Here is a 230,686-nt window from a genome sequence, read left to right as displayed (position 1 = left end):
ACGCCCTCGCGGAAGACCCCGTGCGCGGAGCGCGCGCCCGCGGACTCAGCGAGCGCACGGTGCTCCTCGGCCACGGCCTGCGCTCCGGGATGCTCCCGATGCTCACCCTGATCGGCTCCCGCGTCCCCGAACTCATCACCGGGGCGCTCCTCATCGAGACCGTCTTCAGCTGGCCCGGCATCGCCGCCGCCACCGTGGAGGCCGCCACCTCGGTGGACTTCTCCCTGCTGGCCGCGCTCACGGTGCTCGCCACCGCGGCCGTCCTGCTCGGCAACCTCCTCTCCGACCTGCTCTACGGGCTCGCCGACCCCCGGGTGGCCTTCGATGGCTGAGACCGCACTCGCCCCGCTGCCGGGCCGCACCACCCGCCGCGTCCGGGTGGTCACCTCCGTGACCATCGTCGTCGCCGTCGCGCTCGCCGTGCTGATCGTGCCGCCGCTGGCCCAGCTCGACGAGCAGGCCGTCGACCTCTCCAACAAGCTCCACCCGCCGTCCTGGGCCCATCCCTTCGGCACCGACGACGTCGGCCGCGACCTGCTGCTGCGCTGTGTCTACGGGCTCCGCGTCTCGCTGCTCGTCGGCCTGGTCGCCGCCCTCACCGCCACCGTCATCGGCACGGCCATCGGCGCGCTCGCCGGGGCGTTCGGCGGCTGGGCGGACCGGATCGTGATGCGGGTCGTCGACACCCTGTCCTCGATCCCGCATCTGCTGCTCGGCATCTTCATCGTCGCCATGTTCCGGCCCGGCGTCTGGCCGGTGATCATCTCGGTGGCCCTCACCCACTGGATCTCCACCGCCCGGATCGTCCGCTCCGAGGTGCTCTCGCTGCGCTCGCGCCCCTTCATCGACGCGGCCGTCTCCGGCGGCGCGTCCCGGGGCCGGGTCGTCGTCCGCCACCTGCTGCCCGGGGTGCTCCCGCAGGCCGGGCTCGCGGCGGTCCTCATGGTCCCGCACGCCATGTGGCACGAGTCCGCGCTCTCCTTCCTCGGTCTCGGCCTCCCGGCCCACCAGGCCAGCCTGGGCAACCTCGTCCAGTCCGCGCGCGGTTCGCTGCTCGCGGGGGACTGGTGGCCGACGCTCTTCCCCGGTCTCTTCCTGATCATCCCGACCCTCGCCCTGGCGGGGCTGGCCGGAGCCTGGCGGGACCGGATCAACCCGCGCCGGAAATCGGAGCTGATGCTGTGACCGCCGACCACACCCCGGGTCCCGCCGTCCTTGATGTCCAGGACCTCTCCGTACGCTTCCGGATGCGCGGCGGCCGGGACATCGCGGCCGTCACCGACGCCCGGTTCTCCGTCGCGCCGGGGGAGTGCCTGGCCCTCGTCGGAGAGAGCGGCTGCGGCAAGTCCGTGCTCGCCTCCGCGCTGCTCGGCCTGCTCCCGGCCAACGCGCAGACCACCGGCAGTGCGGTGCTCGGCGGGGCGACCGACCTGCTGACGGCGGGGGAGCGGACGCTGGCCCGTACGGTACGGGGGCGGCGCATCGGCCTCGTACCGCAGAGCCCCGCCGCCCATCTCACGCCCGTGCGCACCGTCCGCGCCCAGCTGGAGGAGACCCTCCGCGAGCTGACCGGGGTGCGGGGGGCCGCGGCCGTGCGGGAGGCGGCCGAGAAGGCCGCCGCCCGGGCCTCGTTCCCGGCCGGCCACCTGGACCGCTACCCGCACGAACTCTCCGGCGGTCTCGCCCAGCGCGCCGCCACCGCCCTCGCCCTGATCGGGGACGCCCCGCTGCTGCTGGCGGACGAGCCCACCACGGGCCTGGACCGGGACCTCGTCGAGCGGACCGTGGACGAGCTGCGCCGCCACACCGACGAGGGCAGGGCGCTGCTGATCATCACCCACGACCTGGCGGCGGCCGAGCGGATCGCGGACCGGGTCGCGGTGATGTACGCGGGCCGGATCGTGGAGATCGCCGACGCCGGGCCGTTCTTCGGCGCGCCCGGCCCCCGCCACCCGTACGCCAAGGGGCTGCTGGACGCCCTGCCCGAACGGGACTTCGCGCCGATCCCCGGCATGCCGCCCGAACTCGGCGCGCTCCCCGACGGCTGCACCTTCGCCGCCCGGTGCGCCCGCGCGGACGCCCGCTGCACCACCGAGCGCCCGGCCTTCACCGGCGGACTGGCCTGTCACCACGGGCTGACCGACCGCACGCACTCCCTCGTGAAGGAGGCCGCCGATGCTTGAGCTGACCGGCATCACCGCCGGGTACGACCGCCGCGACCCCGTCGTCCGCGATGTCTCCCTGAGCGTCGGCCACGGCGAGGCGGTCGGACTCCTCGGCCCCAGCGGCTGCGGCAAGTCCACCCTGGCCAGGGTCGCCGCCCTGCTGCACCGCCCGGACGCCGGGACCATGACCCTGGACGGCACGGTCGTACGCGGCTGGCGCCACCGCGCCCCGCAGGAGCGGCGCACCACCGTGGGCGTCGTCTTCCAGCAGCCCCGGCTCTCCGCCGACCCCCGCCTCAGCCTCCGCGAACTCATCGCCCAGCCGCTCCGCGCCACCGGCCGCCGCCGCGAGGTCCCCGGGCGGGTGGCGGAGCTGTCCTCCCTGGTCGGCCTCTCCGCCGAACTGCTGGAGCGCCGCCCGCACGCGGTGAGCGACGGCCAGCTCCAGCGCGCCTGCCTGGCCCGGGCGCTGGTGCTGCGGCCGAAGCTGCTGATCTGCGACGAGATGACCGCGATGCTCGACGCCTCGACGACCGCCGCCCTGGTCGCGGTGGTGGAGGCCTACCGGACGGAGTCCGGCGCCGCACTGCTGGCCGTGGGCCACGACCGGGTTCTCCTGGAGCGCTGGTGCGACCGGACGGTCCGGTGGGGTGAGCGGAGCGTGGAGCGCGTGCCGGTGGGGTGACGGGCCCGCCCGCCGGGCCCTCACCCGACGGCCTGACGGCCTCTCACCCGTCGGGCCTTCCGGCGGTCGGGCTCTTCCGGCAGCCGGGAGGACGGCGGGCGACGGGACCGAGGCCATCACGCCAACACTTGGCAGGTACCTGACCTATCCGGGTCGTCCGGCCCATACTCGTCGCGTCCGGCCCGTCCCGGGCCCTCCGCCCGGCCGACCGCTCCAGGGAGCCGCCATGGAAGCCCCGTCAGCCCTGCCCGCCCCGACCCGCCGCCGCGCCCTCACCGTCACGCTGGCCACCGCCGCCGCGGTGATCGCCGCTCCCGCCGGAGTGGCCGCCGCGTCCCCGGCCGCCGTCGGGCGCCCGTCCCGGCCCCGCCCACGCACCCGGCCCCTCCGGCACGCCCACGCGCACAACGACTATCTCCACCCCCGCCCCCTCCACGACGCCCTCGCGCACGGGTTCACCAGCGTCGAGGCGGACATCTTCCTCGTCGACGGTGAGCTGCTCGTCGCGCACGAGCCCGCCGGACTCGACCCGCGCCGCACGCTCGCCGCGCTCTACCTCGAACCGTTACGCGCCCTCGTCCGCGCCGGCCACGGCAGCGTGTACCCGCACCACCGCGCACCCTTCCGACTCCTCATCGACATCAAGGCCGACGGCGTCGCCGCCTACCGGGAACTCGACCGGCAGCTCACCCGCCACGGCTCCCTCTTCACCCGCTACCACCACGGCCGCGTCCGCCCCGGAGCCGTCACCGCCGTCATCTCCGGCGACCGCGCCGCCCGTGTGCCGATGGAGTCCCAGCGCACGCGCCTCGCGTTCTACGACGGCCGCCTCGACGACCTCGGCACGCCCGCCCCCGCCTCCTTCGCCCCGCTCATCAGTGCCAACTGGACCCAGACCTTCGGCTGGTCCGGCGTCGGGCCCTTCCCCCGGGCCGAGCGCGACCGGCTCCGCGCGCTCGTCGCCACCGCCCACCGCGAAGGCCGCCGCATCCGCTTCTGGGCCACCCCCGACCTGCCGGGACCCGCCCGGGATGCCGTCTGGGGCGAACTCCTGGCCGCCGGGGTCGACCACCTCAACACCGACGACCTGGCCGGACTCGAACGCTTCCTCCGCGCCCGTGCGGGCGCCGCCCTGACTCCGTAACCCCCTCACCGCGCGGGAGTACCCGTTCGGCGGACACGCCAGTGCGCCGAACGGCCGCCCCGCTGCGCCACACTGGCGGCCGAATGCCGCAAATCAGGCGCGGCGGAGGAGGTTGGCCGTGGTCATTTCGATCTCACTGGTGCTGCTGCTGACGATCCTGGCGGTGATCTTCCTCCGCAACGGCGGGCTGAAGCTCTCGCACGCGATCGTCTGCGCCCTGCTGGGCTTCCTGCTGGCCAGTACGAGCATGGCGCCGACCATCCACGACGGGATCGGTGCCACCGCCAACCTGGTCAGCGGCCTGCACCCCTGACGATCGGCCCCGGGGCCCGTACTCCCAGGTGCGCCGTGAGGACGTCCCCGGGCCCGTACCCCCGGGGCGTCCGCACGGCGCCCCGCGATCGAGCACAATGGGCGGATGTCCTTTCCGTCCCCCGGCCGGCACTCGGGCGCCGCCCACCACGAGCACTGCAACACCGTCCTCTGCTGCCGGTGCCAGATGCGCGTCTGGACCACCCAGGCGGGCAACGAGCGGCTCTGCGGGCCGTGTGCCGCCTGCTGCCAGGCGTGCGGCCGGGCGCCCGCGCCCCATCTGGACGGGCTCGACGGCGGGCTCTGCGCCGAGTGCCGCGGCCTCTGCGGCCGCTGCAACGCCCCCAGGCGCCCCGACGGCAGCTGCGGCTGCGACCGCTGGCGGGAGAGCGCCAAGAGCAACCCGCGCGGCTATGTCCTCCAGGCCCTGCCGCACCAGCTCGTCCAGGCCCTCGGCGGCCGGATCCCGAGCACCGTCCACGAGCTGATCCACCAGGAGCTGGAGCGCAAGCGCACCGCCGGTCTCCTGCGTGAGCGCATCGAACGCCGGTGGAACCTGCGCTGGTCCCACGCCCTCAACGAGCGCGACGAGGACGGCCGCCGCCGCTGGAGCGCCCAGGAGATCGCCGAGCGGCTGCTGATGCCCGGCTCCTGCTCCGACCCGGAGTGCGAGGACGGCCACCTCACCACCACCGACGCCCCGTGCACCCGCTGCCGGCAGCCGCTGCACCGGTTCGTCACCTCGGTCGCGGGCCACACCGCCGACCCGGACCACGCGCGTGCGGCGGCGGCCCGGATCCGCCGGGCGATGGTGGAGAACCGCGGCCACCGGAAGCCCCCGACGCGCTGAGCCCCCCCCGGGGCCCGGAGCGTCCGTCGGGGCGTCGCCCCGTGTGTTGCGGGCCGTTGCCGCGCGTGGCGTGGTGTTGCGGCGGTGTGCCGGCTCCGCGAAACTCTCTGCCTTCCATGGACACTTCAAGCGGTGCGCCCTAACGCCGGGCGGCGGCGCGACCCCCGTCCGTAACCGAGAAGCCCGATGCCCCCGCCGTACCGCCGTGCGCTCACCCGCGCCCTGGCCCTGACGCTCGCCGTCGCCTCCGTCACGCTTGGGCCGGAGCCCCGAGGTGGTCAGCGAGAGGATCGCCCCCGTCGGCGGCGAGTGCGCCCCCGCCACCTTCGACACGGCCGGGCGGCTGCTCACGGTCTGCGGGACCTCCACCGGGTTTCTGCTCAAGCTGCTCGACCCGCGCACGCTCGACACGCTCGCCGAGTACAAGCTGCCGCAGCGCTCGTCGACGGTCGAGGCGATCACCCGCCTCGACTTCTCGAAGATCTTCAAGAACACCTCGGGCGGCGCCTACTTCTACCTGGACGACCAGGACCGGGTGGTCCTCGCCGACTCCCCCCGGCACGTCCTGCGCATCGCCCACCGACAGAACCCGGACGCGCGCTGGGACTTCGTCGTCGAGGACGACTGGGACCTCACCGAGCACGTCCCGCACGACTGCGTGAGCTGGACCAACCTCTTCCCCAGCGGCACCTGCGACCCCGTCACCTCCGTGATGCCCGACTTCCGTCCGGCTGGCCGGTGAGGAGATCCAGAACTCCTTCTCCGTGGCCCGGGACGGCGTCTCCATCGTCTCCGACCACGCCCCGTACAGCCTCACGGCCGACCCCGACGGAATCCCGCGCATCCAGTGGCGCCAGACCTACGACCGGGGCACCGGCACCAAGCCCGGCTCGGTCAACCAGGGCTCGGGGACGACACCGGACCTCTTCGGCACGGACGAGGAGTACGTGGCGATCACCGACAACGCGGACGACCGGATGAACGTCCTCGTCCTCCGCCGGGGCGCCGACGCCCCCGCCGACCGCCGTCTGGTCTGCTCGGTCCCGGTCTTCGGCTCCGGCCGCTCCACCACCGACAACTCCCTGATCAGCTGGGGCAACAGCCTCGTCGTCGAGAACAACTACGGCTACGAGAACCCCACCTCGCTCCTGCTGGGCCGCAGCGTCGTCGGCGGTGTCACCCGCATCGACGTACGGCCCGACGGCAGCGGCTGCGACACCGTGTGGGAGAGCGCCGTCCGCTCTCCCTCCACCGTGCCCAAGCTCTCCACCGCCAACGGGCTGCTCTACTTCTACGAGAAGGAGCCCAACGCCCCCGGTATCGACGCCTGGTACCTCACCGCCGTCGACTTCCGTACCGGCGAGCGCCGCTGGCGGAAACTGACCGGCACCCGGGCCCGCGTACGACAACAACTGGGCGCCCATCACCATCGGCCCGGACGGAACGGCGTACGTCGGCGTCTTCAACGGCATCGTCGCCGTACGCGACACCGCCTGAGCCACGGGCGTGCTGATCGGACGTGGTCACCGGTCCGCACGCCCTATGCTCGCGGCCATGGAGCAACGGGAAGTCGTGAAGCGCGTGATCGGCATCCTCACAGAGGCGCGCGAAATGCAGCGCCTGCTGGAGGCGGACCTCGAACGGGAAGACCTGGACGCGGGGGCGGGCGCCGTCACCGCCCTGCTGAACGAGACGATGCCCCACATCGCCATCCCCGACGACTTCTCCGTCGAGGAGGTGGTGACCGTGGTCGGGCGGGAGGTCGGCGGCGCCGTCGAGCAGCTGGTGAGCGCCTTCACCCTCGCCTTCACGATGCTGGCGCAGGTGCACGACTCGGGGCAGACGGACGTCTCCTCGGCCGACGTCCTCCAGGACCTGGCGCTGCGGGTGGAGGCCGGCGGGCCCGAGGACGAGGACGGTGGTCCGGTGCTCTAGCGGCCCGTGGCCGCTGTGCGTGAGCCCTGGCCGCTGCCCGTGAGCCCTTGACCGGGGGTTCCTGCGTTCCGCCGTATGCGTAGGCATAGTGGAGAGGGAGAGGCACGAATTCTCCTCGCGGTACGGAGGCAGCTGTGGGCAGGAGCGGCGAGATAGCCCGCGCCAAGGCGCGCCGGCTGAAAGGCATGAAGAAGGAGTCGGACGGCATCGCCCTCGGCGACGAGCGGATGAAGGCCGAGGGCCGACGCGAGCAGGACGCGGCCCGCCGCGAGGAGGAGCGGGCCCGCGCCCTGCGGGATTCCTCCGACAGCTGAGCGGAGAGGCGCCCGGACCGTCGTCACGTACGGTCCGGGCGCCTCCGGCGTCTTCCTGATCCCTCAGCGTGTACGGGCCCGCTCAGCGACCCGGGCCACGATGTCCTTGTCCAGCGCCGCCCGGACGAGCGCGGCCGCGACTGTCGCACCGTCGTGTCCGCGCGCCGCCCGGGCCAGCCCGCCGGGTGAGGTGGGCAGGCCCAGCCGCTCGGCACCCTGCAACCCCTTCGCCCCCACCCAGGGGCCGGTCTCCGGCCAGAGGGACTGCACTTCCCGTACGAAGATGTCGGCGCCCGCCGGCCCGATGCCCGGCACCCGCCGGAGCCCTTCCATCAGCCGGTCCCGGTCGCCGTCGGCCTCCGCGCGCAACCGGCGCAGATCGCCCCGCCAGGTGTCCAGGAGGAGCTGGGCGCCCTCCCCGAGCTGGGTGGCGGTGCGCTCGTCGTAACGCCGGTAGTGGCCCTCGCCCAGCGCGTCCACCCGCTGCTGCCGGGTGGCGTCCACCATCCGGCGCGGGGTGCGCAGGCCATGGCCGTACAGGGCGCGGGCGGCCGCCACGGCGACCGAGGCGCGGATACGGGCGGAGAGCAGCAGGCTCAGCACCAGGAGCTGGTAGAGGGGCTGCGGGGTGTCCTTGAGCCGGATGCCCGCCTCCTCCGCGTACGTCTGCCCGCACTCCGCCACCAGCGCGTCGACGGTCCGGCGCGCCGAGGGCGACCGCCGCCTGCTCATGCCAGCCCGAAGACCCGCGCGACGAAGAACCCGGCGACCAGCAGCGCACCGAGCACGATGAGGCCGATCCAGACGGCCGGGTGCTCCCAGACACCGCCGTCCGGACGCTCCTCATGGGCCTCGCCGATCGAGCCCTCGGCGGGGGGCGTCTCTCCTGGGGGATTCAGCAGAACAGCCATGACTCCAGCCTCTCTCCGTCCGCGCCCCGGCGCACGCCGTACCGGCCCGGCCGCCGCCCCGCCACCGGTACGGGGCCGTACGGAGGCACCCCGTCCGCAGAACGCTGGGCGCGGCGAAAACGGGGCACCGTCAAGGAATGCCCGCAGTTTCCGCACCCGCACCCGTCGTCAAACTCGTGCAGCGCACCACCGAACCGGCGGGGGTGCAGACGCTGCGCTCGACCGCGGCCGCCGTCATCGCCTATTCCGTGGCCGTCTGGGCCCTGCCCGAACCGGCCCCGCTGACCGCACCCCTCACCGCGCTCCTGGTCGTCCAGGTCACCCTGTACGCGACCCTCACCACCGGCATCCGCCGGGTGAACTCCGTCGTCGTCGGCGTCCTCATCGCCATCGCCTTCAGCTCCCTGGTGGGGCTCAGCTGGTGGAGCCTCGGGCTGACCATCTTCACCTCGCTGCTGATCGGGCGGCTGGTGCGGGTCAACGAGTTCGTCCCCGAGGTGGCGATCAGCGCGATGCTCGTGCTCGGCGTCTCCCAGGTCGCGGACACCGCCTGGGACCGGGTCTGGGAGACGCTCATCGGGGCGGTGGTGGGGCTGCTGTTCAACCTGGTCTTCGCCCCGCCCGTCTGGGTCGGGTCGGCGGGCGCCTCGATCGCCTCCCTGGCGGGCCGGATGGGCACCATGCTCCGCAGCATGGGCGAGGAGGTGACGGGCAACAACCCCGTCCCGCAGGCGGCGGCCCGCCTCCACGAAGCCCGCAGGCTGGACCACGACATCGTCGAGGTCGACGCCTCGCTCCGCCAGGCGGAGGAAAGTCTCACCCTCAACCCGAGGGTGAGACATGGGCTGCTCAACCGGGTGGTCCTGCGCACCGGGCTCGACACCCTGGAGATCTGCGCGGTCGTGCTGCGCGTCCTCTCCCGCACCCTCACCGACCTGGCGAAGGCCCGCACCGAGGAGACGCTCTTCCCGGCGGATGTGGCGGAGCTGCTGAAGGAGCTGTTCGGCCAGCTCGCGGACGCCATCGAGGCCTTCGCCGTCCTCGTCACCACCCCGCTCGCCGCCGACGGCGAGGCGGCGGAGGACCGGCTCGGAGAAGCGCTCGCCCGCAGCCGCGCCACCCGGGACCGGGTGGCCGACCTGCTCCTGGAGGACGTCCAGGAGCACCCGCGCCAGTGGCAGCTGCACGGGGCCCTGCTGGCGGAGATCGACCGGGTGCTGGACGAACTGGACATCGAAGAGCGGACGAAGCGGCTCGGAGAGGAGCTGGACCGGCGCTCGTCCGAGGCCCACGAACGCCACCCCCGGGTACGCGCGCTGGTGCGGCGGCTGAGCCGGACCGCGACGTGACCCGTTCCGGGACGTGACGCCTGCCGGGACGTGACCCGTCCGGGCGGGGCGCGCGGGATGCGGAAGGCTCCGGTCGCTGGTTCGCTGAGGACAGCGGTTCCCGCTGTTCGAGCGAGCACAGGAAGCCCGACAAGGACCGATGTGGCCCGAGAATCCGAGGAGTGGTGATGAGCGGTTCCGACGAACCCGCCGACCTGGCGCGGCAGATGCGTGAGAAGGCCCAGCAGCTCGCGGAGGCCGCGGAACGCGCGAGCGACCCGCAGGAACGCGAGCGGCTGGAGAAGAAGTCCCGGTCCATGCGGGACCGGAGCGAGCAGCAGAGCGGCATGGCCGCCGGAGACGTCTACCCGCAGAAGTGATGGGCGTGGGGGTGCTCAGGCCGCCCACTCCAGCAGCCGTTCCACCGGCCAGGTGGTCACCACCCGGTCCGCCGGTACGTCGCACTCCTCGGCCCGCGCGCAGCCGTACGGCTGCCAGTCCAGCTGGCCGGGGGCGTGCGCGTCCGTGTCGATCGAGACGAGGGCACCCGCCTCGACCGCCCGGCGCAGCAGGCGGCGGGGCGGGTCCAGCCGCTCCGGCCGGCAGTTGATCTCCACCGCCGTCCCCGCCTCGGCGCACGCGGCGAAGACCCGGTCCGCGTCGAACCGTGACTCGGGCCTGCCGCGCCCCGACAGCAGCCGGCCCGTGCAGTGGCCGAGGACGTTGGCCCGCGGGTTGCGCACGGCCGCCTCCAGGCGCCGGGTCATCGGGGCCGGGTCCATCCGCAGCTTGGAGTGGACGGAGACCACCACCACGTCCAGCCGTTCCAGCAGCTCCGGCTCCTGGTCCAGCGAGCCGTCGGGCAGGATGTCGCACTCGATCCCGCTCAGCAGCCGGAACGGCGCCCACTCCTCGTTGAACCGCTCCACCACCTCCAACTGCTCCCGCAACCGCTCGGGCGAGAGACCGTTCGCCACCGTCAGCCGGGGCGAATGGTCGGTGAGCACCGCCCACTCGTGCCCCAGCTCCGCCGCCGTGAGGCCCATCTCCACGATCGGGCTGCCCCCGTCGGACCAGTCCGAGTGCAGGTGGCAGTCGCCCCGCAGCCGGGCGAGCAGCTTCCGGCCCGCCTCCGGCGGCGGTTCGGCTGCGGCCTCCTCCTCCAGCCGCTCCAGATAGCCGGGCACCTCGCCCGCCTGGGCCTCCCGGATCACCTGGGCCGTCCGCGGGCCGATCCCGGAGAGCCGCTCCAGGGTCCCGGCGGCCACCCGATCGGCCGCCTCGCCGGGCTCCATCGCGGCCACGACCTCGGCGGCCGTACGGAAGGCCTTCACCCGGTAGGTGGCGGCCTGCGAGCGCTCCAGCAGGAACGCGATCCGCCGCAGAGCGGTGACGGGGTCCATCGGCACCTCCACAGAGAGCGTCGGCCGCCCGGCCGGTTCCCCCGTCCGGGCCGCCTCCCACCAGGATGGCCGCCCCGCACCCCGTACGGCCACCGCACCGGCCCCGACGTGCGTCTACGGGCCGACCACCCAGCGCCCGGCCCCGTGGTCGTAGTCGTGGACGGGCCGCCCCGGCGCCCCGCTCGTACGGAACGGGCGCCCGCCGTCGTCGATCCGTACCGTGCCCGACCGGCCCCCGCTGCTCCACCGCAGCTCCGCCACCCAGTCGCAGTCGCACCGGGCGGCGCGCGCGGTGACGAGGAGGACCTCGGGGTCCGAGGCCGAGACCCGGTACGGGAAGGAGACCGCCGGGATCGGTTCGCCCGTGTCGTTGCCCGGCACGGACCGGGCCACGGGCCGCTCCCGGTCGAGATCGACGTCGAACGTCCGTGGTGTGAGCGCCCCGCCGCACCCGGAACTCATCCGGTGCACCCGTCCGTCGGCCGGCGCCCGCCGCTCGACCACCCGGATCCGCAGCGCCTCCAGCACCACCGCCCGCTCGTCCCTGCCCTGGAGGGTGATCCGCACCTCGGTCTCACCCGCGTGCACCGCGCCGAGCGCCGCCGCCCAGCCCTCCGCGTCGGCCTCGGCCGGGGGCGGCGGGACGGCGGCCGGGGGCCGGGCGACCAGGTAGGAGTGCCCGCAGCCGTACTTCCAGACGTGATCGTCACTGGTCCAGGTGAACGGAGGAGCGGGCGGTGCCGACACGGCCGCCCGCCCCTCGGACCGCTCCGGCAGGGACCCCGTCAGGGCGAGCGCCAGCACGGCGACGGCACCGCACACCGAGAGCGCCCGGGCCCAGCGGCGGGCGGAGGGCGGTGCACCGGCGTGCGCGGGCGGATCCCCGTCGCGGTGTACGGGGGTGGGGGCGGGCGGTACGGAGGCGGGAGGCCGCCCGGGACCGGCGGGCGGCACGGAGCCGCCGGGCGGGCGCGGGCCTCCGGCGAGGGGCGCCTCGGCCCCAGCCCCGGCCCCCACGCCCGCCCCCGCCTCCATCCGCTCCACCCGTTCCGCGTCCGCCCGCAGCCACAGACGGTGCAGGGACTCCCGCTCCTCGGGCGTGCGGCCGCACAGCCGGGCCAGCCGCTCCACCGGGGCGAACTCCGCCGGTACGGTCTGCCCGGTGCAGTAGCGGTGGAGCGTCGATGCGCTCACCCCGATCCGGCGGGCCAGCGACGCGTACGTCCGGCCGGAGCCCTCCCGCAGCCCGCGCAGCCGCTCCGCCAACGCCTCGCGCGCGTACTCCCCGCCCGGGCCCCGCTCCTCGTCCGACACCCGCCGGCCTCCTCCCGGCCTCCCCAGGCCGTCCCAGGGGCGTTCCACCCCCTTGAGAACACCCACGTCAGCGGGGGTGGGACGGTTCCGTGCCGACCGGAACCCGTGTCGTCCTTGTCGGCGCCCCGGCGCCCGCCCCAGTCTGTTGCCGTGCCGGTCGATCCGGCCGCCCGACCAACCGCGACCACCTGAACGGGGAGTTCCACCATGCGCACCACCCGTACGCTCCGCACCGCCCTCCTGACCACCGCGGCCGCGGGCCTCGCCGTCACCGCGCTGTCCACGGCGCCCGTCTCCGCGGCCCCCGCGGCGCGGACCGCCCCCGCCGCCCCGGCGTTCCTCTCCGCCGCGCAGTGGCCCGCCTCCCACACCCCCTGGACCGCCGGTCCGGTACGGCAGGGGCTGCCCGAGGACGGTTCCTTCTGCACGGCCGGCACCACCCCGGCCGCGGGCACCCGCCACCGGGACTTCCGTACCGAGCTGGACACCGGGGCCCGCCAGACGATCACCGTCGCGCCCACCACCGCGAAGGCGAAGGCGCTCGCCGCCGAGCTGCGGACCGCGCTGGCCACCTGCCTGGAGCGGATGAAGGAGCAGGACCCGGGCATCGAGGGCGTCAGCAAGTACCACGGGCGGGTGAACGTGGAGGAGGGCGCGTACGTCTACAGCATCGACACCTCGTACCCGGAGGTCGGCTCCACCGACATCGGCCTCCACGCGGTGGGCCGGGACGGGCGCACGGTGACCGTCCTGGAGTGGGGACAGCTCGGTGACCTGGACGGCGCCCCGCTGAAGGGGTTCAAGAAGACCACCGCCACCGCCGTCGCCAAGCTGCACTGAGCCGGGCACGGCGGAACAGGGGCGGCGGACCGGCCGGAGGGGGTCCCGGCCGGTCCGCCGACGTGCCTGCCCACCCGGCCTGGAGGATCCTGACTGTGTGACCCGGCACGATGCGACCCGGCCCACCCCCTTCCCCGGCAGCGGGGCCGCGGCCGGGGGAGACCACGGCGGCCGAGTACCGGACGAGCTGTCCCTCGTACTCGCGCAGGGAGTCGTGAGCGCCGTCGAGTCCGCCGAGGGGTACGCGGGCGGCGTCTACCTCCGCTCCGGGACCCCCGGCCTGCTGCGCCTCGCCGTGCTCGCCGGACTGCCGGGGCCGCTGTTCCGCCCCTGGTGGCGGATGCACGTCAACCGGCCGTTCCCCGTCTCCGAGGCCTACCGCACCGGGCGGCCCGTGCTGCTCGCCGACGCGGAGGAGGCCATGCGCCGCTTCCCGCAGCTGATGGCGGGGCTGCCGTTCCCCTTCGGCTCGCTCTGGGTCCCGGTCACCGGCCCGAACGGCACCATGGGGGTGCTGGCCATCCTGCGCCCCGCCACCCCCGGCGAGGAGGTCGCCCCCGCCGTCGGGGAGCGGCTGATGCGCCTGGGCCGCCGACTGGGGGCCGCGCTCGCGGACCTGGAGTCGCGGTCCTTCCCCGTCGCCTGGGAGAAAGAGCCGATCCCCGTCCAGCTGCCCGCCGCCCCCGCACCGCCCGTGCGGGTCGGCAGCTTCGACTGGGACCTGCACTCCGGGGGCCTCACCGCCGACGACGACCTGTGCGCGATCTTCGGCACCGAACCGGAGGACTTCCCCGGCACCGTCGACGCCCTCGCGGAACGCCTCGTACCGGAGGATGTGTACGGGCTCTGGGCGCTGGCCCGGCAGGCGGTGGAGTCCGCCGATCCGGTGGTGCGGCGGATGCGGCTGCGCGGCCCCGACGGCCGCTACCACCTGCTGGAGCTCTCCGGCCGCTGGACCCACCCGGACGGCGAGAGTGCCGAGAGCCATCTGACCGGCTTCGTGGTCGACTTCGGCGCCGGGCCCGTCATCGCGGAGGCGGCGGACCGGCTGCCCCGGGGGATCGTCTCGCTGGACCGGATCGGCCGTATCACCTACGCCAACGCGCTCGCGGAGGAGCTGCTCGACCGCCCCCGGGCGGAGCTGGTCGGCCATGTCGTGTGGGAGGTGCTGCCGTGGTTCGCGCATCCGGCGTACGAGGACCACTGCCGGGCGGCCCTGATCTCCGACGAACCCGTCCACTTCCTCGCCCGGCGGGACCCCTCCGTCTGGCTCTCGGTCTCCCTCTACTCGGGCCACGACGGGCTGAGCGCGGTCTTCCAGGCCACCGAACAGCCCGCGTACGCGCCCGGCTCCGTCACCGCGCCCGGTCTGGGCATCGGCTCCACCGCCGACCGCTCCTCCGCGCTCTACCGCCCGGTCGCCCTGGCCATCGCGCTCACCGAGGCGGTCACGGCCCGCCAGGTCTCCGCCGTCGTCACCGAGGAGCTGCTGCCCGCGTTCGGCGGCCGGCAGCTCGCCATCTACCTGCTGAGCGAGCGTCACCTCCACCTCGCCTGGGAGACGGGGTTCCCCAAAGGCTTCCTCGACCGCTTCGACGGGGTCGGGCTCGACGTCTCCATCCCGGGTGTGGAGACCCTCACCACCGGGCGCCCGATCTTCTTCGAGTCCATGCAGCGGCTGGCCGACGCCTACCCGGGCATCCCGATGGAGACCGACGTCGGGGCGCGGGCGTTCCTGCCGCTGATCGCCTCGGGGCGGCCCGTCGGCTCGTGCATCCTCGGCTTCGACCGGCCGCGCGGGTTCAGCCCGGAGGAGCGCACCGTCCTGACCGCCCTCGCCGGGCTCATCGCCCAGGCCCTGCAACGCGCGCAGCGGTACGACAGCGAATCGGCGCTCGCCCGGGGGCTCCAGGACGCCCTGCTGCCGCACCGGCTGCCGGAGGCGGAGGGGGTCGACACCCTCGGGCGCTATCTCTCCGGCACCCAGGACATGGAGGTGGGCGGCGACTGGTACGACGTCATCGAGACCGGCCACGAACTCGCCCTGGTCATCGGGGACGTCCAGGGGCACGGCGTGTCGGCGGCCGCCACCATGGGCCAACTCCGCAGTGCGGTACGGGCGTTCGCCCTGAGCAACCACGATCCTCAGGAGGTGGTGAGCGGCACCAACCGGCTGCTCATCGACCTCGACCCGGGACAGTTCGCCAGCTGCTGCTACATCGTGCTCGACCCGCTCACCGGACGGGCCCGTGCCGTACGGGCGGGCCACCCGCAGCCGGTGCTGCGCCACCCCGACGGCCGGACCGAGGTGCTCGACCTGCCCGGCGGCATTGTGCTCGGCATCGACGGGCACGCGACCTACCCGGTCACCGAGCTGACCCTCGCGCCCGGCGCCATGCTGGCCCTCTTCACCGACGGGCTCATCGAACGCCCCGGGACCGACATCGACGAGGGCATCGAACGGCTGCGCGCCACGATCGCGGGCGTCGGCTCCGCCCCGCTGGCCGAGACGGCGAACCGGGTGATCGGGGAGGCCCGGCAGGCCACGGACCGCCCCGACGACATCGCGATCCTGCTGGCGGCCCGCTGGACGCACCCACCGGAGAAGCCGCCGCCACCGTCCCGCGACACCGCCCCGCCCGACCTGTGGCGGACCTTCCGCGGGCCGGGCCCCGGTGGCGCGAGAAGCACCCCGGACCCGGCCTGACGGGCACCGGCCCCGTAAGGATCAGGCGCCGGAGGCGTCCAGCATGCCCTCGCGCTCCACGACCTTGATCCGCTCACGGCCCTGGGCCGCGCCGAGCGCCTGCTCGTGGGCGTCCAGCTTGTGCCAGCCCTCCCACGTCGTGTAGCGGACGTTCCGGCTCTCCAGGAAGGCCTCCACAGCCTCCGGGGCGGGCGTCGTCGGCTCGGGCAGCCGGCCGGCGGCACGGTCCTCCAGGAGGCAGGCGACCGTCTCGTTGGCGTCGCCCTTGGTGTGGCCGATGAGGCCGATCGGGCCGCGCTTGATCCAGCCGGTGACGTAGACCGAGGCCATGTGCTCGTCACCGGAGATGACGCGTCCGGCCTCGTGCGGGACCGTGCCGGAGGCCACGTCGAAGGGGAGCTTGGGCAGCTCCTCCGAGTAGTAGCCGACGGCCCGGTAGACGCTCTGCATCTCCCAGTCGGTGAACGTGCCGGTGCCCCGGACGTTGCCGGTGCCGTCCAGCTCGGTGCGCTCGGTACGCAGCGCGGTGACCTTGCCGTCCTCGCCGAGGATCTCGACCGGGGACTCGAAGAAGTGCAGGAAGAGCTTGTGCGGGCGGTCGCCGACATCGCGGATCGCCCAGTTCTCCAGGGTCTGCGCGACCATGTTGGCCTGCTTGTTCTCCCGCCGGGTGGCGATGGAGCCCTCGTCGTAGTCGATGTCCTCGGGGTTGACGATGACCTCGATGTTGGGGGAGTGGTCCAGCTCTCGCAGCTCCATCGGGCTGAACTTGGCCTGCGCCGGGCCACGCCGCCCGAACACATGCACCTCCAGCGCCTTGTTCGCCTTGAGGCCCTGGTAGACGTTGTCCGGGATCTCGGTCGGCAGCAGCTCGTCCGCCGTCTTGGCCAGCACGCGGGCCACGTCCAGCGCCACGTTGCCGACGCCGAGGACCGCGACCTTCTCGGCGGTCAGCGGCCAGGTGCGCGGGACCTCGGGGTGGCCGTCGTACCAGGAGACGAACTCGGCCGCGCCGTAGGAGCCGTCCAGCTCGATGCCGGGGATGTCCAGCGCCCGGTCGGCCTCGGCGCCGGTGGAGAAGATCACCGCGTCGTAGAAGGAGCGCAGGTCGTCCAGGTCGATGTCGTTCGGGTAGCTGACATTGCCGAAGAGACGGATCTGCGGCTTGTCCAGCACCTGGTGCAGCGCCTTGACGATGCCCTTGATCCGGGGGTGGTCGGGGGCCACGCCGTAGCGGATCAGGCCGAAGGGCGCGGGCATCCGCTCGAACAGGTCGATCGAGACACCCGGGTCCTGGCAGACCTCGGATTTGAGCAGCGCGTCCGCAGCGTAGATACCGGCGGGGCCGGCTCCGACAATGGCGACGCGGACGGGGCGTGTCATGGCGTGTTGATCCTTAAGGCGGGCGAACGCGGGCAGGTCAGGCAGGTCGGGCAGGTTACAGAGTACGCGGCAAGTAAGGGTGGGCTTACTAGTGTCCACCCCACACGGTAAGCCAAGGCCGGGGGAGGCTCTCGACCCACCCTGCGGAACCGCCCGATAAGTCCGTTTCTGCGGGTCAGTATGGGCGATTTGAACCTTTAATTACCCTATTCCATAAAAGGGCTATTGGGGCTCTTGGGCAATTTTGCCCCCACCCATTTCGGCCGCCTCCGTGCGGAGTGGTGAGCGTCACGTCCCGGGGGTGCGGACGCAGAAGCGGAGGGTTCGGTTCCCTTCTGTGCGAAGAAAGTTGACACCGCGACGGAGCCGGCCCGGCCCGGAATTCCGGTCATTCGATCTTGCGGAAAAAGAAGATCCGGAATTCGGGGCTTGTTCCGCCCGATGTTTTTCGCCTACGGTCACGGTCAATCCGGATGGAACGCCGAATCCTGCCGCCGTCCGGGAATCCGCAACCCACTCACGTACGGCAGGAGCGGGGGACCCAGGTAAGTCGCCGATCCGAAGTCCGGAGCGGCTAGGGGTGAAGCCGCATGTCCCATGCGGCCAGACATCTCCCGTCTGAACCCGACAGCTCACCTCGCAGGCGCCGGAGAGGAAGTTCCCCATGCCCGCACTGGGTAAGCACCGCCGTCCCAAGTCCGTCTCGCTCGGCCGTGGCATCGCCGCCGTGACCACGGGTGGAGCCGTCCTGGCCCTCCCCGTCCTCGGCGCCACCACCGCCTCCGCCGCCTCCGCGCCCGCCGTCGCGGAAAAGGCCGTGGCCCCCGTCTCCGTGACCGCCCAGGCGAATTCCGTGACGAAGGCCGCACCCACCAAGCATTCCGTGGTGTCCGGCGAATCGCTTTCCAAGATCGCCCGCGACTATTCCGTCAGCGGCGGCTGGAAGAAGCTCTACGAAGGCAACCGGAAGGTCGTCGGGGAGAACCCGAACCTTATTCACCCGGGTATCACCCTGACCGTCGGCGGCAAGGCTGCCGCCCCGTCAGACGCCAAGGCCGGCAAGGCCGGTAAATCGGCCCCGACCGCCGACCGTGCCGCCTCGGCCGAGCGCGCCGACCGCTCCGCGCGCGCCGCCGCTCCCGCGGCCCAGGCCGCCCCGGCCGCCGCCGCCCCGACCGCGTACACCAACGACCTCGATGGCTGGATCAAGGAGTCGCTGGCGGTCATGGCCCAGCACGGCATCCCCGGCACCTACGAGGGCATCCACCGCAACATCATCCGCGAGTCCTCCGGCAACCCGAACGCCATCAACAACTGGGACTCCAACGCGGCCAAGGGCACCCCGTCCAAGGGTCTGCTCCAGGTCATCGACCCGACCTTCCGGGCCTACCACGTGCCCGGCACCTCGACCGACAGCTACGACCCGGTCGCCAACATCGTCGCCGCGTGCAACTACGCCGCGGACCGGTACGGCTCGATCGACAACGTCTTCGGCGCCTACTGATCCACCAGGGCGTACACGGCGTACAGCACCCCGAGGGGCCCCGGACCACACGGTCCGGGGCCCCTCCGGCGTACCGGGAAGTTACCCCCAAGTTTCTCGTGACTTACCACGCGATCGGCAGTAGAACCTGTTGCACTCTGTCGAGAGTGAGGTATGTCACATGAACGACATTGTCCTGCACGGAGACGCCTCGAAAGGCGTCTCCCGTCGAAGATTCATCACGGGAACAGGTTCTCTTCTGGGTGTCGCGGCGCTCGCCGGACCCACCGCCCCGGTCTGGGCCACGCCCCGTACGGCAGCGGCCCCCATCGGCTCCGGAGCCCATGTGCCGGTGCTGGTCGTCGGCACCGGCTACGGCGGCTCGGTGGCCGCGCTCCGGCTCGCCCAGGCCGGTACGGACGTGCACATGGTCGAGATGGGCATGGCCTGGGACACCCCCGGCGCGGACGGCAAGATCTTCGCCAACACCACCCGGCCCGACGACCGCTCCTTCTGGCTGCGCACCCGGACCAAGCAGCCGCTGAGCAACTTCCTCGGCTTCCCGCTCGACCGACACGTCAACCGCTACACCGGGATCCTGGACGCCGAGGAGTTCGCCGGGATCACCGTCTACCAGGGGCGCGGCGTCGGCGGCGGCTCGCTGGTCAACGGCGGCATGGCCGTCACCCCGAAGCGGGAGAACTTCGCCGCCGTCCTCCCGACGGTGGACGCCGAGGAGATGTACCGCACCTACTACCCGCGCGCCAACGCCGATCTCGGGGTCTCCACCATCGACCCCGCCTGGTTCGACACGGTCGACTGCTACCAGTACGCGCGGATCGGCCGGAAGCACGCCCAGCGCGCCGGCTTCCCCTTCCTCTTCGTCCCCGCCGTCTACGACTGGGACTACATGAAGCAGGAGGCCGCCGGGACCGTACCGAAATCAGCGCTGGACGCCGAGATCCTCTACGGCAACAACTACGGCAAGAAGTCGCTCCAGAAGACCTACATGGAGCGGATCAGGGCCACCGGCCGGGTCACCATCACCCCGCTGCACAAGGTCACCCGCGTCTCCCCGGCCTCCGGCGGCGGCTACACGGTCCTCATCGACCAGCTGGACACCACCGGCCGGACCACCGCCACCAAGACCGTCACCGCCGACAAGGTCTTCTTCGCGGCGGGCAGCGTCGGCACCAGCAAGCTGCTCGTCGGGCTGAAGGCCACCGGCGCGCTGCCGCTCCTCAACGACGAGATCGGCAAGGGCTGGGGCGACAACGGCAACGTCATGTGCGGCCGGGCCAACCACCTCTGGGACCCGACGGGGAAGGTGCAGTCCTCCATCCCCACCGCAGGCATCGACAACTGGGACGCGGGCGGGGCCTTCGCCGAGGTCGCCCCGCTGCCCACCGGGATCGAGACCTGGGCCTCGTTCTACCTCTCGATCACCAAGAACCCGCACCGCGCCCGGTTCACCTGGAACGCGGCGGCGGGACGGGCCGAGCTGGACTGGCAGACGGCGTGGAAGCAGCCGTCCATCGACGCGGCGAAGACCATCTTCGACCGGATCAACAAGAAGGAGGGGACGATCTACCGCACGGACCTCTTCGGCGTCCACAAGATCTGGGGCGACCACCTCACCTACCACCCGCTGGGCGGCGCGGTCCTGGACAGGGCCACCGACAACTACGGGCGGCTGCACGGCTACCCGGGCCTGTACGTCATCGACGGGGCGCTGATCCCCGGCAACACCACCGTCAACCCGTTCGTCACGATCACCGCGCTCGCCGAGCGCAACATCGAGCGGATCATCGCCGCCGATCTGTAGGCGCCGAAGACGCCACGGTCGGCGTGTACGGAGAGCCCGGGGCCGGGAGTGCCAACCCGGCGGCCCCGGACTCCGCCCCAGGGGCCGCTCCTAATGGCCCGGCAGCACACACACCGCGTCGATCCCCAGCACATGGTTGAGCCGCCCGAACGCCAGCCACGAGCCGATGCTCATGGACAGCTCCACGATCTCCGGCTGGCTGTAGTGCGCGGTCATCCGCTGCCAGAAGGCGTCGTCGAGACCGTGGTGGTCCAGCGCGTACCGCTCCGCGTACTCCGCCGCCAGCCGGGTCCGCGTGTCGAAGGCGTCCGTCGTACGCCACTCGGTCACCGCCCGCGCGAACGCCTCCTCGACCTTCGTGCCGTCCCGCTCGGTCCGCCAGTCCAGGCAGAACAGACACCCGTTGATCTGCGCGATCCGCAGCCGGGCCGCCTCGAACTCCCGCAGCCCCAGCGTGGTGTGCTCGTACACGGACATCGAGAACGCGGCGGCGGCCGTCCCGATGCCGGGGACCAGCTCCCCCCACACGTAACCGATGGGCTCCTTGCCCTCCGGGATGTCGATGATCATGCCGTTCTCCTTCCAAGCCTGCCGATCGCAGGCCGCAGCGGGACGTCGAGTGCGTCGTACAGACCCGGTTCGGCCTCCACCAGCCAGTCGATGGCCGAGACGAGCCGCCCGACCGCCGTGGCGTTCCCGCCCGCCGACCGGTTCTCGCCCTCGTCGGAGGCCTCGACCGTCACCTCGATCCGGGGACGGCCCTCGATCACCACCCGGTGCGCGCCCACCCCGTCGGGCGGGGAGGGCCAGTCGGGGGCGCAGGAGGCGTGGATACGGGTGATGTGCTCGATGACGATGCGGGGTTCACCGCCCACGAAGCCCTGCACCTCGAACCGGACCGCGCCCTGGGTGCCCTTCTCGAACGCGCCCATCGTGCGGGTGGTCACGGTCGTCTCCAGCGCCCGCCGGTCCGACGTCTCGCGGATCTCGTCCAGTTCGACGCCGAGCGCCCGGGCCATCAACCGCAGCTGACCGCCCCACACCATCGTCGGGACGCCCTCGGCCAGCATCAGCGGCTGGTACTCCAACGGGTGTCCCATGCCGATGAGATGGCGTACGGAGTCCTCCTGTTCGTACGTGGAGTAGTCGAAGATCTCCTGGCAGCGGATCGCGTCCACCTCCGTGCCCAGCCCGCTCACCAGCAGCGGCAGGACGTCGTTGCCCCAGCCGGGGTCGACGCCGGAGACGAAGAGTGAGCCGCCGCCCTCCGCGACGGCGGCCACGAGCGGATCCCGCAGCTCCGGCGGGGCGTTGCGCTGGTCGTAGAACGGATAGAGGGAGGGGGTGACGACGACTGCCCCGGCCCGGATCGCCCGGCCGATGTCGGTGAGGGCGTCGTCGGGGCGGATGTCGCCGGAGGCCGCGTAGACCACCGCGCGGGGGCGGGCGGCGAGGACGGCGGCGATGTCGTCGGTGGCCGCTACGCCGAGCGTGCGGCCGAGACCGCCCAACGCGCCCGCGTCCCGGCCGACCTTGGCGGGATCGTGGACGAGGACGGCGGTGAGCGTCAGTGCCGGATGGGCCTCGACGGCGCGGATCGCCGCCCGGCCGACGTTGCCGGTACCCCAGACAACCGTGGGAATCATGCGCGGAGGGTAGCCGCCGGACCTCGCACTTCCCAGAGCCGTGCCGGGGTGAATTCGGGCGTCGGGAAAGGGCGTTGCCGGGCCGGGCGGACGGCCGCCGGCCCGGCGACGTACAGCGGGGACTACCGCTTGGCGCGGGTGCTGCTCGGGGTGCCGGTGATGGTGAACTGCGAGCCGGGCTCGATCAGTACATGGCCGTCACGCGAGTCGGTGATGGTCACGTTCGTCAGCGTCGCGTTGCCGCGCGCGCCGCCCATCGCGAGGATGCCGGAGCCGTTGTTGGACTTGTCGATCCGGACGTTCTGGATCTTCACGTCCGGCATCAGGCCGCCGCCCGTCTTGAACTGGATGCCGTCGTAGGTGGAGTCGAGGATGTCGGTGTCGCGGATCGTGACGCCGGGGATGGGCAGGTTCTGCGGGAAGAGGGTGATCGCACCGAACTCCTGGTCCTCGTTCCAGAACGCTCCGCCGGTGCGGTGCAGGGCGTTGTTGGCGATCAGGGTCTGCCCGGAGAAGGGCAGCGGGTCGTGGTCGGTCGCCAGCATGATGGCGGGGTAGTTCATGGTGTCGGAGATGATGTTGTTCTCGATCTTGTTGCCGTGACCGCCGTAGACCGCTATGCCGTTGGCGCGCCAGGGGAGCTGGACGGTGTTGCTGCGGAAACTGTTGTCGTGGCCGATGTCGACGGACTGGTCCTTGACGTACTTGCTGGACCAGACCGCGAGCGCGTCGTCCCCGGTGTTGCGGAACGAGGAGTTGTACACGGTCGAATTCCGGGTGCCGTTGGCGAAGTTGATGCCGTCGGCGTAGGTGTTGCGGATCCGCATCCCGGTGAACTCGACGCCGTCGCCCGGGTTCCACAGCTCCGGGATGTTGGTGTAGTCGCGGCCCGCCCAGACGCCCACGTTGGCGTGCTCGATCCAGACGTTGTTGACCTTGGTGCCCTTGCCGAACCGGCCGTTGAGCGCCACTCCGCCCTCGTGGTTGCCGTCACCGCCGCGGATGGTGCCGGAGCCGAAGATGGCGATGTCGGAGATTTGCGTGTTGTCGTCGATGTCGAAACCGAAGTTGCCCTCGTGCGGGTGGTTGATCCCGCCCGCCTCGTGCGGCGGGGTCAGCGTGTAGAGCCGGGAGTGCCACATGCCCGCGCCCCGGATGGTCACATCGCGGATGCCCACCTGGTTCCACTGGCCCCGGTCCAGCGGGTCGTCGGTGAGGATCTTCTGCTCCTGGCGCCACTGGCCCGCCGGGATCCAGACACAGTCGATCTCGCCGTTCTGGTTGGCCGTCACCGCGCGCTGGATCGCCGCCGTGTCGTCGATCCCGTCGTTGGCGACCGCGCCGTACGTCGTGATGGAGACGCAGCCCGCGGGCCGGGAGGAGGGCGGCGCCACCTGCTCCAGGTCGATCAGGTCGATGACGTAGAACGCGGCGTCGTCACCCGTGTCCCGCTGGAGGCGGAACTTCGTGCCCGCCGGGTAGGTCCGGTCGAGCAGGGCGTTCGCCTCGTCGAAGAGCCGCCGGGCATCACCGCCGGGCCGGTTGGTCAGCCCTTCCGGATCGTCGGTGTTCCCGTACAGCCAGCTGTGCTTGGAGGAGAGGTTCAGCTTGCGCACGAACTGGCCGTCGGCGTAGAGGCTGATGGTGGCCTCGCGGCCGCCACCGCCCGGCGCGTCCGGGATCGAGTTCCGTACGACGACGGAGTTCGAGGCGTTGGTGGAGGTGAACTCCACATATTCACCGGTGGAGTTGAGCCGGACCGACTTGCGGCCGGAGGATTCGGTGGCGAAGTTGGTGTGGCCGAAGGTCCGTTCGGCGTCCGCCACGAGCAGGGTGCCCCGGTACGCGGCGTCCTCCGCCTCGTACTCCGTGTACGGCACCGCCGCGCCGCGCCCGACGACGATGGAGCGGGCGAAGGTGTTGTTGTTCTCGTCGGTCTCCGCCACCAGGTCGGTGGCGTCTGCCGTGGCCGTCAGGGTGGCCCCGCCGCTCGTCGCCGTCCAGCTGCCGCCGAGGGTGACGTTCACGGTGGCACCCGCCGGGATCGCCGGGGTGGTGCCGTCGAGCGTGGTGGAGCCCACCGTCAGCCGCGTGACCGTGCCCGCGCTCACCGCAGCGGTGCCCCGGTTGTGCACGGCCACGGTGAAGGAGACCGCCGCGCCGACGGCCGGGTTGGCGGGGGAGGAGGTGATGGAGCGGACCTCCAGGTCGGGGCCGGGGCTCTGGCCCACCACCAGCGGGGAGGCGGTGGTGCGGCTGTTGTTGGTCTCGTCCGACTCGACGACCGTGTCGGTCGGGTCGACCAGCGCCGAGACGGTGTACGAGCCCTGCGGCCGCTTCCCGACCGCCACCGAGACCGGGGCCGAGGCACCGGCCGCCAGTGGGCCGACCGGGGCGCTGCCCACGACCGCGCCGCCGAGGCTCACATCGACGGTGGTCGCGGCCGAGGGGGCCGTCCCGCTGTTGCGGACCGTCCCCTGCACCGTGATGTCGTCCGTCTCGGACGGCGCCGAGGGGCTCCAGGACAGGGCGCTCACGGTCAGGTCCGGGTTGGGCGCGGGCGTCCCGAACACCTGGATCTCGGCGACCTGGGCCCCGGGCGCCTCGGTGTTGGAGAAGAACTGCAGCTGGACGTCGGCGGCCCGGCCGCTGACGGGGACGGTCACCGTGTTGGCGTTGGTGGCCGGGTTGAACACATGGCCGGCGCGGACCTTGAGCGAGGTGAAGCCGGTCCCGCTCTGCGTCCGGCCGAGCACCTGGAACTCCTGGGTCCTCGTGGCCCAGACCGGATCGGGGTTGAGCTTGACCACCACGGAGTGGAGGTCCGCGTCGGCGCCCAGCTTCACCGTGAGCGTCGCGGGGTGCCCGTTGGACTCCCAGTAGGTGTTCACCTGGCCGTCGTTGGCGTTGGCGACGGGGTAGCCGCCGTGCGATCCGCTGGCCGTGACGCTCTTGCCCCGGGCCAGGTCGGCCGGTTCAGCGGCCCCCGCCTGGACGGGCAGAAGGCCGACGGAGGCCAGCCCGGCTATGAGCAGGCCCGTGATCGATCGTTGGGTGAGTCGCTTCCATCTCATGCTGTCCCCTTGTTCTGCAGGGTGTTCCACAGGATTTGAGTCATGCAGTCAATGTTTTGCACGCAGCGGTGCACAGATTTCTGGTCTGTTTCTGATTTGTCAACGGTTCTCGCATGCTCACGTCATGACGGCCGGTGAAGTGACGACCCGTCAGGACAGCTGCGGCGCCGCGTGGTTCAGGTCAGCGCCGCGCCGCTCACCAGCAGCAGCGCCAGGTCCGCGGCCGCCACGGCCACCGCCCCCGCCAGTGCGGCCTTGCGCCACCACCGGCCCAGCACCGGACCTACCAGAGCCACCGCCCCCGCCAGGCCGAGGACGGCCAGGGCCCCCGCGCTCACCGGACCCGGCGGGCCGAGCACCAGCACCGCCGTCGCCCCGAGCAGCGGCACCGGCAGCAGGAGCCGGGTCCCCGTGGCGCCCAGCCGGTGCGGCAGCCCCCGGATCCCGGCGGCCCGGTCCGCCTCGATGTCCGGCAGGGTGTCACCCAGATGGGCCGCCACCCCCAGCAGCGCCCCCGCCGCCACCGTCCACCACCGGGGCCAGGGCGCACCCGGCGCGGCGAGCGCCACCAGCGAGGGGAGCGCGGCGAACCCCACCGCGTACGGGAGCCAGGAGAGCGCCGTCGCCTTCAGCCGCAGGTTGTAGAGCCAGGCGGCGGCGACCGCGGCCAGGTGCACCGTACCGGCGAGGAGACCGCAGGCCAGCGAGAGCGGTACGCACAAGAGGCCCGACACCGCCGCCGCACCCCACACCACCTGGACGGGAACCGCGCCGTCGGCCGCCGGCTTCCCCCGGCGCCCGGCCCGGGCATCGCGCCCCGCGTCGTACGCGTCGTTGCACCAGCCCACCGAGAGCTGCCCGGCCAGCACCGCTGCCCCCACCAGGGCGAACCGCCCGGGGGAGAGGCCCACCCCGGCGGCCAGGGCGCAGGCCAGCGCGGTCACCGCCACCACCGGCCCCGGATGGCAGGCCAGCGCCAGCCCCGCCGCCCGGCCTGGCCACCGGACCGCCGTCGTGACCGGTGCTGCCCCGTCCATGGCATCCATCGGGCGATCGTAGGGACCTGGCACCCCGTCAACACGGTGACCGCGCGGGTCCCTTACCGGAATTCACCGGACTTTCCGGTCAGGATGGGGTGATGACATCCCCGACGCAGGAGCCGCAATGACCCGGATCGCCGCGGCCCACGGGGCCCTGCCGCCCCACCGCCACACCCAGCGCGAGGTCACCGACATGGTGGCCCGCACCTGTCTGCCGCCCGGCGCCGACCGCCGCGTACTGGACCGGCTCCACCGCAACGCCCGCGTCCGTACCCGGCACACCGTGCTGCCGCTCGACGCCTACGCGGACCTGGACGGGTTCGGCGCCGCCAACGACGTGTTCATCCGCTCGGCCGTCGACCTCGGCGGCCAGGCCCTGCGCGGTGCCCTGCGCGCGGCGGGACTGCGCCCCACCGATGTGGACCTGCTGATGTTCACCTCGGTCACCGGCATCGCCGCGCCCTCCGTCGACGCCCGGCTGGTCAGCCGCCTCGGCCTGCGCTCCGACGTGAAACGGCTGCCCGTCTTCGGCCTCGGCTGTGTCGCCGGAGCGGCCGGGGTGGGCCGGATCCACGACTATCTGCTGGGCCACCCGGACGACGTGGCCGTCCTGCTCTCCGTCGAGCTGTGCTCCCTCACCTTCCAGCGCCACGACGCCACCCCCGCCAACCTGGTGGCCACCGCCCTCTTCGGCGACGGGGCGGCCGCCGTGGTCGCCCTCGGTGGCCGCCGGGCCGTCGCCGGACCCGAGATCGTGGCCACCCGCAGCCGGATGTACCCGGAGACCGAGCACGTGATGGGCTGGAACATCGGCTCCACCGGCTTCGGCGTGGTCCTCGACCCCGGTGTGCCCGACGTCGTACGGCAGTATCTGGCCGACGACGTACGGGAGTTCCTCGACGAGCACGGTCTCAAGCCGAAGGACATCACCCACTGGGTCTGCCACCCCGGCGGCCCCAAGGTCCTGGAGACCGTCACCGAGGTGCTCGACCTGCCCGACGGGGCGCTCGACGTCACCTGGCGGTCGCTGGCCGACGTCGGCAACCTCTCCTCCGCCTCGGTCCTGCACGTCCTGCGGGACACCCTCGAACACCGCCGCCCCGAACCCGGCACCCCCGGCCTCCTGCTGGCCATGGGCCCCGGCTTCTGCTGCGAACTGGTGCTGCTGCGCTGGTAGGAAGGAACGGACCGTGATCTGGTACACCGCCCTGGTCCTCGCCGTCGCCGTCGAGCGCCTCGCGGAACTCGTCGTCGCCCGCCGCAACACCCGCTGGAGCCTGGCCCGCGGTGGTACGGAGGCGGGCAGCGGCCACTACCCGGCGATGGTGGTCCTGCACACCGCCCTGCTGGCCGGCTGCCTGGCCGAGGTCCACCTCACCGGCCGCCCCTTCCTGCCCGCCCTCGGCTGGACCATGGTGGCCGTCACCGTCGCGGCGCAGCTGCTGCGCTGGTGGTGCATCACCACGCTCGGCCCCCGCTGGAACACCCGCGTCATCGTCGTCCCCGGCCTGCCTCTGGTCACCGGAGGCCCCTACCGATGGCTGCGCCACCCCAACTACGTGGCCGTCGCCGCCGAAGGGATCGCGCTGCCCCTCGTCCACGGGGCCTGGGTCACCGCCGTCGCCTTCACCGTGCTCAACGCCGCGCTGATGGCCGTCCGTATCCGGTGCGAGGACGAGGAACTGGCCCGCCTCCCGGTGGCGGCAGCGCGGGCGTGATCGACATCCTGATCGCGGGCGGCGGCCCCGCCGGACTGGCCGCCGCCATCCGCGCCGCCCGGGCCGGTCTGGAGGCGGTGGTGGTCGAACCCCGGCCCGCACCCGTCGACAAGGCCTGCGGCGAGGGCATCATGCCCGGCGGCCTCGCCGCCCTGCACGCCCTCGGCGTCCACCCGGTGGGACACCCCCTGCGCGGGATCCGGTACACCGACGGGCTGCGCAGTGCCCAGGCACCGTTCCGGGGCGCGTACGGGCTCGGCGTCCGCCGCACCGCCCTGCACACCGCCCTCCACGAGCGGGCCGAAGCCCTCGGCGTACGCATCGTGGAGGGCAAGGTCCGGGAGGTGCGCCAGGACGGGCACACCGTCACCGCCGCCGGGCTCACCGCCCGCTGGCTCATCGCCGCCGACGGGCTCCACTCCCCGCTGCGCCGCGCCCTCGGCCTGGACCACCCCGTCCCCGGGCCCGGCCGATACGGGCTGCGCCGCCACTACCGCACCGCCCCCTGGAGCGACCTGGTCGAGGTGCACTGGTCCCCGCACGCCGAGGCGTACGTGACCCCCGTCGACGAACATCTGGTGGGCGTGGCGGTCCTCAGCCGCGACCGCCGCCCGTATGCCGACCACCTGGCCGCCTTCCCGGACCTCGCCGCCCGGCTGGCCGGGCCCGGCGCCACCTCCGTTCGCGGGGCCGGACCGCTGCGGCAGCGGGCGCGCGGACCACGGGCCGGGCGGGTCCTGCTGGTCGGGGACGCGGCCGGCTACACCGACGCGCTCACCGGGGAGGGCATCGCCCTGGCCGTCGCCACGGCGTCGGCGGCCGTCGGCTGTCTGGCGGCCGGGCGGCCCGAGGAGTACCCGGCCCGGTGGCGGCGGGCGACACGCCGCTACCGGCTGCTCACCCACGCCCTCCTGGGCGCCGCGGGCCACCCCGCCCTCCGCCCCCTGATCGTCACCGCCGCCCACCGCGCACCCGCCCTCTTCCGCACGGCGGTCCGCGCCCTCCAGTAGGGCGGCCCGCCTCCCCGGGTGATCGAATGGCGGCGCTCCGGGTTCCGTCATAACGTCGATCGGGTGAACGCCCCGCGCTCACCGGGCCTGCGGGGCAGCCGACCGCCCTTGCGGGGGCGCGTCATCCTCGTCACCCTCGGAACGAGAGACGAACCCACCCATGACGGGCTCCCACGCGACACCCGCGCCCTCCGCCCGGCCCGACCGGCGGTCCCCCGGCAGCGGAATGGCACTCCTGGTCATCGCCTCGTGCCAGCTGATGGTGGTGCTCGACATCACCATCGTCAACATCGCCCTCCCGCACATGCAGCGGTCCCTGGGCTTCTCCACCGAGAACCTCTCCTGGGTGGTCAACGCCTACACCCTGACGTTCGGCGGACTCCTGCTGCTCGGCGGGCGGCTCGGTGACATCCTCGGCCGCCGCCGCGTCTTCATCTTCGGCGTGCTGCTCTTCGTCCTCGCCTCGCTGCTCGGCGGGCTCTCCCAGGAGTCCTGGCAGCTGCTGGCCGCCCGCTCGCTCCAGGGCGTCGGCGGGGCCATCGCCTCCCCGACCGCCCTGTCGCTGATCACCACGACCTTCCGCGAGGGCCCCGAACGGAACAGGGCCTTCGGGGTGTTCGCCGCAGTCTCGGCGGGCGGCAGCGCGATCGGACTGCTGGCGGGCGGGATGCTCGTCGAATGGCTCGACTGGCGGTGGGTCCTCTTCGTCAACGTCCCCATCGGCCTGCTCATCGCGTTCGCCACGCCCCGCTACATCCGCGAGTCCGAGCGCCACCCCGGCCACTTCGACGTCGTCGGCGCCCTCACCTCCACGGCCGGCATGGTGCTGCTGGTCTACGGCTTCATCCGCGCCTCCGAGGACGGCTGGAGCGACTCGCTGACCCTCGGCGCCTTCGCCGCCGCCGTCGTGCTCCTGGCGCTGTTCCTCGTCATCGAGAGCCGCTCCCGGCAGCCGATCACCCCGCTGTGGATGTTCCGCGACCGCAACCGCGCCGGAACCTACGCGATGATGCTCAGCCTGGCCGCCGCCATGTTCGGGATGTTCTTCTTCCTCACCCTGTTCGTCCAGAACGTGCTGGAGTTCAGCCCGCTGCGGGCCGGGCTCGCCTTCCTGCCGGTCAGCGTCATCATCGCCGTCGGCGCGGGACTCGCCTCCCAACTGCTGCCCCGGTGGGGGCCGAAACCCTTCATGGTGACCGGCGCGCTGCTGGCCGCCATCGGGCTCGGCTGGCTCACGCTGACCGATGTCCACAGCACGTACCTCGGTTCCATCCTCGGCCCGATGCTCGTCTTCGGCCTCGGGATGGGCATGCAGTTCGTCTCCCTGACCCTCATGGCGGTCTCCGGCGTCGCCCCGAAGGAAGCGGGCGCGGCCTCCGGCGTCCTCAACGCCACCCAGCAGGTCGGCGGCTCCCTCGGACTCTCCATCCTGGTGACGATGTTCGGCACGGCCAGCCGCCACGAGGCCACCGACCAGGTGCCGCGCTTCCTGGAGCAGGCCACCCCGGCCCAGCTGCTGGAGTTCCGCAGGACCGGGGAGCTGCCACCGCCCTGGGGCAACGAGGTCCTGACCGCCGGTGTCTCCAGCGCCTTCGTCGTCGCCGCCTGCTTCGCCGTCTTCGCCGCCCTGGTCGCCTTCCTGGTCATCCAGGTCCGTGCCTCCGACCTGGCCAGGCTCCAGGGCGGCGCCACCCCCGGGGAGACCGTCCCCGGAGCATCGGCGTCGGACGGTACGGAACCGGAACCGGCCGTCCCCGAGGCGACCGACGACCCCCCACGCCCACCCCCGAAACAGTGAAAGGCTCCGCAGCCATGGACTGGACCCTCGAAGTGATCGTGCTCCCCGTGACCGACCTGGACCGGGCCCGCGACTTCTACCGCGACAAACTCGGCTTCCACGTCGACATCGACGGCGAGGTGATGCCGGGCGCCCGCGTCGTCCAGCTCACCCCGCCCGGCTCGGGCTGCTCGATCGCCCTCACCGACGGCGTACCCAACCCCACGGGGGACCCGCAGCCGGGCACGTACCACGGGCTCCAGCTCTGCGTCACCGACATCGACGCCGCCCACGCGGAGCTGGTCGCGCGTGGGGTCGAGGTCTCCGCACCCCAGCGGTACGCCCCCGAGGACGGGGCCACGTTCATGTACTTCACCGACCCCGACGGCAACGGCTGGGCCGTGCAGGAGTACCGCCGCCGGCTCACCGAACCCCTCCACAAGGTCCTCGCGGACCTGGCCGCCGGGGGGAGCGGGGAGAGCACGGGCTGACCGTCCCGCCTGCCGTGGTGGATCGCGCCGCTCCGGTCCACGACAATGCTCCCCGTATCACCGCAGTGATCCATGGACACGAGGGAGCAGCATCCAATGGCCGGCAACACAGACATGGTGGCCTTCGTCCTGGCGCGTCTCGCCGATGAGGAACAGGTCGCCCTGGCTGCCGGCGGGGACCGATGGCGGTGCCCGGTGGATGTGCCCGGTGAGGTCCACGACCGCAAGGGCGGCGTCGCGTTCACGGTGCGGGACCGGGGCTTCGACCACCACATCGCGCTCCAGGACCCGGCGCGCACCCTGGAGCGGATCGAGACGCACCGGGTGCTGGTGGGGGAGTACGTGGAGGTGGCCGAGCTGGACACCGACCGCCCGGCGCAGGACTTCCGCTCCGGCCGTGCGGTGGGCCTGGGCTTCGCCGTACGCCAGCTGGCCGCCGAGTACGCCGCGCACCCGGACTACCAGGCGCGGTGGCTGCCCCGGTTCATCCAGTAGCGGGGGCGGGCCGCCCGTCCTGCGCGGCCGAATGCCCTGATCGGACGGTGTGCGTACAGTTCGAGCCAACCGTGAGGGGGAAGATCCACGCCAAAATGGCGTTGCTCTCTGGTGAGGAGTGATCCCGCCGTGTAGCGTCGCCGACAGATGTCGTGGTTCGCAGTACCTGCCCGCGCCTGGCGCGGGCGTTTTGCTGTGCAGTGCCTGAGAACCAGGGCGATCACCTCCGGGTCCGCGCGGTGCGGATCCGTTTACTGCTGAGAGGTACAGGCATGGCCAGCGGAACCGTCAAGTGGTTCAACTCGGAAAAGGGCTTCGGCTTCATCGCGCAGGACGGCGGCGGCCCCGACGTCTTCGCGCACTACTCCAACATCAACTCCACCGGCTTCCGTGAGCTCCAGGAAGGCCAGGCGGTGACCTTCGACATCACCCAGGGCCAGAAGGGCCCGCAGGCGGAGAACATCACCACCGCCTGATCCGGGGCGAACCACCCCTTGGGCCCCCGGGACGCACCGCGTCCCGGGGGCCCAAGGGCGTTTCCGGGGCAGGGCGCGGAACGCCCCCGCCCCGGGCGGGCGGCTACCCCGTGGACTCGTCCGGGGCCGGATGCTCCTCGGGGTGCGCCCCGGCGTTGCGCGGCTCCCCCTGGCCCGAGCCCGCCTCGTCCGGGTCGGGCCCGTCACCGCTCTCGCGGGCGACCCGCTCCGGCACCGGTATGTCGAGAGGGTCCTCGCCCTCCTTCGCCTGCTGGTCCGGCAGATCCGCCCCGACAGGGGGCGGACTGGGGGAAGCCCCGCTGTAGGCGGTGCCTTCCGGCCTGCGGTCGGTCATGGGAGCGTCCTTCCGTGGTGCCCCGGAACGTCCGGGGAGGGATGGTCCGTCCTGCTGGGTACCCCTTGCGGAGGGATCGATTCACCCAGGTGTGGCCCGGACCGGCGGGGGTACTCGGGGCTGTGCCCGAGCACACGGACCGGGCACAGGACGTTCACACGATGAACCACCCGGAAGGACCCCCGCATGCTGATGGCCCACCCCACCGTGCTGCGCAACCTCGTCGAGCAGTACGAGGCCCTGCGTCTGCTGCACGCGGAGAGCGGCAGCACCGAGGCGCGGCAGCGCATGGACGACGTCGCCTACACCCTGTGCGTCTCGACCGGTACGGGCGACGTCGACAGCGCCCTGGTCGCCGCCCGGCACCGGCTGCCGGGGGCCCGCCCCGAGGACGACTCCATCCTCACGGCCTGATCGGCAGCCGACGGATGAACAGCGAAGGGGTGGGCGCAGTGGTACGGACCGTGGGCGTCGAGGAAGAACTGCTGCTGGTCGACCCGGAGAGCGGGGAGGCACGGGCCCTCTCCACCGCCGTGCTGGCCCGCGCCGAGCAGGACGCGGAGGGCGAGTCGGCCTTCGAGCCGGAGCTGCACCGCCAGCAGCTGGAGTTCGCCACGCACCCCTGCCGGGACATGGCCGAGATCGCCGACGCGGTGCACCGGTGGCGCGCCGAGGCGGGCCGCCACGCCGCCGACGTGGGCGCCTCGGTCGCGGCTCTGGCGACCTCGCCGCTGCCGGTCAGCCCCACGATCGGGACGGGGGAGCGGTACCGCTGGATGGCCGAGCGCTACGGGCTGACCGCCCAGGAGCAGCTGACCTGCGGCTGCCACGTCCATGTCTCCGTGGAGTCGGACGAGGAAGGGGTCGCGGTCCTCGACCGGATCCGCTGCTGGCTGCCGGTCCTGCTCGCCGTGAGCGGCAACTCCCCCCTCTGGCAGGGGCAGGACACCCGGTACGCCAGCTACCGCAGCCGGGTGTGGGGCCGGTGGCCGTCGGCCGGGCCCGTGGAACTCCACGGCTCCGCCGAGCGCTACCACCAGCAGGTTGCCGCCCTCGTCTCCACCGGGGTCCTCAAGGACGAGGGGATGGTCTACTTCGACGCGCGCCTCTCGCGCAGCTACCCCACAGTGGAGGTCAGGATCGCGGACGTCTGCCTGGACCCGGCGGACACCGTGCTCCTCGCCACGCTGACCCGGGCGCTGGTGGAGACGGCCGCGCGGGAGTGGCGGGCCGGGGAGCCGCCCCAGGACACCCAGGTGGCCCTGGTGCGGGTGGCGTCCTGGCAGGCGGCCCGCTCCGGCATCGACGACCGGCTCATCCACCCCCGCACCCTGGGGCCCGAGCCCGCCGCCGACGTGCTCCGGGCGCTGCTGGCGCATGTGCGGGACGCCCTGGAGGACAGCGGCGACCTCAGGGCCGCGCAGAAGGCGCTCGCCGCCCTGGAGCGGCGCGGCAACGGGGCCCGGGTCCAGCGCGAACTGCTGGAGCGGACCGGCAGCCTCCGCGACACCGTCGCGGAGTGCGTCCGCATCACCGGCGGCTGAGCGGACAGCACCACCGTACGGACAACGACCGCATGACGTGCGAGGAAAGGAGCAGCACATGGCCACCACCGATCTCGGCAACCGCCGGATCCTGGCGATCGTCACCAACTACGGGGTCGAGCAGGACGAACTCGTCGTCCCCGTGAAGCACCTGCGCGACCACGGGGCCCAGGTCGGCGTGGCGGCGGTCTCCGACGAGGAGATCCGTACCCTCGTGGGCGACCGCGACCCCGGCGACACCGTGCGGCCCGACCTCACCCTGGCGGACGTCGACCCCGCCGCGTACGACCTCCTGCTGATCCCGGGCGGCACGCTCAACGCCGACACGCTGCGTCTCCAGGACGCCACCACCCGGATCGTCAGCTCGTTCGCGGCCTCCGGCCGGCCGATCGCGGCGATCTGCCACGGCCCGTGGGCGCTGGTCGAGGGCGGCTACGTCCAGGGCAAGACCCTGACCTCGTACGCCTCCCTGAAGACCGACATCACCAACGCGGGCGGCTCCTGGGTCGACACGTCGGTGGTCCGCGACGACGAGGGCGGCTGGCCGCTCATCACCTCGCGGGACCCCGGCGACCTGAAGGACTTCCTCCGCGAGATCGACGCGGTGCTCACCGGGTCCTGACGCACGAAGCCACGGCCCCCGCCCGCACAGCCGGGCGGGGGCCGTCGGCATGTCCGCCCGCGTGCGCAAGGGAGGGCACCCGTCCACCGGGGCCACAGGGCCGCCCGCACGTGGATGCCCGGCCGTGGCCACGGGCGTCGACGGAACCCGGGCGGTGGGCTTGCCGCTCGACGAGCAACCGCCGCGCATCCGTTGATACCCGGGTGGGGAGCCGGATGTATCGAACAACGCCCCATGGAAGGTTAGGCTGACCTAAGTCGATACCGGAACCCTGTACGAAGGGGCCACGTCCATGACGATCCATCGAGCCGTCGTCGCCCGAGTCCAGCCGCTCACCCCGACGATGACCCGGGTCACGCTGCACGGCGAAGGGCTTGCCGGCTTCGAGTCCACCGGGACCGGTGACGAGTACATCCGCCTCTTCTTCCCGCACGGGCCGGACCGCAAGGACGTCTCCCTGCCCCTGGCCACGGAGAAGGGCTGGGAGACCTCCGAGGGTGCGCCCGTCGCCCCGATGCGTACGTACACGGTCCGGGCGGCCCGCCCCGAGGTCCACGAGATCGACGTCGACTTCGTGCTCCACGACACCGGGATCGCCTCGACCTGGGTGGCCGACGCGCGGCCCGGGGACGTGCTCGGAGTCAACGACCCCACCGGCCTCTACAGCCCGCCGGGCGACCTCGCCTGGCAGGTGCTGATCGCGGACCAGACCGGCCTGCCCGCCGTGGCCCGTCTGCTGGAGAACACCCCGGGGTCGGTCGCCACCCGTGTGGTCGTCGAGCTGCCCGGCCCCGAAGCCGTCCAGCCGCTCCCCGGCGCCAAGGTCACCTGGACCTACGGCGGCAACGGCCACGGCGCGAGCCGGCTGGCCGAGCTTGTCAAGGCCGCCATCCCGGCCGGTACGGACATGGCCGGTGGCTACGTCTGGGTCGCGGGGGAGACCAACGCGCTGCGTACAGTACGCCGTTACCTCCGCAAGGAACTGGGGATGCCCGCCACCCGGTTCAAGGTGGTCGGCTACTGGATACCGGACGCCAACAGCTGGAACGAGCGGTACGAGGCCCTGCCGGACGCCGTGCGCGCCGAGCTGACGGCCCTCTGGGACGCCCCGGCCGACGACGAGCAGGACGTCACCATCCGCTACGAGGCGCGCCTCAGCGACCTGGGGCTGTGAGGGCATGCGTCGTCGGCCCGGTGCCGCAGGGACGTCGGAGGTCCCGGCGAGTCGGCCGACGTGGGGCTGGGTAGGTTCGCTGACGATTTCGCCGAAGGCAGCCTCGCTCGCGACGAAGGAGAATCAATCATGACCAATCCGTTCGAGGACGAGAACGGCACCTACTTGGTACTCATCAACGACGAGGGGCAGCATTCCCTTTGGCCCGCCTTCGCGGAGGTGCCCGCCGGCTGGACCGTGGCTCATCCGGAGGACACGCGTCAGGCCTGCCTCGCCTACGTCGAGCAGAACTGGGTGGATCTACGTCCCAGGAGCCTGGCGGAGCGCCAGGCCCAGCAAGCCTGAGTCCTTCTGCGGGTGAGGCTCCAGAAATCGGGACCCTCATCGTCGTCGCCCACCCGCAAGTCACCGTCCAACGGCTCCCTCTTGTCGTCCACCCGGAGGAGGACGCCCCGCTGACGCGTCACCGGCCCTGAGCCCCCCTAAGCTGCAGGCCGGAACCAGCACCGGCAGCGACCAGGAGCACACACGCCATGTCCGACCCCGCCCCGCTCCACCCCTACCCCGACGCCCTCCGGCCCGACGGCACACCGGCACCGCACCCCCTGCTCGTGCCGGTGCTCGGGCTCCTGGGCACCTGGAGGGGGAGCGGGCGGGGCGGATATCCCACGCTGGACGGCGAGTTCACCTATGCGCAGGAGATCGCCTTCAGCCATGACGGCCGCCCCTTCCTCCACTACGCGTCGCGCGCCTGGCTGCTCGACGCGGACGGGAACCCCCTGCGGCCCTCGGCCCGCGAGAGCGGATGGTGGCGGCTCCAGCCGGAGGGGAGGGTGGAGGCGCTGATCACCCAGCCCACCGGCGTCGCCGAGATCGCCGTCGGCCGGGCCACCGACGGCGCGATCGACCTCGCCACCCACGAAGTCGCCCTCACCCCCACCGCGAAACAGGTCGACGCGACCCGCCGCCGCTACACCCTGACCGACGCGGACACCCTCACCTTCGAGCACGACCTCGCGGCGGTCGGACAGCCGCTCCAGCACCACCTGTCGGCCCGGTTCCGCAGGAGCGCCAAGGAGTAGCCCGACACCCTCCGGACAAAGATCGGATTTGCATATGGGCGGTCTTCTGGGGCATATGGACAGGACAACTTTTGGTAAGGAGTTCGTATCCGATGTCCATGCCCAGTTACCCTCAGCAGCCGAACGCGGACCAGGCGCAGTACGGCGGGCAGTACGGGGCTCCGTACGGTGCCCCCGAACCCGCCCGCAGCAACGGGTTCGCGGTCACGGCCCTCGTGCTGGGTCTGATCGCCTGCCTCTTCTTCTGGACGGTCTTCGGAGGATTCCTCTTCGGCCTGCTCGCGCTGATCTTCGGCATCCTGGGAACGCTCCGGGCCCGCCAGGGCCGCGCGCCGCGCAAGGGCATGGCGATCGCCGGTCTCGTCCTCGGTGTCCTGGGGCTCATCGGTTCGGTCATCGTGCTCATCTTCGCCATATCCGTCTTCGACTCCGACGCGTACAAGGACTTCGAGAGCTGCGTGGACAAGGCGGTCACCCAGGCCGAACAGGACCGTTGCGCGGAGGACTTCGGCGAGAGCCTCTTCAAGTGACCTCGAACGGCGGGGCGGCGGTTTGCGACCGCGGCCCGTCTTTGTGACGGTAGGGGCGAGGAGTGCTCCTCCTCACCTCCGGACCCCATGGTCCGGCGGATCAGATGTGCCCCACCGAGCAGAGGGAAGAGGAGGGTTCGATGTCCTCGAAGCGTCGTCGTAAGAAGAAGGCCCGCCGCAAGAACGGCGCCAACCACGGCAAGCGCCCGCAGAGCTGAGGCCGGTCCGTGGTCCGAGGGGCAGCACCGCACGGTGCTGCCCCTCGGACCTGTTCCGGGCCCTGCGCCGCTCCCCTCGGGCGGGGCGGCGGGCGGAGCCCTCGTAGGGTGACCTCATGTCTGCCACGTTGAGTTCCGAGAAGACCGCGGCCGCGCTCCGCAGATCGGCCCGCGTCTCGGCCGAACTGCTGCTGGTCCTGTTGATGGCCGCCGTCGCCCTGTGGCTGCTGGGCCGGACCTGGCCGGTGGTGTGGCCGCTGGTAGTGGGTCTGCTTCTCACCACTCTGACCTGGCCGTTCGCCCGTTTCCTGCGCCGCCGCGGCTGGCGGCCCGCCCCGGCGGCGGCCCTGGTGACCGTGGCGTTCCTCCTCGTCGGCACCGGCATCCTGGCGCTGATCGCGATTCCGGTGGCCTCCCAGTCCGGCCAGCTCGCCGACGGGGTCGTCGAAGGCATCGGCAGGCTGCGCGAGTGGGCCGCCGGTCCGCCGCTGAACATCAGCGACGCCCAGATCACGGGCGCCTTCGACGCCGCGGTCGACCGCATCGAGAACAGCGCCGGCAGCGTCGTCACCACGGCGGTCACCGGGGTGAGCACCGTCTTCAGCGGCCTGATCACCGCCGTGCTGGCCCTCTTCCTGATGTTCTTCTTCCTCAAGGACGGCCCGCGGTTCCTCCCGTGGCTCGCCCGCCAGCTCCCCGGCCGGCTCGCCACCGACGTCCCCGTCGTGGCCGAGCGCTGCTGGGACACGCTCGGCTCGTTCGTACGCTCCCAGGCCTTCGTCGGTCTGCTCGACGCCGTCTTCATCGGCATCGGCCTCTGGATCCTGGACGTGCCGCTGGTGCTCCCGCTGGCGGTCCTGACCTTCGTCTCCGCGTTCGTGCCGATCGTCGGCGCGGTCTTCGCCGGTTTCGTCGCGGTGCTGATCGCGCTGGTCTCCAACGGCCTGACCGACGCGCTGATCGTGCTGGCGATCATCATCGCGGTGCAGCAACTGGAGGGCAATGTCTTCCAGCCCATGATCCAGAGCCGGGGTCTCGGACTGCACGCCGCGGTGGTCCTGCTTGCGGTGACGCTCGGCGGCAGCCTGGCCGGGGTGGTGGGCAGCCTGCTCGCGGTCCCGGTGGCGGCGCTGCTCGCCGTGATCTGGAACTACCTGCGCGAGCAGCTCAGCGACCCGGGGGAGGGGCCGGAGCAGCTCGACCGGACGCCGGAGCCCGGGCAAGGACCCGCTCCGGGCGGGCCGGACGCCGACGCCCCTGTTCCGGCCTGACACCGTACGGGGCCGGGGCGGCGGCGCGACCCGCCCTCCCGGCCCCCTCAATGCACGGTTCCGACCTCACCGGCCCGCCTCGGCACCCCCGAGGCGGGCCGGTTCCGTGCTGTCCCCAACAAGGCCTGGCGCGCCGGGTCGTGGAGAGGCCGTACAGATTTGCCGCACGGGTCTAGGCCTGCACTCCCCTCTTGCTATACCTTGCGTCTAATAAGCTTGCTAGACGACGCGTCTAACAAGCGGTACGTGGCCAGCGACCAGCAGGGCGGCGCCCGGCAGCCGTCGAACCCATCGGACGGGACAGGCGATGGGGGACGGGCCGGGCGGCGCCGGGCCGACCTCCCGAGTCAAGGAGCCGCACCATGTCAAGCAGCACCGTTCGGCCGGAGAACCAGGAGCAGGACCGGGGCCGGGACCCGCTCGCGGAGCAGGACGTCGCCCGGCGTCTGCTCGACTCGGCCGCCAAACTCTCGTACGACCCCACCACCGAGGTCGACTGGGAGACCCCGCTCGACCCGGACCACCACGGCGCCAGCCCCGAGTGGTCCACCCTCTACGGCACCGCGTACTGGAACGAGCTGACCGACGCCCAGCGCAAGGCGCTCACCCGCCAGGAAGCCGCCTCCGTCGCCAGCACCGGCATCTGGTTCGAGATGATCCTCCAGCAGATGGTGCTGCGCGACATGTACGCCCAGGACCCCACCGACCCCCGGTTCCAGTGGGCGCTGACCGAGATAGCCGACGAGTGCCGCCACTCGATCATGTTCGCCCGGGGCGCGGCCAAGCTCGGCGCCCCCGCCTACCGGCCGCGCCGCCCCGTGGTGGAGCTGGGACGCGCCTTCAAGACCCTCGCCTTCGGTGAGGCGGCCTACGCGGCCATCCTCGTGGCCGAGGAGGTCCTCGACGTGATGCAGCGCGACTGGATGCGCGACGAGCGGGTCGCGCCCTTCGTCCGCACCATCAACAACATCCATGTCGTCGAGGAGTCGCGGCACATGAAGTTCGCCCGCGACGAGACCCGCAAGCGGCTGCGGGACGCGGGCGCGGTACGGCGGCAGTTCAACGCGATCGTCGTGGCGATCGCCTCGTACTACATCGTCACCAGCATGGTGAACCGGGACGTCTACGCCAACGCCGGACTCGACCCCGCCCGGGCCCGCGCCGAGGCCCGGGTGAACGAGCACCACAAGTCGCTGATGCGGTCCAGCTGTTCGGGGCTGATGGAGTTCCTGGCCTCGGCCCGGCTGCTGACGAAGCCCGCGCTCTTCTTCTACAAGCGCGCCTCGCTGATCTGACCCGGCCGCAGGCCTCCGGCCGATCCGCTCCCTCACCACGACCCGAGACGACGAGATGACCTACGCCATCACCCAGACCTGCTGCTCCGATGCCACCTGCGTCGCCGTCTGCCCCGTCAACTGCATCCATCCCACCCCGGAGGAGCGGGCGTTCGGGTCCACGGAGATGCTCTACGTCGACCCGCAGACCTGCATCGACTGCGGAGCATGCGCCGACGCCTGCCCGGTCGACGCGATCTTCCCGGTGGACAGCCTCTTCGGGGCGCAGAAGGGGTACGCCGCCATCAACGCGGCGTACTACGCGGACCGGAAGCCCGAACCCGCCCCCGCCGGGCCGAACTTCCACGCCTGGGGCGAGCCCACCTTCGAGCGCAGCCTGCCCGCCGACTTCGCCCCGATCCGGGTCGCGGTCGTCGGCACCGGACCGGCCGGCATGTACGCCGCCGAGGACCTGCTCCTGCACACCAACGCCGAGGTCACCCTCGTCGACCGGCTGCCGGTGGCGGGCGGCCTCGTCCGTTACGGCGTGGCGCCCGACCACCCCGCCACGAAGAAGGTCGGTGAGACCTTCGCCCGGTTCCACTCCCACCCCGGGTACGGATGCACCTGGGCGTCGAGGTCGGCAAGGACATCACCGCCCAGGAACTGGCCGCCCACCACGACGCGGTGATCTACGCGGTCGGCGCCTCCACCGACCGCAGACTCGGCATCCCCGGCGAGGAGTTGCCCGGCTCCGCCTCCGCCACCTCGTTCGTCGCCTGGTACAACGCCCACCCCGAGGTGGCACCCGAGTCGGTGTCCCTGGACGCCGAGCGCGTGGTCGTCGTCGGCAACGGCAACGTCGCCCTCGACGTCGCACGCATCCTCGTCTCCGCCCCGGAGGCGCTGGCCGCCACCGACATCGCCGACCACGCGCTGGCGGCGCTGCGGGGGTCCCGGGTGCGCGAGGTGGTGCTGCTGGGGCGGCGCGGCCCCGAGGACGCGGCGTGCACCGTCTCCGAACTGCTCGCCCTCAAACACCTGCCGGGCGTCGGCCTCGTCGTCGACGACCACGACCCCAGGACCGGCCCCGCGATCGACGGGGCGGCCCCGGGCACGAAGGCGGCGCTCCTCCAGGACGTGGAGCGCAGGGCCGTGGACTGGTCGCGGCCGCCCGCACCGGGGCGGCGGATCGTCTTCCGCTTCCACTCCGCCCCGGTGGCGGCGGTGGGGGAGGACGCCGTCACGGCCGTACGCGTGACGGGGGACGGGCCCGAGCGGGAGATCCCGGCGGGGCTGCTGCTGCGGGCGATCGGCTATCGGGGCGTGGCCGTGCCGGGCCTGCCCTTCGACGAGGCGTCCGGGACCGTCCCGCACGAGGGCGGCCGGGTGAGCGGCATGACGGGGACGTACGTCGTCGGCTGGATCAAGCGCGGCCCCTCGGGCGGCATCGGCGCCAACCGCACCTGCGCGGCCGAGACCGTGGGCACGCTGCTGGCCGACGCCACGGCGGGCGCCCTCGCCTCCCCGGCCCACCCGTCCTCGGCCTTCCGCCGCTTGGCCCGCAGCCGGGGCCGGAACGTCGTGGACGCCCGGGGGCTGGCCGCCATCGACCGGGCGGAGGTGGCCCGCGGCCGCGAGCACGGCCGCCCGCGCGTCAAGCTCGGCACGGTCCCCGCCCTGGTCGCGGCGGCGAAGGGCCGCCGCCGCTGGAAGACGCCGCGCTGACCGGCCCGCGGCCGGAACGGCGCCGGGGCCCCACCGGTCGGTGAACCGGTGGGGCCCCGGGCGGTCCGCACACGCGCTCCGATCCGCGGGCGCGCACGGACCGACGGATCAGCGGATTTCCGAAATGCGCCCGGCCGCCGTCACCTCGGCCAGTTTCTGGAATTCACCGAGATCGTAGTTGGCGAGCGTCGCATCGAGATTGGTGAGTGCGCCCAGGCGCTCCACGAACCCCTGCGGGTCGTATTCGATCTGGAGCGCGACCCGGCTGGAGGAGTCGTCGAGCCGGTGGAAGGTGACCACCCCGGCATGGTGGACCCCCTCGGTGGTCCTCCAGGCGATGCGGTTCTCCGGCACGACCTCCGTCAGCTCCGCCACGAACGACTTCTCCGCCCCGGGCAGCGACAGCTGCCAGGCGAAACGCCGCTCGTCCAGCCGATCGACCCGCTGGACGTGGCTCAGGAACTTCGGCCACCGGGTGACATCGCTCCACAGCGCCCAGGTGACGGCGACCGGAGCCTTGATGTCGACGGTCTCGACGATGGAGGAGGACATGCACGACCACCTTGCCTTTCCTAGGGTGCGGGTCGCGCTGTCTGGTACCCGCGTTCCCCCGGCCCACGCGGGGCCGGGCGACGGAAAGTCCCTATGAGGCGCATACTCGAAAGCAGCCCCCATTGTTGGGAGGACTCCATGATTGTCCTCGGTGTGATTCTGCTGGTGATCGGTCTGGTGGCCGGAATTTCCGTCCTCTGGACCATCGGCATCATTCTCGTGGCCATCGGCCTGGTGCTCTGGGTCCTGGGCGCGACGGGCCGCGCGGTGGGCGGACGGCGCCACTACTGGTAGCCCGCCCGGAGAGGAGCCCCGGAGCCGACGGCCGGTTGTCAGTGGCCGCCCTTACGGTGTGTGCAGTGAGACCCGCCGGAACGGCCGCGGGTCCGCCCTGGGGAGGGGTCTGCCATGTCTGCCGCGTCCACCGTGCCGACGACGACGTATCTGGAGCTGTCACAGGAAGGCGCCGGTGCGCACAAGTTCTACGAGGTGACCGTCGACGGCCTCGTCGTGACGGTGCGTTACGGGCGGATCGGCGCGGGCGGGCAGACCCAGACATCGACGTTCGCCACGGTCGCCAAGGCCCAGGCCGCGGCGGCGAAGAAGGTGGGGGAGAAGGTCCGCAAGGGGTACGCCCCGGCCATCCAGGGCCAGCGCGCGCCGCGGGCCGTGACCCGCCGCCAGGTGACCTCCGCCCCCTCCACCGCACGCGCCGTCGCCCCCGTGCTCTGGCGCTTCCGTACGGGCTCCTCGACGTTCGGCATCCACGTCGACGACGAGCAGTGCTGGGTGGGCAACCAGGCGGGCGACGTCTACACCCTGGACCACGACGGCGGCGTCCTCGCCCGCTTCAGCCTGCCGGACGGGGTGAAGTGCCTGGTCGCCGACGACTTCTGGATCTACGCGGGCTGTGACGACGGCCGGGTCTACGACCTCTCCTCCAAGCTGCCGTTCGCGGCCTACGACATCGCGGCGGACGTCGACATCTTCTGGCTCGACATCCACGAGGGCCTGCTCAACGTCTCGGACCGCGACGGCCGGCTGACCGTCATCGACCACGAGGACGAGCACCAGTGGGCGCGCCGCAGCCAGGGCGAGCACGCCTGGATGGTCCGCGCCGACGACCGGGCGGTCTACCACGGCCACCACCGCGGGGTCACCGCCTACGCCCCCGACGGCGGCGGCGAGCTGTGGCACACGGCCACCCGCGGCGGGGTCCTCTTCGGCTGGCAGGAGGACGACGCGGTGTACGCGGGCACGGCGCACAGGGCGGTCCAGCGGCTGGCCAAGGCGACCGGCGCCATCGAGGCCACGTACGCCTGCGACAGCGCGGTCTACTCCTGCGCCACCTCGCCCGGCGGCCGGTTCGTCTTCGCGGGCGACGCCTCCTCGTCCGTCTACTGCTTCGACCGGGACGGCACCCGCCTCTGGAAGCTCGGCACGGGCGGCGGCTCCGCGCTGTCCATGCAGTACCGGGACGGCCGCCTCTACCTGGTGACGACGGACGGCTCGCTGGTCTGCGTGGACGCGAGCGAGACGGCCATCGCGGACGCCCAGCAGGGCACGGTCCCGGCGCCGCGCGATGTGAAGCTGGCCGCCGCCCTGCCGACGTACGCCCCCGCCACGGCCGCCACCGCGGTCACCACCGTCGCCCAGGCCCCCGCCGGGTCGGTCGTCGTCGAGTGCGTCCAGGACGGTGGCGGCCGGCTCCGGGTGCACGTCGTCTCCGGCGGCTACGACACCTCCTGGAACGTCCAGTTCCCCCGTGCGATACGCGAGCCCGGCGCGCGGTACGTCGTGGACGCCCTGCACGCGGCTGCCGGCGGCTTCTACCGGGTCCGGGGTGACATCCGGCGGCTGCAGTGAGAACCGGCGGGCGGCGAGTCGGCCAGCTCGGCCCGCCGCCCGCCGGGGGTGGCGGGGGCGTGTGGGTGATCGCCGGTTCCTCCGGAAGATGGGAGCGCTTCCACTGTCACCCCTGTCCTTCTCCGCTAGGTGAACGCGTCGAGTGCCTTGACATGAACTTGTCGCAGCGGCACTGTGGGAGCGCTCCCACAGTGAGTTCCCGTACCACCTCGCACGTCTCATCCCTGAGCACGTCCGCCGTCGGGCGGCGGACGAACGAGAGGAGCACGGAGCCGCAATGAGAACGAGAAGCACCGCCCCGCACGCATTCCGCAGCCGCACGGTGGCCGCACTGTCCGCCCTGGTGATGGGCGCCTCCCTGGCGATCGCCCTGCCGGGCCAGGCGTCGGCCGCCGCTCCGCGGGTCGACAATCCCTACCTCGGTGCCACCCCTTACGTGAACGTCGACTGGTCCGCCAGGGCCGCCGCCGAGCCGGGCGGCGATGTCATCGCGGACGAGCCGTCGTTCGTCTGGATGGACCGCATAGCCGCGATAGGCGGCACCCCCGGAGCCCGGGGGCTGCGCGCCCACCTCGACACCGCGCTGAGCCAGGGCGCCGACCTCTTCCAGGTCGTGATCTACAACCTCCCCGGCCGGGACTGCGCCGCGCTCGCCTCCAACGGCGAACTCGGCCCGACCGAACTCGGCCGGTACAAGAGCGACTACATCGACCCGATCGCGGAGATCCTCGGTGACCCCGCCTACGCGGACCTGCGGATCGTCACGCTCATCGAACCCGACTCGCTGCCCAACCTCGTGACCAACGCGGGCGGCACCGCCGGTTCGACGCCGGAGTGCGCGACCATGAAGGCGAACGGGAATTACGAGAAGGGCATCGGGTACGCCCTGCACACGCTCGGGGCCATCCCCAACGTCTACAACTACGTGGACGCAGCCCACCACGGCTGGCTCGGCTGGGACTCCAACTTCGTCCCCGCCGCCGAGCAGTTCAAGAAGGCGGCCACCGTCGAGGGCGCTTCGGTCTCGGACGTGCACGGCTTCATCGTGAACACGGCGAACTACTCGGCCCTCAAGGAGCCGCACTTCAGGGTGACGGACTCGGTGAACGGCACCACGGTGCGTCAGTCCTCCTGGGTCGACTGGAACTACTACGTCGACGAACTCTCCTTCGCCCAGGCCCTGCGCACCGAACTGGTCCGACAGGGCTTCGCGTCCGGCATCGGCATGCTCATCGACACCGCCCGCAATGGCTGGGGAGGTCCGAACCGGCCCGCCGGACCAGGGCCCCTGACCAGTGTGGACGCCTACGTCGACGGCAGCCGGACCGACCGCCGTATCCACGCGGGCAACTGGTGCAACCAGAGCGGTGCGGGGATCGGCGAGCGGCCGACGACCGCCCCCGAGCCCGGCATCGACGCCTACGTCTGGGCCAAGCCGCCGGGGGAGTCCGACGGCAGCAGCGAGCCCATCGACAACGACGAGGGCAAGGGCTTCGACCGGATGTGCGACCCCACGTACACCGGCAACGGCCGCAACGGCTTCAACCTCACGGGTGCCCTGCCGGACTCACCGGTCGCCGGGCACTGGTTCTCCGGCCAGTTCCAGGAACTCCTGCGCAACGCCAACCCGCCGCTCGGCGGCGGCAGCGGCGGAGGCTCCGACACCGAGGCGCCGACCGTGCCCACCGGCCTGCGGGTGACGGCCAAGTCCAGCAGCAGCGTCACGCTGGCCTGGACGGCCTCCACGGACAACCGGGCCGTCACCGGCTACGACATCCTCCGCGGCGGTGTGCTCGTCGGCTCCACCGCCTCGACGTCCTTCACCGACTCCGGCCTCAGCGCTTCGAGCGCCTACACCTACACCGTCAGGGCGAAGGACGCCGCGGGCAACGTATCGGCGGCCTCGGCAGCCGTGCCGGTCACCACCGACGGCGGATCCACCGGCACGGGCGCTCTCAAGGTCCAGTACCGCAACACCGACAGCTCCCCGACGGACAACCAGATCCGTATGTCCCTCCAGGTGGTCAACACCGGGACGAGCGCCGTGGATCTGTCCCAGGTCACCGTCCGCTACTGGTTCACCCCCGAGGCCGGTGCGAGCACGTTCTCCACCTCCTGCGACTACGCGGTGCGCGGCTGCGGGACCGTGACGCACACCGTGCGTCCGGCGAGCGCGCCGGCCCCCGGCGCCAGCCACTACCTGGAAGCCGGCTTCTCCGGCGGAACCCTGGCCGCGGGCGCCTCCACCGGTGAGATCCAGCTGAGGCTCAACAAGAGCGACTGGTCGCCCTTCCAGGAGGCCGACGACTACAGCCGCGCCACCAACACCGCCTATGCCGATGCCACGAGGATCGGCGTCTACGTCGGTTCCACCCTCGCCTGGGGCACCGCCCCCTGACCCTGCCCCGTACCGGCCCCGTCATCCGGTGCCTCCTCGGCCGCCCTTCCCCCGCCATCCGGTGGGGGAAGGGCGGCCGAGGGCGTACGGACGCGGGAGCCGGGCCGTTGCACCCGTCCTGGCGCGCCGGGAATACCGGTCCCGAGCCGCTGTTGATCACACCATGACTTCTCGGACACATGAGGCAGCGCACGGGACGTTCGGCCGGATCGGCATCTGGAGCAGCGCCCTGCACGGATCACGGACGGACGACGCGGGCAGGAAGGCCATCGCGGAAGCGATCGCGGAACTGGAGGAGCTGGGATACGGCACGCTGTGGATCGGTGGCAGCCCCTCGCCCGAGGACGCCACCGCCGTCGTCGCCGCCACGCGTACGGTGACGGTCGCCACCGGCATCCTGAACATCTGGAGCCACACCGCCGAGGAGGTGGCGGCCCGGCTCGCCTCCCTCGACGAGGCCGCGCGCGGGCGCTTCGTCCTCGGCCTGGGCGTCAGCCACGGCCCGCTGGTGCCGCAGTACGCGAAGCCGTACAGCGCGATGGCCGGCTACCTGGACGCGCTCGACGCGGCGACCCCGTCCGTGGAGCCCGGGGAGCGCATCCTCGCGGCGCTCGGCCCGAAGATGCTGAGGCTGGCCGCCGACCGGGCGCTCGGCGCCCACCCGTATCTCGTCACCACCGAGCACACCGCCGAGGCCCGCGAGACGCTCGGCCCCGACGCCCTGCTCGCCCCGGAGCTGACGGTCGTCCTCGGCACCGATCCCGACCGGGCCCGCACCACCGCCCGGGAGATGCTGGCCATGTACCTCCGGCTGCCGAACTACACCGCCAACCTGCTGCGCCTCGGGTTCGCGGAGAGCGACTTCGAGGACGGCGGCAGCGTCCGCCTGCTGGACGCCCTCTTCGCGCTGGGCAGTGCCGAGCAGGTGAAGGCCCGGACCGGGGAGTACCTCGACGCCGGTGCCGACCATGTCGCCCTCCAGGTGCTCACCGCCGACGAGGGCGGCGCCGGGCTGCCCCGGGCGCAATGGCGCGAACTGGCCGAAGCGTTCGGCGACGAACTGTAGGACGGGCCACCGGGGCGGCCGGTAGGGGGCTTGGGACGAGAGGCAGGGGACTTCGGGCGACCGCGCGGACGACCGTGCGCGTATGTGGTTGAATCCTCAATATCGGTTGGCCGAAAATGATCGGTTGATCAGTGCGGTCGGCCCTGGGCCGACGGGAGCCGACCGAGCACGCGAGGCGGGGGCACGGACGCGTCCCCGCACGCCCGAACACCCCTTCCCGCGCTGCGCGCCGCCCTCCCGGCCGGCCGTTCCGCGGGCGCCCCGACCGCTCGAAAAGGACTCCGGCCATGGAAGCCACCGTCTCCAATTTCCACTACGGGGCAGTGACCCCCGTCGCTGCCTTCCTGATGGCCTGGCTCGGCGCGGCGCTGGGACTGCGGTGCACCACCCGCGCGATCCGGCGCGGGACGAACCGGATCGGCTGGCTCGCCCTCGGCGCGGTCTCCATCGGCTGCGGCATCTGGACCATGCACTTCATCGCCATGGCCGGATTCACCATCGACGGCATGTCGATGAAGTACGACTCCGGCATCACCGTGCTCAGCCTCCTGGTCGCGATAGCCGTGGTCGCCGTCGGCGTGTTCCTGGTCGGCTTCCGCGGCACGGGAACCGCGGTGCTGACCACGGCCGGAGTCTTCACCGGCCTGGGCGTCGCCGCGATGCACTACCTGGGCATGGCCGCCATGCACACCCCCGGCGGCCTGCGCTACTCCTACCCGACGGTGGGCCTGTCGATCCTCATCGCGGTGGTCGCGGCGACCGCCGCGCTCTGGGCGGCGATGTCCGTGCACGGGCTCCGGGCGAGCTTCGCGGCCAGCCTGATCATGGGCGTGGCCGTCACCGGCATGCACTACACCGGAATGGCGGCGGTCGAGGTCCCCTTCGACAACCACGGGGCCGTCACCCAGTCCTCGGCCGGGATGATCTCGTTCCTGCTCGTCATGGTGACCGGCCCGCTGGCGGCCCTCGTCATGTCCGCCGTCATCGTCATGTTCGACGGTGACGTCATCCTCGGGCCCGACGAGCAGGACCGGCTCAAGGCCTCCTGACGGGCGGGAGCGGCACCGCGTCAGCCTTCGCAAGCTTGTCCCGATTGTCTCCGGGTTCTCGCTGTCCCTAGGGTTCTGACCTGCTGGGACATGCCTGTCCCGGTACGGGGGAGAGCCGACCGGGGCGGCAGCCGCGGCCCGGACGGAAGGACGGAGCCATGGCCGCGGGCGCAGCACCCGAGGACGCCGCGCGCCGACTGGGCGCCGAACTGCGGGCGCTCCAGCAGCGCTCCGGCCGCACCCTGCGCGACCTGGAGACCCGGGTACGGATCAGCGACTCGTCGCTCTCCCGCTACTTCCGCGGCAGCACCGTCCCGCCCTGGTCCACCGTCCGGGACCTGTGCCGTGCGCTGGGCGCGGACCCGATCGCGTACCGGACCCTTTGGGAAGCCGCGGATCGGAGCCGGCCGGAGCCCCCACCGCCGCCGGAGCCCCAGGAATTGTCACAGCCCCAGCCGCCCGTCACCCCTGCCCCGGCCGCCCCCGCCACCCCGGCCACCGTCACCGAGCCGCCCGGCCCGCCGCCGCGCACCCGGCCCTGGTACCGCCTCACCGGACCGGGAAGGTCCGGTCGCTGGGTTCCCGCCACGGCCGGGGGAGTGGCCGGGGCCGTCCTGGGTTCCCTGCTGACCTGGTCCCTGCTGCTTCCGCCCGACACCTCGGCAGCCCCCGCCGGGACCACCGGGACGGTGAGCGACCGGACGGCGGCGGAGGGCGGCCCGGGCCCGTCGAACACCTCGCGGATCTTCGTCAGCCGCGCGACCGGGGCCTGCCTGGACCACAGCCTCGACCACCACCTCCGCACGTACGCGTGCAACGGGCTGAGCTACCAGCGATGGACCGCGCAGAAGCTGCCGGACGGCACCCACCGGCTGCGGAACCACGCCACCGGGGCCTGCCTGGACCACGGCGGCAAGGTGCTGCGGGCCGTGGACTGTTCCGCTTCCGCCACCCAGAAGTGGTCGTTCACCACCTGGCCCGACGAGTCGGTGGAGGTACGGAGCGCGGCCGGCGCGGAGTGTCGGGACGACAGCGTCGCCCTGGGGCTCCGGGCGCTGCCCTGCACGGGTTCGAGCCGTCAGAAGTGGGGCTGAGGCTCCCGGACCGTGAACTCGTTGCCGTCGGGATCGAGCATCAGCACACCCCCGTCACCGCCGTCGCCCGCGCCGCTGCCGGGCCGCGTCGCGCCGAGGCCGACCAGCCGCTCGCACTCCGCCTCCAGGCCGACCCTGTTGGGAAGCGCCAGCTCGAGGAAGAGCCTGTTCGCACCCGTCTTCGGTGCCACCGGCGGACCGCCCCAGGTGATCTTCGTACCGCCGTCCGGCGACTGGATCGCGGTCTCCTCGTCCTGGTCCCAGACGAGCGGCCACCCCAGGGCCCGGCTCCAGAAGTAGCCGACCTCCTGCGTACCGTCGCAGGCCAGCGCCCCGATGAGACCGGTGTCGGCGAGGAACTTGTTGCCCGGCTCGATGACGCAGAACTCGTTGCCGTCCGGGTCCGCGAGCACCACATGGCCCTCGTCCGGGGTCTGCCCCACGTCGATGTGGCGCCCGCCGTGCTCCAGCGCCCGGGCGACCGTCGCCCGCTGGTCCTCCGGGGACGTGCTCGTCAGGTCGAAGTGCGCCCGGTTCTGGCCGGTCTTCGGCTCCTGACCGGGCAGAAAACGGATCCGGAACCCGGCCCCGTCGGGCGGCAGGAGCACCAAGTCCTCGCCCGGCCCCCCGGCCGTACCCCCGGCGGGCCGCCAGCGCAGCACCTCCGACCAGAAGCGGGCCGACTCCGACGGCAGGGGCGAGCGGAAGCAGATCGCGAACAGCTGACTGGTCATACCCCGTACGTCTCCGATCCCCTGACGGCCGATCCGGCCCGTCCGGCAGCGGCGGCTCCCGCTGCCGGTGTCAGGCGGGCGCAGCCTAAAGGGTGGTCCGCGCCATCCGCATCCGGGTTTCCGCCGCGGCGGAGGAGCGCCCCCGGACGGCAGGGGACCGTCGTGCCCTCACAGCGTCTCCCCTCCGGCCAGCAGGAGTTCCGGCGGGGCGGTGAGTTCACGGCCGAGCAGCGTGCGGAGCACGGCGTACCCTCCGGCGTCCCCGGCGAGGACCCCGCCGAGCAGGGTCCGGCCGTCCCGGGCGAGGACCAGCTTGCCGTACGTGCCGGCGGCGCGGTCCTCGCGGACGAACTCCATGGCCCCCTCGGTCCGGGCGTGGACATCCCCGAAACCGGCCACGTCCACGCCCAGGAGCTTGAGCTTCGTCGAGGTGTCCGCACCCGGGAAGACAGCCGAGGCGGAGCCCAGCAGCTGCCGCGCGACCGTCTCCGCCATCCGGTAGCCGGGCGCGGCCAGGCCGTAGCAGGTGCCCAGCACCGCCGCGCACTCTCCCACGGCCCATACGTGCTCGTCGGCGGTACGGCACCGCTCGTCCACCAGGAATCCGCCGCGCGTGCCGCGCTCCAGCCCGGCCGGTTCCGCCAGTTCGTCGCGGGGGCGCACCCCGGCGGCGAACACGACTGTGGAGGCGGGCAGTACGGTCCCGTCCGACAGGGTCACCGACCCCACCCGGCCGTGGGGGCCCGCGTCGACCGAGGCGAGACCGTTGCCGCAGTGCACGTCCACCCCCAGCTCGCCCACCAGCCGGGCGAGCACCCGCCCACCGCCCTCGTCGACCTGGAGGGGCATCAGATGCGGCGCCATCTCCACGACGTGCGGCACCCCGCCGAGCAGCCGCAGCACCCGCGCCGCCTCCAGCCCCAGCAGGCCGCCGCCGATGACGACAGCGGGCTCCCCGGGCCGCACGGCTGCACGGAGGGCGTCCAGGTCCTCGATCGTGCGGTAGGTGAAGCAGCCGGTCAGCTCCTTGCCCGGCACCGGCGGCACGAACGGGCGGGAGCCGGTGGCCAGGACGAGCGCGTCGTACGGCAGGACCGTCCCGTCGGCACAGGCCACCGTCCGGCCGCCCCGGTCGAAACCGGTGACCCGTGTGTTCAGCCGCAGGTCCACCAGCGGATCGGCGCGCAGCCGGGGCGCGGTGATGTCGAGGTCGGCGGCGGTCTTCCCGTCCAGGTACGAGGAGAGGGAGATGCGGTCGTAGGCGGGGCGCGGCTCCTCCGCCGCGACGACGATCCGCCACCGGCCCTCCGGGTCACCGGCCCGGACCTCCTCGATCAGCCGGTTCCCGGCCATCCCATGGCCGACGACGACCAGAACGCGTGTCATGCGTCAGGTTCCCTTCACGACAGGCAGGAGTGGCGGAGCGGGCTCGACAGGCACGGCGGGGCGGCCGGGGACCGTGCGGCTCACGACCGGGCGGCTCATGACGCGGCGGCGGATGCGCAGATCCGGCGCACCAACGCCGTACAGCTGCCGCAGCCCGTGGTGGCGCGGGTCGCGGCGGCGACGGCGGCGAGGTCGCGGGCGCCCTGTCGGCAGGCCTCGTGGAGGTCCTTCCTGGTGACGTTGTTGCACTGGCACACCACGGCCGTGTCCGGGAGTTCGGCGGAGTTCGCGTACTCCTCGTCGTTGCCCAGCAGCAGGGCGAGCCGGTCCGGGGGCGCCGGGCGGCCCTCGGCGTGGAGCCGGCCGACGGTGGCGACGGCGCGGGGCAGGCCCACCAGCACCCCGGCCCGTACCCGGCCCTCGCGCAGCACCAGGCGGCCGTAGCGGCCGCCGGCCGGGTCGGACAGCACGACCTGCTCGTCGTCGCCCGGGTCGTCGAGCGCCTGGAGCGGGCCCAGCGCGGCGAGCGCGGGCAGCCGGGGCCGGACGACGACCTGCCGGGCGGGCTCGTGGCGGCCGTCCCCGCCGCTGAGCGTCCGGGCCAGGGCGTCGGCCTGGTCCCACGCGGAGGCGAGGGTGGCATGGCGGCCGGGGGCCTCGACACAGTCGCCCAGGGCGTGGATGTGCGGGTCGCTGGTGCGGAGCCGGTCGTCCACGACGATGCCGTGACCGATGGCCAGCCGGGCGGTGCGGGCCAGGACCGTGTCGGGCTCGGCGCCGGTGCAGAGCAGCAGGGTCCCGGCGGCCAGCAGCCGCCCGTCGTCCAGGACGATCTTGCCGGTCTCCACGGCGACGGCCCGCCGCCCGGTCTCCACGGCCACCCCGGCCTCCCCGAGCAGGCCCGTCACCAGGGCCCCCGCACGGTCGTCGAGCAGCCGGTGCATCGGATGGGCGCCCGGGTGGACGAGGGTGACGTCGTGTCCGGCGCGGCCCAGCGCGTACGCGGTCTCCGTGCCCCGCAGCCCGCCGCCGACCACCACGACCGGCCCCCGGTCCACCGGTTCGGCCCCCGGGAGCGTGTGCGGGACCCGGATATCGGGAAGACGCCGGTCCCCGGCACCGGAGAGCGGCGGCAGGACCGGCCGGGACCCGGTGACCAGCACCAGCACCTCGTAGGGGTGGACGCCCCCGTCACCGTCGCGCAGGAGACGGCGGCCCGGGTCCACCGCCGTGATCCGGCAGCCCGTCCGGACCTCGGCGCCCGGCGGCAGCGGCCCGAGCGCCAGCGCCCCGGAGGGCAGCGTCCCGTCGAGCACGGAGAGCAACTGTGCCCGGTTGTAAGCCGGTTGCGGCTCGGCGCCGAACACGGTGACGGGCCCGCGGTGACCGTGGTGGTGCAGCCGCTGGACCAGGCGGTGCGCGGCGGGGCCATAACCGACGACGGTGATCGCGGGACTCATGCCGTCAGCTCCCGCCAGGGCTCGATCCGTACGGCACACACCTTGTACTCGGGCATCCGGCTGGTCGGGTCCAGGGCCGCACCGGTCAGCAGGTTGGCGCGTCCGGCGCCCGGGAAGTGGAACGGCAGGAAGACGGTGTCCGTGCGCAGGGTCCGCGCCAGCCTCACCCGCGCGATCGTGGAGCCGTGCGCGGAGGTCACCTTGGCGAGACCGCCCTCGGCCAGCCCGTACCGGGCGGCGGTGCCGGGATGGATCTCGACGTGCGCCTCCGGTGCGGCGGCCATGAGCGCGGGCACCCGGCGGGTCTGGGCCCCCGACTGGTACTGGGCCAGCACCCGGCCGGTGGTGGCGTGCAACGGGTATTCGGCGTCGGGGAGTTCGGCCGCGTCCCGGTGCTCCACGGCGGCCAGCCGCGCCCGACCGTCCCCGTGCGCGAACCGGTCGAGGAAGAGCCGGGGGGTGCCCGGGTGATCGCCGCCGGGGCTCTCCGGGCAGGGCCAGTACAGCGCCTCACCGGCGTCCAGCCGTTCGTAGGTGATGCCCGCGTAGTCGGCCCGGCCGCCGCTGGAGGCCCGGCGCAGCTCGTCGAAGACGGGGCGCGGCGCGGTGGGGAACCGCTCGGCGGGCTGCCCCAGCCGGACCGCCAGCCCGTGCAGCACCTCCAGATCGGTGCGTACGCCGGGGGGCGGGGTGAGGGCGGCCCGGCGGCGCAGCACCCGTCCCTCCAGGCTGGTCATCGTCCCCTCCTCCTCGGCCCACTGGGCGATGGGCAGGATCACGTCGGCGAGTTCCGTGGTCTCGGAGGGCACCATGTCGGCCACGACCAGCAGGTCGAGCGAGGCCAGGCGGCGGGCTATGTGACCGGCGTTGGGGGCCGAGACCACCGGGTTGGAGCCGAAGACCAGCAGGGCCCGGGGCCCGTCGGCGGTGCCCAGGGCGTCCAGGAGTTCGTACGCGCTGCGCCCGGGGCCGGGCAGGGAGTCCGGGTCGACCCCCCAGACCCCGGCGACATGGGCGCGGGCCGCCGGGTCGGTGATCATGCGGTAGCCGGGCAGCTGGTCGGCCTTCTGCCCGTGCTCGCGCCCGCCCTGGCCGTTGCCCTGGCCGGTGAGGCAGCCGTAGCCGCTGCCCTCCCGGCCGGGCATGCCCAGGGCGAGGGCCAAGTTGATGAAGGCGGCGGTGGTGTCGGTTCCCTTGCTGTGCTGCTCCACCCCGCGCCCGCTGAGGAGGTAGCGCCGGTCGGCCCCGGCCAGCATCCGTACGGCCCGCTCCTGGTCCTCGACCGGGACGCCGGTCACCTGCTCGACCCGCTCGGGCCACCAGGGCAGGGCACACCGCCAGGCTTCCTCGAACCCCGTGGTGCGGGTGTCGAGATACTCCTCGTCCAGATGCTTCCCGGCCACCGCGATGTGGAACAGTCCGAGCGCCAGGGCGAGATCGGTGCCGGGCGCGGGCTGGAGGTGCAGCGCCGCCTGTTCGGCGGTGCGGGTGCGGCGGGGGTCGATGACGATCAGCCGGGGGCGGACCAGATGGCGCATCAGCGGGGGCATGGTCTCGGCCGGGTTGGCCCCGGCCAGCATGACCACGTCCGCCTCACCGAGATCGGTGACGGGGAACGGCAGCCCCCGGTCCAGGCCGAAGGCCGCGTTGCCGGCGGCCGCCGCCGAGGACATGCAGAAGCGCCCGTTGTAGTCGATCTGGCTGGTGCCGAGCGCGATGCGGGCGAACTTCCCGAGCGCGTACGCCTTCTCGTTGGTCAGCCCCCCGCCGCCGAAGACACCGACGCCGTCGGGGCCGTACGTCTCGCGCACCCGCTCCAGCCGCTCGACGACCAGATCCAGGGCGTCGTCCCAGCTCGCCGGGGCGAGTTCGCCGTCGGCCCCGCGGATCAGGGGGGTGCGCAGCCGGTCGGGGGTGTTGAGCACGGCGGGGGCCGTCCACCCCTTCTGGCACAGCCCGCCCCGGTTGACGGGGAAGTCGGGGGACGGCTCCACCTCGACGTCCGTACCGCTGCGGTGCAGCAGGGTCCCGCACTGGAGGGCGCAGTAGACGCAGTGGGTGGGGGTGGTGGCGGGTGCCCCGGGGCCCCGCGTGCGGTCACCGGACATGGGAGGTCCGGGGCCGGGCCGGGCTGGGGGCGCTCTGCTCGGTGCGCTCACGCCGCAGATAGACCCGCAGCAGGATCAGCACGCACAGCGCGTAGAAGCCGAGGAAGCAGAGGAACGCCATGTCGCCGCCGCCCCCGCCCTGGTACGAGGACCGGAAGGCGAGGTTCACCGCGACGCCGCCGAGCGCCCCGACGGCCCCGGCGATCCCGATGACCGCCCCCGAGACCCGCCGCGCCCGCGCGAAGGCCTGGGGAGCGCCCGCCCCGGAGGTGATGGCCTTTTCCGCCTCCCGGGCGAAGACGGCCGGGATCATCTTGTACGTCGAGCCGTTGCCGAAGCCGCTGAGCACGAACAGGAGGGTGAACCCGGCGACGAACAGGGCGAACGACCCGGCCCGGGACGCGAGCAGCAGCACACAGGTGCCCGCGGCCAGCCCGGCGAAGGTCCATACGGTGGTACGGGCTCCGCCCCACCGGTCGGCCACCTTCCCGCCGAACGGCCGGGCCAGCGAGCCGAGGAGCGGACCCAGGAAGGTGACGGAGGCGGCCTCCAGCGGGGTGGAGCCGAACTCGCTCTGGAGCACGAGGCCGAAGGCGAAGCCGTACCCGATGAACGACCCGAAGGTGCCGATGTAGAGGACCGAGATCCACCAGGTGTGACGGCTGGCGGCGGCCTCGCGCAGCGCGCCCGGCTCCGCGCGGACGGCCTCGACGTTGTCCATCCGCAGGGCCGACAGCGCCGCCACGATCACGATGAGCGGCAGGTAGAAGGCGATCACGTACGACGGATGGGTGTTCCCGGCCGTGGCGATGACCAGCAGGCCCAGGATCTGGATCACGGCGACACCGAGGTTGCCGCCGCCCGCGTTCACGCCCAGCGCCCAGCCCTGGTGCCGCTGCGGGTAGAAGATGGTGATGTTGGTCATGGAGGAGGCGAAGTTGGCCCCTCCCACACCCGCGGTGGCACCGATCAGCAGGAACACCCAGAGCGGGGTCCCCGGGCGCTGGATGAAGATGAACGCCAGGACCGTCGGCACCAGGAGCGCCACGGAGGCGAACACCGTCCAGTTACGGCCCCCGAAGCGGGTCACGGCATAGCTGTACGGCAGCCGCAGGGCCGCGCCGACCAGGGTGGGGATGACCACCAGCAGGAACTTCTCGTCCGGAGCGAAGCCCAGACCGATCTCGGGCGACATGAACAGGACGAGCACCGACCACAGGCTCCACACGGAGAAGCCGATGTGCTCGGACAGGACGGACATGACCAGATTGCGGCGGGCGATCTTCTTGCCGGAGAGCTCCCAGAACTCCTCGTTCTCCGGCTCCCAGTCCTGGATCCACCGTCCGGAAGCGGACCGTCGGGTCTTCATGTCTGTGGGACTCCTGTATCGGAGGGGCGTGCCGGGGCGCGTCCGGGCACAGCGGCAACGGCGGTGACGCGGCGGTTGTCGGACGGCGTGCCCGGGCGCCTTCCGTTGTTTCCCTGATGGAGGAAGAACGGACACCCGCTCTCCTGTTCCGCGTCATTCACGGAAAAGGATTTCTCGCACGGTCGACCGGCCGCGGAGAAAAATGCGGCGAGAGAGGGAGGAGCGGGTGAAGAGGAATCACTGCTTTTCGATGACGACCTTGATCCGGTCGAGGGTCTCGTCCAGATCCTGTGCGAGCTTGGCGGTCCAGTCGGTGATGAACTGGGCGCGTTCCTGCTCGTCCATGTCCTTGACGATCTTATGAATTCCGGCGGTCGCCTTGCCCATACGGAAATGGTGGGTGAGGACACTGCCGTCCCCGTCGGCCTCGATGTCGAAGCCCCACAGACTCTCCTGGTCCTCCTGGGTGTGCGTGAGCATCACCCACTGGAAGGTCCGCCCCGGCTCGGCCGCGACGATCCTCGCCTCGGTGTACCAGGTGCCACGGATCAGCGGAGCCCAGGACACCACGTCCTCGCTGCGCAGATTCTCTCCGCGGAAGATCGCGCCGACGGCGGAAGGCTCTCCCGAAATCCACTCGCCGCCCCGGCACTCCGGGCTCCATTCGGCCTGGCGTGGAAGGTCGCTGACGACCGCGTAGACCTTTTCCGGGGACGCGGAAACTCGTTTGTCGGCACGCAGTTCGAACAGCGGGGACTTTTCGATGATGGAGTTCGCCATACCGGCGATCCTGCCGATCACGTCGCACAGGGGTCAACGAGGTGCCCGCTGATCCGTCAAGTTCCCGAATAGGGGCGGCGGGCCACCCGCCCGGCGACGGTCCAGGTCAGGGCGGGCGTCAGGGCGGGCGTGCGGGGCAGGGTGCGGGCCGGCGGACGGGACGCTCCCGACCCGGGGGCGCCCCGGTCACCACCGTCGGCGTGCCCGGCGTCCTCGGACTCGCAGGCGCCGATTATTAGTCGATTATTAGTCGTTCCACCCCTCTTGACCCCCTCGGCCGACCGGCGGCAAGGTGCTGGCTAATCCGCATTAGCACCCCTGCATCCTTCCGCAGACGGAAGCTAATGCGCATTAGTCGAGGGAGTGCAGCATGGCCGAAAAGGGACCCTCCCGGCAGCGGCGCGGGCGACCGCGCCAGGCCGAGGTGGCCCGGCTCGCCGGGGTGTCGCAGACGACGGTGTCGCTGGTGCTCGGCGGCAACAAGCAGGGCATCGCCCTGCACGAGGAGACCCGGGCCCGGGTGCTCACCGCCGCCCGCGAACTCGGTTACGTGCCCGACCCGGCGGCCCGCCGTCTGGCCGCCGCCCGGAACAACCTCCTCGGCGTCTTCAGCTTCACCGCCACCTTCCCGACCGCCGTCGAGCACTCGTACTACCCGATCCTCGTCGGCGTCGAGCAGGAGGCCGCCGCCCAGGGCTACGACCTGGTCCTCTTCACCGGATCCAGCCCCGGTGGCGCCCAGGCGGGGGACCCCGGGGCGCTGAACCGGGTCCGGCTCGCGGACGGCTGCCTCTTCCTCGGCCGCCACGTCCCGGACGACCAGCTGCGCCGGCTCGTCGCGGACGGCTACCCCGCCGTGCACATCGGCCGCCGCGACGCGCTGGAAGGGCTCGCCTGGGTCGGCGCCGACTACGTCGCCGCCAGCGCCGAGGTCGTCCGCCACCTGGCCGGCCTCGGCCACCGGCGGATCGTGCTCGTCCGCGAGGACGACGATGCCCCGGCCTCCACCGACCGCGAGCACGGCTTCCGCACCGCACTCGCCGCGCACGCCGGTCCGCACGCCGCCGACGGCCCCGCCGCCGTCGTGCGCACTGCACACCCCGAGCAGCACATCACCGCCGCCTGGGTGCGCGACCGGCTGGCCGAGGGCGTCACCGCGTTCGTCGCCGAGGAGACCGACACCGGTGCCGCCTGGCGGGCCCTGCACACGGCCGTCGCCGCCGCCGGGCTCGCCGCGCCGGACGACGTGTCGCTGGCGCTCCTCGGCTCACCCCCCGCCGACCTGGCCGCCGCCCGCCCGCCGACCGGCTTCGACATCCCCCGGGCCGACCTGGGCGCGGCCGCAGTCCGGCTGCTCATCGCCCAGCTCTCCGGCCGGGAGCACATCGAACCCCTGGTGGCGTGCGCGTTCCGCCCCGGGACCACGGCGGGCCCGCCGCCTGGCCGGACGGACTGAGACCCGCGCCCCACCCCGCACCACCCCACACTCCACCCCGTACCACCCACGCCCCGAACACCCAGCGCTAGGAGTCAGCACCGTATGCCCACCCCCATCGGCGCCCCCCACGAGACCGACGTGCTCATCGCGGGCGGTGGTACGGGCGGCGTCGCCGCCGCGCTCGCCGCCTGCCGGGCGGGCCGCACCGTCGTCCTCACCGAGGAGACCGACTGGATCGGCGGCCAGCTCACCTCGCAGGCCGTCCCGCCGGACGAGCACCCCTGGGTCGAACAGTTCGGTGTCACCGACACCTACCGGACCCTGCGCGAGTCGATCCGCGCCCACTACCGGCAGTGGTACCCCATGCGCGCCGAAGCCCTGGACCTGCCGCTGCTCAACCCGGGCGCGGGCCGCGTCAGCAAGCTCTGCCACGAACCGCGCGTCGCCCTCGCCGTCCTGGAGGCGATGCTCGCCCCGCACATCGCCGCCGGACGGCTCACCGTCCTGACCCACACCCGCCCCGTCGCCGCCGACACCGACGGGGACTTTGTCCGCGCGGTCACCTTCGAGGACGTACGCGACGGCGCCCGCCACACCGTCACCGCCCCCTACGTCATCGACGCCACCGAGACCGGCGAACTGCTGGAACTGGCCGACGTGGAACACGCGCTGGGCGCCGAGGCACGCTCCGAGTACGACGAGCCGCACGCCCCCGAGGCCGCCGACCCCCTCAACCAGCAGGGCATCACCGCCTGCTTCGCCCTCTCCCACCACCAGGGCGAGAACCACACCATCGACCGCCCCGACGACTACGCCTTCTGGCGCTCCTACCGCCCCGACTTCTGGCCCGGCCCCCTCCTGAGCTTCACCGCCCCCGACCCCCGCTCCCTGGCGGCCGTCACCCGCACCTTCGAACCCAACCCCGACATCGATCCGCTCGCCGTCAACGCCGACCAGAGCGCCGACGCGGGCGACAAGGAGCTGTGGGGCTTCCGCCGCATCCTCGCCCGCAAACTGCACCGCCCCGGGGCGTTCGACTCCGACATCACCCTCGTCAACTGGCCGCTCAACGACTACTGGCTCAAGCCCCTCATCGGCGCGGGCGAGGAGACGAGCCGAGAAGCCGTCGCCGAGGCCCGCCAGCTCTCGCTCTCCGTCCTGTACTGGCTCCAGACCGAGGCGCCCCGTACCGACGGCGGTACCGGCTTCCCCGGACTGCGGCTCCGCCCCGACGTCACCGGCACCGCCGACGGCCTCGCCAAGGCCCCGTACGTCCGCGAGTCCCGCCGCATCAAGGCCGTCACCACCGTCACCGAGCACGACGTGGCCATCGACCTCGTCGGACCGTACGGAGGCACCCGGCACCGCGACTCCGTCGGCGTCGGCGGCTACCGCATCGACCTGCACCCCTCCACCGGCGGCGACAACTACATCGACATCGGCTCCGTCCCCTTCGAGATCCCCCTCGGCGCCCTCCTGCCCCGCCGGGTGCGCAACCTGCTGCCCGCCGGCAAGAACATCGGCACCACCCACATCACCAACGGCTGCTACCGCCTCCACCCCGTCGAGTGGAACATCGGCGAGGCCGCCGGGGCGCTCGCCGCGCACTGCCTGGAGGAGGGCGTACGCCCGCACCAGGTGCAGGAGGAGGACAAGCGGCTGGAGGAGTTCACCCGTGTGCTCGACCGGGCCGGCGTCCAGCGCCACTGGCCCGACGTCCGGGGCTACTGACCGTCCCCGCACCGCAGTCCGGTCCACCCGACACAAGGAGGTGTCACCAGCATGACCGAGGAACAGCACCACCCGCCCCGACCCCAGCGCATACGCGTCGGCATCGACGTCGGCGGAACCTTCACCGACGCCGTGGCCGTCGACTCCGCCACCCTCGAACTCGTCGCCCAGGTGAAGGTCCCCACCAGCCACCACCACGAGGACGGGGTCGCCCACGGCATCGTCGAGGCGCTCGACCGGCTGCTCAAGGACGTCGGCCGCGCCCCCGAGGACGTGGCCTTCCTCGCCCACGGCACCACCCAGGCCACCAACGCCCTGCTGGAGGGCGACGTCGCCCCCGTGGGCCTGATCGGCATCGGCACCGGCCCCGGGGCGCTCCCCACCAAGCGCCTCGCCGCCCTGGCGAACCTCGAACTCACCCCCGGCAAGAGGCTCCCGCTCCACTACGCCCACGTCGACGACCCCGACGACACCGCCGCCGTCCACGCCGCCGTCGACCGGCTCACCGCAGCTGGGGCCCAGGTCCTCGTCGCCAGCGAACCGTTCAGCGTCGACGTACCCGACGGCGAGGAGGCCGTCCTCGACGCCGCACGCGGACACGGGCTCCCGATGACCGCCGCCCACAGGATCACCTCGCTGTACGGGCTCCACAAGCGCACCCGCACCGCCGTGGTCAACGCGGCGATCCTGCCGAAGATGCTCGCCACCGCCGACCTCGTGGACCGCTCCATCGCCGCCGCCGGGGTGACCGCGCCGCTGATGGTGATGCGCTGCGACGGCGGTGTCATGTCCCTGGACGAGATGCGCGGACGCCCCCTGCTCACCGTCCTCTCGGGCCCGGCGGCCGGAGTCGCCGGGGCCCTGATGCGGGAGCGGGTCAGCGAAGGGGTGTTCCTGGAGACCGGCGGCACCTCCACGGACATCAGCGTCGTCCGGCGCGGCAAGGTCGCCGTCCGGCACGCCACGATCCTCGGCCGCTCCTCGTACCTCTCCGCCCTCGACGTCCGCACCGTCGGCGTCGGCGGCGGCTCCATGGCCCGGATCTCCGGCGGCAAGGTGCACGCCGTCGGACCGCGCAGCGCCCACATCGCGGGCCTGCCGTACGCCTGCTACGCCGACCCGGCCGACCTGGCGGGCGCCCGGCTCGTCACCGTACGGCCGCTGGAGGGCGACCCCGACGACTACGCCGTACTGGACGCGGCCGGCGGGCGGTTCGCCCTCACCATGACCTGCGCGGCCAACGCGCTCGGCCGGGTCCCGGAGGGCGACTTCGCCGCCTGCGACCCCGAAGCGGCGCGCGCCGCGCTCCAGCCGCTGGCCGACGCGCTCGGCACCGACGTGGCCGGGGCCGCCACCCAGCTCCTCGACGCCGGGGTGAAGCAGGTCAAGGACGTCACCGAGGCGATGATGCGCGACTACCGCCTCGACCGCGACACCGCCGTCCTCGTCGGCGGCGGGGGAGGCGCCGCCTCGGTCACCCCGCACCTGGCGGCCGACACCGGACTGCCCGGCCGGATCGCGCGGAACAGCGAGGTCATCAGCCCGATCGGGGTCGCCCTCGCCTTGGTCCGCGAACAGGTCGAGCGGATCATCCCGGGCGCCACGCAGGAGCAGATCCTCGGCGTACGGAACGAGGCCGAGGCCGCCGTCGTCGCCCAGGGCGCCGCGCCCGCCGCCGTGGAGGTCGAGGTCACCGTCGACCCCCGCACCAACACCGTACGGGCCGTCGCCACCGGCGCCACCGAACTGCGCACCCAGGACCGCGCCCGCCGCACCGACGACACCGAACGGCTCGAAGCGGCGGCGGCCAGCCTCAAGGCCGACCCCTCCGCCGTGCGGATCCTCGCCGCCACCCCCACCCACACGGTCTACGGCTCCGAGCACCACCGCCGCTTCCGCCGCGCCCGCCACCCCGTGCGGGTCCTGGACGCCGACGGCGTGGTGCGGCTGCACGCCGCCGACGCCACGGTCGCCACCACCACGGTCGGCCAGGCCCCCGAACTCCTCGCCGACCTGGTCCGCGACGCCACCTCGTACGGCGACGGCGGCGTCCGCGCACCCGCGCTCCGGCTGCTCCTCGGCACCAGGATCGCCGACCTCTCCGGCATCCTGGAGGCAGGACCTCTGCTCGCCCTGGCCCGCGGCGAACTGCGCTCCCGCGCGGCGGACGAACCGGTGGTCGCGGTCGTGGAGGCGCGCACATGAGCCCCCGCACATCCCCGCCACCCGCGCCCGTCGGCACCCGCTCCCGCGCCGGGAGAGCCGGGACGGCGGCGGGCCCGCCGCGCGGACACCCCCGTACGACCGCCGCGTTCACCGCCCTCACCGCCGCCCGCCGCGAGGCCCTGCGCGCCGACTGCGCACGGCTGGCGGAGCTGGACGACACCGAGTTCGGCGTACGGCTGCTCGCGGGCACACCGACCCACGAGACCCGGGACCCGGCACTGCTGCGCCACTGGGCGTGCACGGCAAAGGAGTTCGGCCGGGAACTGGCGGCATCCGCGCCCCCGGCCGCCGAAGTCCCGCACCCCGCCCGGGTCGTCGAGACCACGGGCGGCCTCGACCGGCTGCTCCTCGCCCGCTACACCTCCCGCCCGGAACCCACCGTCGAACTCTTCACCGACACCATCGCCCTCGGCGAACACCTGGTGGACGTACTCGGCTGGCGGGACCGCTACCCCACGGGATCGCTCCGGGCCGCCGCCCTCGCCCACGAGCACGCCCACGGGCTGCTCCACCACTACCCCCACATCCGCCGGGCGCTCCGCGACCGGCTCGGCCACACCGCCCTGCGGCTCGGCCGGCTCCGCGTCCCCGGCCATGTCGCCGGAGCCGACGAACTCGCCGCCCACGCCTACGCGGGCGCCGTCTGCGGCCTGGGCCGCTCCCCGCTCCTGCTCACCACCGCGCTCATGGGCGCGGTCCAGGCCCTCGGAGAGGACTGAGACCCGCCATGGGAATCGTCATCCTGCTGCTCATGCTCGCCGGTGTCGGGCTCATGCTCACCCGCAAGCTCCCCACCGCCTTCGCCCTCGTGCTCCTCGCCGTCGCCATCGCGCTGGTCGCCGGAGCACCGCTCACCGGAGAGAACAGCGTTCTCGACACGGTGCTCCAGCAGGGCGCGCCGATGCTCGCCGCCACCATGCTCGCGGTGCTCATCGGCTCCTGGCTCGGCAAACTGATGGAGGAGACCGGCATCGCGGGCACCCTCGTCCGCAAGATCGTCGAGTTCGGCGGCGACCGCCCGACCGTCGTCGCCCTCGGCGTCCTCGCCGTCTCCGCCCTCATCGGCACCGTCACCGGCTCGGCCCCCGCCGCGATGATGGCGGGCATCATCGGCATCCCCGCCATGATCGCCGTCGGCGTACCGAAGACCACCGCCGCCGGCACCATCCTCATGGGCATCGCCGCCGGGCTCCCCTTCGAACTCCCCGTCTGGCAGTTCTTCTCCACCGCCCTGGAACTGCCCATCGACACGGTGAAGAGCTTCATGATGAGGCTGTTCCCCTTCGCCGCCTTCTTCGCCGTCCTCTTCGTCCTCGTGGAGACCCGCCGCAAGGGCGTCGAACACGCCTGGTCCCTGGCGTCCGCCGCCGAACGCTCCGGCGGCGACAGCCCGAAGAGCCCGGGGGAGCGGCGCCGGAGCCGCGCCCTGCGGATGGGCGACGCCCCCTGGTACGCGCTGCTCGCCCCCGCCGTACCGCTGGTCCTCGCGCTCGGCTTCGAACTGCCGATCATCCCGTCCATGCTCGCGGGCGTGCTCTGGGCCCTGGTGACCACCACCCGGCCCGGCATGCTCAACAAGCGGCTGCTGCGCACCCTCTACGGCGGGTTCGAGGTCGCCGCCCCGCCCATCACGCTCTTCGTCGCCATCGGCGTCCTGCTCGCCGCAGTGAAGCTCCCCGGTGCCGTGGAGGCACTGGACCCGCTGGTGAAGGCCGTGGCACCGGGCAACCCGGTGGTCTTCGTCATCGTCTTCACCCTGCTCGTACCGCTCTGCCTCTACCGGGGCCCGCTCAACGTCTACGGCCTCGGCGCCGGGATCGCCGGGGTCCTCATCGCCGCCGGCATCTACCCCGCCGTCGCGGTGCTGGGCCTGACCGCCTCGTACAACCAGGTCTTCGGCGTCAGCGACCCGACCAGCACCCAGACGGTGTGGGCCGCGCAGTACTCCGGCGTCAGCCCGCAACAGGTCATGCTGCGCACCCTGCCGTACGTGTGGTGCGTCGCGCTCGGCGGCCTGATCGTCACGGCCGCCACCCAGCTCTGACCGTACGAGGAGCCACCCAGCTCCGACCGTACGAGAACCCGCCCCTGCTCCGACCGCACGAGATCACCGACCCCCATCCACCCGCACGAAGGAGCCGTAACGCCATGACGCTCGACCGCCGCCTCTTCCTGCGCACCGCCACCGCCGGTGGTGCCCTCCTCGCCGTCGGGGCCCAGGGCATCGCCCCGGCCTCCGCCGCCCCCGCGGGCTTCCCCAACTACCGTCACGTCCGCACCCTGCTGAAGCCGGGCCAGCTCGCGTACAACCCCACCGGCGAGATCATCTTCCCCTGCATCCGCGGGGTGTACGACCGGCTGAGCAACCCCCTCGGCCGCTACTACCTCTACTACGCGCCGCACGACGCCCCCGGCGGGATCTGCCTCGCCTACGGCAACTCGCTGGAGGGCCCCTTCACCGAGTACAGGGCCAACCCGATCGTCCGCAAGGACTGGTCGCCGCACTACAACGTCAGCCACGTCTCGTCGCCGCACGTGCTGTGGAACGCCGACGCCCGCGAAATGTGGCTCTACTTCCACGGCGAGAACAACACCACCCGCCTCGCCCGCTCCAAGGACGGCATCACCTTCACGTACGACAAGACGGTGCTCACCACCGCCATGCTGCCCACGGGCTCCCGCGAGGCCTCCTACGCCCGGGTCTTCCGCCACGACCTGCCCGCACGCGGCGCGAAGTACGTGATGCTCTTCATGTGGAACCAGGCGGACAACCACCGTGACATCGGCTGGGGCTGGTCGGCGGACGGCCGGGACTGGAGCTTCGCCCAGCAGCCGCTGATCGACCACGCGGCGGTCGGAGCGGTGAACGTCAGCGGTCCGCACCTGCTGACCCGGGGCGGCAGCGCGTACGTCGTCTACCACACCGACAAGGGCAGCGGCGGGGACATCAAGATCACCGAGGTGGGTATGGACTTCACCCGCCGCAACCACCTCGGCGTCTTCTACAACTCCGGCACGGCGGCACCGGAGAACGGCCGGGCGGCGGCCCCGTCGTTCGGCACCGACGGCGGGGTGCCGTACATGATCTACGAGGCGGGGGAGCGGCTCTCGGGCGCGATCGCCGTCGCCCGCGGCTGACCCGGCCGGGTTCCCCCCGAGCGCTGCCGGTGAGGCCCTGGTCGTGGGAAGGGCGCTCACCGGCAGCGGTGCGGGCCGGTCAGATGGCCGTGCCGCAGGTGGCGGAGACGTACCGGACGTAGCCGTAGTAACTGATGGCGTACCAGCGGTCGCTGGAGGTTCCGCAGGCGGTCACATGGCCCCCCGCCACGGTCCCGCAACCACCGGAGCAGGGCCACGACTCGCCGGGCTTGATCTCCCCCACGATCGCGGAGTCGCCCCGGGCGTACGCCCTGATACGGGCCAGCTCCCAGCCGGGCTTGACCGTGACGCGAGCGGCGAAGCGCGCGTCGGGCGTGGCCGCGGCGGTGGTGACGGTGGCCGGACTCTTGGGGGTCGGCTCGGCGCCGGCCGGTACGGGGGCTCCCAGCGTCAGCACGAGGGCCTGCGCCACGATGGCGCCGCCCACGGCGAGTCGGTGCAGCGACTTCTTCATGTTCTCTCCGGATCCTGGGTCCTGTGATGGTGGCGGGCGTGCCCGGATTCACCGGACGTTCGCGGACGCGGTGCCGGTGCCGCCGGATGCGTGGTCCGGCGGTGGACACGCCCCGCCTCCGGCCGTACGGCGACCGCGCCGACGGACCGGGGATTCAGAGTTTGTGGCGGTGTGTCAGCCCTGGCAACCTTGTCCCGGTTGCTTCGGAGATATCGGGATCCCGGGGGCTCTGACCTGCTGGGACAGGCCTGCCCCGGGACGGGGGGACGCCGACCCGGCGGTGGTCCTGGGCGGGCCGGGGCTCCGCCGCCGACGCGGAGTTCGACGCGGCCGGGCTGTACGTGAGGGCGTTCGCCGCAGCCGCAGCCGCAGCCGCAGCCGCAGGCGATGGCGATGGCCGGTCCGGTCGGCAGGCGCCCGGAGCCGTCGTCCCGGCTCGGCCCCCGGCCTTCGGCCCGCGTCTTCGAGCCCCGCGTACTCAGTCCTCGCGGAAGCGGTCCAGCCGGGCGAGGCCGTCGCGCCACCGCCGCGACCGCTCGGCGGGGGACTGCTCCCACCACGGGGTGCCCCGTTCCCCGAGGGCCACCTTGGCCTGCTGCACCCGCTCGCGCGCCCGGCGGACCGCGGCATCGTCCGCGGCGCGGCCCGCCTCCTTCACGGCCCGGCGCGCCGCCATCAGGTGGGAGCGCAGGGCGGCGGCGTCGGCCTCCGGGATGTCCGGGTCGGTGGCCCGCCAGCGCCGCCCCTTGACGACGACGTACCGCCCGTCGTCCGTCCGCTCCGGACCGCTGCGCTCCGATGGCATGTCCCCATGATGCGCCGCCTCGTCCGCGTGTGCGCCCCGCAGGCGACACGGACGGGCCGTGTGCCACCTCCGGGCACCGAGCACCGGGGGCCGACGGACCGAGGAAAGCGCGGCGGTTACTCTCGTGCGATGCCCAGAGACATCGTGTTCACGCGCAACAACGGCTGGATCCCGACCGTGGTCCGTGAAGACGGTGAGCTGAAACTCATGCTGGGCGCCGGGGCCGACGCCAACCACGACCCGCGCACGTTCACGTTCCCGATCGGCGAGCCCCACCGTGCGGTGATCGAGCGGGACCTGGCCAGGCATCTGCTGCTGTGGAGCGCGGTCCTCCCGCTGTGCGATGCTGCGGGGACCCGAGGCGCCCTCGACGAGGACGCGGCCGTCGCCCTTCTGGACCCCGTCCTCCTCTCCGGGCCTGCGGACGTGGACGCGCTCTTCCGGCGCATTCCGTGGGACAGGAGCCGGCTCATCGCCCACGGGGCCGACATCGCCCTGCTCGAACACGGTGAGGTCTGCGCGGCCATGAACACCGCCACAGAGGCGGCGGACGCGAAACGGGCACAGACGTACCACGCCGACCGGCGGCGCGCCGAGCGCGGAACCGTACTCGCTCCGCTCGACGCGGCGCTCCTGAAGTACACGGGCCAGTATCTGCACGGAGCGACCGTCCCGCGACGGCTGCCCGATGCCGTCGATCCCGCGTTGCTGCCCGAGGTGACGCGGGTGATCGCCACCGCCGAGCAGGCGGGGGCCGGGATGCGGATCGGCCGCGATCCGCGGAAGGGGAAGCGGGCCACGGACAAGCGGGACTGGCAGCGGATGGAGGCGGCGGTCGGCGCGGCCGTGCGCCGCGCGCACCCCGGACTGGCCGACGAGGCGGTGCGTACCGTGAGCTTCCTGATCTGCTCGGAGGCCGCCCGGCGCGCCCGGGAGGCACCCGTAGAAGAGGACGAGGAGCAGGGCACCGGCCCTGGAGCCTCCGCGGGGAGCGGCAGGAAGACGGCGCTGTCGTTCACCGACGACAAGGGCGGCGAGAAGAAGTGGTCCCTGACCGGCCCCCGCTCCGCCCCCGCCGACTTCTGGGAGTTCGTCGCGGAGCACTCCGCCCCCGGCAACGAGGTGTTCACCATCGAGGACGAGACCCTGGGCGAAGGGATCCAGCTCCACTTCTACGCGGACTCCGTCGCCCGGGTCACCACGGTGCGCAAGGGACAGGGCGGATCCGATCCGGAGTACCGCGTCGAGTACGGCCTGGTCGACGGGATGGCGGGCTACCGGAAGGTGGTGGGCGCCTTCGCCCGTGGCGGGTGCGCCGCACTCGATCCGTACGGCCCCTGGATGTCCGACGTCACCGAGTTCGAGCGGGCCCGTCGCCGCCGTCGCGACGCGTAGCGGACGGATGGCGGGGGCGGACGTCGGGCGGAGGCATCGGCCGCGCGCTCGTCGTCGCCCCCGATTGCGCTCATCCGGTGCTCTGCGGGCCGACGGCGGCTGAAGGAGCCGGGCCGGGGTACCTGTGGCCCCACGGCGCGCCGGTCCGGTGCGCCGACCCCGACCCCACAGGAGTCACCCAGTGCCGTCGACACCGTCGACATCCACGGCCGGAGCGGCACCCTCCCGCTCCAGGAGCTGGCCGGTCCTGCTGCTGATGCTCGTCCTCTGCTACGCCGTCGCCGGTGTCGGTGCGGCCGCCTCCGGCGATGCGGGCGGCACCTACGCCGCGCTCGACAAACCGGCCTGGGCGCCGCCCGGCTGGCTGTTCGGTCCGGTGTGGACCGTGCTCTACGGGACGATCGCGGTGGCGGGCTGGCTCGTGGCGCGCCGCCCCGGCCGCGGCCGCCGTCCGGCGCTCGTCGCCTGGGGCGTACAGCTGGCGCTGAACGCGCTGTGGACGCCCCTGTTCTTCGCCGCCGGACAGTACGGCGCCGCTTTCCTCGACATCACCCTGCTCCTGGCCGCGGTCGTCACCACGGCTCTGCTCGCCGCCCGGGTGGACCGCCGCGCCGCCCTGCTGCTCGTGCCCTACCTGCTCTGGGTCGGCTACGCGGCGGCGCTGAACCTCTCGCTCTGGCTGAACAACTGACCCGCCCATCACGGGTTGGTGGGCGGGCATCGCGGGCCGGGGATCCTCGCTCCGGCCCGCGACCGTTCAGGGAGGTGTCAGCAGCTCAGGTTGGAGCCCGGGGTGGTGCCCAGGATCTGGGTGAACTGCTGGAACTTGTTGATGCGGCTCTGCACCTGGGCGGGGTTGCCGCCGTTGCACTCGATGCTGCCGTTGATCGCGCGGATCGTGTGGCCGAAGCCCTGGTTGTTGACGATCGCGTTGTGCGCGGTCATCCACCCCGGGCCGTTCTGGGTGTTCCAGTACCAGAGGGCGGTCTTCCAGGAGACGGCCGCGTTGTTCTGGACGAGCCAGGGGTTGTTCAGCAGGTCGATGCCGAGCGCGTCACCGGCGGCCTTGTAGTTGAAGTTCCAGCTCAGCTGGATCGGGCCCTTGCCGTAGTACGCGGCCTGGCCGGCGGGGCAGCCGTAGGGCTGGCTCCAGTCGCAGTAGTGGGGGTAGTTGGCGGTGTTCTGCTCCACGATGTGGACGAGGCCGCCGGTCTCGTGGCTGACGTTGGCCAGGAAGGCCGCCGCCTCACGGCGCTTGATCTCGGTGCTGCCCGTGTTGGCGAACGCCGGGTACGCGCTCAGCGCGGAGACCAGGCCGCTGTAGGTGTAGAAGGAGTTCCGGCTCGGGAACATCTGGTTGAACTGGGCCTCGCTGACGGGGAAGCCGGTGGTGGGAGGATTGCCGCCGCAGCTGTAGGGGTCCCAGTACCACGTGCTGATCGTCGGGTCGTAGCCCGGGTTGTCGTGCTCGGCGATGTAGTAGCTGCCGTTGAAACGGACGACGGTGCCTGCCGTGTACCAGGCGCCCGCCTGCCAGTTGGGCGCCGTGTCGCACAGGCTTGCGGCGGCTTTCGCGGGGGCCGCGGAGGTCGCCGGGGCGAAGGCCACGGCAAGGCCCGTGGCGAGGAGCAGCGCCATGAGCGTTCTCGCGATGCGGTGTCTGAGCACTCGATCACTCCAATACGCACAACGGCCGCCCGGACCGGAGATGTGCAGAGTCCGGGCGCGTCCGTGATGGGGGTGTGAACACACTCAAGCGACTTGACATGATCGAGTCAAGGTATAGACCAATAACTCTGTCAGGAGTACTCGCCCGGGGGCGTTCGGTGCTCGGCGACCAGTGCGCTTGGGGAGGGCTCCGCTCATGCGAGCGGGTACGGAGGGGGCGGTCAGGCCTTACGGAGGCGGGCGACGATCCCGTCCAGGTCGCGGCGGAAGAGGTCGGGGCGTACGAAGTGTCCGCCCGGCACCTCGTGCCACTCGTGCGGAATGCCGGCCGACCCGAGACGGCCCCGGAACTCCCGCTGCCCGGCCAGGACCTGCGTCTCGTTGACGGTGTCGAACCAGTTGACCGGGTCGGGGCTGGTGCCGGCCACCAGGAACACCCGCTTGTTGCGGTAACTCTCCACCCGCTGCACCGGGTTGTCGGCGCTGACCCGGGCCTCGTCCCACAGCGGCGCACCGTAGACCGTGCCACCGCCCAGCTCCACGGCCGCCGAGGAGAGGTTGGCCCAGTGGGTGACGAGGCCCGCGTCGCGGCGCAGGCTGGCCGGACCGGAGTGCGAGCTGACCGAGGCGAAGTGCCCGTAGTACTTGGCCGCGTACTTCAGTGCGCCGAAGCCGCCCATGGAGAACCCGGAGACGGCCCGGCCGTTGTACTCCGCGTACGTACGGAAGTCGGCGTCGACCCACGGGAGCAACTGGGCGATGTGGAAGGTCTCCCAGTTGCGGGCGCCGACGTTGGAGTGGACCGGGTTCGAGTACCAGCCCGCGGCCCCGCCGTCCGGCATCACCACGATGAGCGGCTTCCCGGCGGTCCAGGCGCGGATGCCCATCCGGTCGAAGGTGATGAAGTCCTGCCCGGTGCCGCCCCCGTGGAACAGGTACAGGACCGGGTACCGGCGGCCCGAGGTGTGATACCCGTCCGGAAGGAGGACGTTGACCCCGGGGTTCCAGCCGATGGCGGAGGTGGCGAAGCGGTAGTAGCGCATACGGGCGTCGGACTCGTTGCGGTCCACGATGCGCAGGCCGAACCCGTCGCCGGCGGCGTGGGCGGCGGACGCCGAGGCCAGGACCCCTCCGGTGCCGAGGGCGGTGATGGCGGTGAGTCCGGCGGCGGCCTGCATCACACCTCGGCGGCTGGGGCGGGCGGTGCTCAACATGACCTCCAGGGTCGGGAAGCGGTGATCGGGGCGGCGGGCGGCGCGGGGCCGCTCCACGGGGTCAGGCGGAGTAGCCCTTCGGCGGGATCAGCGAGGCCAGCTGGTCGAAGGAGAGCCAGTAGATCTGGTTGCCGCCGAAGGACGCGGGGTCGGCGATGAGCACGGTGCGGTCGACCGCGTCGTAGCCGAAGACGGTGAAGTAGTGGTAGACCGTCTGGCCGGGCGGATAGCCGGGCGGCTGGTTGCCCGGCGGGGCGACGATGTTGGCCACCAACGGGTAGTTCCGGTCGATGTCGAAGACGATGTCGTGCCAGAGGAGATCCCGCTGCGCGGGGGTGGGCGGATCGTTCGGCATCTCCTTGGTCTCGTACCAGCCCGTGCCGAGACGGGCGTTGAGCACCCGGGTGATCTGTCCGATGTGGTCCGTGCCCGCCTGGGTCGTGCCCAGCTGCGCGGCCAGGGCGGCCTGGCTCGGCGGGGCGGTGCGCGCGGAGAGCGCGATACGGGTCGCGGCGGGCCCGCACCAGTAGCCGGTCTCCTGGACCTGGTAGGAGATCTCCAGCCAGCGGGCACTGGCGGTGCGACCGGCCTCGACGCGCAGCCGGGTGCCCGGCTCACCGTATCCGGAGGCGACGGCGGTCCCGGCGGTGGCTCCCTGGGCGCGTACGTCCATCACGGGGACGGAGGGCGCGGCGGACGCCTGGGCGGTGGCGGGCAGCAGCAGGGTGCCGAGGACGAGGGCGGCGACCGTGCCGGAGAGCAGTCTCGTGCGCATGGGGGCTCCTGTGGGGGAGGGGCGCTGCGGGGGAGAGCGGCGTGGGGGTGCGCCGGTGGCAGACAGCGTGGCGGCCCAGTCCGGACGGACACAAGTCCCGTAAGCCCAGGCTTACATGGGCTCCCGGCGGTCCCGGTTCTCGGCCGCCAGGAGCGCGTGGCCCTCGGCCGTCGCGAGGTGGAAGGCCCGTCCGGCCGTACGGACGGTGGTGATCAGGCCCGCCGCCCGCAGCACGTTCGCGTGCTGGCTGACCGCCGGGTGCGTCACCTGGAGCAGCCGGGCGGCCTCCACGGTGGAGCAGCCGGTGCGGGTGGCCCGCAGCAGGGCCGCCCGGGTCCGGCCGACGAGCTGCCCGAGGCTGTCGTGCTCGGGCCGTCCGGCCGGAGAGGTGGCCCAGCCGGGCGTGTGGCGGATCGGATGGACCAGGACGGGCGACAGCTCCGCGTCCGCGAGCGTGGTCGGGGCGGGCCAGCAGAAGAAGGACGGCTGGAGCAGGAGCCCCCGCCCCCGCAGGCGCAGTTGCTGGTCGACCGGGTAGTCCACCTCCAGTACGGGCGGACGCCAGCGGACACCGGGCCCCAGCCCGGCGAGCAGCGCCTCCGTCCCGCCGTCCATCAGGCTCTCCATCCGGCGGCCCCGGTCGGCGTCGATGTCCGCACGCACCTGGTGCCAGTGCGGAACAAGAGCCTCTGCCTGATAGGCGTGGAGCGCCTCGCCCAGCCGCCCGAGCGTCTCCTTGTCCCCCTCGGCGAGCGCCCGCGTCCAGCCCGGCAGCCGCCGCGACCGGGCCAGCCTCGACAGTTCGGCGCGCAACCGGGGGCGCTCCGTGCCGAGCAGGGTGTCGACGGCGGCCTGCAGCGTGCTGCGGTCACCCGAGGCGGGGGTGAGGAAGTCCGGGGAGTAGCCGTAGGCCGGCAGCAGCGGGGAGAGCAGGAGCCGGCTCTCCGGCAGCCGTGGCCGGACCCATCGCCGCCACGTGCCGAACACCCTCTCCCCGTCAGTCCGTTGGAGCGTCTGCACGCTGTTGGTGATCTCCCACAGGAAGTCCGGGCCCCGGGCCACCGTGATCCGTGTCAGGTCCTCGGGCGTGAAGTGGATCCGCAGCATCGACGCTCCATCGCAGGACAGGGGACGGCACCTGACCCGGAGAGGACACGCGGTGGGACCGCCCTCCACGGCCCTACCCGCCCCCCGAACCGGATATGCGGTTCCGCCTGAAGACCTGAAGGCGGGGCGGCAGGGCGGGCCGCCGACCGAGCCCGCCCCGAGGCGGACGCGGTCGGCAGCCTCAGACGTCGACGGGAACGGGCGCCCGGGGCAGCCGCAGCTCGAAGTACGCTCCGACATCCGAGGGGACCTGGAAGAGCGTGCCCCGGTGGCGGTGGGCGAGTTCGCGGGCGATGGGGAGCCCCAGGCCGGCGCCGCCGCGGTCGCGGGAGCGGGCGTCGTCCAGCCGCACGAAGCGTTCGAAGACGCGCTCGGATTCCTCGCCGGGGATTCCCGGCCCGTCGTCGCGCACGGACAGGACGACCTCCCCGTCCTGGTTCCGGACGGTGACCTGGACGCGGCTCGTGGCGTGGCGGGCGGCGTTGTCGACGAGGTTGCGCAGCAGCCGCCCGTGGTCGTCGGCGTCGCCGCTCACGTACGCGGGCCCGGTGGCGTCCGCGGTGAGCGTCACCGGCCGGTCCGGCAGGTCGTCCTGCTCGACGAGCCGGGAGGCGAGGGCCGCCAGGTCCACGGAGCCGCCGCCGGCCGCCGGCGCCCGCGCGTCGAGGCGGGCGAGGAGCAGCAGATCCTCGGCGAGGCTCTGGAGGCGTCGGGTCTGCCGTGCCGCGGTGGTCACCGCGCCGGGTCAGTCGGTGCGTTCCGGATAGGCGAGCGCCACCTCCAGACTGGCTGGCAAAGTGGTGAGAGGGCTGCGCAGTTCGTGTGCGGCGTCCGCGACGAAGCGCCGCTGCCGGGCGGCCGCCTCGTCGAGGCGTTGCAGGGTGGTGTTGATGGTGGTGGCCAGGGCGGCGATCTCGTGTCCCGAGGCGGGCACGGTCACGCGCTCGGTCGGGTCGCTCGCGGTGACCGACGCGGTGGCGGCGCGGATCGCCTCCACCGGCCGCAGCGCCACGCGTACGGTGAGGTAGGTGACGGCGGCGATCAGCAGCAGGCTGACGAGTCCGGCCCGCAGCAGCAGAAGGTCGATGGTGCCGGTGATCGCCTCGGCCGTGTCGGGCAGCACCACCACATTGACCCGCAGGGTGGCGTCCGGGGCGACGCCCAGCGCGGCCGCCTGCCCGCTGCTCAGTTCACCGGCCCAGACGTCGGTGGACAGGACCGGGTAGGTGCCGCCGGCCAGGTCGGAGCCGCCGCGAAGCCGGCGTCGCGGCGCTCCGGGATACGGATGTCGTACTGCGTGTAGTACCAGCCCGAACCGGTGTCGGCGGGCCCGGATAGCGGGGGCGGTGCGGGCAGGACATGGCGTGAGCCCGGGGCGGGGGTGTCCAGTCCTCCGCCGGACGCGACGGCGGTGCGGCGGCCGGTCGCGACGATCTCGTACGGGACGGCACTTCTGGGGCTGGGAACCACGCCCTCACGCACCTGGACGGCGAGCGCGAGGAGCGGGGCCCGGGCCTGGTCCCGGGCGATCTGCGTGCTCTGGCGGTAGACGTCGTGGTGCAGCCACCAGCCCATGGCGGCCAGGGCGACGGCGACGGCCGCGGCGACGGCCAGGGCGGTACGGGCGCGGACGGACCGGGGCCACCGGCGGCGCCGTGGCTCAGCCGTGTTCACGGTCGTCGACCAGTCGGTAGCCGATGCCCCGTACGGTCTGCAGGGACCGTCGGCGGAACACCGCGTCCACCTTCTTGCGCAGCACGCTGACGCGCGCCTCCACCAGCTTCGGGTCCAGGGCGTCGTCGGGCCACGCGTGGTACAGCAGATCCGTCTTGGAGACGGCCTGGCCCGCCCGCCGGGCCAGGAGTTCCAGTACGGCGAACTCCCGCGGGGTGAGGTCCACCCGCGCCCCGGCCCGGCGGTAGACCCGGGCGGCGACATCCAGCGAGAGGTCGCCCACCGCGAGGACGGGCGGGGCCACGCCGGCGGACCGCCGGACCAGGGCCCGCAGCCGTGCGACCAGCACCAGGTACGAGAAGGGCTTGGCCAGGTAGTCGTCGGCACCCGTGTCCAGGGCCTCGGCCTGGTCCCACTCCCCGTCCTTGGCGGTGAGCACGAGGATCGGGGTCGCGTTGCCCTCGCGGCGCAACTGGGCGCAGACCTTGTAGCCGTTGAGGCCGGGCAGCATCAGGTCCAGGACGACGACGGCGTACTCACCGTGCCTGGTCATCCACAGCCCCTGCCGGCCGTCGTGGGCGAGATCGACGCTGTAGCCCTCGGCGGTGAGACCGGTGTGCAGGGTATGGGCGAGGTCCGCCTCGTCTTCGACCACCAGGATGCGCATGCCGCGCAGCCTCGCACAGGGCCGGCGGCGGTTCCTGATCGGCCGGTCAGGTTCGGTCAGCCACCGGTCACCAGGGGCCCGGCACGCTGGCGGCCTCTCCACGCCGCCGAAAGGTTCCGCCGACGATGTCCCTCGACGTAGGTGCCCCCGCCCTCGCCACCGGGCCGGTTCCGGCCCCGCCGCACGGCCGCCCTCCCTCCGGGGCAGGGCCCTGGTCGTCGTCGCACCCGCGGCGCTGACCGTCGTCCTGGGGCTGTGGGGCATCCGCAGGCAGAACACGCTGTGGGGGGACGAAGCCGTCACCTACCAGCTCGCCGGGCGCGAGCCGTCCCAGATCTGGGAAACGGTCCAGCAGGTCGACCTGGTCCACGCCCTGTACTACGCCCTGATGCACGTGATCTTCGACCTGTTCGGGGCCGGACTGCTGTCGCTGCGGCTGCCGTCCGTGCTGGCCATGGCCGCGGCGGCGGGCGGAGTCGGCCTTCGCGGGCTGCGCCTGGCGGGGCCCCGCGCCGGAATGGTGGCCGGGCTGGTGTTCGCGCTCCTTCCCCAGGTGCAGAAGTACGCGCAGGAGGGCCGGTCCTACGCCCTGGTCTGCGCGCTGATCGCCTGGGCGACCTGCGCTCTCGTGGCCAACGTCGAGCGGGGCAACCGATGGCGGTGGACGGTGTACGGCCTCACCCTGCTGGTGGCGTGCCTGCTCCACGAGTTCGCGGTGCTCGCCCTGGTCGCCCACGGCGTCACGCTGCTCGTCTCCCGCCCTTCGAAAGGGGTGCTGAGGGCGTGGAGCGTCACCGCCGCCGGTGTGGTGACCGGGCTGCTGCCGCTGGCGGTCGTCAGCGCGGGGCAGTCGGAGCAGGTGGCCTGGATCGGCGGACCGGTGCGTCCTTACCACCTGCTGGTCGCGGTGGTCGTCGGGGTGGCGTGTGCGCGGGCTCCGCTGCGGGGCGGGGGACCCGTGAGCCTTGCCGCGCTGGCCGTGCCGATGCTCGTGCTCCCGGGGGGGGGGGGGGGGGGGGGGGGGGCTCTGCTGCTGACCGCCTCGCTGGTCAAGCCGCTCTTCGTCCACCGCTATGTCCTCTTCAGCAACATCGGGGTCGCTCTGCTGCTGGGGGCCTGGCTGGACGACGTCCGCCGACTGCCGAGGCGCTCCCCTCCCCAACCCGGTCGCACTCGCCGGAGTGCCGTCGAGCAGGACGAAATCGGGTTCGTGCTCGCGCAGTATGTTCAGCAGGTTTGGTGCGTGTTCGGCGAGCAGGTCGACGACCGCGCTGGTGTAGGCGTGGGCGCTGGACTCGCTGATCCCGAACCCGGAACTTGGAACGCCGGGCGTTCTCGCGGGTGACGATCACCATGGTGGCCCACTCCACGAGTGCATGCGGCAGCGCGAGTACGGCAGGTGGACAACCAACGATGCCCCCGAGCAACTGGATGGAGATGTCAGACATCTCCATCAACAGCCCGAGGGCCTCGCTCATTGCGCTTCACGGCCCGTCACCCGAGCGACTCCGGCGACCCAACCGATGTCCGTCATCGCCGGGTCGCCCGCCGGTCAATCCTCATCCGGCGTAGACGGGCGAGAGAAGGACAGATCGAGCACATATTCCTCGGTGAAGGGGCACTCCCGCCAGGCGCGGGAGATCTCTTCGACTCCCCAATCGTCATCGATCTGCCGAAGAATGTCGTCATGGTAGGCAGCAACCGCCTCTCTACCCGTCCACGATGCGCTTCCTTCGTACAATCCCGCACGGGGCAGCTTAATTTCCCCGGCCGGTCCGAGAGTGAGTTGACCGATGACGAGAATTCCAGTCTCGGACTCTAGGGAGACAGGCGTGAATCCTTCGGCGTGACCGGGAACATCCCGCGCCATGGGCCAGATACGGATGCGCACTCCCACTTGAATGTCGGACTGAAGGCTGTGAACGTACAGGTGGTAGCCGTTGCCGGCTACCACCTTCTCCCGTGACGCCTTCATCGCTACCTCGTCCGCCAGGTAGGCATCGGCATCGTAGATCTCCACCGAACACCGATCGGGGTGTGCACTGACAGTGTACTCAGCGATGGGTTGCACTGGGCGTCCTCTACTGGCTTGCTAGGAAACGATCTTCACGTAGAAGGCGTCTCCGTCGATGATTCGATTTAGTGTGTACGTGGCGTTGAGCATACGGCCTCCGGCCTCGTTGTCGCTACCCTCTATCAGGCGAACAGAAAATCGCCCGTCTCCTGCGAGTGAACCCTCGTAGGTGCTTGCGAAGGGGTACTCGTCACACTGAAGAGATGTCCCGGAGTAGTCGCCCCATACCTTCTTGCACTCCTTGATGGAATTTGCTCGCTGATCTTCACTGTTCTTAGTGTCGACCATTCGGTGCAACGGCTCTGTTTCACCCGGAACAGATTTACTTGCGGATGACGGGAAGGTACGCTCAGGCCGCTTCAGTGCATCGTAGATATGAAGGGCGCTCTCGTTGACTTCAGGGTCTGTCCGGCTCATCACGAGCTCTACCCGAGCCTTTGTGAAGACAGCCCCTTTGTACTTTCCAGCCACTGGCCCCGCATAGTCGAACCGCAGGGTCGACTGATAGCTCCCCACTTCCACGTAGGGGTCGACTGTGGGGGAGGTTACCGTAATGGTCATGTCGTGGACCGACATGACCTTCTGGGCATTCCCTTGCGAGTACAAGGGGCCTTTGTCAGGCGATGTGTAGGACAGAGTCCAGGTGGGGGTCGAGTCCCACACTCCGAGCAGTTCATCGCGGTCGGTCTCCGAAGGAGCGTTCACTTTAGGGTCAGGATCGCTGGAACCGGCGTCTATGGAGTTGCTGAAGCGCTGACCTATTTTCCATTGCTTGGCGTCCTCCCCGCCGGACGTTGCGACTTGAATGTCCTCCACGCTCGCAACGAAATCGACCTGTCGGGTTCCATCGAGGGTGAATCCCAGCACCCAGGAGTCGAATATCAGACGTCCGCGCTGCTCCTTGTTCTGCTTGTCGCGAAGCACCAGATCATAGTGGCGCTTTTGGCAGCTTTCGAATCTGGACTTCACCCATCCGGTCTGTGACTTCGCTTCAGATTCGTGTCGAGCGCACTCCGTTCGCAGATCCGGGTCCTCGGCTGCCACGTTGAAAACTTCGCCGGGTTTGGATTCCTTGCCCTTCCGGAGGGACGGTTCGAGTGGAGCCGGGTCGCCGAGTTCCCACAATTCCATTGCGGAAACGTCCGATACGTCCACGAACTCGAACTGCGCTTGCCGCTCCCCGGATATCGATGGTGCAGGCAGAGCGGACGCTGCGGTCGCCGTCAGCAGAGTAATGCTGCATGCGACTGCCAGGCGACGCGCCCAGCGAGCGGATAAGCTACGGAAAGACAAAGAATCTCCCATTGATCGACGTGCGGGCGGGCATGACGGAGAACTGCCGGTTCTCCTACTTCTCACACATGTCACCCCAGCAGGCTTCAAGGAATTCTCCGCTTTGCGCCGAATATGAGGCGTGGAATCCATTGAAGGTCTTTCCGGTGTCCCTCAGGCCAGGGGTGCTATGTGTCGACTTCACGGACCAGACCTCTTCCACCGGCAGGGAGGAGCCCCCGGTCGCTGCCGTGGCCTCTACGCTCCCCACGGGCACGCCAAAGGCCGAAGCGGCTCGCTGCCGCACTGATTCAGCCTTCGCTTCACCCATGCCCCTGCGCATGATGGGGAGCTCGGAAGTGCTGGCGGAGACATTGCAGACACGGTGATTGCGTACGCATTCCGCGAGGCCGGGAACGTCTTCCAGGCAACGATCTGGTGCCTCTTCGAGGCATGCCTGCAACTCCGCCTGATCGACACCTCGGTAGATGCCCTTCGCCTCAGGAGACACCCCCGGCCCATCATTGCTCTGCGGCGCGAGGGCCCCGGCCTTGCGTGGCTTACTGACAGTCCACTGGGAGAAGGACGTGGCATCGGTCAGCTTGGCGTTGAGGCAGTTCGGGGGTTTGTTTGCCGTGCTGCAGGAGGGGAGGGTGACGATCGTTGCGGTATTCTGTGTCGCCACCTGTCGCCAGGTATTGTTCCCGTCCATGAATTGCATCCGGTTCGCGATCTGCGGGACGTCTGTGTGCTGGTGCCCCAAGAGTTCCATTCCAGTGTCGATCCGATTAGTGGATCCGGGGATCACCTCAAGCTGGTCCGTCGTGCTCCCAACCGTATTGAAGTCGTACAGAACATCCCACTGATCTCCCGAAGATTTACGCATGAGCATGTACGTATGGTTGCGGCCGTCAGGGACGGAGGGGTTGACGCCGACCGTGATCGCCTTGGCCTTTCCGCCACTATTGCCAAACTCGGTCCATCTAGGGCCATAGGTTTGAGTCGTCTTACCGGTTTTCTCTGCGTAGAGCCCCACCTCGATGTTGTTCTCGAATGGCGAAGCTTCCGTGTTCGGGGTGAGCCGAAGGTAATTGGAAAACGTGACTGTTGTGTTTGGAGTGTCGACCTGATCGAACGCGACAGGAACGTTTCTCCATGTCGCAAATCCGCCGAACATCGGTTCGCCCGGTTCGCTGCACGTCATTGCGTAAGTCGCAATGTTTCCGCTGTACATGAGTTCGCAGGCGAACTGCGGCGCTAACGCCTGTGCGGGCGTGGCGAAATTCATGGCCAATGCTGCCGAAATAGCTGCTGAGAGGAGTGCCGTCTTCCTTCTGCTTACGTGAGGCATGACTTCCCTGCTGTAGTCAGGTGGAGAATTGCGCGAATCATTGCACCAGGAGGCCAGGTGCACGCAAGTGTGCGGCTACTCGTGGCGTCCCGGTCGCAGTCCGGCTCTGGGAAACGGTACTAGTGCGTCATACATGGAATCCGGATGGGAAGGGATTTGGCCTATAAGCATCCTGCGGCGCCGAGGGCTCATGCGGCTGGTCGGGGGCCCCTTGCTGCCCGACGCTCGTGGTCATGACACCGCGTGGAGCGCCGGAAGCTTGCCGCGTGGGGGGAGGCAGGATGGCTTGGATCATGCGGGTGCTTCGTGGCCCATCGCCCGATCGATGGCCACTCGGAGACGATGGCCACGTCAGTCGACTTCGACAGCACTGACAAGCGATCAGCCGCCTGGAGACTTCAGAACTGCACCGGATACGAACTTGTGAGCCCGGCATCCGCTTGGCGCAACTCCCCTGCCGCAAAAGCGAGATATGCGGCCAGCAAAGAGTACGCCTGGGATCGCGAGCATGAACTGAGCTGTACTGAGATTTGTGGAGTCCCTGATGCCAGGGTTACGGTCCTGGCGAAGGAGATCCACCAGCACCATGGCAGCACCCCGTAAATATCCGGACGAACTGCGCGAGCGCGCGATTCGCGAGGTCCGCACCACCGGCCGCCCGATCGCGCACGTCGCGAAGGACCTGGGCATCCACAAGGAGGCCTTGCGCGGCTGGGTCCGCCAGGCCGAGGCCGACCGCGGCGAGCGGGACGACCGGCTCACCACCGCAGAGCTCGACGAGCTCAAGCAACTCCGTAAAGAAGTAGCGGAGCTGCGGCGGGCGAACGAGATCCTGAAAGCCGCCTCGGTGTTTTTTGCCCAGGAGATCGACCGTCCCCGGACGAGGCCGAGCAGGTGATCGACCACCTGCGTGGACACGGCCTCGGGGTCGATCCCGTCTGCCGGGTGCTGGACCTGTCTCCGTCGACGTACTTCGCCCGCAAGAAGCGGCCGAAGTCGGCCCGTCGGCTCCGCGACGAGCAGCTCATGCCTCTGATCGAGGAGGTCCACGCGGACTCGGGCGGCACCTATGGCGCCCGCCGGATCACGCGGGCCCTGGGCCGCCGGGGCGTCGAGGTGGCCCGCTGCACGGTCGAGCGGCTGATGGCCGAGCTGGGCCTGGAGGGCGTCATCCGTGGCCGGCGCCGCCGCACCACGGTCCCGGAGCCGTCGGCGCCGCGTCCGCCGGACCTGGTCGACCGCGACTTCACCGCCTCGCGGCCCGATCAGCTGTGGGTCGCGGACATGACCTATGTCCGCACCTGGTCGGGATGGATGTATGTGGCATTCGTCCTGGACGTGTACTCGCGGATGATCGTCGGCTGGCAGGTCGCGAACCACATGCGGACCGAACTCCCTCTGGACGCCCTGGAGATGGCGCTCTGGCGGCGTCGGATCAAGAAGGACTCCGGACTGATCCACCACAGCGATCGCGGGTCGCAATACGTGTCAATTCGGTATACCGACCGGCTCGCGGACATCGGCGCCTCCGCCTCCGTCGGGTCGGTCGCGGACTCGTATGACAACGCGATGGCCGAGGCGCTGAACGGGACCTTCAAGGCCGAGCTGATCGAGATGCAGGGTCCTTGGAAGGACGTCGAGCAGGTCGAGCGGGCGATCTTCCAGTGGGTCACCTGGTACAACGAGGAACGTCTGCACTCCGCGCTCGACTACGTGCCGCCGGCCGAGCACGAGGAAGCCTTCTGGCGCAGCCAGGAGCAAACCCCGCAGTCCGCCTGAACCAATCAAGATCGGACTCTACGAAACTCGGGGCAGCTCAAACCGCTGATTGCCTTCGAGGATCGCCTCGTACTGGCTGCGCGAGACCTCAATCGTGCCGCGAGCATCGGGAGTCGTGTCAAAGACGAAGTGCCGGCCTTCCTTAACCTCTGGCGCCTGCCAGTTCCCCGTACCGGCCGTGCCGAAATGCAACAACATGACGCCAGGGCCCCGGCACCCACGTGAGCACGGCCAGCGACAGAAGCGTGGTGCTCAACCAGGCCGCGAACCCTCCGTGCAACTTGAAACTCCACTCCATATCCCAGCCTGCCCCTCCCGCCGACCCAACTCATTGCCGGACCTCAGCAGAGAAAACTGCTCCCCGATGCAGGGTTTTGCCAGCAGATGCAGAGTCTCCGCACCTGAGGTCGAAAACCCGCCAGCATGGTCGGATGGATGGACCAAGTTCAGAGAAGGCGCCGACGTCGACACCGCGCTTGTACTCGACGATGACCTGCGATCCGTTCTCGTCCAGCCCGAGCGAATCGATCCGGCCCGCGTGCACCGGCCCCGTGCCGTACTCGCTCGCCAGGAACCGGACGCCCAGCAGCGCCTCCATGCGCGCCTCGACGAGACCCTGCACATCTGCCTCGCCCTCAGCAAGACGCGGCGTGACCTCGATCATGCCGCTATTCGTCGTGTTCGTGCGGAACAGCTTCAGAGCTCGTAACACGATCATGGTCGGTGGGTCTGTACGGTGATCGGTGTAACTCCCGAGCAGGAAGCGGAAGTTGATGGCCGACGTGCGTGTCACCGAGACCGAGGGCCGGGCAGAAGAGCCGGCAGCCGGTGTGGATGACGAGCTGGTCGCCCAGCTGGTGGCGCGGGCCCAGGCCGATGGGCTGCGGCTGACGGGCGAGGGAGGTCTGCTGCAGCAGCTGGCCAAGCGGGTGCTGGAGTCCGCCCTGGAGGGCGAGCTGACCGGCCACCTGGGTCACGAGCACGGCGAGAAGGGCGAAGGCGGGCGGGAGAGCTACCGCAACGGGCGCCGGGCGAAGACGGTGGTCACCGAGGTCGGCCCGGTCGAGATCGAGGTTCCCCGGGACCGGGCGGGCACGTTCGAGCCGATGCTGGTCAAGAAGCGGCAGCGGCGGCTCGGCGGGATCGACGAGATGGTCTTGTCGCTGTCCGCCAAGGGCCTCACGCATGGGGAGATCTCCGCACACCTCGCCGAGGTCTGCGGCACCGAGGTGTCGAAGCAGACCATCTCCACGATCACCGACAGCGTGGTCGCCGGCATGCTGGAATGGCAGAACCGGCCCCTGGACGCGGTGTATCCGGTGGTCTTCATCGACTGTGTGCACGTCAAGGTCCGGGACGGGCAGGTCGCGAACCGTCCTGTCTGTATGGCGCTGGCCGTGACCGCCGAGGGCACCCGCGACATTCTGGGCCTGTGGGTCGGCGATGGCGGCGAGGGCGCCAAGTACTGGCTTCAGGTACTCACCGCGATCAAGAACCGGGGGGTGCGGGACGTCCTGATGCTGGTCTGCGACGGACTGACCGGACTCCCGGACGCGGTGAACACCGTCTGGCCTGCGACGATCGTGCAGACTTGCGTCGTTCACCTGCTCCGCAACAGCTTCAAGTACGCGGGCCGCCAGGACTGGGGGAAGATCGCCAAGGCCCTCCGCCCGGTCTGCACGGCACCGACCGAGGAGGCCGCCATGGAGCGGTTCCTGGAGTTCTCCGAGGAATGGGGAGCGAAGTACCCGGCCATCGTGCGGTTGTGGGAACGCGCCTGGGCGGAGTTCGTCCCCTTCCTCCAGTTCGACGTGGAGATCCGCAAGATCGTGTGCACGACGAACGCAATCGAGAGTGTGAACGCCCGGATCCGCAAGGCCGTCCGCGCCCGCGGGCACTTCCCCACCGAGCAGGACGCCCTCAAGTGCGTCTACCTCGCGGTCATGAGCCTGGACCCGACCGGGAACGGCACGAAACGCTGGACCAGGCGATGGAAGCCGGCCCTCCAAGCCTTCGACATCGCCTTCGACGGCCGCCTCACCGCGACCCAGCGGTAACAACCAACCCACGAGTTACACCACTCGCTGGACACACCCGGTCTTGGGCTCAGTCCCGAGGATATCGATTACGAGCGCGGCCAGCTGCACGTTCGGCGCCAAGTGCAGGCGATTCACGGAAGGCTGTACTTCGCCCTGCCGAAGGGGAAGAAGATCCGCACGGTGGATCTGCCCCCTTCGGTAACGAGCTCGTGCATGGTTGGCGGTAGCGCGTCGAGGGCTGGGGGTTGGCAGTTGTGTTCACGTTCGCGTACCGCTGGCCAACGTGGCCGCCTGCTGGTGGGAGAGCAGTCCGGCGACGGCCTGGATGATGTCGCTCATGTGTTCCCGGCGGCCGTGGTGCCGTGCGAGGGATCGCCAGTTCTTCAGATGGCCGATGCCGTGCTCGACCCGGATGCGGCGTGAGGAGTGGGCCTTGCGCTTACGCTCGTGTATCTCCTCGTACCAGTCGGGCGAGTTCTTCTTGAACTTGCGGTGCGGTGGCGTCACCACGCGCCCGCCGGTCTGGGCGCCCAGTCCCTGGTAGCCGGCGTCCGCCAGGATCTCCACGGCGGGCCCGTCGGCCAGGAGCCCGACCAGGCCCAGCTTCCGGGCGTGCGTGATGTCCGCGCAGCTCGCAGGCTCGGCCGGACTGCAGAACAGCAGCCGCCCCTCGGCGTCCGTGACGACCATGGACTTCACGGCGTTCTGCTTGTTCTTCCCGGAGATGAACTTCTCCCGGTCCTTGCGCCCGGCGGCCGGGCGACGCACCCGGACCTCGGTGCCGTCGATGATCCCGGTCTGTCCGCTCGTGCCGAGATGGTCGATGACCTCGGCGAGTGTGCGCAGGCGGATGTCGGGCGTGACGGTGCAGCCCCGCTCGGCGAGCAGGGGCCGCACTTCACCGATCGCACGTGTAATGGTGGAGCGGTCCACGCCGAACCAGCAGGCCAGCACGTCGTGCGTCGTTGCATGGCGAAGGTGCACGAGTGTGGCCAACAGGCGGTCAATGGAAACCAGCTTGTGCTTGGCCCCGGCACGGACGGCCCGGCGGCGAGGGCGTGACGTCAGCACGGCCTGGTGCCGCTCGTGCCACAACGGGCCCAGTTCAGCGACGAGTTCTGCGATCACGTCGGGCGCCAGCCCGGTGATTCGCCGGCTTCGGATGATTGCTGCACGCGTCCGGTTCCCCACCACACGAATCATGATCAACGATCAAGCCCTCGACGCGCTACCGCCAACCATGCACGAGCTCGTTAGAAGAAGCCCAGCTTCTTCGGCGAGTACGACACCAGCAGATTCTTCGTCTGCTGGTAGTGCTCCAGCATCATCTTGTGGTTCTCCCTGCCGATGCCCGACTCCTTGTAGCCTCCGAACGCGGCGTGGGCCGGATACGCGTGGTAGCAGTTCGTCCAGACCCGGCCCGCCTTGATCGCACGCCCCGCCCGGTAGGCCGTGTTGGCGTCACGGGTCCACACCCCGGCCCCGAGCCCGTACAGGGTGTCGTTGGCCGTCGTGATGGCGTCGTCGAAGTCGGTGAAGGAGGCCACCGCGACGACCGGGCCGAAGATCTCCTCCTGGAAGATCCGCATCCGGTTGTCGCCCTCGAAGACCGTCGGCTGGACGTAGTAGCCGCCCGCCAGCGCGCCCCCGTGCTCGACGCGCTCCCCGCCCGTGAGGACCTTCGCGCCCTCCTGCCGGCCGATCTCCAGATACGAGAGAATCTTGCGGAGCTGGGTCTCGGACGCCTGCGCGCCGATCATCGTCTCCGTGTCCAGCGGATCTCCCGGCACGATCTTCTCCGTACGGGCGATCCCGGCCTCCAGGAACGTGCCGTAGTGCCCCCGCTGGATCAGGGCACGCGACGGACACGTGCACACCTCTCCCTGGTTGAGGGCGAACATGGTGAACCCTTCGAGGGCCTTGTCGAGGAAGTCGTCGTCGCTCGTGGAGACGTCGTCGAAGAAGATGTTCGGCGACTTGCCGCCCAGCTCCAGCGTCACCGGCTTGAGGTTCTCGGAGGCGTACCGCATGATCAGCCGCCCGGTCGTGGTCTCACCGGTGAACGCGATCTTCGCCACCCGCGGGCTGGAGGCCAGGGGCTTCCCGGCCTCCTCCCCGAAGCCGTTGACGATGTTGACCACCCCCGGCGGCAGCAGATCCGCCACGAGGCTCATCAGGAAGTGGATGGACGCCGGGGTCTGCTCGGCCGGCTTCAGGACCACCGCGTTGCCCGCCGCCAGCGCGGGGGCGAGCTTCCAGGTGGCCATCAGGATCGGGAAGTTCCACGGGATGATCTGGCCGACCACGCCCAGCGGCTCGTGGAAGTGGTACGCGACGGTGTCCTCGTCCAGCTCGCTGAGCGAGCCCTCCTGGGCCCGCAGCACCCCGGCGAAGTAGCGGAAGTGGTCGATGGCCAGCGGGATGTCGGCGGCCAGCGTCTCGCGCACCGGCTTCCCGTTCTCCCAGCTCTCCGCGACCGCCAGCTCCTCCAGATGCGCTTCCATACGGTCCGCGATCCGGTTCAGCACGCCCGCGCGGTCACCGGCCGGGGTCGCGCCCCACGCGTGCGCGGCGGAGTGGGCCGCGTCCAGGGCCAGTTCGACGTCCTCGGCGGTCCCCCGGGCGACCTCGGTGAAGGGGCGGCCGTTGACGGGGCTCGGGTTCTCGAAGTACTGCCTGCGCACCGGCGGCACGTACGCACCGCCGATCCAGTGGTCGTAGCGGGGCGCGTACGTGACGATCGCGCCCTCGGCGCCCGGTGCGGCGTAACGGGTCATCTCTCTGTCCTCCCGGCTCCGGTGCCGCCCGCCGTTGGACGGCCTCGGCGCGAGGCTAGGAAGCCGGACGTTGCAACGCCGTTGCGGTGGCGGTGGGGTGGTGCGCGAGGTGTACGGGTACGGAGGGGCGGCCGGGCCGCGGTCCCGGGCGCGCGTCAGGTGGTACGGGTCTCGGGCAGGCGTCCGGGGTACGGGACCGGGGCGCGCGCCCGGCGTATGGCATCGCGCGTCGCGGCACCCCCGGCGCGAGCCGTCACCCGCCCAGGTCCACCACCCGCCCAGGTCCCCCCGCCCGTCCGCCTCAGCCGCCCTGCTCCACGTCCAGCCCCCGCACCCTGGCCAGCACCGCCGCCCGCTGTCCCGCGGGCACCGCCTCCGCCAACGCCCGCCACACCGGCAGGTCGTCCTCGCCCCACGGGCTGTACGCCCAGTCGGCCAGCAGCCCCGGATCACCCCGGGCGATCAGCGCCGCCCGCAGCTGGTCCGCGAGGCGCCGGCGCAGCCGTACGACCCCGGGCGCCCGGGAACCCGGCAGCAGCGGACCCGCATACGCGCCCAGCGCCCCCGCCACGGCCCCGGAACCCAGCCTCCGCGCCACCGTGTCGAAGTCGGCGTCCACCGGCACGCCCAGCCGGTACGGACGCGAATGCAGCAGCTCCGGGCCCAGCAGCCGTCTGAGCCGGGAGAGTTCGGCCCGCAGCGTCACGGGGGAGACCGACTCGTCCTCGTACAGTTCGATCAGCAGTTCGTCCCCGCTCATCCCCTCCGGACGGCGGGCCAGTGCGACGAGGATCTCGCTGTGCCGCCTGCTGAGCCGGATCCTGCGGTCCCCGGCCACCAGCAGCGCCTCGTCCCGGCCCAGCGCGCTCAGCCGCACCGAACCGCCCTCGGTGACCGCCGGAGCGAGCAGGGCGAGCTGCGACTCGGCGGCCCGCGCCACCGCCTGCACGAACGCCAGACTGTGCGGGTGCGCCAGCCGGTCGCCGCCCGTGATGTCCACCGCCCCCAGCACCCGGCCGGTGTTCGGGTCGTGCAGCGGGGCCGCCGCACACGTCCACTGCTGCACCGGGCGCAGGAAGTGCTCGGCGGCGAAGACCTGCACCGGCCGGCCGACCGCGAGGGCCGTGCCCGGTGCGTTGGTCCCGGCGACCGACTCCGCCCAACGGGCGCCCTCCACGAAGTTCATCGCTCCGGCACGCCGACGGGCCGCAGCGTGACCCTCCACCCACAGCAGCCGGCCCTGCGCGTCGCAGACGGCGAGCAGATGCTCCCCGTCCGTCGCGTACGCGCCCATGAGTTCACGGATCACGGGCATCGCCCGGGCCAGCGGATGCGCCTCGCGGTAGGCGCGCAGCTCGTCCGCGCCGAACTCCACGGCGGGCGCGCCGTCCGGGCTGACCCGGGCCCGCGCCGAGCGGAGCCACGACTGCCCGACCACCGTCCGTACCGGCCGCTCCAGCCGCCCCGCGGAGGTGAACACCTCATGCGCGCGGCGCAGCGCCCCCACCTGTTCACCGGGGTCCGTGTCAGCCGCCAGGGCCACCCAGGGGTCCGTCAACTCGCCCTCCGTCCGGGGCCGTCCTGCCTCCCGCCTCTCCATCGTCGTCGCCGCCGCTCCCTGCGACAACCCGGCTGCGCGGGGTGATCGCAGGGCGGGTCAGGGGAGGTTGACGAGACGGAGGTAGCGGTCCCAGTCCCAGAGGACGCCCGGGTCGGTGTGGTCGCTGCCCGGCACCTCGTGGTGGCCGATGATGTGCGCCCGGTCCCTGGGTATGCCGTGCCGCGCGCAGATGTCCGCGGTGAGGAGGGCCGAGCGCCGGTACATGACGTCGGTGAAGAACTCCGGACGGTCCACCCACCCCTCGTGCTCGATGCCGATGCTGCGGGTGTTGACGTCCCAGTTGCCCGCGTGCCAGGCGATGTCCTTCTCCCTTACGCACTGGGCGACATGGCCGTCACCGGACCGCACCACGTAGTGGGCCGAGACCTGCTTGGCGGGATCGCGGAAGATACCGATCGTCGGGGTGAACAACTGCTGGGCGACATGGATGACGACGCGGTCGATCCGGCGCTCGGAGGGGTGCGCGGTGACGGTGTGGTTCGCCGCGTGGGCGGGCGCCCAGAGTGCCGCCGGGTAGTCCGGGGCGCCGGCCACGGGTGTCACGGCCCGCGCCGACGCCGGGACCAGCGCCGCCGCCGCGGTGACGACGGCCCCCTGGAGGAGCCTTCTGCGGTGCATCGCACTCCTATAGGGGGCCGGGTTCACTTGTGGCGGACACATGAGCATAAGAAGGGGCCGCCGAAGCCGCCTGTCGCTGATGACGTAGGAAAGAAGGCTCCGGTTCCGTACGGCCGTCTCCCCTTACACCTGTGCCCCCGTCAGCCTCAGGTCTCCGCCGAAGCCCCGGCGAGCACCCCCGCCAGCGCACTCGCCGGATCGTCGTCCGCCGGTCCCGCGGGTACCCAGCGGCCACGCTCCTTGCGGTACGGCCACCACCGGCCGTCGCGGTCGTACCGGAGCTGGACATCGGCGCCCGCCACGGTCCAACGAGCCCCCGCCGCCCGCAACCGGGGCCGCTCACCCTCCTCCCAGGCCGCCGCGAGCCGCGCACGGGCCCGGGCGAGGGAGTCCGCGTCCGGGGACCACTCCTCGTCCAGCACCGCCAGCGCGGCCACCCCTCCGTATCGCCACGCGCGCACCGCCGCCTCCAGCTCGGCCCGCGACCGGCCCGCCCCCTCGGCCAGCCGCCCCGCGATCCACGGCTCCGGCCGGGCGTCGGCGACCAGCCGCACCGCGTCCTGCCCCGGCGTCAGCTCCGCCGGAACCGGCTGCCGTCCGTGCCCCGGAGCCAGCGCCTCCAGCAGCATCCGCCGGGCCCGTATGGCGCTGTCGGCGGCCAGCACCTCCAGCGCCGCCGGGTCGAGACCGGGCGGTGGGCCCGCCTCCGTGTCCAGCGACGGCGGCAGCCCCGGCTCCTCGGGCACCGGCGGGGGCAGGGGGAGCGGCGGCAGGATGGAGCCCGCGCCGAACGCCTCCTCGGCCGGCACCCCGTACCCCTCCTGCTCCACGCTCTCCGGCGCTTCGCCGCCCTCCGCACCGCGCACCGCACGCGCGGCGCTGCGGACCTGGAGCTCGTCCAGCAGCCGACGCTCCGCGCGCCCCCGCATCAGCAGCAGGACGAACGGGTCCTCGTCCAGCAGCCGCGCCACCTGGTAGCAGAGGGCGCCCGAGTGCGGGCAGTGGTCCCAGGTCCCGCAGGTGCACTCCGGTTCCAGATCGCCGATCCCGGGCAGCAGCTCCACCCCGGCACCCGCCGCGTCCTCCACCAGATGCGGCGGCATCTCCCGGTCCAGCAGCGCCGCGATGTGCCCGGCCCGGTCCACCGCCATGTCCAGGAACCGGTCCCACGCCTCCGCGCCCAGCTCCTGGAGCAGTACGTCGCTCCGGTGGGCCGTGCCGTCCCGGTCCCGTACGACAGCGGTGATCCGGCCGGGCCGTACGGAGACCGCCCCGACCGCGCCCTCCCGGGCCAGCCGGCGCCCCTTCTTGAGCTGCTCACCGTCCAGGGCCGTGTCCTCCAGCGCCTGCAGCCACGCCCGGCCCCACCAGGAGGTGGCGAACCCCCGGCCGCGCGCGGGAGGCAGGGGCGCGAACGTGACCTCGGTCAGCTCGGCCCCGCCCTCGACGTCCACCGTGTCCGGTTCGTACGCGTCGCTCATCGTGCGCCCCCTCGCAGCTCGACCAGATCGGCCAGTTCCGCATCGGTCAGTTCGCTCAGTGCCGCCTCCCCGGAGCCGAGCACCGCGTCCGCGAGCCCCTGCTTGCGGGTGAGCATCTCCGCGATCCGGTCCTCGATCGTGCCCTCGGCGATGAGCCGGTGCACCTGGACGGGCTGGGTCTGCCCGATCCGGTACGCACGGTCCGTCGCCTGCGCCTCCACCGCGGGGTTCCACCAGCGGTCGAAGTGCACGACATGACCGGCCCGGGTGAGGTTGAGCCCAGTGCCTGCCGCCTTCAGCGAGAGCAGGAACACCGGGGCCTCGCCCGCCTGGAAACGGGCCACCATCTCCTCGCGTCGCGCCACCGGCGTACCGCCGTGCAGGAACTGCGTGGGCACGCCACGCGCGGCGAGATGCTCCTCCAGCAGCCGCGCCATCTGGACGTACTGCGTGAACACCAGGACGGATCCCTCCTCGGCGAGGATCGTGTCCAGGAGTTCGTCCAGCAGCTCGACCTTCCCCGACCGGTCCGCGATCCGGGGCCCCTCCTCCTTGAGGTACTGCGCCGGGTGGTTGCAGATCTGCTTAAGCGCCGTCAGTAGCTTCATCACCAGCCCCCGCCGCTCGAACCCGTCCGCCCCGGCGATCTCGGCCAGGGTCTCGCGGACCACCGCCTCGTACAGCCCGGCCTGTTCGGCCGTCAGCGACACCGCCCGGTCGGTCTCCGTCTTCGGCGGCAGCTCCGGGGCGATTCCCGGATCGCTCTTGCGGCGGCGCAGCAGGAACGGGCGCACCAGGGCCGCGAGCCGCCCGGCCGCCGCCGGGTCGTCGCCGCCCTCCACGGCGGACGCGTACCGGTTGCGGAAGGTGCCGAGCCGGCCCAGCAGCCCGGGCGTCGTCCAGTCCAGGATCGCCCACAGCTCGGACAGGTTGTTCTCCACCGGGGTGCCGGTGAGCGCGACCCGGGCCCGGCCGCCGATGGTGCGCAGCTGCTTGGCCGTCGCCGAGTGCGGGTTCTTGACGTGCTGGGCCTCGTCGGTGACGACCAGCCCCCAGGGGACGGCGGCCAGCCTGGCCGCGTCGAGCCGCATCGTGCCGTACGTCGTCAGCACGAACTCGCCGTCCACCAGCCCCTCCAGGGAGCGTGAGGCGCCGTGGAAGCGTCGTACGGGAGTGCCCGGGGCGAACTTCTCGATCTCCCGCTGCCAGTTGCCCATCAGCGACGTCGGGCAGACCACCAGCGTCGGGCCGGCCGCGTCCCGCTCGCCCTGCCGGTGCAGATGCAGGGCGATGAGCGTGATCGTCTTGCCCAGACCCATGTCGTCGGCGAGGCAGGCGCCGAGACCGAGCGAGGTCATGGTGTTCAGCCAGTTCAGACCGCGCAGCTGGTAGTCGCGCAGCGTCGCGGTCAGCGCCCCGGGCTGCCCGATCGGCTGTGCTCCGGTGGACTCCGGGTCGGCCAGCCGCTCGCGGAGCCGCTCCAGCCAGCCCGTCGCGGCCACCTCCACGCGGCGCCCGTCCACCTCGGTGGAGCCGGTCAGTGCCGCGCCCAGGGCGTCGATGGGGGTGACCTTGCGGTCCTTGGTCTCCCGGGCCCGGCGCGCCTCCTCGGGGTCGATGAGGACCCACTGGTCGCGCAGCCGCACGATCGGCCTGCTGGACTCCGCGAGCCGGTCCAGCTCCTCGCGGCTCAGCTGCTGGTCACCGAGGGCGAACCGCCAGTCGAACGCGAGGAGGGCGTCGGCGGAGAGGAACGAGGGGGTGTCCGCGAGGGCCCGCCCCCGCCGCCCGTCGCCGCCCTCGTCCTCCCCGTCCTGGTCGGCCGGGCCGATCACCGCGCGGGCGGTGAGCTTCCGTGCCAGTTCCTTGGGCCAGTGCACCTGGACCCCTGTGGCGGCCAGGGCGCGCGATGCGGGCCCCAGCAGCTCGGCGATCTCCTCGTCGGCCGGCTCCACCGAGTCCGGCACGGCGGCGGAGAGCAGCGGGGCCAGCGGCGGCCAGGCGCGGGCGGCGCGGCGCAGGGCGAGGAGGGCGTCCATCCGGGCCCGTGGCCCGAACGCCGAAGCGCTCCGGGTGGAGCCCGCCCAGACCTCGGCCGCATCCGCGACCAGGGACGGGTCGCTGACGCTGTGGATCTGCAACACGGCACGGAAAGAAGGCGCGGCGCCGTCAGAAGAAGCGTTCCCGGCGTGGGCATCGGCGTCCGCGGTTCCGGTGACCTCGATACGCAACGAGAGCCGCACCCCCGCGTCATGACCGGCCGCCACATCGGCCGCCCAGGCCCGCGCCTCGGGCACGTGGTGCGGTTCCGGAGCGGCGAACGCGGGACCGGCCGTGGCGAACGCGGCGGCGGGCGTCCGGGGGAGCCCGTCCGCCACCGCGTCCAGGAACGCCCGCAGCAGCCGCTCGGGTTCGGGCAGGAGCAGCGGCCCGCCCTCCGTCGCACCGGTCTCCAGCGGGGTCGCGTGGGCGGTGGGCGGCATCGAGGCGGCGAGTTCCCGGATCCGCCCCAGGTCCCCGGCGCCCAGCGGCCCCACCCGCCAGGCGTCCCGGCCGGTGGGGCTCACCCCGGGCAGCAGGAGGCCGCGGGCCACGAACTGCAGGCCGAGCAGTGCGGCGGCGCCCCAGAAGGCGGCCGAGGGAGAGGCCTGGTCGTCGGCCCGCGCCCGGGTCAGCACCGGCAGGGCCTCCCGTACGGGAAGGTGGAGGGCGGGCACGGTACGGCGCCGGAGGTCGGCCCCGGTCACGGTGAGTTCCGTAGCGGCCCCGGGCGGGCCGGGAGGGGTGCCGCCGTCCGGGTTCCAGAAGGCGATCAGACCGGTACGGGGCGGATCCGCGGGGACGAAGACCACGGAGCAGCGGGACAGTTCGGAACTCTCGGAAGGCGTTTCCGCGGGGTGCAGGTGCACAGGAATGTCAGATTCCTCAAATTTGACTAGTGAGCCGAGCCGCCGAGGGTACTCCGCTCGAAGCTGTAACGCATGACCCTCTGCTGTGATCCGCGTCACTTACTAAGGCTGACCGGTGGTCATGGTGTGGCTGGCACCACCCCGGAGTGCGGGGGTCTGCTGAGCTGTACTGAGATTTGTGGAGTCCCTGATGCCAGGGTTACGGTCCTGGCGAAGGAGATCCACCAGCACCATGGCAGCACCCCGTAAATATCCGGACGAACTGCGCGAGCGCGCGATTCGCGAGGTCCGCACCACCGGCCGCCCGATCGCGCACGTCGCGAAGGACCTGGGCATCCACAAGGAGGCCTTGCGCGGCTGGGTCCGCCAGGCCGAGGCCGACCGCGGCGAGCGGGACGACCGGCTCACCACCGCAGAGCTCGACGAGCTCAAGCAACTCCGTAAAGAAGTAGCGGAGCTGCGGCGGGCGAACGAGATCCTGAAAGCCGCCTCGGTGTTTTTTGCCCAGGAGATCGACCGTCCCCGGACGAGGCCGAGCAGGTGATCGACCACCTGCGTGGACACGGCCTCGGGGTCGATCCCGTCTGCCGGGTGCTGGACCTGTCTCCGTCGACGTACTTCGCCCGCAAGAAGCGGCCGAAGTCGGCCCGTCGGCTCCGCGACGAGCAGCTCATGCCTCTGATCGAGGAGGTCCACGCGGACTCGGGCGGCACCTATGGCGCCCGCCGGATCACGCGGGCCCTGGGCCGCCGGGGCGTCGAGGTGGCCCGCTGCACGGTCGAGCGGCTGATGGCCGAGCTGGGCCTGGAGGGCGTCATCCGTGGCCGGCGCCGCCGCACCACGGTCCCGGAGCCGTCGGCGCCGCGTCCGCCGGACCTGGTCGACCGCGACTTCACCGCCTCGCGGCCCGATCAGCTGTGGGTCGCGGACATGACCTATGTCCGCACCTGGTCGGGATGGATGTATGTGGCATTCGTCCTGGACGTGTACTCGCGGATGATCGTCGGCTGGCAGGTCGCGAACCACATGCGGACCGAACTCCCTCTGGACGCCCTGGAGATGGCGCTCTGGCGGCGTCGGATCAAGAAGGACTCCGGACTGATCCACCACAGCGATCGCGGGTCGCAATACGTGTCAATTCGGTATACCGACCGGCTCGCGGACATCGGCGCCTCCGCCTCCGTCGGGTCGGTCGCGGACTCGTATGACAACGCGATGGCCGAGGCGCTGAACGGGACCTTCAAGGCCGAGCTGATCGAGATGCAGGGTCCTTGGAAGGACGTCGAGCAGGTCGAGCGGGCGATCTTCCAGTGGGTCACCTGGTACAACGAGGAACGTCTGCACTCCGCGCTCGACTACGTGCCGCCGGCCGAGCACGAGGAAGCCTTCTGGCGCAGCCAGGAGCAAACCCCGCAGTCCGCCTGAACCAATCAAGATCGGACTCTACGAAACTCGGGGCAGCTCATGCCCCAGGGCGATCGGGGTGGTGGCGCCATGGTCGCAGACGGCCTCCGATCCGTACGTTCTATGAGGTCAGTGCAGGTTCTGGAGACCGGAGGCACCATGCCCCAAGCGACAGCCACCGTTGCGGATTCCGCCGATGACGGCAGGGCGGATCCCGCCGGTTACAGCAGTTCGGACCGCACCGGGCCACCGGGTGCGGGCAGCGACTTCGCCCCTCTGCTGCGCGCGGTGAAGGGGCAGGGCCTGTTCGACCGGCGCACCGGCCGCTATGTGCTCGACATCGTGGCCAACTCGGTGGCCCTGGGGCTGGTGATCGCTGTGCTCGTATCGCTGGGCGACACCTGGTGGAGCCTCTTCCTCACCCTTCCGCTGGCCCTTCTGTGGACCCGCACGGCCTTCCTCGCCCATGACGCGGGCCACTCCCAGATATCCGGTGACCGCCGGGCGAGCAGGCTGATCGGTCTGATCCACGGGAATCTGCTCCTCGGTATGAACGAGGCCTGGTGGAACGACAAGCACATACGCCACCATGCCAACCCCAACCACGTCGACAAGGACCCCGATGTCGGCGTCGGCGCCCTGGTCTGGACCCAGAAGCAGGCCATGGGGCGCGAAGGATTCGCCCGTCGGCTGGCCCGCAACCAGGCGAGACTGTTCTTCCCGATGCTGCTGCTCGAAGGCGTGGCCCTGAAGGTCTACGGCTTCCAGTTCCTGCGCCGCCAGCCGACCGGGGAGCGCGCGGTGTCGGCCCTGCTGATGACCGGGCACATCGCGCTGTACGCGACCCTGCTGCTGACCACCCTGTCCCCGGGCAAGGCCGCCGTCTTCGCCCTGCTGCTCCACGCCCTGTTCGGCCTCCACCTGGGCCTGGCCTTCGCCCCGAACCACAAGGGCATGGAGATGCCCGACCCGGACGGGGACCGCTGGAGCCATCTGCGGCGCCAGGTGCTCACCTCACGCAATGTGCGCGGCTCGCTCCTCACCGACTGGTTCCTCGGCGGCCTGAACTACCAGATCGAGCACCACCTGTTCCCGAGCATGCCCCGGCCCCACCTGCGGCTGGCCCAGCCCCTGGTCAGGGCGCACTGCCGATCCCTCGGCATGCCGTACACGGAGACCGGACTCGTCGAGTCCTACCGCCAGGCGCTGGCCCATATGCACGAGGTGGGCGCTCCGCTCCGCCGAGGGGTGCCGGCGGGGCGGCTGAGGGGCACCGGCGGGGCGAATGGGGGGAAACAGGGGGAACGTAAGAACGCGCGGGTGCGTTGACTGAACAGGAGCGGCGTCGTGCCGCGAAGGAGGCGTGGACCATGTCGAACGGTGCGAAGGTCGCTGTCGCGGGGGTGGTGGCTGCGGCCGTCCTGTGGCCCCTGATCGGATTCTGGTGGGCGCTGCTGGTGGTGATCGGCGTCCCGGTCGCCGGCTATCTGCTGCTGGACCCGTCCCAGCGACGCAGACTCCGCAGGATCAACAACAAGCAGATCGGCCGCTGAGCCCGGGCTCCGTCCGCTCATCCGGCTTGCTCACCCCCGTCCCGGAGGTCGAGGGGCCGGGCCGCATACGGTCAGGGCATCCTCGTGCGCGGCGGGAGGCCGGCACCCGGTCGGAGTCAGGGTCAGGCCGGATGCGGGGCGAGTGCGTCCAGGGCCTTGAGCAGGCCGGGAAGCGCGGGCCCGCGGCCGACGGGGAAGACCTCGCCCGGCTCCTCGTCCAGCAGGATCAGCGCCATGTCGTCGGTCCGGGCGACCATCGACCACCCCGGGCCGTCGACCCGCAGGGTACGGGTGTCGGCGGAGGCGAAGACGGAGCGGATCCGGCCGGCCGGCGGGGGAGTCTCCGTGTAGGCGAGGGCCTCCGCCAGGGCCCGTTGTACGCCGGGATGCCGCGGCCCGGTCGCAGCCGCACCGGCCTCCGCCTCCCCGCCCGCCGCGCCGCTGTCAGCCGCTCGCCTCTCCGCCGCTTCCGTCTCCGCTTCCCCGCGCCGGGGCCTTTCGGCGGCGTGCTCGTCGACCGGCGGGCCGGACTCCGTATCGTCGATCTGCTCCCGCCACAGCGTCCACCGCTCCGCGATCTCGTCCGCCCCGAGCCGCCGTTGCGCGGGGCCCCAGGAGTCCGCGTCCGGGGGAGCGAGCGGGGCGGGACCCTCGCCGTCGGTCTCCGGGTCGTGCGGGGCGAGCACCCCGGGCGCGGCGACGGCCAGGGCGAGCGGCCAGCCGGGCAGCGCGCACACCACGGAGCGCTCGTCGGGGGAGAGGTCGTACGCCATGCCGCAGTCCCACGCGGCGATGGCCACGGCCACCAGGGAGACGTCGTCGACGACCACGGTCCAGCGGGCCCCGTCGCCGTCCTGCCCGAGGACGAGTCCGTACCCCCGCTCGTACGGTTCGATGGCGAGCGCCCCGCACGCGGCCACGTAGTCGTCGCCCAGCACACCCGGGAACCGGGCAGGAGTGAGTAGCACCGCGGTCAGCACCAGCAGCGCGTCGTCGGCGTCCGCACCGGCCACAGTGTCCTCCTCGTCCCGATCCCTCGTCGCTCGCCCGTCCGGCGCACCTTAACTACTCGGTAACCTCGCCGTCGAGGCCCTGACAGACGGCGAAAATCCGGATCGGCCGCTCCCCCGACCGATGCGCCCGGCCGGTCCGCCGTGGCCGGGAAGGACCGGGGCGAGGGCGGTGGTCCCCGTAGAATCGGAGCTTCGGACGAACGAGGGGAAGAGCATGGTTCAGCGGTACGACCGGCTGAAAGAGATTCAGCGACTCGACCCGGAGCGGGACTTCCTGGAGATCTACCGTCTCACCGTCACTTACGAGTTCCCCTGGGACGTCACCCGCGCCCTCGAACTGGCCCTCTACCGCACCTATGCCGTACCCAGCATCGGCCGACTCCTGGATGAGACAGCGGAGCTGACGGAGCGTACGCAGAAGCGGTACGACGACACCGCCCTGCTCCTGGACACCGTGGTGGAGCACGGATTCGACACCGAGGAGGGCCGCACGGCCGTCCGCCGGATCAACCAGATGCACCGCAGCTACGACATCAGCAACGACGACATGCGCTACGTGCTGTGCACCTTCGTCGTCACCCCGAAGCGCTGGCTGGACGAGTTCGGCTGGCGCCGCCTCTCCGACCACGAACTGCGGGCCTTCGCCGCCTACTACCGCACCCTGGGCGCCCGGATGGGCATCAAGGATCTCCCGCAGAGCTACGAGGACTTCGAGCGCACCCTCGACACCTACGAGCACGAGCACTTCGGCTGGGACGAGGGAGCCCGCCGGGTCTCCGACGCGACCCTGGCGCTCATGGCCTCCTGGTACCCGGCACCGCTCGCCCCGCTGGTCCGGGGTGCCAGCCTCGCGCTCCTGGACGACTCGCTGCTGCGGGCGTTCCGCTACGACCGCCCGGGCCCTGTGGCCCGTGGGCTGACCCGGGGCGCCCTGCGCCTCCGTGCCAGGGCCGTCCGCCTCCTCCCGCCCCGGCGCAAGCCGCACTACGCGCGCCAGAACCCGGAGATCAAGGGCTACCCGGACGGCTACGAGGTCGCCGCCCTCGGCACGTTCCCCACGCCGGGCGTCCGCGGTTGCCCGGTCCCCGGCCACCGGAGGCCGACGGAGGCGCCCGCCGAGTGATCCGCGCCGGGTGCGGGAGACGTAGGTTGTGGGTTCGCGGCAGTTGAGGAGAGCGGGGGCACGCGGTGTACGAGGCGGAGTTCGACGGGCGGGGCGGTCGCATCAGGTGGACCGAGGTGAACGGTGGCGGGGGAGGGGCCGACTCCGCGCACCCGGTCACGGTCTATGTGCACGGGCTGGGCGCGATGTCGGCGGTCTACCACGCCCATGTGGCGGCCCACCCGGCCCTGTCGGATCGCCGCTCGCTCTTCGTCGACCTCCCCGGACACGGCATCAGCGACCGTCCCGCCGACTTCGGCTACACACTGGAGGACCACGCCGACGCACTCGCCGACGCCCTGGACACGGCAGCCGTGAGCGGTGCCCGGGTCGTCGGGCACAGCATGGGCGGCGCGGTCTCCGTCGTGCTCGCCCACCGGCGCCCCGACCTCGTCTCCGGCCTGGTCCTCACGGAGGCGAACCTCGACCCCGCCCCGCCGCCCACCGCGGGCAGCAGCTCCATCGCCGCGTACACGGAGGAGGAGTTCGTCAAGGGCGGCGGCTTCGACAGGATCCTGCGGCGGTTCGGCCCCACCTGGGCGGCGACCATGCGCCTGGCGGACCCCCTGGCCCTGCACCGCTCGGCCACCGGGCTGGTGCGGGGCACCGACCCGACCGTCCGGCGGATGCTGCTGGAATCCCCGGCGGACCGCAGCTACATCCAGGGCACGCTGAGCGGCGAACTGCCCGGCGCAGCCGAGCTGACGGCCGCGGGCGTGCGCGTGATCCAGGCGCCCGATGCCGGGCACAACGTCATGTTCGACCGCCCCGATGTGCTGGTGGCGGCTGTTGTCGGCGACACCGTATGAGGCTGCGGCTCGCCGCCCCGTACAACTGCGCGAGCATGTGCACGGACCGGCTCGGCGCTGATCCGTGGCGCGTGCGTCAGGGCTGACGGACGGCGAGGGCGAGGAAGCGGTCGTCCTCGTCGACGTACGAGTCCAGCCGCCAACCGGAACCGGCCAGCAGGGCCCGCAGCCTGGGCTCGGCCCGCAGGTCGTCGTCCGTGAGGGCGCGCCCGTGGCGCGCGGCCAGGGCGGCCCGGCCGATCGGGTGGAACAGGGCCAGCACCCCGCCCGGCCGCACCACCCGGGCCAGCTCCGCCGTATCAGCCTCGGGACGGGCCAGATGCGAGATCAGCCCGGCCCCGAACACCGCGTCCAGCACCCCGTCGCGCAGCGGTAGCCGCGCGACGTCGGCGCGGAGCAGCGTGCCGCTCTCCCCACGCCCCGCCTGTGCCGCCCGCTCCAGCATCGCGGGGGTGAGGTCGGCGCCCAGCACCATCCCCCGTGGTCCGACGGCCGCACGCAGGGCCGGAAGCGCGCGCCCGGTTCCGCAGCCCGCGTCGAGCACGGCGTCCCCCGGCCGCAGCCCGAGCAGACCGGCCGCGGCGGCGTAGGCCGGGCCGTCATCGGGGAACCGGCTGTCCCAGCCGGCCGCGCGCGGGGTGAAGAAGTCCAGGACATGGGTGTGGTGGTCATCGGCCATGCGGACATGATCGCGCAGCCGACGCCCGGACGGAACGCCGCTGGACGACCACCGCCGAGGCATCACCGCTGCGGACGTCACCGAAGCGTGTCACCGAGCGGCGGGGCGGACGCCCGGACGCCCGGACCGAGTCCCGGTCCGGGCGTCCGGGCGCTCACAGCCGTGCCGCTGGTCAGACGTTGACGCCGTAGTCCGACGCGATACCGGCCAGCCCCGAGGCGTACCCCTGGCCGACGGCCCGGAACTTCCACTCCGCGCCGTGCCGGTACAGCTCACCGAAGACCATCGCGGTCTCGGTGGAGGCGTCCTCGCTCAGGTCGTAGCGGGCCAGCTCCACGCCGTTCGCCCGGTTGACCACGCGGATGAACGCGTTGCGCACCTGGCCGAAGCTCTGGCCCCGGCTCTGCGCGTCATGGATGGAGACCGGGAACACGATCTTCGCGACCTCGGCGGGGACCGAGACCAGGTCGACCTCGATCGACTCGTCGTCGCCCTCGCCCTCACCCGTCAGGTTGTCACCGGTGTGGCGGACGGAACCGTCGGGGCTGTTGAGGTTGTTGTAGAAGACGAAGTGGGAGTCGGAGAGGACCTTGCCCGCCGCGGAGCACAGCAGCGCACTGGCATCCAGGTCGTGATCGGCTCCGGTCGTGGTCCGGACGTCCCAGCCGAGACCGACCGTGACGGCCGTCAGGCCCGGGGCCTCCTTCGACAGGGAGACGTTGCCGCCCTTCGCCAGGCTCACACCCATGAATTTCCTCCAGTGCTCTGTCTGTGTTCCGTCGGTCCGCACGTGTGATGGATCGGCTGATCCCTTGATCCTGCGATCCGTGCTGTGTCGCTGTCACTACATGTGGCCGCTATTGATACGAACGTCCCGCCCGGCCTGCGTGGTTCCCGGATTGCGCAAGCCGTGAAATGAACGGCGGCCGGAAGAACTGCACCGGATGCGCGGCCCGGGAAGCCGGGCCTCTGGAATCCAGGACCCCGGGGTGGCGTCAGCGGGCTTCGTCGTCCTTCATGGCCTTCGCCTCGCTCTTGAGGATGCGCATCGACTTCCCCAGGGCGCGGGCCGTGTCCGGCAGCTTCTTCGAACCGAAGAGCACGACCACCACGACGGCCAGGATCAACAGGTGCCAGGGCTCCAGGCCGTTGCGCAACATTCTGGTCCCGCCCTTCTCTCCGTCCGCGCGACAACAGTTGCCGCTTTGCGCAACTGTACAACTGTCGTGCGACAGCCGGACGGCCACCCCCTGACGCTCCCCTCGGCGCACCTCCTCGACGCTCTGTCCCAGTGCTCCGCCTCAGTGCTCCCCGTGGGCCTTCTCCAGGCCCCGCGCCCTCTCGTCCTCGGCCGGATGCCGTCGCTCGTACCGCCTCCGGGCCGCCGTGAGTGCCACCGCGTACAGCCCCAGCACCGAGCCGAGCAGCAGGTAGTAGAGCGGCGGCAGGGCGCTCATCCCCAGCAGCGGTCCCACCGGGGTCAGCGGGAGCAGGACGCCCACCACCGCGAGCCCGGCCGCAGCCGCACGCAACGGCCCCCCGGCCCGCCGCTCGGCGGCGCTGCGCCCCGTCCGCAGGAGGACCATCACGAGGGCCTGGGTCAGGAGGTTCTCCGTGAACCACCCGGCGTGGAACGCCGCCTCGCCGTCACCGGCCGCGTTGTGCAGGGCGAGGGCCAGCACACCGAAGGTGGCGAGGTCGGCGGCGGCGTTCAGCAGCCCGAAACCGGTGATGAAACGGAGGAAGTCGCGCGAGCGCAGGACCGCGGGCCGACGCAGGGCCGACGCCGCCGGACGGTCGAACGCGAAGGCGAGCTGCGCCGCGTCGAAGCAGAGGTTCTGCACCAGCACCTGCGCCGGGAGCATGGGGAGGAAGGGCAGCATCAGCCCGGCCGTCAGCATGGCGATGACGTTGCCCAGGTTGGAGGAGAGCGTGATGCGCAGATAGGTGGCGATGTTCCCGCTGCTGTGCCGCCCCGCCAGCACCGCCCGGTCGATCGCGGTGAGGTCCTTCTCCGCCAGCACGACATCCGCCGCCTCGCGCGCCACGTCGACCGCGTTGCGCGGACAGATGCCGACGTCGGCCGCGTGCAGGGCGGGCAGATCGTTGACGCCGTCGCCGAGGAAGCCGGTGGTGTGCCCGGCGGCACGCAGCGCCGAGACGATCCGGGCCTTGTGCTCGGGGGTGCAGCGGGCGAACACCGTCGCCCGGTCCGCGACCCGCGCCAGCTCCGCGTCCGACAGGGTGTCCACCAGTTCGGCGGTCACCACGTCGCCGTACTCGATCGTGGCGCCCGTATGCGCGCCGGACCCCGCGCCCGGCTTCGAGCCGGACCCGGCGACCGTATCCGCGCCCGACCCGGCTCCTGTGCCGGTACCCGTACGCAGGCCCAGGCCCAGGTCCGCGCAGGCGCGGGCGGCCGTCCCCGGGTGGTCGCCGGTCAGCACCTTGACCGTCACCCCGCGCCGGGCCAGCACCCCCAGGGCCTCGGCGGCGCTCGGCGCGGGAACGTCCCGCAGCGCGACCAGACCCACGAAGGCCAGCCCGCGCTCGTCAGCCGGGGTGTACACACCCGGCCGGGCGGGCCGGTCGGCGCGGGCCACGGCGAGCAGCCGCAGCCCCGACTCCGCCTTCCGGTCCGCCAGGGCGAGCAGCCGCTCCCGCTCGTCCCCGTCCAGCGCGCACCGCTCCAGCACCGCCTCCACGGCCCCCTTGGTCACCAGGGTGTGGACGCCGAGCCGGCCCGGCCGCCGGACCACCGCGGTCGCCACCCGCCGTACCGGATCGAAGGGCAGCGCGGCCACCCCCTCGTACGCGGCGCACGCCCCCCACTCCTCGGCCTCCTCCGCAGCGTCCAGCACCGCTTCGTCGAGGGCGTCCGGCGCGGGCAGCTCCGCCAGCTGGAGGGTCCACAGCGCGCTGAGCGCCGCCCACCGCAGCACCTCGGGGGCGGGCCGGTCCGCACCGTCGACCGCCGCCGCCACGACGGGCCGGTCCTCGGTGAGCGTCCCCGTCTTGTCCAGGCACAGCACATCGACCGCACCCAGGTCGTGCAGGGCGGGCAGCCGTTTGACGATGACCCCGCTGGTACGGGCGAGCCGGGCCGCGCCCCGGGCGAGCGCCGTCGTGACGATGACGGGCAGCATCTCGGGGGTCAGCCCCACCGCCACCGCGACGGCGAAGGGCAGCGTCTCCAGCCCCCGGCCCCGCAGCGCCGCATTGGCCATCAGCACCAGCGGCGGAGTGAGCAGCATGAACCGGATGAGCGTCCAGGAGATTCCCTGCACCGACCGGTCGAAGGCGCTGGCGCCCCGCTGCCGGGCCCGGCCGTCGTGCGCGGCGGCGAACCGGGTCGTCCCTCCGGTCGCCACGATCACCGCCGTACCGCTGCCGGACGTCACACTGCTGCCCTGGAAGCACAGCTGCGGCTGGGCGAAGGGCCCGGCCGAGGCGAGCGCGGGGTCCGGCGTGTCGAGAGGATGCTTCGCCACCGGCGCCGACTCGCCGGTCAGGGCCGACTGGTGCACCGTGAGCCCGCCCGCGCGCAGCACCTGCACATCGGCGGGTACGAGGTCGCCCGGACCCAGCCGGATCACATCGCCGGGCACCAGACCGGCCACCGGAACTTCCCGCTCCAGGGGCGCCGCGTCCGGCGAGACCCGGCGCACCACGGTCGCCGTCGTCGCCACCAGATCCCGCAGATCCGCCGTCGAACGGTCGGCCCGGTGCTCCTCGGCCGAGCGCAGCAGACAGCTGACCGCGACCAGAGCCAGGATCACGCAGGCCGTTCCCCAGGCGGAGACGACGGCCGAGACCAGACCCAGACAGAGCAGTACGGAGGTGAAGGGGTCCCGGAGACTGCGGACCAAGCGCCGGGGCCACGGAACCGGCCGCCAGGCGGGCAGCACGTTCTCGCCGAACCGCGCGAGCCGCTCCTCGGCCCGCGCCTCCACCAGGCCGCGCGGCCCGCTGTCCAGCGAGCGCAGTATCTCCAGTGAGGTCTTCACCTGAGGGGCACCGGGCCCGGCTCCGGCAGGCGGACCGAGGGCACCGGAGTCCGCACCGCCGACCGCTCCCGGTACGGACTCCGGTACGGCCCCCGAGACAGACTCCGGTACGGACCCCGGCCCGGACTCCGTCGCTGAAACATCGACGCCCGGGAACGGTGTCACGGAGGCCGACGCGCCGGGATCGGCCCGGCCGGGTCCCGCGGCTGCGCTGCCCTCAGGCACCGAGTTCACGCAGGCGGACGGGCTCCTGTGCCGGGTGTCCGGCGCGCTCGGCGAGCTGGCCGACCATGAGCCGGACCACCGTCACCACGCCGGGATCGTCCACCAGATACACCTGCCGGCGGCCCTCACGGCGCGAACGCACGAGACCCGCCAGCTTGAGCTTGGTCAGATGCTGGCTGACCGAGGGGAGCGTGCCGCCCACCCGCTCGGCCAGACCCGTCACATCGCTCTCTCCCTGGGCCAGGGCCCACACGATGTGCAGCCTGGCCGGTGTCGCCAGGAGCCCGAACGCGGCCGCGGCCTCGGCCAGCACCTCGGCGGGCGGATCCTGGAAACCGCCGCCGGTACCTGTCGACACCTTGCTCTCTCCCTTGCCGCGACCGAAAGAAACCAGTGTAGAGGCCACGCCCCACCAGGACGATATGCGGCAGGAGTGGGCGGACGGGATCCGGATCGATCAAGAACGGACAAGCGGCTCGGGCCGCGTGGCGGGTTGCCATGCTGTCCCGGCAGCGATGTCCGAACGGCTGAACCGAGCTTCGCCACGGTGTGCGGCTCACTCGCGGGAGAAGTGGCCGATGTCCTCTGAGCACGTCGAGAACGCCCACAACGTACGGAACACCCACAGCGCTCGCCGTACGTACAGCGCCTACGGGGACGGCGGTGCCACGATGGCGCTGAAGATCCTGGTGGCGGGCGGCTTCGGCGCCGGGAAGACGACCCTGGTCGGTGCGGTCAGCGACATCCGGCCGCTGCGGACCGAGGAACCGCTCAGCGAGGCCGGGCGGGGAGTGGACGACACGGAAGGTGTGGCACGGAAGACCGCCTCGACCGTAGCGATGGATTTCGGCCGTATTACCCTCCACGCCGGTCTGTCGCTGTACCTGTTCGGCACACCCGGCCAGGACCGCTTCTGGTTCCTGTGGGACGAACTGTCCGAAGGCGCGCTGGCAGCGGTCGTCCTCGCCGACACCCGGCGGCTGGAGGACTGCTTCGCCGCCGTCGACTACTTCGAGCGTCGGCGCATACCGTTCGTCGTCGCCGTCAACCGCTTCCCCGGCGCCCGCGCCTACGCGGTCCACGATGTGTCGCACGCCCTCGACCTGGACCGGGGCACGCCTGTGGTGCTGTGCGACGCGCGTGACCGGGATTCCGGCAAGGACGTCCTGATCCGTACGGTCGAGTACGCCGGGCGTGTGCACACCGCCCGGCTCCTCGACTCCGTGAGCTGACCGGCCCACCGGCCGACGGGTCGGCCGACCGGTGGGCTGACCGGTGGCGCGTGGCCGTTCAGTCGGCCATGTCGGCCAGGGCGATCACCTTGTCGATCCGCACCCGTACCACCAGCTCACCGGGTACGCCGTTGCGCCGGCCGAACTCCTCGGCGGCCTCCGCCCCGACGTAGCGCCCGGCGATCCGCGTCGCCCACCGCAGCAGCTCATCCGGGTCCTCGCTCAGCTCCGCATGCCCCTGGACAACGGCGAACGCGTACGGCGGGCGGTCGTCGTCCACGCAGAGGGAGACCCGTCCGTCGCGGGCCAGATTGCGGCCCTTCACGCTCTTCTTGCCGGTGTTGAAGACCAGTGAGTCACCGTCGAGCAGGAACCAGACGGGCGCGATGTGCGGGCTGCCGTCCGCCCGTACGGTCGAGACCTTCGCGGTGCGGGTGCCTTCGGAGAGGAACGCCCGCCATTCTTCCTCGGTCATGTGATGTGCCATGCGCTCATCCTGGGCCCGCCGCCGCCGTGGCGCGAAGCGGCGCCCCGGGCGGCAGGGGGCGCTTGCCCGTACGGAGGCGGTGCGCAAGGCTTACGCGCGTAGCGGGGGAACGGGGAACGAAGACACGGGGAGGACGCACAGATGGCGCTTGACCGGGGACTCGACTGGCTCCTTGACGATCTCACCACCAGAGTGCGGCACATACGGCACGCGCTCGTGCTGTCGAACGACGGCCTGGTCACCGGGGCCAGCACCCAACTGGCCCGGGAGGACGCCGAACACCTGGCCGCGGTCTCCTCCGGACTGCACAGCCTCGCGCGCGGTTCGGGACGCCACTTCCGGGCCGGGCGGGCCCGCCAGACGATGGTCGAATTCGACGAGGCCCTGCTCTTCGTGACCGCCGCGGGCGACGGCAGCTGCCTGTCCGTGCTGACCGAGGCCGAAGCCGACGTGGGGCAGGTGGCCTACGAGATGACCCTGCTCGTCAACCGGGTCGGTGAGCACCTCGGCGTAGCGGCCCGCCAGGGCGGCCCGGAGGACATCGGCCCCTTCTGACCCCGTCCCGGCACGCCCCTACCCGCCTCCGACCTGCGGCTTCACCCACCTGGCAAGAGTTATCCACAGGCCGGACCGGAAGTGGCCTCGCGGAGCTACCGTGATTACGGAGAGTATTCGAGGTTCACGGGGAGGACGGCCATGACGGTCAAGGAAGCGATTCCCGCCTGTGCGGAGCGTGCGCACGACACGCGGGAGGACACGCCTGAGGTCAGGGACAAGGGCACTGGCGGGGCCCGGGACCCGGGCGCGCACGCCTCGCCCGCTACGGCGGGGGCCACCGTGGCCGCAGGGCGCGCCGCACAGGAACTGGGGCTTCGGCGCAACGAGTTCGAGCTTGCCGTGCATCTCGGGCTGGTCGCCGTCACCGAAATGCCCGGCTGCGGGCGGCCGAGGGTGCGCGAACGGGAGGTCGCGAGGCTGCGCGAACGGCCAGGACACCCGGACGGGTTGCTGGAGCGGGTGCGTACGGTCGGCACCGCGGAGGGTGCCGCGCTGCTCGGCATCGTCCCCGCGCGGTTCACCCGGCTGGCCCGGGCGGGCTGCTTCTCACCGGTCACGTTCTATCTGAACCGGTACCGGGCGGTGGTCTGGCTCTATCTCGCCGACGAGCTGGCCTCGTTCGCGGTACGGGAGCCCGCGCTGCTCGCCGGCCGGATGCCGCAGGAGATGCGTACGAGGCTGGAGGCGGGCGGCGACCGGAGAGCGCGCAACTGGCGGGCCCAGCGCATCGAACGCGTGCTGCGCCGCACCGAGGACCCCTGGGCCCGCGCCTCCGTGGAGGCATCCGCGCTGGACTCCGCCCACCTGGCGGAGGTGGTGGAGGACCCCTATGAACGCGCCTATCTCGTACGGGTCAGGCCGGAGCCCGTCTTCGGAAGGCCGGGCTCGCTGCCGGCCCGGGAGGCGATGGGGGAGCTGATGCTGGCGGACGACCCCGACGAGATCCTGTGGCGGCGGATCAGCCTGACGCTGAGTCTGGAACAGGCCCGTGACGAGAGGCCGGCCCCACGACCGGGCGACGACCCCGGGGCGGGGACGCCCGCCACGCCGAGACTCGCCCCGACAGCCTTCCCGAAGGCAGCGGCGAAACGAACCCCGGAACCGACCTGGGATCCAGCCCGGGACCCAGCCTCGGAACCGGCCTGGAAAGCAGCCTCGGAACCGACCAGGGATCCAGTCCCCGAACCAGCCCCGGAACCGCCCCCGGCACCCGCGTCGGCCGTGGTCCCGGTACCGGTCCCCACCTACGCCCCGCAGCCGACGGCCCCGCCCCCGCTCTCCCCGGCCATGGAGACACCCTCCGGTGCACGGGCGCCGAGCCGGAAACGGCTGCTGGCCGGGCTGGGATGGCGTCGGAGGAAGGACGGCTAGGCACGCGCGACAGGTTCGCGGCAGGGAGGGGAAGTGGTTCGCGGACACGCGTCCGGGCCCTGCATCATGTCCACATGCTGATCAGAGAAGCGACCACCGAGGACTGGCCCGCGATGTGGCCGTTCTTCCACACGATCATCGCCGCGGGTGAAACCCTCACCTATCCGCTCGACCTCGGTAAGGAGGAGGCGCAGGGCTGGTGGTACGTCGCCGCGCCGAGCCGCGTGGTCGTCGCCGTGGACGACGCGGGAACCGTCCTCGGTACGGCGAAGATGAACCGGAACCACATGGGCAACGGCTCCCACGTGGCCAGCGCCACCTACATGGTCGACCCCGCGCACTCCGGCAAGGGGGTCGGGCGCGCCCTGTGCGAGTACTCGGTCGACTGGGCTCGCACGTCGGGGTACCGGGCGATGCAGTTCAACGCGGTGGTCGAGACCAACACCCGTGCGGTCAAGCTGTACGAGTCCATCGGCTTCGAGGTGATCGGCACCCTGCCCGAGGGGTTCAACCACCCCACCGAGGGCTATGTGGGCCTGCACATCATGCACAAGGCCCTCTAGGCGAGCACGAAGCTGATGCTCCCCGACCACTCCGAGCCGGTGACCGTCCGACTGGTCGTCAAGGACGCCGGCAAGGGCGGCACGCACTCGATCGACTGGGCCGTCCGTAAGCGGCGTGCCGCACCGCTGAAGAGGGTGCGGCACGCCTCTCATCGCTGTCCGGCGGGCGGGGCCTGCTCCGCGGCGGCCGGCGCGGGCGGGGGAGCGGGACCGATCTCGCACCAGACGGCCTTGCCCTCGCCCCGGGGTTCGATGCCCCACCGGGTGGCGACCGCGTCCAGCAGGAGCAGCCCCCGACCCGACGTCGAAGTCTCGCCCGGGGTACGCCGCCGGGGCCAGGCGCTCGACCGGTCCTGCACCGAGAGCCGGATCCGCCGCACCGGCTCGGGCAGCACCTCCAGGCTCAGGACCGCCCCGCCCTCGGTGTGCAGGAGCACGTTCACCAACAGCTCACCGGTGACCAGTTCGGCGTCGTCCGCGAACTCGGCCATGTCCCAGTCGGCGAGCGCCTGACGCACGATGGCCCGGGCGTCCGACAGCCCCTCCGGGTCCGCCTGATGGATGTACTGGTGCAGCCGGGGCGCGTGCGAGGACCCCACGTCGGGGCTGCGCCGCAGCACCAGGAGCGCCACGTCGTCCCCCGAACCCCACCGCTCCCAGAGCCGGTCCGAGAGATGGTCGGCCAGCGCCTCGGCCCCCGCGGGCCCCGCGCTCACCTCGTTCCGCAGCGCCTGCACCCCGGTGTCCAGGTCGGCGCCCGGCTCCTCCACCAGACCGTCCGTGTACAGCACGAACGTCTCCCCGGGCACCAGATCGAGCCGGGTCTCCGGGTACTCCTCGTCCTGGAACTCCGTGGAGATACCCAGTGGCAGCCCCCCGCGCACCTGCGGACTGCCGACCCGCCCGTCGGTATGCCGGATCAGCGGCCCGAGGTGCCCGGCCCGCACCACTCGCGCCGCCCCCGTCGCCAGGTCGACCTGTGCGTAGGTGCAGGTCGCGAAGCGGTCGGTGTCCAGCTCGGAGAGGAAGCGCGAGGCCCGCGCCAGCACGGTCGCCGGAGGGTGCCCCTCGGCGGCGTACGCGCGCAGGGCGATGCGCAACTGGCCCATGATGGCCGCCGCGTGGGTGTCGTGCCCCTGGACGTCCCCGACGACGAGCCCGTAACGGTTCTTGGGCAGCGCGATCACGTCGTACCAGTCGCCGCCGACCTGCCGTCCGCTCCACGCGGCGTGGTAGCGCACCGCGATCTCGCCGCCCTCGATGTCCTGTATCCGGGGCGGGAGCATCGCGGACTGGAGCTGTGTGGCGAACTCCCGCTCTTCGTCGAAGAGCATCGCCCGCTGGAGCGACTGCGCCACGATCGCCGCGAGACCCAGACACAGGATCCGCTCGTCGGCGTTGAAGACCGTGCGCTCCCGGTAGAAGAGGGCGAGCCCGCCGAGCGACCGGGCCTGGGCGACCAGCGGCAGATAGGCCGCGGCCCGGAACCTGAGCTTCCCCAGATGCGGCTCCAGCACCGGATAGCGCCGGGCCAGCGCCGCCAGCGAGGTGATGAACCGGGGCCGCCCGCTGCGGATCGCGTCGGCCAGCGGAAGGTTGCGCTCCAGGTCCCCGGAGCCCAGCCCGTCGAGCGCCTCCAGCGACTCACCGCTCAGCGCCACGATGTTCAGCGAGGAGTTCTCCACCAGCCCCAGGGCCAGCCCGTCCGCCCCCAGCCTGGCCAGCCCGCCCGGACCGGTGAGCGCGGCCGTCACATCGTCCACGGTCACCGCGCGTGACATCGCGCTGGTGGTGCGCTCGACGATGTTGGTCTGGCGCTGCCGGCGCTTTTCCAGATCGAGGACGAAGGCCGAATGGGTGACTTCGGCCGTCGCGTCGCGCACCACCCCCACGATCCGGTGGGCCTTTCCGTCCTTCGACCGCAGGATGCGGGCCTGGACATGGGTCCACTGGGTCGTCCCGTCCTCCAGCGGCACCCGGAAGTGGACGTTGTACGAATTACTGCCACCCGTGATGGCCTCGTCGATCGTGACGTCCAGCCGGGCCCGCTCCGCCGGCTCCAACCGCTCCACCAGCGCACCGGGACGCGAGTCGAACGTCTCCGGGTCCACGCCGAACACGGCGAGACCCGCCTCGTCGATGTCCAGGGTCCGGGCATCGAGATCCCAGTCGAAACTGCCCGTCCGGTTCATGGCGAGGCGTTCCGTCGGCCCGATCTCACCGTTGGCCCTCCGGTCGATCCGGCGGAGCGGAGCGGCATCGGTGTCCTGCCGCCGTTCGTGGTCGGTCATGCATGCTCCGGAGGTCGTCCGGCGGGGCGCGCGGCGACGCGCCCCGTAGGCCTCAATTGTCGAGCCGCTCGGACCGGAGTGCCACAGCGGAGCACCGACGAAGTTCCCGCCCCGAACGCCCCGAACGCCCCGAACGCCCCGAACGCCCCGAGCAGCCACCGGTACCTGCGACCGGCACCCGACGGACCCGAGGTCCCCTCGGCGGCGGACCCTCCTGTCCGGCCGGCGGCCGGGAGTCGCAGAATGGCGGTACGGACCGGGGCGGCGGCGCCCGGCGGTCCGGCCACCAGGTCTCCACCGAACCCAGTGAGCGGAGCGCACACATGATCGACGACCGGCCCGTCCTGCTGGAGACCCGGGGACACTCCCTGCACATCACCCTCAACCGCCCCCGGGCCATCAACGCCCTCACCCACACCATGGTGCGGCTCATCGACGAGGCCCTCACGACCGCCGAGCGGGACGGGACGGTCACCTCGGTCGTCCTGACCGGGGCGGGGGAGCGCGGTCTGTGTGCGGGCGGTGACATCCGGGCCCTCCACGACGACACCCGCGCCGGAGGCCGGGCCTCGCTGGACTTCTGGCGCGACGAGTACCGCCTGAACGCCCGCATCGCCCGGTTCCCCAAGCCGTACGTCGCCCTGATGGACGGCATCGTGATGGGCGGGGGAGTCGGGGTGTCGGCCCATGGCTCGCTCCGGATCGTCACAGAGCGTTCCCGGGTGGCCATGCCGGAGACCGCCATCGGGTTCGTGCCCGACGTCGGCGGCACCCACCTGCTGGCCGCCGCCCCCGGCGAGCTGGGCACCCATCTGGCGCTCACCGGCCGGTCGGTCGGAGCGGCCGACGCCCTGCTGTGCGGCCTCGCCGACCACTACGTACCCACCCGGCGCCTGCCGGAACTCACGGAGGCCCTGGCCGTGTCGGTGACCGCCGAGGAGGTGGAGCGGACGGTACGGAGGTTCGCCGAGGAGCCACCCGCCGGAGAGCCGGGCGAGCTGGCCGCGCAGCGCGACTGGATCGACGCCTGCTACGCCACGGACAGCGTCGAGGAGATCGTCCGACGGCTCGAGGACACAGCCACCCCCGCAGCGGCGGACGTGGTCGCGGAACTCGGGGGAAGGTCGCCCCTGGCGCTCAAGGTCACGCTGGCAGCCGTACGCCGGGCCGCCCGGCTCGGCAGCCTGGAAGCCGCCCTCGACCAGGAGTTCCGTGTCTCCGCCCGGATCCGTGAGGAGCCGGACTTCGTCGAGGGCGTCCGCGCCCGGATCATCGACAAGGACGGCAGTCCGCAGTGGAAGCCGGCCACCCTCGCCGAGGTGGACGACAGCACGGTCGCCCGCTTCTTCGCCCCCCCCTCGGACCGGATGAGCCGGAGCTGGGCCTCGCGCCCGGGGCCACCGCCACCGGGACGGCCTGAGACCGGACCCGGGGGCGGAGACCGCGCTATCTGTCGCTGCCGGAGAGGCTCGGCTGCAACTCCCGCACCAGGGCGAACAGCCTGTCCTCGTTCCCCGTCAGCCCCGCCCCCCGAAGGGCGCGGTCGGCCTCCCGCATCGGTGAGGTGAGCAGCGGGAGATACAGGGGTGCGTCTTCCGGGTCCGAGAGCGCGGCCCGGGTGGCCTCCAGCAGGCGGACGTACGCCTGCGCCGCGGCGAGTTCGTCTTTGTCCATCTCGGCGTCTCCTGATCAGAGGTGTCGGACCGTCAAGCATCTCCCATGGGTCTGACAACGCCCCTGGATCCCGCTACCGCGCCCCGGGAACTCCCGCCGGTGGCTCAACCTCCAGATACCGCCGTCTGCGCGGCCCCCGGTAGAGCAGCACGGTCCAGCCGAGCCGTCGCAGCACCTCGGCGCACCCGGCCAGCGCCTCTTCCTCCTGGTGCGCGGCGCCGCTGCCCGGCGGCCCGGCCCAGTCGACCCGCACCGACCCGGGCGTTTCGCCCGTACGCACCCGGTACCCGGTGGAGACCCGGTGCCCCGACGCGTCGACGGCGGACGGCGTCGCTCCGGAACTCTCCAGGGCCAACGCGACGGCCCGTACCGGCCGGTGCAGCTCCCACGGCGCCGGTGAGGCCTCCGGATCGGCCCGTCCACCGCCAGCGCCCGTCAGACGGCGGATCTGCAACAGCCCCTCGAAGGCGGTCCGCACCGAAGCGGCACGTGCCTCGGCACTCCCGCCGAGCGGCGGCCCGTCCCCGGTGGCGGGCTCGAACCCGGTGGCCTCCTCACTGCCCATACGTCCCCCTGCCCCCGTAGTCCTACAGCGCTCGGAACCCGCGTACGTACCCCAGTGTGCACCGGGGGTCCGACACTCCCGGAGGCGTAACGGATCAGGCGCTCCGAGCAGTTCAGGAGGCCGCCCGGAAGTCCGCCTCCAACGCGGCCTTGAGGCGCTTGAGCGTGGTCCGGATGTTGCCGCGCTGGAACTCCGCGAACGTCTTCCCGCCCGTCGCGACCCGATCGAAGGCATTGGCCAGGAAGTCCGGCCAGGAGCGCCGGTCGTCGGTCCACGTCTCGGTCACCCGGGTCCCGCCGTCGACGGCTTCGAAGCGGTACTCCCAGGTCGCGACGGGCCCGGGGAGGCGCGGACGCCGGACGCCGATCGCGTGGACCCGGAAGGCGAAACGTTCGCCCGGATCGGCCGCCGTCACGGTGCACCGGGTCGTCCAGCCCATGGCCCCCCGCTTGTTGCGGCCCTCGAAGACCATGCCGACGTACGTGCCGCGCCGCTCTCCCCGGACGGTCGCCCCCCGGTTCTCGGGGCTCCAACGGCCCATCGCGGTCGGGTCGCTGAGCCGTTCGTACACGTACGCCGGTGGGGCGTCGACGACGATGCTGTCCGCCACGGACATGGTGCGGGACATGGCACGGCTCCTTCTCCACGGCCGTCGTCGGAGACCCTCCGGGACCGGACGGACCGTGGCGCCGACATCCCGGGCCCACACCTTACTCGCGAGTAGGTGCGGGTGGTGGGCGGGGCGGTGATCCGGTGCACCGCCTCTGCCCCCTGGGCTCAGCGCGTGCGCCGCTCGCGCCGGTTCGCCACCCGCACCCGTACGTCGGTCGGCAGACCGCGTACGCCCGCGCAGCGACGCGCATCCGTGACCATCCCGGCGGCGACCCGGCGCACCACCTCCGCAGGCCGTGCCTCCGGTTCGACGACCAGCGTCACCGCCGCACGCAGCGGCCGACCGGACAGACGCACCCGGGCGCGCGCCACGCCCTCGACGGCGACGGCCTGCTCGGTCATCGCCCGCTCCCATGTCCGCCGCCGCAGTGTCAGCCCGGGGGCCCGCAGGTCCACCCAGCGGGGGCCGGACGCCGACACCTGGAGGGCGAACCACCGGACGAACAACGCCAGTACGAGGATGAGCGCCCCGATCACGGCAGGCGTCCACCAGCCGTTCTCCCGCAGCCGGGCCAGCCCGTCGCGGTCCATCAGCACCCCGTCGGCGGCGCGCTCGGCCCACCGGGCGGGCACGTCACGCCCGATCCGTCCCAGCCCCGAACCGTCCCCGACGGCCAGCAGGACGCCACCGGCCAGGAGGGCGAGGCCGACCGTACCGAGGAGCGCCCGGTTCACCACGCCACGCGACCCGCTCACCGGCACGCACCCCGCCCGCTCACGCAGCACCCGTCGCCGCCCGTCCTGCCGCAGCCTGTCAGACCGCCATCCGCCACGCCGCTCACGCCTTTCCGTCGCCCCGGAGTTCGTCCCTGACTCCGTCCTCACGTTCGTTCCGGAGTCCGCCCTGACGGCCGTCCCGAGGTCCGTCCGGAAGCGAGTCCCTAACCTCATGCCGGTCCGTGCCCGGAGTCGCAGCCGAAGGCTCGATCGCCTCCGCGCCCGCATCACGCCGCACCTGAACCCCGATCCGCAGTACCGGCGTACGGGCCAGGCCCAGCTCCGCCAGACCCGCGTTCAGCACCCGGACCGCCTCCGAGCGGACCTCCTCCGGGTCGCCGTACCCCACGACGACCCGTACCCGCGCCCGCCGCCGGACGCCGACTCGCGCTCCGACCACCCCGGAGACGCCGAGCGCCCGCTCGCGCAGGATGCGGGCCGCAGCCGTACGGTCCAACTGCGCCCGCAACTCCGGTGCGGGCGCGCCCATCCGGAGCCGCCGCCGCGCCCCCGGCAGCAGCGCGCACCCCAGCAGCCAGACGCCCGCAAGGGCCGCCACCGCCCCGCCGACCCGTACGGCGGAGTCCGCCGGGCCGCGGGCCGCCGCCCAGTCGAGCACCGCCGTACGCCAGCCGGCCGGGGCACCGCCGAGCCGCACCGCGACCACATCGGCCAGCACCAGCCCGCACGCCACGGCCCCCGCGACCGCCAGAACCGCCGAGGGAACACGCCGTTCCGCCCTGATCCGGGGGCCGGGGACCATCTCCGGAGCCCCGACGGCCTCTACGGCCTCCAAAACCCCGGGAGCCCCAGGAGCCCCATGAGTCACCATGGCAGGGGCGGCGGCGACCGTCAGCGCGTCGACGCGGATCGCGGCGCGGGGCACGGACAGACCCGTGAGGGCCGCCGTCCGTGCCTCCGCCCGCTCCCGTACCCGCTGCGCCGCCTCGTCGGCCCGCAGCGGATAGGGCAGCCGCACGTCCACCGCGATCCGGGCGGAGGCCCCGCGCACCGTGGCCGAACCCCGGGTCACCGACCCGCCGTCGGGCAGAGCCTCGGCGGCGGCCCGTTCGGCGATCCGCCGGACCGCCCGCGGGGCCACCGTCGTCGTACCGCGCTCACCGGCGGGGACCGTCACCGCCGCCTCCCCGCCAACTCGTCCAGGAACTCCCGCAGCCCGGTGCCCCGGTCCGCGAGGTGACCGGCGAACCAGCCCAGCGCCCCGAGCGCGCCCACCAGGAGGAACGCCCCGAACCCGCCGAACCACCCCGCGAACCCCAGTGCCATGCCCGCGGCGGCACCGACCACACCCCGGCCGCCGGGCACATCGCCCACCGGTCCCGGCCCGTCCACCCTCCGAGTCACCGCGTCACGCCACGCGGGTCTCGGTGGGCGCGGCCTCGTCGTCGTCCTCGGGCAGGTGCACGTCGTTCACGGTCACATTGACCTCGACGACCTCCAGGCCCGTCGTGCGCTCCACCGCCGCGATGACGTTCTCGCGTACGTCACGGGCGACATCGGTGATCGCGACGCCGTACTCGACGACGAGATCCAGGTCGATGGCCGTCTGACGTTCGCCCACCTCGACCTTGACGCCCCGCCCGACGTTGGGCCGGCCGCCCGGCACCCGGTCGCGCACCGCGCCGATCGTGCGGGAGAGCCCGCCGCCCATGTCGTGCACGCCCGGGATCTCCCGGGCCGCCATCCCCGCGATCTTCACGACGACGGTGTCCGCGATCGAGGTGCGGCCCCGCGTCGCGGCGGGCTCGGACGCGCCGGTGGCACCGCGCCCCACGGTCGTCGTACCGCCGGCGCTCTGCTTCGTCCCGCCCGCACCGCCCGTGCCCTGCTCCGTGCTCGCGGCGGGAACGGCTGCTGCTGCCTGGGTGGTGGTCATGAAGACTCCTCGCACATCGCTCGGCTCGTTCTGCCTGACATCTCTTTGGACACGCCGTCCGCCGATTCGTCACGCGGGTTCCCGGAAATCTTTTGCCGACCCCTGTGGCGTCCGAGTTCGAGAACCGGGGTTCGGGGCAGATCGGTGCGTGACGTTCCGGCGGACGGTGTGTCCAACGGAGAGAACAGAGAACGCAGAGAAGCAGAGAAGACGACAGCACCGGGAAGGTGACGTGGAAGCGATCGAGGGAGGGGCTGGTCCGTGCCCGGCAACGGGAATGAGATGACGGTACGGGCGCCGCAGGGCACCCGTACCGACGAGACGCTGCTGGTCGTACGGGCCGGGGAGGGCGACGAGGAGGCGTTCGAGGCGCTCGTACGGCGGCACAGTCCCGCCATGCTGCAGCTCGCGATACGGCTCCTGGGGGACCGCGCGGACGCGGAGGACGCCGTTCAGGACGCCTTCGTGAGCGCCTGGCGCAAACTTCCCGAGTTCCGCCGGGACGCCGCCTTCTCCACCTGGCTCCACCGCATCGTCACCAACCGCTGCCTCAACCGGCTCCGCTCCCGCAGACCGGCGGCGGCCCTCGACACGGTTCCCGAGCAGGCCGCCCCGGACCACCAGGCGTCGCCCGCCCGGGCCGTGGAGTCGCGCGCCGCGGCCGACGCACTGGCCCGGGCGATGGCGGACCTCTCACCCGAACAACGTGTCTGCTGGGTGCTCCGTGAGATGCAAGGACTGTCCTACGAGAGCATCGCGGACACGGTCGGAATCAGTCTGCAGGCGGTCCGAGGCCGGGTCTTCCGAGCCCGCCGCTCCCTGACGGAGGCGATGAGCGCATGGCGATGAGCGCCGACCCCGGCCTGCCGGAAGAGAACGGGCACGTGCCAGGAGAGAACGGGCACGAGCCGGAGGAGAACGGCTACCGGCCTGATGGGAACCGACACGAGCCGGAACGGAGCCTGTACGCATCCGACGGGAGCCGGTACGAAGCGGAGGCGGCGGAGGACGAGCGGCTCGCCTGCGGGCGTCTGCTCAGCGAGGTCTGGGACGCCGGGGACACCGGCCGGACCGCCGCCGACCCCCACCTCTCGGCCTGCCCGCACTGCTCGGCGGCCCTGGCCGAACTCACCGGCCTCGGCGCCGCCGTACGCCGTACCTGCGCCGAGGAGCCCGGTGTGCCGGAGGCCACCACGGCCGCGATCACGGCCCGGGTGATGGACCTGGTCCGCCTCGAACTGCGCCCCGGGCGTCCGCTTCCCCTCGGGGAACCGGAGGAGGACCACTGGATCGTCGAGGCCGCTGCGGCCCGGCTGCTGCGGGCGGCGGTCGACGCGCTGCCCGGGGTACGGGCCGGGAGCTGCCGGATCGCCCCGCTCGACCCGGCCGACCCGACGGGCCCGGTCCACGTACGGGTCGAGGTGGCGGCGAGCCTGGAGCGGTCCCTTCCGGAGGTGGCCGACGACGTACGCGCCCGGATCGCCGCCGTCGCGGACCAGGAGATCGGCATCCGCCTCGGCGCGGCCGACGTCCTGGTCGTGGACATCCTGGACGACGAGAACGACGACGGCCCGGCGCATTACTCGTACGACGCGTACGACGACGGGCGCGACGGCCACGGCACGGGAGGAACAGCGCGATGACCGCCGATCCAGTGCGGGACCGGGACCGGAACCGCCTCGCCGAAGCGGCGGCGGAGGCCGCCGAGGGCGTCCCCGGAGTCGCCTTCCTGCGCCCCGGCGTCGTGGACCTGCTGCGGACCCGGGTCGCGGACCGGGCCCCACGCCTCGCGACGGGGCCCGGTCCGCGCACGCAGGGGGTTCGGGTGAGCCGGGACAGCACCACGGGCACCTGGCACATCGACCTCCGCCTCGTCCTGCACCGCGGTCACCGTGCCCTGGACGTCACCCGGGCCGTGCACACCGCCACACTGGCCGCCACCCGCGCCGAGCCCTCGGTCTCGGTGCGGGTGACGGTGACGGGGGTGGTCTGAGCACCCACGGACGGATGGGGGAAGCGGGGAGACGGCGACGGTCCGGCCCCCGCCGCGTATCAGGCGCTCAGGCGCGCCACTCCGCCGTCCGCTCCGGCGACGCCTCCGCCAGGGCCTTCGCGACGGCGTCCGCATCGCCCTGGTGGCCGTAGACCGGCGTGCCGGGCTGCTGGCGCCACGACTCGTCCAGGCCGCCCGCGTCGACCGTGTCGAAGCCGAGTTCGTCGATCAGGTCGCGTACGGCCTGCTTGGCGACCGGGTCGTCCCCGGCCACCGGCAGTGCCTGCCGGCCGGGGCTGCCCGCTGGGCGACCCCGGTCCAGGATGTCCTGGGCGTAGGTCCCGTTGAACGCCTTGACCACCGGGTGGCCGAGCTGCTGCTCGGTCCACCGGCTCTCCGGCAGGCCGTCCTCGATGGCGGCGATCCGGCCGTCGCGCTGCTGCGGGTAGTAGTTGCCGGTGTCGATGACCGCCACGCCCTCGGCCGCCCCGTCCAGGAGCCCGGAGGGCAGGTCGGGTACGGCCTTGAGCGGGACGGTCACGACGACGATACGGGCGCCCCGTGCCGCCTCGGACGCGGTGACCGGGGTGGCTCCGGTCTCCTCGGCCAGGGCGGCCAGGGTCTCGGGGCCGCGGGAATTGGCGACCGAGACGTCATGTCCGAGCGCGGTCAGACGCCTGGTGAGATTTCCGCCGATGTTGCCCGCGCCGATAATGCCGATCTTCATGGATCCGACCTTCCGATACGTGCCGAGTGGGAGAGCGGTGGTTCTGTCGCTCCACCAACTCCGCTGTCCGACGAGCTATTCCGGGCCGGTGCGGACGGGTGAAGCGAGGTGAAGCCGGGTGAAGGGCGCTGTGGGCCATTTGAGTGTCCTTGCCGGGCGCTCGCACGGGACGGGGAAGTATGTCCCACCGGACCGATCGCCGCGGGTCCATCCTGGTCGCCGAGTCCATACGGGCCGTTGACCGAAGGAGCGTCGCAGTGACGACGAGGGGCATCTCGCAACCGGTGGAGACCGATGCCGCAGAGGGGGACGAACTGCCGGTACGGCGCAAGGAGCCGGGCAATGTCGTCGTCAAGTGGATGACCAGCACGGACCACAAGACGATCGGCACGCTCTACCTGGTCACGTCCTTCGCCTTCTTCTGCGTGGGCGGGCTGCTGGCTCTGGTGATGCGCGCCGAACTGGCCCGGCCCGGAACCCAGTTGATTTCGAACGAACAATTTAATCAAGCGTTCACGATGCACGGCACGATCATGCTGCTGATGTTCGCGACGCCGCTGTTCGCCGGGTTCGCCAACTGGATCATGCCGCTGCAGATCGGGGCGCCCGATGTGGCGTTCCCGCGGCTGAACATGTTCGCGTACTGGCTGTACCTCTTCGGCTCGCTCATCGTGGTCGCGGGCTTCCTCACTCCGCAGGGCGCCGCCGACTTCGGGTGGTTCGCCTACGCGCCGCTGAACGACGCCGTCCGCTCGCCGGGCATCGGCGCCGACATGTGGATCATGGGTCTGGCCTTCTCCGGCTTCGGCACGATCCTCGGCTCGGTCAACTTCATCACCACGATCATCTGCATGCGCGCACCCGGCATGACGATGTTCCGCATGCCGATCTTCGTCTGGAACGTCCTGCTGACCGGTGTCCTGGTCCTGCTGGCCTTCCCGGTCCTGGCCGCCGCCCTGCTCGCCCTGGAGGCGGACCGCAAGTTCGGTGCCCATGTCTTCGACCCGGCCAACGGCGGCGCGCTGCTGTGGCAGCACCTCTTCTGGTTCTTCGGCCACCCGGAGGTGTACATCATCGCCCTGCCGTTCTTCGGCATCGTCACCGAGATCTTCCCGGTCTTCAGCCGTAAACCGGTCTTCGGCTATATCGGCCTGGTCGCCGCCACCATCGCCATCGCGGGACTCTCGGCGACCGTATGGGCGCATCACATGTTCGTCACGGGAGCGGTGCTGCTGCCGTTCTTCTCCTTCATGACGTTCCTCATCGCGGTGCCGACGGGTGTGAAGTTCTTCAACTGGATCGGCACGATGTGGAAGGGGTCGATCTCTCTCGAAACCCCGATGCTCTGGTCGATCGGATTCCTGGTCACCTTCCTCTTCGGCGGGCTGACCGGAATCATCCTCGCCTCGCCCCCGATGGACTTCCACGTCTCGGACTCGTACTTCGTCGTCGCGCACTTCCATTACGTGGTGTTCGGCACCGTGGTCTTCGCGATGTTCGCCGGATTCCACTTCTGGTGGCCGAAGTTCACCGGCAAGATGCTGGACGAGCGGCTCGGGAAGATCACCTTCTGGACCCTTTTCGTCGGCTTCCACGGGACGTTCCTGGTGCAGCACTGGCTGGGGGCCGAAGGAATGCCCCGTCGTTACGCGGACTATCTCGCGGCCGACGGCTTCACCGCGCTGAACACCCTTTCCACCATTGCCTCGTTCATTCTCGGCCTTTCCCTCCTGCCGTTCTTCTACAACGTCTGGAAGACCGCCAAGTACGGCGAGCAGGTCCGGGAGGACGACCCGTGGGGTTACGGCCGTTCGCTGGAGTGGGCGACCTCCTGCCCGCCCCCGCGCCACAACTTCGTGACCCTGCCGCGGATCCGCTCCGAATCCCCGGCGTTCGACCTGCACCACCCGTCGCTGCGGGAGATCGACGAGGCCGCCAACCGGCCCGATGCCTCCGCCACCGTGGCGCCGGGGGACCGGCAGGAGTGAGCCCGGCCCGCCGCGACCGGAGAGCCCGACAAGAGGAGGACGCGTGAACCCCGACAAGGACAGCGCCCGCGGCCTGGCCCAGCTGGAGGGCTACCTGCTGTGGAATGCCGAGGTCGAGAGGGCGCGGGCGCAGGCGCGCCGCTTCACCGACCAGCTCCCCTGGCTCACCACCGCCCAGCGCGAGGACGTGGAGCGCGTCTACCTCACCGAACGGGTCGCCGTCTCCCGGGACGCGCTCGCCCGTGTGCGTGACCGGGCGGTCGAACTGCGCGGGGAGTACACGGCACGCTACGAGCGGCTCCGGGCCCGCTGCGTGGCCCTCGCGGCCGCGGCGGTGGGCGCGGTCACCGCCGTCGCCACCTCGCTGACCCTGCTGCTGCGCTGAACCGGCCGGGATCCGGTGCGACCCCCCTGCGGTCGCACCGGATCCCGGCCCGGCCAACGGTCCCGCCGAGCTTTGAGGGCCGGGCGGCTGCCCCCGAGCGGGGCCGCCTCAAGCCCCGCCCGAGCCCGTCGGGGCTCAGCAACTGCCCCGAGCCGAGCCTGGCTCGGGCCATGCTCCGCCCGCGATGCCCGGGCCAAGCCCCGCCCGGTCAGTCACGCCCGGCCGGCTGTCGCTCAGCGGGTGCCGAACTTCTGCGTCCACACCGGTCCGCCACCGGAGTCCTGCTTCCCTATCCCCATCTCCTTGAAGGCGCAGTTCAGGATGTTCGCCCGGTGCCCCGGGCTGTTCATCCACGCCTCCATCACATCGGCCGGGGTCCGCTGCCCCTTGGCGATGTTCTCGCCGTACGTGCTCCACCGGTACCCGGCCGCGGTGATCCGGTCGCCCGGGTCGGTGCCGTCGGGGGAGGTGTGCGAGAAGTAGTCGCGGGCCTCCATGTCGGCGGAGTGCCGCTGCGCCGCCGTGGCCAGCAGATCGTTGGAGGTCACCGGACCGCACCCCTCCTTCGCCCGCTCCGCGTTGACGATCTGGAGGACCTGGTCGCCCTCCGACGCCGGAGGCGCGGGTGCGGGCGGCGGCGGGGGCTGCGGGGCCGGGGCGGCCGAGCTGGGTGCGGGCGGCCGGGTGCTCTTCGTCGGCGAGGGCTTGGGCTCGGGCTTGCGCGAGGGGCTCGGCGACGCCGAGGCGCTGGCCGAAGCGGAGGGCGAGGCGGAGGAGGCCGAGGGGGACGCGGTCGTCGGGGCGGAGGAGGCGGCGGCCTCCGTAGGCAGCGTCGGGCCACCGCTCGGGGTCCCGGCGCTCAGCGTCGTCGCGTCCCGGTCCTCATCGTCGGTGTACAGGTGCACGGCCGCGCCACCGGTCCCCAGCGCCGCGACGGCGACCACGGCGGCGATGGCCGAGTTGCGGCGCCGCCGCCGTACCTGACCGCGCCTGCGCTCGGCCCGCCCCGCCCCGGCCGCCGGGGCCGCGGCCAGATGTGCGGCCGTGGGCAGCAGCTCCGGGGCCACCATGCTTCCCACGGCCCCGGCCACCGGGAGAAGCGCCAGACCCACCAGCAGCCCCTCCGCCGGCACCAGCCCCGAACCGTGGCCCGAGCACACCGTGCACTCGCGGGCGTGCCGGGCCAGCCGCTTGCGCCACAGGGCGGACGGGACCCCGTCCCAGCCGACGAGCATGTCCTCCAGCAGTACACACGGCGGGTCGGCGGCCAGCGCGCCCACCACGACCCGGGCCGCCTCCAGCTGCGCCTTCATCCGCTGCACCCGTACGGCGGTGTGCTGCGGGGACAGCTCCATGGCCGCGGCGACCTCGGCCCGCGAGAGCTGGCCCCCCGTCTCCAGCCACCACAGCGACAGCAGCGCACGGTCGTCCTCGTCCAGCCACCGGGTCGCCTCGGCCACCTGGCGCCGCTGCCCGGTCAGCCCGAGCCGCAGGATGGTCAGCTCGACGAAGTCGGCACGTGGATCGGCCAGGTCGAACGAGTCGTCCAGCCGGTCGGCGGAGCCCGGCCCCGCCTGGCCCTCGCGCCAGTGCCGGCGTATCTCGTTCATGGCTATCGCGACCAGCCAGGAACGGAAGCGCCCCGGATCACGCAGCTCGGGCAGGGAGCGCAGCATCCGAAGCACCGTCTCCTGCACGACGTCGTCCACGTCCGCGTGCCCGTTCAACGCCCGGCCGACGACGTTGTAGAGCAGCGGCAGATACGACGCTACGAGCTGGTCCTTGGCCTCCTGGTCGCCGTTCCGCGCCGCCGCGATCAAGGCCGTCCCGTGATCCTTGCCCATGCTGTGTTCACTCTTCCGGGGTCCGGTGCTGTCACTTCCCACACTCGGGAGATGCGGTGCGGGCCGGACGATAACAAGAATCCGATGAGCATCCCGGAAATCGTCCGCGTCCCCATGCCACGGACGCACCCCGGTCGGTGCCACGGGATATGTCCCGTGGCACCGACCGGGGTGTGAGCGGACAGCGCCGACCGGTCGCCGCCGGCGGCGACGTTTCAGTCGCGGTTCAGATGCGGGTCAGGTGCGCGGCGGACCGTCCTGGTCGCGCTCCGTGCCGAACTGCTGCTTGAACTTGTCCTGCGCGGAGTCGACCTGGCCGCTGTACTTGCCCTTGGTCCGGTCGTCGACCATGTCTCCGGCCTTGTCGATGCCCTTGCCGGCCTGGTCCTCGTGGCCCTTGAACATCTTCTTGATCTTGTCCATTGCGGACATACCTGGCCTCCTCGGCTATGCGCCCCCCACCCATCAAGGGTCACCGCCCGAGGCCCGGCCCGCATCCCCGGCACCCGCCGGAGGAGCCGGGGATGCGGAAGGCGGGGGACGGAGAAGAGGGGAAGCGGGGGCCGGGAAGTGTGAAGCCGCGCCGACTGGGCAGATACCGGTCACCTGGAGGAGGTGGGGCCATGGGCCGCATCCGTATTGTTGTCCGTCGACCGCCGCCCCCGTCCGGGCCGCCCCCGCTCGACCTGCGCACGCCGTCCGGTCGGCCGCTGCCCTACTGAGCCGGCCGCCGCCCTACCGGGGAGTGTGCGGAGGCCCGTCGTCGTGACGGCCCGACGGCGGTCCCGGCAGCGGCGCGAGCTGCTCCACCAGCGCTTCCAGCTCCACGACCGCGTGCTCCGTCTCACGGCGGATGTTCTGGTGCTCGGCCACGATCGCCCCGAGCAGCAGCGCCGTGAGCGCCACGCAAGCGTTGAGCACGGTCAGGTTGATCATGATCTCCATCAGGGTGTGGCCCGCGAACGGCCCCAGGGAGTCGGTGCCCGCCGTGATCGCCAGCACCGACACCACCAGGGCGCACGGCGCGCTGCCGGGCAGCTGGAACCGGAGCGCCGCCCAGATGATCACCGGGAACACCAGATAGACCATGGAGAGCGAACTCCTGGTGGAGATCATCCCCGCCAGGACCACCGCGACCGCCAGGACGCACGCCTCCGCCCACCGCTCGTCCAGCCGGGGCCGCCGCACCCGGCGCAGCACCAGCAGTACGGGGGTGACCACGAGGACCCCCATGGCGTCCCCGGCCCACCACGACGCCCAGACCAGCCAGAAGCGCCCCGGGGGAACCTTGTCGTCGAGCAGCAGCGTCACGCTGCCTGCGGTGGCGCTGATCAGCATCCCGGCGAACGCGCCGAGGAAGACCAGGCAGATCCCGTCCCGCAGTCGGACCAGCTCGCCGCGGAACCCCACCTTCCGTAGCAGCGCGTAGGCGGCCAGCGGGGCGAGGGTGTTGCCGAGGACGATGCCCATCCGCGACACGGTGAACGCGTCACCGATGGCGGAGACCGTGAAGAGCGCGCCCAGGGCGATGCCCGGCCAGATCCGCGCCCCGAAGTACAGCAGCGCGGCCAGCGAGATCCCCGTGGGCGGCCAGAGCGGGGTGACCACGGCCCCGTCCACCACCACCTGGCGCGTCAGCCCGAGCCGCCCCGACAGGTAGTAGGCGCCGGTCACGCCCAGGATCTGCGCCACGTACACGGCCCGACGTCTGGCTTCCTTACTGCGGATCACACCACTCATCAGACACCGACCGCACGGACGGGACGGCCGGTGACACGCGCCCGACGGCCTGACGTCCCCGTGTCCGACGGCCTGACGTCCCGGTGTCCGACGGCCTGACGTCCCCGTGTCGGACGGCCTGACGTCCCGGTGTCCGACAGCTTGTACGCTCCCGCAGCCGACAGCCGGACACGTTCCGGCGCTCGACGCCGGGGAGCCCCCGCGCCCGACGTGGCCCTGGCGTCCGCCCCGCCGTCACCGACCGGCCACCACCGCGCCTGCCTCCGTCCGCCCGTCACCGCCCCCGGGCCGGAGCGTGCCGCAGGACGAGGACGGCCGCGTCGTCCTCGTGGCCCGTCCGCTCCGCCGCCCCGAGGACACCGTCGGCCAGTTGGTCGGCCCCCGCCCCGACGTGGGCGGCGACGAGCTGCCGTACCCGGTCGAGGCCCTCCTCGATCAGCAGCGAGGGACCCTCGACGACCCCGTCGGTGAGCAGCACGATCGCGCCCTCGGTCTGCAGGGTGCGCCGGGTGACCGGATACCTCTCACCCGTCTGGATGCCCAGCGGCAGGCCCCCCGGGTCCTCCGTGACCCCCGACCGCCCGTCCACGGTCGCCCACACGCTGGCCACATGCCCCGCCCGGGCGCTGCACAGCTCCCAGCTCCGCGGATCCAGCCGCAGGAACGTACAGGTCGCGAAGAGCCCGGAGTCCACCGAGAGCAGCAGATCGTTGGTGCGGCCCAGGACCTCGCCCGGGTCGGAGACCGTACCCGCGATTGCCCGCATCGCGATGCGCACCTGCCCCATGAAGGCCGCCGCCTCCACGTCGTGCCCCTGGACATCACCGATCGCGAACCCCACGGCCCCGTCCGCCATGGCGAAGCCGTCGTACCAGTCACCGCCGATGTCCAGGCCGTCGCGCGCGGGCGCGTACCGGGCGGCCGACTGCAGGCCGGGGAGGGCGGGCAGGGTAGCCGGAAGCATGTCGCGCTGAAGGGCCTGCGCGAGTTCCACTCTGGCCTGGTGGAATTCCACCTCCCGCCGGGCGCGGGCGGTGAGGCTCTGCAACGTGGTCAGCAGGTCCTCGGCGCTCACCGAGCGGGGAGTCCGACGCCGGTTCATTGGCCGCTCCGCGGTGCGTGAGTCCCTGAATCATATGGTGCACGTCACGCGGCGGCGACTTCGCCGAGGGGGAGACCCCGACCCTGCCGGATGGCCCCGCACGCCGGGCCGTTGTCAGTGGCCGGTGCGATGCTGCCTGCATGGACGAGCTGATGAGGCAGCGACGGGTGTACGGCACCGACCACGACGACCCGCACCCCGGCCCGAGGCCGGGCCACGACTACCGGGAGCTGGTCGGCGGCCCGCTCGACGGGCTGCTCCTGGACGTCACCGGCTGGAGCGACGAGGCCCTGCGCGAAGGGGCCGGACTCGTGACCGAAATAGGTGCCTACGGTCCGGGTGGCCGGGCGGAGTACGGACCCCGTTCACCCGACGGCCACCAGTGGGACTGGCGCGGCGACGTCCGCTAGTCACCGCAGGCCGGGCCGCCTCCGGGTGACCGTCCTCCACCCCCGCCCTGAGGGAGAGGAGGCGCAGGTCATCCGATAGATTCTGCCGTCATGTGGGCTTTGAGCGCTGTCGGATACCGTCGGCTGGGCACGGCAGCCGCCCTGGCGACCGCCGTGGGCGGCTGGATCTCCGGAAAGCTGCCTGCCCACGACCCCTGGGGGCTCTGGGTCGACCACGGCGCCTCCGTGCGGATCCCCGCGGCCGTCCTCGCCTACGCCGGACTCACCGTGCTTGTCGTCGCCTGGTGGCAGTACGGCAGAACCGCCGCCACCGTCCGCGAGACGCTCACCACCCTCGCCTGGTGGACGGCACCGTTCCTGCTCACACCCCCGCTCTACAGTGCCGACGTCTACAGCTACATCGCCCAGGGCGCCATGGTCGTCGAGGGCCTCGACGTCTACACGGTCGGCCCCTCCAGCCTCGACCCCGCGGGGTTGGGCGGCGACGCGGCGGCGAGCGTGGGCCACCACTGGCGCGACACCCCGGCCCCGTACGGACCGCTCTTCCTCCTGCTCTCCGCAGCCGTGGCGAAGACGACCGGCGGCACGATCGTCCCCGCCGTCCTGGCGATGCGGCTCATCGCCCTGGCCTCCCTGCTCCTCATCGTCTGGGCCCTGCGCCGGCTGGCCCGGGAGCACGGCACCGGCGAGAGCCGCGCCCTCTGGCTGGGGGCGCTCAATCCGCTCCTGCTGATGCACGTCGTCGGGGGCATGCACAACGACGGCCTGATGATCGGCCTCATGCTCGCCGGGTGCGCCCTCGCGCTGCGCGGCCGCTGGGTGGCCGGCAGCGCCCTCATCGGGCTCGCGATGATGGTCAAGTCCCCGGCCGCCGTGGCACTGCTGTTCATCGGCGTCATGGTGCACGCCTCCGCGACCGGGCCGCAGGTACGACGGTGGGCCAAGGGGCTCCTCGCGCCCGGCCTCGTCGCCTGCGCGGTCGCCGGATCGGCCACGCTGGTCAGCGGCACCGGCTTCGGCTGGCTCCGGACCCAGGGCGTCGCCGGGAACATCCACACCGCGCTCTCCCTCGTCAGCGACCTCGGCCTGGGCCTGGGAGAGCTGGGCCGTCTGCTCCTGGGCACCGACCCCGAACCCGTCAAGTCCGCCGTGCAGACCCTCGGCCTGGCGGCCGCGGTCGTCCTGATCCTCGTCCTCGCCCGGAGGTCGATGAACGGCCGTCTGCCCCCGGTCCACGCCCTGGGCCTCGGCCTGCTGGCGCTCGTCGCGCTCTCGCCCATGGTCCAGCCCTGGTACCTGCTGTGGGGCCTGGTGGTCGTCGCCGCCACCCAGCAGCACGGCCGGGTCATCGCCGTCCTGACCGTCCTGTCGGCCGCGCTCGTCTACGAGACCCACCCCGCGGGCGGCACCCCGGCCTTCGGATTCGCCCTCGCCGGAGTCGCGGCGCTCGTCGCCACCCTCGTCATCCGCCGCACCCCGCCGGTCGCGGAGCCCGCCCCGGTGCCCGGACCCCGCAGCGCCCACCCCGACACCCCGCATGCCCCGCAGAGCGCCGAGGCCCCGCAGGGAACCGCGTAAATAATCGCTCGACGCCCCGCGCGGACCTCCGGTACCGTCATCACGTCCTGTTGTCTCCGATAGAGGTGGACGTTGCGCATCTGAGGTCCGCGATCATCACGCGGTACGGCCCTGGCCCGTACACCGTCACGACATGGCCGGCACACCCGCCGCCCGTGACTTCCGCGTGGATGCGACCTCGGTGCTGAGCCCGTCCCTCCCTTCGCAGGACCGCTCTCCCCACCACTCTCCGGCCCCGGGCCGGGTCGCCGCGTGCTTGTTCGCATACGAAGCCCCTTTCTCCTCCGAGCTTCCGACTGCGAGAACCACCATGAGCCATCCCACCGCGCCCGCGGCCTCCGTCACCGTCTCCCACCTCACCTACCGGTGGCCCGACGGCACGGACCTCTTCGACGGGCTCTCCCTGACCGTCCCCCGGGGCCGCACCGGCCTCGTCGGCACCAACGGCACCGGCAAGTCGACCCTGCTGCGGCTCCTCGCCGGAGAGCTGCGCCCCACGAAGGGATCCCTCACCGTCGGCGGGAACCTCGCCCATCTGCCCCAGAACATCACCCTGGACACGGAGCTGCGCGTCGACGCGGCCCTCGGCATCGCGGAGCGGCGGGCCGCCCTGCGCGCCATCGAGGCCGGGGACGTACGGGAGGAGCACTTCGAGACGGTCGGTGACGACTGGGACGTGGAGGAACGCGCCCTCGCCACCCTCGGCTCCCTGGGACTCGGCGCCGTCGGGCTGGACCGCACCGTCGGGCAGCTCTCCGGCGGCGAAACCGTCCTGCTCCGCCTCGCCGCCCTGCTCCTGGAGCGCCCCGACGTCCTCCTCCTCGACGAGCCGACCAACAACCTGGACCTCTTCGCCCGCCGCAGGCTCTACGACGCCGTCGACTCCTGGCGCACCGGCATCCTGATCGTCGTCAGCCACGACCGGGACCTGCTGGAGCGGGTCGACCGCATCGCCGAGCTGCGATCCGGTGCCGTCAGCTGGTACGGGGGCGGCTGGTCGGCCTACCAGGAGGCCCTGGCCACCCAGCAGGAGGCCGCCGGGCGGATGCTGCGCTCCGCCGAGGCCGACGTACGGCGCCAGCAGCGCGAGCTGGAGGAGACCCGGATCAAGGTCGCCCGCCGCCAGCGCCACGACAAGAAGCTGGACGACCGGCGCAAGGCTCCGCGCATCGTCGCGGGGGAGCGCAAGCGCTCGGCCCAGGAATCCGGCGACCGGCTGCGCGGGCTGCACGAGGACCGGCTGGAAGAGGCCCGCGAGCGCAGGGAGGAGGCCGCCGAAGCCGTCCGCCGGGACGCCGAGATCAAGGTCAGCCTGCCCCACACCGCCGTACCCGCGGGCCGCACCGTCCTGACCGTACGGGAGCTGAGCCTCCCCTACGGGCGGCTGCGCGGCGGCAGCCTCCAGGTCGGGGGCCCCGAACGCATCGCCCTGGTCGGCCGGAACGGGGCGGGCAAGACGACCCTGCTGCGCACCGTCACCGGGGAACTGGCACCGGGCGAGGGCGAGGCCACCGTCTCCGTGCCGCTGAAGTTCCTTCCGCAGCGGCTGGACGTCCTCGACGACACCCTGAGCGTCGCCGCCAACGTCGCCCGCACCGCCCCCGGCACCACCGACAATCAGATCCGCTCCCAGCTCGCCCGGTTCCTCTTCAAGGGCGCCCGCGCCGAGCAGCCGGCCGGTACCCTCTCCGGCGGCGAACGCTTCCGGGCCGCGCTTGCGGCGACGATGCTCGCCGCCCCCGCCCCGCAGCTCCTCCTGCTGGACGAGCCGACGAACAACCTCGACGTGGGGAGCGTGCGGCAGCTGACGAGCGCCCTGGAGTCCTACGAGGGCGCCCTCCTCGTCGCCAGCCACGACCTGCCGTTCCTGGAGTCCGTGGGCATCACCCGCTGGATCGTGCTCGACGACGAGCTGCGGGAGAGCGACGCGGAGGAGGTCCGGGCACTGTTCGGCAGCCCGGACCCGGCCGCGGCGGGCACCATGTGACGCGCGCCGGGATCCCCGGCGTACCGGTCGTGGTCGGCGAGCACCTCACCGATCACGTACCGGTTCGCCCGCGCCCGCTCCCCGTCGGACCGCAGGCGGCTCAGGCCGCTTCGTAGTGGTGGGCCCGTCCGCCCCGCCACTCCACCCAGACCGGGTTGTCGAGGAGCCGGTCCGCTTCTTCGAGGCCGGCCTCGCTCAGGAACACGATCACGTCGTGGTCGCTGTGGGCCAGCCCGAGTATCTCGTCCCGGCCTTCGTAGTGCACGGTCACCCGGCGGCCGCCCGAGGGGGTCGGCCGGTGGATGACGATGGGGGGATTAGCCATGGGTCCACCCTGCGACGCGCCCCGCCCCCGCGCATCCCCGGCCCGCCCCCTCCGCGAGCGGGCCGACGGAGGCCCGCCGAAGGCACCCGCCCCTCCCCGGGGCCGAAGGGGCGCTCACCGCGCGGCGGCGCCGAGTTCCACCGTTGTGGTGACGCGCACCAGGGACGGGGTGCGCGGGGCGGAGCCGAACCCGAAGGCGACGGGCGGATCGAGCGGGGCGAGCGGCCCGAGGTCCACCCCGTCCAGCACGGCGTCGGCCGCCACGACCGGCCGCAGCCCCCGCGCCCCGTACCACTCCCGCCGCCCCGGACCCGCCCGGCCCAGGGTGCGCACCCCGGGCAGCAGCAGCCGGGCCGGCACATCGCACAGGGCCGCCCAGTGCGGGCTGCGGACGAGCGGGGCCGGTACGGCGGAGAGCAGCCGCCCGAGTGCGGACGGGCGCCCGGCCCGCAACCGCAGCGACAGCGGCCCCGCCTCCACACGCCAGAGCGTCCTGGTCCCGGTGACGGCCACCGGGACCACCTGGATCCGGTCGAAGCGGTACGTGGCGGCGACGAACTCCGCGATTCGAGCGGAGGGCGCGAGCAGCACCCGTACGCCGTCGGGATGCTCGACCATCACGTCGCTGAACGCCCCGAACGGCGAACGCGGCCAGTGCCCGACCACCAGCCGGGTGCCCGAGGCGGTGCCCACCCCGGCGATCCAGCCGTCGAACCGCAGCCGTTCGCCCGCCACGGCCGCCTACTCGAAGCGGGACGGGTCGCCGGCGCCCCGCCGGACGATCTCCGGCTCGTCACCGGAGAAGTCGATGACCGTGGTCGGCTCGGTGCCGCAGTCACCCGAGTCGATCACCGCCTCCACCTCGTGGTCCAGGCGCTCCTTGATCTCCCAGCCCTGCGTCAGCGGCTCCTCCTCGTCCGGCAGGAGAAGGGTGCTGGAGAGCAGGGGCTCGCCCAGCTCGGCCACCAGCGCCTGGGTCACCACATGGTCGGGGATGCGGACACCGACCGTCTTCTTCTTCGGGTGCAGCAGCTGGCGGGGCACCTCCTTCGTCGCCGGGAGGATGAAGGTGTAGCTGCCGGGCGTGGCCGCCTTGATCGCGCGGAACACGTCGTTGTCGACCCGGACGAACTGCGCCAGCTGCGCGAAGTCGTGGCAGACCAGCGTGAAGTGGTGGCGGTCGTCGAGGTTGCGGATGGTCCGGATCCGGGCGATGCCCTCACGGTTGCCCAGCTGACAGCCCAGCGCGTAACAGGAGTCGGTCGGATACGCGACGAGCGCACCGGAACGGATGCTGTCGACCACCGTGCTGATGGTGCGCGGCTGGGGATTCTCGGGGTGCACGTCGAAGTACTTGGCCATCCAGCGAGCTTACGTGCTCACGGGCGGCTCGTCCGGCGTCCTCATGGATATCCGGAAGCGGCCGGTCCGGGCGACGGCCGCAACGCGGGCCATGCGGACCCGACAGCCGAGGAGGCGGCCCGGAACCCGGACCGCCTCCCCTTCACACTTCCGTGCGGTCAGACCGAGGCGGCGCCGACCAGCTCCTCCAGGACGTCCTCCATCGTCACGAAGCCGATGACCGTCCCCTTGTCACCCGCGACGGCGGCCAGATGCGTCCCGGCGGCGCGCATCGCCGTGAGGGTGTCGTCGAGCGGGGTGTCGATCTCGACCCGGATGACCGGGTGGATCGCGCTCGTGGGCAGCGGCCTGGTGCGCTCCGCCACCCCCAGGGCGTCCTTGATGTGGAGATAGCCCAGCACCCCGTCGTCCGGCCCGGTGACCGGAAGCCGGGAGAAGCCCGAGGCGACCGCCGCCCGCTCCAGCTGCTGCGGGGTGATGCCCAGGTCGACGGTGACGGTCCGGTTCAGCGGGACCATCACCTCGCCCACCGGCCGGGTGCCCAGCTCCAGGGCGTCCCGCAGCCGCTCGCCGTCGGCCGGGGCGAGCAGCCCCGCCTCGCTGGAGTCCTTCACCAGCCGGACCAGCTCGTCGTCGGTGAAGACCGACGCGACCTCGTCCTTGGGGTCGACCTTCAGCAGCCGCAGCAGGGTGTTGGCGAGGCCGTTGATACCGAAGATGACCGGGCGCAGCGCCCGGGTCAGCCACACCAGGGACGGGCCCAGCGCCAGGGAGGTGGCGACGGGCGCGGCCAGCGCGATGTTCTTCGGGATCATCTCCCCGATGAGCATGTGGAGGTACGTCGCCAGGGTCAGCGCGATCACGAAGGCGATCGGGTGGACCAGCGGCCCCGGCACACCGATGGCGTCGAACGGCGGCTCCAGCAGGTGGGCGATGGCCGGCTCCGCGACGGCGCCCAGCACCAGCGAGGAGATGGTGATGCCGAGCTGGGCGGTGGCCATGGCGGCCGACAGGTGCTCGATGCCCCACAGGGTGCTCTTGGCCCGCCGGCTGCCGCGCAGGGCCTGCGGCTCGATCTGGCTGCGGCGCACGGAGATCAGGGCGAACTCCGCCCCGACGAAGAACGCGTTCGTCACCAGGGTGAACGCGCCGATGAGAAGCTGAACGGTGGTCATCGGGCGTCCTCCTCCACCAGGGTCAGGGCCGGGAGGGGCGCGGTGATCCGCACCCGGTCGGCCCGGTGGTGCTCGATGTCGAGCACGTCGAACTGCCAGCCGTCGACCTCCAGCCGGTCCGCGCGGACCGGGATGCGGGCGAGCTGGTTGGCGAGGAGCCCGGCGAGCGTCTCGTACGGGCCCTCCGGCGCGGTGAAGCCGATCCGGTCGAGCTGGTCGAGCCGGATGCTGCCCTCGGCCTCCCAGACCTGACGGCCGTCACCGAGCGGCTCGGCCGGTGCCAGGTCGGGGCGCTCGTGCGGGTCGTGCTCGTCGCGGACCTCGCCCACGACCTCCTCCACGATGTCCTCCACCGTGGCGACGCCCGCCGTACCGCCGTACTCGTCGATGACGACAGCCATGGTCCGGTGCTTGCGCATCTGCGCCAGCAGCCGGTCCACGGGCAGCGAGTCCGGTACGAGCAGGGGCTCGGTGGCCAGTGCGGTGACCGGGGTCCGGGTCCGCTCGGACTCGTCCAGGGCCAGGACGTCCCGGATGTGGATCGTGCCGATGACGTGGTCCAGGCTGTCGCGGTAGACCGGGAAGCGGGAGAGGCCGGTGGCCAGCGTGAGGTTGGCGGCGTCGGCCGCGGTGGCGTGGGCCTCCAGGGCCCGGACGTCCACCCGGGGCGTCATCACGTTCTCGGCGGACAGCTCCGCCAGGTGCAGGGTCCGTACGAACAGCTCCGCCGAGTCCTCCTCGATGGCGCCCTCACGGGCCGAGTGCTGGGCGAGGGCGATCAGCTCCTGCGGGGTACGGGCCGAGGCCAGCTCCTCGGCCGGCTCCAGGCCGAACCGGCGCACGGCCCGGTTCGCGGTGTTGTTGAGGTGCCGGATCAGCGGGGCGAAACAGGCCGTGAACGCGCGCTGCGGGCCGGAGACGACCTTGGCGACGGCCAGCGGGCTGGAGATCGCCCAGTTCTTCGGGACGAGTTCACCGACGACCATGAGGACGACGGTGGACAGCGCCACACCCAGCAGCGTCGCGACCGTGGACACGGCGCCCGCCGGGAGCCCCACGGACTCCAGGGAGGGGCGCAGGAGCACGGCCAGGGACGGCTCGGCCAGCATGCCGATGACCAGGGAGGTCACGGTGATGCCGAGCTGCGCGCCGGACAGCTGGAACGTGAGCCGCTTCGCGGCCTTGAGCGCACTCTCGGCGCCGCGCTCACCGGCCGCGGCCGCTCGTTCGAGTTCGCCGCGCTCGATGGTGGTCAACGAGAACTCGGCCGCGACGAAGACCGCGCACGCCAGCGTCAGCGCGAGGGCGAGGAGGAGCAGAAGTACTTCGCTCACCGTGTCACCTCCGTCCCTTGGTGTGCAGGGGCAGGGATGACACGGCTCGTACTGGGAGGCTCACCCATTGCGGTACCGCAGCTCCTTCTCTGTTCGGGTCGTCGTACTCGACGTCGGGGGCGGGGAAAACCCGCCTTGATGATAGTAAAGGGACCGCAAAGCAAAGGGGAGTGGCGGGCATCACAGCGCGGGTCGGCCGATCGGCGGGCTCTGAGCAGGTGTTTGAGCCCTCCGGAGCCAGAGTCTAAGGAGTGGACGGCCGACATGGTGTTCAAGAAGTTACTGGGAGCCCTCGGGGTGGGTGGCCCCTCCGTCGACACCGTTCTGCAGCCCGATCCCGCCCTTCCGGGCGGTGCTCTCTCGGGTGAGGTGCGGCTGAAGGGCGGCGGGAGCGATGTGACGGTCGAGGGGATCACCCTCCTGCTGGTCGCCCGCGCCGAGATGGAGGGCCGGGACGAGGAACACGAGGGCACGGTCGTGCTCGAACGGTTCACCGTCGGCGGTGGCTTCCGGCTCGCGGAAGGCGCCGAGCACTCCGTGCCGTTCACCGTCACCCTGCCCTGGGAGACCCCGGTCACCCACCTCCACGGCCAGCACCTGGGCCCCGTCCTCGGCATCCGGACGGAGCTGGAGGTGGCCGGAGCCCGGGACAAGGGCGACCTGGACGCGTTGACGGTGGCTCCGCTGCCCGCCCAGGAAGCGATCCTGGAGGCGTTCGGGCAGCTCGGCTACGGCTTCAAGTCGGCGGACCTGGAGGTCGGTCACATCCGGGGCACCGGCCAGCAGCTGCCGTGCTACCAGGAGATCGAGATCGTGCCGCCCGCCGAGCACGCGCACGCGGTGAACGAGATCGAGGTGACGTTCCTCGCATCCCCGGGCGGTCTGGAGGTCGTCATCGAGGCGGACAAGCGGGCCGGGCTCTTCTCCGGGGGCCACGACACCGTGCACCGCTTCACCACCTCGCACCACTCCGTCCCCCAGGCCGACCGCAACGCGGAGGTCGACGGCTGGCTGCGGCAGGTGATCGGCGCCCACGCGGCCCCGTACCCGTACGCCCAGGGCGGCGGGCACCACGACGCCCACCACCACGACGGCCACCACCGCTCCGGCCCCAGCACGGGGGCGGTGGTGGCCGGAGTCGCGGCGGGGGCCGCCGTCGGGATCGTCGGCGGCATGGTCGCCGCCGAGGTGATCGACGAGATCGGTGACGCCTTCGAGGGCGATGACGACGGCGGCGGGGAGGGCGACGAGGGGGAGTGACCCCTCGGAGCGACCCCGGCGGGACGACCTAGGCGGGATGACCTGGGCGGAGTGATCCGCCGAAGTGATCCCGCGGAGTGGTCCCGCCGGGGCGGCCCCGTGCCGAAGCCTTCAGGGGCGTCGGCACGGGGCCGTCGCGTTCCCGCGCACGGAACGGCGTAGGAGGGACGGCTTGCGCGGGACGGGACAGGACGGCTCTTGGTCCGGGTGGCGCTCACGGCAGGTGTGGGAGGCCCTCGACGTGGAAGGTGGGGGAGTGAACCACCGCCCTGACGCCGGGGAGCGAATCCACCCCCCTGGCGTCGATGCCGACCAGGAGACCCATGACCGCCGAATCCCGGCCTCCCGACCCGAGCCACCAGCGCCCCGAGGGGGTCAGCGACACCACCGTCGAGGCGCTCGGCGCCCTCTCGAAGGCGCTGGAGACCGCCGAGCGGGCCCGGGGCGCGCTCTACACCTTCCACCAGCTCACCGGGAGCGCCGACCTCAGCCTCGACGACGCCGTACGCCTCCTCCGCGAGGCGGGGCACGGCGACCAGGCCGACCGGGTCGAGCGGGAGATCCTCGGCCGCAACGTCATCCCCGGCCACTGGACCTTCCAGATCGTCGAGGAGTACAACGCCACGTACTACGACGTGTTCCGGACGGTCGAGCAGGAGATCCGGGGCGAACTGGCCGAGGGCCGCGACCATGTGTACGAGGCCGAGATGAAGGAGGCCCGCCGCACGCGGGGGCACCCGGACCACACCGCGACCTGAGGGGTGTCGCACGCATCCGTCCGGCCCCCTCGTGCGGAAGGATGCGGTACCGGCCCAGCCGGGAAGGAACCCCTGCCCGATCGACCGAGAGGGAAGCCGTGCCCGACCCCGACGTCGTCATCGTGGGCGCCGGAGCGGCCGGGCTGAGCCTGGCGTACCACCTCTGCGCGCCGGGCGGCGCCGTACCGCTGTCGGTCCTCCTCGTCGACGCCCCGCCGGGTCCCCTGCGGCCGCCGCCGCGCACCTGGTGCTACTGGGAGCCGCCGGGCGGCCCGTACGACTCCGCCCTCGCCGCCTCCTGGCCACGGCTGCGGGTCCGGGCGGCCGACGGGGCTCCCACGGTGACCGACCCGTCCCCCTTCCGCTACAAGATGCTGCGCTCGGACGCCTTCGAGGCCCTGGTCGGCAAACGGCTCTCCGGCGCACCCGGCTTCCGCCGTATCGAGGCCACGGTGACCGCTGTCCAGGACACCCCGGACGGCGGCGCCGAAGTCCTCACCGAGGGCGGCCGGGTGCTCGCCCGGGGCCGCCGGGTCTTCGACTCCCGGCCGCCCCGCCGTCTGCCGCCCGCCCGCACCACCCTGCTCCAGCACTTCATGGGCTGGTTCGTCCGCACCGAGCGCCCCGCCTTCGACCAGGCGACCGCCGACCTGATGGACTTCCGCACCCCGCAGCCGCCGCGCGGCCTCTCCTTCGGCTATGTGCTGCCGCTCGACCCGCACACCGCCCTGGTCGAGTACACCGAGTTCTCGCCCGCCCCCTGACCGCCGACGCGTACCGGCGCGCACTGCACCACTACACCCAACAGGTCCTCGAACTGGGGGAGTTCCACGTCACCGCAGAGGAGCGCGGAATCATCCCCATGACGGACGGTCACCTGGCGTCCCGTGCGGGGCGGTCGGTGTACCGCATCGGCACCGCCGGAGGCGCGACCCGCCCCTCCACCGGCTACACCTTCGCGGCGGTCCAGCGCCAGAGCCGGGCCGTCGCCGACGACCTCCGTGCCGGACACGGGCTGCGCATACCCGCGCCGTACGGGGCGTGGCCCCGGGCGATGGACGCCGTCCTGCTGCGGGCCCTGGACAGCGGGCGGGTGACCGGCGCCGACTTCTTCACCCGCCTCTTCCGGGAGGTGCCCGGCGAACGGCTGCTCCGCTTCCTGGACGGCCGCTCGCGGCTCCACGAGGACCTGCTGATCGGCCTGCGCACCCCGGTCGTCCCGATGCTGCGGACCGTCCTCGAACTCCCCTTCCGGCCGAGAACCGGACCACCTCCACCGACCGCCCCCGAGGAGAGCACCCCATGACCCTGCTGCGCGGCGACGCCCTGTCCGCGGCCTTCGACCACGGCTCCGCCGCCTACGACCGGCTCGTCGCGGCCAGCCCCGGCTACCACGCCCATCTCCGCCGCTCCGCCCGCCGGCTGGGGCTGCCGGACGGCGGGCGCGGGCTGCGCGTGCTCGACCTGGGATGCGGTACGGGCGCCTCCACGGCCGCGCTCCTCGCCTCGGCCCCGTACGCGCGCATCACCGGAGTCGACGCGTCGGCGGGCATGCTGGAGAGGGCCGCCACGAAGAGCTGGCCGGAGGGCGTCGACTTCGTGCACGCCCCGGTCGAGGAGCTGGCCGGGCGGCTGCGTTCCGGCTCCTACGACGCGGTGTTCGCCGGCTACCTCTTCCGCAACCTCACCGACCCCGACAAGGCGCTCGATCTCGTACGGGGTCTGCTCGCCCCGGGCGGGCGGCTCGCCGTGCACGAGTACACGCTCGGCGGATCGCCCGTCCACCGCGCGGTGTGGAACGCCGTCTGCGCCGCGATCATCCAGCCCGCCGGACGGCTCGCCGGGGACGCCCGGCTCTACCGCCATCTCCGGCGCAGCGTCGTCGAGTTCGACACGGCCCCCGCCTTCGCCGGGCGGCTGCGGAGGGCCGGATTCACCGACGTACGCGTCCTGCCGCTGCCCGGCTGGCAGACCGGGACCACCCACACGTTCACCGGCCGCGCGGGGGAGGAGGCGTGATGTTCCTACGGGACAGCGGCAGCGGGCACCGGCGCGGCAAGGACCGCCGGGCGGCCGTACTCCCCGCCCCGGAGGGCCGGCCCCGCTTCACCGGACCGGACGCCCCCGCCGTGGCAGTCGTCGGCGGCGGCATCGCCGGAATCGCGGCGGCCACCCTGCTGGCCGAACGCGGGGTCCGTGTCACCCTCCACGAGAGCGAACCGAGTCTCGGCGGACGGCTGTCGGGCGGGCCCACCGAGCTGGCCGACGGCACCACCGTCACCATGAGCCGCGGCTTCCACGCCTTCTTCCGGCAGTACTACAACCTGCGCGGCCTGCTCCGCCGGGTCGACCCGGGCCTGGACTCGCTCACCCGGCTGCCCGACTACCCGCTGCGCCACAGCTCCGGCCTCCACGACAGCTTCGCCCGCGTGCCGCGCACCCCACCCCTCAGCGCCCTGGGATTCGTCGCGCTCAGCCCCACCTTCGGCGTACGCGACCTGGCCCGGATGAACCCCCGCGCCGCCCTGCCCCTGCTCGACGTCCGGGTGCCGGAGGTCTACGAACGCCTCGACTCCACCAGCGCCCACGACTTCCTCACCCGCATCCGCTTCCCCGAGGCGGCCCACCACCTGGCGTTCGAGGTGTTCTCGCGCAGCTTCTTCGCCGACCCGCGCGAACTCTCGGCGGCGGAGCTGGTCCTGATGTTCCACATCTACTTCCTCGGCTCCAGCGAGGGCCTGCTCTTCGACGTCCCGGACGAACCGTTCCCCACCGCCCTCTGGGACCCGCTCCACCACTATCTGGCGGGCCACGGCGCCGACGTACGGACGCGCACACCGGTCCGGCAGGTGCGACCCCTGCCGGACGGGGGGCTGGACCTCACCACCGACCAGGGCACCACGCGGTACGACGCCGTCGTCCTGGCCCTGGACAGCGGCGGGCTGCGCCGGGTCGTCGCCGCCTCCCCGGAACTGGGCGACGCCGAGTGGCGGGACCGGATCGAACGGCTGCGCACCGCCCCGCCGTTCCTGGTCTCCCGGCTCTGGCTCGACCGGCCGGTGGGCTACGACCGGCCCGGCTTCCTGGGCACCAGTGGCTACGGCCCCCTGGACAACATCAGCGTCCTGGAGCGCTGGGAGGGCGAGGCCGCACGCTGGGCCCGGCGCACCCGGGGCTCGGTCGTCGAACTGCACGCGTACGCCGTCGCACCCGACGCCGACCGGGGCGCCGTCCAGAGTGAGGTGCTGCACCAACTGCACCGGATCTACCCGGAGACGCGGAGCGCCCGCATCGTCGACGAGCGCCACGAGTGGCGGGCGGACTGCCCGCTGTTCCCCGTGGGCGGCTATGCGGACCGGCCGGGCATCCGCACCCCCGACCCCGCCGTCACGGTGGCCGGGGACATGGTCCGCACCGGGCTGCCGGTGGCGCTGATGGAACGCGCGGCCACCAGCGGCTTCCTCGCCGCCAACGCGTTGCTGGAGCGGTGGGGCGTACGCGGGCAGACACTCTGGACCGTGCCGCGCGCGGGACGCTCGGCGCTGCTACGAGGGCTCGCGGCGCTCGGCGCCCCTTGAGGGCTGGGCGCCCGCTGACGGCTCGGTACCCCTGGCGGAGGCGCGCGGGTCAGCCCAGGCAGTGCCGCTGACGGAGAGGCGCGCGGGTCAGCCCGGGAAGCGTCCGCTGTCCCGCAGCTCCCAGCGCCTCTCCGCGTACGCCAGGTCGTCCCGCCACAACCGCCCGGCCGAGGCACGCATCAGCGGGCGCAGCAGCGGAGCCGCCGCCCGGGCCACCGCGAACCCGCGCCGGTCCGACGCGGCCACCACCGCCTCCGTCACGGCGGTGCGCGGCCGCCCATGCTCATCCGGGGCGAGCGGGGTGGCATGCGTCTCCACCACGGACCCCGCCCCCTCGCCCGCCACGATGTGCATGACGACCGTACGGGGCTCGGGCGCCGTGAACCGGGCGCGCACCGGCACCACCAGCCGCCCGGCCACCTTGAACGACACGTCGACCAGGAACCCGTCGTCATCCGGGGAGTCCGCCGGGGAGCCGCCCGGGGAGTCGTCGGGCGTTCCCGTCACCGTCAGGTCCACGAAGGAGTACGGGTGGAACCACGCCCCGTGCCACGGATCGAGGCGGTTGGCCACCACGTCCTCCGGCTCACAGCGCCCCACCTCCGCGTACACCGCCTCCACCGCCTCCCGGACCCGCGGCCGGACCGGCACGTACGGCCGCTCCGACGGCGTCTCACCGCCCACGGCATCGAGCCGCACCCAGAGCAGGACCCCGTCGTCGAAGGCCGGGAAGGGATCCCACCCGGCGAACGGCCCCCCGTCCAGGGCCAGTCCGTGCCAGTGGCAGACCAGCGTGCCGCAGCGCACCGGGCTGTCGCGCAGCGGCGCCCCGAGGTGCGGGCACGCACCCGGACCCGCCCGGAGCCGCCCCTCGCCGTCCCGCCAGGCGACCACCTCGGTGGTGGCGACCGTGATCCCGAGGGTGCGCCCGGGCGGCAGGTCGCGCGAGGCGCCGATGACGTACCAGTTGCCGGAGGGCCGGCTCTGCGCCCGCTTGAGGGCATCGGCGATCAGCCCCGGTTTCGCCTCCCGCCACGTCGGCGCCTGCCGGTCCCAGGGGACGGGCGCCCGCCGCAGCCGCAGCGGGATGCGGCCACGGCGCCCGGGCGCGGGGCTCATACCGGCTCCTTCTGTACGGGGGCGGTCGCCCGGGGCCGGGCGGGGCGGGGCCCCGTGACCGGGCCGGGGGCGTGCCGCTGTGCTCTGCGCGCGGCGACCGCCCGGACCAGCCCGTCCAGCGCCACGACCGCCCGCCGTCGGCGCGGCACGACCGACCGGCGGTGGAGGACCGCGTAGCCGTCGGCCTCGATGGCGTCGAGAATGCCGCTGTAGAGCACGGACGCCGTACGGATGCAGGGCCGTGACACCGGGTCGAGCATCGCGATCCCGGGCAGGGCGTCCCGGTAGACGGCCCGGTTGTGGGCGGCGGCGGCCCGCAGCACATCGGTGATCCGCGTGTCCCGCGCCCCCGTCCGCCGACTCCACTCGAACCGCTCCCGGTCCGCCCCGTGGGCGCCCAGCAGTTCGGCCGGGAGGTAGAGCCGGCCCCGGTCCAGGTCCTCGCCCACGTCCCGCAGGAAGTTGGTGAGCTGGAAGGCGACGCCGAGCGCGGCCGCGTGCGGAGCGGCTTCCTCGCGCGGCCCGACGGTCCCGAGCACGGGCAGCATCTGAAGGCCGATCACCGCCGCCGACCCGTGCATGTACCGGCCCAGCTCCTCGTACGAGGCGTAGCCGCCGACCGTGAGATCGCTGCGCATGGAGGCCAGGAAGTCGGTGAAGTGCCGGTGGTCGATCCCGTACCGCCGCACGGTGTCCGAGAGCGCCAGGATCACCGGCTCGGTGACGGCTCCGGTCCGCCGCAGCCCCGACTCCAACTGGGCCTCCAGGGCGAGCAGCGCGCGGGCGCGCTCCCCGGGGCTCGCCGTGCTGTCCAGGTCGTCCACGATGTCGTCGGCGTGGCGGGCGAAGCCGTACAGGGCGTGCACGGCCGGGCGCCGGTCGACGGGGAGCAGCCGGGTGGCGAGGAAGTACGTCCTGCCGTGGCGCGCGTTGAGCGTGCGGCAGCGGGCGTACGCAGCGCGGAGGGCGGGGTCGTGGACGGCTGCGGCGTCGAGTTCACGGACGGTCATGCGGAGGCGCCTTTCCGGGCGGGGCGGGGAACGGTACGGGGGCCGGTGATCCTCTCCGCCGCCAGCTTCCCGGAGATCAGGACGGTCGGCACGCCGACGCCCGGCGTGGTGCCGCACCCGGCGAGGACGGCGTTGGCCGTGCCCCGTACGAGGTTGCGCGGGCGGAACGGGCCGGTCTGCGGGAACGTGTGGGCCACCGCGAACGGGGTGCCCGCCGCATGGCCCTGGGCGGTCCAGTCGACCGGCGTGACCAGCCCTTCCTGCTCGATCGCCGCACCGAGGCCGGGCATCTCGCGCCGCTCCAGCTCGGCCAGCAGCGCGTCCCGGTAGCGGGGGCCCAGCTCCCGCCACTCCCGTACCCCCGGCCCGACCTCGGTGTTGGGACAGGGCGCCAGCACGTAGTGGAGGTGCTTGCCGGGCGGGGCCAGGGCGGGGTCGGTCGCGGTGGGGCGGGTGATGAGGAGCGAGGGGTCCGACATCAGCCGTCCGGTGCGGGTCAGCTCCCGGAACGTGCTCTTCCAGGCGGCGCCGAACGAGATGGTGTGGTGGGCCAGCTCCGGCCAGGTGCGGTCCGTGCCCGCGTGCAGGATCACGGCGGAGGGGGAGTGCCGGAGGCGGTGCGGCCGGTGCGGGGTGCGGCCGAGCAGCCGGTAGGCGACGGGCAGGTCGGGGGTGAGGACCACGGCGTCGCAGGGAATGCGCTCCTGGTCGGTGACGACGGCGGTGACACGTTCACCCGAACGCTCCAGCCGGGTCACGGTCCGCCCGTACCGGAGATCGGCGCCCGCCTCGGCGGCCGACTCCGCCAGCGCGCGGGGGAGCGCGTGCATCCCGCCCTTGGGGAAGTAGACCCCGGCGATCGTGTCCATGTAGGCGATGACGGCGTACGCGGCGAGCGCGCGGGCCGGGGGGACACCCGCGTACAGCGCCTGGAAGGAGAAGACCCTGCGCAGCCGTTCGTCCGAGACGAAGCGCCCGATCCGAGCGTCGAGCCGACCGAAACCGCCGAGGGCGGCGAGCCGCACGAGGTCGGGGTGGGCGAGCTGGAGCGGGGAGTCGAAGTTGGCGTCGATGAAGCGGCGCATCTGCACCCGGTACAGGCGCTCCAGCCAGCGGCGCAGCCGCCGGTAGCCGACCGCCTGCCGGGCCCCCGCGAACCGTTCGACCGCCGCCTCCATCGCGGCCCCGTCGGTGTGCACGTCGAGCTGGGAGCCGTCCGCGAACCGGGCCCGGTAGGCGGGGTCCAGCCGGATCAGCTCCAACCGGTCGGCCGTCCGGTCCCCGACCGCCGCGAACGCTTCCTCCACCAGTTCCGGCATGGTCAACACGGTGGGCCCTGTGTCGATCCGGAAGCCGCCCGACTCCAGCAGCCCCGCCCGTCCCCCGGGCACCGCCTCCCGCTCGACCACCGTGACCCGGCGGCCCGCGCCGAGTAGATGCAGAGTGGCGGAGAGCCCCGACAGCCCGGCACCGACCACCACCACATGGTCGGTGGGCCCCTTGACTGTGATCACTTGCTGTGTCCTCCTTCGGCCGTCGTCAGGACCTGGTCCGCCGTCCGGCCGTCGTGTCCGTGCGGTTCGTCGGCGGGGGCCGTGGGGGAGTGGCCGGACCGGCCGCCGGAGACCGCCCGCACCAGGCCGAGCAGCTGGCGGCCGCCGTACGAACGGATGTCGACGGCCTCACCCAGACGGCGTACGGCCTCCTCGCCCAGGTGCTCCGCCTCCCGCTCCACATGGGCGCGTGCCCCGGTCGCCTCCAGGACATCCCGTACGTTCCCGAGGTCGTCCTCGGTGACGTCCGGGTTCCCCACCGCGCGGCCGAGCACGGCCAGTGCCCCTTCGTCGCCCGCCGCTTCGGCCCGCTCCCGGGCGATGGCCAGGAGATAGGTCGGCTTCCCCTCGCGGATGTCGTCGCCGGACGGCTTGCCGGTCAGCCCGGGGTCCCCGAAGACGCCGAGCAGGTCGTCGCGGAGCTGGAAGGCGATGCCCGCGCTCCGGCCGGCCAGGCGCAGCGCGGCCGTGGTGCGCTCGTCGGCATCGGCCAGGGCGGCTCCGAGGAGCAGGGGCCGTTCCACCGAGTACAGGGCGCTCTTGAGGCAGGCAGTTCGTAGCGCCCGCGTGGCCGAGGAGTCACCGGCCACCTGGCCGTGCAGGTCCAGGAACTGACCGGCGACCATCTCCGTCCGCATGGACCGCCAGATGGCCCCGACCCGCCGTCGTACGGGGGTGGGCAGCGCCGTCTCCGCCACGGTGTCGTCGGCCCAGACCAGCGCGAGGTCCCCGGCCAGCACGGCCGCCGAGGTGCCGAACGCCGAGCCCCGCTCCGACTCCGGGGAGAGACCCGCCGAGGCGGCGAGGCCGATATGGACGGCGGGCTTCCCCCGGCGCAGCCGCGAGCGGTCCATCACGTCGTCGTGGATCAGCGCGCAGGTCTGGATCAGCTCCAGCGCCACCCCCAGCCGCAGCGCGGCCGCCGTGGCGGTGGCGTCCCCCGCGCCGCAGGCCCGCATCCCCCACCACAGGAGCCGGGGGCGCAGCCGCTTACCGCCCTCCAGGGTGAAGTCGCGGACCCGTCCCGCCAGCTCCTCCGCGAACGACGCATCGATCTCCGACGCCTGGGCGACCCGTTCCGCGAGCACGGTGCGCGCGGTACGCAGGACGGCACCGACCACATCCGCATCGACGGCCCCGGCCCCGCAGGGCGAGGGGCCCGGGCCCACCGGGAGCGGGCAGGCGGCGGCGAAGGAGTGTTCCACGGCCGGGGTACGGGCCATCCCACGTCCTTCCTCCGGTCAGGGCGGTGGCGAACCGTTCGTCACTCCTGTCCCTTCCGCACTTGTACCCCGTACGGATGCGATGCGACGGGGCCGATCGGGCGGAAGCGCACCGGGCGGGGCATCGGCCCCCGTACGGGCCGGGCGCGGGGAGTCGGCCCGTACGGCCGGACGGCCGGTCACCTGCGGGCGGGATGCCTGCGGTGACCGGCCGTCGGACTCGGTGTGGGGGATGCGCGGGAGGCGCGTGCGGGTCAGCGCACGTCGACGTAGTCGCCGCCGCTGGTGGTGCCCAGGCGGGCGGAGGTGCCCTTGAACTGGGCCTCCCAGGTGCCGTCCTGCTTGGCGGTGAAGCCCTTGGTGAAGACGCCCTTGCCGTTCGTGCGGACGGTCGCGAGCCTGCTCCACTTCTTGGAGCCCTTGGCCTGGAACAGGATGTCCACGGAGTGGCCGGAGGTGTTCTTCCAGCTCCCGTCCAGGGTGCGCAGGGTGCCCTTGACCGTGATGGTGCGGCCCTTGCGGACCGGCCCCGGGGACGCGTTGAAGCCGGAGACGGAGGTGCGCAGCTTGACGTCCACGTAGTCGGCGTAGCTGGTGGCGGCGGAGCGGTCGGCGGTGCCCGCGGAACGGGCGCGCCAGGTGCCGTCCTTCTGGGCGGTGGCCGAGGCGGTGACGGCGCCCTTGGCGTCGGTGGTGACCGTGGTGACCCGGCTCCAGGTCTTGGATCCCTTCGCCTGGAACTCGATCACGACGGACGTCTTGGCCAGCGGGCTCCAGGCGTTGCCGGTGGCCCCGGCGGTCTGGAGGGTGCCGGATATCTTGAGCTTGCTGCCCTTGCCGACCGGCTCCGGGTCGGCGTTGAAGGAGATGATCCGGGCGGGCACGGCCGTCACGGTGAGGGTGGCGGCCGAGGTGGCGGTCGCACCGGAGACGTTGGTGAACACGGCCCGGTAGCGGTGGCCGTTGAGCGCGGCGCTCGCCTTCACCGCGAGGGTGGGGGAGGTGGCCCCGGCCACGGTGTTCCAGGTCGCGCCCCGGTCCGTGCTGCGCTCCCAGCGGACGGAATCGTGGCCGGTCGCGGCGGCGGTGAACTCGGCGGTGGCGCCCGAGCGGACGGTGCGGGAGACCGGCTGCCGGGTCACGACGGCGCCCGGGACGGCAGCGGCGAACCGGAGCGGCTGGGCGACGTCCTGGGCGCGCGAGGGCATCCAGGTCGGGTCGGTGCCGTCGTGCGAGTTGAAGGTGGTGAGGAAGCAGGCGGTCGTGAGGCAGTTGACCGTGGTGGTGCCGGAGGTGAACCTCTCGGTGAGCTTTGCCGTCAGGGTGAAGGTGCCGTCGACGCCGACCTGTCGGATCCAGGCCTCGTTGCCGTAGACAGCGGGGTACGTGGTGCCGGGCAGGGCGACGGTCTGCGCCAGGTACACCCCGCGGCCGGGCTGGTAGCCGGAGCCCTGGACCGTGACCTCGGTCTCGGCGCCCAGCGCGGTGACCTGGCTGACCGTCAGGGTCGGGACGCTGATACGGCCGCCGATGGCGAGGGCGTCCAGGACCGTGCCGGTCGGGTACATGGGCCGGCCCTGGAAGGCGAAGATCTCCGCGCCCCTGGCGGTGAGGGCGGTGGTGATGCCCTTCCAGTCGAGGGTGTTCCCGGCGAGGGTCCCGGTGGACGCCTCCAGCGTGGCGAGCGGCACACCGGCCGTGGTGACCGGGGCCTGACCGGCGACCAGATCGGTCGTCACGTCCATGTGGAGCGTGCCCTGGCCGTTCTTGAGGACGACCCGGGGGTTGGCGAGGGTGATGGCGGTGATGCCGCGGCCGGGCACCGCGTAGGTGACCGAACCGCCGAAGCGCACATCGGCGGAGCGCTTGGCCGTGTCCACCGCACCGTGGTTGACGGGGTAACCGATCAGCCCCGCCCCGTCCTTGGTGGCGCCACCGGCCACGGTCACCGAACCGCCCATGGACGTCACATAGCGGACCCAGGACTCCTTGAAGCCCCAGGAGGACTCGCCGGCCACCAGGATCGGCGCGGCCGCCGTCGTGGTCCCGGCCTGCTGGGCCTGCGCGGCGACGGCGGGGCCCGGGCGGCGGATGCGGGAACGGCGAGGACACCGGTGCCCAGGGACACCACGGTCAGGGCGGCGAGAGCGGCCAGACGGCCACGGCGGGGCATGGACATGCGCTGCATGTCTCCTTCGGGGACGGGCACGGGCAGCCGGTGGGCAGAGCTGTGCCCTGGACGAGTACAGAAGTAAGAAAGGGGGGATACCGGCTTCTCGCGTGGGACCCGAACACGACAATCGTCATATTAGGTGAGGCTGCCTAAATGTCACCGCAGGGTGGTCGGCGCCCGCTCCCGCTTGACCTTGACACGATGACAAGGTCTTCACTGCGGACCGAGGAGGTGGTCTCGATGACGGTCACGGGACAGGACACGAACAGGAGCAGGGACACGGAGACGGACGCGGACGTGGACACGGACACGGCACGGGCGATCGGGGGACTGGCCGACGACCGCGCGTCCGTACGGCTGCGCGCCGCACTGGCGATCGGCTCGGCCCCCGACCCGCGCTACATCGGCCCGCTCGTCGAACGGTGCGCGACCGAGCCCGAGTTCTTCGTCCGCGACATGCTGACCTGGGCGCTGAACCGCCACCCGGTGACCCTGACGCTCCCCGTGCTGCTCCACGAACTCCGCTCGGAGCGTCCGCAGGCACGGAGCCAGGCGCTCCACACCCTGTCCAAGATCGGGGACCCACGGGCCTGGCCCGCGATCACCCGGGCGCTGCTGGCCGACCCCGACGACGAGGTGGCGCGGAGCGCCTGGCGGGCCGCCGCCGTGCTCGTACCGGAGGGTGAGGAACCCGCGCTGGCCACGGTCCTGGCCAGCCAGCTGGGGCGCGGCGGCCACGAGACCCAGCTGAGCCTGAGCCGGGCCCTGGTCGCCCTGGGGGAGCCCATGGTGGCGGCCCTGCTCCCCGCCCGTACGGCCGCCGACCCGGCCGTACGCGCCCACGGGCTCGCCACCGAGAAGCTGCTGCGCGACCCGGAGACCAGCTTCGCCTTCGCCATCGAGGAGGCGAAGCGCGTCGTGGCCCTCGGCGGCTCCGGCCAGGAGGGACACTAGGGCGTGTTGATCGGTGAGGTGGCGCGACGGTCCGGGGTCAGTGCCCGCATGCTCCGGCACTACGAGTCGCTGGGCCTGGTGAGCCCTTCGGGCCGCACCGGCTCCGGCTACCGGGAGTACGCCCCGCAGGACATCCGGCGGATCTTCCATATCGAGAGCCTGCGGGCGCTGGGGCTCTCGCTGCGGGAGGTCAAACGGGCCCTCGCGGACGGCGACTTCACCCCGTCCGCGCTCGTCGAGGACCTGATCCGCCGGACGCGGACGCGCATCGAGGCGGAGACCGAGCTGCTCACCCGGCTGCGCGGCATCCATGCCGCCGGACCCGCCGACTGGGAGGACGCCCTCCAGGTCGTCACGCTCCTCCAGGCACTCGGGTCCACGAGCGCCGACGCCCGCCAGCGCGCGGCCCTCTCCTCGGCCGACGACATCCCGGTGCCGGTGGAGGCCCTGGTCGAGGCCGTACTCGCGGAGAGCGATCCGCATGTCGCCGGGGCCCTGCGCTGGGCCCTGGCACGCTCCGGCGAGGGCGCCCCCGCCCTCCTGGCGGCGGGCATCGGCTCACCGGTGGCCGCCGTACGGGAACGCGCCGTCCGCTCCCTCACCGAACTGCCCGGCGACCAGGCCGCCGCAGAGCTGCGCGAGGCCCTCGCCCACCCCGACCCCGTGGTCCGGGGCCAGGCCGCCCTGGCGCTCGGGACCCGGGGCGACGCCGACGCCGTCCCCGCCCTCCTCGACATGATCGTGGGGGGCAGGAACGACACCGACGCGGCCGACGCGCTCAGCGTGCTGGCGGGCGACACCGCGACGGCGGACCGGATCGCCGCCCGGCTCGTCGACCGCCTCGGCCGGGACACCACCGGGGCGCCCGCACGCGGACGGCTGACCCAGGCGCTGGCGGGCATCCCGGGGACGGCGGCGTCACACGCCCTCACGGAGCTGGCGCACGACGCCGACCGGGCCGTCGCGCTGACCGCCACGTACCTCCTCCGCCTGCGCGACGAACCGTGACGGGCCGTCCGCCGGGGCGCGCGGCTACGACCCCCGGGGCTTGTCCGCGAACACCCACCGGTTGCCCGCCAGCGCGTCGTTCGGCTCCGGCAGCGGTCCGCGCCCGTGCAGCCGGGTGAAGTCGAACGGGGTGTGCACCGCGGTGGACCACCCCCGCTCCGCCAGTCGGCCCGCGGAGTCGGGACGCGGGGAGAGATCGAACAGGTCCAGCAGATCGATGCCGATCTGCTCCCTCGTCGCCGTGTAGAGCGCGCTGTCGCGGTACGCCAGCAGGTCCTTCTCCAGCTTGGCCTCGAAGGCCAGCGCGCTGCCGCCGGCGGTCAGCCGGTCCACCGTGTCGACGAGATACGTCTCGGCCGCCGGGGGCAGATAGAACAGCAACCCCTCGATCAGCCACACGCTCGGCGCCGCCGGATCGAACCCGGCGCCGGGCAGGGCACCGGCCCAGTCGTCCCGCAGATCCATCGGGACCGGTACGCGTGCCGCCTTCGGGACGGCCGCAACACCGTCGAGCACCTGGTGCTTGAAGGCCAGCACCTCCTCCCGGTCGATCTCGAAGACCACACACCCGGCGGGCCACCCCAGCCGGTACGCCCGCGAGTCCAGCCCCGCGCCGACCAGCACCACCTGGCGGACGCCCCCCGTGCGCGCCGACCCGAGCAGGAAGTCGTCGAGGACCCGCGTCCGCAGCCCGAAGTACCGAGCGAACCGCCCCCACAGCGGGTTCGCGTCCCCGTCCGTCACCTCCTCCGGACGGACCGGCCATCCCTTGGAGGCCGGAGCGGCGAGCACGAAGTGCTCGGCGAAGACGTCCTGCGCCAGGCTGTCGGGGCGGTGGGTCTCGATCGCCCGCGCCGCGGCGACCAGCAGAGCCGTCACCCCGACCCCTCCGGCCACGCCCTCCACGCCGGTGTTCCGGTGCGCTGTCTCGACCATGCAGGTGCTCCCTCGGTACGTGGAAAGTGGAAATGCGCCGGTGGTACGCGAATGCGCGGGCGCTACGGATGCGCGGGCGGTGCGGAACGCCGTGCCCGCACGGAACGCACCGGCCTCACGGAATGAGGACCGGCTTCACCACGAGCCCCGCCTCGCAGTCGCGCTCGGCCTCGTTGATGTCGGCGAGCGGATACGTACGGATCAGCTGGTCGAAGGGGAACAGCCCGGCCCGCCACAGCCCGGTCAGCCGTGGGATGAGCAGCCCCGGCACCGCGTCCCCCTCGCAGATGTGGGAGACCCTCCGCCCCCGGTCCAGAGTCCCCGGCTCCAGCGCGAGCGCGGTGTGCAGCCGGGCCACCAGGCCGAGATGGCCCAGTGGGCGCAGCGCCCGGAGCGCGTCGTTGATCAGCCGGCCGGACCCTGTGGTGTCCAGCGCGTACTGCGCGCCGCCGTCCGTCAGCCGCCGGATGCGGTCCGGCAGACCGGCCGAGGCCGCGTGCACCGGGACCGCGTTCAGCTTCTCGGCGAAGGCCAGCCGTTCGGGGTGCCGGTCCACCGCCACGGCCACCGCCCCGGCGGCGGTGGCCGCCATGACCGCGGCCAGGCCCACCGCCCCCGCGCCGAAGACCGCGACGGTGTCGCCGGGCCCGGCGCCGAAGGAGTTCAGGACCGCTCCGGCGCCGGTGAGGAAGCCGCAGCCGAGCGGCCCCAGCAGCTCCAGGGGGAGCGAGGGATCGACCCGTACGGCATTGCGGGCCGGGACCATCGCGTACGCCGCGAACGAGGACTGGCCGAACCACCGGGGGGCGAGCGCGCCCCCGGCCGCATCGGTGAACCGCCCGGCGTGCTCCGGGCGTCCGCCGAAGAGGTTGAGCGCGGCGAACCGGTCGCAGTAGGCGGGGGACCCGGCCAGACAGCCGCGGCAGTGCCCGCAGGAGTCGAAGCCGAGCACCACATGGTCGCCGGGGCTCAGCCCCGTCTCCGGGCCACCCGTCTCGACCACCACCCCGGCCCCCTCGTGGCCGAGCACCGCAGGCAGCGGCGAGCGGCCCGCCGAGCGGCGGACGGCCAGATCGGTCCGGCACATCCCGCAGCCCGCGATCCTCACCAGGACCTCGCCCTCGGCCGGACCCGCGTCCAGCTTCACCTCCTCGACGGTGAACGGGTCCTCGTACGAGCGCAGCACCGCCGCACCGAACTTCATCGGCCCCCCTCCATCGGACGGTGCACGACGAACGGCCGGAGGTTTCCGTAGAGCCCCCACGGCCCGCCCGCGACACCGACACCGCTGTCCTTGATACCCGCGAAGGGCTGGTCGAGGGAGAGTTCGGCGTGGTGGTTGATCCACGCCGTCCCGCACTCCAGCCGCCCGGCCACCTCCTCCGCCCGGTCCAGGTCGGTCCCCCACACCGAGCCGCCCAGGCCGTACCGCGTGGCGTTGGCCGCCTCGACGGCCTCGTCGAGATGCCCGTACGGCAGCACCGGCAGCACCGGACCGAACTGTTCCTCCATCACCACCGGGCTGTCCGGCGGGACATCGGTGAGGATCGTCGGGGCGTAGAAGTACCCCGGCCGGTCCAGCCGGTGCCCACCGGCCACGGCACGCGCCCCCTCCTCCAGGGCATGGGCCGTGCACCGCTCCACCCGGGCCAGCTGGGCGGCGTTGTTGACCGGCCCCAGCTCCGTACCGGGGGCGAGACCGGACCCGACGACGACCGTCTTCGCCCGCTCCGCCAGCGCCTCCACCACGCGCGCGTGGAGCTGTGCCGGGGCGTACACGCGCTTGACCGCCATGCACACCTGCCCGCAGTTGCGGAACGCGGCCCAAAACAGCCGGTCGGCGACCGCCTCCACCTCCACGTCGTCCAGCAGCACGGCGGCGTCGTTCCCGCCCAGCTCCAGGGTGACCCGGGCGAGACCGGGCGCCGCCCCCGTCGCCACGGCCCGCCCGGTGGGCACCGAACCCGTGAACGTCACATGCCGGATCCCCGGGTGCGAGGCCAGCAGCGCACCGAGCGGCTCCCGGCCCGTGACGACGGTCAGCACACCCTCCGGGAGCGCGGCGGACAGGACCGACCCCAGCAGCCGGGTGGCGAGCGGGGTGAAGGGCGAGGGCTTGAGCACCACCGTGTTGCCCGCGGCGAGCGAGGGCGCGAACTTCGCCGACGCCAGCTGTAGGGGAAAGTTCCACGGGACGATGGCGGCGACCGGACCCAGCGACCGCCAGCGGATCTCGCTGTGCACCGGCCTGCCGTCGGTGATCGTCCGGGTCTCGGGCGCCATCGCGGCGAAGTGGCGCAGCCGGGCCGCCGTACGGGCGATCTCCGCGTACGACTCGGCCAGTGGCTTGCCCTGCTCCCGGGTGAGCAGCGGAGCCAGCTCCCCGCCCGCGGCCTCCACGGCATCGGCCGAGGCCAGCAGAGCGGCGGTACGGGCTTCGGGGTCGGCCCGCCAGCCCGCCCAGGCCTCCCGGGCCCGGCCCACGACGGCGTCCAGCTCGTCGGGCCGCTGGTCGGGGGCCTCGTCGAAGGCCTCCCCGGTGGCCGGATCGACGACGGCGAAGCGCTCACGGCGGGGGTGCGACAGGAGGGGCGGCCGGGATGGGGCCGTCGATATGCCTGAGGGGGGCCGGCGCGGCCCCGTTCCGGCGTTCAGCGCGCGGCCACGGTCGTCGCGTGCTCCCGGGCGTGCCGGTCCATCTCCGCCCGGAAGGCGGCCACCAACTGCGGCCGGATCCGCCCGGCGTTGCGGTCGCCCCCCTCGCAGACCGCCCCGCGCACGCCCACGATGTCCGTCCCGATCCGGGTCAGCGTCCCCAGGTCCTCCGCCTTCACGCTCCCCGCCAGCGCGGCCAGCAGCCCGGCCTCGTGGGCCTGGCGGACGAACTCCTCGCACGCGCCGGGCGGAACGTGGTCGAACAGCCGCGTCCCGTCCTTGACCGCGGTGTCCAGCATGGCCGCGTCGGAGCCCGAACGGCGGGCGATGTCGGGCAGCGCGAGCGGGTTGACGCAGCCGATGCGGTGGGCGTCGGCATAGCCCGACGCGACGACGAACGCGTCCGGCCGGAAGTCCTTGACCGCCCGGACCACCCCGCTCATGACCTCGACGGCCTGCTCGGGCGTCGAGCACCCGTAGAGGCCGACCTTGATGTACGTGGCCCCGGAGACCGCCGCGCCGAGTGCGGCCTGGGCCACCGTCCCGGGCTTGTACGGCACGTCCCCCACGGTGGCCGAGACCGGCTTGTCGGCCGGGACCGCCCCGCGGATCTCCCTGATGACCCACGGGAAGTTCGCGCCGAGCGACCCCTCGTCGGGCTTCTTCACATCGACGATGTCGAGGTGCTCCGCCGCCTTCGCGCACTCGAGGGCCTCTTCGACACCGTCGGGGGAGATGAGAAGCAGCAACGTGGATTCCTTCCACCGCGGGACCACCCGCCCGGGGGCGGGTGCGCGGATTCGCCGGGATCTTGTGCGGTCCGGCCCATCCTTGCCCCGGCCCGTGGCCCCCGGCAGGGCGCGAGGGATGGCGAACGGGGTACTGACCCGACGCCCTCACGCCCCCGCGGTGCTTCTTCAGGCTGCCTAACTCCGTGATTCATGGGAACACGGCTCTCACCCCACCGGGACGGACGCCATGAACCCCACGGGGACGGACCCGACGAAAGGAATCACCATGCTCGGTATAGCCGCGGCAGTGCTGTTCTTCATCGCCTTCCTGATCAACGCGGCGGACATCTCGACCAACGACGTGTTCGCCTCGACCAACGTCATGCTCATCGGCCTGGCCCTGCTCGCCCTGCACGTGGCCGGGGTCGGTTCCGGTCTGCGCACGGGCGCCTCCCGCCGACGCTGACGCGGGTGACGTACCCCAGGACAGTCACGCTGAGCGACCTTACGAATGGCGCCACGAACAGAAGGAGCGGAGCCTTGACAGGTGGCATGACCGACGATTCGCACGTGCTGGAGGTGCCCGTGTCCGCTGCCGTGCCCACGCTGACCGCTCCCGGAAGGCCGGGCGTCCGCACCCTGCCCGGGGTCTACGCGCCCCAGCACGACACGCTCCTGCTGCTGAGGGCCTTGGCCCGGGAGACCGTCCTGCCCGGCTCCGACGTGATCGACCTCGGCACCGGCAGCGGCCTCCTCGCGGTGGCCGCCGCACGCCGGGGCGCGCACGTGACCGCCGTCGACGTCGGCCGCCGCGCCGTGCTCACCGCCCGACTGAACGCCCGGCTCGCCCGGCAGCGGGTCACCGTCCACCGGGGCGACCTGGCGGACCCGGTGCCGGGCCGGACGTACGACCTGGTGCTCAGCAACCCGCCCTACGTGCCCTCGCCCCTCGGCCCGCCGCCCCGGCGCGGGAACGCCCGCGCCTGGGACGCGGGGCACGACGGGCGGGCCGTGGTGGACCGGATCTGTGACGCGGCCCCGTACCTCCTGCGCAGGGCGGGTGTCCTGCTCATGGTCCACTCCGAACTGACCGGCACGGAGGAGACCCTGCGCCGTCTCTCCCGTGGCGGGCTCAAGGCCGCCGTCAGCGACACGGCGGACGTGCCGTTCGGGCCCGTCCTGCTCTCCCGGCTCTCCTGGCTGCGCGGCCGGGGCCTCCTGGGCGAGCACACCGACAAGGAGAAGCTGGTGGTCATCCGTGCCGAACAGCCCTGACCGCCCCACCCGCCCGACCCGCGTCACTCTCGGGGCGGACGGCCCCCTGCTGGTGGAAGGACCGGTCGAGGTGGTCGGTGACGACGGCACCCTCTACACCTCCCGCCGCTTCACCGCCGCGATCTGCACCTGCCGCAGGACCCGCACGTACCCGTGGTGCGACACCAGCCACCGCCGCCGCGTGAAGCCCGGAGAACGGGACCCCCGGGAGCGCAAGCCCGGCGAACCGGAGAAGGGCGCCGGGGGCGGCGACCGTACGGATGGAGCCGCCTGATGCCTCCCCACCGTGAACCCCGGCGCCGGAGCCCCCCGCTCCCCACCCCGCGCGGCCCGCTCTCGTACGAGGTCGTCACCGCCCTGCGCACCGGCCAGGATCCGGAGAGTGTCGCCACCACCGACGCGGACCCCTTCGGGGACGACCTCCACCTCGCCCTCTACACCCTCTACGAGCTGCACTACCAGGGCTTCGCGGACGTGGACGAGGACCACGAGTGGAGCCCCTCCCTGCTCGCGCTGCGCCGCTCCCTGGAACAGCCGTTCCTCGCCGCGCTCCGGGCCGCAGCCCCCACGGACGGAACCGTGGACACCGCCCTCGCCGGACTCCTGGTCGAACCCGTCGGGGACGACGGCCACGGCGTCAGCCACTTCCTGCGGGACGACGGCGAGCTGTGGCAGCTGCGCGAGTACGCCGCCCTGCGCTCGCTCTACCACCTCAAGGAGGCCGACCCGCACGCCTGGGTGATCCCGAGGCTGTACGGGCGGGCCAAGGCCGCGATGGTGGCGGTGGAGTTCGACGAGTTCGGCGCCGGACGCGAGGCGGACGTCCACGCCCGCCTGTACGCCGAGCTGATGGAGGACCTGTCCCTGGAGACGGCGTACGGGCACTACCTCGACGTCGCCCCCGCCGAGGTGCTCGCCACCGTCAACCTGATGTCCCTGTTCGGGCTCCACCGGTCCCTCAGGGGCGCCCTCGTCGGCCACTTCGCCGCCGTGGAGGTCACCTCCTCGCCCGGCTCTCGCCGGCTGGCCGCCGCTCTGAAACGCGTCGGCGCGGGACCGGCCGCCCAGCGGTTCTACGACGAGCACGTGGAGGCCGACGCCGTCCACGAGCAGGTGGTGCGCCGCGATGTCATCGGCGGACTGCTCGCCCACGAGCCGGAGCTGGAGCCCGACATCGCCTTCGGTATCGAGGCCACCGGGCTGCTGGAGGACCGCCTCGCCGCCCGCCTCCTCGCCGCCTGGCGGAGCGGCTCCACGGCGCTGCGCGCCGCCCCGTCGGCCTGAGGTACGCCCACCGCCTCCACCTGCGGGTTGTCACCGTACGTAACCGCACGAGATGCGGCCGGGCCGGACTCCGGTGACGCTGGGGCTCCGGTCGCGCACGCGGCAGCTGTCGCCGACGGACCCGGACCCCACCGCGTCCCGCCCCGCGCCCCGCGCGGACCCACGACGGAGGACACCCCCATGGACCTGCCCGACATCCCGCTGGAACGCACCCGCCGCACCCGAGAGCGGGCCGAGGAGCTGGGCCGCGCCGCCGACCGGGCGACCGACCCCGAGCACCGGCAGCGCCTGAGGGAGAAGGCCCGGCGCCTCCTCGGCGAGGAGCTGGAGGGCCGGGAGGGAAGCTGAGGGGCCTGGCGCGGCCCGGTCGGTCCGCCCGGGCTCAGGCGGGGAGTTGACCGGCCGGGGCCACGAGCGCCCCCTCGATGCCGTGCCGCTCCAGCGCGTCCGCGACGAACCCGCTCGCCTTCATCTCCTCCACGAACGACGCCAGCACCTCCTGGGCCGCCGTACCCCGGGCGGCCGGGATGCCCATGGCCTGCTGGATCACCATGAACCGTCCCGGCAGCACCCGTACCCGGGGAGCGCGCCGGGCCTCGCCCTCCAGCAACTGGCGGATCCCGGCGGCCACTTCGACCTCCCCCTCCCGCAGGGCGGCGAGCGCGGCGGGGGCGCCCCGCAGCCGTACGATCTCCGCGTGCTCGATCGCCCGGGTGAGGAAGAGGTCGTAGGCGCTGCCCGAACCGACCGAGATCCGGGTCCCCTCCCGGTCCACCTGCTCGTTCCCGGTCACGGCCGATGCCTCGGGCACCAGATAGCTGCCCTCGATCAGCACATAGGGAGCGGTGAACAGCAGCCCCTCGCTCCGCGCCGGGTCCACCGCGAAGAACCCGAGGTCCGCCTTCTCCGCCTTCACCGCGTCCACCGAAGCGGCCGCCTCCTCGAACACCACGAGTTCGACGGGGACCCCGAGCCGCCGCCCGAACTCGTACGCGAGGTCGACCGACACCCCGACCGGGTCGCCGCTCTCCGGGTTCCGGTTGGCGAGGATCGGGTTGCCGAGGTTGATGGAGGCGCGCAGCGTGCCGTCGGGCGCGAACGCGGGGACCAGGGCCGGAGCTATCTGCTGCTGGGTCATGCCGGCGAGTCTACGAGCCGACCCCCTGGCCCCCGCGGTCCCCTCAGGCCAGCCGCACCTTCACCGTCTGCGTCGCTCCCCGCGTACCGGAGAGATCACCGAACACCAGCCGCAGCGAGGCCCCCGTGGTCGCCGTCGTCACGGTCGCGGGCTTCGAGAGGACCGAGGAGACGGCCCGGTTCCAGGTGAGGGTCAGGCTCGTCCGGGCCCGCATGGGGTCGCCGACGCAGACGGTGGCCGTGCCGTCGGTGTGCTCGGTGACCATCACCGAGCAGGGGGCGTCCGCCACCAGAGGCCCCACGGTCCCGCCGAACCAGAAGTTGACGGCGGTCAGCCCCAGCGAGGGCACCGACACCCCTTGCTGGTCATCGGTGTTGGCGAGCACCCGCAGCCAGCCGGTGTCGGCGGCCCGGGCTGCGGTCCGCTGCTCGGAGGCGCCGGGCAGCAGCTGATAGGCGTACGAGGCGTCCGCCGGGTTCTGGCCGTGGTCGACCCAGAGCGTGAGATAGGTGCGGGTCAGCGTCTCCGTGGAGCCGCCGGTGTTGATGTCGCGCCACCGCCCGGACCGGTTCTCGCGCAGCGCCTTGACGGTCGCCCCGCCGGGGAAGACATAGCCGCCGTGCCCGCCGAGATGGGCCCAGGAGGCGCCCGTCAGCGTGGCCGACCACGGCCGGGTGACGGGTTTGGCCGAACCGTCGACGGTGAAGGGGGCGTTCCCCACCGGGCCCAGGTTCCGGTTGTCCACCGTGGTCTCCACCGCCGTACCGTCCTGGCAGCGGATGCCCGCGCCCAGGCAGACCACGGTGTCGTCCAGGAAGAACCACGACTTCTTCGCCAGCAGCGTGCTGGACAGCCCCTTCAGGTACTGCCCCACCGCCGCCCGCTTCCCGTCGGTGACCCCGCCCACCCAGTTCACATCGGGCATCGCCGCGCCCCAGTCGCCGCCCGCCCCGTTCGCCAGCACCTTGCGCGATGCGGTGGTGCCGGGGAGCCGGTACGGGTCGACGGTGGGCCAGAACGCGTCGCTGTACTGGCCGTTGGCGAAGGTGTCGCCCCACCAGTAGAGCATCCCCGACCCGGTGTGCCAGCCGCGCAGGTTCTCGCCGTTGCCGGTCTCGTAGTACGTGATCCGCTTGTCGGCCATGGAGAGGGCGGCCGCCCAGCCGGGGCGGCGGTGGGTGGCGCGGGCCATGTCGGGGAAGAGGCGGTGGCCCTCGGGCTCGGGGAGCGGGGTGAGCGAGGTGTCGTCCAGGACGGACTTCAGGCGGGCCAGGCCGGTGAGACTGAGCGAGGGGTTGCTCAGCGGCGGGCTGTAGTAGTCGCGCTGGGCCCACCCCTTGACGAGCGAGCGCCACCGGGTGTTCTCGGCGGCCGACGCGCCCCGGCCGAGGAGCACGATCGAGGCGAGGATCGGGTGGCCGCGCCGGTGGTCGTCGACCTCGCCCCGGCTGATCGCGCGGCCCGCCACGGAGTCCATGACGAGCCCGTTGTAGAGGAACGGCGCCCAGGCGTTCTCCACCGCGTCGAACACCACCTGCCGCTTCGGGTCGGTGACCTCCCACGCCGTCCCCTTGAGCAGGGCGAACAGCAGTCCGAGTCCGCCGAGCATCACCGATCCGTAGCTGCCGGTGTAGGGGACGGTGGTGTGCTGGATGAACGAGCCGTCGGCGTAGAGCCCGTCGCCCTTGGTGACCAGCGGGAAGACGGGGGAGAGGGCGTCCCGGGCGAGCGCGATCTTGGCGGCCGTCCCGCCGACGACCCCGCGCAGGGCGAGCACCCGGCACAGGTCGACCCGGTTCGCCCCGGTGCTCGTACCCGTGTACGAGGCGACGGCGGAGTCCGGTACGAAGTGGTCGACGGCGGCGCAGTACCGCCCGAGCTGCGCCGGGGTGAGGGCGTCGTACATCAGCACGCAGACGTCCAGCAGGGCCTGGGGCGCGCCGATCTGCCAGCTGTACCAGTTCCCGTACCGCACCTGCCCGGCCTTGTAGACCTGGCTGTTGAGGTGTTCGAGGCCCGTCACGATGGCGGCGCGCAGCGCGGAGTCGCCGGTCAGGCCGGTGCCCTGCTGCCGGTAGGCCTGCGCCATCGTGTTGAGCCGGATGAAGCTCTCGGCCATCTTCGCGGAGAAGCCGTACGACTCGGGGTCGGTGTCCGGGTCGGGGTCGGCGTACACGGCGTCCGGCCAGAGTGAGCCGTCCGCCGGGGCCAGGGTGTCCCGCCACCCCCGGGCCTGGATGCCCAGCGCGGCCAGCCGGCTCTTGAAGGGTTCGGCGGTCGGGCTGAACCCCTCGCCGAGGATCAGGGAGGTCCAGGTGGCGCGCAGCGCGGCGTACGCATCGTCGGAGGAGGCGGCATGGGCGCGCGGCGTGGCGAGCGCGAGGGCGCCGCCGGCCGCGGCGGTGAGGACGGCGGAGGTGGCGAGGAAGGTACGACGGGACCAGGCAGACGTCATGGGGGATCAGCTCCGTGTCGGGGTGGCTCGTCGCGGCGGAACCGGTGCGCCGGGCGCTGACCAGGCCCCTGGATCCGACTGTTCTGAGCGGTTCAGAGCGGGCAGGGCACTTTCTAACAGCCACCCGGCAACCCGCTCAATAACTTTGGCCGAATTGATCGTGTTGATCGGTTCGGTATCGGTGTAAGGCGCCGACACGAGCGCAACGAGTCTGTCAGCGAGCTCCGCTGCGAGCAGGGACGGAACCGCCGGGGGGATCGTTTCGAGCGGATGCGATCGATATGGTTGAGGGGGGCGGGGCCACCGTCACAGCCGTCGTCCGAGACCGGCGGACCGAAGAGACCAAGGGGATCCATGCGACTCCACGTCGACCAGCGCCACGAGCGGGTGCTCCAGCTCGTCCGCGAACGCGGCAGCCTCCGTGTCGCCGAACTGGCCGAGGAACTCGGCATGTCCGCGGTCACCCTGCGCAGGGACGTGGAGGCGCTCGCGGCCCAGGGCCTGGTGGAGCGGATGCATGGCGCCGTGGTCTGGCCCTCGGGCGCCCCCGGCCCGGCCCCCGCCCCCGCCGTGCCCTCCGCCGAGGGGCTGGTGGTGGGCATGGTCGTGCCGACCACCGAGTACTACTACGCGGACGTCGTGCGCGGCGCCCGCGAGACGGTCGAGGCGGCGGGCGCGCGCCTGACCATCGGGCTCTCCCGCTACCTCCCCGACGAGGACGCCGCCCAGGCCCGCCGCCTGCTCTCCACCGGCGCCGACGGCCTCCTCCTCACCCCGACCTGGGAGAGCGGCCGGCCGGAGGCGGGCGAGGGGCTCTGGGCCGCCGAGCAGGAGACCCCGGTCGTCCTGGTGGAGCGCTGGGCCCCGATCGGCCACCCGGCGGCGCGGCTGGACCGGGTGCGCTCCGACCATGCCCACGGCGCCGCGGAAGCGGTCGCGCACCTGGCCGGACTCGGCCACCGCTCCATCGCGCTCGCCGTGCAGGAGAGCCCCACCGCCCCCCGGCTCAGGGCCGGTTACGCGGCCGCCGTGGCGGCGCTCGGGCTCAGCCCGGTCCCCGCCTCACCCCTGGAGGACGCGCCCTCGCGCTCGGAGGCCGACCGCTTCGAGCGGACCCTGGAGTATCTGTGCGAGGGCGTGGCGAGCGGCAACGTCACGGCCGCGATCGTGCACAGCGACGCCGACGCGATCGTCCTGATCCCGCGCCTCCAGGCTCGCGGTGTGCGGGTGCCGGAGGACCTCGCGGTGATCACGTACGACGACGAGGTGGCGGCCCTGGCGGATCTGCCGCTCACCGCCGTGGCGCCGGACAAGCACGCGGTCGGCGCGGCGGCGGCCAGGCTCCTGCTCTCCCGGCTGGGCACGCCCGACAAGGACTCCGCGGCCCGCCGGCACCTCGACATCCTGCCCACCCTCAGGGTCCGGGGCTCCTGCGGAGCGGCGGGAGCCGACTCCTGACATGAGCCGTCCGGTACCCATGTGACGTACCGCCCCGACAGCCGTACCCCGGGCCAACAGGCCCTGCGGGTACGGCTTTTCGCGTACGCCGGAGGGGTGCGCGCCCTCGTTGCCGCCACGTTACCTGGTGATCGATTCGATTGAATTGGTCGTTTGCTCTTGACGGTGATCGGTTCGGCGCAAAATGATGTGTGCCGTTCGCCTCATCTCCCGCAGTTCGAGGTCCCGTAGGAGCCGGCCCATGTCCCGTACGCACCGCACCACCCGCCTCGCCCTCGCGGCGTCCGCCGCCTCACTGGCCCTGCTCGCCACCGCCTGCGGTGGCGGCTCGGGCCCGGACGCGCAGGCCCCCGGCGACGGCAAGCCCGTCACGCTCACGTTCTGGTCGGCCACCGCGGGCGCCAAGGAGACGGCCGAGGCGTTCAACAAGACGCAGTCCGACATCAAGGTGCAGTTCTCGCTCGTCCCGGCGGGCCCCGAAGGCGTCACCAAGCTCTCCAACGCGGTCAAGGGCGGCAACGCCCCCGACATCGCCACCATGGACTACTCCGCCCTCCCCGAGTACGCGAGCGAGGGCAACCTGGAGAACCTCACCGCCAGCTCCGGCGAACTGGTGAAGAAGGAGTTCCCCGAGGCCGTCCAGTCCCTGGTCAACCTCGGCGGCTCCACCTGGGCCGTCCCCTTCGACGTGACGCCCATCCAGCTCTACTACCGCAAGGACCTCTTCCAGAAGCACGGTGTCGAGGTCCCCACCACCTGGGCCGAATACCGCACCGCCGCCGAGAAGATCCACCGGGCCGACCCGGGCCTCACCATCACCAACTTCGGCGGCGGCGACCCCGCCCTCCTCTCCGGCCTCGCCTGGCAGGCCGGCGCCCAGTGGTACGGCACCAAGGACGACGCCTGGAAGGTGAACATCGACGACCCCGCCTCACGCAAGGTCGCCGCCTACTGGGACGGCCTCCTCAAGGACGGCCTCGCCTCCAAGACCCCCCTGTGGGGCGAGGGCGAGACCAAGGAGCGCGCCACCGGCAAGGTCGCCACCATCATCGGCGCCGCCTGGAGCGCGGGGAACTTCCCCGTCAGCTACCCCGACAGCAAGGGCAAGTGGGGCATAGCCCCGCTCCCCACCTGGGACGGCACACCGAGCACCGGCATGTACGGCGGAACCTCCTACATCGTCCCCAAGGGCAGCAAGCACACCGAGGCCGCCGCCCGCTTCATCGAGTGGGTCACCACCGACCCCGAGGCCATGACCGCCCGGCTCAGCTCCCTCAAGACCCCCAGCAGCGCCCTGCCCGCCAACGAGGGGATGCGCGCCGCGGCGGCCAAGAAGTTCGACGGCTCCTACTTCGACGGCCAGGACGTCTACAAGCTCGCCGGTGAGGCCGCCGCCACCATCGTGCCCGGCTGGACCTGGGGCCCGGTCCAGCAGCAGGTCACCTCGGCGCAGATGGCCGCGGGCGGGGACCACACCAAGATGCTGAGCGCCGGACAGGCGAAGGGCGAGACCGCGGTCAAGGACCGCGGCCTGAAGCTCGCCCAGTAGCCCGGCGCCCAGTAGCCCGGCGCCCGGTCGGCGGGGCCCGGTACGGAAGGCGACCCCCCTTCCGTACCGCCCCACCCCCGGCGCCCTCATCCCCCGCCCGTTCCCGCTCATCCCGCCGAAGGAGCACCAGGTGGCAGCCCCACTCACCCGGCCGGCCGAGACCCCACCGCCGCGGCCCGCACCGCTGACGAAGCGCCCCGCCCGTGCGACCGGCGGCCCCGGCGCCCGGCGCGGACAGCGCCGGGCCGTGGCCCTGTTCACGGTGCCGTTCTTCGCCCTCTTCACCGCCGTCACCGTCCTGCCGATGCTCTACGCGGCCTGGATGAGCCTCTTCCGCGAGGAGTCCTCCGGCCTCGGATTCGGCGGCGCCGAACGCGTCTTCGCCGGATTCGGCAACTTCACCGAAGCCCTCGGCAACGAAGCCTTCCTCCGCTCCTTCGGCCACATCGCCTTCTACTGCGCCCTCTACATCCCCGCCATGGTCGGCGGCGCGCTCATTCTCGCCCTGCTCGTCGACTCGGCCATGGCCCGGGCCCGCCGCTTCTTCCAGATCGCCTACTTCCTGCCGCACGCGGTTCCCGGCCTGATCGCCTCGCTCATCTGGCTCTACCTCTACACGCCGGGGCTCAGCCCGATCATCGACGTGCTCGACGCGTTCGGCGCGCACTGGAACTTCTTCGGCCAGGACGAGGCGATCTACTCCGTCGTCAACATCTCCGCCTGGCAGTGGACCGGCTACAACATGATCATTTTCTACGCGGGGCTCCAGGCCGTCCCGCGCGAGGTCCTGGAGGCCGCGACCGTCGACGGCTCCGGCGCCCTGCGCACCGCCCTCCAGGTCAAGGTCCCCATGATCCGGCCCACCGTCGTCCTGACCCTGCTCTTCACCTGCGTCGGCGCCATCCAGCTCTTCGACGCCCCCAAACTCGTCCAGCTCCGCGCCAACACCATGGGCGAGGACTGGTCACCGACCATGTTCATCTACACCGCGGCCTTCAAGGGCCACGACTACGGCCTGGCCGCCGCGAGTTCCCTGATCCTCGCCCTCGTCGCCGGCCTGCTGTCCTTCGTCGTCACCAAGCTCGGCAACCGGTGGAAGGCCTCATGAGCACCCAGACAGCCACCCCCGACGCACCCGCGGCCCACGAACCCGGCACCCGGGCCGCACACCGGCCGTCCCCGCCCCGGCGCCCCCGCCGCACCCAGGGGCTCACCTCGAAGGTCGCGGTCAACGCCGTCCTGGCCGTCGTCGCCGTCTACACCCTGATGCCGCTGACCTGGCTGTTCATCGCCGCCACCAAGAACTACCGCGACCTGTTCGCCACCAACCCCTTCAGCCTCGGGGACTTCCACCTCCTGTCCAACCTGGAGGCCCTGTTCGCGTACAACGACGGGCTGTACGGCCGCTGGCTCCTCAACAGCCTCCTCTACACCCTGGTCGCGGCCGTCCTCTCCACCCTGGTCTCCGTCGCCTGCGGCTACGCCTTCGACAAATACGCCTTCAGGGGCAAGGAGAAGCTGTTCGGCGTCGTCCTCGTCGGCGTCCTGATCCCCTCCACCGTCGTCCAGCTCCCGCTGTACCTGATGGCCTCCCAGCTCGGCCTCGTCGACACCTACTGGGCCGTGCTGATCCCCAGCCTCGTCAACCCGTTCGGCGTCTACCTCGCCCGCGTCTTCTCCGAGGGGTACGTACCGGGAGAGGTCCTGGAAGCCGCCCGGGTCGACGGGGCGGGGGAGATCAGGACCTTCACCGAGGTCGCCCTGCCGATGCTCGCACCCGGCTTCGTGACCATCTTCCTGTTCTCGTTCACCGCCAACTGGAACAACTTCTACGGCGCGCTGATGATGCTCAACGACGAGCGCCTCTACCCCGTCAACCTCGGCCTGTTCATGTGGAACCAGAACGTCTACCAGCAGCCCGAGCTGTACCCCCTGGTCATCATCGGGTCGCTGGTCGCCGTCGTCCCGCTGATCGTCGCCTTCCTCTGCCTGCAGCGCTTCTGGCGCTCGGGCCTCACCGCAGGAGCCGTCAAGTGAGCCGCCCCGCCACGCCGTCCACCCGGCCCCGCACCCGCCCCCGTACCGTCCTGGCGATGAGCGGGGAGACCCGCGACGCGATCCTCCGCCCGACGGCCCTGGAACGCCTCGCCCGGGTGGCGGACATCCAACCCGCCCTGCTCGTCACCGACTTCGGCGCCGACGACCCGGCCCAGCGCGCCGCCCTGCGGGACGCCGAGGCCCTCTTCACCGGCTGGGGCTGCCCGCCCCTGGACGCCTCCGCGCTGAGCGCCATGCCCCGCCTGCGGACGGTCGTCCACGCGGCCGGGTCGGTCAAGCACCACATCACCCAGGACGTCTGGGACCGGGGCATCACCGTCTCCACGGCCGCCACCGCCAACGCCCTCCCGGTCGCGGAGTACACGGTCGCGGCGATCCTCTTCGCCAACAAGAACGTCCTGGAGAGCGCCCGCGTCTACCGCGAATCCCGCAGCCGGGTCAACCTGCTCACCGCCTTCCCGTCCATCGGCAACTACCGCCGTACGGTGGGGATCGTCGGCGCCTCCCGCATCGGTCGCCGGGTCGCGGAGCTGCTGCGCCCCTTCGACCTCCGCCTCCTCGCCCACGACCCGTATCTCGGCGAGGAGAGCGCCCAGGCCCTCGGCGTGGAGCGCACCGACCTGGACAGGCTCGCCCGGCAGAGCGATGTCGTCACGATCCACGCCCCCGAACTCCCGCAGACGCGACACCTGTTCGACGCCGGGCGGCTCGCCCTCATGCGGGACGGCGCGACGCTCGTCAACACCGCACGCGGCTCCCTGGTCGACACCGACGCCCTGGTCAAGGAGCTGGTCACCGGCCGCCTGAACGCCGTGCTCGACCACACCGAGCCCGAAGTGCTGCCCGCCGACTCGCCGTTGTACGACCTGCCGAACGTGCTGCTCACCCCGCACATCGCCGGCTCCCAGGGCGGCGAGCTGCACCGGCTGGCCGACGCGGCGGTCGACGAGCTGGAACGGTACGCCCACGGCCTGCCGTTCGCCCACGCGGTGGACCCCCGCACCCTCCATCAGCAGGCCTGACCCCTGACAGCCCTTCGGAAGGCACTCCATGCCCCGCGCCCGCCGGGTGCTCGTCGTCGGCATCGACGGCGTACGCCTCGACACCCTCGCCCGCGTCCCCACCCCGCACCTCGACACGGTGGCCGACTCCGGATTCCTGGCCCCCGTGACGGTCACGGAGTCCACCCCCACCATGTCCGGCCCCTGCTGGGCGACGATCGTCACCGGCGTCCGCGTCACCAAGCACGCCGTGTGGTCCAACGACTTCGGCGGCCACCGCCTCGGCGTCTTCCCGGACTTCACCACCCGCCTGGCCCGCCAGGACGGCCGCCGCACCTATGTCGCGGCGGCCTGGGAACCGCTGGTCACCGTGGCCGACGGCGGCCCGATGTTCCGCCGCCCCACCCGGCTCACCCACCACGCCCCGGCCGCCGACACCCCCGGGGCCTGGGAGGAGGCGGACGAGACGACCGTCCGCGACGCCGTCGCCGTCCTGACCCACGAGGACCCCGAGGCTTCCTTCGTCTACCTCGGCGCCCCCGACGAGACCGCCCACCACCTCGGCTGCGGAACGGCGTACGAGCAGTCCATCGCCTCGGCCGACCGCCGCCTCGGCCGTCTCCTCACCGCCCTGCGCGAGCGTCCGACGTACGGGGAGGAGGCCTGGACCGTCCTCGTCGTCACCGACCACGGGCACCGGGACGAAGGCGGCCACGGAGGGAACAGCGAGACCGAACGCACCGCCTGGCTGGCCTGCGCGGGCCCGGACATCACGGCGGGCGCCACCCCCGTACGCCCGGTCCGGCACGAGGACGTCGCCGCCCAGGTGTACGCGGCGCTCGACCGGGCCCCCGACTCGCACTGGACCCTCGACGGCACCGCCGTACCGACCCTGCCGCAGGCCGTACTCCTCGACATGGACGGCACGTTGGTGGACACCGAACCCCTGTGGCTGGAGGCCGTCCGCGAGGTCGCCGCCGCCCACGGCCACACCCTCACCGGCGAGGAGGGCGCCTGGGCCCTCGGCCGGAGCTGCGCCGACACGGCGGCCCACCTCGCGAAGCTGTGCCCGCAGACCGGCGACCAGGTCCTGGAAGCAGCCCTGGAGGAGACGTTCCTCGCGGCCGTGGAGGCGGGCGTCGAGCCCCGACCCGGCGCCCGCGCCCTGCTCGACCGGCTGGCCGACGGGAACATCCCCGCCGCCCTGGTGTCCGCCTCCCCGCGCCGGGTCGTGGACGCGGTGCTCAAGACGCTGGGCGGTGAGGCGTTCCGTACGACGGTGGCCGACGGCGAGACCGAGCGCTCCAAGCCCCACCCGGACCCCTACCTCGAAGCGGCGGCCCGCCTCCGACTCCCGCCCGCCGCCTGCCTGGTGGTCGAGGACAGTCCCACCGGCATCGCGGCGGCCGAGGCGGCGGGCTGCCGGGTGGTGGCCGTCCCCTCGGGAGCACCGGTCCACCCGGCCCCGGGCCGACGGGTGCTGGACCTCCCGGCGCTCGTGGCCGCATGGGGCGATCCCCAGGGCCCGAAGCCCGCCGCGCGCGACGACGGCAGTAGGGCCACGTCCTAGACGGGCTTCACAGCTGCCGAGGACAACACCGCCATCATCCGGGTCACCGTCCGGGCCATCGCGTCCCGCCCCTGCGCGAGGTAGGGGCGGGGGTCGACACCCCGCTCGTCCCGGGCGAGCCGCTCCCGTATCGCGCCGGTCATCGCGATGTTGAGGGCGGTCCCGATGTTGACCTTGGCGATCCCTCCGGCCACGGCCCGGGCCAGCTCCTCGTCGGACGCGCCGGACGAACCGTGCAGCACCAGCGGGACCGGTACCGCGTCCCGGAGCCGGGCCAGCAGGCCGTGGTCGATCCGGGCGTCGCGCGAGGTCATGGCGTGCGAGGTGCCGACGGCCACGGCCAGTGCGTCGACCCCGGTGGCGGTGACGAAGGCCAGGGCCTCGTCCGGATCCGTACGGGCTCCGGGCGCGTGGGCGTCGAGCGGAGGCTCCCCGTTCTTCCCGCCGACCTGGCCGAGTTCGGCCTCCAGCCGGAGCCCTTCTCCGTGCGCCCAGACGGCGGCGGCGCGGGTGGCCGCCAGGTTCTCCGCGTACGGCAGCCGGGCGGCGTCGAACATCGCGGAGCTGAACCCGCACTCCGCCGCCTGGTGCAGCAGCTCGGGGGAGTGGACATGGTCGAGATGGAGCGCGACCGGTACGGCGGCGGCCCGGGCCGTCTCGTGCGCGGCGCGGGCCAGCGGGCGCAGCCTGCCGCCGTGGTACTTGACCGCGTTCTCGCTGATCTGGAGGATCACCGGCGCCCGGGCCGCCTCGGCCCCCTCCACGATGGCTTCCGCGTGCTCCAGGGTGATGACGTTGAACGCGGCGACCGCACCGCGCCGGGCTGCGGCTTCGGCGATCAGCTCGCCGGTGGCGGCGATGGGCATGGCAACTCCGTGGTGAGAGGCCGTCAGGCAGAGGCCCTGGGACGGCGGTGAGGGACCGTCAGGACGTGCTGAGGATGACCGAGCGCGTCAGATGGCGCGGCCGGTCCGGGTCCAGGCCGCGGCTCGCCGCGATGGCCAGCGCCAGCCGCTGCACCCGGACCAGCTCCGCCAGCGGGTCGAGCCCGCCGGCCACCCACCGGGCGCCCGTCGCGTGGACCTCGTCGGAGAGCCCGGTCGGCGCGTCACCGAGCATCCAGGTGGCGGTGGAGTGGGTGGAGATGCTGATCGGGCCGTGCCGGTACTCCATCGCCGGATACGCCTCGCTCCAGGCGAGCGCCGCCTCCCGCATCTTCAGCGCCGCCTCGTTGGCGAGCCCCACGCTCCAGCCCCGCCCGAGGAAGGTGAACTGGGAGCACTCCACCAGCCCGGCCGGCAGCGGTTCGGCCAGCGCGACCTGCGCGTCCTCCACCACCGCATCGGTGTGCAGGCCCAGCTGGGCGCGGAGCAGGGTCAGCGCCGTGGTCGCGAACCGCGTCTGCACGACGGACTTCTCGTCCGCGAAGCCGAGCACCACCGCGTCGTCGGCCGTCGTCGCCATGGGGCTGTCGGGGTCCCCGATGACGACGGTCCGCCGGGTGGTGCCCCGGAGCTGCGCGAGCAGGCCGAGCACCTCGGTCGTGGTGCCGGAGCGGCTCAGCGCCACGATCCGGTCGTAGCGGCGGCCGACGGGGAACTCCGACGCGGCGAAGGCGTCCGTCTCGCCCTGGCCGCTGCCCTCGCGGAGAGCCGCGTAGGCCTGGGCCATGAAGTACGAGGTGCCGCAGCCGACGACGGCGATGCGCTCACCGGCCGCCGGAAGCTGCTCCGCGGCCCCGTCCGCCAGGTCCGCCGCCCGCTGCCAGCAGTCGGGCTGACTGGCCAGCTCCCGTGCCACATGCGTCATCAGAATCTCCCCATCCCTGCGCGTGCGATGCTCGAATCTGCATACTAAGCGCGAGTTTCAAGCACTATCAAGCAGGAGATTGCACGTTCCGCGCCACCCGGACACAGAAACGCCCCCCGGTCGGACCGGGGGGCGAGACAGGACGGGAAGGGACGGACGGGACAGGGCGAGAGGGCGGACGGGGTCAGCGCAGCGCCGAGGGCAGCTCCTCCCGGTGGACGACCCCGAGCCGCTGCGTGGCCCGGGTCAGAGCCACGTACAGATCGCTCGTCCCGTACCGGCCGGGCTCCACGACCAGCACATGGTCGAACTCCAGCCCCTTCGCCTGCCGCGGGTCGAGCAGCACCACCGACCGGGTGAGATCGGGCTCGGCCCCCGCCACCACCCCCTCCAGCGGCCCGGCGACCTCCTCGTGCAGCTCACGCGGCGCGATCACCGCGAGCCGTCCCTCCCCGGGCGTCAGCTCCGCGACGGCCTTCGCCACCGCGCCCGCCAGATCCTCACCGGCCTCCCGCACCCACGGCTCCTCACCGGTGGACCGCACCGAACCGGGCGCGACGAAGGAGGGGTTCCGCTCCCGGACGACCCGGGCGGCCAACTCCATGATCTCGGCGGGCGTACGGTAGTTGACCCCGAGCGTCACATGCTCGAAGCGGTCACCCACGTACGGATCGAGGATCTTCTCCCACGAACCGACACCCGCCTCCTCGGACGTCTGGGCCGGATCGCCCACCAGCGTCAGCGAACGGGTCGGGGAGCGCCGCATCAGCAGCCGCCACGCCATCGGCGACAGTTCCTGCGCCTCGTCCACGATGATGTGCCCGAACGCCCAGGTCCGGTCGGCGGCCGCCCGCTCGGCGGCGCTGCGGTGGTCGATCTCCTCGTGCCGCTCCGCCATGCGCTCGGCGTCGATGATGTCGTGGGCGGCGAGCACCTCGGACTCCTCGTCCTCGAACTCGTACGTCTCCGAACCCCGCGAGAGCTCCAACAGCCCCTGCGCGTACGCGATCCGCTCCTGCCGCTCCGCCTCGGCGGCCGCCCGCTCCGCGCTGTCGTCGAACCCCAGCAGCTCGGCCGCCTCGTCGAGCAGCGGAACATCGGCGGGCGTCCACTCCCCGTCACCGGGCGCCCGCCGCAACGCCTCGGCGTCCGCCTCCGGTACGTACACGGGCTCGGCCAGGTATCCGGCGAGGAACTCTTGCGGGGTGAGGACGGGCCACAGCGACTCGATCGCCTCATGCACCTCGGGGCTCATGGCGACGGCCTTGCCGAGCTGCGCGATGTCGTCCGGCCCGAGGAAGTTGGGCCCGCCGTACGGGTCGGCGCCGATCCGCTCGGTGAGCTGCTCGGTCAGCGCGTCGACGATCCGGAAGGCGAAGTGCGGGCGGGCCAGGTTGTGCGGCAGCAGGGTGTCACGGGCCGCCTGCCGGGCCTCGTACGCGATCTCCCAGTCCAGGATCAGGTCCCCGTCGTCGTGCGGGATGACCAACGGCGCACCCGGCTCCGGCAGTTGCTGCCGGTCGCGTACGGCGAGGGCGAGGGCCTCCGCCATGTGCGCCCCGCCCTTCACGGCCGCCGCGCGGGGCGTGTCGGTGCCGGTGGCGTGGACGCCCGGGAAGAGTTCGGCCTGCGTGGCGAGCAGGACGCCGGTCTCCCCGAGCGCGGGCAGCACCTCCGCGATGTACCGCAGGAAGGCCGGGTTGGGCCCCACGATCAGCACCGCCCGCTTGGCCAGCACCTCGCGGTGTTCGTACAGCAGGAACGCGGCCCGGTGCAGCGCCACCGCCGTCTTCCCGGTGCCGGGCCCGCCCTCGACGACGAGCACACCCCGGTGCGGGGCGCGGATGATGCGGTCCTGCTCCGCCTGGATCGTCCGCACGATGTCGCCCATGCGGCCGGTGCGGGCGGAGTTCAGCGCGGCCAGGAGGACGGCGTCCCCGTTCGGGTCCTCGAAACCGGTTCGGTCCTCGTCCCCCAGATCCAGGATCTCGTCATGCAGCTCGGTGACCGTACGCCCCTCGGTGGTGATGTGCCGACGCCGACGCAGCCCCATCGGCACATGCCCGGTCGCGAGATAGAAAGGCCGCGCGACCGGCGCCCGCCAATCGATGAGAAGAGGCGTGTGCTCGGCATCGTCCTCACGGATCCCGATGCGCCCGATATGGTGCGCGACACCGTCGGAAAGGTCGATCCGCCCGAAACAGAGCGAGCCGTCCACCGCGTTCAGCGCGGCGAGCAGCCCCGACCGCTCCGCCACCAGCACATCCCGCTCCAGCCGGGCCTGCAGCCCGGTCCCCACCGGCGTCAGCGCCTGCTCGACGTCCCGGGCCGTGACCCCGCGCAGCTCGTCGACGCGCGCATGGACACGGTCGATGAATTCCTGCTCTTCCCGCAATTCGACGGCTTCCCGGTTTGACAAAACGGCTCCCTGCCGGATATGGTTCTTCTTATAAGGCCTCCGCGTGAGGCCTTTCTGCGTGAGCGCAGAAGAATCCAATATACGCGGCAAAATCCCTGGTACGCAATTGCGCCGACCAGGGATTTTCTGTGCCCGGCCCGGTTCCGCCGACGGGGCGGGCCGCCGTTCAGAACCCTCCGAGGTCCGAACTCAGCCAGCGCTGCGGCCGCATGTGGATGACCACCTGCTCACCGTGTTCCTTCCAGGCGAAGTCGACGTACGCCTCGACCTTCTCCGCGGGCAGATAGCGCGACGAGATCTCCACCAGCTGCTCACGGGTGGCGGGGAGCGTCGAGACGACCGGACCCTCCACGGACACATAGCGGACGGTCGGGGTGAGCCGGTCGACCATCAGGGAGAACCGCCCCGCCGCGCCGATCAGCCGGCCCTTGCGGGAATCACGCCCCGTCATGATCCAAAGGTCCCCGCCGGGTTCGTACTGGTACCAGATCGGCACGGTGAGCGGGGCCCGCCCCCTCTCCGCCGAGTCCACCGCCAGCGCGGCGACATGGGGTTCGGCCAGGAACTGTTCGCGCTCGTCACGGGTCAGTGCCACGGGTGCTCCTCCATCGAGTCCATCGAGTCCGACGAGTCCGTCGGATCCGACGAGTCCGTCGAATCCACCGAACGGGATGTCCTGCGCCCAGAATGCTCCACCCCGCCCCCGACGGCCGGTCGGGCGCCCCGGCGGGTCAGACGCCGTGACCCCGGCGCAGCTCCTCCACCGCGACCCGGGCCACCGCACCGATCACCGCGTCCGCGCGCGGGAGCTTCCGGTCGGCGCGGGCGGCCTGGGTGAAGACCACCGCCGTGTAGCGGCTGCCGTCCGCCAGCTCCACCACCCCCGCCTCGTGGCGCATGGAACCGAACGTGCCGGTCTTGCCGTGGACGGCCACGTCGTCGTACGGGAACCCGGAGGCGAGCCGGTGGGTCCACGGCTGGGTGCCCATCGCCGCGCGCATGAAGGCGCAGCTCTCCGGGGACGCGGCCTCGTCCGTCCAGATCGCCCGGAGCAGCCGCGCGGTCTCGGCCGGGGTGGAGGACGCCTTGTACGCGGGGTCGTAGACGTCCGCCGGGGCGACGGTGTCGTTGTCCGCGACCCGGGCCATGGCGGCGTCCAGCGACCCGGCGCCCGTATCGGCGAGCAGCCGGTCGTACGTGCCGACCACCCCGCCGTGGATCCGGGTGTGCGGCAGACCGAGATCGGCACACATCCGGTCGACGGCATCGGTACCCACCGCCCGGAGCACGGCATGGGCCGCGGTGTTGTCGGAGATGCTCATCATCTGCACCGCCAGGTCACGCAGCGACATGGTGACCGGGTCGCGGAGGATGGACAGGCCGGTGGGGCCCGCCACCCGGTCGGCCGCCTCCAGCGTGAGCCGGTGGCGCGGGTCGAGCCGCCCCGCGTCGGCCAGCCGGCAGAAGGCGGCCATCAGCGCGATCTTGTAGACGGAGCCCATCGGCACCGGCTCGTCCGGATCGAGGGCGACCCGGGCCGACGGCCGGTCCAGCTCCGCCACATGGAGCCAGCCTCGCACGCCCGCGTCGTCGAACAGCGAGCGGATGGTCCGCTCCACCCCGCCCCCGCCGCCGCTGTGCCGGGTTCCGCTCATCGGGCCGCTCCCTCGGCCAGGGCGTTCTCCAGCAGCCGGGCGGTCGCGGCCGGATCCTCCGAGGCCGCACCGGACCGCCGGGGGTTCCAGACGACCCGGAGCCGCAGGGGGAGCGGCGGGTCGGTCGCCCGCCGCCGCTCGACCCGGGAGGCCGTCAGCGTCTCGTCGGCCGTGACCAGGACGGCCTGGCCCGCCGCCACCAGCGCCAGCCCGGCCCGCTCGTCCGCGACCACCACCGTCTCCACCCGTCGGCCCCGGCTCGCCAGCGTGTCCACGAACAGGTCATGGGCGGCGGGCGCCTCGCCCCGGGGACGTACGGCCACGGGCAGCCGCCGGACCGCCGCACCACCGGCCTCCGCGGCACCACCGGACTCTGCCGCACCACCGGACTCCGCCGCGCCGCCGCTGTCCGCCGGCCGGTCCGGGCCCGCCGGACCGGCCGGGGTGGCGGACCCGGCCGGGGTGAGGATCCACGTCGGCAGGAGGACCACCTGCCCGGCGGCGAGGCCGTGCAGGACCGACGGGTGCCGGACCACCGCGAGGTCCAGCCGGCCCGAGGCGACATCGGAGAGCAACGACGCGCTCGGGGCCGTCACCGTGCTGATCCGGGCCCGGTCACCGGCCCGGACCGGCGCGGCCGCCACATCGGCCGCGAGCGGCGCCGGCACCTCGGGTGCCAGCCCCAGCCGCAGCCTGCGGCCGTCCGCGTGCTCACGGGCACCGGTCTCCCGCAGCTCGGCCAGCGCGGCGAGGGCCCTGCGGGCGTGCGGGAGCAGGAGCGCGCCCTCCTCGGTGAGGAAGACCCCGCGCTCCCGCTCGAACAGCCGGACGCCGAGCAGCGCCTCCAGCCGCCGCAACCCCTGGGAGAGCGGCGGCTGGGTGATCCCCACCCGCTGGGCGGCGGCGCCGAAATGCTCCTCCTCCGCCAGCGCGACGAAGATTTCCAGGTGCCGTTCCGTCAGCACTCCGCCTCCCTGGCATGCGGTGATATGGCCAATGAATCACTCCGATGCCGAGATTGTATTCGACATGCCGACCGGCGGCGGGTTTGACTCCGGGAAGGCCGACACAGCGGCCCGCACTCCGTGCCGGAACCGGTCCGTGACCGGGCCCAGGCGCGCCACGATCACCGCCGGCCGGTCGCACGACGATCCGCCGACCGCACGATCACCGTCGAGAGAGAGGTCTTCCGCCGTGCCTTCCAGCCCTCCCGCCTTTACCCCTCCCACCGACGCCACCGAGGTCCCTGCCGCTCCCGCCCCCGCCTCCCGCCGTTCCGTACTCGCCGCGCTGGCCGGTGCCGCGCTGCTCCCGCTCACCGGCTGTTCCACGGGCGGACCGGACACCCCGTCCGGTGCGGCGAACGGCCCGGACGGCGGGAGCCCCGGCCCGACCCCGTCGGCCTCGACCACGCCCCGCAAGACCCTGCCCCGCACGGACCGCGCCTTCGCCGAGCTGGAGCGGAAGTTCGACGCCCGGCTCGGCGTGTACGCGGTCGACACCGGCGACGGACGGGCCGTCACCCACCGCCCCGACGAACGGTTCGCCTACGCTTCCACCTGCAAGGCCCTGCTCTCCGGTGCCGTCCTGGCCAGGAAGAGCCTTCCGCAGATGGAACGCCTCGTGCGCTACGGCCAGGAGGAGATCATCAGCCACTCGCCGATCACCGAGAAGCACGTCGCCACCGGCATGACCCTCCGCGAACTCTGCGACGCCACCATCCGCTACAGCGACAACGCCGCCGCCAACCTCCTCTTCCGCGAACTGGGCGGCCCCCGGGGCCTCCAGGACGCCCTGCGCGGAATCGGGGACGACGTCACCCGCTGCGACCGCTACGAGATCGCCCTCAGCGACGCCACGCCCGGCGACCTCCGTGACACCAGCACGCCCCGCGCCCTGGCGACGGACCTGCGCGCGTACGCTCTCGGCCCCGCCCTCCCGGCGGAGAAGCGGGCCCTCCTCACCGACTGGCTGAAGCGCAACACCACCGGGGACCACACCATCCGCGCGGGCACGCCCCGTGGCTGGGTGGTCGGTGACAAGACCGGCACCGGGGGCTACGGGACCCGTAACGACATCGCCATCGTCTGGCCCCCGGGCGCCGCCCCGATCGCGATCGCCGTCCTCTCCCGCCGCGACGTCAAGGACGCCGAATCCGACGACGCCCTGATCGCCGGGGCGGCCAAGGTCGCGCTGGAAGCGTTCGCCTGACGGGTCCACGCGCCTACAGGGTGGGCAACTCCGGGTGGCGGCCCACCGGCAGGAGGTACTGGAGCGGCTGGTCCAGGTCGTCGAGCCCGAAGACCTCGTGCGCCAGATCGTCCCGGAACCCGCCGAGCGGCGTGGTCCCCAGCCGCAGCGCGGTGGCGGTGAGCAGCAGCGACTGTGCCAGGTGGCCCGCCTCCAGGAGCCCCAGCCGCAGGGCGCGCAGACCGTAGCGCTCCCGGAGCCGCCCCAGGTCCACGTAGAGCCCCAGCACCACCGGCAGCGCGTCCGGGACGATGCCGTCGGGGTCGTCCCCGGAGCGGGAGAGGTACGAGGAGAGCGACCTGATGTCGTCCAGGGCGGGGGCCGGACCGACGTACCGCAGCGAGCGCCGGTCCGGCACACACTGGTAGGTGCCCGGCGCCAGCCCCTCCACATCCAGCGCGATCAGCCGGAGACCGACCGTGTAGAGGGCGCCCGCGCTCGGATACGGCCGGTGGCGCATGAGGCGTTCACCGCCGTCCGCGAACCGGAGGACCGACTCGTGCCCGGACGCGTGCGCGCCCCACAGCAGGGTGCCGAGCGTCGCCGCGTCGAGAGGCCCGGTGAGCGAACCCCGCCGGGAGACACGGCTGTTCATCACCGTACGCAGCTCCGCCGCCGGGAACGGCCCTGCGGGCAGAGGGAGTTCGGGGCCTCCCCGGACGACGGGCCCACCGGACGGCTCACGGACCTGCTCCTCAACCTGATCTCGGGGTGGTACGTCGCGGGGCGCGGAGTCCTCCTCCCGCCCCAGGTGGAACTTGCTCCGCTCCAGGTACTGCCGGTCGGGCGAGGTGTGATCGTCCGGGAAGTACGAGGGATCCTCACCCCGGTCCAGCAGCGTCCGCGCGGCCAGCCGGCACACCGCCCGCTCCTCGTCGGGCGCCAAACCCAGCCGGTTGAGGAGCATGTGCAGCTGGGACGCCCAGATGTGCGGGCGGCCCGGCCGCGGGAGGCCGGAGCGCAGCGCCTGATCGGCGTCGCGCACGGCGTCGTACCAGTCGGTGAGCACGGCCGGGGCCGTCCCGTCGTTCAGCGCCTGCCGCACGGCGTGCGCACGGCTCACGAGACCGTCCCGCTGGAGCGCGTAGACGCTGTTGACCCTCGCATGGACGTACCGGGGGCCCAGCAGCGGTACGTCGTCGGCCCACCGCCAGCCCGCGGCGTGGCGCCGCAGCCACTGTGCCGCCGCCAGCCGGTCCGGGCCGCAGGCGAGGGCGGTGGCGTGCGCGAGATCGATGGCCAGGGCGAGCCGGGCGCTGCCGCGCGGGGTCTCCCGGACCGCCCGCACGGCCACGCGGCTGGAGCGTACGAACACCTCCTCGGCCACCGGCAGGGCGGCGGGCCCTCCGTAGCGCGCGGTCTCGGGAACGTACGGCACCGCACGGACCTCGGCGTGTTCCGCCTGCCCGGTCCCGGCATCGGCACTGGCCCCGGTGTCCGGCAGCCGTCCGGCCGCCTTCGCAAGGGCGTCCGCCAGGGACACAGCCGTCGGCTCCGACGCCCCGCGCACCCGGATCCGCAGATGGTGCCCGCCCTCGTCGTACCGGATGAAGAACCACCCACCGGCCTCGCCCCCGGCGACGAGCCCGTCGAGGAGCGGAGCCACCTCCTCGGTGAGGAAGGCGTCGACGTCCTCGGGGGTGGAGCGGAGGAAGCAGTGGAGGCTGAGCCAGGGGGTGTCGTCGGGGCCGTAGGTCACGGGATGAGTTCCTGCTCCGGTGAGGTGGTCGGTGGTCGGCGGCGGTCGCTCGTAGGCAGGGCGGGATTCACGGGAACGGGTGCGGGTGGAGGACGAGTTCGTCGTGGCGCACCACGCGCGGCGCACGCCCCAGCCGGAACGGCACCTCCAGCAGCCGGTCGAGCCCGAGCGTGCGCCGGTTGACATGGCCGAAGGTCATCGGCAGCGACCCCGGCACCACGACCTTCGCCGTGTGCAGTCCCAGCCGGTCCCGTACGACGGACTCGCTCAGCGGGACGGCGATGACCTCCAGGCCGAGACCGGCCAGCCGGGTCACGGTCTGCTCCAGCAGGGTCCGCACATCCGGTACGGGCTCCGGCGCCGCCGCCTCGGGCCAGACGTCCCGCCAGTCCGCCCCCGGACGGTCGGAGCCGTTCGGGTCGCCCGGGTCCTCCGGCCCGTCCTGGTCGAGGAAGTCCAGCCGGGGGAGGGCCTCGGGGAGGGTGTTGACGGCCACATGGTCCGCGAGCGTCCGCACCAGCTCGGGCCGCTCCAGCATCGGGAGCAGCCGCCGCCGGTCGAACATGTCCGGCTCGGCCCGGTGCCGGTGGACCGCGTTGACCACATTGGTCACCACCTCCGCGACGGCCGACCGGATCGCCGTACGCGGATGGTGGTGGCTCCCGGCGGCGACGAACGCCCGTGGCGCGGAGTCGGGTTCGCCCCGGTGCCGGGCGACGGCGATGACGGCGGGCACCCGGAAGTCGTTCGTCGCGTCGAACAGGGCCACCCGGTAACCGGCGAGCGACGCACGGTCCACGAGATGCGCCACCTCCAGGTCGTCCGCCGGAACGGAGACCCGCCGCAGCGGGGTGCGCGCGTACCAGGCCATCAGGAACGCGTCCCGCTCGGCCACCTCGAACAGCCCGTACAACGCCGCCTCGGCGGGGCTGTTGCCCAGCCCGCAGCCACTGGAGCACTCGTACACCACCCGGGGCCGCCCCGGGCTCGCATCCCAGTACGCCACGTGCTCGGGCACCGCCGTCGTACGGTCCCGAGTGAGGGACCAGCCGTGCACCCAGTCGAGTGCGAGATCCGGTGTGTACGGGACGGTCGCGGAGGCGGGGTGACCGTGGTGGACGGGGTCGGGCAGCCCGAGCCGCACCGGATCGACCGCCCGCCCGGGGCCCAGCTCCGCGAACGAGGCGCGCAGCACCGTCCGCCGGCCGGTGGGGCTCATCGACGCCAGGCGCTCCGCACCCTCGAAGAGCGCGACGCGCTCGCTGCTCTCGAAGTCGACGGACCGGCCGTAGCCGCCGTCCCGGAGGTGGCGGCCGTAGGTCACGTACGCACTGGTGAGGCTGTGTACGGACTCCTCGGTGCGCAGGATCTGGTGGACCGGCCCGAACCGTTCGTCGAACAGCACCTCCCGCAGACCCGCCACGTCCGTACGGGAGTTGGGCTCGCGCAGCGACTCCGGGTCGCACGGCGCACCCGGTGACCGGCGCGTCTCCGGACCGAAGTCCGCCTCGGCGGCCCCGGGCCCGTCCGGCGGCAGCGGCAGACAGACCGCGCACCCGCCGACCGGCTCCAGGCGGTGGGTCGACCAGGTGCCCCGGCCGTTGTGGACGACATGGACGAGCGCCCCGTCCCCGTCGGAGAGCGCTGCGGCCAGGACGGCGACGGCGTCGACGAACGCGGGGGAGGGGCGGCCCGCCAGCCGCAGCCCGGAGCTGTGCCACGGCACCCGGCCGCCGATCGTCGCGAGCCGCCGGTACTCACCGCACGCCAGACACCCCCGCGCGCCGGGCCGCAGCACGGGCCCCACGACAGTCAGCGCCCCGTCGCCCCGGACGGGGACGAGCGTCACCGGATGGTTCAGTGCATGGCGCGACAACTCCTCGGCCTCCCCCAAGGCCCAGGTGTCCAGGACCACGACCGCGCTGCCCTCGGTGAGGCGCAGGGCGTCGGCGGTGCCGAGGACGGCGGTCGCGGGCGTCTCCTCCGCCAGTGCCTGCCGGAGCGGGTCTGCGACGGTCACCGGGCTCACCGGAGTCCTTCCGTGGGAGTGATGGTGTGCGTACCCGCACCAGAGGCAGAGGCAGAGGGAGAGCCGGGGGCAGGGCCGGGGCGGGCGTGCGGGGCATCGGCCCCGGCGGACAGCACGGTGAAGCCGCACTGCCGCAGCGCCGACCAGAGCGCCTGGACGTCGGCGTCCGCACCGGGCGACGGCTCCCACGGCTGCGGGGACCACCCGGTCAGGCCGGCCAGGGCCTCCTGGAGGCCGGGCTCCCGGTCGGCCGACTCCGCCAGCCATGCCGTGGTCCACCCCGCGTCCTCCCAGGGAGCCGTCTCCGCCGACCGGGCGAGCGCCGCCGACGCACCGCTGGGGGTCACCAACTGCCGGGCGTGCGGTGCGTCGGCGGCGGCCTGGACCCTGACGACGGCGGAGAGCGCGGCGTAGGCGACGGCGTCGTCGACCGTGGCCTCGACGGCCGAGCCGAGCAGTTCGGGTGGCGCACCCACCGCCGTACGGTGTCGCCTCCGGACGACTCGGGCGCCGAACACACCCGCGCCGCCGGCTGTGCCCAGGCGCTCCACGGCCACCGCCGCGTCGACGCCCAGGCGCCCGACCAGGACGGACCACCAGTGCGCCGCCTGCGGATGGCGTGCGGTCTCCGGGCTCCAGGGCACGGGGCTGTGCCTGTCGCCGTCCACCGCATCTGTCTGCTGTGCGGCCTCCCGGTCCACCGCCCGCCGCAGCGCCCGCCCGCGCGCGTGCTCCACACCCGCCCCGACCACCACCGGGCCCGACTTCCCGCCTCCCAGGAGGAGTTCGGCCGCACGGCAGACCGCCTCCAGCCGCGCCAGGTCGGCCCGCGCTCCACCGGCCACCAGGTCACCGCCCTCCGCCGCACAGCGGACCAGCGCTGCGGGCAGCTGGGGGAGCGCCCCGGGGTCCGGTTCGTCCAGCACCCCGGCCCAGGGGTCGGTGAGCACCGGGACACGGGCCAGGGCCCCGGACAACGTACGTACGTCAGCACGCGGGCGGACCCGGTCGGCATCCACGAGCACGGGGCCCGGCCAGGTGCGGTATTCGCCCCGCAACCCGCCCGAGGGCTCCTGCTCCGCGATCAGCGCCGTCGGCAGCCCGGGGAGCAGCCGGGCGTCACCTGCCTCGGCCGACGGGTCGCGGAGCCCGGCCACCGCGCACACCAGCCGCTGCGCGGCGGAGGAAGCCAGGAGCACGGGCAAGGCGGGGTGTTCGGGTGCCCGATGGCCGGTCTTCCGTTGCCGCAACCGGCCCGCCAGTGTCTCGGCGTCGGCCCGCGCCTGCGCCACGCTGCCCACGGGGGTGACGAACCCGAGGCCCGCCCGTACGCCCACCGCCACGGCCCGCTCCGCCGCCTCCCGACCCTGTCCTGCGCCCGGAGGTCCACCGGGCCCGGAGGCGACCAACAGGACGTGTCCGTCTGGCAGTTCGGCCGCCTTGGCGACCTCTGCTCGGAGACCGGCACGGTTCAACGCCCGGGCGGCGGCGCGGACGAGCGCGCTGTCAGGGTGCGCGCCGAGGACCCGCGTCCGGCTGCGGGCGAGCGCGGCGCCCGCAGCGCCGGGCCGCTCGGCCACGGCCCCGAGCCACGGCCCGGCACCGCCCGTGGCCTCTCCGCCCGAGCGTTCTACCAGCAGGTCATGATCGAGCAACTGGCCGAGGACCGTGAGCAGCGCGGCCCGGAGCGGCGAGCCCTCCGGGGCCGCCCGCACCAGCTCCGCGCGGGCGGCCCCGCTCCGCTCCCCGCCCGCCGCCAGGGCCTCGGCCAGACGGCCCCAGAGCACCGGCAGACCGTCCCCGCCCTCCAACGTGAGGCTGGTGATCCAGCCCCGCAGATGTACGCCGTTGTGGAGCGCGGTCACCGACACGCCGGGCCGTAACCGCCACCGCCCCAGAGAGTCCAACGCATCCTGCCTGTCTGGCGCGACCTGATCGACGGTCACCGCTCTCCCCTCCGATGCGCCCGATGTGCCTGCCCGGCCCGGTAGGTCTCCACCACCAGCTCCACCGCCGTGTGCTGCCCGCCCCGGGCCGGTGCGGGCAGTGCCTCCTCCAGGACGACCCCGTCCGGATGGCGGGCCAGCCACTTGCCCAGGCAGCGCAGGTGCAGCGCGTCACCGAGGTCGACGTACTGCGGCTTGGGCCGGTCGAGGGCGCGCAGGAGGTCCTCGTCCACCCGCTCGCCCCGGCCCGGTGGCGGGGCGTGCAGATAGAGCTGGTCGGGCACGCCGAGCAGAGCCCGCCACCGCGCCACCGTCCCCACCGGTACCTCGCCCTCGGCCGCCAGCTCCCCGAGCAGCACCGCCACCGGGCCGCCCGCCAGCTCCCACCGGCGTCGGCGTAGAACAAGGTGGCGGTGGCGGAGGCGGGGCGTACGCACCAGATCCCCGCCCGGTACGGAGCTGCGGTGACGGGGCACCAGGGGACCGAAGTCGGTGATGCCGTGCGGATGGTCCATCAGCAGGGGCGCGAGTCCCGGTTGCAGCAGAAGTGGCGCGAACACCCCGGCGTAGAGCACATCGGCCCACGCACCGGTCGCCTTGACCCGGACCCGGACCTCATCACCGATCGGGTCGTGGACCAGCTCGACGTCGTCCATGCCGAGTGACGCGTACGAGCGGTCCGCCCCGATCTCGTCCCGTACGAACAAGGGATGCAGGTTGGCGTTGAACCCGCTGACCGGCCGCACCTGGGCCGCTCTGGCACCCGGCCCGAGCGCGTCGGAGACGGCGGCGGCGGTCTCGCGCACGGCCCGGGGATCCAGGGAGTCCAGGAACCGGCTGATGAAGCGCCCCCACCCCCCGTACACGTGGTTCACGCACAACATCCCGCCGGGCGCCCGCTGGAGGAACCCGGTGTACGAGACCGGGCGCCGCGTCGCCCACGACGGCATCCGGGAGGGGAGTGCGGCCACCGGGCCGGGCGGCAGGACGACGTCGTCGTCCGGCCCGCCGCCGCTGTCGGCGTGGGCCCGGTGCACGGATGCGACCAACTCGGCCCGGAGCGCGGTGAGTCGGCGTACGCCGTCGGCGGCGGTGGCCCCGCCGCCTCCGTCCGTACTTGTCCTGCCCGCCGTATCCCCGTCAGCCCCGTCGACGGCCCGCGCGGCCCGCTGCCACGCCTCGTCGGCGGCCGCGCCGAAGTCCCACACGTGCGGGCAGACCCCGCCGGGCCCGTACCGCTCGACGAAACTGTCCCGCACCTGTCGGCGTATCACTGGACCGAGGTCGAACACCTCGGCCAGGGAAGCCAGTTCGGCTACCCCCTGATGGTCCGCTCCGTCGAGGAACCCGTCCAGCGGTACGGGCTGCCGCAGGACGACGTCCTCGCTGAGCACGGTGAGGCGGCCGGGGGCGGGGCCCACCGGGTGGCCCACTTCGTCGAGGAGCGTTGCCCAGCGGTCCCGGAGGGTGGCGAGGAGGGCGGCGCGGCGGCCGGGTTCCGCGGTGCCGAACTCGGCGGTGAGGGTGGCGAGTTCCTCGATACGGAGGGCCGGTTCGTGGTCCTGTCGCGTACCGGTGCTCCGCAGCCAGCGGGCCAGCCTGGGGAGTGGGTCCGGGTCCTGCGGGCCGAAGGGCTCCACGGGGACGAGCAGCCCCGCATCGCAGACCTGCCCGACGAAGGCGGAGGCCGCGTCGAGTGCAGCCGGCCGCTCTCCCTCTCCGGTCTGGGCCTCTCCTTCCGCGACGAGCATCTCCGCCAGGGCGGCGGGCGTGGCCGGGGGATCGCACAACTCCGCCAGCCGGAGCAGCGGTTCCGCCGCGCCGAGGGTGACCTCGTCGTCCTCCACCGCGAGGAAGCGCGCGGCGGTGAAGGCCGTACGGGAGCGGGCGAAGGAGACACGCCCGCCGGAGACACGCGGACTGCTGCACAGCCGATGGGGGAGCGTGGAGCGACGGCGCGGGTCGGCCGCCAGCGCGGCGAACAGGGTGTCCACCAGCGTCCGGTTGGCACGGACGACGGCAAGGGCCGACCCCAGCGGCAGCTCCACCGGACTCCAGGCCCCGGCGGTTTCGGGGGCCGCCCCGCTCCGAGCAGCTCCCGGCTCCGCGTCGTTCCAGGCCCCGGCGGCCTCCAGCTCCGCGTAGCTTCGGGCCCCGGAACCGACCCCCTCACCGCCCGACGACGGCCCCGGCAGCACTCCCCAGCCGACCGCCGTGAACGCGGACAGCGGCGTCGTACGGGCGACCGCTCGCGTCACATGCCGCAGTACGCCCGCCTCCTCCTTCCGGGCCCTGCGGTCCACCGGCCCGTCCTGTCCGGCCCGCACCACAGCCCGCAGCAGGTCGGCGCTGGTGAACGAGGCCGCGCGGAGGAACGCGGGCTCCCGGCAGAGCCCGGCGAGCACGGACCGCCCGGCCGCGAGAGCGGGGGCGGCCCCGGACCGGAGGGCGGTGAGCAGCTCCTCCCTGCGCCCGCGTGCGGCGAGCCAGGCGCGCAGTTCGGGCACCCGGTCGGGCAGGCCGTCCAGGCGGTGCAGCAGGGCGGGCCGCGGATCGCGCCCGTTGTGCACGGCGCGGCGCAGCGGCAGCACCACATCGCGGTGGAAGTCTTCCGTGTGGCCCGCCCGACTCGCGTACAGCGCGTCACCGAGGGCGGGGGCCAGCGCCGCGAGCCGCTCCTCCAGCGCCACCAGTTCGGCCAGCGCCGCACGGAACGCGACGGCGGGACCGGGCTCGGCGGGCAGGCTCAGCAGGGTCGTCCGGACCAGCGCGCCGGGCGCGATCCGGGGGAGCGGGGCCGCGTGCCCGGTGCGGAGGGAGGGTGCGGGCAGCTGGAGTTCCGGTACGGGCGGGTTCACATCGATCCAGTCGGCTGGGCGTCGGACAGGGGTCGGCACACGGTTCGGGCGGCGCCGGGTACGTACGCGTACGGGCCTCCGCGACACCGCGTCGGCCCGGCACACCGGACCGGCGGCACCGCGGAAGCCCTCACGGCTCCTGCGTCACGCGGTGTCGAGCGGCAGCGGCGGCTGGACGCTGCACCCGCTGCAGCCCTGACAGGACGTCGAGGAGGAGGACGACAGCGAATAGGTGGACTCGCCTATTCCGGCCGTGTCGCGCATCGCGGTGACGGTGATCTCACCGAGATCCAGCGTGCTGAGATCGAAGGCGGTGGACATCTCGGGAAGTGACATGTGTTCTCCGGGAGTCGTGAGAGCAGGAACGGTGCTTCTGTGCACCGGTTCGGCAGCGTAGATCGCGCCACGACCCCTGGAGCAGCGCCTTAATCGGCCAAGGGAACGGTAAAGAAATGTCCAAAAAGCGCGGTGGTCGGCCGACGGCGGTGCGGGGGTCAGGACCGTCCTGATCCCTCGCATTTGCTTCCGGGAAAAGCTGGGGAAGGGGATGGGCGACTCCGTGGCCTTTCGCTCCGGAGGCGGTCGATCGAAAAGTGAATCGCTCTTCCCGGAGCCTCTCCGTCCGGATGGTTTCCGGCCGGACGGAGAGGGCGAAGGGCACGGCGAGACAATTCTTACGTTTCGCTCCCGAACTGCCGTTCCCGGAGGTCCGGGAGGCCCGAGCGGCCCAGGTGGTCCTGACGGTCCGGCAGGGCGACAGGGTTGGGCAGGACCGGACGGTTCGGCAGGACCGGACGGCTCGGCACCTGCCGGGCCATGTCCCCGTCGATGGTGCGGGTGAGCAGGTGCAGCGGCGCCGCCCGCGTCCCGGTGGCTTCCGCGGCCGCCCAGTAGGCGCGGCCGGTGGCCGTGTCGACCGGGCCCCGGACCAGCGGGAGATCCGTGGTCCCGGAGGCGTGGAGCAGGGACTCCAGCCGACAGGACGCGATGGTGTCCGGGATCGAGGGCTGCGCGAGATAACCGGCCACCGCGGCGGCCGGCAGCCCTTCGGCCACCTGCCGTTCGACGGTCCCGGCGCTCAGCAGCCCGCCCCCGACGACCAGGACGTCCCGCGCCCGGTCCATCCGGCTGACGGCCCGCCCCGTGTCGAAGCAGTGCGGGAACGAGTCGTCGACCACCGTCGTACCGGGTTCGAGCCGGTCCACGTCGAGGAGCGTGCCGCCGCCGCTGACCGCCGCGACGATGAGGCGTGCCCCGTACACCGCGTCGGGAAGCACCCCGCCCGACTCCAGGACGTCGACGGCGTCCGCGAGACCGCGTTCGCGGAGCCGTTCGGCGAACTCCTTGAGCCGTGGACCGCTGCCCGGTACGTCGCAGAGCAGCAGCCGGGCGGGCGGAGCCGGGGCCCGGCCGAGCAGCAACTCCAGGGAGGAGGAGCCGATGGAACCGAGCCCGACGAACGCCACGGTGAGGGCGTTCAACTCCTGCCCGGTGGCTTCGAGCGCCGCATGGACGGTCTTCACGACGGAGACCACGGTCGCCGCATGGCCGGTGGTGACGGCCGGGGCACCCTCGCCCGTACCGACGGCGCGCACGACGTCGAACCCGTAGCCGGTGAGTGAGGGGATCATGCCGGCGAGCGACACGGACCGGGCACCGAAGGAGGCGGCGAGCTCCACCCCGCGCGCGGTGTGCCCGAGCAGTGCGTCGCCGGGGGCCAGTTCGTCCGCGAAGAGCGGGACGCAGACGAAGCCCGAACGCCCCAGCGGGGTGCTCAGCGTCTCCAGGAGCCGGGGGCGCCCGTCGGGGAACAACAGGGCGCGCAACTGCTCGCGCGGCAGGTCCGCCTGTGGCAGCCGGGCCAGCCGGGCGAGGTGGGCCGGGGACGGCAGATAGCCGATCAGCGCGGCATCCATGCGCGGCTCCTGCCCTGACCCGACCGGTTCAGGACCGGCGATCGCGCTCGGTACGCCCGGGCTCCCGGCACGCCGCTGTTCCGGTACCGGCTGCGCGGCCGCCGCCCGCGTCAGCCCGTCCCGGATCCTGCCCGCGAACACGGCCAGGCCGTCCGGCGTGAACGCCGCCGCCGACGCGCGGACGGTGAGCCGCAGCCGCCCGGCGTCCGACCCGGCCGCCAGGAACACATCCGTACCGACCGGAGGCGGCGTGTACCCGTTCCCGCTCTCACTGCCGTTGTCCTCGTGGTGTACCGCCAGCGTGCGCCCGCTCTCCGGCCCGAGGGCGGAGAAGTCCAAGTACGTGAAGAAGAACTGGGAGGCCAGGGGCAGCCCGCTGGGCAGCGACGGCACGGGACCGTCATGGACCTGCGCCGCCGTGGCCTCCGCGACGATGCGCCGGAGATCCCCGACGAAGTCCGCCTGGCCGGACGGCCGTGCGTCGGCCGGACGGACCGGCCGCAGGGGTACGGCGGTGGCATACGGCCCGAACACCCGGTGCGCGTCGGGCAGGGTGTGGTCCCGGCCGCTCAGGGCGAGCCCGAGCACCAGATCCGCCCGCCCGGTCTCCGCCACGAGCGCCCGGTAGTACGCGGTCAGCACGGGGGCGTAGAGGGTGGCGCCCACACGCGAGGCGAGGTGGCGCAGCTTCTCCACCTGATCGGCCTCGATCGTGAACGAGTGCGTGAGGAAGGGCACGTGACGGCGTGCCCCGCCTTCGCCGTCACCGAGCACTGGCGGATCGTAGGGTGCGCTGAGCCGCACCCACCGGTCGTCGTCCTGCACTGAGGCCGAGGCCGACGAAGCCAACGCCGACGTGACGGCAGCCGTGCCGGGACCCCGGCCGGCGAGGCGGACGGCGTGGTCGCGGAAGGTACTGCGCAGAGGGGCCAGGACCGGTTCCTCGCCGCCGGACAGCGCGTCGTACACGGTCGTCAGCTCCCGTATCAGGAGCGCCGCGCTGTAGCCGTCACCGATGATGTGGTGCGCGTGCACCACGAGGACATGGTCGTCGGGGGCGAGGGTGAGGACCCGCAGGCGCAGGAGCGGCCACGCCCAGGGCTCGAAGCGGCGCTCCCGCTCGGCGGCGACCCTCTCCTCCACCTGGTGCGGGTCGGTGAGGGGCTCGAAGTCGACGGGCAGCCGCAGCGACGGCGGCAGCTCCTGCTGGACCGCCGGGCGCGCCCCGGAGGGGAAGACGGTACGGAGCATGGGGTGCCGTACGACGAGGGCGTCCACCGAGGCCTGGAAACGGGCGGTGTCGAGCGGGCCGCGCAGGCGCAGCCGCGTGAGCCAGGACGACGACGCCCCTGGTGCCATGGCTTCGGCCAGCAGGAAGCCGCGCTGGGTGGGCGTGAGCGGGAAGGGCGTGGGGCCGTCTCCGCCGGTCTCCTGGACCGCAGGGGCAGGCGCAGGGGCATCCGACGGAGCAGCGCCGTCCACGGCCGCGTCCACGGCGGTGGCCAGGGCGGCCAGGGTCCGGTGACGGTAGATCACCGTCGGCCGGGGGAGCGGCCCGCCCTGCTGCTCCAGCCTCGCGAACACCTCCAGCACGAGCAGGGAGTCGCCGCCCAGGGCGAAGAAGTCGTCCTCACGGCAGACGTCGTCGGCCTGGAGCAGGACGGACCAGATGCGCGCCAGCCGGACTTCGGTGGGCGTCGAGGGCGGCGTACGGGGCACATCCCCGGCCTGCACCGGCTCGTTCGCGCCTTCCTTCCGATCCTCGGCGCCCGTCCTCGTCCCCAGGGCCAGCAGCTCACGCCGGTCGATCTTCCCGTTGCCCGTGAGCGGCATCCTCTCGACCGGGACGATGCGGGACGGGACCATGTACGGCGGCAGCGTCGCCGCGAGATGGACCCGCAGCGCCACCGCGTCCACGCCGGGCGCCCCCGCCCTCGGCGTCACGAACGCGACGAGACGGCCGTCCTGGAGCAGGACCACGGCCTGGGTGACATCCCGGTGGCCCTGGAGCACGGCCGCGATCTCGCCCGGCTCGACCCGGTTGCCCCGGACCTTCACCTGGTCGTCGAGGCGCCCGAGGAAGTCCAGGGTGCCGTCCTCACGGGCCCGCACACGGTCGCCGCTGCGGTACCAGCGCCGCCCCCGCCGGGTGATGAAGGCGGCCTCGGTCAGGGCCGGTTCACCGAGATACCCGGGCGTCAACCCGACCCCGGCGATGAGGAGTTCACCGGCCTCGCCGGGCCGGCGGTCCTCCCCGTCGGGGCCGACGACCGCCACCTCCGTACCCGCCACGGGACGGCCGATGGGCAGCTGCGTCACATCGTCGGCGGGCCGGGAACGGATGATGTGACAGGTCGTGTTGATGGTCGCTTCGGTCGGCCCGTAGAGGTTGGCGATGCGCTGGCCGTCGCCGAAGAGATCGAACCAGCGGCGTACGTGCGCGGGGGACAGGGCCTCGCCGCCGACATGGATCCACCGGAGGGCCGAGAGACCGGGCCGTGGCGCTCCGCGCCGTACCCGCTCCTCCGAGGCGGTCAGGAGCTGCTCCCAGAGAGTCGGTACGGAGCTCCACACGGTGATCCGGGTGCGTTCGACGTGGGTCAGGAGGAGGTCGGGGTCGCGCAGGAGGTCCCGGTCCACCGTCACGACGGTCGCCCCGACGAGCAGCGGGGCCAGGAGTTGGCGTACGGAGGCGTCGAAGCAGAGCGACGCCGTCTGGGCGAGCCGGTCGTGCTCGTCGTAGCCGAAGGTGCGGATGGCCCAGGAGAGGTAGTTCTCCATCGAACGGTAGGTGATGGGTACGGCCTTGGGGCGCCCGGTGGACCCGGAGGTGAAGATCACGTAGGCGAGGGCATCCGCGTCGACGGGACCGTCCGGACTGTCCGGTCCGTCCGGCACGTTCCCGTATTCCTGTTCCTGTGGTACGGGCTCCGAGAGGTCGACGGGGACCAGGGTGACATCACCGAGGGCCTCGGCCGCCGCGCGGGTCGCGGCATGGCAGAGCACCGTACGGGCGCCCGAACGGCCGAGCTGGTCCGCGAGGCGCGCGCTGGGGTGGCCGGCGTCCAGCGGCACCCACCCGGCGCCCGCGCGCAGAACGGCGACGACCGAGACGACGGCGTCGGCGCCGGGCTCGGTGAGGAGCCCGACCAGGCTCCCCGGGGTGACGCCCCGGGCCACGAGCCGGGCGGCGAGCGCATGGGAGGCACGGTCGAGTTCGGCGTACGTGAGGGTGGTGCCGGTGCCGCGCCCGACCTGTGTGCTCCCGGCGCCCGTGTCGACGGCGATCGCGTCCGGGGTGGCCCGGAAACGCGCGAGAAGCCGCTCCACGATCGTGGCGGACCCGGACCCGGCTGCCGTGTGCGCGGCCTCGGCCCCGCCCTGGGCGGTGGGCCCGTCCGCCCCGGCGAGGGCGGTCAGCTCGTCGTGGAAGTCGCGGTCCAGGCGGGCCACCGTCGCCGGGTCGAAGAGGCGGACGGGGAAGTTCCACGAGAACCGCAGGACTGTGTCGTCCTGCCAGCACAGCAGGCTGAGCCGGGTCGCGCTCGTCCCGGTCCCGGCGGCGGTCGGCCGCACCGATACCGGGCACTGCGCGTCGAGCGCGGCCGGGAAGCGGGCGAAGCTGAACCCGGCCGGGCTCACGGTCCTCGGCCCGGCGACGGCCGGGTTCACCGTCCCTGGCCCGGGGACAGCCGCGCTCGCGGTCCCCGGCCCGGCGACGGCCGGGCTCACAGCCCTGGACTCGGCCCCGACCGGGCCCACCACCCTCGGCCCTGCCCCGGTCGGGCGCTCCGTCAGCAGTCGGGCCAGGTCGAGGCTGGTGGGTGTGGCGTGCCGCTCGCTCTCCAGCCAGAGCCGCCCGATCCGCTCGGCCAGCTCCCACACCGACTCGTCCGGATCGCTCTCGCAGAGCAGCGGCAGGGTGTCGGCCAGCGGTCCCACCAGCCGGTCCAGCCCCGGCAGCCGGCCCTCCCGCCGGGCGCGGGCGACGTTCACCGCGATCTCGCGCTGCCCGCCGCTCCACCGGCCCAGACACCGCACATGGACGGCGAGCAGCAGCTGGAACAGGCTCACCCCGTGCGCGGCGGCCCGCTCCTCCAGCGCGGCGGTCGACGGCGCGTCGAGGGCGCTGAGATGGGTGGCCAGGGGAGCGGCCGGGAGGGCGTCCGGATCACCGTCGTACGGCAGCCGCAGTGCCTCGCCCCGGGAGGCCAGCCGCTCCGACCAGTGACGCAGATCGGCGGCGAGGGCCTCGGCCCCGGCGGCGGAGGACCGCTCCTCGGCGGCAGCGGCGGAGTACCGCGCGAAGTCGGTGGAGAGCAAGGGCAGTTCGGGAACGTCCTCCTGCCCCCGGGCGAAGGCGGTGTAGAGCGACCAGAGTTCCTCCGCGAGGACGTTGAGGCTGTAGCCGTCACCCGCCGCATGGTGGATCATCAGCACCAGGTGGGCCAGATCCGGGGCTTCACGGGCGAGGACCGCGCGTACGGGCGGCTCGGCGGAGAGGTCGAACGGCCGGTTGCGCAGGGCGTTCTCCAGCTCCTCGACGGGACCGGGCCGCTCGCGCACCTCGTACCAGTCGGAGAGGGCGGCGGCGGGTGCGACGTACTGCCGGGGCGCCCCACCATCCCCGTTGCCCGCGCCGCTCTCGATACGGATCCGCAGCATGGAGTGCCGGTCCGCGAGCCCGGCGAGGGCGCGGCCGAGGAGTCCGGTGTCCAGAGGGCCCTGGATGGTCTGGCGGACATACCCGTGGGCCGGGATGTCCGGATGGAGCCGCTCGCCGGTGTGCAGGGCCAGCTGGACCGGCGTGAGCGGGAACGCCACCCCGTCAGCGACCGGGGAAGGGGCCGGAGAGGGCACCGGCGCCGGGGCGGCGGGGGCGTCGAGATGGGCGGCCAGCTCACGGACGGTCCGGTACTCGAAGAAGAGCGTGGCGGGCAGGGCTGCGCCCAACTCCCGTTCGAGCTGCCGTACGAGGTCGACGGCGGCGAGCGAGTCGAGGCCGAGGGAGAGGAACGGCGCGTCGTCGGGGATCTCGGCGGCGGGCAGCCGCAACGCCGCGCCCAGGAGCCGGCGCAGCAACGCGGCGGTACCCGTACCCGCACTTGTACTCGTACGCGCAGAGGCGTCGGCGGTCGGCTCGGTGGCACCGGCCGGAGACCGAGACGTGCGTCCGGACAACGGAACGACATCCGCAGACGGAGACGGCAGCACCGGACCCGTACGCGACAACGGGGCCGCGTCCAGACCCGTACGCCACGACAGGGCCGGACCCGGACCTGAACGCGACGGCTCAAGGTCCGCCAGCAGCACCTGCGCCGCGTCGACCCCGCACGCCGTAAGGAGGGCCGACAGCGCGGGGCCGGTGCCCACCGGCCGGCCACCGGCCCGCTGTACGGCGGGGGAGCCCGGCCCGGAACCGGCGCCCAGGCCCGTACCCAGGCCCGTGGCCATCCCCGTCCCGGCGATCGCGGCGAGGTTCACGGACTGCCAGGGCCTGCCCGCCCGCCGCTCCGAGGCGGCGAACGCGTCGAGGAAGGCGTTGGCACCGGCGTACTCGCTCAGGCCACCCGCCAGACCGGGCAGCAGCGCGGAGACGGACGAGAACGCGACACAGACCGCCGGATCGAGCCCGTGCCGTCGCAGAGCCGCCGAGAGCAGCACGGCCCCCGCGTCTTCGCGGCCAGGGCGGCGGCGGTCTCCTCGGTGCGCCGGTTCCGCAGCGTGCCGGGGCGCACCACGCCCGCCGCATGGAAGAGGCCGTCCAGATGGGGCAGTTGACCGATGAGCGCGTCGACGTCCCGCTCGACCGAGACATCGGCCACGCGGTAGTGGACGGTGGCGCCCAGTGCCTGCAACTCTTCGACGAGCCCGGCGGGCGGCTGCGGTGAGCGCCCGGCGAGCACGAGGGTGGGTCGGCCTTTTCCGGCCAGCTCGCGGGCGAGCGCGCCGCCGATTCCGCCGCCGCCCCCGGTGATGAGGAAGGTGCCGTCGGACGGCAACGGGGACACGGCCGCCACCTGGGCCGCCAGGGGTGCGATGCGGCGGGTGAGCCTGCGCCCCGCCCGCCAGGCGACCGTGGTGGCCTCGCCCGGAGCGCCGTCGCCTTCCGCGCGCAGTTCGGCCAGCACGGCCGCCAGCCGCTGAGCAGGGGTGTCCAGTGAGCAGAGGTCGACCCCGACGGCCGAACGGCCCGGCGTCTCCACCGGCAGGGCCAGCAGCGCCCCGCCCAGCACCGCATGGGCGGGCCGCGGCCGCTCGGCAGCGACCCCCGTGGTGTGGACGTCCTCCGTCAGCACCACCATCCGGCGCGCCCGCGTCGCGTCGAGCCTGCTGAGCGCCACATCGAAGGCGGCCAGCGCGGCCTCCTGCGCCCGGCCGACCGCACCGGCGCCCTCCTCCTGGCCCGGTGCGGACCCGGCCACCAGGACCACGGTGTCCGGCGGCTCCTCGCCCCCCGTGTGCAACTGAACTCCCTCGGCGGCCAGTTGGCGCCCCAGCAGATCGACGGCCGTGGCGTCGGGCCCGGTCAGCAGCACGGACCGTACGCAGGCAGCCGAGGCGTCGGGCAGCGCGGTGTCCTCCCACCTCACCCGGTGCAGCAGGGGACTCACCGGCGGATCGGCCCAGTACCGGTCGCGCCGGAAGGGATAGGTGGGCAGCGGAACCCGCCGGTGACCCGCGTCGAGCGCGGTACGGTCCAGCGGCACCCCCCGCGACCAGAGCCGCCCGACGGTCTCCAGCAGCGCGCGCCGCCCGCCACCACCCGCCGTACGGTCGTCGGAACCGCCGGGCAGAGCCGGAAGCACCAGCACATCACCGCGCATCGCGCCCTCGACCGTCCCCGCCGCCGCGCGGGCCGCGCCGGACAGGGTCGCTCCGTGCCCGACCTCGACGAACGTGTCGTACCCCTCCCGGGCCAGGCGCTCCACGGCGGCCCCGAACAGGACCGGCCGCAGGGCATGGTCGCGCAGGTACTCCGGGCCGAGAACAGGCTGCCACTCGGCGGTGACGGTGCTCATCAGCGGGACGGACGGCTCCTGCACGGTGAGCGCACGCGCCGCGTCGGCGAGCCGCTCCGCCACCGGGAGCATGAGCGGCGAGTGGAAGGCCCGGGACACCCGCAGACGACGTACGGGAATGCCCTGGCCGTCCAGGTGACGGGCGGCGCGCTCGACGGCGGAGACGGAACCGGAGAGGACCTGAAGCCCCGGACCGTTGTACGCCGCGACGGCGAGGTCCCCGCCGCCTCCGGCACCGCCCTCCGCACCGGAAGCCTCCGCCACCAACGCCGCGACGGCCTCCTCGCCCCCGCGTACGGCGATCATGGCCCCGGCCTCGGTGAACGCCCCCATGAGACGGCCGCGTTCGGCGGCGAACCGCACGGCGTCCCGCAGAGTCAGCACCCCGCCCACACAGGCTGCGGCGATCTCCCCGACACTGTGCCCGGCCACCGCGTCGGGCTCCACACCCCACTCGCGCAGCTGGCGGGCGAGCGCGATCCCGGAGGCGACGAGCAACGGCTGCGCCACCTCGGTGAGGGCCTGGTCGGCAGGGTCGGCCTCCGGGGCGAGGGCCCACTCCACCAGGGCCCGCCCCCGTACCGGCCCGAGGAGGGCGGACGCCTCGTCGAGGGTGTCGCGGAACAGCGGAGCCGTACGGTACAGAGCCCGGTCCCGGCCCGGGAACTGCGCCCCCTGCCCGGGAAACAGGAAGACGACCCGGGGCCGCGAACGGGCGACAACCCCTCCGTGCGGGGCGGCAGTCGCAAGCCGGGCTGCGAGATCACCTTCCGCGACGACGGCGAGCCGGTGAGGGCCGTCGTCCCGCGAGGTACTCGCGGTCAGGCACACATCCCCCTCGTGCAGCTCCGGATGCCCGTCCAGATGAGCGGCCAGCCGGTCCGCCGCCGCCCGCAGCCCGTCCGCGCTGCGGGCGGACAGGGTCAGCAGACGAGCGATCCCGCCCGATTCGCTCTCGTACGGGAGATCGGAGTACGGGGCGTCCACGTCCACCACGTCCACCACGTCCGTCACGTGGCGCGGCGCCTCCTCCAGTACGGCATGGGCGTTGGTGCCGCCGAACCCGAAGGCGTTGATGCCCGCCACGAGCGGCCCGGCCGAGGTCCACTCCCGGGCCTCGGTCACCACAGAGAACCCGGCGGACGCGAGCCCCGGCGCGGGGGAGGCGTGGTGCAGCGACGGGGGAAGCCTGCGGTGGCCGAGGGCCAGCACGACCTTCACCAGGGACGGCAGGGCGGCCGCGTTGAGGAGATGCCCGATGTTCGTCTTGACCGAACCGAGCAGCCGGGGCTCCCCGTCCGGCCGTACGGGAAACGCGTGGGCGAGCGACCGCAGCTCGATCGGATCACCCACGGCCGTACCCGTCCCATGGGCCTCCACATAGGTGACCGAGGCGGGAGCGACCCCGGCCGCCTCGTACGCCCGGCCGATGACCTCGCGCTGCCGCAGCGGGTTGGGCGCCATGAGGCTCATCGAGCGGCCGTCGTTGTTGACGGCCGTGCCCCGGACGACCGCGAGCACACGATCACCCCCGGCCCGCGCGGCATCCAGCCGCGTCAGGACGATCGCCGCACCCCCTTCACCCGGCACGAACCCGTCGGCGTCTCCGCTGAAGGCGCGGCTGCGCCCGGTGGGGGAGAGGGCCTGGGCGTCCTCCAGCAGACGGTGACCGGTCGGCGTCAGATGCAGGTTGACCCCGCCGACCACGGCGAGATCGCACTCACCCTCCAACAGACTGCGCCGCGCCAGATGGAGGGCGACCAGCCCCGACGAGCAGGCCGTGTCGACGCCGAGCGCGGGCCCGTCGAGATCGAGGCACTGCGAGACCCGGGCGGCGATGAGGCTCGGCAGATTCCCGGTGAGCGCGGCGGGCAGCGGCGACCCGTCGGCGGAGGCGCGGTCCAGCACCTCGCGGTAGCCGCTCTCCCCGACGGCCGCGAAGACCCCGACCCGGTGGCCACGCCGACGGGGCCCCGCGTATCCGGCACGTTCGAGGGCCTCATGGGCGAGTTCGAGGAAGATCCGCGCCTGCGGATCGAGCGCGCGGGCCTCGTCCTCACCGATACCGAAGTAGCCCGCGTCGAATGCGGCGGGGTCGTCGAGCAGAGCACCCCAGCGGGCCCGGTGCCCTGCCGACGCCCGGTCCCCGGAGCCATCCCAACGCCCTTCCGGCACGGGGGTGACGGCGTCGCGCCCCTCGACGAGCAGGTCCCAGAAGGCATCGGGCGTATCCGCCCCGGGAAACCGGCAGGCCATCCCGATGACGGCTGCGGAGGCAGATGCGGAGGCTGCCCCGGCCTGCCGGCTCCCGGAGGCGAAGGCGAGGGCGGGGGCAGACGCGGAGTCGGCTCCGGCCGCGGAAGCCGCCCCGGCATCGCGGCCCCCCGACGCGGACGCGGAAGCGGCCCGCACCCGCTCAGCATCCCGAACCGGCAGGGTCGCCAGAAGGTGCCCGGCGAGCGCGGCGACGGTGCCGTGGTCACGGATCACCGCAGGCGGCAGGGTCAGCCCGAACGCGTCCTCCAGAGCCACGAGCACCTCCATGGCCTTGAGCGACGTGCCCCCGAGGCTCCCGAACGGCTCGTGGAGCCCGATCGTCCCCGCGGCCCGCCCCAGCACCCGCGCCCACACCTCCCGTACGACCTGTTCGGCCTCGCCACGCGACCGGGGCGCCTCGGCCCGTACGGGAGGCAAGGCCTCCGTACCACCGGAAGGCCGACCGACCGGACCCGCTCCCAGCTGACCCGCCTCGAACCGCTCCCGCAGCCGCTGCCGCTGCAGTTTCCCGCTCGTCGTACGGGGAAAGGCCCCCGGAGCCAGGGCCAGCACACGCACATCGTCGTGGAGGAGCGCCTCGCGCACCCGGGCCGCGACCCGTTCGAGCACCTCCGCCGCCTCGCGCGGCGGCCGGGCCCAGGGAACGACGACGACCACGCGCTCGCCGCCCGTCACGGGGTCGGTCGAGCCGACCACCGCAGGGGCACCCGGAGGCAGCCCGGGCGTGGCCGCAGCGACCGCCTCCAGGTCAGGGGCGTGGAAGGTACGGCCGTTGAGGAAGAGCACATCCTTGTGGCGCCCCGTCACACACAGCCGCCCCTCCCGCAGGAACCCGAGGTCGCCGGTGCGCAGCCACCCGTCGGAGAACACCTCCGCGCTCGCACCCGGAAGGCCGTGGTAGCCACGGGCCAGCTGAGGGCCGCGCACCAGGATGTGCCCGACCCGCCGGTCGCCCAGCTCCGCGCCCCCGTCGTCGACGATCCGCACGGCGCACCCCGCCGCCGGAAGCCCCACGTCCATCAGCTCGAGGGCCCCCGGGCCCGCCACGGCGTCGACGGCCACGCCCCGGCCCAGCGCCGCCCGGTCCAGGACCAGCGGCTCGGCGACCTCGCCCGGCGGCGGGAAGGTCACGGCCAGCGTCGCCTCCGCGAGCCCGTAAACCGGCTGGGCCGCCGCCGGATCGAGGCCCGCCGGGCGCATCCGGCGGGCGAACTCCCGCCACACCGCAGGGGCGATCGGCTCCGCCCCCACCAGCATCAGCCGCACGCTCGACAGATCCAGCCGCGCGACGACCTCCTCGGGAACCCGCCGTACGGCCAGCGCGAGAGCGAAGTTGGCGGCGGACAGCACGGTGGCCCGGTGCCGGTCCGCCACCTCGAACCACACCCGGGGCCGCTTGGCGAACGTCAGCGGCCCGATCTTCACCTGCTTGGCGCGGGCGGCGAGCGGCGCCAGGTGGGTACCGATGAGGCCCATGTCATGGAAGTACGGCATCCAGCTGACCACGACATCACCGGAACCGAGCCCCGAGGCCGCGCATATCTGCTCCAGATTGGCCAGCACCGCACGGTGGGTCACCTCCACCCCCTTGGGCGCACCGGTGCTCCCCGAGGAGAACTGCAGGAACGCGACCTCGTCCGGCCCGGCGACGGCGGGCTCCCGCAGCACCCGCCCCCGGCGCAGCGCATCGAGGTCCAGAGCCCGTACGTCACCGGGGAGTTCCGCCACCACCGACGCGCTCGCCGCATCCACGACGACGGGCGGCCGGCCCAGGTGCTCCCAGATCGGCAGAGCGCGCCGGGCGTCGGGGGCCAGCGGTACGGGGACGAGCCCGGCGGCGAGTGCGCCCCAGAACATCGGCTGGAAGTCCTCGCTGCGATCGGCAAGCAGGGGCACACAGGTCCCCGGCGCGATGCCGGCCTCCCGCAGCCCCCCGGCCACGCGCAGCGCGTCGTCCAGGAGTTCGCGGAGGGTGACGGTCAGTTCGTTGCCGTTGCCGTTGCTGTCGCCTCGGACATGGACGACGACCTGCCCGGGAGCCTCCCGAACCGCGCCCAGCAGTACATCCAGCAGTGTCATGTTGGTGTCGTCCACCGGTCCGTCGGTCCGTTCTCCACACGCGCGGATACGCACGCACTGATCGTTGCTCCGGCCGGTCGCCGGTCCCCGTTGATGATCTTAAAAACGCCCCGGCGGCAGAGGATCAACCGGCGGGAGGAGACCGCGTGCGCCCCGAGGCTGACCCCGGCACGGCGAGGGCGACAGGAATACGCGGCTCCGGCTCTCCGCAGAGGCAGGAGAGGTGGGAGAGGCGCAGGGGAAGACAGGCGAGGCGAGGAAGACAAGCGGGGCGAGGGCGCAGAGGAGGCTGTAGAGCGTGCCCCAACGCCGGATCAGTGACCGGTCCGCCGACCGTGGGGCCGCCGGCGGCCCGCCTGGTGGGAGCGGGTCACCGACGGCGTTGTGCTACGAGCCGACCGGCCCGGCCTGCTGCACGACTTCGAAGGACCACACGGTGGACCCGCTGGCCGCCGGCTTCGGGCGCTCGCCGCCGTCACCGGCGCCGCCGCCCTGGTGGGCCGCCTTCATCGGACCCTCCATCCAGGCCTGGAAGGATGCCTCGTCACGCCAGCGCGTGTAGACGAGGTAGTTGTCCGTGCCCTCGACGGGCCGGAGAAGCTCGAACCACTCGAACCCGTCGGAGTTCTCGACGGCGTGGGCCCGGGACGCGAAGCGCTTCTCCAACGTCTCGCGCTGTTCCTGGGGGACGGTCAGCACATTGATCTTGACTACGCTCATGGCCTCATCCTGTCGTACCCCACCGGGCGGGAGGGGCAGCGGTCCCGGTGCGAGCCCTCGCCCGGCTCCGCCCCGGCTACTCGGGCTGGGTGACGGCCAGCGACCACCGTACGGCGTCGTGCGAGGCGTCGACTCCCACGGTGAACGAACCCCACCGCACCACCCCCGGGTCCATGGACACGGAGCCCACCCCCGCGCTGCCCGCGGGGCAGTCCACTGTGAACGCGGCCACCTGAGTGCCCTGCGAATCCATCGTCACCCGCACATCGCCGCCGCCCTCGCAGGCCACCGTGAGCACGGTGGGCAGCCGGTCCGAGGCTCCGCCCGACACCACACCGCCGTCGCCCGTCCACTCAGGCACCCACACCAGACCGTCCGGCCCGGGGTGAGGAAGAAGTTCCCCGGGCGTCGCCGCGGCGGCGGGGGCGAGGCCCGCCCCCGCGACGCCCAGCATCGCCAGCAGTGCCACTGTCGCGGTCTTCCGAACACCCGTCACGCCTACTCCTCAGCTACTGGGTCGAGAGACCACAGCATGGCGCCGAGGAGGGCTGTTGCGCACGAGTACGCGTACTCATGACACCGGCTCACGAACATGACCGCGTTCCCCCCGGCGTGCCCTGCTTCTCGCGTGCAGTCAGTCCCCGGGGACGGCGACGGCCTGCCGGTGCGAGAGGGCGATCCGGCGGCGGGCCGGGTCGACGTCCAGGACCCGGACCGACAGCACGTCACCGACCCGTACGGCTATGTCCTGCCCCTCCAGGTGCCCGTCCGCCAGCTCGGAGATGTGCACCAGCCCCTCCAGCCCGCCCTCCGTCTCCGCGACGCGGACGAACACCCCGAAGGGCACCACTTTGGTGACGGACCCGACGACCGTCGACCCGACCCACTCGGTCAACCGCCGCATCGGATCCTCGTGCAGGGCCTTGAGGGAGAGCGACACGCGCTCAGGGAGGAGTTCGATGTCCAGGATCTCCGCGCGGACCTCCTCACCGACGGAGACGATGTCGGAAGGGTGCTCGAAGTGCCGCCACGACAGCTCCGGGATGTTGATCATCGCCTCGAAGCCGCCGATGTCCACGAAGGTGACGCCGAAGGCGGGGATACGGGTCACGGTGCCGCTCACGATCTGTCCACGGCGCAGCGTCCTGAGGAACGCCCAGCGACGGTCGCCCGGCGTCGGTTCGGTCCGCCAGCGGGCCCGTACGACCCCGTCGGCGTCGGGCATGACGGCGGTGAGCAGCGGCACGCGCCCGCCGGTGGTCACGGGCAGGTCTCCCGTCCCGTTCGCTTCCGTCGCGCTCGTCCCCGCCCCGTTCGCCCCTGGCTTACTCGCCCCCGGCTCACTCGTCCCCGGCTCGGGCCACACGGCGAGCCGTGCGCGGGGTGCGATCCGGTCCCTTACCGCCTCGACGCCGTCCCAGGTGAGGCGATGTCGGCGCGAGGCGCCCTCGACGTACATCTCCTCCAGGATCCCCGCCCGGCACGTCGAGACCATCCGGCCCAGGCCGGACCAGAAGGCGTCGTCGGCCGGGCGCTGGATCTCCTCGGCGCCTCCGGTCTCCATGGTGTACGGAGACGAGTCGACGCGCTCCGGGAGAAGCCCGAGCGCCCGGGCCCGTGCCACCACCCCCTCGCAGGGTCGCTCACTGCCGATGTAGACGTGCCGGTCCCGGCCCACATGCACCGTGAACCGGTCCGCCACCTCCAGCCGGCACCGGACGCCGGCGCCGCGCAGCATGGCCCGCACCAACTCCAGCCCGACATCGAGCGTTACGACGGCCCCGTCGTGAAAGCCGTACGGAAGCCCTTTCCCGGAGTCTTCCTGGTCGGAGGGGAACAACCCGGCCAGCCCGAACCGGTCCACCGGGGGCTCGTCATCGAGGCCGAAGCGGGGCAGCGCCGCCACCTCCGGCTCGCGCACGGCCAGTTGATCGATGCCCGACTCCCGGGCGAAGGCCTTGACCGCCCTGAGACAGGCCGACTCGACCTCCCCGTAGTCACTGACGGTGCCCTCCGGGCCGGTGGCGGAACGGTGTTCGTCGTGGTGGGCGGGGTCGTACGTGGACAGGCGGTAGACGTAGGTCGGCACGCGCCCATCGTAGGGATCGGCCGCACCCGGGACCCCAGAGATTGGCGCCGACCCGGACACCGGCCCAAGCCAAGCCCCAAGCCAAGCCCCAAGACCGGCCTTGGAATCGCAAGCATCCGCACCGCCGCCCAGGGCCCTGAAGACGCACACGCTAAGCTGCGACTTCCCCACGGGGGAAGTCCGGTCGAAGTCCGGCGCTGACCCGCAACGGTAGGCGGAGCCACTGGTTCCGCGAGCCCGATCACCCGTGGCGGAGAAGGCTCCTGACAATTCGCCGTGGACTGCGAAAGGGCGCTGCGCGGGCGGCCTCCGTCCGGAGCTGCTCCGTTTCCGCGCAGGCGCACGGCCCGAGGCGAAAGCGACCGGCCTGTGGCCACGTCCGTCGACCACATACCCTCCCAGCCCTCCCCACCCCCGGGCCCGGCGCGCCTGGACGCCGCCCCGCCCCCGCCCCGGCGCGTACCGCTGCCGGTCCTCCTCATTGGCCTGGGCCTCGCCCTCCCCCTCTCGCTCGTCTGCGGAGCGGGACTCGGGGCCTCCGGCCTCTCCTGGGCCGAGGTGGTGCGCCATCTCTGGGCCGGACTGACCGGCGGGGCGATCAGCCCCGACGAGGTGGCGGCCTACACCATCGTCTGGGAGCTGCGGCTGTCGCGCGCCGTGCTGGCCGCGATCGTCGGGGCCGGTCTGTCGGCCATCGGCGTCGCCGTCCAGGCCATGGTCCGCAACGCGCTCGCCGACCCGTTCGTCCTCGGGATCTCCTCGGGGGCGGCGGTCGGTGCCAACGCCGTACTCATCTTCGGGGCGTTGGGGGCGCTGGGCATCTGGGCGCTGTCCACGGCGGCGTTCGTCTCCGCGCTGGTCGCGATGACGCTCGTGTACGCGGTCGCCCGCACCGAACGCGGACTGACCCCGCTGCGGCTCGTCCTGACGGGGACGGCGATGTACTACGGCTTCTCGGCCGTCACCACGTTCATGGTCTTCGCGGCCGAGCGCGGCGAGGCGGCCCGCTCCGCGATGATGTGGCTCCTCGGCAGCCTCAGCGGCGCCAACTGGGCCTCCGTACCGATCGCCGCCGGAGCGGTCCTCCTCGGTCTCGGGTATCTCGCCTGGTCGGCGCGGCGCCTCAACGCCCTCGCCATGGGGGACGAGACCGCAGCCGCCCTGGGGGTGGACCCCGGCAGACTCCGCAGGGAACTCTTCCTCGTCGCCGCGGCCGTCACGGGGGCCGTCGTCGCGGTCAGCGGAGCGATCGGCTTCGTCGGCCTGATGGTCCCGCACGCCGTACGGATGCTGGTCGGCGCGGACCACCGCAGGCTCCTGGCCGTCGCACCGCTCGCCGGAGCCGTGCTGCTGATCTGGGTGGACATCCTCTCGCGCGTGGTACTCGCCCCGGCCGAACTTCCCGTGGGCGTCCTCACCGCGGTCATCGGCGTCCCCTGCTTCATCCTGCTGATGCGCCGCCGTACCTACTCCTTCGGAGGCATCTGATGCGGATCGACATCGACGCGCTGACCGTCGAGACCGCCGGTGCACGGCTCGTCGACGAGGTGACGCTGACCGCGGGGGAGGGGCAGCTCGTCGGCCTGGTCGGCCCCAACGGCAGCGGCAAGTCCACCCTGCTGCGCTGCGTCTACCGGGCGCTGCGCCCCACTTCCGGCGTGGTCCGCGTCGGGGGCGACGACCTCCACTCCCTGACCACCCGGGAGGGCGCCCGCCGGCTGGCCGCCCTGCCGCAGGACGCGGTCGCGGAGTTCGACTTCACCGTGGCCGAGATCGTGGCGATGGGCCGGATGCCGCACCAGGGCCCGATGGCCCGGACGACCGACGAGGACCGCCGCCGCTGCGAGGAGGCGCTGACCGGGGTCGGCGCGGCCCACCTGGCCGAACGCGGCTTCCTCACCCTCTCCGGCGGCGAGAGGCAGCGCGTCCTGATCGCCCGCGCTCTCGCCCAGGAGCCCCGCGTCCTGGTGCTGGACGAGCCGACCAACCACCTGGACATCGCCCACCAGCTGGAGATCCTCGCCCTGGTCCGCGGCAGCGGCCTGACCGTCCTGACCGCCCTGCACGACCTCAACCTCGCGGCCCTGCACTGCGACCTCGTCCACGTCATCGCCGGCGGCCGGATCGTCGCCTCCGGAGCCCCGTACGACGTCCTGACCACCGAACTGCTGGCCGAGGTCTTCGGCGTACGGGCACACCGCGTCGCCCACCCCGAGACCGGCGCGCTCCAGCTGCTCTTCGACCTCCCGCCTGCCCGCCCCACCACCACCTCCTGAGGAGCCCAGCCACCATGCCGAACCCCACCCGCCCCGCGGCCCTCCTGCTCGCCGCGGCCCTGGCCCTCACCGGCTGCGGTGCCGACGTCACCACCCAGGCCGACGGCAAGGAAGGCACCACGGAAGCCGACCGGCACTACCCGGTGACCGTCGAGAACTGCGGCGAGAAGAGGACCTACGCCAAGGCGCCGCAGCGCGTCGTGACCAACGACGTCGGCATCACCGAGATCATGTTCGCCCTCGGCCTCGAGAACCACATGGCCGGATACGTGATGCCCGACGACAAGGGCGACATGACGTCCGTCCCCTGGAAGGACGGCTACAAGAAGACGAAGTGGCTCTCCAAGGAGCGCATCAACAAGGAACTCGTCCTCGACGCCAACGCCGACCTGGTCTTCGCCGGGTGGAACTACGGCTTCAACGAGGGCGAGGGCTTCACCCCCGCCGAACTGAAGCGCGTCGGCGTCGACTCGTACCTGCTGAGCGAATCCTGCCGCAACGGACAGGGCAAGGCCCGCGGAGTCATGCCGCCGCTCGACGCCCTCTACACCGACCTGCGCAACCTCGGAAAGATCTTCGACGTGGAGGACCGGGCCGAGTCCCTCATCACGTCCTTCCGGAAGGAGGTCGCCGACGCCCAGGCCAAGGCGCCCAAGGGCGACGACCGCCCACGCGTCTTCCTGTACGACGACGGCAAGGACAAGCCGCTGACCTCGGGCGCGTACGCGGGACCGCACGACATCATCACCAAGGCCGGCGGCGACCACATCATGAAGGACCTCAAGGACAGCTGGACGACGGTCGGCTGGGAAACGGTGGTCGACCGCGATCCCGAGGTCATCGTCATCAACAACTACGGTGACACGACTGCGGACCAGAAGCGCGCGTTCCTGAAGTCCTACCAGCCGCTCGCCAACGTGTCCGCGGTCAAGAACGACCGGATCGTGGTCCTGGACTACGTGGACCTGGTGGAGAGCCCGCGCAACCCCGCGGCCATCAGCTCGCTCGCGGAGGACCTGAGGAAGTTCGCTCGGTAACGTCGGGAGGCCGGGAGCCGACGGAACTCCGGAAGACCGGGGCGACTTCCGTACGCCGACGGAACTCCGGAAAGCCGAGGCGACTCCCGGCCGCTGAAGGAACTCCAGGAAGCGGAGGCGACCCCCGGAAACCGGGCCGCCGCCTCACCGCCCCACCCCCTCAGCCGGGCCCGGCCTGGGCAGCCGTGTCGTCGACGGGGATGCCCAGCCGGCCGGCCACGGTGGTGAGGGCGGTACCGAGGGGGAGCGCGATACGGGTGACGGCATGGCGGTCGCCCCGGGTCGGATCGCGGTTGACGATCAGCACCGGCTGCCCCGCCTGCGCCGCCTGACGGACGAACCGCAGCCCCGACATCACCGTCAGCGAGGAGCCCAGGACGAGCACGGCGGCCGACCGGCGGACCAGTTCACGGCAGTGCTCGACCCGCTCCGGAGGCACGTTCTCACCGAAGAACACCACGTCGGGCTTGAGAACGCCGCCGCAGGCGGTACAGGGCACCACACGGAAGTCCCCGACCTGCTCGTCGGTGAGGTCGGCGTCACCGTCCGGGTTGATGGCGGCGGCGACCGGCGCGAAGCCCTCGTTCGCCTCCTCCAGCCGCCGGGCCAGTTCGCGGCGCGGGCTGAGGGTACGGCAGGAGAGACAGACCACCCGGTCCAGGCCTCCGTGGAGCTCCACCACACCCTCGCTGCCGGAGGCCTGGTGCAGACCGTCGACGTTCTGGGTGATCACCCCCGAGAGCAGCCCGTGCCGCCCGAAGGCGGCCACGGCCCGGTGCCCGGCGTTCGGCCGGGCCCGGCCGAAGGTACGCCAGCCGAGATGGCTGCGCGCCCAGTACCGGCGCCGCGCCTGGGCGTCGGCGATGAAGTCCTGGTAGGTCATCGGGGTGTGCCGGCTCAGGCTCCCGCCCTCGCCCCGGTAGTCGGGAATGCCCGACTCCGTGGAGATCCCCGCCCCGCTCAGCACGAGCACACCGCCCTTGCCCAGGACGTCGACGACCGGCCCCGGGTCCGTGGTGCCGGGCGGCGGCTCCCCGGTGGGGGTCCAGCTCAGAGTGGGGCGCATACGCATGCCCTCCAGGGTACGTAGCGACCCGGTCCGGTGGCTGCCGGGCCGTGAAGCGCCGGGCGGCGGGGAGCGGGCCGCACCTTCATGCCGTCGGCTCCACCGCTCAGCTGCCCGAAAGATCCACAGCGGCTGTTTCCGGGCTGTTTACCGGTGTCGGGGCGCGGATGTGGCGTTGCCATACCGGCGATTCATACGTTCTCTTCCAGTCGGTGCCGGTGTGGTCGGCGCCGTAATCGGAGGAGGAACTCCTATGTCCGAGAACGAGAAGAACGCGGGTCCGGTCGAGGGCGAGCTGGAGGACTTCGAGGTGGTCGCCCACAGCGAGGAAGAGGAAGAAGAGGCGGGCATCTGCATCACGAACAACAGCGACATGCTGCAGTAACTGGGCGCATCGCTTCTGTTCACGGCGCGGGCCCCGGTTCCCGGCGATGTTCCGGGCGCCGGAGGCCCGTTGCGGTGACCCCTCTGCTGTGGCCCGCGAGCGGGCCGGTCGTCGCTCACCGTTCACTCGGGCAGGTCCCGAGTATGCGGTCAGATTCCGATTCCGGGTGATGGGCGGGTGTGCTGTGAAAGTTCTGCTGTGTCCGCTGAGTGACGGCGGATTTCTTTATCCCACGATCGCGGTGGGGCGGGAACTGGAATTTCGGGGACATCAGGTCGCCGTATTGGGCCGTTCCGGTATAGAGCCCCTTGTGGCGGGTGCGGGGCTGTCGTTCCTGGCGGCGGAGAGTTTCGGGGGACGGCGGGCATTCTCCGCGGCGTGGTGGGGGCGTACGGGGCTGGAGCAGTACCGGGCGACGGCGCGGGCGGCCCGTGAGTTCGGTGCCGATCTTCTGGTGACCTCGGTGTTGTGCAACGGCGCCCTGCTCGCGGCCGAGGCCCTGGACATCCCCGCTGTGGTGGTCGGCCTCTCGGTGCACCTGTGGGAGTACGCGGCGGGTGGCGAGGGCGAACCCCCGCTGGGCCGGAGCCGCGGGAACCGTACGGAGGAGATGCGCCGGCTGTACGAGCGGGTGCGGGAGGAGGCCGGGTTCCCGGCGGGCGGCTCCCGTTGGGGGAGCGGTCCGTTGCTGGGCGACGCGCTGTTGTTGCGGGGCGACCCGGTGCTGGAGTTTCCCGGGGCCCGGCTGCCGGAGCGGGTGTGGCATGTGGGGCCGCTGGCCTGGGAGCCGGTGGCGGACACGGCGGAGGTCGAGGAGGTACGGGAGTTCCTGGCGCGGTCGGGCAAGCCCGTGGTCTACGTGCATCTGGGGCGGGTCTTCGAGGGGGCGAGCCGGTGGCCGCACCTCAATGAGGCTTTCACCGGGGGCCGGTTCCAGGCGGTGGTCGAGCAGGGGCGGTCCCCGCACCCCGAGCCGGCGCCGGGCGCGGACATCCTCGCGGTGCGCAAGCCGTGGATGGGGCCGCTGATCGACATGGCCGGGCTGGTGGTGACCAGCGGGACCTCCGCTCCCGTGCTGGGGGCTCTGATACGTGGCCGGGCCCTGGGGGCTTCTCCCAACGGGTCCGAGCAGCCGTTGCTGACGTGGGCGTGTATGCGGGCGGGCGTGGCGGTGCATCTGCCGAAGGACTCGCCGGGCCTGTGGCCGGAGCTGTTGGAGGAGACCTGGCGGGATGAGGGTCTGCGGTCCCGGGCCGGTGAGCTGGGCGACAGGCTCGCGGCGGTGGACGGTGCGGGCCGGGCGGCCGACATCGTCGAGGCGGTGCCTCGGCGGTCTGGGGTTTCGAAGGAGGAGCATGATGAGGCGATCACCCGGCCCTGACACGGCCGGCGGGACCGATGCGGCCGGTGCGGTGGACGGACCTGGAGAGACCGGGACGGCCGTGGCCATGGCTGCGGAGCGTGTGTCGGCGGGTGCGAGGGAGTGGCTGGGCGCCAACGCGGCGTACCTCAACTCCCCTGAAGCTCTCGCCCTGTTGCCGGTGACGCCGCGTGTGAAGGCGCTGCTGCAGCTGGCGCTGCTGTGCCGTTACTGGGAGAAGGCCGCCCCGGGCGACGGGGCGCTGGCGCAGGCGCTCCGTGTGGTGGATGAGGCCGGACGACGCCCGGATTTCCTCCCCCTGATGGCCGGTGACCCGGTCAACGCGCGCCCCTTCCAGCTGGTGTGGGCGGCCCTGGCCCCGCCCGGGGGGAGCGGGGAGTGGCGGCACGGTGCGCTGGAGGGGCTGACGGCCCAGGGCTACCTCACGCCGGGCCGTAAGCCGCCCTACCTGCACCTGGGCACCCGCTTCTACGCCGATCTCGCGGGCGTCGGCCACCGACTTGGGTCGTATCAGGAGCTGTACGCCGCCAGTGTGCTGGCCCGGGCCGGCGGATCGCCGGTGGAGGGCCTGGACGTCTGCGAGGTCACGGACACGGTCTTCTATCTCAGCGATTACGGCTTCGGGGACCGGGGCCTCGGCCTGGACCGGGAGTCCTGGGAGCGGGCGTGGGACGTGGTGGACCGGCTGACCGGCCACTGTGTGCGCGAGGGGGAGTGGGAGTCGGCGGCGAAGCTGGTGCTCGCCCAGTACTGCCTGGGCCTGGACCCGCTGCGGACCCCGTCGGGGGTGGCCGGTGTCCGGATGCTCGCCCGGATCCAGGAGCCGCTGGGCGCGATACCGGGGAAGTCCGCTTCCAGGCGGGCCCCGGCGACCGCGTCTGCGGGGGAGTACTTCCGGTGGGCGTACCAGGCGACGCTGGTCACCGCGTTGTCGATGCTGATCGTCACCGCCGGCCGGACCGGCGGGCTTCTCCCGGCCGGTGCCGCGGTCCCGGCCGGTGCCGCGGGTGCTGAGTCCGTCGAGGGGGCACGATGAGTCTGCAACAGGTCGCCCTGGCCGAGGGTGCGCGTCTGCTGGAGGGCAAGCGGAACTGGTGGTTCCTGGGCCGTGGCGGGATCGCCCGTCTCGGTGCCGGGCATGTGACCCCGGAGGGGGCTCTGCGGTCGGAGACGGAACACCGGCTGCGTGAGCGTGGCCTGTTCTCCTCCCCGCCCGTGCGTTCCTACTCCCTGACCGTTCTCACCAGCACCCACTGCAATCTGGGGTGCGGGTACTGCTTCCAGAACACCGCCCAGGACACGGCCGGCGGGAGCCGTCCGCCCAGGATCGCGCGGGCCCGGCTCACCTCGCCGACGATCACCTCGATCCTCGGTTTCACCGAGCGGCAGATGGCCGATGCCGGTCTGGAGCGGTTGCGGATCCTGCTGTTCGGGGGCGAGCCGCTGCTCAACCCGCGCGGCTGTGTGGAACTGCTGGAGCGTGCGGCGGACATCGGTATGACGTCGGCGTGGATGATCTCCAACACGACGCTCCTGACGCCGCCGCTGGCGGGGAAGCTGTCGGCTCTGGGGCTGGACCTGGTCCAGGTCACCTTCGACGGCGACCGTGCCGATCACGACCGTATCCGGGTCAACCGGGCGGACGGCGGCGGGACGTTCGACACGATCGTCCGCAACATCGTCCGGGCCGGTGAGGCCGCCCCGCTGCGCTGGACGCTGCGGGTGAACGTCTCCCAGGAGACCTTCCACGGGATCGACACGCTCATCGACCGGCTCGCGGGATCGCTCGACCCCAGCCGCTGTGCCCTGTACTTCGCGCGGGTCGGTGATGTGGGCATCGGATACGCCAACGACCTGCTGCACACCGGGGAGCTCTCGGAGCACTTCACCCGGTGGCAGCGGCGGGCACTCGAACTCGGGTTCACCGTCAGCCGCCCGGGTGCTCGTCGCCCGTGCCGTACGTGCGGTCACACGGGCGGCCGTTACGGGGCGGTGATCAGCGCGGACGGGACCCTGGCCAGCTGCTGGGAGACCGCGGGCAAACCCGACTGGGAGGTCGGGACGGTCACCGGCGGCTACCGGCCCGGTACGGAGACCGGTGAGCGGTGGGTCTCCTGCGAGGACCTCTACCGCTTCGACGAGGACGCCCGGACCCTCGCGGGTTTCCGGGACTCGGTGGACGCGGCCCTGCTCGACTACCTGGACGAGACGGAGCGCCTGTAGCCATGTCATCACCTCTCGACCAGCTCTCCGCCGGTGCGCTCGACTGGCTGGGAGGGAACCTGGACCGCTTCGACCCGTACGCACCGCACTCCGCCGGATCGCCGCCGCACCTGCGGGCGAAGGCCGTCATGGAGCTGGCGCTGCTCTGCCACTGCGCGGCGCGTCTGCCGGACCCTTCCGGCGACCGGCTGGAGGGAGCCCGGGCCCTGCTGCGCAGGCTCTGGGAGCGGGAGGACTTCCCCCGTCTCTTCGAGGCCCACCCCGGGGCGGTCCCTTCCTACCTGCTGGCCTTCGCCGCGCTGGCCCCCGCCGGGACCGACGACACGGTGGCCCGGGGTGTGCTCGCGAGACTGGCCCCCGCCGACCTCTCCCCCTCGCGAAAACCGCCCCTCAAGCGTCTGGAGATCCGCTACTACGCGGACAAGGCCGGTGTACGCCACGGGATCGAGCCGTACCCGGACCTGGCCACGCTGAGCCCGCTGGCCACCCTGCCCGCTGCCGCACCACCCCCGACCTCTGCGCTCCTGACTCCTGTGCCCGCGGACACGGGGCCGCTGACGAATGCCGAGGGCTACTCCCTCACCCACGCCGCTTTCTACCTGGGTGACTACGGCCGGACGGAGCCTCCCCTGACAGGTGAACAGCTGGCGCGTGCGGGGGATCTGGTCCACCGGATGCTGGAACACTGTGTGGGGCAGGAGCGGTGGGATCTGGCCGCGGAGCTGGTCATCACGCAGTTCATCCTGGGGCTGGAGCCGCTGGAGACGTCCTCGGGGACGGCGGCGGTGGAGTGCCTGGTGCGGGCCCAGCGGCCCGACGGCGCGCTCCCCGGGCGGTCGGCCGCGCTGAGGGCGCCGGACTCGGCTCCGGCCGGGGAGTTCTTCCGCAAGGCCTACCACACGACTCTGGTGACGGCTCTGATGGGACTGGTCGTGTTGTCGGGGAGGCCGGCATGGCACCGCGTCTGACACTCATCAGCCCTGATTTCACCCGGCTCTGGTTCGGGCAGGCCGTCTCGTCCCTGGGCGACATGGTCTTCAGTACGACGCTGATGCTGTGGGTGGCCACGGTGCTGGCGGGCGAGGAGACCTGGGCCCCGGCGGCGGTGAGCGGCGTCCTGGTCGCGGGGGGCACGGCCGTGCTGGTCGTGGGCCCGATCGCGGGCGTCTTCGTCGACCGCTGGGACAAGCGGCGCATCATGCTCGGTACGGAGGTGCTGCGCGGGGTGCTGGTGGCGCTGCTGACGGCGGTGGCGTTCCTGCCGACGGACGCGCTTCCGGCGGGGGTGTGGCTGGCCCTGGTCTACGGCACGGTGCTGGTGCTGCACGCGGCCGCGAGGTTCTTCGCACCGGCGCGTTTCACGATCATCGCGGATCTGATGAAGGGGGACGCCGACCGTGCCCGGGCGGCGGGTATCACCCAGGCGACCAGCCAGACGGCTCTGATCCTGGGTCCGCCGTTGGCGGCACCGTTGTTCTTCGCGTTGGGGGTGGAGTGGGCCCTGCTCTTCAACGCGCTCTCCTACCTGGTGTCGTATTTGGCGATACGTTCGGTCCGGATTCCTCCGTGCCCGAAGACACTGCCTGTCGAGGGGGCTGCGCCTGCTGAGGGGGGCGGCGAGCGGGGCACTCCTGCAAAGTCCGGGGGTTCGGGGGTGCTTGCGGAGTTCGTCGCGGGCCTGCGTTTCTTCGGGCGGAGCAAGTTCCTGGTCGCGTTGCTGGTTTTCGCCGTGATCGGGCAGTTCGGGGTCGGTGCCCTGAACACGCTCAACATCTTCTTCACGACCGGGAACCTGAACATGCCGGCTCATCTCTTCGGCTATGTGGGTATGGCGATCGGGGCGGGCGGCATCATCGGCGCGCTGTGCGCGGGCCGGGTGGTGCAGTGGATCGGGGCGCGGCGGACCACCTGGATGGGCCTGCTGGTGAGCGGCGCCCTGCTGATCGCCTACTCCCGCCAGAGCAGTCTCCTGGGCGGCCTGGCTCTGCTGGTCCTCTTCACGATTCCGATCACCATGCTGAACACGGCGATGGCCCCGCTGCTCCTGACCGCGGCGTCCCCGGCCTACCGGGGGCGGGTGGTGGCGGTGTTCCAGCCGATGACGCAGGTGGCGTCGATGTTCGCGGCGGTGCTCTCCGGCTGGCTCGCCGGGGCGGTGCTGTCGGACTTCGAGGGCTCGGTGGCGGGCATCGGGTTCGGCCCCATCGACATGATTCTCGCGGTGGCCGGCTCGGTGATCCTGCTGTCGGGCTTCTACGCGAGGCTGGCGCTCCCGGAGACGGGGACCGCCGAGCCGGCCCGGGCAGAGGCCGAGGAGGGACCCGGGAAGGCCGGGGAACCGGGTGCCGGGGACACGGGGAGGGCGGCAGCCGCTGTACTCCCGGCCCCACGCCCGGACCGACCTTAGGCCAACGTCTGCGGCTTTCTCTTCGCGTACCGGACGACACCCATACACCGGACGGCATGCGTGCACGGGGCGCCGCACGCCCGGCTGCTCGCTCTCCGCTCGCCTTGTCCGTCCCGTCTGACCCTCAGGGAGTACCCAGTGACCTCCGCCGCCCGGCCGACGTCCCGCCGCTACCCTCATGCGGACCGCCAGGACCTCGTCGAGGAACTTCACGGCCTGCCGGTCTCCGACCCCTACCGCTGGCTGGAGGACGCGCACGCCCCCGCGACACGCCGCTGGAGCGATGAGCAGCAAGCCCTCTACGAGGCGGAGCGGGCGCGCTGGCCGGGCCTGCGGTGCTGGGAGGAGCAGGTGGCGGCGCTCACCGCCGTCGACCGGGCCTCTCCGCCCAGGTCCCGTGGCGGCAGGCTGTTCTGGCTGCGGCAGGACGCGGGCCAGGAGCACCCGGTCCTCATGGTGAGGGAGCCCGGCCCGGGCGGAGCGGAGCGGGTGCTGCTGGACCCGCACGCCCTGGACCCTTCCGGGCGCACCGTACTCGATGCCTGGCAGCCCTCCCTGGAAGGCGATCTGCTGGCCTGTCAGCTCTCCCGCAACGGCACCGAGAACTCCGAGCTGAGGGTGATCGACGTGGCCACGGGCAAGACCGTCGACGGGCCGGTGGACCGGGTACGGAAGTCCTCGGTCGGCTGGCTGCCCGGGGGGCGGGCGTTCTACTACGTCAGACGGCTCGACCCACGGCTGAACCCCGGAGAGGAGCACTACCACCGCCGGGTATGGCTGCACCGGCTCGGGACCGCCCCCGACACCGATGCCCTGGTCTTCGGCGAAGGACGGGAGAAGACCCAGTTCTACAGTGTGACGGTGACCGCCGACGGCCGCTGGCTCGCGATCCGGGCCACGCCCGGCACGGGTCGCCGCAGCGATGTCTATCTGGCCGACCTGACTGCCGGCCCGCCCGAACGCCCGCTGCTGCGCCCGGTCCAGGAGGGTCTGCCGGCCGCGACCCGTCTGCACGCGGTGCCCGGTACCGGCCCGCAGGATTCTCTGTGGCTGCGGACGGATCACGGTGCTCCGCGCGGCCGGGTGGTCGCTGTGCGCCCGGCCGACCTCCACCTGGGCCCCCGTGCGTGGCGTGAGGTGATCCCCGAGCGCCCCGATGCGACTCTCACCCACCTCACGGTCCTCTCCGGCCCCGGCCCTGATCGTGGGGCGGGGCGCTCTCTGGCTGTGGCGGCCTGGAGCTGCCGTACGGTGGCGGAGGTGACGGTGCACGACCTGGCCGACGGCACCCGGCTGGCCACCGCCGCCCTGCCCGGTACCGGTGCGGTCGGTGACTTCTCGCCGGGGCCGTACGGGAGTTACGAGGCCTGCTTCACGTACACCGACTTCGTGACCCCGCCCCAGGTGCTGCGCGTCGACGCGCGCACCGGCCGCGTGACGTGCTGGGACCACGGTCCGGGCCCCGCCCCGAGGGCCGGCGGCGCACACACCCGGCAGATCACCTTCCCTTCCCGGGACGGGACGGCGGTGGGCATGTTCGTGATCTCCCCCACGGGCCGCCCGGACGTCCCGCGCCCGCTGCTGCTGACCGGGTACGGGGGTTTCGGCCAGATCATGTCGCCCCGCTACCGGGCCCAGGTCCTGGCGTGGGTGAGGGCGGGCGGTGTCTTCGCCTGGGCGGGACTGCGCGGCGGCGGTGAGGAGGGGGAGCGGTGGCACCTGGCCGGGAGCGGGGAGCACAAGCAGAACACCTTCGACGACTTCGCCGCTGCCGCCGACCACCTGCTCGCCGCCGGCTGGAGCGAACCGGGCCGTATCGCGGTCATGGGCACGTCCAACGGCGGCCTGTTGGTCGGCGCGGCCCTCACCCAGCGGCCCGGGAAGTACGCCGCGGTCGTGTGCCGGGCCCCGCTGCTGGACATGGTCCGCTACGAACGGTCGGGCCTGGGCCCCAGCTGGGTCCCCGAGTACGGTTCCGCCCAGGATCCCGGCCAGTTGCGGACGCTGCTCGGCTACTCCCCGTACCACCGTGTCACCCCGGGCACTGCCTACCCGGCGGTGCTGCTGACGGCTTCGGACGGTGACACCAGGACCGACCCCCTGCACGCACGCAAGATGTGTGCGGCCCTGCAGCACGCGACCACCGGCCCCGCTCCGGTCCTGCTGCGCCTGGAGCATGGAGTGGGCCACGGCGCCCGGTCCGTCTCCCGCGCGATCGCCCTGGAGGCCGAGTGTCTGGCCTTCCTGGCCCACCAGGTGGGCCTGCCCGCGCCGCGTGTTCCGTAGTTCTGTCGTTTGTGCGGGTGCTGGCGCCGGTGAGTGCCCGGGGAGGGGGCGTAGCGAGTCTCTGTGGAGCGTAGGAGACGGCGGTGAGCGGCCCGCCGGGTCAGCCGGGCCTGCCCTGGGACCAGGCCCGGCGCGGGCAGGCGCGGCGGCACCGCAACGGCCGCGACGCCGACCCGGTCCTTGTCCTCACAGGGGCGGCGTGGTGGACGCCGGACGCCGTCGGCGGGGATCGAGTCTGGCCGGCTGTTGGTTCGCCGCGTTGTGGTGGGCGGCTCAGTGGAAGGCGGCGGCGTTTTCCGTGGCCCATTGGTGAAACGTTCTGGCCGGGGAGCCGGTGATCCGGAAGACGGTGTCGCGCACCATGAGCAGTTCGTTGGTGACGTCGCCGCCCGTCAGGTCGAGTACCGCGTCGGCTGACTCGTCGCCGAGGAAACCGGCCATCTCGCGGTGCGCTTCCTGCCTGCTGATCTCGAGGAACGGCACTTCTCGTCCCAGTACTGCCGCGATGGTCTCGACCTGCTGACGGGCGGTGATCTTTTCCGGGCCGGTCAGCGCGTACGTCTGTTCCCGGTGGCCGGGCTCGGTCAGTGCTACCCGGGCCGCTGAAGCGATGTCCCCGGGGTGGATCGTGGGCAGGCCGGTGTCCGCGTAGGGCGCGCGGACCGTCTCGCGCTTGCGGATCGTCTCCGCCCACCACAGCGCGTTCGAGGCGAACTGGGTCGGCCGCAGGATCGTCCACGCCATGCCGCTGTCCTTGAGGAGACGCTCGACGGCCGAGTTCTCGCCTGCGGGGCCCAGGTGCGGATGTGTCTGGACGGTGATGGACGACACCAGCACCACGTGCTCCACGCCTGCCCGCACGGCAGCATCGAGGATGTCGGCGTCCGGGCCCATACGTGACACGAGGAACAGCGAACGCACCCCTTCCAGCACCGGCTCCAGCGAGTCCGTGCGAGTGAGGTCGCCCGCAACGGCTTCGACCCCTTCCGGAAACATCGCCCGCGCGGGGTCACGCGTGAGCCCCCTCAATGGCCCGGCGCCGGACGTCTGAAGCTCTGTCACCAGTGCGCTTCCTGTATTCCCGGTGGCTCCGGTCACAAGGATCATGAGGTCTTCTCCCGTCGTCGGACCTGGGCAGTGATCAGCATGGCCTGACGCTAGGACCTCGACTGGACTTGAGGTCAAGTGGCGCTGGTGACACCGGAAGGAGGGTCTGCTGGTTTCCGCTGCGGTGCGGCGCGGCTCTGAGCCGGGGGTTGCGCGGTTGGCGGAGCCGGCGGCGCGGAACGAGAGCCTGAGGTGGGAGAGCGACTGCCTGAGTCGGCCGCCGGTGCCTCGAAGACACTCAAGGGCTACAGCTGCTGAGCGGTGGGTGTGCTGCGGGTGGTGCGCAGGTGGGCGGGTGCCCCGGGCGCGGTCGCTGGAGCAGGGGACTTGAGGGTTGCGTCGTGGGCCCGGGTGCGGGGTGTGGTGATCGAGCGGGGCGGGTTGCCGGTGTCGGGCCGGTCCTCGGTGGCGTCCTCGGGATGGTCCGCGGTGGGTGGGGTTGGGGACTTGGTGACGCACCCGTTGAGGTCGGCCGGTGCCGGGGGCGCCGGCTCTTGGGGCTGCCGGTGGGTGCGCCTCATTGGTGGCTGCCCCGCCTGGCTGTCAGTGAGCGTTTTCAGCGTTGCCGCTCCAGGGTGAGAACGGCTTTGGCGGTGACGGTCATGCGGTTGGGGCTGATGCGGGATCTGCGGAAGATCTGGCATGCCTTCAGCCGTGCCATGCCGGGTTCGACCGGTGATCTCGCCGCGGCCAGGGCGCGGTTGACGGTTCGCTGGGTGGGGGTGAGTTCGCCGCCCGGTGGCCGTTTGAGCCCGGTGGTGAGCCAGGGGCCGGCGCCCTGGTAGGCGCGGTCGGCGAGGATCGGGACGCCCTGGTGTTCGGAGATCCGGATGATGCGGTGGGTGCGGGCTGCGGTGAGGTCGTGGGTGCGGCCTGGCAGTGAGGGCGAGATCCACAGCACCTCGCCGGGTGTCGTGGTGGCGGAGGTACACGAGAGCGACGAGCGCGCGCTGGTGCGGCGGGAGTTTGCACCGCCGGTCACCCTCACGGGTGACGATGAGCATCGTGTCCCACTCGACCAGGGCATGCGGGAGGTCGAGTGCGGCAGGACAGGGAACCAACAGGGCTCCTGTGCCGATGGGTTGAGACTTCGAGCACCTGCCCCAACGGCACGGGAGCCTTGTACGTTGCGGCCCTCACCTCGACCTGACCGGCGTCACTCGATCAGTGGCCAAGCTGAAAACGCTCGCTGAGAAGCCCGTCTGTGCTCAGCCCTCATCGGGATGCGGCGACACACGACGAACGGTTGATTGGGGCTGGGATGAGCATCCGTGACTGAGGCCGCGCGTAACACCGTGGGCACCAAGGACACGCGTCTGATCGTGGTCCGCGGGAACGGCGCCTCGGGCAAGTCGTCCGTCGCGGCCGGCCTGCGCGAGAAGTTCGGCCGCAACCTCGCCTTCGTGGGCCAGGACAACCTCCGCCGGATCGTGCTCCGCGAACGCGACCGGCCCGGCGCCGCCAACATCGGCCTGATTGACCTCACCACCCGCTACGCTCTCGACAACGGCTTCCACGTAGTCGTCGAAGGCATCCTGTATGCCGACCACTACGGCCCCATGCTCCAGGGCCTGGTGCGCGTCCACCGCGGGGTCTCACGTTGTTACTACCTCGATGTGCCGTACGCGGAGACGTTGCTACGGCACGCGACGAAGCTGGATGCCGCGTACCTCCAGCAGGTCACCCCCGACCACCTCAGCGACTGGTACCGGGCTAAAGACCTGCTTCCCGGCGCCCTGGAGACCGTCATCGGAGCGGACAGCTCCCTGGAGAATACCGTCGCGCAGATCCTGCACGAGAGTGGTCTGGACGAGATCGCCCCGATTGACCGCTGAGCCCGCAACCGGCCCCCTGCTCGCCACAGGAACCGGTGACGGCGCTGGCCCGACCCAGTCTGTGCCGCGCGGCAGTGCACGACGGGTGTCGACCAGGAGTCCAGCGCATCTGTCGGTTCTTGACGCTGTCACCCGTTGCTGTGGTTTCCCAACGCGTGGCGTGCCGCGGCAAGGAGTCCCCCCGCCCCTGGGGGGAGATGGGGCAGCGCGTTCCGGTGGGCCCGTGCCGTACGCGGCGCGGTGGCGGGGCTCCTGGGCCGTGACGGCGGGGCGACCGTCCCCGCCGCCCGGTATCTGGCGCGCTCGACGTCGATCTCGGTGACGTCCGCCTCGGCGACTCTGTGGCCTTCGCCGGACCGCTCTTGGCCTGCACCGTCCTCGACCTCGCGGCGGCGACGCCGCGACCTGCTGCCCGCTCGCCGAGAGGCTGCAGGCACGGCTGCGGATTGCCCAGGCCGACGTGCACCTGCACGCCCGCCTCCTCGCCGCATATCTGGCCGACTGTCCGCCCCGTACCCCGGACCCTCACACCGCTCCGGATCTCAACGTGCTGTCAGCTCCCCTTCCATGGTGATCACTCATTCGGGTGCACCGTGCCCGGTACGCGGTTTCGGCTCTGTCGGCGTGATCATGATGGATCCACGTCGAGTTGGGGCTGAGTGGCCAAAGGGCGATGCCCGTGCTGCGCCAAGAGCACCGGAAGCATCGCCTGAGAGCTTCCGGGACCGTGGATGCGCGTGGCCGTGTCCCCTGCTCGTGGCCCAGGGCAGGAGTCCTGGGCGGAAGCCGATGCAGGGAAACATCTGTGCACCTCACCCCACACGAGCAAGAACGCCTGATGATGCACGTGGCCGCCGACGTGGCGGAGAAGCGCCGGGCCCGCGGAGTGCTGCTGAACTACCCGGAGGCCATGGCGCTGTTGATCGTTCATGTTCTCGAAGGTGCCCGGGACGGCAGGACCGTGGCCGAGCTGATGTCGTCCGGCCGCAAGGTGCTTTCCCGGGAGGAGGTCATGGAGGGCATCCCCGAGATGATCGAGAACGTGCAGGTGGAAGCCACGTTCCCCGACGGCACCAAGCTGGTCACCATCCACGGCCCGTTCCCGGAGGCAGGCCAGGACGAGGAGCGGGCCACCTGTCCGGGGAAGGTCGACTTCTCCCCCGTGAGGGGGGACGAGTGGGTGGTCTTCAACGAGCGCAACAGGCAGCTCGGTGAGGTGACGGAGCTGATGGTCGCCAATCCGACCGACCGGCCCGTTCAGGTCGGCTCTCACTATCACTTCGCCGAGGTCAACGACGGGCTGGAGTTCGTCCGTAAGGAAGCGTGGGGCAGGCGTCTGAACGTCCCCGCCGGCAGTTCGGTGCGGTTCGAGCCCGGCATCACCGAGAAGGTCCAGCTCGTCCCCATCGAGGGCGCCCGGGTGGTCCACGGTCTGCGCGACAGGGTCGAGGGCCTGCCCGAGAAGGTCAACGGCTCGCTCGACAAGGTCAAGGGCTCGTTCGCCAGGGAGCAGATGTGAGTACCACGGTTCAGTGCCCCGACTGCTCCTGCTGCTCGGAAGAGCCGACGGCCTTCGACCCGTTGACGCGACCGGCCTATGCGGACCGCTTCGGGCCGACGACCCGTGACCGTATCCGCCTCGCAGACACCGCTCTCAGCATCAGGATCGAGGACGACTGGTCGGGAGGCCCCGGCCGCAGCGGCAACGAGATGGTCTTCGGCGGCGGCAAGGTGATCCGCGAGTCGATGGGACAGTCCGTCGTGTCGCGCGACCCGGCGAACTCCAAACGCGGGAAGCCGGCCGGCTCCGCGACGGCGAGCCCCCCGGACACCGTTATCACGGGGGTTGTCGTTCTGGACCACTGGGGCATCGTCAAGGCGGATGTCGCCCTCCGCGACGGGAACATCGTCGCGCTGGGCAAGGCGTACAACCCCGAGACCATGAACCCCCTCCATGAGGACGCGATGCCTCATAACGGGATCGGTCCCCGGCCCACCGACTTCGTCATCGGTCCGGACACCGAGGTCATCTCGGGCAAGGGCAGGATCCTGACCGCCGGCGGGATCGACACGCACGTCCATTTCATCTGCCCCGACCAGGTCCGCGAGGCGCTCGCGGCGGGTGTCACCACGCTCATCGGCGGCGGTACAGGCCCGGCGGAAGGCAGCACGGCGACCACGGTCACTCCCGGCTCCTGGCACGTCAGCCGCATGTTCGAGGCGCTGGACAGTGCGCCGGTGAACATCGGGCTGCTCGGCAAGGGCGCCACGATGTCGAAGGAGTCGATGCTCGCCCAGGTCGACGCGGGTGTCCTCGGCCTGAAGATCCACGAGGACTGGGGCGCCACGCCGGCGGTCATCGAGCGGTGCCTGGAGGTGTGTGAGGAGACCGGGGTCCAGCTCGCCCTCCATGCCGACTCGCTGAACGAGGCCGGGTTCGTCCAGGACACCATCGGCGCCATCGGCGGCCGCTCCATCCATGTCTTCCACGTCGAGGGCGCCGGAGGCGGCCACGCCCCAGACATGATCAAGATGGTGAGCGAGCCGAATGTGCTGCCCGCCTCCACCAACCCCACCCGTCCGCTGACCGTCAACACGGTCAAGGAGCACTTCGACATGGTGATGGTCTGCCATCACCTCAACCCGAAGGTCGAGGAGGACCTCGCCTTCGCGGACTCCCGGATCCGGCCCTCCACGATGGCCGCCGAGGACATCCTCCACGACCTCGGCGCCATCTCGATCATGTCCTCGGACGCCCAGGCCATGGGCCGTATCGGCGAGATGATCATGCGTACGTGGCAGACCGCCCACGTGATGAAGGTCCGCCGTGGCTTCCTGGAGGAAGACCGGCCGCGGGACGAGCCGGAGAACGGTCCGAAGGCGGAGTCTCCGCGGGGTGAAGGGGCGGTGGACACGACCCCGGAGGCTCAGCCGCCTCCGGCGGACAACCGGCGCGCTCGTCGGTACGTCGCGAAATACACCATCAACCCGGCACTCGCCCAGGGCATCGACGCCGTCGTCGGCTCCGTGGAGACCGGAAAGCTGGCCGACCTGGTCCTGTGGGAGCCGAAGTTCTTCGGCGTCAAACCACACATGGTCATCAAGGGCGGCCAGATCGCCTACGCGCAGGTCGGCGACGCCAACGCCTCCATCCCCACCCCCCAACCCGTGCTGCCCCGCCCCATGTGGGGGGCCACCGGCCTGGCGCCCGGCTCCCTCTCCTACAACTTCGTCACCGAACGCGCCCTCGGCAACGGCCTGAGCAAGCGGTCCACGCTGCGCAAGCGGTTCAAGGCGATCGCCGACACGCGCGGCGTCAAGAAGGCCCACATGAAGGAGAACCACGCCACCCCTCACGTCCGCATCGACCCCGACACCTACGACGTCATCATCGGCGGAGCGAAGGTGACGGACGTGACGACCTACGTCGACGACCACATCGTCGATCGCGCGTATGTCACCGAACTCCCGATGGCTCAGCGCTACTTCCTCTTCTGAGCTTCCCCGGAGCGCAGCGAGCCGAGCCGTCAAGCAGAGGAATGAAGAATGAACCTTGCCGCGCTGCTCATCCTGGCCGACGGGCGGTTTCCCGCCGGAGGCCACGCCCACTCGGGCGGTGCCGAACCGGCGGTCGCGGCCGGCCGGATCACGGATGCCGGCACGCTGGAGGAGTTCTGCCGGGGGCGGCTGCACACCGCCGGGCTGGTCGCGGCGGCGCTGGCCGCCGCGGCCGCCACCGGTCACGATCCCCTGGCCGTGGACCAGGCCGCCGACGCCCGTACCCCCGTGGCCGCCCTGCGGAACACCGCCCGCAAGCTGGGCCGGCAGATGATGCGGGCGGCCCGCGCCACGTGGCCGTCGGCCGAACTCGACGCGCTCGCGGCGGCCCTGCCACGGGGCGCGCACCAGCCGGTGGTCCTGGGCGTGGCCGCCCGGTCGGCCGGACTTGACCCGCTGGATGCCGCCTACGCGGCGGTGTACGAAACCGTCAGCGGACCGGCCACCGCCACGGTCCGGCTGCTGAGCCTGGACCCGTTCGATGCGAGCACCGTGCTCGCCCGCCTGGCACCGGAGCTCGACCGCGTCGCCGCAGCCGCCACCGCGTCGGCCCAACGCATCGCCGAAGAAGGAGTCGACGCCCTGCCCGCGGCCTCCGCGCCGCTGCTGGACATCAGTGCCCAGCAACACGCCACCCGGACCGCACGCCTCTTCGCCTCCTGACGTCGGTACCGGGACACCACACACCGACAACGAGACACCACACAAGGAAACCGGATGCACCTCGACCATGATCTCGACGGGAAGTTCCCGCACCGTCACACCTACAGCGCCCCATCCACCGAGCGCCCCGACGGCACCCGCCGCGCGCTGCGCATCGGGCTCGGCGGGCCCGTCGGCTCCGGCAAGACCGCCACCGTCGCGGCCCTGTGCCGGACCCTGCGCACCGAGGTGTCCATCGCCGTGGTCACCAACGACATCTACACCCGCGAGGACGCCGACTTCCTGCTCCGGCAAGCGGTCCTGCCGCCCGAGCGTATCCAGGCCGTGGAGACCGGCGCCTGCCCGCACACCGCGATCCGCGACGACATCTCCGCCAACCTCGAAGCCGTCGAGGAGCTGGAAGAGACGACTGGCCCCCTCGACCTGATCCTGGTGGAGTCCGGCGGCGACAACCTCACCGCCACCTTCTCCAAGGGCCTGGTCGACGCGCAGATCTTCGTCATCGACGTGGCGGGCGGCGACGACATCCCGCGCAAGGGCGGGCCCGGCGTCACCACCGCCGACCTCCTCGTGATCAACAAGACCGACCTCGCCCCCTATGTCGGCTCCGACCTGGAGCAGATGGCCCTGGACGCCAAGAAGCAGCGCGGTGAACTCCCCGTCGCCTTCACCTCACTCAAGGAGGAAGGCGGCGTCAAGGCCGTCGCCGACTGGGTCCGCGAACACCTCACCGACTGGGCCGCAGGCTCCGCATGACCTCCGCCACCGCACCCGCCGCTCCGACAGGCCACGGCACGGCCGCCTTCGGCGTACGAGCCACGGCACGCATTGCGGCCGCAGCCCGGGCCGGCGGCACCGTCCTGCCCGTTCTCGACGGCGACGGCCCCTTCGAACTCCGGCGACTGCGCTCACGGGGCTCCGAGGCGCGGGTCTGCATCGTCGGGGCCATGAGCGCTCCCCTCGGCGGCGACCGCCTGCGCATCGAGGCCACCGCCCAGCAGGGCGCCGCCCTCCACGTCACCTCCGCGGCCGCGACCCTCGCCCTGAGAGGCCCCACCACAGCACATGCCACATACGACGTGCACCTGTCCGTGGAGGACCACGCGGAACTCCGCTGGGGGCCCAAACCCCTGATCAGCGCCGCCGACAGCAATCTGCGGCAGACGTGGACGATCGACCTCGCCCCCACCGCACGACTCGTCCTGCGCGAGGAGCTGGCACTCGGGCGCACAGGTGAACCACCCGGCCGCGTGACCACCCGGCTCACCGTCCGCCGCGGCGGACGAGTACTCCTCGACCAAGCGGCGGACTACGGGCCGGGAGCCGTCGGCTGGGACAGCTCGGCCGTTCTCGCCCACCACCGGGCAACCGGCCAAATCCTCATCGTGGACCCCAGCTTCGCCCCGGAACCACCCACCTCCCAGGCCCTGACCGAAACCTCGCAGGACGGACTGGCGGTCCTCACCCCCCTCGTAGGCCCCGCGGCGCTCATCACCGCCGTCGCCCCTGACGGCCTGCGTCTACGCCACCTCCTCAACACCGCCCACAGCACCCGCCTGTCCCTCTGATCCGACCAAAGCCTCCGGGCTGTCCAAGCGCAGGGATGTTCGTCACCCGACCTCAGGGGGACGCACTGCGGTGCCGAACTATGTCCCGGCTGGACGACGGAGGCTTCCTGGATCCTGGTGGCCGCCGTACGAGTCGGTGGCTGTCTGACCCACTACGTGCACACGTGGGATCAGCTTCGGGTGTGGAGGATGGGGTGCCGGTCAGAGTTCCCAGTCCACCGGGCCGAAGGTGTCTTACCTCCGGCCCCACGCTCGCGAACTTGCCGCCGTAGTTGGCGAAATCTACGTGCCCTTTGGGGCATTGGGCCGTTAGGGGTGTCGCGGACGCACTTGGCGTCCCGAACGGAGGGATGTTTGATGTCCACGAAGCGCGTTGCCCGCCGCTTGCTGGTACTGGCAGCTACGGCGGCCACCGGTACGGGTGCGTTGAGCGGTCCGGCCGTCGCGAGCACGAACATCCTGGCGGTCGGCAACGCCGCATACGACACCACGATGATCAACAAAGGCCGTGAGATCACGGCGGTCGGCGTGACGACCTACAGCAGCGGGGTGGGCAACGGTCTGGTCCAGCTTCCGGCGAACAGCCCGCAGAACCGCGGTGGCGGAGGCAGCCTGCTCTTCTCGGACCGTGCACTGAAGACCGACGTCACCGCAGTGGTCTGGGAGCGATGAGCTACCGGCGGTTGCAGGGCTCCCTGAGCAGGATGTCGTCCCTGGTCAGGGTATGCCTGCGGCGGAATGCTTCTGCGGCTGGTATGGCGTCCGGTGCTGTGTCGGGTGCGGTATGCGGTAGCGATCCGGTCAACGGCTACCAGGTCCTGGAACAGGTGGTGCAGCTACCGGTCAGCACGTGGCGATACCACTGGGACCCACCACACGTACGCCACCTGGGCCCTATGGCGCAGGATTGGTGGAAAGCGTTCGGAGTCGGTGAGAACGACCGGACGATCTGCTGCACTGACGCCAACGGCGTGGCCATCGTCGCCATCCAGGCACTGCACCGGGAACTGACCGAACTACGAGGCGAAGTCGAGGCTCTACGCGCCGAGAGTCCACGCCAGGCACACCCGAGGCGTGCACCTGCGCACATGACATCTGAAAAGGCCGCAGACCAAGCGTAGGAGCACCTTGGACTGCCCAAGCACCGACTCAGCAGCACGGGTGCCCACTGATCTGGCTTCGTTCACTTCAAGCGCAGCGTTTGTCTGCTGGTTTGAGCAGCAGTTGGTGATCTTGAGGCTCGTGGATGTTCACGAGAAATGGCTCTGGCTCAACTTCTGTGACGCGGCCACTCTCCGTGACTGTTGGGCCTCTTCGAGCTGTGGGTGAAGTCGCCTGAAAATGATCGCTGGGCAACGCAGTTGGGCTGAATGTTCAGGGCCGTGGAAGAGGTCCTGCTCCGGTTGAAGGAGTTGCTGTTCCCCTCGATGCGGGAGCTTGAGCGCAAGCATGGTGTGACGTGGCGGACGGTGCGGAAGGCATTGGACTCGTCCTGGCCGGAGCCGCGCAGGAGGCTGCCGCCGCGGGCGACCGGAGTGGACCGCTACAAGCCGGTGATCGACGAGATCCTGCGGGCGGACCTGGACGCGCCGCGCAAGCAGCGCCACACGGTCACCCGGATCTTCCACCGGCTGGTCGAAGAACACGGCGCCGACGTCTCCTACGGGATGGTCCGCTACTACGTCGCGGCCCGGAAGCCCGGGATCCTGGTCGAGTCGGGCAAGGCCCCTCTGGAGGCGTTCGTCCCCCAGTCCCACCAGCCCGGTCACGGGGCGGAGGTCGACTTCGGCGACGTGACGATCCGCCTCGTCGGCGAGCTGGTGACCTGCTACCTGTTCTCCTTCCGCCTGTCGTATTCCGGCAAGGCCGTGCACCGCGTGTTCGCCTCCTGCGGCCGGGAGGCATTGTTCGAAGGTCACGTCCACGCGCTGCGGACGCTGGGCGGAGTTCCGCGAACCCAAGGTCCGCTACGACAACCTCAAGGCGGCCGTCGCCCGCGTGCTCGGGCTGAGCCGGGCGAGGGTGGAAGCGGACCGGTGGATCGCCTTCAAATCGCACTACGGCATCGAGAGCTTCTACTGCCGCCCCGGCATCGAAGGCGCCCACGAGAAGGGCGGCGTCGAGGGCCAGATCGGCTACTTCCGCCGCAACCACTTCGTCCCGGTCCCCGAGGTGTCCTCGCTCGCCGAGCTGAACGAGATGGTCGAGCAGTGGGACCGGCAGGACGACGCCCGCCGGATCGGCTCCAGGTCCCGGACCATCGCCGAGGACTTCGCGCTCGAACAGCCGCTGCTGATGCCGCTGCCGGAGGAGCCGTTCGAGACCGGGCGGTTGTTCACCCCGCGAGTCGACCGCTACGGCCAGATCCCGGTCCGCATGAACCGCTACTCGGTCCCCATCCGGCTGATCGGCAAGCGGGTGAGGGTCATCCTTCACGCCTCTCACCTGGTGGTTTACGACCAGAACGTGGAGGTCGCCCGGCACGAGCGGCTGATCGCCAAAGGCGCCGTCCGCCTGGAGCTGGACCACTACCTGGAGGTCCTGGTCCGCAAGCCCGGCGCCTTCCCCGGCTCAACCGCTCTCGAACAGACCCGCTCGGCGGGCAAATTCACCCCGGTCCACGACGCCTGGTGGACCCAGGCCATGAAGACCCACGGCGAGCGGGACGGCACCCGCGCGCTTATCGAGGTGCTGCTGTTCGGACGCCACATGCCGCACGAACATGTCGTCGCCGGCCTGGCCGCAGCCCTGCGGGCCGGGGCCATGACCGCGGATGCGGTCGCGCTGGAGGCCCGCAAGGCCGCCCAGGCCGAGACCGAGCCCGCACCGGATAGTCGGGCCGTCGGCCAGGCGCCGGCGACGGTGACGTCCCTGCACGAGTGGCGCCTGGCGCATCTTCCGCCGGACACCAGGCCGCTGCCCTCGGTGTCTCACTACGACCAGTTGCTCCGACGCCGCCGCACCAGTGGCAGCGGCCACCGTGAGGGAGAAGCGCAGTGACAATGCCCCGCCAGCGAGGCTTGACCGAGCAGGCCGCCGACGCCGCGATCGACTCCGCCTGCCGCTTGCTGCGGCTGCCGTCGATCCGCAACGAGTTCTCCGACATCGCCGACCGGGCGATGAAGGACCAGATGACCTACCGCGGCTTCCTCGCTGAACTACTGATGGCCGAGTGCGACGACCGGGCCCGCCGCCGCTCGGAGAGGCGGATCAAGGCGGCTGGCTTCCCCCGGGAGAAGTCCCTGCGGTCCTTCGGCTTCGACGCCAACCCGAACATCGACCCGGCCACCATCCACACCCTCGCCAGCTGCGAGTGGATCAAGAAGAGCCAGCCCCTCTGCCTGATCGGAGACTCCGGCACCGGCAAGTCCCACATGCTCATCGCGCTGGGCACCGAGGCCGCAATGAAGGGCTACCGCGTCCGCTACACACGCGCGAGGAAGCTGGTCGATGAGCTGGTCGAGGCCGCCGACGAAAAGCAGCTGAACAAGACGATCGCCCGCTACGGTCGTGTCGATCTGCTCTGCATCGATGAACTCGGATACATGGAACTCGACCGCCACGGCGCCGAGCTGCTCTTCCAGGGCCTGACCGAACGCGAGGAGAAGAACAGCGTCGCCATCGCCTCCAACGAGTCGTTCGGCGGCTGGACGAAGACCTTCACTGACCCCCGCCTTTGCGCGGCCATCGTCGACCGGCTCACCTTCAACGGCACCATCATCGAGACCGGCACCGACTCCTACCGCCTCGCCAGCACCCGAGCCCGAACCGAACAACCCGCAGCGGGCTGACCCCTGAAACCGCTGGACCGCTGGTCAGGGCACCTGTCAGGCTCCGCCTCGTGGAGATACTCGATGTCCTGACCAGCATGGCGAAGACAGGTCGGCTGGGCCCGGTGTTCAGCGGAGCCGACTGGAACGATGTGACCGCGGCACTCGGCGAGCCGTGGGACATTCGGAACAATGAGCCGGAACAGAAAGTGGCCGCGGCTCTTCGCCTACGGAGACCTTGAACTGAGTGTCTGCCGCTGCCGCAAGGTCTCCCTCATCTGCGTCCAGACCTGGCGTGACGTCGTCGAGCTCCCCCCGTCGGCTGTCGGGGGAACGGGCACCTTCCCGGCAGGGCTCAAGCACGCGGACGTCGTTTCCGCCTTGGACAAGACCGGCTGTTCCTGGGAGCCCTATCCTCCGCTGACCTTCGGCGACCAGTGCTCGCTCACGGCGATCCCGTCAGGAGCGAACTTCACCTTCCAGATCCCCGAGGGCGAGGAACCCGTGCTGAACGTCATGGGCCTGCCCGGCGACGGACACGACTGCTCCTCACGGACTCCCGGCCAAGATCACTGACGCGAAGCGCCGTCAGAACTCGTGAACATTCATCGTCCCAGAGATCGCTAACCGCCGCTCAAACTGGTCGACAAACGCTGTCACTGAAGGTGAACGAAGCCATGCTGAACTTCCCTGCCCCTGCTGATGCGCGTGAGCCCTGGGAGGGCGAGGGCGAGGCCCTGGCCGTGGCTGCGGAGGCGGGCCTGCGGGCGGCGGCGTGGGTGCGGTCCCTGCCCGGCCCTGCGGTGGCTTGTCCGATTGGGAGCTGGCTCGCCTGGGAGCTGCCCGAGGCGATCGAGACGGCCATGGGGAGCCTGGACCCGTCCGACGAGGACGCCATGGGGCCGGACGGTGTGGTGGTCCCGGGCCGGGGCGGGGTGACCGAGGAGGTGATGGAGACGCTGATGGCGGTGCCGTGCGTGCTCTCGGAGGCGGACTGGCTCTCTGCGGAGCAGCAGCTCCGCCTGGTGGCGGTGGCGTCCGTGGCCGCCGGGTGCGTGCGGCTGGTCGTGACCGATGCGGGTACCGCGATCCTGCACGGGCTGCTGGCCCGGATGTGCGCTTCTCTCACCTACGCCTCCCGGCCCGACGCCGCCGGGTGAGCACGGTGCCCTCGCCGGACCGGCACCGGCAGCCCGGGTACTGGGCCAGTCGCGATATGCGGGTGGCGGAGACGCTGTGGCTCGGGGCCCAGCGGGAGGGCGACGAGGTGGCGGAGATGTTCGCCGCTCTGCCTCCGAAGGGCATGGTTGAGGCGGTGGAGCGGCGGGACCGGCCCCAGGACTGGCGCCCTCTGCTGGAGGAGCTGACCCGCCACTACGCCCCGCCTCCCCGTCGGCCGGGGCGGCGGAGCGGCACGGTGATGCGGGTACGGCCTCTGTCCGCTCGTCCAGGCCGCCTGGCCGACGTCGTCATGCGCGGCTGATCGCCGCTCTGGCCGAGCTGGTCGGCGCGTGCGCGGAGGCGGCGGGCCGGGTGTACGGGCCGGTGGCCGCCGCTCCGCCCGGCCAGGAGCGGGTGGAGGCCTCCGTGGTGTTGTGTGCCCGGGTCGGCCGGGACGCCGTGGGGCTGCTGGACCTGGCCCGTACGCAGGACGCCGCCCCGATGGCCGGCCCCCGGGGCGGGGGAGTGGGGGAGCGCCCGGCGTACGTACGCAGGCGGCGGTGGGCCGGGCTGCCGGGGAGGGCCCGGCGGGCGAGGGAGCGGCGGTCGCCGCGCGCTGGCGGACCGACCCGCAGCAGGCCGCCGCCCTCGCGCAGGAGCTGGCGGCCGACGGCGAGTTCACCGCCGGGGAGATCCTGGACCAGGCGGTGGACGCCGCCGTGCTGGAGGCTCTGCTGACGCTGCGCCGGGCCGGTACGGTGTCCGTGTCCGATCCGGGCGCGGCGGCCGGGCTCTGCCTGCACGCTGTGCCCCATCTCGCGCTCGCGGCTGCCCTGGCCGGTGCCGACGCGGATTGACCCGCTGAAGGCTCCTGTCGTCCAGGGGTCGAGCCCCACCAGTGGGTAAGGCGGGAAGTCCCCGCCGGAGGAGGTGGCGCTGTGATCGTCCGTTTCGTGGGCGGCCCGCTCGCCCAGCGCGAGCTGGAGACCACCGATGCCCCGCGGTTCGGGGGCTGGTTCGCGGTCGGCGCCGAGCTGGCGCTGTACGTACCGGTCCACCGCGACGCCGTCACCGGGTGGTCGTGGCGGAGGTACGGGACACCGGTCCGCGCAGCCGGTAACGGCAGCCGGTACGGCGCGGGCACGCCCGGGGCGCCCCGGGCGTGCCCGCGCCGTACGGGATCGAGCCTCGAGCCCGGCCCCGTGGGCTGTGCGCCGCAGCCACCGTGACGGCTGATGTCCGCCGGAAGGGGCACCGGCTCACCTGTCGAAGCAAATGTAAAACTCAACGCCAAAGTCGATGTATATTCGAGGGGTGATCTTAAGGACGAGTAAGGAGTGCGCGCATGTCTGAGCTGTTCGACGGGGTCGATGCCCTGCTGGCCCGCCGGTCCGACCTCCCCCCGCCCGCCGAGCGCGAGCGGCTGCGGAAGGCCGGCCGGTACACGCAGCAGGAGGTGGCTGACGCCCTGGGCGTCACGCGCGCCACCCTGGTCAACTGGGAGAGCGGGAAAACCGAGCCGCGCCCTCCGGCACGTGCCGCGTACGCCCGCCTCCTCGACGGCCTGGCCGCCCGCCACCCCGCCCGACACCCGCACCGGAGCCGGAGCCGGTGGTGCCCGCCACCTTCACCCCCGCCCCGCCGCCGACCCCCGCCCCGACACCCGCCCCCGTACCGGCCCCGGCGCCGGTACGGGAAAAGCCCCGCACCCGTACCGCCCCGGCTTCTTCGCGGCGCCCCGCAGCGAAGAAGGCCGCCCGCCCCGCCGGCCCCGCCCGTTCCGACTTCCCCAACGGCCCGGTGGGCGTGCTGGACGGCGACGGCACCCTCTACTGCGCCGACGGCCTCTACCTGGAGTGCCCCGCCACGACCGTGCCCGACCTGGTCGCCTGGACCCTCTCCGAAGCGAGCCTCGGCGGCCCCAAGCTCCACAAGTGGGGCAAGCCCTCCGACCCGCTCATCGTGCTGACCGCCTCCGCCGCCGAACGTCTGGGCCTGCCCGCCCGCCTAGCGGACCGCCAGGGCCTGCGCCTTCCCGAGTCCCACCAGGTCCTCAAGCAGATCGCCCGCGCGAAGTGGAAGGTGACCCGCCGCGGATTCGGCCCCTGGCCCCGCATCTACCGCCCCGCCGTCAACGGCGAGCGCCAGTGCGTCCAGCTCGCCGTCCTGCCCTGGCACGCCCTGGAATCGCGTGCCTGGCCCGGAGCCGAGCACCTTTCCCCGCCCGACCTCGCCCAGCTCCTCACCGTCTACGCCCGTCTCGTGACCACCCCGCGCGGCTCCGCCGCCGTGACCGGCCTCGAACTGATGACGATGCTCCGCCCGCCGACGAAGCCGGTGAAGCAGCAGGCCACCGACGACGACGGGAACCCGGTCGTCGACGAGGCCGGACAGCCGGTCACGGAATGGGTCTCCGCCCCCGTCCCCGGCTCGCTCACCGCCCCCGTCGACCCCGCCCCGCCCGAGGCCCCCGACGACCACCCCACCGCTGCCGCCCTCTACCCGAGGACCACGACCGCACCCCGCCGAAGTCCTCCGCGAGGAGGCCTACGACTGGGTCCGCGACCTGGACCTCCTCACAGGGGAAGAGGTCACCCGCCCGTGGGCGGTCGGCATCGACATCAACACCGCCTTCCTCAACGCCGCCGCCCGCCTGCGCGTCGGGCTCGGCCCCGCCACCCACCTGGTCCGCCCGAGTTCGACCCGGGCCTGCCCGGCTCCTGGCTGGTCGACCTCTCCCACATCCCCGCCGACCCCCGCCTGCCCTCCCCCTTCACCCCCGACGGCATCCACCCCACCGGCCCGGCCTGGTACGCCACCCCCACCGTCGCCTACGCCGCGACCCTGGGCCCCGTCACCCCGATCGAGGCGTACGTACGCACCACATACGGCCCTACCTCGACCCCTGGTACAACCGGCTCTCCACCGCCTACAAGACGGTGATGGCCGAGATCGGCATCACCCGCGGCATGCCCGAGGACGCCTACCTCGACGCCATGGCCATGCACCAGATCCTCAAGAGCGCCGACCCACCGACCCCCGCACCGCCCGGGCCCTGCCCGACCGCCTCACCACCACCTACAGCCACCTCGCACCCGGCCTCGCCACCCTCACCGACACCGAGCTGCGCGCCGAGATCGCCCACCACCAGCGCCAGGAGACCATCCTCGCCGCGATCAAGAGCACCGTGAAGAACGGCCTCGGCAAGCTCCAGGAACGCGCCCAGCACGTCGACCACGAGTTCGGCGCCCCCTGGCCCGCCCTGGACCGCCCGACCTGGCGCCCCGACATCCGGGCCGCCGTCATCGCCACCGCCCGCATCGACCAGCACACCAAGATGGCCGCCCTGGCCGACGCCGGCCACTACCCCATCGCCGTACTCTCCGACTGCGCCGTCTAC

The 230,686-nt window shown here is 72.5% G+C and carries 192 protein-coding genes, 15 pseudogenes and 1 riboswitch (1 of these 208 cut by a window edge); of the genes and pseudogenes, 116 read left to right on the top strand and 91 right to left on the bottom strand.

Annotated elements, in window-relative coordinates:
* From DJ476_RS01010 to DJ476_RS00965, 10 genes and pseudogenes are all read left to right on the top strand, one after another.
* Nucleotides 1-332: the 3' portion of an ABC transporter permease gene (locus DJ476_RS01010; protein WP_112489556.1), read on the top strand. Its footprint begins 634 nt before the window's first position; 332 of the gene's 966 nt are visible here — the last part of the coding sequence; its start codon lies off the left edge, out of view; its stop codon occupies nt 330-332.
* Nucleotides 325-1,185, top strand: coding sequence for an ABC transporter permease (locus DJ476_RS01005; RefSeq protein ID WP_019765479.1), 861 nt, complete (start codon nt 325-327; stop codon nt 1,183-1,185). The genes DJ476_RS01010 and DJ476_RS01005 overlap by 8 nt, the downstream gene beginning before the upstream one ends.
* Nucleotides 1,182-2,183: an ABC transporter ATP-binding protein gene (locus tag DJ476_RS01000; RefSeq protein WP_112489555.1), complete on the top strand. Its 1,002-nt coding sequence runs from the start codon at nt 1,182-1,184 to the stop codon at nt 2,181-2,183. Before DJ476_RS01005 ends, DJ476_RS01000 begins: the two co-directional genes overlap by 4 nt.
* A complete protein-coding gene (locus DJ476_RS00995; RefSeq protein WP_103420124.1) occupies nt 2,176-2,850 on the top strand; it encodes an ABC transporter ATP-binding protein in 675 nt (224 codons plus the stop codon). The genes DJ476_RS01000 and DJ476_RS00995 overlap by 8 nt, the downstream gene beginning before the upstream one ends.
* Before the next feature lie 244 nt (nt 2,851-3,094).
* Nucleotides 3,095-3,994, top strand: a complete 900-nt coding sequence (locus tag DJ476_RS00990; RefSeq protein ID WP_112492399.1) for a phosphatidylinositol-specific phospholipase C/glycerophosphodiester phosphodiesterase family protein — start codon at nt 3,095-3,097, stop codon at nt 3,992-3,994.
* Nucleotides 3,995-4,112: 118 nt separating this feature from the next.
* Nucleotides 4,113-4,307, top strand: coding sequence for a hypothetical protein (locus tag DJ476_RS00985; RefSeq protein WP_018487623.1), 195 nt, complete (start codon nt 4,113-4,115; stop codon nt 4,305-4,307).
* Between the two features lie 105 nt (nt 4,308-4,412).
* The gene (locus tag DJ476_RS00980; RefSeq protein WP_103420126.1) at nt 4,413-5,156 is read left to right on the top strand and encodes an FYVE zinc finger domain-containing protein; all 744 of its coding nucleotides are present in this window, start codon (nt 4,413-4,415) and stop codon (nt 5,154-5,156) included.
* 256 nt (nt 5,157-5,412) lie between these two features.
* Nucleotides 5,413-6,653: pseudogene (locus DJ476_RS00975) on the top strand (hypothetical protein).
* A gap of 45 nt (nt 6,654-6,698) precedes the next feature.
* Nucleotides 6,699-7,091, top strand: a complete 393-nt coding sequence (locus tag DJ476_RS00970) for a hypothetical protein (RefSeq protein WP_070200254.1) — start codon at nt 6,699-6,701, stop codon at nt 7,089-7,091.
* A gap of 134 nt (nt 7,092-7,225) precedes the next feature.
* Nucleotides 7,226-7,405: a hypothetical protein gene (locus DJ476_RS00965; protein WP_103420128.1), complete on the top strand. Its 180-nt coding sequence runs from the start codon at nt 7,226-7,228 to the stop codon at nt 7,403-7,405.
* Nucleotides 7,406-7,468: 63 nt separating this feature from the next.
* Here the strand turns inward: DJ476_RS00965 and DJ476_RS00960 are convergent, their stop codons facing one another.
* Both DJ476_RS00960 and DJ476_RS00955 read right to left on the bottom strand, forming a co-directional pair.
* The gene (locus DJ476_RS00960; RefSeq protein ID WP_112489554.1) at nt 7,469-8,137 is read right to left on the bottom strand and encodes an endonuclease; all 669 of its coding nucleotides are present in this window, start codon (nt 8,135-8,137) and stop codon (nt 7,469-7,471) included.
* Complete coding sequence (locus tag DJ476_RS00955; RefSeq protein WP_019761308.1) at nt 8,134-8,316, bottom strand: DUF6480 family protein; 183 nt, start codon at nt 8,314-8,316, stop codon at nt 8,134-8,136. The genes DJ476_RS00960 and DJ476_RS00955 overlap by 4 nt, the downstream gene beginning before the upstream one ends.
* A 137-nt stretch (nt 8,317-8,453) precedes the next feature.
* Between DJ476_RS00955 and DJ476_RS00950 the strand changes: the two genes are divergently transcribed.
* Nucleotides 8,454-9,665 carry an FUSC family protein gene (locus tag DJ476_RS00950; protein ID WP_112489553.1) on the top strand — a complete coding sequence of 404 codons (1,212 nt, stop codon included), beginning with the start codon at nt 8,454-8,456 and terminating at the stop codon, nt 9,663-9,665.
* 167 nt (nt 9,666-9,832) lie between these two features.
* The gene (locus DJ476_RS00945; protein ID WP_103420134.1) at nt 9,833-10,024 is read left to right on the top strand and encodes a DUF6381 family protein; all 192 of its coding nucleotides are present in this window, start codon (nt 9,833-9,835) and stop codon (nt 10,022-10,024) included.
* Between the two features lie 15 nt (nt 10,025-10,039).
* On the opposite strand, the gene DJ476_RS00940 is transcribed toward DJ476_RS00945, so the two are convergent.
* Together DJ476_RS00940 and DJ476_RS00935 are read right to left on the bottom strand one after the other, a co-directional pair.
* Entirely contained in the window at nt 10,040-11,047 is a 1,008-nt protein-coding gene (locus DJ476_RS00940; RefSeq protein ID WP_103420136.1) for a PHP domain-containing protein, read from the bottom strand.
* 114 nt (nt 11,048-11,161) lie between these two features.
* Nucleotides 11,162-12,361 (bottom strand): helix-turn-helix domain-containing protein, encoded by a 1,200-nt coding sequence (locus DJ476_RS00935; RefSeq protein WP_112489552.1) that lies wholly within the window; start codon nt 12,359-12,361, stop codon nt 11,162-11,164.
* 207 nt (nt 12,362-12,568) lie between these two features.
* Here DJ476_RS00935 and DJ476_RS00930 point away from each other — a divergent pair, with 207 nt between their 5' ends.
* The gene (locus DJ476_RS00930; RefSeq protein WP_103420140.1) at nt 12,569-13,201 is read left to right on the top strand and encodes a hypothetical protein; all 633 of its coding nucleotides are present in this window, start codon (nt 12,569-12,571) and stop codon (nt 13,199-13,201) included.
* Between the two features lie 97 nt (nt 13,202-13,298).
* Nucleotides 13,299-15,908: a SpoIIE family protein phosphatase gene (locus DJ476_RS00925; RefSeq protein ID WP_181006623.1), complete on the top strand. Its 2,610-nt coding sequence runs from the start codon at nt 13,299-13,301 to the stop codon at nt 15,906-15,908.
* 21 nt (nt 15,909-15,929) lie between these two features.
* On the opposite strand, the gene DJ476_RS00920 is transcribed toward DJ476_RS00925, so the two are convergent.
* The gene (locus DJ476_RS00920) at nt 15,930-17,291 is read right to left on the bottom strand and encodes an FAD-dependent oxidoreductase (protein WP_103420142.1); all 1,362 of its coding nucleotides are present in this window, start codon (nt 17,289-17,291) and stop codon (nt 15,930-15,932) included.
* Between the two features lie 500 nt (nt 17,292-17,791).
* Nucleotides 17,792-17,952, top strand: a riboswitch (cyclic di-AMP (ydaO/yuaA leader).
* A gap of 3 nt (nt 17,953-17,955) precedes the next feature.
* On the opposite strand from DJ476_RS00920, the gene DJ476_RS00915 reads away from it, so the two are divergent.
* Nucleotides 17,956-18,795: a transglycosylase SLT domain-containing protein gene (locus tag DJ476_RS00915; RefSeq protein ID WP_103420144.1), complete on the top strand. Its 840-nt coding sequence runs from the start codon at nt 17,956-17,958 to the stop codon at nt 18,793-18,795.
* A 160-nt stretch (nt 18,796-18,955) separates the two neighbouring features.
* A complete protein-coding gene (locus DJ476_RS00910; protein ID WP_318294275.1) occupies nt 18,956-20,599 on the top strand; it encodes a GMC oxidoreductase in 1,644 nt (547 codons plus the stop codon).
* 90 nt (nt 20,600-20,689) lie between these two features.
* Here the strand turns inward: DJ476_RS00910 and DJ476_RS00905 are convergent, their stop codons facing one another.
* The 4 genes from DJ476_RS00905 to DJ476_RS00890 form a co-directional block, all read right to left on the bottom strand.
* Nucleotides 20,690-21,169: a carboxymuconolactone decarboxylase family protein gene (locus DJ476_RS00905; protein ID WP_103420148.1), complete on the bottom strand. Its 480-nt coding sequence runs from the start codon at nt 21,167-21,169 to the stop codon at nt 20,690-20,692.
* Nucleotides 21,166-22,245, bottom strand: a complete 1,080-nt coding sequence (locus tag DJ476_RS00900) for an NAD(P)H-dependent amine dehydrogenase family protein (RefSeq protein WP_112489551.1) — start codon at nt 22,243-22,245, stop codon at nt 21,166-21,168. The genes DJ476_RS00905 and DJ476_RS00900 overlap by 4 nt, the downstream gene beginning before the upstream one ends.
* A gap of 122 nt (nt 22,246-22,367) precedes the next feature.
* Nucleotides 22,368-25,319 (bottom strand): CARDB domain-containing protein, encoded by a 2,952-nt coding sequence (locus DJ476_RS00895; protein ID WP_112489550.1) that lies wholly within the window; start codon nt 25,317-25,319, stop codon nt 22,368-22,370.
* Between the two features lie 176 nt (nt 25,320-25,495).
* Nucleotides 25,496-26,365, bottom strand: coding sequence for a UbiA family prenyltransferase (locus DJ476_RS00890; protein WP_404827440.1), 870 nt, complete (start codon nt 26,363-26,365; stop codon nt 25,496-25,498).
* 118 nt (nt 26,366-26,483) lie between these two features.
* On the opposite strand from DJ476_RS00890, the gene DJ476_RS00885 reads away from it, so the two are divergent.
* The 7 genes from DJ476_RS00885 (at nt 26,484) to DJ476_RS00855 (ending at nt 32,326) form a co-directional block, all read left to right on the top strand.
* Nucleotides 26,484-27,536 carry a type III polyketide synthase gene (locus DJ476_RS00885; protein ID WP_112489548.1) on the top strand — a complete coding sequence of 351 codons (1,053 nt, stop codon included), beginning with the start codon at nt 26,484-26,486 and terminating at the stop codon, nt 27,534-27,536.
* Nucleotides 27,537-27,549: 13 nt separating this feature from the next.
* Nucleotides 27,550-28,077 (top strand): isoprenylcysteine carboxyl methyltransferase family protein, encoded by a 528-nt coding sequence (locus DJ476_RS00880; protein WP_103420158.1) that lies wholly within the window; start codon nt 27,550-27,552, stop codon nt 28,075-28,077.
* A complete protein-coding gene (locus tag DJ476_RS00875; protein ID WP_112489547.1) occupies nt 28,074-29,087 on the top strand; it encodes an NAD(P)/FAD-dependent oxidoreductase in 1,014 nt (337 codons plus the stop codon). Before DJ476_RS00880 ends, DJ476_RS00875 begins: the two co-directional genes overlap by 4 nt.
* 160 nt (nt 29,088-29,247) lie before the next feature.
* Nucleotides 29,248-30,885 carry an MFS transporter gene (locus tag DJ476_RS00870; protein ID WP_112489546.1) on the top strand — a complete coding sequence of 546 codons (1,638 nt, stop codon included), beginning with the start codon at nt 29,248-29,250 and terminating at the stop codon, nt 30,883-30,885.
* A 14-nt stretch (nt 30,886-30,899) separates the two neighbouring features.
* On the top strand, nt 30,900-31,355 hold the full coding sequence (locus tag DJ476_RS00865; RefSeq protein ID WP_019763424.1) for a VOC family protein: 456 nt from the start codon (nt 30,900-30,902) through the stop codon (nt 31,353-31,355).
* A 96-nt stretch (nt 31,356-31,451) separates the two neighbouring features.
* Nucleotides 31,452-31,850 carry a DUF6221 family protein gene (locus DJ476_RS00860; RefSeq protein WP_070200238.1) on the top strand — a complete coding sequence of 133 codons (399 nt, stop codon included), beginning with the start codon at nt 31,452-31,454 and terminating at the stop codon, nt 31,848-31,850.
* Between the two features lie 272 nt (nt 31,851-32,122).
* The gene (locus tag DJ476_RS00855; RefSeq protein WP_003964323.1) at nt 32,123-32,326 is read left to right on the top strand and encodes a cold-shock protein; all 204 of its coding nucleotides are present in this window, start codon (nt 32,123-32,125) and stop codon (nt 32,324-32,326) included.
* A gap of 103 nt (nt 32,327-32,429) precedes the next feature.
* Here DJ476_RS00855 and DJ476_RS00850 read toward each other — a convergent pair whose 3' ends face one another.
* Nucleotides 32,430-32,681 (bottom strand): hypothetical protein, encoded by a 252-nt coding sequence (locus tag DJ476_RS00850; RefSeq protein WP_103420164.1) that lies wholly within the window; start codon nt 32,679-32,681, stop codon nt 32,430-32,432.
* A gap of 186 nt (nt 32,682-32,867) precedes the next feature.
* On the opposite strand from DJ476_RS00850, the gene DJ476_RS00845 reads away from it, so the two are divergent.
* The 11 genes and pseudogenes from DJ476_RS00845 (at nt 32,868) to DJ476_RS00800 (ending at nt 42,124) form a co-directional block, all read left to right on the top strand.
* Nucleotides 32,868-33,095, top strand: coding sequence for a DUF5133 domain-containing protein (locus DJ476_RS00845; RefSeq protein ID WP_084990414.1), 228 nt, complete (start codon nt 32,868-32,870; stop codon nt 33,093-33,095).
* 38 nt (nt 33,096-33,133) lie between these two features.
* Entirely contained in the window at nt 33,134-34,225 is a 1,092-nt protein-coding gene (locus DJ476_RS00840) for a glutamate--cysteine ligase 2 (RefSeq protein WP_103420166.1), read from the top strand.
* 58 nt (nt 34,226-34,283) lie between these two features.
* Nucleotides 34,284-34,847 carry a DJ-1/PfpI/YhbO family deglycase/protease gene (locus DJ476_RS00835; protein ID WP_103420168.1) on the top strand — a complete coding sequence of 188 codons (564 nt, stop codon included), beginning with the start codon at nt 34,284-34,286 and terminating at the stop codon, nt 34,845-34,847.
* Between the two features lie 292 nt (nt 34,848-35,139).
* Nucleotides 35,140-36,021 carry a siderophore-interacting protein gene (locus tag DJ476_RS00830; protein ID WP_112489545.1) on the top strand — a complete coding sequence of 294 codons (882 nt, stop codon included), beginning with the start codon at nt 35,140-35,142 and terminating at the stop codon, nt 36,019-36,021.
* A 129-nt stretch (nt 36,022-36,150) separates the two neighbouring features.
* Nucleotides 36,151-36,366 (top strand): MbtH family protein, encoded by a 216-nt coding sequence (locus DJ476_RS00825; RefSeq protein ID WP_103420171.1) that lies wholly within the window; start codon nt 36,151-36,153, stop codon nt 36,364-36,366.
* A gap of 188 nt (nt 36,367-36,554) precedes the next feature.
* Entirely contained in the window at nt 36,555-37,103 is a 549-nt protein-coding gene (locus tag DJ476_RS00820; protein ID WP_112489544.1) for a nitrobindin family protein, read from the top strand.
* A 92-nt stretch (nt 37,104-37,195) separates the two neighbouring features.
* Nucleotides 37,196-37,633 carry a DUF4190 domain-containing protein gene (locus DJ476_RS00815; RefSeq protein WP_103420175.1) on the top strand — a complete coding sequence of 146 codons (438 nt, stop codon included), beginning with the start codon at nt 37,196-37,198 and terminating at the stop codon, nt 37,631-37,633.
* A gap of 140 nt (nt 37,634-37,773) precedes the next feature.
* Nucleotides 37,774-37,851 (top strand): 50S ribosomal protein bL37, encoded by a 78-nt coding sequence (locus DJ476_RS35985; RefSeq protein ID WP_370454205.1) that lies wholly within the window; start codon nt 37,774-37,776, stop codon nt 37,849-37,851.
* 116 nt (nt 37,852-37,967) lie between these two features.
* Nucleotides 37,968-39,122, top strand: a complete 1,155-nt coding sequence (locus tag DJ476_RS00810; RefSeq protein WP_112489543.1) for an AI-2E family transporter — start codon at nt 37,968-37,970, stop codon at nt 39,120-39,122.
* A 362-nt stretch (nt 39,123-39,484) separates the two neighbouring features.
* A complete protein-coding gene (locus DJ476_RS00805; RefSeq protein ID WP_112489542.1) occupies nt 39,485-40,417 on the top strand; it encodes an AurF N-oxygenase family protein in 933 nt (310 codons plus the stop codon).
* Between the two features lie 55 nt (nt 40,418-40,472).
* Nucleotides 40,473-42,124, top strand: a pseudogene (locus DJ476_RS00800) (FAD-dependent oxidoreductase).
* Nucleotides 42,125-42,232: 108 nt separating this feature from the next.
* On the opposite strand, the gene DJ476_RS00795 reads toward DJ476_RS00800, so the two are convergent.
* Nucleotides 42,233-42,676, bottom strand: a complete 444-nt coding sequence (locus DJ476_RS00795) for an SRPBCC family protein (RefSeq protein WP_103420182.1) — start codon at nt 42,674-42,676, stop codon at nt 42,233-42,235.
* A gap of 138 nt (nt 42,677-42,814) precedes the next feature.
* Between DJ476_RS00795 and DJ476_RS34750 the strand changes: the two genes are divergently transcribed.
* From DJ476_RS34750 to DJ476_RS00765, 6 genes are all read left to right on the top strand, one after another.
* The gene (locus tag DJ476_RS34750) at nt 42,815-42,970 is read left to right on the top strand and encodes a DUF6131 family protein (protein WP_019765497.1); all 156 of its coding nucleotides are present in this window, start codon (nt 42,815-42,817) and stop codon (nt 42,968-42,970) included.
* A 114-nt stretch (nt 42,971-43,084) separates the two neighbouring features.
* The gene (locus DJ476_RS00785; protein WP_112489541.1) at nt 43,085-44,542 is read left to right on the top strand and encodes a WGR domain-containing protein; all 1,458 of its coding nucleotides are present in this window, start codon (nt 43,085-43,087) and stop codon (nt 44,540-44,542) included.
* Nucleotides 44,543-44,888: 346 nt separating this feature from the next.
* Nucleotides 44,889-46,940 (top strand): glycoside hydrolase family 6 protein, encoded by a 2,052-nt coding sequence (locus DJ476_RS00780; RefSeq protein ID WP_404827580.1) that lies wholly within the window; start codon nt 44,889-44,891, stop codon nt 46,938-46,940.
* A gap of 163 nt (nt 46,941-47,103) precedes the next feature.
* On the top strand, nt 47,104-48,006 hold the full coding sequence (locus DJ476_RS00775; protein ID WP_103420188.1) for an LLM class F420-dependent oxidoreductase: 903 nt from the start codon (nt 47,104-47,106) through the stop codon (nt 48,004-48,006).
* A gap of 287 nt (nt 48,007-48,293) precedes the next feature.
* Nucleotides 48,294-49,055, top strand: a complete 762-nt coding sequence (locus tag DJ476_RS00770) for an MHYT domain-containing protein (protein WP_070200200.1) — start codon at nt 48,294-48,296, stop codon at nt 49,053-49,055.
* A 158-nt stretch (nt 49,056-49,213) separates the two neighbouring features.
* Complete coding sequence (locus DJ476_RS00765; RefSeq protein WP_112489539.1) at nt 49,214-50,149, top strand: helix-turn-helix domain-containing protein; 936 nt, start codon at nt 49,214-49,216, stop codon at nt 50,147-50,149.
* On the opposite strand, the gene DJ476_RS00760 is transcribed toward DJ476_RS00765, so the two are convergent.
* The 6 genes from DJ476_RS00760 to DJ476_RS00735 all read right to left on the bottom strand — a co-directional run bounded on the left by DJ476_RS00760 (nt 50,134) and on the right by DJ476_RS00735 (nt 57,986).
* On the bottom strand, nt 50,134-50,883 hold the full coding sequence (locus DJ476_RS00760) for a VOC family protein (protein WP_112489538.1): 750 nt from the start codon (nt 50,881-50,883) through the stop codon (nt 50,134-50,136). The two genes, DJ476_RS00765 and DJ476_RS00760, sit on opposite strands and share 16 nt — an antisense overlap.
* Nucleotides 50,884-51,051: 168 nt before the next feature.
* Nucleotides 51,052-52,269: an NAD(P)/FAD-dependent oxidoreductase gene (locus tag DJ476_RS00755; RefSeq protein ID WP_112489537.1), complete on the bottom strand. Its 1,218-nt coding sequence runs from the start codon at nt 52,267-52,269 to the stop codon at nt 51,052-51,054.
* Nucleotides 52,270-52,364: 95 nt separating this feature from the next.
* Entirely contained in the window at nt 52,365-53,729 is a 1,365-nt protein-coding gene (locus DJ476_RS00750) for an FAD-dependent oxidoreductase (protein ID WP_112489536.1), read from the bottom strand.
* A complete protein-coding gene (locus DJ476_RS00745; RefSeq protein ID WP_112489535.1) occupies nt 53,726-55,837 on the bottom strand; it encodes a molybdopterin oxidoreductase family protein in 2,112 nt (703 codons plus the stop codon). Before DJ476_RS00745 ends, DJ476_RS00750 begins: the two co-directional genes overlap by 4 nt.
* Entirely contained in the window at nt 55,827-57,206 is a 1,380-nt protein-coding gene (locus DJ476_RS00740; RefSeq protein WP_112489534.1) for a nitrate/nitrite transporter, read from the bottom strand. The genes DJ476_RS00745 and DJ476_RS00740 overlap by 11 nt, the downstream gene beginning before the upstream one ends.
* Before the next feature lie 237 nt (nt 57,207-57,443).
* Nucleotides 57,444-57,986, bottom strand: a complete 543-nt coding sequence (locus DJ476_RS00735) for an SRPBCC family protein (protein WP_070200193.1) — start codon at nt 57,984-57,986, stop codon at nt 57,444-57,446.
* Between the two features lie 370 nt (nt 57,987-58,356).
* On the opposite strand from DJ476_RS00735, the gene DJ476_RS00725 reads away from it, so the two are divergent.
* The 6 genes from DJ476_RS00725 to DJ476_RS00700 all read left to right on the top strand — a co-directional run bounded on the left by DJ476_RS00725 (nt 58,357) and on the right by DJ476_RS00700 (nt 66,519).
* On the top strand, nt 58,357-59,442 hold the full coding sequence (locus tag DJ476_RS00725; protein WP_241565712.1) for a LacI family DNA-binding transcriptional regulator: 1,086 nt from the start codon (nt 58,357-58,359) through the stop codon (nt 59,440-59,442).
* A gap of 84 nt (nt 59,443-59,526) precedes the next feature.
* Nucleotides 59,527-61,155: an FAD-dependent oxidoreductase gene (locus tag DJ476_RS00720; RefSeq protein ID WP_112489532.1), complete on the top strand. Its 1,629-nt coding sequence runs from the start codon at nt 59,527-59,529 to the stop codon at nt 61,153-61,155.
* Between the two features lie 51 nt (nt 61,156-61,206).
* Entirely contained in the window at nt 61,207-63,360 is a 2,154-nt protein-coding gene (locus DJ476_RS00715) for a hydantoinase/oxoprolinase family protein (RefSeq protein ID WP_112489531.1), read from the top strand.
* On the top strand, nt 63,357-64,100 hold the full coding sequence (locus DJ476_RS00710; protein WP_318294273.1) for a hypothetical protein: 744 nt from the start codon (nt 63,357-63,359) through the stop codon (nt 64,098-64,100). Before DJ476_RS00715 ends, DJ476_RS00710 begins: the two co-directional genes overlap by 4 nt.
* 8 nt (nt 64,101-64,108) lie before the next feature.
* Nucleotides 64,109-65,425, top strand: coding sequence for a TRAP transporter large permease subunit (locus DJ476_RS00705; RefSeq protein ID WP_103420205.1), 1,317 nt, complete (start codon nt 64,109-64,111; stop codon nt 65,423-65,425).
* A 104-nt stretch (nt 65,426-65,529) separates the two neighbouring features.
* Nucleotides 65,530-66,519 carry a glycoside hydrolase family protein gene (locus DJ476_RS00700; RefSeq protein ID WP_112489530.1) on the top strand — a complete coding sequence of 330 codons (990 nt, stop codon included), beginning with the start codon at nt 65,530-65,532 and terminating at the stop codon, nt 66,517-66,519.
* Between the two features lie 79 nt (nt 66,520-66,598).
* Here the strand turns inward: DJ476_RS00700 and DJ476_RS00695 are convergent, their stop codons facing one another.
* Nucleotides 66,599-66,994 (bottom strand): hypothetical protein, encoded by a 396-nt coding sequence (locus tag DJ476_RS00695; RefSeq protein WP_112489529.1) that lies wholly within the window; start codon nt 66,992-66,994, stop codon nt 66,599-66,601.
* 478 nt (nt 66,995-67,472) lie between these two features.
* Nucleotides 67,473-67,799 carry a hypothetical protein gene (locus tag DJ476_RS00690; protein ID WP_112489528.1) on the bottom strand — a complete coding sequence of 109 codons (327 nt, stop codon included), beginning with the start codon at nt 67,797-67,799 and terminating at the stop codon, nt 67,473-67,475.
* Between the two features lie 129 nt (nt 67,800-67,928).
* Here DJ476_RS00690 and DJ476_RS00685 point away from each other — a divergent pair, with 129 nt between their 5' ends.
* Nucleotides 67,929-69,194: a DUF6357 family protein gene (locus DJ476_RS00685; RefSeq protein WP_103420213.1), complete on the top strand. Its 1,266-nt coding sequence runs from the start codon at nt 67,929-67,931 to the stop codon at nt 69,192-69,194.
* Nucleotides 69,195-69,375: 181 nt separating this feature from the next.
* Nucleotides 69,376-69,885, top strand: a complete 510-nt coding sequence (locus tag DJ476_RS00680) for a TspO/MBR family protein (protein WP_103420215.1) — start codon at nt 69,376-69,378, stop codon at nt 69,883-69,885.
* A gap of 77 nt (nt 69,886-69,962) precedes the next feature.
* On the opposite strand, the gene DJ476_RS00675 is transcribed toward DJ476_RS00680, so the two are convergent.
* From DJ476_RS00675 to DJ476_RS00650, 6 genes and pseudogenes are all read right to left on the bottom strand, one after another.
* Complete coding sequence (locus DJ476_RS00675; RefSeq protein ID WP_103420217.1) at nt 69,963-70,832, bottom strand: glycoside hydrolase family 19 protein; 870 nt, start codon at nt 70,830-70,832, stop codon at nt 69,963-69,965.
* Between the two features lie 251 nt (nt 70,833-71,083).
* A complete protein-coding gene (locus tag DJ476_RS00670; RefSeq protein ID WP_112492398.1) occupies nt 71,084-72,076 on the bottom strand; it encodes an alpha/beta hydrolase in 993 nt (330 codons plus the stop codon).
* A gap of 61 nt (nt 72,077-72,137) precedes the next feature.
* Nucleotides 72,138-72,851, bottom strand: a complete 714-nt coding sequence (locus DJ476_RS00665) for a C39 family peptidase (RefSeq protein ID WP_103420219.1) — start codon at nt 72,849-72,851, stop codon at nt 72,138-72,140.
* Between the two features lie 111 nt (nt 72,852-72,962).
* Entirely contained in the window at nt 72,963-73,958 is a 996-nt protein-coding gene (locus DJ476_RS00660) for a winged helix-turn-helix domain-containing protein (protein ID WP_112489527.1), read from the bottom strand.
* Between the two features lie 181 nt (nt 73,959-74,139).
* Nucleotides 74,140-75,632 (bottom strand): annotated as a pseudogene (locus DJ476_RS00655) (sensor histidine kinase).
* Nucleotides 75,619-76,299, bottom strand: a complete 681-nt coding sequence (locus DJ476_RS00650) for a response regulator transcription factor (protein ID WP_112489526.1) — start codon at nt 76,297-76,299, stop codon at nt 75,619-75,621. Before DJ476_RS00650 ends, DJ476_RS00655 begins: the two are co-directional and overlap by 14 nt.
* Here DJ476_RS00650 and DJ476_RS35275 point away from each other — a divergent pair.
* Nucleotides 76,292-77,071: pseudogene (locus DJ476_RS35275) on the top strand (glycosyltransferase family 39 protein); the annotation flags it as partial. The gene DJ476_RS00650 and the pseudogene DJ476_RS35275 sit on opposite strands and share 8 nt — an antisense overlap.
* 373 nt (nt 77,072-77,444) lie before the next feature.
* Here the strand turns inward: DJ476_RS35275 and DJ476_RS35270 are convergent.
* The 4 genes and pseudogenes from DJ476_RS35270 to DJ476_RS00630 all read right to left on the bottom strand — a co-directional run.
* Nucleotides 77,445-77,747: pseudogene (locus DJ476_RS35270) on the bottom strand (hypothetical protein); the annotation flags it as partial.
* A 104-nt stretch (nt 77,748-77,851) separates the two neighbouring features.
* Entirely contained in the window at nt 77,852-78,319 is a 468-nt protein-coding gene (locus DJ476_RS00640; protein ID WP_318294272.1) for a hypothetical protein, read from the bottom strand.
* A gap of 72 nt (nt 78,320-78,391) precedes the next feature.
* Nucleotides 78,392-79,504, bottom strand: a complete 1,113-nt coding sequence (locus tag DJ476_RS00635; protein WP_318294271.1) for a NucA/NucB deoxyribonuclease domain-containing protein — start codon at nt 79,502-79,504, stop codon at nt 78,392-78,394.
* Nucleotides 79,505-79,721: 217 nt separating this feature from the next.
* Nucleotides 79,722-80,933, bottom strand: a complete 1,212-nt coding sequence (locus DJ476_RS00630; RefSeq protein ID WP_318294269.1) for a hypothetical protein — start codon at nt 80,931-80,933, stop codon at nt 79,722-79,724.
* A 649-nt stretch (nt 80,934-81,582) separates the two neighbouring features.
* Here DJ476_RS00630 and DJ476_RS00625 point away from each other — a divergent pair.
* Nucleotides 81,583-82,775, top strand: a protein-coding gene (locus DJ476_RS00625; protein ID WP_112489517.1) for an IS3 family transposase whose coding sequence is annotated in 2 segments (ribosomal slippage) — nt 81,583-81,847 and nt 81,847-82,775 — 1,194 coding nt in all. Because the reading frame shifts where the segments join, the coding sequence is not laid out codon by codon here.
* Nucleotides 82,776-83,220: 445 nt separating this feature from the next.
* On the opposite strand, the pseudogene DJ476_RS00615 reads toward DJ476_RS00625, so the two are convergent.
* A pseudogene (locus DJ476_RS00615) lies at nt 83,221-83,493 on the bottom strand (DUF5655 domain-containing protein); the annotation flags it as partial.
* Between the two features lie 52 nt (nt 83,494-83,545).
* Here DJ476_RS00615 and DJ476_RS00610 point away from each other — a divergent pair.
* Complete coding sequence (locus DJ476_RS00610) at nt 83,546-84,832, top strand: IS256 family transposase (RefSeq protein ID WP_404827439.1); 1,287 nt, start codon at nt 83,546-83,548, stop codon at nt 84,830-84,832.
* A gap of 240 nt (nt 84,833-85,072) precedes the next feature.
* On the opposite strand, the gene DJ476_RS00600 is transcribed toward DJ476_RS00610, so the two are convergent.
* The 6 genes from DJ476_RS00600 to DJ476_RS00575 all read right to left on the bottom strand — a co-directional run bounded on the left by DJ476_RS00600 (nt 85,073) and on the right by DJ476_RS00575 (nt 94,220).
* Entirely contained in the window at nt 85,073-85,798 is a 726-nt protein-coding gene (locus DJ476_RS00600) for a transposase family protein (RefSeq protein WP_404827438.1), read from the bottom strand.
* A 269-nt stretch (nt 85,799-86,067) separates the two neighbouring features.
* The gene (gene exaC / locus DJ476_RS00595; RefSeq protein ID WP_112489520.1) at nt 86,068-87,591 is read right to left on the bottom strand and encodes an acetaldehyde dehydrogenase ExaC; all 1,524 of its coding nucleotides are present in this window, start codon (nt 87,589-87,591) and stop codon (nt 86,068-86,070) included.
* Between the two features lie 301 nt (nt 87,592-87,892).
* Nucleotides 87,893-89,149, bottom strand: coding sequence for a GAF domain-containing protein (locus tag DJ476_RS00590; protein ID WP_112489519.1), 1,257 nt, complete (start codon nt 89,147-89,149; stop codon nt 87,893-87,895).
* A gap of 99 nt (nt 89,150-89,248) precedes the next feature.
* Nucleotides 89,249-89,830 carry an N-acetylmuramoyl-L-alanine amidase gene (locus tag DJ476_RS00585; protein ID WP_103421636.1) on the bottom strand — a complete coding sequence of 194 codons (582 nt, stop codon included), beginning with the start codon at nt 89,828-89,830 and terminating at the stop codon, nt 89,249-89,251.
* Between the two features lie 146 nt (nt 89,831-89,976).
* Nucleotides 89,977-91,311, bottom strand: a complete 1,335-nt coding sequence (locus DJ476_RS00580; RefSeq protein ID WP_208853464.1) for an SWIM zinc finger family protein — start codon at nt 91,309-91,311, stop codon at nt 89,977-89,979.
* The gene (locus DJ476_RS00575) at nt 91,308-94,220 is read right to left on the bottom strand and encodes a DEAD/DEAH box helicase (protein ID WP_112489518.1); all 2,913 of its coding nucleotides are present in this window, start codon (nt 94,218-94,220) and stop codon (nt 91,308-91,310) included. Before DJ476_RS00575 ends, DJ476_RS00580 begins: the two co-directional genes overlap by 4 nt.
* 232 nt (nt 94,221-94,452) lie before the next feature.
* Between DJ476_RS00575 and DJ476_RS00570 the strand changes: the two genes are divergently transcribed.
* The 3 genes from DJ476_RS00570 (at nt 94,453) to DJ476_RS00560 (ending at nt 97,177) form a co-directional block, all read left to right on the top strand.
* Nucleotides 94,453-95,645, top strand: a protein-coding gene (locus tag DJ476_RS00570) for an IS3 family transposase (RefSeq protein WP_112489517.1) whose coding sequence is annotated in 2 segments (ribosomal slippage) — nt 94,453-94,717 and nt 94,717-95,645 — 1,194 coding nt in all. Because the reading frame shifts where the segments join, the coding sequence is not laid out codon by codon here.
* A 138-nt stretch (nt 95,646-95,783) separates the two neighbouring features.
* The gene (locus DJ476_RS00565) at nt 95,784-96,953 is read left to right on the top strand and encodes a fatty acid desaturase family protein (protein WP_112492394.1); all 1,170 of its coding nucleotides are present in this window, start codon (nt 95,784-95,786) and stop codon (nt 96,951-96,953) included.
* Between the two features lie 41 nt (nt 96,954-96,994).
* Complete coding sequence (locus DJ476_RS00560) at nt 96,995-97,177, top strand: hypothetical protein (protein WP_018487732.1); 183 nt, start codon at nt 96,995-96,997, stop codon at nt 97,175-97,177.
* Between the two features lie 122 nt (nt 97,178-97,299).
* Here DJ476_RS00560 and DJ476_RS00555 read toward each other — a convergent pair whose 3' ends face one another.
* Nucleotides 97,300-98,190: a hypothetical protein gene (locus DJ476_RS00555; RefSeq protein WP_112489516.1), complete on the bottom strand. Its 891-nt coding sequence runs from the start codon at nt 98,188-98,190 to the stop codon at nt 97,300-97,302.
* Nucleotides 98,191-98,404: 214 nt separating this feature from the next.
* Here DJ476_RS00555 and DJ476_RS00550 point away from each other — a divergent pair, with 214 nt between their 5' ends.
* Nucleotides 98,405-99,313, top strand: a complete 909-nt coding sequence (locus tag DJ476_RS00550; protein WP_112489515.1) for an oxygenase MpaB family protein — start codon at nt 98,405-98,407, stop codon at nt 99,311-99,313.
* Nucleotides 99,314-99,378: 65 nt separating this feature from the next.
* Nucleotides 99,379-100,161: an alpha/beta fold hydrolase gene (locus DJ476_RS00545; protein WP_103421639.1), complete on the top strand. Its 783-nt coding sequence runs from the start codon at nt 99,379-99,381 to the stop codon at nt 100,159-100,161.
* A gap of 76 nt (nt 100,162-100,237) precedes the next feature.
* Here the strand turns inward: DJ476_RS00545 and DJ476_RS00540 are convergent, their stop codons facing one another.
* From DJ476_RS00540 to DJ476_RS00520, 5 genes are all read right to left on the bottom strand, one after another.
* Nucleotides 100,238-100,840: a class I SAM-dependent methyltransferase gene (locus tag DJ476_RS00540; protein WP_112489514.1), complete on the bottom strand. Its 603-nt coding sequence runs from the start codon at nt 100,838-100,840 to the stop codon at nt 100,238-100,240.
* A gap of 172 nt (nt 100,841-101,012) precedes the next feature.
* Nucleotides 101,013-101,588 (bottom strand): TerD family protein, encoded by a 576-nt coding sequence (locus DJ476_RS00535; RefSeq protein WP_070200162.1) that lies wholly within the window; start codon nt 101,586-101,588, stop codon nt 101,013-101,015.
* A 247-nt stretch (nt 101,589-101,835) separates the two neighbouring features.
* The gene (gene tatA / locus DJ476_RS00530; protein WP_018487737.1) at nt 101,836-102,000 is read right to left on the bottom strand and encodes a Sec-independent protein translocase subunit TatA; all 165 of its coding nucleotides are present in this window, start codon (nt 101,998-102,000) and stop codon (nt 101,836-101,838) included.
* 141 nt (nt 102,001-102,141) lie between these two features.
* The gene (locus tag DJ476_RS00525) at nt 102,142-105,081 is read right to left on the bottom strand and encodes an HAD-IC family P-type ATPase (protein ID WP_112489513.1); all 2,940 of its coding nucleotides are present in this window, start codon (nt 105,079-105,081) and stop codon (nt 102,142-102,144) included.
* Complete coding sequence (locus tag DJ476_RS00520; RefSeq protein ID WP_018487739.1) at nt 105,065-105,430, bottom strand: ArsR/SmtB family transcription factor; 366 nt, start codon at nt 105,428-105,430, stop codon at nt 105,065-105,067. The genes DJ476_RS00525 and DJ476_RS00520 overlap by 17 nt, the downstream gene beginning before the upstream one ends.
* 220 nt (nt 105,431-105,650) lie before the next feature.
* Here DJ476_RS00520 and DJ476_RS00515 point away from each other — a divergent pair, with 220 nt between their 5' ends.
* Nucleotides 105,651-106,304 carry a GTP-binding protein gene (locus tag DJ476_RS00515; RefSeq protein WP_181006700.1) on the top strand — a complete coding sequence of 218 codons (654 nt, stop codon included), beginning with the start codon at nt 105,651-105,653 and terminating at the stop codon, nt 106,302-106,304.
* A 58-nt stretch (nt 106,305-106,362) separates the two neighbouring features.
* Here the strand turns inward: DJ476_RS00515 and DJ476_RS00510 are convergent, their stop codons facing one another.
* On the bottom strand, nt 106,363-106,791 hold the full coding sequence (locus DJ476_RS00510; RefSeq protein ID WP_103421643.1) for a PPOX class F420-dependent oxidoreductase: 429 nt from the start codon (nt 106,789-106,791) through the stop codon (nt 106,363-106,365).
* A 141-nt stretch (nt 106,792-106,932) separates the two neighbouring features.
* Here DJ476_RS00510 and DJ476_RS00505 point away from each other — a divergent pair, with 141 nt between their 5' ends.
* From DJ476_RS00505 to DJ476_RS00495, 3 genes are all read left to right on the top strand, one after another.
* Complete coding sequence (locus DJ476_RS00505; RefSeq protein ID WP_018487742.1) at nt 106,933-107,346, top strand: roadblock/LC7 domain-containing protein; 414 nt, start codon at nt 106,933-106,935, stop codon at nt 107,344-107,346.
* Between the two features lie 141 nt (nt 107,347-107,487).
* A complete protein-coding gene (locus DJ476_RS35065; protein ID WP_181006701.1) occupies nt 107,488-108,720 on the top strand; it encodes a DUF6397 family protein in 1,233 nt (410 codons plus the stop codon).
* Between the two features lie 74 nt (nt 108,721-108,794).
* Nucleotides 108,795-109,283 carry a GNAT family N-acetyltransferase gene (locus DJ476_RS00495; protein WP_070200158.1) on the top strand — a complete coding sequence of 163 codons (489 nt, stop codon included), beginning with the start codon at nt 108,795-108,797 and terminating at the stop codon, nt 109,281-109,283.
* A 149-nt stretch (nt 109,284-109,432) separates the two neighbouring features.
* On the opposite strand, the gene DJ476_RS00490 is transcribed toward DJ476_RS00495, so the two are convergent.
* Entirely contained in the window at nt 109,433-111,574 is a 2,142-nt protein-coding gene (locus tag DJ476_RS00490) for a SpoIIE family protein phosphatase (RefSeq protein WP_112489512.1), read from the bottom strand.
* A 323-nt stretch (nt 111,575-111,897) separates the two neighbouring features.
* Between DJ476_RS00490 and DJ476_RS00485 the strand changes: the two are divergent.
* A pseudogene (locus tag DJ476_RS00485) lies at nt 111,898-112,994 on the top strand (enoyl-CoA hydratase/isomerase family protein).
* 26 nt (nt 112,995-113,020) lie between these two features.
* On the opposite strand, the gene DJ476_RS35060 reads toward DJ476_RS00485, so the two are convergent.
* The 7 genes from DJ476_RS35060 to DJ476_RS00450 form a co-directional block, all read right to left on the bottom strand.
* The gene (locus DJ476_RS35060; protein ID WP_015606445.1) at nt 113,021-113,248 is read right to left on the bottom strand and encodes a hypothetical protein; all 228 of its coding nucleotides are present in this window, start codon (nt 113,246-113,248) and stop codon (nt 113,021-113,023) included.
* A gap of 73 nt (nt 113,249-113,321) precedes the next feature.
* Nucleotides 113,322-113,813 carry a hypothetical protein gene (locus tag DJ476_RS00475; RefSeq protein ID WP_103421646.1) on the bottom strand — a complete coding sequence of 164 codons (492 nt, stop codon included), beginning with the start codon at nt 113,811-113,813 and terminating at the stop codon, nt 113,322-113,324.
* A gap of 112 nt (nt 113,814-113,925) precedes the next feature.
* A complete protein-coding gene (locus tag DJ476_RS00470) occupies nt 113,926-114,441 on the bottom strand; it encodes an SRPBCC family protein (protein ID WP_103421647.1) in 516 nt (171 codons plus the stop codon).
* Between the two features lie 149 nt (nt 114,442-114,590).
* The gene (locus DJ476_RS00465) at nt 114,591-115,187 is read right to left on the bottom strand and encodes an Asp23/Gls24 family envelope stress response protein (protein ID WP_167480416.1); all 597 of its coding nucleotides are present in this window, start codon (nt 115,185-115,187) and stop codon (nt 114,591-114,593) included.
* A gap of 76 nt (nt 115,188-115,263) precedes the next feature.
* Entirely contained in the window at nt 115,264-116,340 is a 1,077-nt protein-coding gene (locus tag DJ476_RS00460; protein ID WP_112489510.1) for a DUF6286 domain-containing protein, read from the bottom strand.
* Nucleotides 116,337-116,567: a hypothetical protein gene (locus tag DJ476_RS00455; RefSeq protein WP_404827436.1), complete on the bottom strand. Its 231-nt coding sequence runs from the start codon at nt 116,565-116,567 to the stop codon at nt 116,337-116,339. Before DJ476_RS00455 ends, DJ476_RS00460 begins: the two co-directional genes overlap by 4 nt.
* Before the next feature lie 4 nt (nt 116,568-116,571).
* A complete protein-coding gene (locus tag DJ476_RS00450; protein ID WP_103421651.1) occupies nt 116,572-117,099 on the bottom strand; it encodes an Asp23/Gls24 family envelope stress response protein in 528 nt (175 codons plus the stop codon).
* Between the two features lie 282 nt (nt 117,100-117,381).
* Between DJ476_RS00450 and DJ476_RS00445 the strand changes: the two genes are divergently transcribed.
* Genes DJ476_RS00445 through DJ476_RS00435 form a run of 3 tightly spaced genes read left to right on the top strand, consistent with a single transcriptional unit; the run spans nt 117,382 to nt 119,092 of the window.
* On the top strand, nt 117,382-117,948 hold the full coding sequence (locus DJ476_RS00445; RefSeq protein WP_167480358.1) for an RNA polymerase sigma factor: 567 nt from the start codon (nt 117,382-117,384) through the stop codon (nt 117,946-117,948).
* The gene (locus tag DJ476_RS00440) at nt 117,939-118,742 is read left to right on the top strand and encodes an anti-sigma factor (RefSeq protein WP_103421653.1); all 804 of its coding nucleotides are present in this window, start codon (nt 117,939-117,941) and stop codon (nt 118,740-118,742) included. Before DJ476_RS00445 ends, DJ476_RS00440 begins: the two co-directional genes overlap by 10 nt.
* Nucleotides 118,739-119,092, top strand: a complete 354-nt coding sequence (locus tag DJ476_RS00435) for a hypothetical protein (RefSeq protein WP_103421654.1) — start codon at nt 118,739-118,741, stop codon at nt 119,090-119,092. Before DJ476_RS00440 ends, DJ476_RS00435 begins: the two co-directional genes overlap by 4 nt.
* A 67-nt stretch (nt 119,093-119,159) precedes the next feature.
* Here DJ476_RS00435 and DJ476_RS00430 read toward each other — a convergent pair.
* A pseudogene (locus tag DJ476_RS00430) lies at nt 119,160-119,825 on the bottom strand (NADPH-dependent F420 reductase); the annotation flags it as partial.
* A 251-nt stretch (nt 119,826-120,076) separates the two neighbouring features.
* Here DJ476_RS00430 and ctaD point away from each other — a divergent pair.
* Complete coding sequence (ctaD, locus tag DJ476_RS00425) at nt 120,077-121,807, top strand: aa3-type cytochrome oxidase subunit I (protein ID WP_112489509.1); 1,731 nt, start codon at nt 120,077-120,079, stop codon at nt 121,805-121,807.
* A 43-nt stretch (nt 121,808-121,850) separates the two neighbouring features.
* Nucleotides 121,851-122,192, top strand: coding sequence for a hypothetical protein (locus tag DJ476_RS00420; RefSeq protein ID WP_112489508.1), 342 nt, complete (start codon nt 121,851-121,853; stop codon nt 122,190-122,192).
* Between the two features lie 233 nt (nt 122,193-122,425).
* Here DJ476_RS00420 and DJ476_RS00415 read toward each other — a convergent pair whose 3' ends face one another.
* The 4 genes from DJ476_RS00415 to DJ476_RS00400 all read right to left on the bottom strand — a co-directional run bounded on the left by DJ476_RS00415 (nt 122,426) and on the right by DJ476_RS00400 (nt 126,878).
* Nucleotides 122,426-124,036, bottom strand: a complete 1,611-nt coding sequence (locus DJ476_RS00415; RefSeq protein WP_103420752.1) for a sigma-70 family RNA polymerase sigma factor — start codon at nt 124,034-124,036, stop codon at nt 122,426-122,428.
* A 237-nt stretch (nt 124,037-124,273) separates the two neighbouring features.
* On the bottom strand, nt 124,274-124,468 hold the full coding sequence (locus DJ476_RS00410; protein ID WP_103420754.1) for an antitoxin: 195 nt from the start codon (nt 124,466-124,468) through the stop codon (nt 124,274-124,276).
* 303 nt (nt 124,469-124,771) lie between these two features.
* On the bottom strand, nt 124,772-125,767 hold the full coding sequence (locus tag DJ476_RS00405) for an MASE1 domain-containing protein (RefSeq protein ID WP_167480357.1): 996 nt from the start codon (nt 125,765-125,767) through the stop codon (nt 124,772-124,774).
* Between the two features lie 283 nt (nt 125,768-126,050).
* A complete protein-coding gene (locus tag DJ476_RS00400) occupies nt 126,051-126,878 on the bottom strand; it encodes a PP2C family protein-serine/threonine phosphatase (protein ID WP_103420758.1) in 828 nt (275 codons plus the stop codon).
* Nucleotides 126,879-127,018: 140 nt separating this feature from the next.
* Here DJ476_RS00400 and DJ476_RS00395 point away from each other — a divergent pair, with 140 nt between their 5' ends.
* From DJ476_RS00395 to DJ476_RS00385, 3 genes are all read left to right on the top strand, one after another.
* Entirely contained in the window at nt 127,019-127,288 is a 270-nt protein-coding gene (locus DJ476_RS00395; protein ID WP_019765070.1) for a hypothetical protein, read from the top strand.
* A 90-nt stretch (nt 127,289-127,378) separates the two neighbouring features.
* Entirely contained in the window at nt 127,379-128,866 is a 1,488-nt protein-coding gene (gene mptB, locus DJ476_RS00390) for a polyprenol phosphomannose-dependent alpha 1,6 mannosyltransferase MptB (RefSeq protein ID WP_112489506.1), read from the top strand.
* 310 nt (nt 128,867-129,176) lie between these two features.
* Complete coding sequence (locus DJ476_RS00385; protein WP_112489505.1) at nt 129,177-130,853, top strand: ABC-F family ATP-binding cassette domain-containing protein; 1,677 nt, start codon at nt 129,177-129,179, stop codon at nt 130,851-130,853.
* Between the two features lie 100 nt (nt 130,854-130,953).
* Here DJ476_RS00385 and DJ476_RS00380 read toward each other — a convergent pair whose 3' ends face one another.
* From DJ476_RS00380 to DJ476_RS00360, 5 genes are all read right to left on the bottom strand, one after another.
* Nucleotides 130,954-131,178, bottom strand: coding sequence for a hypothetical protein (locus tag DJ476_RS00380; protein ID WP_018487766.1), 225 nt, complete (start codon nt 131,176-131,178; stop codon nt 130,954-130,956).
* 114 nt (nt 131,179-131,292) lie between these two features.
* Nucleotides 131,293-131,913, bottom strand: a complete 621-nt coding sequence (locus tag DJ476_RS00375) for a hypothetical protein (protein WP_112489504.1) — start codon at nt 131,911-131,913, stop codon at nt 131,293-131,295.
* Nucleotides 131,914-131,919: 6 nt separating this feature from the next.
* Nucleotides 131,920-132,540, bottom strand: coding sequence for an L-threonylcarbamoyladenylate synthase (locus DJ476_RS00370; protein WP_053557928.1), 621 nt, complete (start codon nt 132,538-132,540; stop codon nt 131,920-131,922).
* Between the two features lie 158 nt (nt 132,541-132,698).
* Nucleotides 132,699-133,715, bottom strand: a complete 1,017-nt coding sequence (locus tag DJ476_RS00365) for a hemolysin family protein (protein WP_103420766.1) — start codon at nt 133,713-133,715, stop codon at nt 132,699-132,701.
* Entirely contained in the window at nt 133,712-135,049 is a 1,338-nt protein-coding gene (locus DJ476_RS00360) for a hemolysin family protein (RefSeq protein ID WP_103420767.1), read from the bottom strand. Before DJ476_RS00360 ends, DJ476_RS00365 begins: the two co-directional genes overlap by 4 nt.
* A 264-nt stretch (nt 135,050-135,313) precedes the next feature.
* Here DJ476_RS00360 and DJ476_RS00355 point away from each other — a divergent pair, with 264 nt between their 5' ends.
* From DJ476_RS00355 to DJ476_RS00335, 5 genes and pseudogenes are all read left to right on the top strand, one after another.
* The gene (locus tag DJ476_RS00355) at nt 135,314-136,309 is read left to right on the top strand and encodes a sporulation protein (RefSeq protein ID WP_112489503.1); all 996 of its coding nucleotides are present in this window, start codon (nt 135,314-135,316) and stop codon (nt 136,307-136,309) included.
* A gap of 323 nt (nt 136,310-136,632) precedes the next feature.
* Nucleotides 136,633-137,067 carry a hypothetical protein gene (locus DJ476_RS00350; protein ID WP_112489502.1) on the top strand — a complete coding sequence of 145 codons (435 nt, stop codon included), beginning with the start codon at nt 136,633-136,635 and terminating at the stop codon, nt 137,065-137,067.
* Between the two features lie 98 nt (nt 137,068-137,165).
* A pseudogene (locus tag DJ476_RS00345) lies at nt 137,166-138,373 on the top strand (lycopene cyclase family protein).
* A complete protein-coding gene (locus tag DJ476_RS00340; protein ID WP_103420774.1) occupies nt 138,370-139,086 on the top strand; it encodes a class I SAM-dependent methyltransferase in 717 nt (238 codons plus the stop codon). The pseudogene DJ476_RS00345 and the gene DJ476_RS00340 overlap by 4 nt, the downstream one beginning before the upstream one ends.
* Nucleotides 139,086-140,645, top strand: coding sequence for an FAD-dependent oxidoreductase (locus DJ476_RS00335; RefSeq protein WP_112489501.1), 1,560 nt, complete (start codon nt 139,086-139,088; stop codon nt 140,643-140,645). The genes DJ476_RS00340 and DJ476_RS00335 overlap by 1 nt, the downstream gene beginning before the upstream one ends.
* 87 nt (nt 140,646-140,732) lie before the next feature.
* Here DJ476_RS00335 and DJ476_RS00330 read toward each other — a convergent pair whose 3' ends face one another.
* The 5 genes and pseudogenes from DJ476_RS00330 to DJ476_RS00310 all read right to left on the bottom strand — a co-directional run bounded on the left by DJ476_RS00330 (nt 140,733) and on the right by DJ476_RS00310 (nt 147,729).
* A complete protein-coding gene (locus DJ476_RS00330) occupies nt 140,733-141,764 on the bottom strand; it encodes a DUF5914 domain-containing protein (protein WP_112489500.1) in 1,032 nt (343 codons plus the stop codon).
* Nucleotides 141,761-142,774 (bottom strand): phytoene/squalene synthase family protein, encoded by a 1,014-nt coding sequence (locus tag DJ476_RS00325; protein ID WP_112489499.1) that lies wholly within the window; start codon nt 142,772-142,774, stop codon nt 141,761-141,763. The genes DJ476_RS00330 and DJ476_RS00325 overlap by 4 nt, the downstream gene beginning before the upstream one ends.
* Complete coding sequence (locus DJ476_RS00320) at nt 142,771-144,288, bottom strand: phytoene desaturase (RefSeq protein ID WP_112489498.1); 1,518 nt, start codon at nt 144,286-144,288, stop codon at nt 142,771-142,773. The genes DJ476_RS00325 and DJ476_RS00320 overlap by 4 nt, the downstream gene beginning before the upstream one ends.
* Nucleotides 144,285-145,550 (bottom strand): polyprenyl synthetase family protein, encoded by a 1,266-nt coding sequence (locus tag DJ476_RS00315; RefSeq protein ID WP_112489497.1) that lies wholly within the window; start codon nt 145,548-145,550, stop codon nt 144,285-144,287. Before DJ476_RS00315 ends, DJ476_RS00320 begins: the two co-directional genes overlap by 4 nt.
* Before the next feature lie 254 nt (nt 145,551-145,804).
* Nucleotides 145,805-147,729 (bottom strand): annotated as a pseudogene (locus DJ476_RS00310) (HtaA domain-containing protein).
* A gap of 195 nt (nt 147,730-147,924) precedes the next feature.
* On the opposite strand from DJ476_RS00310, the gene DJ476_RS00305 reads away from it, so the two are divergent.
* Together DJ476_RS00305 and DJ476_RS00300 are read left to right on the top strand one after the other, a co-directional pair.
* Nucleotides 147,925-148,677: a HEAT repeat domain-containing protein gene (locus DJ476_RS00305; protein ID WP_112489496.1), complete on the top strand. Its 753-nt coding sequence runs from the start codon at nt 147,925-147,927 to the stop codon at nt 148,675-148,677.
* A gap of 3 nt (nt 148,678-148,680) precedes the next feature.
* Nucleotides 148,681-149,685 (top strand): MerR family transcriptional regulator, encoded by a 1,005-nt coding sequence (locus DJ476_RS00300; RefSeq protein ID WP_112489495.1) that lies wholly within the window; start codon nt 148,681-148,683, stop codon nt 149,683-149,685.
* A gap of 24 nt (nt 149,686-149,709) precedes the next feature.
* Here DJ476_RS00300 and DJ476_RS00295 read toward each other — a convergent pair whose 3' ends face one another.
* The 4 genes from DJ476_RS00295 to DJ476_RS00280 form a co-directional block, all read right to left on the bottom strand.
* Nucleotides 149,710-150,621, bottom strand: a complete 912-nt coding sequence (locus tag DJ476_RS00295; protein WP_112489494.1) for a class I SAM-dependent methyltransferase — start codon at nt 150,619-150,621, stop codon at nt 149,710-149,712.
* A 115-nt stretch (nt 150,622-150,736) separates the two neighbouring features.
* The gene (locus DJ476_RS00290) at nt 150,737-151,825 is read right to left on the bottom strand and encodes an NAD(P)-dependent alcohol dehydrogenase (RefSeq protein WP_103420795.1); all 1,089 of its coding nucleotides are present in this window, start codon (nt 151,823-151,825) and stop codon (nt 150,737-150,739) included.
* On the bottom strand, nt 151,822-153,207 hold the full coding sequence (locus DJ476_RS00285) for an aldehyde dehydrogenase family protein (protein ID WP_208853561.1): 1,386 nt from the start codon (nt 153,205-153,207) through the stop codon (nt 151,822-151,824). Before DJ476_RS00285 ends, DJ476_RS00290 begins: the two co-directional genes overlap by 4 nt.
* Before the next feature lie 65 nt (nt 153,208-153,272).
* A complete protein-coding gene (locus tag DJ476_RS00280) occupies nt 153,273-154,025 on the bottom strand; it encodes a (5-formylfuran-3-yl)methyl phosphate synthase (RefSeq protein ID WP_070200121.1) in 753 nt (250 codons plus the stop codon).
* 268 nt (nt 154,026-154,293) lie between these two features.
* Here DJ476_RS00280 and DJ476_RS00275 point away from each other — a divergent pair, with 268 nt between their 5' ends.
* The 5 genes from DJ476_RS00275 to DJ476_RS34745 all read left to right on the top strand — a co-directional run bounded on the left by DJ476_RS00275 (nt 154,294) and on the right by DJ476_RS34745 (nt 156,914).
* Complete coding sequence (locus DJ476_RS00275; RefSeq protein ID WP_026237474.1) at nt 154,294-154,473, top strand: hypothetical protein; 180 nt, start codon at nt 154,294-154,296, stop codon at nt 154,471-154,473.
* A gap of 86 nt (nt 154,474-154,559) precedes the next feature.
* Entirely contained in the window at nt 154,560-155,282 is a 723-nt protein-coding gene (locus DJ476_RS00270) for a HemK2/MTQ2 family protein methyltransferase (RefSeq protein ID WP_240676766.1), read from the top strand.
* Nucleotides 155,266-155,556 carry a CDGSH iron-sulfur domain-containing protein gene (locus tag DJ476_RS00265; protein ID WP_103420797.1) on the top strand — a complete coding sequence of 97 codons (291 nt, stop codon included), beginning with the start codon at nt 155,266-155,268 and terminating at the stop codon, nt 155,554-155,556. The genes DJ476_RS00270 and DJ476_RS00265 overlap by 17 nt, the downstream gene beginning before the upstream one ends.
* Nucleotides 155,556-156,566: an iron-containing redox enzyme family protein gene (locus tag DJ476_RS00260; RefSeq protein ID WP_112489493.1), complete on the top strand. Its 1,011-nt coding sequence runs from the start codon at nt 155,556-155,558 to the stop codon at nt 156,564-156,566. The genes DJ476_RS00265 and DJ476_RS00260 overlap by 1 nt, the downstream gene beginning before the upstream one ends.
* Before the next feature lie 180 nt (nt 156,567-156,746).
* Nucleotides 156,747-156,914, top strand: a complete 168-nt coding sequence (locus tag DJ476_RS34745) for a DUF6381 family protein (RefSeq protein WP_018487791.1) — start codon at nt 156,747-156,749, stop codon at nt 156,912-156,914.
* Between the two features lie 34 nt (nt 156,915-156,948).
* Here the strand turns inward: DJ476_RS34745 and DJ476_RS00255 are convergent, their stop codons facing one another.
* Nucleotides 156,949-157,704, bottom strand: coding sequence for a transporter substrate-binding domain-containing protein (locus DJ476_RS00255; protein ID WP_103420803.1), 756 nt, complete (start codon nt 157,702-157,704; stop codon nt 156,949-156,951).
* A gap of 43 nt (nt 157,705-157,747) precedes the next feature.
* Nucleotides 157,748-160,159: a polysaccharide lyase 8 family protein gene (locus tag DJ476_RS00250; protein ID WP_112489492.1), complete on the bottom strand. Its 2,412-nt coding sequence runs from the start codon at nt 160,157-160,159 to the stop codon at nt 157,748-157,750.
* Nucleotides 160,160-160,513: 354 nt separating this feature from the next.
* Between DJ476_RS00250 and DJ476_RS00245 the strand changes: the two genes are divergently transcribed.
* The 6 genes from DJ476_RS00245 (at nt 160,514) to DJ476_RS00220 (ending at nt 167,795) form a co-directional block, all read left to right on the top strand.
* On the top strand, nt 160,514-161,617 hold the full coding sequence (locus DJ476_RS00245) for a substrate-binding domain-containing protein (protein WP_103420807.1): 1,104 nt from the start codon (nt 160,514-160,516) through the stop codon (nt 161,615-161,617).
* Between the two features lie 241 nt (nt 161,618-161,858).
* Nucleotides 161,859-163,166 (top strand): ABC transporter substrate-binding protein, encoded by a 1,308-nt coding sequence (locus DJ476_RS00240; RefSeq protein ID WP_112489491.1) that lies wholly within the window; start codon nt 161,859-161,861, stop codon nt 163,164-163,166.
* A 130-nt stretch (nt 163,167-163,296) separates the two neighbouring features.
* On the top strand, nt 163,297-164,274 hold the full coding sequence (locus DJ476_RS00235; protein WP_181006648.1) for a carbohydrate ABC transporter permease: 978 nt from the start codon (nt 163,297-163,299) through the stop codon (nt 164,272-164,274).
* A complete protein-coding gene (locus DJ476_RS00230) occupies nt 164,271-165,203 on the top strand; it encodes a carbohydrate ABC transporter permease (RefSeq protein WP_103420809.1) in 933 nt (310 codons plus the stop codon). Before DJ476_RS00235 ends, DJ476_RS00230 begins: the two co-directional genes overlap by 4 nt.
* Entirely contained in the window at nt 165,200-166,246 is a 1,047-nt protein-coding gene (locus tag DJ476_RS00225) for a hydroxyacid dehydrogenase (protein WP_404827433.1), read from the top strand. Before DJ476_RS00230 ends, DJ476_RS00225 begins: the two co-directional genes overlap by 4 nt.
* Before the next feature lie 28 nt (nt 166,247-166,274).
* Nucleotides 166,275-167,795: an HAD-IA family hydrolase gene (locus DJ476_RS00220; RefSeq protein ID WP_112489490.1), complete on the top strand. Its 1,521-nt coding sequence runs from the start codon at nt 166,275-166,277 to the stop codon at nt 167,793-167,795.
* On the opposite strand, the gene DJ476_RS00215 is transcribed toward DJ476_RS00220, so the two are convergent.
* The 6 genes from DJ476_RS00215 to DJ476_RS00190 all read right to left on the bottom strand — a co-directional run bounded on the left by DJ476_RS00215 (nt 167,792) and on the right by DJ476_RS00190 (nt 174,643).
* Nucleotides 167,792-168,661, bottom strand: coding sequence for a class II fructose-bisphosphate aldolase (locus tag DJ476_RS00215; protein ID WP_112489489.1), 870 nt, complete (start codon nt 168,659-168,661; stop codon nt 167,792-167,794). The genes DJ476_RS00220 and DJ476_RS00215 overlap by 4 nt on opposite strands.
* Before the next feature lie 58 nt (nt 168,662-168,719).
* Entirely contained in the window at nt 168,720-169,604 is an 885-nt protein-coding gene (locus DJ476_RS00210) for an SIS domain-containing protein (protein ID WP_112489488.1), read from the bottom strand.
* Nucleotides 169,605-169,788: 184 nt separating this feature from the next.
* Entirely contained in the window at nt 169,789-171,999 is a 2,211-nt protein-coding gene (locus DJ476_RS00205; protein WP_103420817.1) for a HelD family protein, read from the bottom strand.
* 190 nt (nt 172,000-172,189) lie between these two features.
* A complete protein-coding gene (locus DJ476_RS00200; RefSeq protein WP_103420819.1) occupies nt 172,190-172,618 on the bottom strand; it encodes a pyridoxamine 5'-phosphate oxidase family protein in 429 nt (142 codons plus the stop codon).
* A gap of 136 nt (nt 172,619-172,754) precedes the next feature.
* The gene (locus DJ476_RS00195; protein ID WP_103420821.1) at nt 172,755-173,678 is read right to left on the bottom strand and encodes a serine hydrolase; all 924 of its coding nucleotides are present in this window, start codon (nt 173,676-173,678) and stop codon (nt 172,755-172,757) included.
* Nucleotides 173,675-174,643, bottom strand: a complete 969-nt coding sequence (locus DJ476_RS00190; protein WP_112489487.1) for a LysR family transcriptional regulator — start codon at nt 174,641-174,643, stop codon at nt 173,675-173,677. Before DJ476_RS00190 ends, DJ476_RS00195 begins: the two co-directional genes overlap by 4 nt.
* 325 nt (nt 174,644-174,968) lie before the next feature.
* Between DJ476_RS00190 and bla the strand changes: the two genes are divergently transcribed.
* The gene (bla, locus tag DJ476_RS00185; RefSeq protein WP_404827578.1) at nt 174,969-175,889 is read left to right on the top strand and encodes a class A beta-lactamase; all 921 of its coding nucleotides are present in this window, start codon (nt 174,969-174,971) and stop codon (nt 175,887-175,889) included.
* A gap of 13 nt (nt 175,890-175,902) precedes the next feature.
* Here the strand turns inward: bla and DJ476_RS00180 are convergent, their stop codons facing one another.
* The 9 genes and pseudogenes from DJ476_RS00180 to DJ476_RS00140 all read right to left on the bottom strand — a co-directional run bounded on the left by DJ476_RS00180 (nt 175,903) and on the right by DJ476_RS00140 (nt 200,563).
* Nucleotides 175,903-177,627 carry a thiopeptide-type bacteriocin biosynthesis protein gene (locus tag DJ476_RS00180; RefSeq protein WP_103420827.1) on the bottom strand — a complete coding sequence of 575 codons (1,725 nt, stop codon included), beginning with the start codon at nt 177,625-177,627 and terminating at the stop codon, nt 175,903-175,905.
* Nucleotides 177,628-177,694: 67 nt separating this feature from the next.
* Complete coding sequence (locus tag DJ476_RS00175; protein WP_318294245.1) at nt 177,695-179,647, bottom strand: TOMM precursor leader peptide-binding protein; 1,953 nt, start codon at nt 179,645-179,647, stop codon at nt 177,695-177,697.
* Nucleotides 179,648-179,652: 5 nt separating this feature from the next.
* A complete protein-coding gene (locus tag DJ476_RS00170) occupies nt 179,653-181,521 on the bottom strand; it encodes a hypothetical protein (RefSeq protein WP_318294244.1) in 1,869 nt (622 codons plus the stop codon).
* Nucleotides 181,522-181,598: 77 nt separating this feature from the next.
* On the bottom strand, nt 181,599-184,460 hold the full coding sequence (locus tag DJ476_RS34350) for a lantibiotic dehydratase (RefSeq protein ID WP_162638575.1): 2,862 nt from the start codon (nt 184,458-184,460) through the stop codon (nt 181,599-181,601).
* Nucleotides 184,461-184,604: 144 nt separating this feature from the next.
* Complete coding sequence (locus DJ476_RS00160; RefSeq protein ID WP_070200352.1) at nt 184,605-184,796, bottom strand: thiazolylpeptide-type bacteriocin; 192 nt, start codon at nt 184,794-184,796, stop codon at nt 184,605-184,607.
* Nucleotides 184,797-185,134: 338 nt separating this feature from the next.
* A pseudogene (locus tag DJ476_RS00155) lies at nt 185,135-197,754 on the bottom strand (amino acid adenylation domain-containing protein).
* Between the two features lie 387 nt (nt 197,755-198,141).
* Complete coding sequence (locus DJ476_RS00150) at nt 198,142-198,474, bottom strand: antibiotic biosynthesis monooxygenase family protein (RefSeq protein ID WP_070200350.1); 333 nt, start codon at nt 198,472-198,474, stop codon at nt 198,142-198,144.
* 76 nt (nt 198,475-198,550) lie between these two features.
* Nucleotides 198,551-198,970, bottom strand: a complete 420-nt coding sequence (locus DJ476_RS00145; RefSeq protein ID WP_241565736.1) for a hypothetical protein — start codon at nt 198,968-198,970, stop codon at nt 198,551-198,553.
* Between the two features lie 138 nt (nt 198,971-199,108).
* Nucleotides 199,109-200,563, bottom strand: a complete 1,455-nt coding sequence (locus DJ476_RS00140; protein WP_167480356.1) for a S1 RNA-binding domain-containing protein — start codon at nt 200,561-200,563, stop codon at nt 199,109-199,111.
* 369 nt (nt 200,564-200,932) lie between these two features.
* Here DJ476_RS00140 and DJ476_RS00135 point away from each other — a divergent pair, with 369 nt between their 5' ends.
* Genes DJ476_RS00135 through DJ476_RS00125 form a run of 3 tightly spaced genes read left to right on the top strand, consistent with a single transcriptional unit; the run spans nt 200,933 to nt 203,876 of the window.
* On the top strand, nt 200,933-202,051 hold the full coding sequence (locus DJ476_RS00135) for a FecCD family ABC transporter permease (protein ID WP_162638573.1): 1,119 nt from the start codon (nt 200,933-200,935) through the stop codon (nt 202,049-202,051).
* A complete protein-coding gene (locus DJ476_RS00130; RefSeq protein ID WP_162638571.1) occupies nt 202,051-202,839 on the top strand; it encodes an ABC transporter ATP-binding protein in 789 nt (262 codons plus the stop codon). Before DJ476_RS00135 ends, DJ476_RS00130 begins: the two co-directional genes overlap by 1 nt.
* 14 nt (nt 202,840-202,853) lie before the next feature.
* Nucleotides 202,854-203,876 carry an ABC transporter substrate-binding protein gene (locus tag DJ476_RS00125; protein WP_112489483.1) on the top strand — a complete coding sequence of 341 codons (1,023 nt, stop codon included), beginning with the start codon at nt 202,854-202,856 and terminating at the stop codon, nt 203,874-203,876.
* A gap of 160 nt (nt 203,877-204,036) precedes the next feature.
* Here DJ476_RS00125 and DJ476_RS00120 read toward each other — a convergent pair whose 3' ends face one another.
* Entirely contained in the window at nt 204,037-204,948 is a 912-nt protein-coding gene (locus DJ476_RS00120) for an NAD-dependent protein deacetylase (protein ID WP_103420835.1), read from the bottom strand.
* Between the two features lie 247 nt (nt 204,949-205,195).
* Between DJ476_RS00120 and DJ476_RS35265 the strand changes: the two genes are divergently transcribed.
* The 7 genes from DJ476_RS35265 to DJ476_RS00090 all read left to right on the top strand — a co-directional run bounded on the left by DJ476_RS35265 (nt 205,196) and on the right by DJ476_RS00090 (nt 213,624).
* On the top strand, nt 205,196-205,327 hold the full coding sequence (locus DJ476_RS35265; RefSeq protein ID WP_255239291.1) for a hypothetical protein: 132 nt from the start codon (nt 205,196-205,198) through the stop codon (nt 205,325-205,327).
* 310 nt (nt 205,328-205,637) lie between these two features.
* Nucleotides 205,638-206,708 carry a glycosyltransferase gene (locus tag DJ476_RS00115; RefSeq protein ID WP_241565737.1) on the top strand — a complete coding sequence of 357 codons (1,071 nt, stop codon included), beginning with the start codon at nt 205,638-205,640 and terminating at the stop codon, nt 206,706-206,708.
* A gap of 67 nt (nt 206,709-206,775) precedes the next feature.
* On the top strand, nt 206,776-207,744 hold the full coding sequence (locus DJ476_RS00110) for a DUF6895 family protein (RefSeq protein WP_318294242.1): 969 nt from the start codon (nt 206,776-206,778) through the stop codon (nt 207,742-207,744).
* On the top strand, nt 207,741-208,931 hold the full coding sequence (locus tag DJ476_RS00105; protein WP_112489482.1) for a radical SAM protein: 1,191 nt from the start codon (nt 207,741-207,743) through the stop codon (nt 208,929-208,931). The genes DJ476_RS00110 and DJ476_RS00105 overlap by 4 nt, the downstream gene beginning before the upstream one ends.
* Before the next feature lie 2 nt (nt 208,932-208,933).
* Nucleotides 208,934-209,899: a DUF6895 family protein gene (locus DJ476_RS00100; RefSeq protein WP_112489481.1), complete on the top strand. Its 966-nt coding sequence runs from the start codon at nt 208,934-208,936 to the stop codon at nt 209,897-209,899.
* Nucleotides 209,884-211,338, top strand: coding sequence for an MFS transporter (locus tag DJ476_RS00095; protein WP_112489480.1), 1,455 nt, complete (start codon nt 209,884-209,886; stop codon nt 211,336-211,338). The genes DJ476_RS00100 and DJ476_RS00095 overlap by 16 nt, the downstream gene beginning before the upstream one ends.
* A gap of 138 nt (nt 211,339-211,476) precedes the next feature.
* The gene (locus tag DJ476_RS00090; protein ID WP_112489479.1) at nt 211,477-213,624 is read left to right on the top strand and encodes a prolyl oligopeptidase family serine peptidase; all 2,148 of its coding nucleotides are present in this window, start codon (nt 211,477-211,479) and stop codon (nt 213,622-213,624) included.
* 273 nt (nt 213,625-213,897) lie between these two features.
* On the opposite strand, the gene DJ476_RS00085 is transcribed toward DJ476_RS00090, so the two are convergent.
* From DJ476_RS00085 to DJ476_RS00080, 3 genes and pseudogenes are all read right to left on the bottom strand, one after another.
* A complete protein-coding gene (locus tag DJ476_RS00085) occupies nt 213,898-214,731 on the bottom strand; it encodes an SDR family oxidoreductase (RefSeq protein ID WP_112489478.1) in 834 nt (277 codons plus the stop codon).
* Between the two features lie 245 nt (nt 214,732-214,976).
* Complete coding sequence (locus tag DJ476_RS34345; RefSeq protein ID WP_146066259.1) at nt 214,977-215,252, bottom strand: hypothetical protein; 276 nt, start codon at nt 215,250-215,252, stop codon at nt 214,977-214,979.
* A gap of 35 nt (nt 215,253-215,287) precedes the next feature.
* Nucleotides 215,288-215,792, bottom strand: a pseudogene (locus DJ476_RS00080) (transposase family protein).
* 210 nt (nt 215,793-216,002) lie between these two features.
* On the opposite strand from DJ476_RS00080, the gene DJ476_RS00075 reads away from it, so the two are divergent.
* The 18 genes and pseudogenes from DJ476_RS00075 to DJ476_RS00005 all read left to right on the top strand — a co-directional run.
* Nucleotides 216,003-216,566 (top strand): P-loop NTPase family protein, encoded by a 564-nt coding sequence (locus DJ476_RS00075; protein ID WP_112489477.1) that lies wholly within the window; start codon nt 216,003-216,005, stop codon nt 216,564-216,566.
* Between the two features lie 805 nt (nt 216,567-217,371).
* Nucleotides 217,372-218,085 (top strand): urease subunit gamma, encoded by a 714-nt coding sequence (locus DJ476_RS00070; protein WP_167480355.1) that lies wholly within the window; start codon nt 217,372-217,374, stop codon nt 218,083-218,085.
* A gap of 62 nt (nt 218,086-218,147) precedes the next feature.
* Nucleotides 218,148-220,064: an urease subunit alpha gene (locus tag DJ476_RS00065; RefSeq protein ID WP_103421810.1), complete on the top strand. Its 1,917-nt coding sequence runs from the start codon at nt 218,148-218,150 to the stop codon at nt 220,062-220,064.
* A gap of 48 nt (nt 220,065-220,112) precedes the next feature.
* Entirely contained in the window at nt 220,113-220,787 is a 675-nt protein-coding gene (locus tag DJ476_RS00060; RefSeq protein WP_103421798.1) for an urease accessory protein UreF, read from the top strand.
* 54 nt (nt 220,788-220,841) lie between these two features.
* Complete coding sequence (gene ureG / locus DJ476_RS00055; RefSeq protein ID WP_112489476.1) at nt 220,842-221,543, top strand: urease accessory protein UreG; 702 nt, start codon at nt 220,842-220,844, stop codon at nt 221,541-221,543.
* On the top strand, nt 221,540-222,355 hold the full coding sequence (locus tag DJ476_RS00050; RefSeq protein WP_103421800.1) for an urease accessory protein UreD: 816 nt from the start codon (nt 221,540-221,542) through the stop codon (nt 222,353-222,355). Before ureG ends, DJ476_RS00050 begins: the two co-directional genes overlap by 4 nt.
* A gap of 357 nt (nt 222,356-222,712) precedes the next feature.
* Nucleotides 222,713-223,027 carry a hypothetical protein gene (locus DJ476_RS00045; RefSeq protein WP_112489475.1) on the top strand — a complete coding sequence of 105 codons (315 nt, stop codon included), beginning with the start codon at nt 222,713-222,715 and terminating at the stop codon, nt 223,025-223,027.
* Nucleotides 223,024-223,476 carry a tail fiber domain-containing protein gene (locus DJ476_RS35980; protein ID WP_404827432.1) on the top strand — a complete coding sequence of 151 codons (453 nt, stop codon included), beginning with the start codon at nt 223,024-223,026 and terminating at the stop codon, nt 223,474-223,476. Before DJ476_RS00045 ends, DJ476_RS35980 begins: the two co-directional genes overlap by 4 nt.
* A 249-nt stretch (nt 223,477-223,725) precedes the next feature.
* Nucleotides 223,726-225,355 (top strand): annotated as a pseudogene (gene istA / locus DJ476_RS00040) (IS21 family transposase).
* Nucleotides 225,352-226,146, top strand: coding sequence for an IS21-like element helper ATPase IstB (gene istB / locus DJ476_RS00035; protein WP_103421802.1), 795 nt, complete (start codon nt 225,352-225,354; stop codon nt 226,144-226,146). The pseudogene istA and the gene istB overlap by 4 nt, the downstream one beginning before the upstream one ends.
* 171 nt (nt 226,147-226,317) lie before the next feature.
* On the top strand, nt 226,318-226,701 hold the full coding sequence (locus DJ476_RS00030) for a hypothetical protein (RefSeq protein ID WP_103421803.1): 384 nt from the start codon (nt 226,318-226,320) through the stop codon (nt 226,699-226,701).
* Between the two features lie 101 nt (nt 226,702-226,802).
* Nucleotides 226,803-227,285 carry a hypothetical protein gene (locus DJ476_RS35260; RefSeq protein WP_318294241.1) on the top strand — a complete coding sequence of 161 codons (483 nt, stop codon included), beginning with the start codon at nt 226,803-226,805 and terminating at the stop codon, nt 227,283-227,285.
* Between the two features lie 62 nt (nt 227,286-227,347).
* On the top strand, nt 227,348-227,608 hold the full coding sequence (locus tag DJ476_RS00020) for a hypothetical protein (RefSeq protein WP_162638569.1): 261 nt from the start codon (nt 227,348-227,350) through the stop codon (nt 227,606-227,608).
* Nucleotides 227,609-227,846: 238 nt separating this feature from the next.
* Nucleotides 227,847-228,143, top strand: a complete 297-nt coding sequence (locus DJ476_RS34340; RefSeq protein WP_162638567.1) for a hypothetical protein — start codon at nt 227,847-227,849, stop codon at nt 228,141-228,143.
* Nucleotides 228,144-228,224: 81 nt separating this feature from the next.
* Entirely contained in the window at nt 228,225-228,515 is a 291-nt protein-coding gene (locus DJ476_RS35255) for a hypothetical protein (RefSeq protein ID WP_318294240.1), read from the top strand.
* Between the two features lie 116 nt (nt 228,516-228,631).
* A pseudogene (locus DJ476_RS35250) lies at nt 228,632-228,796 on the top strand (helix-turn-helix transcriptional regulator); the annotation flags it as partial.
* Nucleotides 228,797-228,900: 104 nt separating this feature from the next.
* Nucleotides 228,901-230,229: a hypothetical protein gene (locus tag DJ476_RS00010; RefSeq protein WP_318294917.1), complete on the top strand. Its 1,329-nt coding sequence runs from the start codon at nt 228,901-228,903 to the stop codon at nt 230,227-230,229.
* A gap of 244 nt (nt 230,230-230,473) precedes the next feature.
* Nucleotides 230,474-230,686, top strand: a pseudogene (locus DJ476_RS00005) (telomere-associated protein Tap); the annotation flags it as partial.

Origin of the sequence: Streptomyces bacillaris (assembly GCF_003268675.1) — a bacterium.
GTDB lineage: Bacteria > Actinomycetota > Actinomycetes > Streptomycetales > Streptomycetaceae > Streptomyces > Streptomyces bacillaris.
Note: the sequence above shows the minus strand (reverse complement) of the source record. Positions and strands in the feature narration are given on the sequence as shown.

Excerpts from the sequence above, each read along its gene's own strand:
- DJ476_RS00445 (WP_167480358.1), top strand. The coding sequence starts at position 117,382 with ATGACGGTACGGGCGCCGCAGGGCACCCGTACCGACGAGACGCTGCTG.
- DJ476_RS00900 (WP_112489551.1), bottom strand. The coding sequence starts at position 22,245 with ATGATTCCCACGGTTGTCTGGGGTACCGGCAACGTCGGCCGGGCGGCG.
- DJ476_RS00505 (WP_018487742.1), top strand. The coding sequence starts at position 106,933 with ATGGCGCTTGACCGGGGACTCGACTGGCTCCTTGACGATCTCACCACC.
- DJ476_RS00760 (WP_112489538.1), bottom strand. The coding sequence starts at position 50,883 with ATGACCAGTCAGCTGTTCGCGATCTGCTTCCGCTCGCCCCTGCCGTCG.
- DJ476_RS00970 (WP_070200254.1), top strand. The coding sequence starts at position 6,699 with ATGCTCGCGGCCATGGAGCAACGGGAAGTCGTGAAGCGCGTGATCGGC.
- DJ476_RS00110 (WP_318294242.1), top strand. The coding sequence starts at position 206,776 with ATGGCTGCGGAGCGTGTGTCGGCGGGTGCGAGGGAGTGGCTGGGCGCC.
- DJ476_RS00095 (WP_112489480.1), top strand. The coding sequence starts at position 209,884 with ATGGCACCGCGTCTGACACTCATCAGCCCTGATTTCACCCGGCTCTGG.
- DJ476_RS00785 (WP_112489541.1), top strand. The coding sequence starts at position 43,085 with ATGTCTGCCGCGTCCACCGTGCCGACGACGACGTATCTGGAGCTGTCA.
- DJ476_RS00865 (WP_019763424.1), top strand. The coding sequence starts at position 30,900 with ATGGACTGGACCCTCGAAGTGATCGTGCTCCCCGTGACCGACCTGGAC.
- DJ476_RS00770 (WP_070200200.1), top strand. The coding sequence starts at position 48,294 with ATGGAAGCCACCGTCTCCAATTTCCACTACGGGGCAGTGACCCCCGTC.
- DJ476_RS00675 (WP_103420217.1), bottom strand. The coding sequence starts at position 70,832 with ATGGCGCTGCTCCTCGCCACGGGCCTTGCCGTGGCCTTCGCCCCGGCG.
- DJ476_RS00475 (WP_103421646.1), bottom strand. The coding sequence starts at position 113,813 with ATGGGCAGTGAGGAGGCCACCGGGTTCGAGCCCGCCACCGGGGACGGG.
- mptB (WP_112489506.1), top strand. The coding sequence starts at position 127,379 with ATGTGGGCTTTGAGCGCTGTCGGATACCGTCGGCTGGGCACGGCAGCC.
- DJ476_RS00685 (WP_103420213.1), top strand. The coding sequence starts at position 67,929 with ATGCCCAGAGACATCGTGTTCACGCGCAACAACGGCTGGATCCCGACC.
- DJ476_RS00725 (WP_241565712.1), top strand. The coding sequence starts at position 58,357 with ATGGCCGAAAAGGGACCCTCCCGGCAGCGGCGCGGGCGACCGCGCCAG.
- DJ476_RS00335 (WP_112489501.1), top strand. The coding sequence starts at position 139,086 with ATGTTCCTACGGGACAGCGGCAGCGGGCACCGGCGCGGCAAGGACCGC.
- DJ476_RS00305 (WP_112489496.1), top strand. The coding sequence starts at position 147,925 with ATGACAAGGTCTTCACTGCGGACCGAGGAGGTGGTCTCGATGACGGTC.
- DJ476_RS35265 (WP_255239291.1), top strand. The coding sequence starts at position 205,196 with ATGTCCGAGAACGAGAAGAACGCGGGTCCGGTCGAGGGCGAGCTGGAG.
- DJ476_RS00050 (WP_103421800.1), top strand. The coding sequence starts at position 221,540 with ATGACCTCCGCCACCGCACCCGCCGCTCCGACAGGCCACGGCACGGCC.
- DJ476_RS00960 (WP_112489554.1), bottom strand. The coding sequence starts at position 8,137 with ATGAGCAGGCGGCGGTCGCCCTCGGCGCGCCGGACCGTCGACGCGCTG.
- DJ476_RS00910 (WP_318294275.1), top strand. The coding sequence starts at position 18,956 with ATGAACGACATTGTCCTGCACGGAGACGCCTCGAAAGGCGTCTCCCGT.
- DJ476_RS35060 (WP_015606445.1), bottom strand. The coding sequence starts at position 113,248 with ATGGACAAAGACGAACTCGCCGCGGCGCAGGCGTACGTCCGCCTGCTG.
- DJ476_RS00435 (WP_103421654.1), top strand. The coding sequence starts at position 118,739 with ATGACCGCCGATCCAGTGCGGGACCGGGACCGGAACCGCCTCGCCGAA.
- DJ476_RS00510 (WP_103421643.1), bottom strand. The coding sequence starts at position 106,791 with ATGGCACATCACATGACCGAGGAAGAATGGCGGGCGTTCCTCTCCGAA.
- DJ476_RS00060 (WP_103421798.1), top strand. The coding sequence starts at position 220,113 with ATGAACCTTGCCGCGCTGCTCATCCTGGCCGACGGGCGGTTTCCCGCC.
- DJ476_RS00665 (WP_103420219.1), bottom strand. The coding sequence starts at position 72,851 with ATGCGCACGAGACTGCTCTCCGGCACGGTCGCCGCCCTCGTCCTCGGC.
- DJ476_RS00890 (WP_404827440.1), bottom strand. The coding sequence starts at position 26,365 with ATGGATGCCATGGACGGGGCAGCACCGGTCACGACGGCGGTCCGGTGG.
- DJ476_RS00795 (WP_103420182.1), bottom strand. The coding sequence starts at position 42,676 with ATGTCCTCCTCCATCGTCGAGACCGTCGACATCAAGGCTCCGGTCGCC.
- DJ476_RS35260 (WP_318294241.1), top strand. The coding sequence starts at position 226,803 with ATGCTGAACTTCCCTGCCCCTGCTGATGCGCGTGAGCCCTGGGAGGGC.
- DJ476_RS00195 (WP_103420821.1), bottom strand. The coding sequence starts at position 173,678 with ATGAGCGGAACCCGGCACAGCGGCGGCGGGGGCGGGGTGGAGCGGACC.
- DJ476_RS00715 (WP_112489531.1), top strand. The coding sequence starts at position 61,207 with ATGACCGAGGAACAGCACCACCCGCCCCGACCCCAGCGCATACGCGTC.
- DJ476_RS00370 (WP_053557928.1), bottom strand. The coding sequence starts at position 132,540 with ATGGCCAAGTACTTCGACGTGCACCCCGAGAATCCCCAGCCGCGCACC.
- DJ476_RS00895 (WP_112489550.1), bottom strand. The coding sequence starts at position 25,319 with ATGAGATGGAAGCGACTCACCCAACGATCGATCACGGGCCTGCTCATA.
- tatA (WP_018487737.1), bottom strand. The coding sequence starts at position 102,000 with ATGTTGCGCAACGGCCTGGAGCCCTGGCACCTGTTGATCCTGGCCGTC.
- DJ476_RS00400 (WP_103420758.1), bottom strand. The coding sequence starts at position 126,878 with ATGAACCGGCGTCGGACTCCCCGCTCGGTGAGCGCCGAGGACCTGCTG.
- DJ476_RS00270 (WP_240676766.1), top strand. The coding sequence starts at position 154,560 with ATGACCGACGATTCGCACGTGCTGGAGGTGCCCGTGTCCGCTGCCGTG.
- DJ476_RS00085 (WP_112489478.1), bottom strand. The coding sequence starts at position 214,731 with ATGATCCTTGTGACCGGAGCCACCGGGAATACAGGAAGCGCACTGGTG.
- DJ476_RS00550 (WP_112489515.1), top strand. The coding sequence starts at position 98,405 with ATGGTTCAGCGGTACGACCGGCTGAAAGAGATTCAGCGACTCGACCCG.
- DJ476_RS00805 (WP_112489542.1), top strand. The coding sequence starts at position 39,485 with ATGTCAAGCAGCACCGTTCGGCCGGAGAACCAGGAGCAGGACCGGGGC.
- DJ476_RS00700 (WP_112489530.1), top strand. The coding sequence starts at position 65,530 with ATGACGCTCGACCGCCGCCTCTTCCTGCGCACCGCCACCGCCGGTGGT.
- DJ476_RS00845 (WP_084990414.1), top strand. The coding sequence starts at position 32,868 with ATGCTGATGGCCCACCCCACCGTGCTGCGCAACCTCGTCGAGCAGTAC.
- DJ476_RS34745 (WP_018487791.1), top strand. The coding sequence starts at position 156,747 with ATGGACCTGCCCGACATCCCGCTGGAACGCACCCGCCGCACCCGAGAG.
- DJ476_RS00045 (WP_112489475.1), top strand. The coding sequence starts at position 222,713 with ATGTCCACGAAGCGCGTTGCCCGCCGCTTGCTGGTACTGGCAGCTACG.
- DJ476_RS00720 (WP_112489532.1), top strand. The coding sequence starts at position 59,527 with ATGCCCACCCCCATCGGCGCCCCCCACGAGACCGACGTGCTCATCGCG.
- DJ476_RS00765 (WP_112489539.1), top strand. The coding sequence starts at position 49,214 with ATGGCCGCGGGCGCAGCACCCGAGGACGCCGCGCGCCGACTGGGCGCC.
- DJ476_RS00440 (WP_103421653.1), top strand. The coding sequence starts at position 117,939 with ATGGCGATGAGCGCCGACCCCGGCCTGCCGGAAGAGAACGGGCACGTG.
- DJ476_RS00980 (WP_103420126.1), top strand. The coding sequence starts at position 4,413 with ATGTCCTTTCCGTCCCCCGGCCGGCACTCGGGCGCCGCCCACCACGAG.
- DJ476_RS00540 (WP_112489514.1), bottom strand. The coding sequence starts at position 100,840 with ATGGCCGATGACCACCACACCCATGTCCTGGACTTCTTCACCCCGCGC.
- DJ476_RS35065 (WP_181006701.1), top strand. The coding sequence starts at position 107,488 with ATGACGGTCAAGGAAGCGATTCCCGCCTGTGCGGAGCGTGCGCACGAC.
- DJ476_RS00850 (WP_103420164.1), bottom strand. The coding sequence starts at position 32,681 with ATGACCGACCGCAGGCCGGAAGGCACCGCCTACAGCGGGGCTTCCCCC.
- DJ476_RS00255 (WP_103420803.1), bottom strand. The coding sequence starts at position 157,704 with ATGACCCAGCAGCAGATAGCTCCGGCCCTGGTCCCCGCGTTCGCGCCC.
- DJ476_RS00750 (WP_112489536.1), bottom strand. The coding sequence starts at position 53,729 with ATGAGTCCCGCGATCACCGTCGTCGGTTATGGCCCCGCCGCGCACCGC.
- DJ476_RS00295 (WP_112489494.1), bottom strand. The coding sequence starts at position 150,621 with ATGGTCGAGACAGCGCACCGGAACACCGGCGTGGAGGGCGTGGCCGGA.
- DJ476_RS00885 (WP_112489548.1), top strand. The coding sequence starts at position 26,484 with ATGACCCGGATCGCCGCGGCCCACGGGGCCCTGCCGCCCCACCGCCAC.
- DJ476_RS00820 (WP_112489544.1), top strand. The coding sequence starts at position 36,555 with ATGTCCGACCCCGCCCCGCTCCACCCCTACCCCGACGCCCTCCGGCCC.
- DJ476_RS00215 (WP_112489489.1), bottom strand. The coding sequence starts at position 168,661 with ATGCCCATCGCCGCCACCGGCGAGCTGATCGCCGAAGCCGCAGCCCGG.
- DJ476_RS00815 (WP_103420175.1), top strand. The coding sequence starts at position 37,196 with ATGTCCATGCCCAGTTACCCTCAGCAGCCGAACGCGGACCAGGCGCAG.
- DJ476_RS00395 (WP_019765070.1), top strand. The coding sequence starts at position 127,019 with ATGGACGAGCTGATGAGGCAGCGACGGGTGTACGGCACCGACCACGAC.
- ureG (WP_112489476.1), top strand. The coding sequence starts at position 220,842 with ATGCACCTCGACCATGATCTCGACGGGAAGTTCCCGCACCGTCACACC.
- DJ476_RS00830 (WP_112489545.1), top strand. The coding sequence starts at position 35,140 with ATGACGATCCATCGAGCCGTCGTCGCCCGAGTCCAGCCGCTCACCCCG.
- DJ476_RS00710 (WP_318294273.1), top strand. The coding sequence starts at position 63,357 with ATGAGCCCCCGCACATCCCCGCCACCCGCGCCCGTCGGCACCCGCTCC.
- DJ476_RS00515 (WP_181006700.1), top strand. The coding sequence starts at position 105,651 with ATGTCCTCTGAGCACGTCGAGAACGCCCACAACGTACGGAACACCCAC.
- DJ476_RS00340 (WP_103420774.1), top strand. The coding sequence starts at position 138,370 with ATGACCCTGCTGCGCGGCGACGCCCTGTCCGCGGCCTTCGACCACGGC.
- DJ476_RS00105 (WP_112489482.1), top strand. The coding sequence starts at position 207,741 with ATGAGTCTGCAACAGGTCGCCCTGGCCGAGGGTGCGCGTCTGCTGGAG.
- DJ476_RS00945 (WP_103420134.1), top strand. The coding sequence starts at position 9,833 with ATGAGCGGTTCCGACGAACCCGCCGACCTGGCGCGGCAGATGCGTGAG.
- DJ476_RS00330 (WP_112489500.1), bottom strand. The coding sequence starts at position 141,764 with ATGAGCCCCGCGCCCGGGCGCCGTGGCCGCATCCCGCTGCGGCTGCGG.
- DJ476_RS00810 (WP_112489543.1), top strand. The coding sequence starts at position 37,968 with ATGTCTGCCACGTTGAGTTCCGAGAAGACCGCGGCCGCGCTCCGCAGA.
- DJ476_RS00240 (WP_112489491.1), top strand. The coding sequence starts at position 161,859 with ATGTCCCGTACGCACCGCACCACCCGCCTCGCCCTCGCGGCGTCCGCC.
- DJ476_RS00210 (WP_112489488.1), bottom strand. The coding sequence starts at position 169,604 with ATGACGCATGTGGCACGGGAGCTGGCCAGTCAGCCCGACTGCTGGCAG.
- DJ476_RS01005 (WP_019765479.1), top strand. The coding sequence starts at position 325 with ATGGCTGAGACCGCACTCGCCCCGCTGCCGGGCCGCACCACCCGCCGC.
- DJ476_RS00940 (WP_103420136.1), bottom strand. The coding sequence starts at position 11,047 with ATGGACCCCGTCACCGCTCTGCGGCGGATCGCGTTCCTGCTGGAGCGC.
- DJ476_RS00220 (WP_112489490.1), top strand. The coding sequence starts at position 166,275 with ATGCCCCGCGCCCGCCGGGTGCTCGTCGTCGGCATCGACGGCGTACGC.
- DJ476_RS00705 (WP_103420205.1), top strand. The coding sequence starts at position 64,109 with ATGGGAATCGTCATCCTGCTGCTCATGCTCGCCGGTGTCGGGCTCATG.
- DJ476_RS00870 (WP_112489546.1), top strand. The coding sequence starts at position 29,248 with ATGACGGGCTCCCACGCGACACCCGCGCCCTCCGCCCGGCCCGACCGG.
- DJ476_RS00780 (WP_404827580.1), top strand. The coding sequence starts at position 44,889 with ATGGGCGCCTCCCTGGCGATCGCCCTGCCGGGCCAGGCGTCGGCCGCC.
- DJ476_RS00490 (WP_112489512.1), bottom strand. The coding sequence starts at position 111,574 with ATGACCGACCACGAACGGCGGCAGGACACCGATGCCGCTCCGCTCCGC.
- DJ476_RS00835 (WP_103420168.1), top strand. The coding sequence starts at position 34,284 with ATGGCCACCACCGATCTCGGCAACCGCCGGATCCTGGCGATCGTCACC.
- DJ476_RS00565 (WP_112492394.1), top strand. The coding sequence starts at position 95,784 with ATGCCCCAAGCGACAGCCACCGTTGCGGATTCCGCCGATGACGGCAGG.
- DJ476_RS00855 (WP_003964323.1), top strand. The coding sequence starts at position 32,123 with ATGGCCAGCGGAACCGTCAAGTGGTTCAACTCGGAAAAGGGCTTCGGC.
- DJ476_RS00950 (WP_112489553.1), top strand. The coding sequence starts at position 8,454 with ATGCCCGCAGTTTCCGCACCCGCACCCGTCGTCAAACTCGTGCAGCGC.
- DJ476_RS00260 (WP_112489493.1), top strand. The coding sequence starts at position 155,556 with ATGCCTCCCCACCGTGAACCCCGGCGCCGGAGCCCCCCGCTCCCCACC.
- DJ476_RS00560 (WP_018487732.1), top strand. The coding sequence starts at position 96,995 with ATGTCGAACGGTGCGAAGGTCGCTGTCGCGGGGGTGGTGGCTGCGGCC.
- DJ476_RS00275 (WP_026237474.1), top strand. The coding sequence starts at position 154,294 with ATGCTCGGTATAGCCGCGGCAGTGCTGTTCTTCATCGCCTTCCTGATC.
- DJ476_RS00125 (WP_112489483.1), top strand. The coding sequence starts at position 202,854 with ATGCCGAACCCCACCCGCCCCGCGGCCCTCCTGCTCGCCGCGGCCCTG.
- DJ476_RS00690 (WP_112489528.1), bottom strand. The coding sequence starts at position 67,799 with ATGCCATCGGAGCGCAGCGGTCCGGAGCGGACGGACGACGGGCGGTAC.
- DJ476_RS00650 (WP_112489526.1), bottom strand. The coding sequence starts at position 76,299 with ATGCGCATCCTGGTGGTCGAAGACGAGGCGGACCTCGCCCATACCCTG.
- DJ476_RS34750 (WP_019765497.1), top strand. The coding sequence starts at position 42,815 with ATGATTGTCCTCGGTGTGATTCTGCTGGTGATCGGTCTGGTGGCCGGA.
- DJ476_RS00365 (WP_103420766.1), bottom strand. The coding sequence starts at position 133,715 with ATGACCACCGTTCAGCTTCTCATCGGCGCGTTCACCCTGGTGACGAAC.
- DJ476_RS00120 (WP_103420835.1), bottom strand. The coding sequence starts at position 204,948 with ATGCGTATGCGCCCCACTCTGAGCTGGACCCCCACCGGGGAGCCGCCG.
- DJ476_RS00740 (WP_112489534.1), bottom strand. The coding sequence starts at position 57,206 with ATGAAGACCCGACGGTCCGCTTCCGGACGGTGGATCCAGGACTGGGAG.
- DJ476_RS00250 (WP_112489492.1), bottom strand. The coding sequence starts at position 160,159 with ATGACGTCTGCCTGGTCCCGTCGTACCTTCCTCGCCACCTCCGCCGTC.
- DJ476_RS00150 (WP_070200350.1), bottom strand. The coding sequence starts at position 198,474 with ATGAGCGTAGTCAAGATCAATGTGCTGACCGTCCCCCAGGAACAGCGC.
- DJ476_RS00955 (WP_019761308.1), bottom strand. The coding sequence starts at position 8,316 with ATGGCTGTTCTGCTGAATCCCCCAGGAGAGACGCCCCCCGCCGAGGGC.
- DJ476_RS00355 (WP_112489503.1), top strand. The coding sequence starts at position 135,314 with ATGGTGTTCAAGAAGTTACTGGGAGCCCTCGGGGTGGGTGGCCCCTCC.
- DJ476_RS00325 (WP_112489499.1), bottom strand. The coding sequence starts at position 142,774 with ATGACCGTCCGTGAACTCGACGCCGCAGCCGTCCACGACCCCGCCCTC.
- DJ476_RS00350 (WP_112489502.1), top strand. The coding sequence starts at position 136,633 with ATGACCGCCGAATCCCGGCCTCCCGACCCGAGCCACCAGCGCCCCGAG.
- DJ476_RS00495 (WP_070200158.1), top strand. The coding sequence starts at position 108,795 with ATGCTGATCAGAGAAGCGACCACCGAGGACTGGCCCGCGATGTGGCCG.
- DJ476_RS00735 (WP_070200193.1), bottom strand. The coding sequence starts at position 57,986 with ATGGCGAACTCCATCATCGAAAAGTCCCCGCTGTTCGAACTGCGTGCC.
- DJ476_RS00915 (WP_103420144.1), top strand. The coding sequence starts at position 17,956 with ATGCCCGCACTGGGTAAGCACCGCCGTCCCAAGTCCGTCTCGCTCGGC.
- DJ476_RS00920 (WP_103420142.1), bottom strand. The coding sequence starts at position 17,291 with ATGACACGCCCCGTCCGCGTCGCCATTGTCGGAGCCGGCCCCGCCGGT.
- DJ476_RS00585 (WP_103421636.1), bottom strand. The coding sequence starts at position 89,830 with ATGCACCGCAGAAGGCTCCTCCAGGGGGCCGTCGTCACCGCGGCGGCG.
- DJ476_RS00635 (WP_318294271.1), bottom strand. The coding sequence starts at position 79,504 with ATGGAATTGTGGGAACTCGGCGACCCGGCTCCACTCGAACCGTCCCTC.
- DJ476_RS00745 (WP_112489535.1), bottom strand. The coding sequence starts at position 55,837 with ATGTCCGGTGACCGCACGCGGGGCCCCGGGGCACCCGCCACCACCCCC.
- DJ476_RS00695 (WP_112489529.1), bottom strand. The coding sequence starts at position 66,994 with ATGAAGAAGTCGCTGCACCGACTCGCCGTGGGCGGCGCCATCGTGGCG.
- DJ476_RS00755 (WP_112489537.1), bottom strand. The coding sequence starts at position 52,269 with ATGACACGCGTTCTGGTCGTCGTCGGCCATGGGATGGCCGGGAACCGG.
- DJ476_RS00245 (WP_103420807.1), top strand. The coding sequence starts at position 160,514 with ATGCGACTCCACGTCGACCAGCGCCACGAGCGGGTGCTCCAGCTCGTC.
- DJ476_RS00415 (WP_103420752.1), bottom strand. The coding sequence starts at position 124,036 with ATGGGCAAGGATCACGGGACGGCCTTGATCGCGGCGGCGCGGAACGGC.
- DJ476_RS00670 (WP_112492398.1), bottom strand. The coding sequence starts at position 72,076 with ATGTTGAGCACCGCCCGCCCCAGCCGCCGAGGTGTGATGCAGGCCGCC.
- DJ476_RS00930 (WP_103420140.1), top strand. The coding sequence starts at position 12,569 with ATGCGCACCACCCGTACGCTCCGCACCGCCCTCCTGACCACCGCGGCC.
- DJ476_RS00905 (WP_103420148.1), bottom strand. The coding sequence starts at position 21,169 with ATGATCATCGACATCCCGGAGGGCAAGGAGCCCATCGGTTACGTGTGG.
- exaC (WP_112489520.1), bottom strand. The coding sequence starts at position 87,591 with ATGACCCGTTACGCCGCACCGGGCGCCGAGGGCGCGATCGTCACGTAC.
- DJ476_RS00775 (WP_103420188.1), top strand. The coding sequence starts at position 47,104 with ATGACTTCTCGGACACATGAGGCAGCGCACGGGACGTTCGGCCGGATC.
- DJ476_RS00470 (WP_103421647.1), bottom strand. The coding sequence starts at position 114,441 with ATGTCCCGCACCATGTCCGTGGCGGACAGCATCGTCGTCGACGCCCCA.
- DJ476_RS00230 (WP_103420809.1), top strand. The coding sequence starts at position 164,271 with ATGAGCACCCAGACAGCCACCCCCGACGCACCCGCGGCCCACGAACCC.
- DJ476_RS35985 (WP_370454205.1), top strand. The coding sequence starts at position 37,774 with ATGTCCTCGAAGCGTCGTCGTAAGAAGAAGGCCCGCCGCAAGAACGGC.
- DJ476_RS00630 (WP_318294269.1), bottom strand. The coding sequence starts at position 80,933 with ATGAATTTCGCCACGCCCGCACAGGCGTTAGCGCCGCAGTTCGCCTGC.
- DJ476_RS35980 (WP_404827432.1), top strand. The coding sequence starts at position 223,024 with ATGAGCTACCGGCGGTTGCAGGGCTCCCTGAGCAGGATGTCGTCCCTG.
- DJ476_RS00100 (WP_112489481.1), top strand. The coding sequence starts at position 208,934 with ATGTCATCACCTCTCGACCAGCTCTCCGCCGGTGCGCTCGACTGGCTG.
- DJ476_RS00290 (WP_103420795.1), bottom strand. The coding sequence starts at position 151,825 with ATGAAGTTCGGTGCGGCGGTGCTGCGCTCGTACGAGGACCCGTTCACC.
- DJ476_RS00315 (WP_112489497.1), bottom strand. The coding sequence starts at position 145,550 with ATGGCCCGTACCCCGGCCGTGGAACACTCCTTCGCCGCCGCCTGCCCG.
- DJ476_RS00860 (WP_070200238.1), top strand. The coding sequence starts at position 31,452 with ATGGCCGGCAACACAGACATGGTGGCCTTCGTCCTGGCGCGTCTCGCC.
- DJ476_RS00825 (WP_103420171.1), top strand. The coding sequence starts at position 36,151 with ATGACCAATCCGTTCGAGGACGAGAACGGCACCTACTTGGTACTCATC.
- DJ476_RS00580 (WP_208853464.1), bottom strand. The coding sequence starts at position 91,311 with ATGAGCGACGCGTACGAACCGGACACGGTGGACGTCGAGGGCGGGGCC.
- DJ476_RS00450 (WP_103421651.1), bottom strand. The coding sequence starts at position 117,099 with ATGACCACCACCCAGGCAGCAGCAGCCGTTCCCGCCGCGAGCACGGAG.
- DJ476_RS00380 (WP_018487766.1), bottom strand. The coding sequence starts at position 131,178 with ATGGCTAATCCCCCCATCGTCATCCACCGGCCGACCCCCTCGGGCGGC.
- DJ476_RS00660 (WP_112489527.1), bottom strand. The coding sequence starts at position 73,958 with ATGCTGCGGATCCACTTCACGCCCGAGGACCTGACACGGATCACGGTG.
- DJ476_RS00160 (WP_070200352.1), bottom strand. The coding sequence starts at position 184,796 with ATGTCACTTCCCGAGATGTCCACCGCCTTCGATCTCAGCACGCTGGAT.
- DJ476_RS00535 (WP_070200162.1), bottom strand. The coding sequence starts at position 101,588 with ATGGGTGTGAGCCTGGCGAAGGGCGGCAACGTCTCCCTGTCGAAGGAG.
- DJ476_RS00995 (WP_103420124.1), top strand. The coding sequence starts at position 2,176 with ATGCTTGAGCTGACCGGCATCACCGCCGGGTACGACCGCCGCGACCCC.
- DJ476_RS00385 (WP_112489505.1), top strand. The coding sequence starts at position 129,177 with ATGAGCCATCCCACCGCGCCCGCGGCCTCCGTCACCGTCTCCCACCTC.
- DJ476_RS34345 (WP_146066259.1), bottom strand. The coding sequence starts at position 215,252 with ATGAGGCGCACCCACCGGCAGCCCCAAGAGCCGGCGCCCCCGGCACCG.
- DJ476_RS00030 (WP_103421803.1), top strand. The coding sequence starts at position 226,318 with ATGAGCCGGAACAGAAAGTGGCCGCGGCTCTTCGCCTACGGAGACCTT.
- DJ476_RS00410 (WP_103420754.1), bottom strand. The coding sequence starts at position 124,468 with ATGTCCGCAATGGACAAGATCAAGAAGATGTTCAAGGGCCACGAGGAC.
- DJ476_RS00130 (WP_162638571.1), top strand. The coding sequence starts at position 202,051 with ATGCGGATCGACATCGACGCGCTGACCGTCGAGACCGCCGGTGCACGG.